The 207,500-nt window shown below is 62.6% G+C and carries 187 protein-coding genes, 5 tRNA genes, 2 rRNA genes and 1 pseudogene (2 of these 195 only partly in view); 112 read left to right on the top strand and 83 right to left on the bottom strand.

The annotated features are described in order from the left end of the window. Positions 1–227, top strand: a 23S ribosomal RNA gene (locus C2U37_RS08085) (it extends 2,662 nt beyond the left edge of the window). A 124-nt stretch (positions 228–351) separates the two neighbouring features. After that, positions 352–466: ribosomal RNA gene (gene rrf / locus C2U37_RS08090) — 5S ribosomal RNA — on the top strand. 101 nt (positions 467–567) lie between these two features. On the opposite strand, the gene C2U37_RS08095 is transcribed toward rrf, so the two are convergent. From C2U37_RS08095 to ilvY, 3 genes are all read right to left on the bottom strand, one after another. Further along, positions 568–3,141: a bifunctional acetate--CoA ligase family protein/GNAT family N-acetyltransferase gene (locus C2U37_RS08095; protein ID WP_104452094.1), complete on the bottom strand. Its 2,574-nt coding sequence runs from the start codon at positions 3,139–3,141 to the stop codon at positions 568–570. Positions 3,142–3,231: 90 nt separating this feature from the next. Further along, a complete protein-coding gene (locus C2U37_RS08100) occupies positions 3,232–3,423 on the bottom strand; it encodes a hypothetical protein (RefSeq protein ID WP_010676124.1) in 192 nt (63 codons plus the stop codon). A 107-nt stretch (positions 3,424–3,530) separates the two neighbouring features. Next, positions 3,531–4,424, bottom strand: a complete 894-nt coding sequence (gene ilvY, locus C2U37_RS08105) for an HTH-type transcriptional activator IlvY (protein WP_104452095.1) — start codon at positions 4,422–4,424, stop codon at positions 3,531–3,533. 193 nt (positions 4,425–4,617) lie between these two features. Between ilvY and ilvC the strand changes: the two genes are divergently transcribed. Continuing rightward, positions 4,618–6,099 (top strand): ketol-acid reductoisomerase, encoded by a 1,482-nt coding sequence (gene ilvC / locus C2U37_RS08110; protein WP_104452096.1) that lies wholly within the window; start codon positions 4,618–4,620, stop codon positions 6,097–6,099. Between the two features lie 163 nt (positions 6,100–6,262). Here the strand turns inward: ilvC and pgi are convergent, their stop codons facing one another. Beyond that, the gene (pgi, locus tag C2U37_RS08115; protein ID WP_039040994.1) at positions 6,263–7,912 is read right to left on the bottom strand and encodes a glucose-6-phosphate isomerase; all 1,650 of its coding nucleotides are present in this window, start codon (positions 7,910–7,912) and stop codon (positions 6,263–6,265) included. A 421-nt stretch (positions 7,913–8,333) separates the two neighbouring features. Here pgi and C2U37_RS08120 point away from each other — a divergent pair, with 421 nt between their 5' ends. After that, a complete protein-coding gene (locus C2U37_RS08120; protein WP_233768464.1) occupies positions 8,334–8,540 on the top strand; it encodes a holin in 207 nt (68 codons plus the stop codon). Between the two features lie 115 nt (positions 8,541–8,655). Here the strand turns inward: C2U37_RS08120 and C2U37_RS08125 are convergent, their stop codons facing one another. The 5 genes and pseudogenes from C2U37_RS08125 to coaBC form a co-directional block, all read right to left on the bottom strand. Next, positions 8,656–9,492 carry a mechanosensitive ion channel domain-containing protein gene (locus C2U37_RS08125; RefSeq protein WP_039040993.1) on the bottom strand — a complete coding sequence of 279 codons (837 nt, stop codon included), beginning with the start codon at positions 9,490–9,492 and terminating at the stop codon, positions 8,656–8,658. A gap of 284 nt (positions 9,493–9,776) precedes the next feature. Continuing rightward, positions 9,777–9,860: pseudogene (locus C2U37_RS08130) on the bottom strand (nucleoid occlusion factor SlmA); the annotation flags it as partial. A 27-nt stretch (positions 9,861–9,887) separates the two neighbouring features. Continuing rightward, positions 9,888–10,484, bottom strand: coding sequence for a nucleoid occlusion factor SlmA (gene slmA, locus C2U37_RS08135; RefSeq protein WP_010676117.1), 597 nt, complete (start codon positions 10,482–10,484; stop codon positions 9,888–9,890). 70 nt (positions 10,485–10,554) lie between these two features. Continuing rightward, positions 10,555–11,013, bottom strand: coding sequence for a dUTP diphosphatase (gene dut, locus C2U37_RS08140; protein WP_010676116.1), 459 nt, complete (start codon positions 11,011–11,013; stop codon positions 10,555–10,557). A 76-nt stretch (positions 11,014–11,089) separates the two neighbouring features. Then, positions 11,090–12,292 (bottom strand): bifunctional phosphopantothenoylcysteine decarboxylase/phosphopantothenate--cysteine ligase CoaBC, encoded by a 1,203-nt coding sequence (gene coaBC, locus C2U37_RS08145; RefSeq protein ID WP_042879081.1) that lies wholly within the window; start codon positions 12,290–12,292, stop codon positions 11,090–11,092. A gap of 147 nt (positions 12,293–12,439) precedes the next feature. Here coaBC and radC point away from each other — a divergent pair, with 147 nt between their 5' ends. The 6 genes from radC (at position 12,440) to C2U37_RS08175 (ending at position 16,088) form a co-directional block, all read left to right on the top strand. Next, positions 12,440–13,114, top strand: coding sequence for a RadC family protein (gene radC / locus C2U37_RS08150; RefSeq protein WP_010676114.1), 675 nt, complete (start codon positions 12,440–12,442; stop codon positions 13,112–13,114). 136 nt (positions 13,115–13,250) lie between these two features. After that, positions 13,251–13,487 (top strand): 50S ribosomal protein L28, encoded by a 237-nt coding sequence (gene rpmB / locus C2U37_RS08155; RefSeq protein ID WP_005307492.1) that lies wholly within the window; start codon positions 13,251–13,253, stop codon positions 13,485–13,487. 11 nt (positions 13,488–13,498) lie between these two features. Beyond that, complete coding sequence (rpmG, locus tag C2U37_RS08160; protein ID WP_005323752.1) at positions 13,499–13,666, top strand: 50S ribosomal protein L33; 168 nt, start codon at positions 13,499–13,501, stop codon at positions 13,664–13,666. A 90-nt stretch (positions 13,667–13,756) separates the two neighbouring features. Beyond that, the gene (locus tag C2U37_RS08165; RefSeq protein ID WP_102983710.1) at positions 13,757–14,212 is read left to right on the top strand and encodes a hypothetical protein; all 456 of its coding nucleotides are present in this window, start codon (positions 13,757–13,759) and stop codon (positions 14,210–14,212) included. 14 nt (positions 14,213–14,226) lie between these two features. Beyond that, positions 14,227–15,039, top strand: a complete 813-nt coding sequence (gene mutM, locus C2U37_RS08170) for a bifunctional DNA-formamidopyrimidine glycosylase/DNA-(apurinic or apyrimidinic site) lyase (protein ID WP_010676112.1) — start codon at positions 14,227–14,229, stop codon at positions 15,037–15,039. A 176-nt stretch (positions 15,040–15,215) separates the two neighbouring features. Then, entirely contained in the window at positions 15,216–16,088 is an 873-nt protein-coding gene (locus C2U37_RS08175; RefSeq protein ID WP_103260972.1) for a VirK/YbjX family protein, read from the top strand. Between the two features lie 79 nt (positions 16,089–16,167). Here C2U37_RS08175 and coaD read toward each other — a convergent pair whose 3' ends face one another. Further along, complete coding sequence (coaD, locus tag C2U37_RS08180) at positions 16,168–16,650, bottom strand: pantetheine-phosphate adenylyltransferase (RefSeq protein WP_039040988.1); 483 nt, start codon at positions 16,648–16,650, stop codon at positions 16,168–16,170. 221 nt (positions 16,651–16,871) lie between these two features. Between coaD and C2U37_RS08185 the strand changes: the two genes are divergently transcribed. Next, positions 16,872–17,915: a glycosyltransferase family 9 protein gene (locus C2U37_RS08185; protein ID WP_104452097.1), complete on the top strand. Its 1,044-nt coding sequence runs from the start codon at positions 16,872–16,874 to the stop codon at positions 17,913–17,915. Positions 17,916–18,252: 337 nt separating this feature from the next. Here the strand turns inward: C2U37_RS08185 and C2U37_RS08190 are convergent, their stop codons facing one another. Continuing rightward, on the bottom strand, positions 18,253–19,029 hold the full coding sequence (locus C2U37_RS08190; protein WP_010676108.1) for a glycosyltransferase family 2 protein: 777 nt from the start codon (positions 19,027–19,029) through the stop codon (positions 18,253–18,255). Between the two features lie 339 nt (positions 19,030–19,368). On the opposite strand from C2U37_RS08190, the gene waaF reads away from it, so the two are divergent. The 3 genes from waaF (at position 19,369) to C2U37_RS08205 (ending at position 22,726) form a co-directional block, all read left to right on the top strand. Beyond that, a complete protein-coding gene (gene waaF, locus C2U37_RS08195; protein WP_104452098.1) occupies positions 19,369–20,466 on the top strand; it encodes a lipopolysaccharide heptosyltransferase II in 1,098 nt (365 codons plus the stop codon). 1 nt (position 20,467) lies between these two features. After that, positions 20,468–21,736 carry a lipid IV(A) 3-deoxy-D-manno-octulosonic acid transferase gene (gene waaA / locus C2U37_RS08200; RefSeq protein ID WP_104452099.1) on the top strand — a complete coding sequence of 423 codons (1,269 nt, stop codon included), beginning with the start codon at positions 20,468–20,470 and terminating at the stop codon, positions 21,734–21,736. A 111-nt stretch (positions 21,737–21,847) separates the two neighbouring features. Continuing rightward, positions 21,848–22,726, top strand: coding sequence for a DMT family transporter (locus tag C2U37_RS08205; protein WP_104452100.1), 879 nt, complete (start codon positions 21,848–21,850; stop codon positions 22,724–22,726). A 183-nt stretch (positions 22,727–22,909) separates the two neighbouring features. Here the strand turns inward: C2U37_RS08205 and C2U37_RS08210 are convergent, their stop codons facing one another. Further along, a complete protein-coding gene (locus C2U37_RS08210) occupies positions 22,910–23,773 on the bottom strand; it encodes a YicC/YloC family endoribonuclease (RefSeq protein WP_010676104.1) in 864 nt (287 codons plus the stop codon). A gap of 146 nt (positions 23,774–23,919) precedes the next feature. Here C2U37_RS08210 and rph point away from each other — a divergent pair, with 146 nt between their 5' ends. The 9 genes from rph to C2U37_RS08255 all read left to right on the top strand — a co-directional run bounded on the left by rph (position 23,920) and on the right by C2U37_RS08255 (position 33,756). Further along, positions 23,920–24,636 carry a ribonuclease PH gene (gene rph / locus C2U37_RS08215; protein ID WP_010676103.1) on the top strand — a complete coding sequence of 239 codons (717 nt, stop codon included), beginning with the start codon at positions 23,920–23,922 and terminating at the stop codon, positions 24,634–24,636. A gap of 341 nt (positions 24,637–24,977) precedes the next feature. Then, positions 24,978–25,631, top strand: coding sequence for an orotate phosphoribosyltransferase (gene pyrE / locus C2U37_RS08220; RefSeq protein ID WP_010676102.1), 654 nt, complete (start codon positions 24,978–24,980; stop codon positions 25,629–25,631). A gap of 179 nt (positions 25,632–25,810) precedes the next feature. Continuing rightward, entirely contained in the window at positions 25,811–28,240 is a 2,430-nt protein-coding gene (locus tag C2U37_RS08225) for a heavy metal translocating P-type ATPase (protein ID WP_104452101.1), read from the top strand. After that, positions 28,237–28,626 (top strand): Cu(I)-responsive transcriptional regulator, encoded by a 390-nt coding sequence (gene cueR / locus C2U37_RS08230; RefSeq protein WP_010676100.1) that lies wholly within the window; start codon positions 28,237–28,239, stop codon positions 28,624–28,626. Before C2U37_RS08225 ends, cueR begins: the two co-directional genes overlap by 4 nt. A gap of 153 nt (positions 28,627–28,779) precedes the next feature. Further along, entirely contained in the window at positions 28,780–29,934 is a 1,155-nt protein-coding gene (locus C2U37_RS08235; protein ID WP_039039690.1) for a GGDEF domain-containing protein, read from the top strand. Positions 29,935–29,964: 30 nt separating this feature from the next. Next, positions 29,965–30,228, top strand: coding sequence for a YihD family protein (locus C2U37_RS08240; protein ID WP_010676098.1), 264 nt, complete (start codon positions 29,965–29,967; stop codon positions 30,226–30,228). A 197-nt stretch (positions 30,229–30,425) separates the two neighbouring features. Then, positions 30,426–31,874 carry a cytochrome c oxidase accessory protein CcoG gene (gene ccoG / locus C2U37_RS08245; RefSeq protein WP_104452102.1) on the top strand — a complete coding sequence of 483 codons (1,449 nt, stop codon included), beginning with the start codon at positions 30,426–30,428 and terminating at the stop codon, positions 31,872–31,874. Positions 31,875–31,948: 74 nt separating this feature from the next. Next, positions 31,949–32,938: a serine/threonine protein kinase gene (locus C2U37_RS08250; RefSeq protein WP_039039688.1), complete on the top strand. Its 990-nt coding sequence runs from the start codon at positions 31,949–31,951 to the stop codon at positions 32,936–32,938. Positions 32,939–33,147: 209 nt separating this feature from the next. After that, positions 33,148–33,756: a thiol:disulfide interchange protein DsbA/DsbL gene (locus tag C2U37_RS08255; protein WP_010676095.1), complete on the top strand. Its 609-nt coding sequence runs from the start codon at positions 33,148–33,150 to the stop codon at positions 33,754–33,756. An 80-nt stretch (positions 33,757–33,836) separates the two neighbouring features. Here the strand turns inward: C2U37_RS08255 and phnE are convergent, their stop codons facing one another. The 5 genes from phnE to C2U37_RS08280 all read right to left on the bottom strand — a co-directional run bounded on the left by phnE (position 33,837) and on the right by C2U37_RS08280 (position 38,915). Continuing rightward, a complete protein-coding gene (gene phnE, locus C2U37_RS08260) occupies positions 33,837–35,384 on the bottom strand; it encodes a phosphonate ABC transporter, permease protein PhnE (RefSeq protein ID WP_104452103.1) in 1,548 nt (515 codons plus the stop codon). Continuing rightward, the gene (locus tag C2U37_RS08265; RefSeq protein WP_043153387.1) at positions 35,372–36,133 is read right to left on the bottom strand and encodes a phosphonate ABC transporter ATP-binding protein; all 762 of its coding nucleotides are present in this window, start codon (positions 36,131–36,133) and stop codon (positions 35,372–35,374) included. The genes phnE and C2U37_RS08265 overlap by 13 nt, the downstream gene beginning before the upstream one ends. Continuing rightward, complete coding sequence (locus tag C2U37_RS08270) at positions 36,130–36,975, bottom strand: putative selenate ABC transporter substrate-binding protein (RefSeq protein ID WP_043153390.1); 846 nt, start codon at positions 36,973–36,975, stop codon at positions 36,130–36,132. The genes C2U37_RS08265 and C2U37_RS08270 overlap by 4 nt, the downstream gene beginning before the upstream one ends. Positions 36,976–37,099: 124 nt before the next feature. Next, complete coding sequence (pncB, locus tag C2U37_RS08275) at positions 37,100–38,278, bottom strand: nicotinate phosphoribosyltransferase (RefSeq protein ID WP_104452104.1); 1,179 nt, start codon at positions 38,276–38,278, stop codon at positions 37,100–37,102. A gap of 1 nt (position 38,279) precedes the next feature. Then, the gene (locus C2U37_RS08280) at positions 38,280–38,915 is read right to left on the bottom strand and encodes a nicotinamidase (protein ID WP_104452105.1); all 636 of its coding nucleotides are present in this window, start codon (positions 38,913–38,915) and stop codon (positions 38,280–38,282) included. A gap of 74 nt (positions 38,916–38,989) precedes the next feature. On the opposite strand from C2U37_RS08280, the gene C2U37_RS08285 reads away from it, so the two are divergent. After that, complete coding sequence (locus tag C2U37_RS08285) at positions 38,990–39,640, top strand: NUDIX hydrolase (protein WP_029314880.1); 651 nt, start codon at positions 38,990–38,992, stop codon at positions 39,638–39,640. Positions 39,641–39,716: 76 nt separating this feature from the next. Next, positions 39,717–40,205 carry a DUF523 domain-containing protein gene (locus tag C2U37_RS08290; RefSeq protein WP_052815772.1) on the top strand — a complete coding sequence of 163 codons (489 nt, stop codon included), beginning with the start codon at positions 39,717–39,719 and terminating at the stop codon, positions 40,203–40,205. Here C2U37_RS08290 and C2U37_RS08295 read toward each other — a convergent pair. The 3 genes from C2U37_RS08295 to C2U37_RS08305 form a co-directional block, all read right to left on the bottom strand. Beyond that, entirely contained in the window at positions 40,148–41,095 is a 948-nt protein-coding gene (locus C2U37_RS08295) for an acyltransferase (protein WP_052815773.1), read from the bottom strand. The genes C2U37_RS08290 and C2U37_RS08295 overlap by 58 nt on opposite strands. Before the next feature lie 7 nt (positions 41,096–41,102). Further along, complete coding sequence (locus C2U37_RS08300; RefSeq protein ID WP_052815774.1) at positions 41,103–42,002, bottom strand: acyltransferase; 900 nt, start codon at positions 42,000–42,002, stop codon at positions 41,103–41,105. Positions 42,003–42,134: 132 nt separating this feature from the next. Then, positions 42,135–43,652 carry a YifB family Mg chelatase-like AAA ATPase gene (locus C2U37_RS08305; protein ID WP_052815775.1) on the bottom strand — a complete coding sequence of 506 codons (1,518 nt, stop codon included), beginning with the start codon at positions 43,650–43,652 and terminating at the stop codon, positions 42,135–42,137. 384 nt (positions 43,653–44,036) lie between these two features. Here C2U37_RS08305 and ilvG point away from each other — a divergent pair, with 384 nt between their 5' ends. From ilvG to ompA, 6 genes are all read left to right on the top strand, one after another. Then, positions 44,037–45,683, top strand: a complete 1,647-nt coding sequence (ilvG, locus tag C2U37_RS08315; RefSeq protein ID WP_104452106.1) for an acetolactate synthase 2 catalytic subunit — start codon at positions 44,037–44,039, stop codon at positions 45,681–45,683. Further along, on the top strand, positions 45,680–45,937 hold the full coding sequence (gene ilvM, locus C2U37_RS08320; protein WP_052815777.1) for an acetolactate synthase 2 small subunit: 258 nt from the start codon (positions 45,680–45,682) through the stop codon (positions 45,935–45,937). The genes ilvG and ilvM overlap by 4 nt, the downstream gene beginning before the upstream one ends. 12 nt (positions 45,938–45,949) lie before the next feature. Then, positions 45,950–46,894 (top strand): branched-chain amino acid transaminase, encoded by a 945-nt coding sequence (locus C2U37_RS08325; RefSeq protein WP_039039680.1) that lies wholly within the window; start codon positions 45,950–45,952, stop codon positions 46,892–46,894. A gap of 146 nt (positions 46,895–47,040) precedes the next feature. Further along, positions 47,041–48,882 (top strand): dihydroxy-acid dehydratase, encoded by a 1,842-nt coding sequence (gene ilvD / locus C2U37_RS08330; protein ID WP_043153414.1) that lies wholly within the window; start codon positions 47,041–47,043, stop codon positions 48,880–48,882. Positions 48,883–48,946: 64 nt separating this feature from the next. Then, a complete protein-coding gene (gene ilvA / locus C2U37_RS08335; RefSeq protein WP_041211987.1) occupies positions 48,947–50,479 on the top strand; it encodes a threonine ammonia-lyase, biosynthetic in 1,533 nt (510 codons plus the stop codon). 248 nt (positions 50,480–50,727) lie between these two features. Further along, complete coding sequence (gene ompA, locus C2U37_RS08340) at positions 50,728–51,858, top strand: porin OmpA (RefSeq protein ID WP_104452107.1); 1,131 nt, start codon at positions 50,728–50,730, stop codon at positions 51,856–51,858. 52 nt (positions 51,859–51,910) lie between these two features. On the opposite strand, the gene C2U37_RS08345 is transcribed toward ompA, so the two are convergent. Continuing rightward, positions 51,911–52,306 carry an HPP family protein gene (locus C2U37_RS08345; protein ID WP_174213895.1) on the bottom strand — a complete coding sequence of 132 codons (396 nt, stop codon included), beginning with the start codon at positions 52,304–52,306 and terminating at the stop codon, positions 51,911–51,913. A gap of 150 nt (positions 52,307–52,456) precedes the next feature. Here C2U37_RS08345 and C2U37_RS08350 point away from each other — a divergent pair, with 150 nt between their 5' ends. Beyond that, positions 52,457–52,996 (top strand): TetR/AcrR family transcriptional regulator, encoded by a 540-nt coding sequence (locus C2U37_RS08350; RefSeq protein WP_039039676.1) that lies wholly within the window; start codon positions 52,457–52,459, stop codon positions 52,994–52,996. On the opposite strand, the gene priA is transcribed toward C2U37_RS08350, so the two are convergent. After that, complete coding sequence (priA, locus tag C2U37_RS08355; protein WP_104452108.1) at positions 52,993–55,200, bottom strand: primosomal protein N'; 2,208 nt, start codon at positions 55,198–55,200, stop codon at positions 52,993–52,995. The genes C2U37_RS08350 and priA overlap by 4 nt on opposite strands. A 147-nt stretch (positions 55,201–55,347) precedes the next feature. Between priA and rpmE the strand changes: the two genes are divergently transcribed. The 3 genes from rpmE to C2U37_RS08370 all read left to right on the top strand — a co-directional run bounded on the left by rpmE (position 55,348) and on the right by C2U37_RS08370 (position 58,549). Continuing rightward, a complete protein-coding gene (gene rpmE, locus C2U37_RS08360) occupies positions 55,348–55,563 on the top strand; it encodes a 50S ribosomal protein L31 (RefSeq protein WP_010676078.1) in 216 nt (71 codons plus the stop codon). 116 nt (positions 55,564–55,679) lie between these two features. Next, positions 55,680–57,113, top strand: coding sequence for a DUF2867 domain-containing protein (locus C2U37_RS08365; RefSeq protein WP_104452109.1), 1,434 nt, complete (start codon positions 55,680–55,682; stop codon positions 57,111–57,113). 179 nt (positions 57,114–57,292) lie between these two features. After that, complete coding sequence (locus C2U37_RS08370; protein WP_104452110.1) at positions 57,293–58,549, top strand: malic enzyme-like NAD(P)-binding protein; 1,257 nt, start codon at positions 57,293–57,295, stop codon at positions 58,547–58,549. A gap of 73 nt (positions 58,550–58,622) precedes the next feature. On the opposite strand, the gene C2U37_RS08375 is transcribed toward C2U37_RS08370, so the two are convergent. The 4 genes from C2U37_RS08375 to trmA all read right to left on the bottom strand — a co-directional run bounded on the left by C2U37_RS08375 (position 58,623) and on the right by trmA (position 62,520). After that, positions 58,623–58,805 carry a hypothetical protein gene (locus C2U37_RS08375; RefSeq protein WP_010676075.1) on the bottom strand — a complete coding sequence of 61 codons (183 nt, stop codon included), beginning with the start codon at positions 58,803–58,805 and terminating at the stop codon, positions 58,623–58,625. Between the two features lie 54 nt (positions 58,806–58,859). Continuing rightward, positions 58,860–60,185, bottom strand: coding sequence for a two-component system sensor histidine kinase RstB (rstB, locus tag C2U37_RS08380; RefSeq protein WP_104452111.1), 1,326 nt, complete (start codon positions 60,183–60,185; stop codon positions 58,860–58,862). A gap of 228 nt (positions 60,186–60,413) precedes the next feature. Then, positions 60,414–61,121: a two-component system response regulator RstA gene (gene rstA / locus C2U37_RS08390; protein ID WP_104452112.1), complete on the bottom strand. Its 708-nt coding sequence runs from the start codon at positions 61,119–61,121 to the stop codon at positions 60,414–60,416. Between the two features lie 265 nt (positions 61,122–61,386). Continuing rightward, complete coding sequence (gene trmA, locus C2U37_RS08395; protein ID WP_104452113.1) at positions 61,387–62,520, bottom strand: tRNA (uridine(54)-C5)-methyltransferase TrmA; 1,134 nt, start codon at positions 62,518–62,520, stop codon at positions 61,387–61,389. A 169-nt stretch (positions 62,521–62,689) separates the two neighbouring features. Here trmA and C2U37_RS08400 point away from each other — a divergent pair, with 169 nt between their 5' ends. After that, a complete protein-coding gene (locus C2U37_RS08400; protein ID WP_104453205.1) occupies positions 62,690–63,811 on the top strand; it encodes a DUF5610 domain-containing protein in 1,122 nt (373 codons plus the stop codon). 94 nt (positions 63,812–63,905) lie between these two features. Then, entirely contained in the window at positions 63,906–64,439 is a 534-nt protein-coding gene (locus C2U37_RS08405; RefSeq protein WP_104452114.1) for an ATP--cob(I)alamin adenosyltransferase, read from the top strand. Positions 64,440–64,593: 154 nt separating this feature from the next. Here C2U37_RS08405 and malZ read toward each other — a convergent pair whose 3' ends face one another. The 9 genes from malZ to C2U37_RS08450 form a co-directional block, all read right to left on the bottom strand. Next, a complete protein-coding gene (malZ, locus tag C2U37_RS08410) occupies positions 64,594–66,423 on the bottom strand; it encodes a maltodextrin glucosidase (protein ID WP_029314873.1) in 1,830 nt (609 codons plus the stop codon). A gap of 245 nt (positions 66,424–66,668) precedes the next feature. Next, a complete protein-coding gene (locus C2U37_RS08415; protein ID WP_039039670.1) occupies positions 66,669–67,517 on the bottom strand; it encodes an HDOD domain-containing protein in 849 nt (282 codons plus the stop codon). A 69-nt stretch (positions 67,518–67,586) separates the two neighbouring features. Next, positions 67,587–68,006 carry an META domain-containing protein gene (locus tag C2U37_RS08420; RefSeq protein WP_104452115.1) on the bottom strand — a complete coding sequence of 140 codons (420 nt, stop codon included), beginning with the start codon at positions 68,004–68,006 and terminating at the stop codon, positions 67,587–67,589. 178 nt (positions 68,007–68,184) lie between these two features. After that, entirely contained in the window at positions 68,185–69,546 is a 1,362-nt protein-coding gene (yegD, locus tag C2U37_RS08425) for a molecular chaperone (RefSeq protein ID WP_104452116.1), read from the bottom strand. A gap of 104 nt (positions 69,547–69,650) precedes the next feature. After that, positions 69,651–70,640: a 2-hydroxyacid dehydrogenase gene (locus tag C2U37_RS08430; RefSeq protein WP_010676065.1), complete on the bottom strand. Its 990-nt coding sequence runs from the start codon at positions 70,638–70,640 to the stop codon at positions 69,651–69,653. Between the two features lie 77 nt (positions 70,641–70,717). Beyond that, positions 70,718–71,197, bottom strand: coding sequence for a CreA family protein (locus tag C2U37_RS08435; protein WP_041211972.1), 480 nt, complete (start codon positions 71,195–71,197; stop codon positions 70,718–70,720). A 21-nt stretch (positions 71,198–71,218) separates the two neighbouring features. Further along, positions 71,219–71,665, bottom strand: a complete 447-nt coding sequence (locus tag C2U37_RS08440) for an Mpo1 family 2-hydroxy fatty acid dioxygenase (protein WP_104452117.1) — start codon at positions 71,663–71,665, stop codon at positions 71,219–71,221. 426 nt (positions 71,666–72,091) lie between these two features. Next, the gene (locus tag C2U37_RS08445) at positions 72,092–72,952 is read right to left on the bottom strand and encodes a hypothetical protein (RefSeq protein WP_010676062.1); all 861 of its coding nucleotides are present in this window, start codon (positions 72,950–72,952) and stop codon (positions 72,092–72,094) included. Between the two features lie 156 nt (positions 72,953–73,108). Further along, complete coding sequence (locus C2U37_RS08450) at positions 73,109–73,495, bottom strand: TraR/DksA family transcriptional regulator (RefSeq protein WP_010676061.1); 387 nt, start codon at positions 73,493–73,495, stop codon at positions 73,109–73,111. Positions 73,496–73,957: 462 nt separating this feature from the next. Here C2U37_RS08450 and C2U37_RS08455 point away from each other — a divergent pair, with 462 nt between their 5' ends. The 9 genes from C2U37_RS08455 (at position 73,958) to C2U37_RS08495 (ending at position 83,260) form a co-directional block, all read left to right on the top strand. After that, on the top strand, positions 73,958–75,289 hold the full coding sequence (locus tag C2U37_RS08455) for a glutamine synthetase family protein (protein WP_010676060.1): 1,332 nt from the start codon (positions 73,958–73,960) through the stop codon (positions 75,287–75,289). A gap of 290 nt (positions 75,290–75,579) precedes the next feature. Continuing rightward, entirely contained in the window at positions 75,580–76,941 is a 1,362-nt protein-coding gene (locus tag C2U37_RS08460; RefSeq protein WP_010676059.1) for an aspartate aminotransferase family protein, read from the top strand. A gap of 54 nt (positions 76,942–76,995) precedes the next feature. Next, positions 76,996–78,093, top strand: a complete 1,098-nt coding sequence (locus C2U37_RS08465) for a polyamine ABC transporter substrate-binding protein (protein ID WP_039039663.1) — start codon at positions 76,996–76,998, stop codon at positions 78,091–78,093. Positions 78,094–78,216: 123 nt separating this feature from the next. Then, a complete protein-coding gene (locus C2U37_RS08470; protein WP_219596388.1) occupies positions 78,217–79,296 on the top strand; it encodes a polyamine ABC transporter substrate-binding protein in 1,080 nt (359 codons plus the stop codon). Positions 79,297–79,372: 76 nt separating this feature from the next. After that, the gene (potA, locus tag C2U37_RS08475) at positions 79,373–80,527 is read left to right on the top strand and encodes a polyamine ABC transporter ATP-binding protein (RefSeq protein WP_010676056.1); all 1,155 of its coding nucleotides are present in this window, start codon (positions 79,373–79,375) and stop codon (positions 80,525–80,527) included. Then, positions 80,524–81,429, top strand: a complete 906-nt coding sequence (locus C2U37_RS08480; protein WP_010676055.1) for an ABC transporter permease subunit — start codon at positions 80,524–80,526, stop codon at positions 81,427–81,429. The genes potA and C2U37_RS08480 overlap by 4 nt, the downstream gene beginning before the upstream one ends. Continuing rightward, positions 81,426–82,268 (top strand): ABC transporter permease subunit, encoded by an 843-nt coding sequence (locus C2U37_RS08485; RefSeq protein WP_104452119.1) that lies wholly within the window; start codon positions 81,426–81,428, stop codon positions 82,266–82,268. The genes C2U37_RS08480 and C2U37_RS08485 overlap by 4 nt, the downstream gene beginning before the upstream one ends. 48 nt (positions 82,269–82,316) lie before the next feature. Then, entirely contained in the window at positions 82,317–83,042 is a 726-nt protein-coding gene (locus C2U37_RS08490; RefSeq protein ID WP_104452120.1) for an MOSC domain-containing protein, read from the top strand. 141 nt (positions 83,043–83,183) lie between these two features. Beyond that, a tRNA-Pro gene (locus C2U37_RS08495) sits at positions 83,184–83,260 on the top strand. Positions 83,261–83,495: 235 nt separating this feature from the next. On the opposite strand, the gene C2U37_RS08500 is transcribed toward C2U37_RS08495, so the two are convergent. Both C2U37_RS08500 and C2U37_RS08505 read right to left on the bottom strand, forming a co-directional pair. Next, complete coding sequence (locus C2U37_RS08500; RefSeq protein ID WP_010676052.1) at positions 83,496–84,023, bottom strand: AbiTii domain-containing protein; 528 nt, start codon at positions 84,021–84,023, stop codon at positions 83,496–83,498. 123 nt (positions 84,024–84,146) lie between these two features. Then, positions 84,147–84,611 (bottom strand): thioesterase family protein, encoded by a 465-nt coding sequence (locus C2U37_RS08505; RefSeq protein ID WP_042878596.1) that lies wholly within the window; start codon positions 84,609–84,611, stop codon positions 84,147–84,149. Positions 84,612–84,742: 131 nt separating this feature from the next. Here C2U37_RS08505 and recQ point away from each other — a divergent pair, with 131 nt between their 5' ends. Next, positions 84,743–86,578 (top strand): ATP-dependent DNA helicase RecQ, encoded by a 1,836-nt coding sequence (gene recQ, locus C2U37_RS08510; protein WP_010676050.1) that lies wholly within the window; start codon positions 84,743–84,745, stop codon positions 86,576–86,578. 48 nt (positions 86,579–86,626) lie between these two features. On the opposite strand, the gene C2U37_RS08515 is transcribed toward recQ, so the two are convergent. Beyond that, on the bottom strand, positions 86,627–86,929 hold the full coding sequence (locus tag C2U37_RS08515; protein ID WP_103857781.1) for a c-type cytochrome: 303 nt from the start codon (positions 86,927–86,929) through the stop codon (positions 86,627–86,629). 104 nt (positions 86,930–87,033) lie between these two features. Between C2U37_RS08515 and C2U37_RS08520 the strand changes: the two genes are divergently transcribed. The 3 genes from C2U37_RS08520 to C2U37_RS08530 all read left to right on the top strand — a co-directional run bounded on the left by C2U37_RS08520 (position 87,034) and on the right by C2U37_RS08530 (position 89,578). Continuing rightward, a complete protein-coding gene (locus C2U37_RS08520) occupies positions 87,034–88,461 on the top strand; it encodes a protein adenylyltransferase SelO (RefSeq protein ID WP_104452121.1) in 1,428 nt (475 codons plus the stop codon). 10 nt (positions 88,462–88,471) lie between these two features. Continuing rightward, the gene (locus C2U37_RS08525) at positions 88,472–88,759 is read left to right on the top strand and encodes a DUF3630 family protein (protein WP_103857779.1); all 288 of its coding nucleotides are present in this window, start codon (positions 88,472–88,474) and stop codon (positions 88,757–88,759) included. A gap of 144 nt (positions 88,760–88,903) precedes the next feature. Then, positions 88,904–89,578: a 7-cyano-7-deazaguanine/7-aminomethyl-7-deazaguanine transporter gene (locus C2U37_RS08530; protein WP_103857778.1), complete on the top strand. Its 675-nt coding sequence runs from the start codon at positions 88,904–88,906 to the stop codon at positions 89,576–89,578. A gap of 280 nt (positions 89,579–89,858) precedes the next feature. Here C2U37_RS08530 and rraA read toward each other — a convergent pair whose 3' ends face one another. The 12 genes from rraA to C2U37_RS08590 form a co-directional block, all read right to left on the bottom strand. Further along, positions 89,859–90,344 (bottom strand): ribonuclease E activity regulator RraA, encoded by a 486-nt coding sequence (rraA, locus tag C2U37_RS08535; RefSeq protein ID WP_010676045.1) that lies wholly within the window; start codon positions 90,342–90,344, stop codon positions 89,859–89,861. Between the two features lie 154 nt (positions 90,345–90,498). Then, complete coding sequence (mgtE, locus tag C2U37_RS08540) at positions 90,499–91,923, bottom strand: magnesium transporter (RefSeq protein ID WP_181023047.1); 1,425 nt, start codon at positions 91,921–91,923, stop codon at positions 90,499–90,501. A gap of 132 nt (positions 91,924–92,055) precedes the next feature. Beyond that, positions 92,056–93,462: a siroheme synthase CysG gene (gene cysG / locus C2U37_RS08545; protein WP_103857776.1), complete on the bottom strand. Its 1,407-nt coding sequence runs from the start codon at positions 93,460–93,462 to the stop codon at positions 92,056–92,058. 12 nt (positions 93,463–93,474) lie between these two features. Then, positions 93,475–94,287 carry a nitrite transporter NirC gene (gene nirC / locus C2U37_RS08550; RefSeq protein ID WP_103857775.1) on the bottom strand — a complete coding sequence of 271 codons (813 nt, stop codon included), beginning with the start codon at positions 94,285–94,287 and terminating at the stop codon, positions 93,475–93,477. Between the two features lie 216 nt (positions 94,288–94,503). Then, complete coding sequence (gene nirD, locus C2U37_RS08555; protein ID WP_042016469.1) at positions 94,504–94,821, bottom strand: nitrite reductase small subunit NirD; 318 nt, start codon at positions 94,819–94,821, stop codon at positions 94,504–94,506. Beyond that, complete coding sequence (nirB, locus tag C2U37_RS08560) at positions 94,821–97,367, bottom strand: nitrite reductase large subunit NirB (RefSeq protein WP_181023046.1); 2,547 nt, start codon at positions 97,365–97,367, stop codon at positions 94,821–94,823. The genes nirD and nirB overlap by 1 nt, the downstream gene beginning before the upstream one ends. A gap of 296 nt (positions 97,368–97,663) precedes the next feature. Then, on the bottom strand, positions 97,664–98,764 hold the full coding sequence (locus C2U37_RS08565) for an ABC transporter permease (RefSeq protein WP_103857773.1): 1,101 nt from the start codon (positions 98,762–98,764) through the stop codon (positions 97,664–97,666). Positions 98,765–98,767: 3 nt separating this feature from the next. After that, positions 98,768–99,877 carry an ABC transporter permease gene (locus C2U37_RS08570; RefSeq protein ID WP_103857772.1) on the bottom strand — a complete coding sequence of 370 codons (1,110 nt, stop codon included), beginning with the start codon at positions 99,875–99,877 and terminating at the stop codon, positions 98,768–98,770. After that, entirely contained in the window at positions 99,874–101,643 is a 1,770-nt protein-coding gene (locus C2U37_RS08575) for an ATP-binding cassette domain-containing protein (protein WP_103857771.1), read from the bottom strand. Before C2U37_RS08575 ends, C2U37_RS08570 begins: the two co-directional genes overlap by 4 nt. After that, the gene (hlyD, locus tag C2U37_RS08580) at positions 101,640–102,608 is read right to left on the bottom strand and encodes a secretion protein HlyD (RefSeq protein WP_103857770.1); all 969 of its coding nucleotides are present in this window, start codon (positions 102,606–102,608) and stop codon (positions 101,640–101,642) included. The genes C2U37_RS08575 and hlyD overlap by 4 nt, the downstream gene beginning before the upstream one ends. Continuing rightward, positions 102,605–103,246, bottom strand: coding sequence for a TetR/AcrR family transcriptional regulator (locus C2U37_RS08585; protein ID WP_104452122.1), 642 nt, complete (start codon positions 103,244–103,246; stop codon positions 102,605–102,607). Before C2U37_RS08585 ends, hlyD begins: the two co-directional genes overlap by 4 nt. 272 nt (positions 103,247–103,518) lie before the next feature. After that, entirely contained in the window at positions 103,519–104,439 is a 921-nt protein-coding gene (locus C2U37_RS08590) for a LysR family transcriptional regulator (protein WP_103857768.1), read from the bottom strand. Between the two features lie 168 nt (positions 104,440–104,607). On the opposite strand from C2U37_RS08590, the gene C2U37_RS08595 reads away from it, so the two are divergent. Further along, positions 104,608–106,032, top strand: a complete 1,425-nt coding sequence (locus C2U37_RS08595) for an MFS transporter (protein ID WP_103857767.1) — start codon at positions 104,608–104,610, stop codon at positions 106,030–106,032. 88 nt (positions 106,033–106,120) lie between these two features. On the opposite strand, the gene hslU is transcribed toward C2U37_RS08595, so the two are convergent. From hslU to argS, 4 genes are all read right to left on the bottom strand, one after another. Then, positions 106,121–107,449 (bottom strand): HslU--HslV peptidase ATPase subunit, encoded by a 1,329-nt coding sequence (hslU, locus tag C2U37_RS08600; protein WP_010676031.1) that lies wholly within the window; start codon positions 107,447–107,449, stop codon positions 106,121–106,123. Between the two features lie 66 nt (positions 107,450–107,515). Beyond that, positions 107,516–108,049, bottom strand: coding sequence for an ATP-dependent protease subunit HslV (gene hslV, locus C2U37_RS08605; RefSeq protein ID WP_041214255.1), 534 nt, complete (start codon positions 108,047–108,049; stop codon positions 107,516–107,518). A gap of 186 nt (positions 108,050–108,235) precedes the next feature. Continuing rightward, positions 108,236–109,084: an SPOR domain-containing protein gene (locus C2U37_RS08615; protein ID WP_103857765.1), complete on the bottom strand. Its 849-nt coding sequence runs from the start codon at positions 109,082–109,084 to the stop codon at positions 108,236–108,238. Between the two features lie 3 nt (positions 109,085–109,087). After that, positions 109,088–110,833 carry an arginine--tRNA ligase gene (gene argS / locus C2U37_RS08620; RefSeq protein WP_010676028.1) on the bottom strand — a complete coding sequence of 582 codons (1,746 nt, stop codon included), beginning with the start codon at positions 110,831–110,833 and terminating at the stop codon, positions 109,088–109,090. A gap of 314 nt (positions 110,834–111,147) precedes the next feature. Between argS and C2U37_RS08625 the strand changes: the two genes are divergently transcribed. From C2U37_RS08625 to C2U37_RS08635, 3 genes are all read left to right on the top strand, one after another. Further along, positions 111,148–111,714: an LON peptidase substrate-binding domain-containing protein gene (locus C2U37_RS08625; RefSeq protein ID WP_010676027.1), complete on the top strand. Its 567-nt coding sequence runs from the start codon at positions 111,148–111,150 to the stop codon at positions 111,712–111,714. Between the two features lie 124 nt (positions 111,715–111,838). Beyond that, the gene (locus C2U37_RS08630; RefSeq protein WP_010676026.1) at positions 111,839–112,408 is read left to right on the top strand and encodes a sigma-70 family RNA polymerase sigma factor; all 570 of its coding nucleotides are present in this window, start codon (positions 111,839–111,841) and stop codon (positions 112,406–112,408) included. Then, on the top strand, positions 112,401–113,066 hold the full coding sequence (locus tag C2U37_RS08635) for a ChrR family anti-sigma-E factor (RefSeq protein ID WP_053288019.1): 666 nt from the start codon (positions 112,401–112,403) through the stop codon (positions 113,064–113,066). The genes C2U37_RS08630 and C2U37_RS08635 overlap by 8 nt, the downstream gene beginning before the upstream one ends. 112 nt (positions 113,067–113,178) lie before the next feature. On the opposite strand, the gene bacA is transcribed toward C2U37_RS08635, so the two are convergent. From bacA to galE, 6 genes are all read right to left on the bottom strand, one after another. Next, positions 113,179–113,994 carry an undecaprenyl-diphosphate phosphatase gene (gene bacA / locus C2U37_RS08640; protein ID WP_053288020.1) on the bottom strand — a complete coding sequence of 272 codons (816 nt, stop codon included), beginning with the start codon at positions 113,992–113,994 and terminating at the stop codon, positions 113,179–113,181. A 254-nt stretch (positions 113,995–114,248) separates the two neighbouring features. Beyond that, the gene (locus tag C2U37_RS08645; RefSeq protein ID WP_103857764.1) at positions 114,249–115,244 is read right to left on the bottom strand and encodes an aldo/keto reductase; all 996 of its coding nucleotides are present in this window, start codon (positions 115,242–115,244) and stop codon (positions 114,249–114,251) included. Between the two features lie 142 nt (positions 115,245–115,386). After that, complete coding sequence (locus C2U37_RS08650; protein ID WP_103857763.1) at positions 115,387–116,394, bottom strand: galactose-1-epimerase; 1,008 nt, start codon at positions 116,392–116,394, stop codon at positions 115,387–115,389. An 87-nt stretch (positions 116,395–116,481) separates the two neighbouring features. Beyond that, positions 116,482–117,630, bottom strand: coding sequence for a galactokinase (gene galK, locus C2U37_RS08655; protein WP_053288022.1), 1,149 nt, complete (start codon positions 117,628–117,630; stop codon positions 116,482–116,484). Next, positions 117,627–118,685, bottom strand: coding sequence for a UDP-glucose--hexose-1-phosphate uridylyltransferase (locus tag C2U37_RS08660; RefSeq protein ID WP_103857762.1), 1,059 nt, complete (start codon positions 118,683–118,685; stop codon positions 117,627–117,629). The genes galK and C2U37_RS08660 overlap by 4 nt, the downstream gene beginning before the upstream one ends. A 49-nt stretch (positions 118,686–118,734) precedes the next feature. After that, a complete protein-coding gene (gene galE / locus C2U37_RS08665) occupies positions 118,735–119,748 on the bottom strand; it encodes a UDP-glucose 4-epimerase GalE (protein WP_053288024.1) in 1,014 nt (337 codons plus the stop codon). A 216-nt stretch (positions 119,749–119,964) separates the two neighbouring features. Here galE and C2U37_RS08670 point away from each other — a divergent pair, with 216 nt between their 5' ends. Continuing rightward, on the top strand, positions 119,965–120,969 hold the full coding sequence (locus C2U37_RS08670) for a substrate-binding domain-containing protein (RefSeq protein ID WP_042882348.1): 1,005 nt from the start codon (positions 119,965–119,967) through the stop codon (positions 120,967–120,969). 105 nt (positions 120,970–121,074) lie between these two features. Here C2U37_RS08670 and C2U37_RS24595 read toward each other — a convergent pair whose 3' ends face one another. After that, a complete protein-coding gene (locus C2U37_RS24595) occupies positions 121,075–121,233 on the bottom strand; it encodes a hypothetical protein (protein ID WP_158656239.1) in 159 nt (52 codons plus the stop codon). A 384-nt stretch (positions 121,234–121,617) separates the two neighbouring features. Here C2U37_RS24595 and C2U37_RS08675 point away from each other — a divergent pair, with 384 nt between their 5' ends. From C2U37_RS08675 to C2U37_RS08695, 5 genes are all read left to right on the top strand, one after another. Continuing rightward, positions 121,618–124,692, top strand: a complete 3,075-nt coding sequence (locus C2U37_RS08675) for a beta-galactosidase (RefSeq protein ID WP_104452123.1) — start codon at positions 121,618–121,620, stop codon at positions 124,690–124,692. A 219-nt stretch (positions 124,693–124,911) separates the two neighbouring features. Then, a complete protein-coding gene (gene mglB / locus C2U37_RS08680) occupies positions 124,912–125,898 on the top strand; it encodes a galactose/glucose ABC transporter substrate-binding protein MglB (RefSeq protein ID WP_010676016.1) in 987 nt (328 codons plus the stop codon). A 53-nt stretch (positions 125,899–125,951) separates the two neighbouring features. Then, positions 125,952–127,472: a galactose/methyl galactoside ABC transporter ATP-binding protein MglA gene (mglA, locus tag C2U37_RS08685; RefSeq protein ID WP_010676015.1), complete on the top strand. Its 1,521-nt coding sequence runs from the start codon at positions 125,952–125,954 to the stop codon at positions 127,470–127,472. Positions 127,473–127,487: 15 nt separating this feature from the next. Further along, positions 127,488–128,498 (top strand): galactose/methyl galactoside ABC transporter permease MglC, encoded by a 1,011-nt coding sequence (gene mglC / locus C2U37_RS08690; protein WP_010676014.1) that lies wholly within the window; start codon positions 127,488–127,490, stop codon positions 128,496–128,498. A 57-nt stretch (positions 128,499–128,555) separates the two neighbouring features. Then, entirely contained in the window at positions 128,556–130,289 is a 1,734-nt protein-coding gene (locus C2U37_RS08695; protein ID WP_103243884.1) for a methyl-accepting chemotaxis protein, read from the top strand. Between the two features lie 742 nt (positions 130,290–131,031). Here the strand turns inward: C2U37_RS08695 and C2U37_RS08700 are convergent. After that, on the bottom strand, positions 131,032–131,208 hold the full coding sequence (locus tag C2U37_RS08700) for a hypothetical protein (protein WP_102983722.1): 177 nt from the start codon (positions 131,206–131,208) through the stop codon (positions 131,032–131,034). A gap of 746 nt (positions 131,209–131,954) precedes the next feature. Between C2U37_RS08700 and arcA the strand changes: the two genes are divergently transcribed. From arcA to C2U37_RS08720, 4 genes are all read left to right on the top strand, one after another. After that, positions 131,955–133,175 (top strand): arginine deiminase, encoded by a 1,221-nt coding sequence (arcA, locus tag C2U37_RS08705; RefSeq protein WP_104452124.1) that lies wholly within the window; start codon positions 131,955–131,957, stop codon positions 133,173–133,175. A 62-nt stretch (positions 133,176–133,237) separates the two neighbouring features. Further along, positions 133,238–134,164: a carbamate kinase gene (gene arcC / locus C2U37_RS08710; RefSeq protein WP_104452125.1), complete on the top strand. Its 927-nt coding sequence runs from the start codon at positions 133,238–133,240 to the stop codon at positions 134,162–134,164. 78 nt (positions 134,165–134,242) lie between these two features. Continuing rightward, positions 134,243–135,247: an ornithine carbamoyltransferase gene (argF, locus tag C2U37_RS08715; protein WP_041211943.1), complete on the top strand. Its 1,005-nt coding sequence runs from the start codon at positions 134,243–134,245 to the stop codon at positions 135,245–135,247. 121 nt (positions 135,248–135,368) lie between these two features. Continuing rightward, a complete protein-coding gene (locus C2U37_RS08720; protein WP_104452126.1) occupies positions 135,369–136,775 on the top strand; it encodes a YfcC family protein in 1,407 nt (468 codons plus the stop codon). A 154-nt stretch (positions 136,776–136,929) separates the two neighbouring features. Here C2U37_RS08720 and C2U37_RS08725 read toward each other — a convergent pair whose 3' ends face one another. The 4 genes from C2U37_RS08725 to C2U37_RS08740 all read right to left on the bottom strand — a co-directional run bounded on the left by C2U37_RS08725 (position 136,930) and on the right by C2U37_RS08740 (position 139,858). Further along, the gene (locus C2U37_RS08725; RefSeq protein ID WP_039039633.1) at positions 136,930–137,421 is read right to left on the bottom strand and encodes an arginine repressor; all 492 of its coding nucleotides are present in this window, start codon (positions 137,419–137,421) and stop codon (positions 136,930–136,932) included. A gap of 218 nt (positions 137,422–137,639) precedes the next feature. After that, a complete protein-coding gene (gene pyrI / locus C2U37_RS08730) occupies positions 137,640–138,104 on the bottom strand; it encodes an aspartate carbamoyltransferase regulatory subunit (protein WP_010676006.1) in 465 nt (154 codons plus the stop codon). A 16-nt stretch (positions 138,105–138,120) separates the two neighbouring features. Next, entirely contained in the window at positions 138,121–139,041 is a 921-nt protein-coding gene (pyrB, locus tag C2U37_RS08735) for an aspartate carbamoyltransferase (RefSeq protein ID WP_199770520.1), read from the bottom strand. A 274-nt stretch (positions 139,042–139,315) separates the two neighbouring features. Beyond that, positions 139,316–139,858 (bottom strand): hypothetical protein, encoded by a 543-nt coding sequence (locus C2U37_RS08740; RefSeq protein WP_104452128.1) that lies wholly within the window; start codon positions 139,856–139,858, stop codon positions 139,316–139,318. Between the two features lie 202 nt (positions 139,859–140,060). On the opposite strand from C2U37_RS08740, the gene C2U37_RS08745 reads away from it, so the two are divergent. Next, a tRNA-Trp gene (locus tag C2U37_RS08745) sits at positions 140,061–140,137 on the top strand. A gap of 209 nt (positions 140,138–140,346) precedes the next feature. Continuing rightward, positions 140,347–141,717 (top strand): phosphatidylserine decarboxylase family protein, encoded by a 1,371-nt coding sequence (locus tag C2U37_RS08750; RefSeq protein ID WP_104452129.1) that lies wholly within the window; start codon positions 140,347–140,349, stop codon positions 141,715–141,717. Between the two features lie 57 nt (positions 141,718–141,774). Here the strand turns inward: C2U37_RS08750 and C2U37_RS08755 are convergent, their stop codons facing one another. Further along, positions 141,775–142,293, bottom strand: coding sequence for a class IV adenylate cyclase (locus C2U37_RS08755; protein WP_042864778.1), 519 nt, complete (start codon positions 142,291–142,293; stop codon positions 141,775–141,777). Positions 142,294–142,693: 400 nt separating this feature from the next. Here C2U37_RS08755 and C2U37_RS08760 point away from each other — a divergent pair, with 400 nt between their 5' ends. Further along, entirely contained in the window at positions 142,694–144,583 is a 1,890-nt protein-coding gene (locus C2U37_RS08760) for a methyl-accepting chemotaxis protein (RefSeq protein ID WP_103260927.1), read from the top strand. A 128-nt stretch (positions 144,584–144,711) separates the two neighbouring features. Here C2U37_RS08760 and C2U37_RS08765 read toward each other — a convergent pair whose 3' ends face one another. From C2U37_RS08765 to C2U37_RS08775, 3 genes are read right to left on the bottom strand one after another with little or no spacing between them, the layout of a single operon-like run. Continuing rightward, positions 144,712–145,155 carry a GNAT family N-acetyltransferase gene (locus C2U37_RS08765; protein WP_010676000.1) on the bottom strand — a complete coding sequence of 148 codons (444 nt, stop codon included), beginning with the start codon at positions 145,153–145,155 and terminating at the stop codon, positions 144,712–144,714. Beyond that, on the bottom strand, positions 145,152–145,673 hold the full coding sequence (locus C2U37_RS08770) for a lipocalin family protein (RefSeq protein WP_039039627.1): 522 nt from the start codon (positions 145,671–145,673) through the stop codon (positions 145,152–145,154). Before C2U37_RS08770 ends, C2U37_RS08765 begins: the two co-directional genes overlap by 4 nt. Before the next feature lies 1 nt (position 145,674). After that, complete coding sequence (locus C2U37_RS08775) at positions 145,675–146,598, bottom strand: AraC family transcriptional regulator (RefSeq protein WP_010675998.1); 924 nt, start codon at positions 146,596–146,598, stop codon at positions 145,675–145,677. 118 nt (positions 146,599–146,716) lie between these two features. Between C2U37_RS08775 and yqhD the strand changes: the two genes are divergently transcribed. From yqhD to pntB, 3 genes are all read left to right on the top strand, one after another. Then, on the top strand, positions 146,717–147,877 hold the full coding sequence (gene yqhD / locus C2U37_RS08780; protein WP_041214265.1) for an alcohol dehydrogenase: 1,161 nt from the start codon (positions 146,717–146,719) through the stop codon (positions 147,875–147,877). A gap of 506 nt (positions 147,878–148,383) precedes the next feature. Beyond that, complete coding sequence (locus C2U37_RS08785; protein ID WP_010675996.1) at positions 148,384–149,910, top strand: Re/Si-specific NAD(P)(+) transhydrogenase subunit alpha; 1,527 nt, start codon at positions 148,384–148,386, stop codon at positions 149,908–149,910. Positions 149,911–149,921: 11 nt separating this feature from the next. Then, positions 149,922–151,406 (top strand): Re/Si-specific NAD(P)(+) transhydrogenase subunit beta, encoded by a 1,485-nt coding sequence (pntB, locus tag C2U37_RS08790; protein ID WP_010675995.1) that lies wholly within the window; start codon positions 149,922–149,924, stop codon positions 151,404–151,406. A 50-nt stretch (positions 151,407–151,456) separates the two neighbouring features. On the opposite strand, the gene C2U37_RS08795 is transcribed toward pntB, so the two are convergent. Further along, on the bottom strand, positions 151,457–152,785 hold the full coding sequence (locus tag C2U37_RS08795; protein ID WP_010676218.1) for an IS4 family transposase: 1,329 nt from the start codon (positions 152,783–152,785) through the stop codon (positions 151,457–151,459). Positions 152,786–153,171: 386 nt separating this feature from the next. Between C2U37_RS08795 and C2U37_RS08800 the strand changes: the two genes are divergently transcribed. Then, positions 153,172–153,843, top strand: a complete 672-nt coding sequence (locus tag C2U37_RS08800; protein ID WP_041211936.1) for a helix-turn-helix transcriptional regulator — start codon at positions 153,172–153,174, stop codon at positions 153,841–153,843. 26 nt (positions 153,844–153,869) lie between these two features. Further along, the gene (locus tag C2U37_RS08805; RefSeq protein WP_199770521.1) at positions 153,870–155,177 is read left to right on the top strand and encodes an L-cysteine desulfidase family protein; all 1,308 of its coding nucleotides are present in this window, start codon (positions 153,870–153,872) and stop codon (positions 155,175–155,177) included. Positions 155,178–155,249: 72 nt separating this feature from the next. Here C2U37_RS08805 and C2U37_RS08810 read toward each other — a convergent pair whose 3' ends face one another. Beyond that, on the bottom strand, positions 155,250–156,005 hold the full coding sequence (locus tag C2U37_RS08810) for an outer membrane protein assembly factor BamD (protein ID WP_039039695.1): 756 nt from the start codon (positions 156,003–156,005) through the stop codon (positions 155,250–155,252). 116 nt (positions 156,006–156,121) lie between these two features. Between C2U37_RS08810 and rluD the strand changes: the two genes are divergently transcribed. The 4 genes from rluD (at position 156,122) to C2U37_RS08830 (ending at position 161,668) form a co-directional block, all read left to right on the top strand. Next, positions 156,122–157,102 (top strand): 23S rRNA pseudouridine(1911/1915/1917) synthase RluD, encoded by a 981-nt coding sequence (gene rluD / locus C2U37_RS08815; protein WP_010675991.1) that lies wholly within the window; start codon positions 156,122–156,124, stop codon positions 157,100–157,102. A 119-nt stretch (positions 157,103–157,221) separates the two neighbouring features. Beyond that, positions 157,222–157,959, top strand: coding sequence for a peptidoglycan editing factor PgeF (gene pgeF, locus C2U37_RS08820; RefSeq protein ID WP_104452130.1), 738 nt, complete (start codon positions 157,222–157,224; stop codon positions 157,957–157,959). A gap of 250 nt (positions 157,960–158,209) precedes the next feature. Next, positions 158,210–160,783 (top strand): ATP-dependent chaperone ClpB, encoded by a 2,574-nt coding sequence (clpB, locus tag C2U37_RS08825; protein WP_104452131.1) that lies wholly within the window; start codon positions 158,210–158,212, stop codon positions 160,781–160,783. A gap of 60 nt (positions 160,784–160,843) precedes the next feature. Next, positions 160,844–161,668 carry an MBL fold metallo-hydrolase gene (locus tag C2U37_RS08830; protein WP_104452132.1) on the top strand — a complete coding sequence of 275 codons (825 nt, stop codon included), beginning with the start codon at positions 160,844–160,846 and terminating at the stop codon, positions 161,666–161,668. A gap of 228 nt (positions 161,669–161,896) precedes the next feature. On the opposite strand, the gene asnA is transcribed toward C2U37_RS08830, so the two are convergent. After that, positions 161,897–162,889, bottom strand: a complete 993-nt coding sequence (gene asnA, locus C2U37_RS08835; RefSeq protein WP_104452133.1) for an aspartate--ammonia ligase — start codon at positions 162,887–162,889, stop codon at positions 161,897–161,899. 154 nt (positions 162,890–163,043) lie between these two features. Between asnA and asnC the strand changes: the two genes are divergently transcribed. Then, positions 163,044–163,505, top strand: a complete 462-nt coding sequence (asnC, locus tag C2U37_RS08840; RefSeq protein WP_104452134.1) for a transcriptional regulator AsnC — start codon at positions 163,044–163,046, stop codon at positions 163,503–163,505. Positions 163,506–163,606: 101 nt separating this feature from the next. Here the strand turns inward: asnC and C2U37_RS08845 are convergent, their stop codons facing one another. Together C2U37_RS08845 and C2U37_RS08850 are read right to left on the bottom strand one after the other, a co-directional pair. Continuing rightward, positions 163,607–164,362 (bottom strand): substrate-binding periplasmic protein, encoded by a 756-nt coding sequence (locus C2U37_RS08845; RefSeq protein ID WP_234922631.1) that lies wholly within the window; start codon positions 164,360–164,362, stop codon positions 163,607–163,609. 258 nt (positions 164,363–164,620) lie between these two features. Continuing rightward, entirely contained in the window at positions 164,621–165,025 is a 405-nt protein-coding gene (locus C2U37_RS08850) for a CBS domain-containing protein (RefSeq protein WP_029314862.1), read from the bottom strand. Between the two features lie 159 nt (positions 165,026–165,184). On the opposite strand from C2U37_RS08850, the gene C2U37_RS08855 reads away from it, so the two are divergent. Next, positions 165,185–165,889: an SDR family oxidoreductase gene (locus C2U37_RS08855; RefSeq protein WP_039039618.1), complete on the top strand. Its 705-nt coding sequence runs from the start codon at positions 165,185–165,187 to the stop codon at positions 165,887–165,889. A gap of 58 nt (positions 165,890–165,947) precedes the next feature. Here C2U37_RS08855 and C2U37_RS08860 read toward each other — a convergent pair whose 3' ends face one another. Next, positions 165,948–166,493, bottom strand: a complete 546-nt coding sequence (locus C2U37_RS08860; RefSeq protein ID WP_104452135.1) for a 2-amino-4-hydroxy-6-hydroxymethyldihydropteridine diphosphokinase — start codon at positions 166,491–166,493, stop codon at positions 165,948–165,950. 137 nt (positions 166,494–166,630) lie between these two features. Here C2U37_RS08860 and cydH point away from each other — a divergent pair, with 137 nt between their 5' ends. The 4 genes from cydH (at position 166,631) to C2U37_RS08880 (ending at position 170,176) form a co-directional block, all read left to right on the top strand. Then, positions 166,631–166,711, top strand: coding sequence for a cytochrome bd-I oxidase subunit CydH (cydH, locus tag C2U37_RS08865; protein WP_223302605.1), 81 nt, complete (start codon positions 166,631–166,633; stop codon positions 166,709–166,711). Positions 166,712–166,813: 102 nt separating this feature from the next. Beyond that, positions 166,814–168,226 carry a sensor histidine kinase gene (locus C2U37_RS08870; protein ID WP_104452136.1) on the top strand — a complete coding sequence of 471 codons (1,413 nt, stop codon included), beginning with the start codon at positions 166,814–166,816 and terminating at the stop codon, positions 168,224–168,226. Positions 168,227–168,331: 105 nt separating this feature from the next. Further along, on the top strand, positions 168,332–168,841 hold the full coding sequence (locus tag C2U37_RS08875; protein WP_039039694.1) for a hypothetical protein: 510 nt from the start codon (positions 168,332–168,334) through the stop codon (positions 168,839–168,841). Positions 168,842–168,895: 54 nt separating this feature from the next. Beyond that, a complete protein-coding gene (locus tag C2U37_RS08880) occupies positions 168,896–170,176 on the top strand; it encodes a sigma 54-interacting transcriptional regulator (protein ID WP_010675978.1) in 1,281 nt (426 codons plus the stop codon). A 141-nt stretch (positions 170,177–170,317) separates the two neighbouring features. On the opposite strand, the gene C2U37_RS08890 is transcribed toward C2U37_RS08880, so the two are convergent. Continuing rightward, on the bottom strand, positions 170,318–170,791 hold the full coding sequence (locus C2U37_RS08890) for a DUF1097 domain-containing protein (protein ID WP_039039614.1): 474 nt from the start codon (positions 170,789–170,791) through the stop codon (positions 170,318–170,320). Between the two features lie 371 nt (positions 170,792–171,162). Here C2U37_RS08890 and msrP point away from each other — a divergent pair, with 371 nt between their 5' ends. Further along, the gene (msrP, locus tag C2U37_RS08900; RefSeq protein ID WP_104452138.1) at positions 171,163–172,173 is read left to right on the top strand and encodes a protein-methionine-sulfoxide reductase catalytic subunit MsrP; all 1,011 of its coding nucleotides are present in this window, start codon (positions 171,163–171,165) and stop codon (positions 172,171–172,173) included. A 91-nt stretch (positions 172,174–172,264) separates the two neighbouring features. Beyond that, positions 172,265–172,918, top strand: a complete 654-nt coding sequence (locus C2U37_RS08905; protein ID WP_104452139.1) for a protein-methionine-sulfoxide reductase heme-binding subunit MsrQ — start codon at positions 172,265–172,267, stop codon at positions 172,916–172,918. A 10-nt stretch (positions 172,919–172,928) separates the two neighbouring features. On the opposite strand, the gene C2U37_RS08910 is transcribed toward C2U37_RS08905, so the two are convergent. After that, entirely contained in the window at positions 172,929–173,177 is a 249-nt protein-coding gene (locus tag C2U37_RS08910; protein WP_010675973.1) for a PepSY domain-containing protein, read from the bottom strand. Between the two features lie 63 nt (positions 173,178–173,240). Here C2U37_RS08910 and C2U37_RS08915 point away from each other — a divergent pair, with 63 nt between their 5' ends. From C2U37_RS08915 to C2U37_RS08930, 4 genes are all read left to right on the top strand, one after another. Beyond that, positions 173,241–173,573: a PepSY domain-containing protein gene (locus C2U37_RS08915; protein WP_041211926.1), complete on the top strand. Its 333-nt coding sequence runs from the start codon at positions 173,241–173,243 to the stop codon at positions 173,571–173,573. Between the two features lie 87 nt (positions 173,574–173,660). After that, positions 173,661–174,317 carry a response regulator transcription factor gene (locus C2U37_RS08920; protein ID WP_005332666.1) on the top strand — a complete coding sequence of 219 codons (657 nt, stop codon included), beginning with the start codon at positions 173,661–173,663 and terminating at the stop codon, positions 174,315–174,317. A 31-nt stretch (positions 174,318–174,348) separates the two neighbouring features. Then, positions 174,349–175,695 carry a sensor histidine kinase gene (locus C2U37_RS08925; protein ID WP_010675971.1) on the top strand — a complete coding sequence of 449 codons (1,347 nt, stop codon included), beginning with the start codon at positions 174,349–174,351 and terminating at the stop codon, positions 175,693–175,695. A 101-nt stretch (positions 175,696–175,796) separates the two neighbouring features. Then, positions 175,797–176,258, top strand: coding sequence for a hypothetical protein (locus C2U37_RS08930; protein ID WP_010675970.1), 462 nt, complete (start codon positions 175,797–175,799; stop codon positions 176,256–176,258). A 147-nt stretch (positions 176,259–176,405) separates the two neighbouring features. On the opposite strand, the gene torA is transcribed toward C2U37_RS08930, so the two are convergent. After that, on the bottom strand, positions 176,406–178,886 hold the full coding sequence (gene torA, locus C2U37_RS08935; protein WP_104452140.1) for a trimethylamine-N-oxide reductase TorA: 2,481 nt from the start codon (positions 178,884–178,886) through the stop codon (positions 176,406–176,408). A 22-nt stretch (positions 178,887–178,908) separates the two neighbouring features. Beyond that, entirely contained in the window at positions 178,909–180,039 is a 1,131-nt protein-coding gene (locus C2U37_RS08940) for a NapC/NirT family cytochrome c (protein ID WP_010675968.1), read from the bottom strand. 298 nt (positions 180,040–180,337) lie between these two features. Here C2U37_RS08940 and C2U37_RS08945 point away from each other — a divergent pair, with 298 nt between their 5' ends. Next, the gene (locus tag C2U37_RS08945; RefSeq protein ID WP_104452141.1) at positions 180,338–182,347 is read left to right on the top strand and encodes a DNA topoisomerase III; all 2,010 of its coding nucleotides are present in this window, start codon (positions 180,338–180,340) and stop codon (positions 182,345–182,347) included. 73 nt (positions 182,348–182,420) lie between these two features. Here the strand turns inward: C2U37_RS08945 and C2U37_RS08950 are convergent, their stop codons facing one another. Both C2U37_RS08950 and C2U37_RS08955 read right to left on the bottom strand, forming a co-directional pair. Further along, on the bottom strand, positions 182,421–183,776 hold the full coding sequence (locus tag C2U37_RS08950) for a TrkH family potassium uptake protein (protein ID WP_104452142.1): 1,356 nt from the start codon (positions 183,774–183,776) through the stop codon (positions 182,421–182,423). Further along, positions 183,773–184,426 (bottom strand): potassium channel family protein, encoded by a 654-nt coding sequence (locus C2U37_RS08955; protein ID WP_010675965.1) that lies wholly within the window; start codon positions 184,424–184,426, stop codon positions 183,773–183,775. The genes C2U37_RS08950 and C2U37_RS08955 overlap by 4 nt, the downstream gene beginning before the upstream one ends. Positions 184,427–184,551: 125 nt before the next feature. Here C2U37_RS08955 and murB point away from each other — a divergent pair, with 125 nt between their 5' ends. Continuing rightward, entirely contained in the window at positions 184,552–185,589 is a 1,038-nt protein-coding gene (gene murB / locus C2U37_RS08960) for a UDP-N-acetylmuramate dehydrogenase (protein ID WP_104452143.1), read from the top strand. Continuing rightward, entirely contained in the window at positions 185,586–186,551 is a 966-nt protein-coding gene (gene birA, locus C2U37_RS08965; RefSeq protein ID WP_104452144.1) for a bifunctional biotin--[acetyl-CoA-carboxylase] ligase/biotin operon repressor BirA, read from the top strand. The genes murB and birA overlap by 4 nt, the downstream gene beginning before the upstream one ends. Positions 186,552–186,627: 76 nt before the next feature. Here the strand turns inward: birA and coaA are convergent, their stop codons facing one another. Next, on the bottom strand, positions 186,628–187,566 hold the full coding sequence (gene coaA / locus C2U37_RS08970; RefSeq protein ID WP_029314861.1) for a type I pantothenate kinase: 939 nt from the start codon (positions 187,564–187,566) through the stop codon (positions 186,628–186,630). A gap of 263 nt (positions 187,567–187,829) precedes the next feature. On the opposite strand from coaA, the gene C2U37_RS08975 reads away from it, so the two are divergent. The 21 genes from C2U37_RS08975 to tuf (C2U37_RS09075) all read left to right on the top strand — a co-directional run. Continuing rightward, positions 187,830–187,914, top strand: a tRNA-Tyr gene (locus C2U37_RS08975). Positions 187,915–187,952: 38 nt separating this feature from the next. Further along, a tRNA-Gly gene (locus C2U37_RS08980) sits at positions 187,953–188,027 on the top strand. Between the two features lie 172 nt (positions 188,028–188,199). Then, a complete protein-coding gene (gene tuf / locus C2U37_RS08985; RefSeq protein ID WP_005306325.1) occupies positions 188,200–189,384 on the top strand; it encodes an elongation factor Tu in 1,185 nt (394 codons plus the stop codon). A 52-nt stretch (positions 189,385–189,436) separates the two neighbouring features. After that, positions 189,437–189,513 (top strand) — tRNA-Trp (locus C2U37_RS08990). 60 nt (positions 189,514–189,573) lie between these two features. Then, positions 189,574–189,945 carry a preprotein translocase subunit SecE gene (gene secE / locus C2U37_RS08995; RefSeq protein ID WP_010675960.1) on the top strand — a complete coding sequence of 124 codons (372 nt, stop codon included), beginning with the start codon at positions 189,574–189,576 and terminating at the stop codon, positions 189,943–189,945. 9 nt (positions 189,946–189,954) lie between these two features. Then, positions 189,955–190,506: a transcription termination/antitermination protein NusG gene (gene nusG, locus C2U37_RS09000; RefSeq protein WP_010675959.1), complete on the top strand. Its 552-nt coding sequence runs from the start codon at positions 189,955–189,957 to the stop codon at positions 190,504–190,506. Between the two features lie 134 nt (positions 190,507–190,640). Further along, positions 190,641–191,069 carry a 50S ribosomal protein L11 gene (rplK, locus tag C2U37_RS09005; RefSeq protein ID WP_005306313.1) on the top strand — a complete coding sequence of 143 codons (429 nt, stop codon included), beginning with the start codon at positions 190,641–190,643 and terminating at the stop codon, positions 191,067–191,069. A gap of 4 nt (positions 191,070–191,073) precedes the next feature. Further along, a complete protein-coding gene (gene rplA, locus C2U37_RS09010) occupies positions 191,074–191,775 on the top strand; it encodes a 50S ribosomal protein L1 (RefSeq protein WP_010675958.1) in 702 nt (233 codons plus the stop codon). 256 nt (positions 191,776–192,031) lie between these two features. Continuing rightward, positions 192,032–192,532 carry a 50S ribosomal protein L10 gene (gene rplJ, locus C2U37_RS09015; protein WP_005339895.1) on the top strand — a complete coding sequence of 167 codons (501 nt, stop codon included), beginning with the start codon at positions 192,032–192,034 and terminating at the stop codon, positions 192,530–192,532. Between the two features lie 51 nt (positions 192,533–192,583). Then, positions 192,584–192,949, top strand: a complete 366-nt coding sequence (rplL, locus tag C2U37_RS09020; protein ID WP_010675957.1) for a 50S ribosomal protein L7/L12 — start codon at positions 192,584–192,586, stop codon at positions 192,947–192,949. A 223-nt stretch (positions 192,950–193,172) separates the two neighbouring features. Continuing rightward, positions 193,173–197,201, top strand: coding sequence for a DNA-directed RNA polymerase subunit beta (rpoB, locus tag C2U37_RS09025; protein WP_010675956.1), 4,029 nt, complete (start codon positions 193,173–193,175; stop codon positions 197,199–197,201). Between the two features lie 91 nt (positions 197,202–197,292). Then, positions 197,293–201,597 (top strand): DNA-directed RNA polymerase subunit beta', encoded by a 4,305-nt coding sequence (rpoC, locus tag C2U37_RS09030; protein ID WP_010675955.1) that lies wholly within the window; start codon positions 197,293–197,295, stop codon positions 201,595–201,597. A gap of 197 nt (positions 201,598–201,794) precedes the next feature. Beyond that, a complete protein-coding gene (locus C2U37_RS09035; protein ID WP_010675954.1) occupies positions 201,795–202,511 on the top strand; it encodes a helix-turn-helix transcriptional regulator in 717 nt (238 codons plus the stop codon). Between the two features lie 26 nt (positions 202,512–202,537). After that, the gene (locus C2U37_RS09040) at positions 202,538–202,918 is read left to right on the top strand and encodes a RidA family protein (RefSeq protein WP_010675953.1); all 381 of its coding nucleotides are present in this window, start codon (positions 202,538–202,540) and stop codon (positions 202,916–202,918) included. Between the two features lie 86 nt (positions 202,919–203,004). Further along, the gene (gene tusD, locus C2U37_RS09045; RefSeq protein WP_043153907.1) at positions 203,005–203,397 is read left to right on the top strand and encodes a sulfurtransferase complex subunit TusD; all 393 of its coding nucleotides are present in this window, start codon (positions 203,005–203,007) and stop codon (positions 203,395–203,397) included. Between the two features lie 9 nt (positions 203,398–203,406). Then, positions 203,407–203,763, top strand: a complete 357-nt coding sequence (gene tusC / locus C2U37_RS09050; protein ID WP_041214281.1) for a sulfurtransferase complex subunit TusC — start codon at positions 203,407–203,409, stop codon at positions 203,761–203,763. Positions 203,764–203,770: 7 nt separating this feature from the next. After that, positions 203,771–204,049, top strand: a complete 279-nt coding sequence (gene tusB / locus C2U37_RS09055; protein ID WP_041214282.1) for a sulfurtransferase complex subunit TusB — start codon at positions 203,771–203,773, stop codon at positions 204,047–204,049. Between the two features lie 182 nt (positions 204,050–204,231). After that, positions 204,232–204,606 carry a 30S ribosomal protein S12 gene (gene rpsL, locus C2U37_RS09060; RefSeq protein ID WP_005306278.1) on the top strand — a complete coding sequence of 125 codons (375 nt, stop codon included), beginning with the start codon at positions 204,232–204,234 and terminating at the stop codon, positions 204,604–204,606. 93 nt (positions 204,607–204,699) lie between these two features. Further along, positions 204,700–205,170, top strand: coding sequence for a 30S ribosomal protein S7 (gene rpsG, locus C2U37_RS09065; protein ID WP_010675949.1), 471 nt, complete (start codon positions 204,700–204,702; stop codon positions 205,168–205,170). A gap of 75 nt (positions 205,171–205,245) precedes the next feature. Further along, complete coding sequence (fusA, locus tag C2U37_RS09070; RefSeq protein ID WP_010675948.1) at positions 205,246–207,351, top strand: elongation factor G; 2,106 nt, start codon at positions 205,246–205,248, stop codon at positions 207,349–207,351. Positions 207,352–207,405: 54 nt separating this feature from the next. Next, positions 207,406–207,500, top strand: the start of a protein-coding gene (gene tuf, locus C2U37_RS09075; protein WP_005306325.1) for an elongation factor Tu. Its footprint extends 1,090 nt past the window's final position; 95 of the gene's 1,185 nt are visible here — the first part of the coding sequence; the start codon lies at positions 207,406–207,408; its stop codon lies off the right edge, out of view.

Here is a 207,500-nt window from a genome sequence, read left to right on the forward strand (position 1 = left end):
AACCTCTGGTGTTCGGGTTGTCACGCCAGTGGCACTGCCCGGTAGCTAAGTTCGGAATCGATAACCGCTGAAAGCATCTAAGCGGGAAGCGAGCCCTGAGATGAGTCATCCCTGACCCCTTGAGGGTCCTAAAGGGCCGTTGGAGACCACAACGTTGATAGGTGGGGTGTGTAAGCGTAGCGATACGTTGAGCTAACCCATACTAATTACCCGTGAGGCTTAACCATACAACACCCAAGAAGTGTTTCTGGCCTTGTAGCGAATGAGCGAACTACTCAAATTCAGTGGTAATGACAACGCACACTAGCGAAGTCGTTATTCACGTCAGCTTTCCGAGATTGAAGATTTTTGCCTGGCGGCAATAGCGCAGTGGAACCACCTGACCCCATGCCGAACTCAGAAGTGAAACGCTGTAGCGCCGATGGTAGTGTGGCATTCGCCATGCGAGAGTAGGACACTGCCAGGCACCCAATACAAGAAACCCCGCTTACTCGAGCGGGGTTTTTTATTGCCTGAAATTCACGTTATCCATCCATATCTGGTTGATTTACCACCACGATTGTATCGTTATACAACCTGATCAGCACAGGGCAGCTCCATGTTGACTATCCCATCTTCCAGCTGAATATCGATCTTGAAACCGAGCCGTTTGGCCAGATTGATCATGCCGCGATTGCTGGGCATGGTCATGCCAGAGAGCTGGCCTATGCCACGCTCTCTGGCATAGCGCACGATCTTTTCCATCATCAACTTGCCGAGCCCGAGCCCTTTCAAGTCTGAGCGGACCAGGATGGCAAACTCCGCATCCGATTGATCCGGGCTGGCAATGGCTCGCACCACTCCCAGGATCTGCTGGCTGAAAGGGCCGTCCTGACCCACGGCGACGAAGGCCATTTCCCGGTCATAATCGATCTGGGTCATGCGGGCCAGCTCCTCATGCCCCAGCTCCCCCACGTCGGCGAAAAAGCGTTTGTACCTGTCTTCATCAGACACCTGCCGCACGAACTGCTTGTGGGCCGGCTCGTCTTCGGGGCGGATGGGGCGCAGCAGCACATGACTCTGATCTTTCAGCCAGGCACCCTCTTCCAGCTCGGTGGGATAGGGGCGAATGGCCAGTGGCAGCACTTGTTGTCCTCGCTCTGCCAGGACGAGCCGGGCATCCAGGATCACCATCTCTTCACCACAGGCCTGCAGCGGGTGCAGATCCAGTTCTTGTATCTCGGGGAAGGCCAGCAGCAGCTCGGAGAGCTGGCACAGCACCTGGCCGAGGGCGTCGATATCGAGCCGTACCGGACTGGCCTGCTCGCGGATCTTGCCATCCTTGAGGGCACCAATGATCTGGTAGCGAGCCAGTGCCTGGTTGAGGGGAGGAAGGGCCGCGACCATCTCGCGGGGCTCAGCGCCGGATTCCCCGAGCAGGATGACGGGGCCGAAGACCGGATCCTGCTGCAAGCGGATCCGTATCTCCAGACCCCCGCTGCGGCGTGCCATGCGTTGTACCAGAAGCCCTTCTATGCGGGCGCCAGGATCGTGCTGACGTACCCTGTCCAGAATGGCATCCGCCGCCAGGGCGACTTCCGCCGAGGTGCGCAGGTTCAGCATGACACCGTGTACATCGGATTTGTGGGCGATGTCGGGAGATCGCAGCTTCACCGCTACGGGGTAGCCAATCTGTTCTGCAGTCAGTGCGGCCTCGATGGCATCGGATACGATCCAGGTCGCGAGGGTGGATAGCCCGGCTGCCTGCAAGATGGGATGGGCCAGGTGGGTGTCCAGCACCCGCTGCTGGCGGTCCAGCGCTTGCCCAAGGAGCTGCTGGCAGCGCTCGACATCGAGCCTGTCGCCCTGCAGGGAGGCTGGTGTTTCCATCAACTGCTTCTGGTTGCGGCGATATTCCACCATATGCATGAAGGCCGTGACGGCGCTTTCCGGGGTGCGATAGGTCGGGATGCCCGCCTCATTGAACAGGCGTCTCCCCTCCTGGGCGGAGTATTCGCCTGCCCAGTTGGTCAGGATGTTGAATCGTCTGGCCCTGGGATGCTGCTTGATGAAGTCGATCAGGCTGCTGGCGAGGGTGACACCTCGGGCGGTGAGGGACGGTGCATGGATCAGCAGGATGGCATCGGCACCGTCCCCTTGGAGCAGCGTCTCGAGTGCACTCTTGTAGGCCTCGATATCGGCATCGCTGCCGATGTCGAGGGGTGGCATCGCCAGCTTGCCTCCCCGAGACAGCAGTACGTCTGCGGCCATGTTGGCGAGGCCGCGCCCATTGGAGAGGATGGCGAGCCGCTCCCCCTTGAGGGTCAGGGAGTGGCTCAGGGTCTCGACAGTGGCAAACAGTTCGTGGGTATCCCGGACGCGCAGCATGCCAGCCCGGCGGATGGCGGCATCATAGACATTGTCGAGACCGTTGGCCGGGTCATGCCGACCGCTCTTGAGGATCAGGATGGGTTTGTTGCGCGAGGCGGCACGGGCGGCGGAGAGAAAGTGCCTGGCATCGTGCAGCTTGTCCATGTAGATCAGGATGGCGCGGGTCGTCCCGTCCCGGGAGAGCTGATCCAGCAGTTGGCCAAAGTCGATGTCGCAATGATCGCCCAGGGAGATGAAGGCCGAGAAGCCGATTTCGCGCTGCTTGGCCCAATCCAGGATGGTGGTGCTGACCGCTGCCGACTGGGAGAGAAACGCGACCTGTCCCGGAGTCGCTGCAATGGGGGAAAAGCTGGCGTTGATACCCTGCCCGGGGAGCAGCATGCCCATGCTGTTGGGGCCGAGCAGCCGGATGCCGTATTGCTGGCACAGATGCTTGAGCCGCAGGCGCTCGTCAGTGGAGAACTGGGCGGCCAGTATGATGGCGGCTCCGGTTCCTTTCTTGCCGAGCTCCTCGATGAGCGGCAGTACCCGTTCGCGCCGGGTACAGACGATGGCGAGATCGGGGGAGAGGGGAAGGCTCTCTATGTCCGGATAGGCGAGCACGCCAGCGATGGCCTGGCTGCGGGGGGCTACGGGTAGTATAGGGCCCTGGAACTGACCCGCCAGCAGGTGCCGGATGACCACATGGCCTGCTTTCTGCGGATCACTGGAGGCGCCGATGACGGCGATCGAGTGAGGTTTGAAGAGCCGATCCAGGCCGCTTTGTTTCATGGGCACTCCTCGTGGTGGCCCCCGGGGCGAGGGGGACGGATGGTGCCAGTCTAATACGCTTTGCGTGCGGGTACTGTGACCGATTGCGGATCACGATCTGGCCAGTGCGCTGGCGCGCAGATAAAAGCGCAGCTCCCCCTGAATGCATTGCACCGTGGCGAGGTGCCTGTCCTGGAGATAGATCTCCTGCTCCCGATCGAGTTCATGGCGCTGGACCCCGAGGCTTTGCAGATATTCTGCGAACAGGATGGCACTGCGGATTTCGACAAGATGCTGGCTCACGCTCTATTCCTTGATGGTGGCTGGATGGTGCCGGCCAGTGTCCCCTCTTCTCCCCCACTTTCATACTGATACATTTGACACTCACCGTGGCTCTGACGCCTGCCGGATCAGCGAAGGCCTCCCTGGCCGCGTGCGGTGTCCCAGAAGGCGCGGATCAGCGGCTCTTCCAGCCGCTTCTTGAGCACGGCGATGCCGACGTCGAACGCTTTGAGCGCCGGTTTGGGCTCGACCACACGCACCTTGTCCCCCATGGGGCTGTGATCGATGACGGCGGCAGGCACGACACCCACACCGAAGCCGAGGGCCACCATGGCGACGATGCCCTCGTTGCCCGCCACTTCTGCATAGATGTTGGGAGCTATCCCCTTGTTGCGAAACCATTGATCACAGCGCTTTCGGGCCAGCCCCTGTTCGGAGAGGATCAGCGGCAGGTGCTCCCAGTCAGGTTCGCCCTGGGGGAACCACTGACCCTGCTGGGGGGCATTGCGGGGGGCGATGAACACCAGAGGGACTTGTTGCAGGCTGGCGAATTCCAGCTTGGACGAGAGCGCATCCGGCCTCGCTGCGATGGCGAGATCGGCTTCGTCAGCCAGGATCTTGTCCACTGCCAGTGCCGGGTCGCCGGTCTCCAGCTTGATCTCCAGCTGGGGATAACGGCGACGAAAGCGTTCCAGTACCTCGGGCAGCAGAAAGTAGCTGGCGGTAACCGAACAGAACACCCGCAGCCGCCCTTGCAGCGGCTCGTCGCTGCGCTTGAGCTCCTGTTTGAGTTGGCGCCACTCCTGCAGCAAGGCACCGCCAAACTCCCGCAGCTTGTCACCAGCAGGGGTGAGCCGCACCGAGCGGTTGTCCCGCTCGAACAGCACGCAGCCGGTCTCCTGTTCCAGTCGCTGGATGGCGCGGCTCAGGGTGGAGGGGCTGACCGCCATGGCATCGGCGCTTTTGCCGAAGTGGAGGGAGTCGGCGAGGTGGAGAAACAGTTCGAGATTGCGAAGGTCCATCTTTTTATTCCTGCGGCGTTGTCAGGCGCCCTGTAGCACGATGGCTCGGCGGCGGGAGATTACGGGAAATCACATTTCAATTCCTGCAACGTACTGTTTCGAATATATCAGTTCAGGCAATAAGTGTCCCGCGCTATAGTGGTTTCGACAACGCCGCTATCCGGCATGGAATCAATCGAACGGAGCAATCACCATGGCTAACTATTTCAACACCTTGAACCTGCGTCAGCAGTTGGCCCAGTTGGGCAAGTGTCGTTTCATGCAGCGCGAAGAGTTCGCGGACGGCTGCAACGTGCTGAAGGGCAAGAAGGTGGTGATTGTGGGCTGTGGCGCCCAGGGCCTGAACCAGGGTCTGAACATGCGCGACTCCGGGCTGGACATCTCCTACGCCCTGCGGAAGGCCGCCATCACCGAGAAGCGCGCCTCCTGGCAGAAGGCCACTGACAACGGCTTCGTGGTCGGCACCTATGAAGATCTGATCCCGACCGCCGATCTGGTGCTGAACCTGACTCCGGACAAGCAGCACTCCGACGTCGTCAAAACCGTGATGCCGCTGATGAAGCAGGGCGCCGCTCTGGGCTACTCCCACGGCTTCAACGTGGTGGAAGAGGGTCAGCAGATCCGTGCCGACATCACCGTCGTGATGGTTGCACCCAAATGCCCGGGCACCGAAGTGCGTGAAGAGTACAAGCGTGGTTTCGGCGTACCGACCCTGATCGCCGTCCACCCGGAGAACGATCCCCAGGGTGAGGGCATGGCCATTGCCAAGGCGTGGGCCTCTGCTACCGGTGGCGACCGTGCCGGCGTGCTGGAATCTTCCTTCGTCGCGGAAGTGAAATCCGATCTGATGGGCGAGCAGACCATTCTGTGCGGCATGCTGCAGGCCGGTTCCCTGCTCTGCTACGACAAGCTGGTTGCCGAGGGCACTGACCCGGCCTATGCCGGCAAGCTGATCCAGTTCGGCTGGGAGACCATCACCGAGGCCCTGAAGCAGGGCGGCATCAGCCTGATGATGGACCGTCTCTCCAACCCGGCCAAGCTGCGTGCCTTCGAGCTCTCCGAGCAACTGCGCACCCTGATGCGTCCGCTGTTCGAGAAGCACATGGATGACATCATCGCCGGCGAGTTCTCCCGCGGCATGATGGCTGACTGGGCCGAAGACGATGCCAAGCTGTTCGGCTGGCGCGAAGAGACTGGCAAGTCCGCCTTCGAGAATGCCCCTGCCTATGCTGGCAAGATCGCCGAGCAGGAGTACTTCGATAATGGCGTGGTCATGGTGGCCATGGTCAAGGCGGGTGTCGAGCTGGCGTTCGAAACCATGGTGGCCTCCGGCATCTATGAAGAGTCCGCCTACTACGAGTCTCTGCACGAGCTGCCGCTGATCGCCAACACCGTCGCCCGCAAGCGTCTGTACGAAATGAACGTGGTCATCTCCGATACCGCGGAGTACGGCAACTACCTGTTCGCCAACGCCGCCGTGCCGCTGCTGCGCGAGCACTTCATGCCGACCCTGCAAGCAGGGGACCTGGGCAGTGCCCGTGCCGAGAGCAAGGCGGTGGACAACCTGGCCTTGCTGGCTGCCAACGAAGCGACCCGCAACCACCCGATCGAGAAGATCGGCCAGACCCTGCGTGGTTACATGAAGGACATGAAGCGTATTGCCGTCGGCGGTTAAGCCTTCGCTGAGCGGCATCGGAAGGGGCGGGGATGACGATCCCCGTTACTGGCTGGCTTAGACACCTGGCCTGTCGTCCGGATGATGCAAACAGACAGATTGAAGCCTATAAAAAAGCCCCGCTCATCGAGCGGGGCTTTTGCATTCTGGAGGGCGGGAGCAATCAGGCCTTCCAGGCTTTCCAGGTGTTGATCAGGCCGTTGGTGGAGCCGTCGTGGCTGGTGACGGCTTCATCGGTGCCCAGCTCCGGCAGGATCTTGTTGGCCAGCTGTTTGCCCAGCTCCACACCCCACTGGTCGAAGGAGAAGATGTTCCAGATTGCGCCCTGTACGAAGATCTTGTGCTCGTACATGGCGATCAGGGAGCCGAGGGTTTTCGGAGTCAGCTGCTTGAACAGGATGGAGTTGGTCGGGCGGTTGCCTTCGAACACCTTGAACGGCACCAGATCCTTGACCTGCTCTAGCGTCTTGCCGGCGGCCAGGAACTCGGCCTCCACCGCTTCCTTGCTCTTGCCGAAGGCCAGGGCCTCGGTCTGGGCGAAGAAGTTGGCCAGGAGCTTCGGATGGTGGTCACCGATGGGGTTATGGCTGATGGCCGGCGCCAGGAAGTCGCAGGGGATCAGCTTGGTGCCCTGATGGATCAACTGGTAGAAGGCGTGTTGGCCGTTGGTACCCGGCTCACCCCAGATGATGGGACCGGTCTGGTAGTCCACCGGATTGCCGTCACGATCCACGTACTTGCCGTTGGACTCCATGTTGCCTTGCTGGAAGTAGGCAGGGAAGCGATGCATGTACTGATCGTACGGCAGGATGGCTTCGGACTCGGCACCATGGAAGTTGTTGTACCACAGGCCGATCAGGGCCAGCAGCACGGGCACGTTCTGCTCATAGGCGGCAGTGGCGAAGTGCATGTCCATCTCGAAGGCGCCTTGCAGCAGGGCCTCGAAGTGCTCGAAGCCGAGGGAGAGGGCGATGGGCATGCCGATGGCGGACCAGGAGGAGTAACGGCCGCCGACCCAGTCCCAGAACTCGAACATGTTGTCGGTGTCGATGCCGAACTCGGCCACGGCCTTGCCGTTGGTAGACAGGGCGGCGAAGTGCTTGGCCACGTGAGCCTTGTCACCGGCGTGACCGAGGAACCAGTCGCGGGCGGTCAGGGCGTTGGTCATGGTCTCCTGGGTGGTGAAGGTCTTTGAGGCCACCAGGAACAGGGTGGTTTCCGGATCGATCTTCTTGAGCGTCTCGGCGATGTGGGTGCCGTCGACGTTGGAGACGAAGTGCATCTCCAGGTGATTCTTGTAGGGGCGCAGGGCCTCGGTGATCATGACGGGGCCCAGATCGGAGCCACCAATGCCGATGTTGACCACGTGCTGGATGGCCTTGCCGGTATAGCCCTTCCACTCGCCACCGATGACCTTCTCGCAGAAGCCCTTCATCTTGGCCAGTACGGCGTTCACTTCCGGCATCACGTCCTTGCCGTCAACCTCGATGGGACGGTCGGAGCGGTTGCGCAGGGCGGTGTGCAGTACGGCGCGTCCTTCGGTCATGTTGATCTTGTCGCCGTTGAACATGGCGTCGATGGCGCTGCGCAGATCGGTCTCGCCAGCCAGGTTCACCAGCAGCTTGAGGGTCTCTTCGGTGATCAGGTTCTTGGAGTAGTCGACCAGGATGTCGCCACCGAAGGTGAGGGAGAACTTGTCAAAACGCTTGGGATCCTGTGCGAACAGATCCTTGAGACGCATCTCCTTGTTGGCTGCAAAATGGGCTTCCAGTGCCTGCCAGGCCTGGGTCCGGGTTGGATTGATATTTTTCATAGGATTATCAGTCTTCCAAGTTGTGTTTGAACCTTGCAGGCAAGGCTCCCGCCAAACCTTATTATGCGAGCATTATACCGGGCACTCCGTGCGCCCCGTGTAACAGAGCATTACCAATTGTCTGCAACGAGGGAGTGTACAACCAAAACAGTGCGATTATGAGTCACCCAGTACCCCGGGATCTTGCGTTCGCGCATGCTTGTTCGGGTTGAAAAGGCTTTCATTTCAAGGGGAGCACGGCCGTGGCTCTGGAAAGCTGGCGTGACAGATAAAAGGGTATTCAACAGACGCTCATCGGACGGTTTTTTGAGCAGACGCAAATGGCGGGCAACAGACGCTGGCTACCATATGAGCCGAATGGACGAGATCTCCCAGGGATGGCCAAGGTATGGAATCAATGGTGTGGAATGAGGAGATCGAGATGAAAGCCCTGTTATCCCTGTTATCCCTGTTATCCCTGTTTGCCCTGAGCCTGATCGCCACCGGCCTCATCGGTTTGCTGACCCTGACGCTGGCCAATGCGGCGCCGACGCTGGAGATCCGCGTGCTGGTGGTGATCGGAGCCGTGCTGGGGGGCTATGTGCTGATGCAGCCCCTGCTCAACCGGGTTGCACGCCGGCTGGGGTGAGAACGCGGTGCTATCTGGTGCGCAAGACCGGCCTGTGGCCGGTTTTTTCATGTCACAGAAGGCAGAAACGACAGTGCCAGCCCGAAGGCTGGCACTGGAGAACGCACACCGAGGATCAATCCGCCGTCTTCTGCATGTGAACCACACGCTGGGGGAAGGGGATCTCAATGCCCTCGGCGTCGAAGGTGAGCTTCACCTTCTCGTGGAAGTCGAACCAGACACCCCAGTAATCACCGGTCTTGACCCAGGGACGCACCACGATGTTGACTGAGGAGTCGGCCAGCGCGGCAACGGCAATGGTGGCTGCCGGCTCCTTCAGGATGCGGGGCTCTTCGCTCACCAGCCGCTCCAGGATCTGTTTGGCCTTGCGGAGATCCGAGCCGTAGCCGATGCCGAAGGTCATGTCGACGCGGCGGGTATCCATGCGCGAGTAGTTGACGATGGTGCCGTTGAGGATGGCGGAGTTGGGCACTACCACCATCTTGTTGTCACCCGAGGTGAGGGTGGTGGTGAAGAGCTGGACCGATTGCACCACGCCATTGGTGCCTGCCACCTCGATAAATTCCCCTGCCTTGATGGGGCGGAAGATGATGAGCAGGAAACCGGCGGCAAAGTTGGAGAGAGAGCCCTGCAGCGCCAGACCGATGGCCAGACCGGCGGCACCGATAATGGCGACGAAGGAGGCGGTCTGCACCCCGACCCGGCCCAGGGCGGCGATCACCACGAACACCAGGATGGTGTATTTGAGGATGCTGCCGACGAAGTGGGTGACGGTGGTGTCCAGCTTGCGGGTCTGCATCACCTTGACCACGCCACCGCTGAGAAGGTTGGCTGCAATGTAACCGACCAGCAGGGTGATCAGGGCGGCGGCGATGTTGACCGCATACTCGATGATCAGCCCCTGGTTGTTGGTCAGCCAGGTCTGTGCTTCGGTAATGATCTCGGGTTCCATAGGATGTCCTGTTGGTGTGAAGATTTATGGCAGATGAATCTAACACTTGAGCGCGACAAGCTGGGTCGCATCTGGTGCTTGTCTCTTCTTTTGTGCCACAAAAAGCAAGGGAGGCCAAGGCCTCCCGTTTTGTCACAACCCTGCTGGCGCAGGGACGCTGGGCATGTGCGCACTCAGCTTTGCAGCTGCTGGCTGCGGATGAACTGCCACTGATCTTCAAACCCGGCAGTGGGTTTGATTGTGAACTCGGAGCGGACGTGCATTGGTTGATGCGGTCTGCTGGCTCAGCTTTGCAGCAGCTGGCTGCGGATAAACTGCCACTGATCTTCAAACCCGGCGGTGGGCTTGATTGTGAACTCGGAGCGGACGTGCATTGGTTGATGCGGTCTGCTGGCTCAGCTTTGCAGCAGCTGGCTGCGGATAAACTGCCACTGATCTTCAAACCCGGCAGTGGGCTTGATTTTGAACTCCGAGCGGACGAACTGGCTGATGCGGCCCTCGGTATAGGCCAGCAGCAGGTTGGCCAGCATGGTCTCGTCGAGCTGGAAGCCCTGGCCTTCCCGCAGCCGTTTCTCGCGCAGTACCTGCTTGATCTGGGTCTCCAGCTTGTCGAACAGGATGCTGATGCGATCCCGCAGCCGATCGTGTTCGCCCAGCAGGGCATCGCCATTGAGAATGCGGGTGATGCCGGGGTTGCGCTCGGCGAACACCAGCAGCAGCTGCAGTATGTGATGGCAGCGGGCCATGGTGTCCTTCTCTTCGGCCATGATCAGGTTGACCCGTGACAGCAGGGAATCCTCGATAAAGTCGATCAGCCCCTCGAACATCCTCGCCTTGCTGGGAAAATGCCGGTAGAGGGCCGCCTCGGACACGCCCACCTCGGCCGCGAGGCGTGCCGTGGTGATGCGCTGGCCCGGGCTGGTTTCCAGCATGTGGGCGAGTGCCTGCAGGATCTGATCGCGCCGACTCTGTTTCTGGTTACTGCTTGCCATGGATTCCCCTAAAAAAACAATGGCTTGATTCTATTATTTGGCACGTGCCCCAGGGGGCCGTGTGGTCTTGTTATTGGCGACCAGAAGAACCAAACCCGCCTTCACCCCGTTCACTCTGATTGAATTCGTCGACCAACTGGAAGCTGGCCTGTACCACTGGCAGGATCACCAGCTGGGCGATGCGCTCGCCAGGCTGCATGGTGAAGCTGTCGTTGCCACGGTTCCAGACCGAGACCATCAACTGACCCTGGTAGTCGGAGTCGATGAGGCCGACCAGGTTGCCCAGTACGATGCCGTGCTTATGGCCGAGGCCGGAGCGGGGCAGGATGGTGGCGCACAGACCCGGATCCTGGATGTGAATGGCCAGCCCGGTCGGCACCAGCGTGGTGTCGCCAGGGGCCAGGGTCAGCGGGGCATCCAGCAGGGCGCGCAAGTCCATGCCAGCGGAGCCCGGTGTGGCGTAAGCGGGCAGCGGGAAGTCGGTGCCGATGCGGGCATCCAGGATTTTCAGTTCAATTTGTGTCGTCATGAATCTTTTTCAATTGGATCGCCTGGCGATCGGGTGGTACTGCAGGAGCCTGGGGCTCCCGGCATGTTCAATGGGCTCAGGGTCGATAATGGCGTGCAATCAGGGCGACAAGATGACGGGCGAGCGTCAGCTTATCGGCCAGGGGCAGGGCCGCTTGACCCCCTTGCCAGAAGACGGTCAGGGCGTTGTCATCGGCATTGAAACCCTGGCCTGCACGGGACACATCGTTGGCTGCGATCATGTCCAGCCGCTTACGTCGAAGTTTGTCGAGGGCGTATTGTTCCACATCCACGGTTTCGGCGGCAAATCCGACGGTGAAGGGTTTGTCTGACAACGCCCCCACATCGGCGATGATGTCGGGGTTTTTGACCAGGGTCAGCTGCATCTGGTCGTTGTCGCCGGTCTTCTTGATCTTTTGCTCGGCCACCTGGGCGGGACGGTAGTCGGCGACGGCAGCGCAGCCGATAAATAGGTCGCACTCACCGACCCGGCTCATCACCGCTTCGTGCATCTGCAGGGCACTCTCCACATCGATGCGGGTAACGCCGGCCGGGGTGGCCAGTGCCACCGGGCCGCTCACCAGGGTCACCTCCGCGCCCGCTTCGCGCGCGGCGCGGGCGATGGCGTAGCCCATCTTGCCGGAGCTGTGGTTGCTGATATAGCGCACCGGATCCAGCGCCTCGCGGGTCGGCCCGGCGGTGAGCAGCAGCCTGACGCCTGCCAGGAGCGGTTCGGCGGCGAGCTGCTGGCAGCAGCGTTCCACCAGTTCCAGGGGATCCAGCATCCGGCCCGGGCCCACGTCGCCGCAGGCCTGGCTGCCGGAGTCTGGCCCCCACAGCTGAATGCCGCGCTCGGCTAGGGTCTGAAGGTTGGCCTGGGTAGCGGCGTTGCGATACATCTGCTGGTTCATGGCTGGCGCCAGGGCGACAGTCGCCGGGGTGGCCAGGCAGAGGGTGGTGAGCAGCTCGTCCGCCATGCCGGCGGCCATGCGGGCCATCAGGTTGGCGCTGGCGGGTGCGATCAGCACCAGATCGGCCCACTTGGCCAGTTCGATGTGGCCCATGCCCGCCTCGGCAGCCGGGTCCAGCAGACTGTCGGCCACCGGGTGGCCTGAGACGGCTTGCAGGGTCAGCGGGGTAATGAACTCCTTAGCGGAGCGGGTCATCACCACTCGCACCTCGGCCCCCTGATCTTTCAGGCGACGTACCAGTTCGGCACTCTTGTAGGCGGCGATCCCGCCACTGACACCCAACAGGATGCGTTTATCGGCCAATCTCATCTGCTGCTTCTCTTCCGGCTCACTCTGATTGGTCGGCTAAGATAGCACAGGCAATGGGTGGCGACAGAGGCTGACATGGGGGAGTTGTGGTCGGGCTCGCGGGATTCTTTGCTATGTTTTCTCTCATTAGCCATGAGGGAGAGACAAATGAGCATCAAGGAGTGGCCGGAAGAGGAGCGCCCGAGGGAAAAGCTGCTGCGCCGAGGGGCGACGGCGCTCTCCGATGCCGAACTGCTGGCCATCTTCCTGCGCACCGGGGTTAGCGGGTTGAGTGCGGTGGATCTCTCCCGCCAGTTGTTGCAGCAGTTTGGTTCCCTGCGGGCACTGCTGGGAGCCGAGCAGCAGGATTTTTGTGGCGCTCACGGGCTGGGACCTGCCAAGTATGCTCAGTTGCAGGCGGTGCTGGAGATGGGGCGGCGCCATCTGGCCGAACAGTTGCAACGGGGAGAGGCGCTCACCTCGCCCGGGCTTACCCGTGACTTTCTGCAAGCCCAGTTGCGGGATCGGGGGAGGGAGGTGTTCGCCCTGCTGCTGCTCGACAACCAGCACAGGGTCATCCGGTTTGTCGAACTTTTTTACGGCACCCTCGACTCGGCGAGCGTCTGGCCCAGAGAAATCGTGCAGATCGCGCTCAAACATAATGCAGCCGCCGTGATTCTGGCGCATAATCACCCGTCCGGCGTGGCCGAGCCCAGTCGGGCGGACCGCCAGATCACGGATCGGATCCTGGCCGCCCTGGCCCTGGTCGATATCAGAGTGCTTGATCACCTGGTGATCGGTGATGGCATCACGGTTTCTTTCGCAGAGCGTGGTTGGTTGTGACTGGGCTCTGGCACTGTATTAGTTGATCTTTGATCACGGATGCTGTATAAAATGCCGCCTTCTGTTTGCCCCGCAATCGAAGGCCAGCGGGGCAGATATTTGCTCGAGCAATGAAGTAAGATTTGGAGAGACTGACATGTCTAGAGTATGCCAAGTAACCGGCAAGCGCCCGGCAGTTGGTAACAACCGTTCGCACGCTAACAACGCTACCAAGCGTCGTTTCCTGCCGAACCTGCACACTCACCGTTTCTGGGTTGAGAGTGAAAAACGCTTCGTGAGCCTGCGCGTATCCGCAAAAGGCATGCGTATCATCGACAAGCGCGGCGTTGAAGTGGTTCTGGCTGAACTGCGTGCCAGCGGCGTTAAGGTATAAGGAATTAGATCATGGCTAAAGGTATTCGCGATAAGATTCGCCTGAACTCCAGCGCCGGTACTGGTCACTTCTATACCACTACCAAGAACAAGCGCACCATGCCCGAAAAAATGGAGATCAAGAAATTTGATCCCGTGATTCGTCAGCATGTGATCTACAAAGAAGGCAAAATCAAGTAATTACTTGGTTTCGCTGCAAAAACCCGGCCTCGTGCCGGGTTTTTTTATGGCTGGAATTCAGTACACTGCCGATTCGAAGGGAGGCTAGCCATGTTCAAACTGAGCCGCAAAGGCTGGAACAACGTGATCATCGTGGTCGTGTTGATCGTCATTACCCTGTTGCACCGACTGGAGCAGGCCCAGCAGGAGAACAGTGCCAAACGCGCGCGTCCGCTGTTGCCGGAGAGCGCCGTGGTGTTGACCTGGCAGGGGCCGAGCTGGCAGATAGAGCGTATCGGCCAGGGCTGGCGCAGCGTGCCGGATCTGGGGCTCGGCAGCGCCCAGCTGGCGGCCCGCATCGAGATGTGGCAAGGCTGGCTGCTGCCCCCCGGCGAGCCCGTGCGCGGCACCCCGGTGACCCTCAAGATCTGGATCGCCGGACAGAGCGATCCGGTGGAAGTCGGGCTCTATCAGGACGACGGCAAGTTTGCCGCCCTGCTGCCCTCCTCGACCTGGCTCAGCCTGAGTCAGGCGCAATACCGTGACCTGATGCGTCCCATTCCCTGAACGAGAGATCGCCCATGCCTGAATTACCGGAAGTCGAAGTCAGCCGCCAGGGCATCTCCCCCTGGCTTACCGGCATCAAGGTGACCCGCGTGGTGGTGCGGGACGGCCGCCTGCGCTGGCCCGTGCCCGGCGAGATCCAGGAGCTGGTGGATCTCGTCATCCACCGCGTCAGCCGCCGCGCCAAATACCTGTTGCTGGAGACCGACTTCGGCACTGCCATCCTGCATCTCGGGATGTCCGGCAGCCTGCGGGTGCTGGACATCGGCACCCCAGCCGAGAAGCACGATCACGTGGATATCGAGCTGGCCAACGGCAAGCTGCTGCGGCTCAACGATCCGCGCCGTTTTGGCGCCCTGCTGTGGACCCGCGAACCGGCCGAGGCCCATGCCCTGCTCGCCAAGCTGGGGCCGGAACCCCTCACCGACGCCTTCCATGCCGATTACCTGCGGGAGCGGGCGAAGGGGCGCAGCACCGCCATCAAGCAGTTCCTGATGGACAACCACGTGGTGGTCGGGGTAGGCAACATCTACGCCAACGAGGCGCTCTATGCCGCCGGCATTCATCCCAGGCGGGCGGCAGGCAACATCAGCGCCGAGCGGCTGGGCACCCTGGTGAGCGAGATCAAGCGGGTGTTGGCCGAGGCCATTCGCCAGGGGGGCACCACCCTCAAGGATTTCACCAGCGCCGACGGCAAGCCGGGCTATTTCGTCCAGCAGCTGCAGGTTTACGGCCGTGGCGGCCAGCCCTGTTTCCACTGCCACACCCTGCTCACCGAGGTGAAGATGGGCCAGCGAACCACGGTGTTCTGCTCCCACTGCCAACGCTGAAAGTGGGATTTTTGAGCCGGAACCGGCCAAGTTGTAAGAGAGTATTTCCGGTCTGTTGAAGCGGCGTCAGCCCATGACTACTATCTCGCCAGTTCAGGCTGCGAGGTAATAAAATGACAGCTAAATCAATAGACTGGGAACATTTATCCCGGCAGGGGCACTATTGTGCCCACGATATGGCCCGCTTCCTCTATCCCGAAGACAGCGCCCGCAAGACCTTCAATCGCGGCAAGTTTTTGCTGCGCAGTCTGCTCTACCGTGCGCAGTTGAACCGGGTATTCGAGCTGTTCCAGAGCGCCCCCCTGCGGGCGCTTCCCGCCCGCCACCCCGAGCTGCTCGACAAGCCGATGCGCCCCTATCGCTTCGCCTGCTCGACGGTGAACCAGCGGGTCAAGATGGTGGAGGATCACTACCGCCTGCTGCTGGGCCTGTACCCCGAGCTCATCGACCCGCTCTATCTGGGGGAGGGGATAGTGCTGGGCCATTATCCCGATGGCGGCTGGCGCATCGTGCTGCGTCACGACGGCACCTTCCGCAGGGAGGCGGAGCTGGCGCTCTCCATCGTCAACGCGCGGGGGGAGCGACTCTACAGCTGTGCCTTCTCCCTGGCGGGCAACGAACAGGAGCTGGCCCTGGTGATCGGGTCGGTGCAGGGGCCAGAGCCCTGTGTCGAGCAGCCCCAGGAGCAGGTGCGGGCATTGACCCGGGCGGGTCAGGGTCTGAGACCCAAGTCGCTGGTGGTGATGCTGGTGATGGCGCTGGCCGGGGCCATGGGGGCCCACCGGGTCTGTGCGGTGCGCATGAAGGCCCACATCTTCCAGGCAAGACGGTACAGCAAGAAGAAGAAAGCCTGCCTGCAGGCGGACTACGACGAGCTGTGGCAGGAGTTTGGCGCCCTCGATCAGGACGCCAACTTCGTGCGGCTGCAACCCGTGGTGCGCAAGCCGCTGGAGGAGATCGCCTCCAAGAAGCGGGCCATGTACCGGCGCCGTTACGAGTGGCTCGATCAGCTGGAGCTGGCGATCCGCCAGCAGTTTGCCCGCAGCTAGGCGTGCAGTGCGTTGATGCAACCAGGGCTACCCGCGGGTGCGGGTAGCCCTTGTTCGTTTCTGCCCATCAGGGGAGGGATTAGCGCTGCTGCTTGGTGGCGATGGCCTGGGCCACCAGGGGGTCGACGAACTGGTGGATGTCACCTCCGTGCAGCGCCACCTCCTTCACCAGGGTGGAGGAGATGAAGGAGTTCTCCTCCGCCGGGGTAAGGAAGACGCTCTCCAGGGTGGGCATCAGGCGACGGTTCATGTTGGCGAGCTGGAACTCGTATTCGAAGTCGGAGACGGCGCGCAGGCCGCGGATCAGCACGTTGGCCTGCTGCTCCCTGGCAAAATCCACCAGCAGGCCGGAGAAGCCCACCACCTTGACGTTGGGCAGGTGAGCCGTCACCTGCCGGGCCAGCTGAACGCGCTCCTCGAGATCGAACAGCGGCCGTTTGCTCGGGCTGTTGGCCACCCCGACCACCACCTCGTCGAACAGTCTGGCGGCGCGGCCAATGAGATCGGTATGGCCGTTGGTGATGGGATCGAAGGTGCCGGGATAGATTACCTTGTTGGTCATGCTGCTGATTCCTGAAACCGGAAAACTGGTCGCATTATAGGGGCTGTTGCCGGTTTGTCGCGACCGGGATGGCGCGGATTTCTGGCGCTGATCGGCGGCCGGGGTCGCACAAATCGGAGCCCCGTGGCGTCTTCGCTTGAGAATCGCCCTGCATCAGGCAAGAATACCCCCATCGCGCATCAAGCCTCCTTCGCTGGTGACAGGGAGCATAGGGATTTTTTATGAAACGTATTCTGGTAGTCCGCAATGACAAGATTGGTGACTTCATGCTGGCGTGGCCGAGCTTTGCCATGCTCAAGCGCTCCATGGAGTGTCATGTGACTGCCCTGGTTCCCGCCTACACGGCGCCCCTGGCCCGCCTCTGCCCATGGATCGACGAGATCATCCTGGATCCTGGTGCCCGGGCCGACAAGGAGCAGCAACGCGCCCTGCTGGCGCGCATCAAGGCGGCCGCCTTCGATGCCTCCATCTGCCTCTTCTCCAACACCCGCAATGCCAAGCTGGTGTGGAAGGCGCACATTCCCTACCGGCTGGCCCCGGCCACCAAGCTGGCCCAGGTGCTCTACAACCAGCGCCTGGTGCAGCGCCGCTCCCGCTCCCAGAAGCCGGAGTACGAATACAACCTGGATCTGGTGCGCCGCTTCCTCGCCGATCAGCATCAGGCCGTGGTAGAGCCACAAGGACCCTACCTCGGCTTCGACCCCGAGAGCCTGCTGCAGGTGCGCGAGCAGGTTGCCGCCCGTCTCAGGCTCGACGCCAGCCGCCCCTGGCTGATGGTGCATGCGGGCAGCGGCGGCTCGGCCAACAACCTCTCCATCGAGCAGTACTCGCGCCTCATCATCAAGCTCAACCAGGCCTGTCCCGAGTTGCAGTGCGTGCTGACGGCAGGCCCGGGGGAGGAGGGGAAGGCGGAGCAGTTGGCGGCCGAATTGCTGGCCCATGGGGGCAACGGCTGGATCTATCGTTCCGACGAGGGGTTGCCGAAGTTCTGCCAGGTGATGGCCAACGCCGCCCTGTTCGTGGCGGGCAGCACTGGGCCCCTGCACATCGCCGCGGCCATGGACGTGCCGACCGTCGGTTTCTTCCCGGCACACCGTTCGGCGACGCCGCTGCGCTGGCGGCCGCTCAACGGCGAGGGGCGCCATCTGCCCTTCAGCCCGCCGGAAGACAGCGACCACCCGGAGGACATGAGCCAGCTCGATCCCAAGGCCATGGCGGCAGAGATCGCCCGCTGGGCGCCGCCCTTCTGGCGCGCCGAGCGCTGAGAGCGCACACAGAACATACAGACAGGGCCCCACGGGGCCCTGTCTGTATGGGGATGCGCCCTGCTGGCAGACCGGCCTACCGGGCGTGGCCCCCATCAGCCCCTTGACGGGCCGGCCCGGGCCCCGGGCAGGGGAAACCTGTCGGTATAAGCCGGAGTCGGGTCATGTTGCCAATATCCATGCATTCGGCTTATAGCGGCCAGTTTTCGTCCGTGGCGCCCAGGTTTGCGCCGTGAGCGGCCCCGCGAGGGCTGCGCCCGCTCCATGGCAATGGGGTTCACCCCTTGTCCCGCTGGAACAAGGGGTGAGTCATGAATGAGATCTGTGGGGCGATGCCCTATTTCGGCTGCTGGGGCTGCTGGCGAACCCAGAGATCGGCGTATTTGACGAAGGTGGAGTGGGCGGAGAGGATGGCCAGCAGCAGGCCCTGCTTGCCGTCGAGGAAACCGGCCTTGAGCAGGTACATCTTGAGGAAGCAGCCGACGGCGTGGACCAGCCCCTGGCCGAGTGATCCCTTCTTGCCGCGGGCGGTGCGCTGATCGGCCCATGCGCGGGCATAGCCGGCGGATTTGACCAGGTAGTGTTCCAGATCCCGGTAGGTGTAGTGGAGGAGGTCGCCCTGCAGGTTGACGATCTTCATGTTGGCGCGCACCTCCACCTTCTCGTGTACCAGCGCCTCGTTGTAGCCGGTCAGCGCCTTGGGGTAGAGGCGCAGCACCCGATCCGGGTACCAGCCGCTGTGGCGGATGAAGCGGCCGAACACCCAGGAGAGGCGCGGGATGGAGTAGATGGTGTCGCTGGCCGGGTTGGCCATGACCCCCTGGATGGCTTCCCTGAGTTCGGGGGTGAGCCGCTCGTCCGCGTCCAGCCACAGCACCCATTCCGACTGGACATGGGACTGGGCGAGGCGGCGCTGACGGCCGAAACCGGGCCAGGTGGTGTTGACGAAGAAGCGGGCGCCAAATTCGGCGGCGATGGCCGGGGTGTCATCCTGACTGCCGGAGTCGAGAATGACGATTTCATCCGCCAGGCCTTCGAGGGAGGCGAGGCAGGCACGGAGGTTGTCGGCTTCGTTCTTGACGATCAGGACGGCCGCCAGGGTCGGTTTTTTCACAGGCAAGGGACTCTTGTTGGCACCCGGCGGGCGGGTCATGCTCGGATTGGCGCCCATTCTAGCCTAAAACCCCGCGCGGGGCATGACCCGAGGGCCCGGTGGGCCCGCTTTTGAATGCGGGGGAAGGGGGATCTCTGCTACCCGGCAGCCGGTGGCCCAGGGCACGCCGTGTCCGGGTGGAAGAGGGCCTCAGGAGGGATGCGCGGGGGAGCAGATCCTGCCAGGGAGGCGGTTTGCGGGGGCAGACGGGTATCTTCTGTTATTTCTTCGGCCTTTCTTGGGGCATAATCTCGCCCAGTAACGATCAACAGCCGGGCCAGTCCCGAGAGAAGACGCGCGATGAAGATATTGGTGATCGGCCCCTCCTGGGTCGGCGACATGGTGATGTCCCAGAGCCTCTACAAGGCGCTCAAGAGCAACCACCCGGGCAGCGAGCTCCATGTGATGGCGCCGGCCTGGTGCGTGGCGCTGCTGGAGCGCATGCCCGAGGTGGACAAGGCCATCCCCATGCCGCTTGGCCACGGTGACTTCAAGCTGGGGGCGCGCCGCCGCCTTGGCAAGCAGCTGGCCGCCGAGCAGTACGATCAGGCCATCATCCAGCCCAACTCCATGAAGTCGGCCCTCATCCCCTGGTTTGCCAGGATCCCGGTGCGCACCGGCTGGAAGGGAGAGCACCGCTTCGGTCTGCTCAACGACATGCGCAGCAACAAGCAGGCCTTCCCGCTGATGGTGGAAGGCTATGTGGCTCTGGCCTATCCCAAGGGGCAGATGAAGAGTCGGGACGACATTCCCGCTATTCCCCATCCCTCCCTGCACGTGGATCTCATCAACCAGGGCAAGGCGCTGGAGCGGCTCGGCCTGAATCGTGCCCGCCCTGTGCTGGTGCTCTGTCCGGGGGCCGAGTTCGGCCCGGCCAAACGTTGGCCGGAGGGGCACTACGCCGTGGTGGCGCAAAAGCACCTCGACGAGGGATGGCAGGTATGGATCTTCGGCTCGGGCAAGGACGTGGACGTGGCCAACACCATCCGCGATCGGATCAACCCCCTGTCACGCCCCAACTGCCACGTGCTGGCGGGCAAGACCAGCCTGCACGAGGCGATCGACCTGATGGCGCTGGCCGGTCGGGTCATCGCCAACGACTCGGGCCTGATGCACGTGGCGGCCGCCCTCAACCGGCCGCTGATCGGCGTCTACGGCTCCACCTCGCCCCTCTATACCCCACCGCTGGCGGACAGGGTCGAGATCGTCCACACCGACATCGAATGCCGCCCCTGCTTCAAGCGCACCTGCAAGTTCGGCCACCTCAAGTGCCTGATCGAGCTGATGCCGGAACAGGTCATCGAGGCGGGAAATCGGCTGGAGCGTGGGGAAACGGCAGATCTGACCATAGTGCGGCAGCCGGTGGAATCCTCCGCTGCTAAACCCGGTAATAGCTAGCATGATCTACCGGTTGCTCTACAACCTGCTGATCCACCTGGGGTTGCCCCTGGTACTGCTGGCGCTCTACAGGCCCAAAAAAGGCAAGCCCGGCTTCGGGGCGCGCTGGGCCGAGCATCTGGGGCGATTGCCGCCGACCGGACAGGAGGCTCCCCTCTGGATCCATGCGGTGAGCGTGGGGGAGACCCTGGCCATCACCCCCTTCATCCGCGCCCTCAAGGCCGAGCGCCCCGAGCTGCCCATCCTGCTCACCACCACCACCCGCACCGGCGCCGAACAGGCTGCCAAGCTCGGGGATCTGGTGGTGCACCGCTATGCGCCTCTCGACTATCCCTGGGCCGTCTCGGCGTTTCTGAGCACCGTCAAGCCCCGCGCCCTCTGGGTGATGGAGACCGAGCTGTGGCCGAACTGGCTGGCGGCCTGCGAGGCACGGCACCTGCCGGTGACCATCCTCAATGCCCGCCTCTCGGAGCGATCCTGTCAGCGCTATGGTCGCTTCCAGGGCGCATTCGATGCCTTGAGCCGCCCATTGACCCACCTGCTCTGCCAGCATCAGGACGATGCGGATCGCTTCCATCGACTGGGGATAGGGCGCAACCGGCTGGCGGTGACCGGCTCCATCAAGTTCGACATCCAGTTTGGCGACGAGGCACAGGCCAGGGGCCGCGCCCTGCGCGAGCAGCTGGGGGAGGCACGACCTGTCTGGATCGCCGCCAGTACCCACCAGGGGGAAGACGAGCAGGTGCTGGCCGCCTTCGATCGGGTGCTCAAGGCCCACCCCTCCGCCCTGCTGATCCTGGTGCCGCGCCATCCCGAGCGTTTCGATCGGGTGGCCGAGCTGTGCGCCCCCTACGGTTGCGTGCGGCGCACGGCGGGCAGTGCGGTCGGCGAGAGGGACAAGATCTACCTGGGTGACACCATGGGCGAGCTGCCGCTGATGCTGGCGGCGGCGGATCTCGCCTTTGTCGGTGGCAGCCTGGTGCCTGTGGGCGGTCACAACCTGCTGGAACCGGCGGCGCTGGGCAAACCCTGCCTGACCGGCCCCGTCTATTTCAACTTCAGCGACATCACCCGCCAGCTGGTGGCTCAGGGTGGGGCTGCCGTGGTGGCGGACGCCGAGGCGCTCGGCCACCGGGTGAGCACCCTGCTCGGCGATGCCCCTGCCCGCCGCGAGATGGGGGAGCAGGCCCGCGCCGTGGTGCTGCGCAATCAGGGGGCGCTGGCGCGCACCCTCTCCCATTGCCTCGCCAGCCTGGAAGGTGACGACTGAGGCGGGGCGGCGTGGTGGCCGCCCCGCCAGCATGTTTGCCAAACCCCGGGAGACAGTCCGCGCCTCTTTCCTTTATGCTCTGCCCTTTGCCCCTGACCCTGTGATGCTCCGATGAACCGCGCTCCCCTGCTGTTGATGATACTGGTCACCCTGCTGGCCGCCGCTGGCTGGCTCTTCTCGAAAGAGGCGATTCGTGAACTGCCCACCGCCGCCTTTATCGGCAGCCGCTTCCTGCTGGCCGCCCTGCTGCTGTTGCCGCTCGCCTGGTTGCGCGAGCCGCCCCCCAGTGGCTCACAACTGCTGCGTGCCGCCGGGTGCGGCACCTTGCTCGGGGCCAGCCTGCTGTTCTGGGTTACCGCCATCAGCCAGAGCGATGCGCTCGGCAGCGGCGCCTTCATCATGAGCGTGGCCACCCTGATGGCGCCGCTCGCCGCCTGGGCCGCCTTCAAGGCCAGACCCGGCCGCCACTACTGGTTGACTCTGCCCGTGGCCGTCGCGGGTCTGCTGCTGCTCTCCAGCAGCACCCACTGGGGTGTGTCGCTCTCCCTGTTCTGGTTTCTGGCGGCGGCCGCCACCCTGGGGGTCCAGCTCGCGGTGCACCGCCACTTCGCCCAGTCCATCCCCCCTACCTGGCTCACCTGCATCCAGTTGGCGGTGACCGGACTGCTCGGCACCCTGCTCTCCCTGCTGACCGAGCAGTGGCCCGCCGACATCAGCCAGGGCATCTGGGGCTGGTTTGCGGCCAGCGTCCTGATCGCCACCACATTGCGCTACTGGCTGCTCACCCACGCCCTGAGCCGGATGACCACGGCCCACGCCGCCCTGCTGATGCTGCTCGAACCGGTCTGGACCCTGATCTTAAGCACCCTCTTCTATGACGAGCCTCTGGGCCCCGCCAAGCTGGCCGGCGCCGGCCTGGTGCTGGGTGCTCTGGTGCTCTACCAGCTCCCCCTGCTGCTGCGCAGCCGAAGGCTGAAGTCACCGGTCTAGCCTGCGCGGGTGGGGGATGCATAGAAAAGAAGGAGAGGGTCTGCATGGCAGACCCTCTTTGCGTGATGGTACATGTCGGGCTCCATTTGCTAGGGGTTGCCATCAGTCAAGCGGCTGAGCGCTGCGGGAAACGAGCATAAAAAAGCCCCCGGGTGGCGGGGGCTGGTGCATCGATGAGGGGGATCACTCGATGTTTTGGATCTGCTCGCGCATCTGCTCGATGAGCACTTTCAACTCGACGGCGGACTGGGTCACCTCGGCGTTGATCGACTTGGAGCCCAGCGTGTTCGACTCGCGGTTGAACTCCTGCATCATGAAGTCGAGGCGACGGCCACAGGCGCCACCCTTCTTCATGATCTTGTTGGTTTCGCTGATGTGCATCTCCAGGCGATCCAGCTCTTCGGCCACGTCGATCTTCTGGGCCAGCAGCACGATCTCCTGCTCGATGCGGGCAGGATCCAGCTCCACCTTAGCTTCGGCCAGCCGGTCGGTGAGCTTCTGGCGCTGCCACTCGATGATCTGCGGCAGGTGCTCGCGCACCTTCTTCACTTCTACCTGGATGCCGGCCAGACGCTGTTCGATCAGCGCCTTGAGGTTGGCCCCTTCGCTGGCGCGGGAGGCGAGGAAGTCTTCCATGGTCAGGTCGAAGCCGGCCATCAGCTCGGTGGCGACCACATCCATGTCCTGCTCGGCGGCAGCCATGACGCCCGGCCAGCGCAGCACGTCGACCGGGTTGAGCTGGCCCTGGCCCGCCTCTTTCATCACCCAGTTGGCGCTCTCGATGATGAGCTTGGCCAGCTCTTCATTGATGTGCAGCTGGCTGGCGGCGGCCTGGGCGGCCTCGAAGCGCAGGTTGCACTCCACCTTGCCGCGCTGCAGCTTGGCCCGGAAGCGCTCACGCAGAACCGGCTCCAGGCTGCGCAGTTGTTCCGGCAGGCGAATGTAGGTCTCCAGATAGCGCTGGTTGACCGAACGAATTTCCCAAACGGCTGTGCCCCAGTCGCCCTTGAGTTCCTTGCGGGCGTAGGCGGTCATGCTGTGAATCATTGATTGTTCCGAGCTTGATGAAGTGTGCGGCCAGTATACTCAGCCAGGCCTGCTCCGTCAGCCGACGAGGTGGTTTTAGCGGCTGATATTTGAGTAGCGATCGCTTATACTCCTGCGCCAATTCAGCCAGCCCAGAGGTCAGTCCCATGTCCCGTCCCAGCGATCGCAGCGCCGCCCAGGTGCGTCCGGTAACCATCACCCGCCACTTCACCAAGCATGCTGAAGGGTCCGTGCTGGTGGAATTCGGCCACACCCGTGTGCTCTGCACCGCCAGCGTCGACACCAGTGTGCCGCGCTTCCTCAAAGGCAAGGGGCAGGGCTGGGTGACTGCCGAGTACGGCATGCTGCCGCGCTCCACCCACTCCCGGATGAACCGCGAAGCGGCGTCCGGCAAGCAGAGTGGCCGCACCCTGGAGATCTCCCGCCTGATCGCCCGCTCCCTGCGCGCGGCGGTAGACTTGAGTGCCCTGGGCGAGCACACCATTACCGTTGACTGCGACGTGTTGCAAGCCGACGGCGGTACCCGTACCGCCGCCATCACCGGTGCCTGCGTGGCGCTGGTGGATGCGCTGAACTGGATGGTGGAGAAGGGGCTGATCAAACAGAGCCCGCTCAAGCAGATGATCGCGGCCGTCTCCGTCGGCATGTTCGAAGGGGAGGCAATCTGCGATCTGGAGTACATCGAAGACTCCGCCGCCGAGACCGACATGAACGTGGTGATGACCGAAGATGGTCGCATCATCGAGGTGCAGGGCACCGCGGAGGCCGAACCCTTCACCCACGAGGAGCTGCTGGCCATGCTGGCCCTCGCCAAGGGCGGCATCGCCGACATCATTGCGCTGCAGAAGCAGTCGCTTGCCTGATACCAGGACCTGTTGATGTTTCGGCACAAGTCGCGTTGCAGTGTCAAAGGATGCCAGGCTAGGCGCAGGATGCAGCCAATGGTTATTCCCTTGGCAAGTCCTGCAACAACGCATGGCATCCTTTGCCACGCAACCCGTAGGGACGGGTCTGTTTTTGTGCATAACGTCGTTATTCGATGCCTCGTTTGGATTACCAAACTTCGCATCTCATGCCTAGTTCTGCGCAAAAACCGACTCCGTCGCGGCTGTGACGAAGCGTCAACAGATCCTGCAAACGCGGCATTGACCGCGTTTTTTTATACCCCCACACAAGTAAACGACAAGCCAAGCAAGGAGCCAGAATGAAAGCCTACCAGCGTCAATTTATCGAGTTCGCCCTGGAGAAACAGGTCCTCAAATTCGGTGAATTTACCCTGAAATCCGGTCGTAAAAGCCCCTACTTCTTCAACGCCGGCCTGTTCAACAGCGGCCGCGATCTGGCCCGTCTCGGCCGCTTCTACGCCGCCGCCCTGATGGATGCCGGCATCGAGTTCGACGTGCTGTTTGGCCCGGCCTACAAGGGGATCCCCATCGCCTCCGCCACCGCGGTGCAGCTGGTGGAGCAGCACGACGTGGACGTGCCCTGGTGCTTCAACCGCAAGGAGGCCAAGGATCACGGCGAGGGTGGCAATCTGGTGGGCAGCCCGCTCAAGGGGCGCATCATGCTGGTGGACGATGTCATCACTGCCGGCACCGCCATCCGCGAATCCATGGATCTGATCCAGGCCAACGGCGCCTCCCTGGCTGGCGTGCTGATCGCGCTGGACCGTCAGGAGAAGGGCAAGGGCGAGCTCTCCGCCATTCAGGAAGTGGAGCGTGACTACGGCGCTCACATCATCGCCATCATCCAGATGAGCGACTTGATCCAGTATCTGGAAGAGAAGCAGGCCGAACAGCCGGAGCTGGCGGCGCAACTGGCCGCCATGAAGGCTTACCGCGCCCAGTACGGTATCTGAGTCGCCGCGTATACCGCGCAATAGTTGAAGGCGGCGCCCGTTTGTTCTCTGGCAGCAAACGGGCGCCGTTTTTCCATCTGCAAAAAGTGGATCATGTGGCTTGAGCTTACCCTTACAGTAAAGGTTAGGGTTTGCCAGTCGGCGTTTTGTGGTGCCGACGGGTTCCGGGGAGGAACAACATGACCACTCATCTTCAATCACCCATTCATCTGCAGTTGCCGCTGAGCGGCATGAGCTGCGCCAACTGCGCCGGCCGCATCACGACCGCCCTCAACAAGCTGGAGGGGGTCGAGGCGACCGTCAACTTCGCACTGGAGCAAGCCGCCATCGACCTTGCCAGCCCCGATCGTTTGCCGGCGGTGCTGGAGAGCATCAAGGCGCAGGGTTATGACTACGGCAGTGAGACCATATTGTTTCAAATCACCGGCATGACCTGTGCCGGTTGCTCGGCCCGCCTGAACAAGATGCTGGCGGCGCTGCCCGGCGTCATCTCCGCCGACGTCAACTTCTCCATCGAGCAGGCTCGTATCGTGCTGGTACCCGGGATGCAGACGCCAGCGGCCCTGCGCGAGCAGATCGAGGCCCTCGGCTTTGGCGCCCAACTGGCGCAGGGCTCGGCCAGCGGCCGCCGCCAGCAGTTGCTGGCGCGGGAAGCGCAGGAGGCCGCCAGCGCCCGTCAGGCGCAAACCCGGGTCATCGTCTCGGCGCTGCTTACCCTGCCGCTGCTGGTGGGGATGCTGGCCATGGCCGGGTTGTTCCCCTGGCATCTGCCCGCCTGGCTGGAGCTGCTGCTCGCCACCCCGGTGCAGTTCTGGATCGGGGCCCGCTTCTATCGCGGCGCCTGGCTCGCCATCAAGAACCGCTCCGCCAACATGGATGTGCTGGTGGCCACCGGCACCAGCGCCGCCTACTTCTACAGTCTCTATCTGTTGTTGACGCTGGGGATGGCTGCCAGCGGCCAGCTCTATTTCGAGGCGAGCGCCATCATCATTACCCTGATCTCCCTCGGCAAGTTGCTGGAAGCGCGAGCTAGACGCAGCACCCAGTCCGCCATTCGCGAACTGATGGCGCTGCGGCCGGAAACCGCCACCGTCTGGCGCGGCGAGCGCTGGCAGAGCGTCGCCATCGACGAGGTGCTGCGCGGCGACAGGCTGCTGGTGCTGGTGGGGGAGCGGGTGCCGGTGGATGGCAGAATAGTGAGCGGCGAGAGCGAGCTGGACGAGTCAATCCTCACCGGCGAGAGCCTGCCGGTGCCGCGCGGTGAGAGCGACAAGGTGCTGGGCGGCGCCATCAACCGCTCCGGCGTGCTGGAAATTGAAGCCACCACGGTGGGGGAGGACTCCAGCCTCAGCAAGATCATCGCATTGGTGGAGAACGCCCAGATGGGCAAGGCGCCGTTGCAGCAGCTGGTGGACAAGGTCTCCGCCGTGTTCGTGCCGGTGGTGATGGCCATCGCCCTGTTCACCCTGCTGGTATGGTACGCCATCACCAGCGACTTCGGTCAGGCGCTGCTGGCGGCGGTAGCCGTGCTGGTGATCGCCTGTCCCTGTGCGCTGGGGCTGGCGACGCCGGCGGCCATCGTCACCGGTACCGGGGTGGCGGCGCGCCACGGCATTCTGATAAAAGATGTCGATACCCTGCAGAAGGCCCACGCCATCAAGGCGCTCATCTTCGACAAGACAGGTACGCTCACTCAGGGCAGGCCCGTGCTGGCGAGCTGGAGCGGCAACGATGAGCAACTGCGCCTCGCTGCCGCTCTGCAGCAGGCGAGCGAACACCCGCTGGCGCTGGCCATGCGCGAGGCGGTCGGCAAAGAGGCGATGCTGCCCCAGCCCGACGCGGTCGAGGTGCGGGTCGGTGCCGGTATTGTCGGTCAGGTCGCCGGTCACGCAGTCGCCATCGGCAATGGATCCCTGCTGGCCCAGCTCGGTATTGAGGTGCCCGCGCAGGATCAACAGCCTGCCGACGGCGCGACCCGGGTCTGGGTGGCCATCGACGGCGTGGTGGCTGGCATCGCCGCGCTGGCCGATACCCTGCGCCCCGAGAGCCCGGATGCCATCGCCACCCTGCGCCAGCGCGGCATCGCCAGCTGGCTGGTGAGCGGAGATGCGCCGGCGCCGGTGGCCCATATCGCCGCCAAACTGGGGCTGGACGGGGCCTTTGACTCCGTGCTGCCAGCCGGCAAGGTGGAAAAAGTCGAGGCGCTGCGGGCGCAAACCCGCGGGCTGGTCGCCATGGTGGGAGACGGGGTGAACGACGCCCCGGCGCTGGCGGCGGCGGATGTGGGTATCGCCATGGGCTCCGGCTCCGACGTGGCGATGGAGACCGCCTCCATCACCCTCATGCGGTCTGATCCGCGGCTGGTGGCCGATGCCATCGACATCTCGGCGGCCACTTGGCGCACCATCCAGCAGAACCTGTTCTGGGCCTTCGTGTTCAACATCATCGGCATTCCGCTGGCGGCACTGGGTTACCTCAGTCCCGAGCTGGCGGGGGCGGCCATGGCCCTGAGCAGCATCACCGTCTTGAGCAATTCCCTGTTATTGAAGCGCTGGCAGCCCCGGGCGGGCAGCCTGCGTGCATCTGAATCCCAAAGGAGTCATTCATGAACATCAGCAAGGTCGCCAAGGCCACCGGCCTGACCGCCAAGACCATCCGCTACTACGAGAGCATCGGCCTCATCTCGTCGCCGGTCCGCAGCGACAATGGGTATCGCAGTTATACGGATGCCTCCTTGCGGGAGCTGCGGTTCGTCAAGCGGGCGCGGGAGACCGGCTTCAATCTGGAGGAGTGTCAGGAGCTGCTGGCGCTCTATCGGGACGAGCACAGAACCAGTGCCCAGGTGAAGAAGCTGGCCCAGGAGAAAATTGTCGATCTGCGCTCCCGCATCGCCGGTTTGCAAGCCATGCTCAGCGCCCTCGAGGAGGTGGTGAGCTGCTGTCACGGAGATGCGAATCCCCAGTGCCCCATCCTCGACGAGCTGGAGAAAGGGTGAGGGAGGGCTGCGCCATTCGACCCTGCAGAAAAGGGTCTGTCGGGGCCTGTGCGGGAGAGGACGCGCTGAGTGGCAGCTTAATAGCGGTCGATTGATTGTTGAGCAGGAAAGGGGAGTGTTAAACTGTGCGGCTCTTGTACAGGGAGTACCCAGTTGACACAGAGTGTGAAATATCAGGTGCGGCGGGCCATCATGGTCCAGCTCTATACCCACGCCTCCTTCAGCCTGCCTTGCCTGGGGCTGCTGGCGATCAGCTGGAGCCTGCTGTTCCACGATTACCTGCCGGCCAGCGAGTCGCTGGGCTGGCTCGGTCTGGTCCTGCTGCTGTTGCTGGGGCGCTGGTGGCATTTGCGCTGGCGCCAGCCCAGGCTGGCGGAGCTTCCGCTGCCGGTGCTCGAGCGCGAACTCTTTGTCGGGGTGACCATCACCTCCATCGTCTGGGCACTGGGCGTGCTGCTCTATATGGACAAGCTGCCCGACACCTATCGTGCCGCCATGATGATGCTCTCCAGCCTGATCCTGACCGGCAGCGCCATCATGCTGTTCGGCAGCCGTCGTACCCTCTATGGGGCCGTGCTGCCCCTCGGGTTTGCCATGTTGTTCGAGCTCAGTGGCGGCAACACCCAGGAGCGTATCGTCTCCTGCATGCTGGCGGGGTATCTGTTCGTCTTTCTGCCCACCCTGCTGCGGCGCCTGCGGCGGGATCAGGTGGCCTCTCTCTACCACAGTTTTTCCAATGCGGATCTGGTGGCCGAGCTGAAGGCGGTCTCCGAGCACCTCAAGCTCACGTCCCGCCTCGACGGTCTGACCGGCATCGCCAACCGGGCCCATCTCGACGACTCCCTGGCGCGCGCCTGGCGTCGCTGCCACCGTGCCAGGGCGCCTCTTTCTCTGGTGCTGGTGGATGTGGACTACTTCAAGCAGTTCAATGATCACTATGGTCATCAGGTGGGGGACCAGTGCCTGCAACAGGTGGCGAGCCTGCTGGCCGAAGTGCTGCGGCGGGAAGACGATCTCGCTGCCCGTTACGGCGGAGAGGAGTTCGCCCTGCTGCTGCCCTGCACCACCTTGCAGGGGGCCATGCAGATCGCCGAGCAGGTGCGTACCTCGTTGCGAGCCCTCGGCATTCCCCACCACAAATCCCGGGTCTCGGGGCGGGTCAGTTGCAGCTTCGGGGTGGCGACCCTGGTGCCGGATCAGCATCACTCCATTGCCGAGCTTATCCAGAAAGCGGATGCGGCGCTCTATCAGGCCAAGCATAATGGCCGGGATCGTATCGAAGTAGCCTTGATGGGTAAGGTTGCCTGAGTTTCACAAGACAGATTAAAGAGGTCGTCTATGCAATGTCATCGTATCGAAGAGCTGCTGGAACTGCTGCAGCCTGCCTGGATCAAGGAGCAGGATCTCAGCCTGGTGCAGTTTGTTGCCAAACTGGCCGAGGAGGCGGGATTTGACGGTCCCCTGTCCGCACTGACCGACGACATGCTGATCTACCACCTCAAGATGCGGGAATCCGACAAGCAGGCGATGATCCCGGGGCTGGCCAAGGATCACGTGCCCGACTTCAAGGAGGCCCTGCTCAAGGCACGCGGCATCAAGTAATCCGGCCGTCACATCGCCATCAGAGAAAGGTTTCAAGAGAATCTGTGAAAAGGCGCATAGTCAACTGGCTATGGGCCTTTTTTGTTGCCTGAAATTGCGACGGGACTCGAACTATAGATACATTTAACCCACACAATTAGCAGGTTGTTTAAGATATAATCGCTTTCATAACAATATGAGTGGAGCGATGTGTTGCAATGGCCGACAAGGACAAGATCGACATCAAGGATGTGACCGGTGACGTCACCGGGACCTTCAATCCCAACACCTTCAAGGCGGGAGATGACAGGTTCAACCCCGGCAACCGCATCTATGTCCGCTCCCAGACCGGCTACTGGCAGCGGGTGCGCAAGGCCATGGGCTGGTTCTTCGTCGCGCTCTTTGTCCTCCTGCCCTGGCTGCGTTATGACGGCCGTCAGGCGGTGCTGTTCGATCTGGAGCACCAGCAGTTCCACATCTTCGGTGCCACCATCTGGCCGCAGGACCTGACCCTGCTGGCCTGGATCTTCATGATCGCCGCCTTCGGGCTCTTCTTCGTGACCACCTTCCTCGGCCGGGTCTGGTGTGGCTATCTCTGCCCGCAGACGGTGTGGACCTTCATGTTCATCTGGTTCGAAGAGAAGCTGGAAGGGGCGGCCAACAAGCGCCGCAAGCTGGATGCCTCGCCCTGGACCGCCGAGAAGCTGGCCCGCAAGGGGGCCAAGCACCTGGCCTGGCTCCTGCTGTCGCTGGGTACGGGGCTGACCTTCGTCGCCTACTTCCAGGATGTCTTCCACCTGGTGCCCGATTTCTTCACCCTGCAGGCGGCAGGCTGGGTCATCTTCTGGGTGCTGTTCTTTGCCGCCTGCACCTATGGCAACGCCGGCTGGATGCGCGCCATCATGTGTATCCACATGTGCCCCTATGCCCGATTCCAGTCCGCCATGTTCGACAAGGACACCTACATCGTCGGCTATGACAGCCAGCGTGGCGAGACCCGCGGCGCCCGTGGTCGCAAGGCCGATCCCAAGGCTCTGGGGCTGGGGGACTGCATCGACTGCGACCTCTGCGTGCAGGTCTGCCCGACCGGCATCGACATCCGTGACGGCCTGCAGTACGAGTGCATCAACTGCGGCGCCTGTGTCGACGCCTGCGATCAGACCATGGAGCGGATGGGGTATCCGAAGGGGCTCATCAGTTACACCACCGAGCACAAGCTGGCCCACAGTGAAACCCAGGTGGCGCGGCCCAAGCTGATTGGCTATGGCCTGGTGATGGTCGTCATGCTGGGGGTCTTCGTCTATAACGCCATGTCCATCATGCCCATGGGGCTCGACATCCTGCGGGATCGCAACCAGCTGTTCCGGGAAAACAGTGAAGGGCTCATCGAGAACACCTATACCCTGAAGATCCTCAACAAGACCCTGAACTCCCAGACCTACCGGCTGGACGTGGAAGGGCTGCCGGAGTACCAGTGGTTCGGACCCCGCGAGGTGACACTGAAGGCGGGCGAGATCTATACCCTGCCGGTGAGCCTGGCGGTGGATCCCTTCAACCTGAAGCGGCCCACTCTGGACGTCCAGTTCGTGCTCAAGCGGGAAGGCGCGGCGCCGGATGACAGCAAGGGGACCTTGCGCCAACCGAGCAAGTTTATCAGCAGGTTGTGACGGCAAGGCGCACCGCCATGCACGGCAACGGCAGACAGTGGTGATAGAATGGGGCGCAACAGCGCCCCTTTTCTATGGTGGATGACATGCGTTTCAACTATTCCGACCTCAATCCCGATCTCATCATGGATGCCATCGATCTCAGCGGCTTGCGCATCGACTCCGGCCTTATCGAGCTCAACAGTTATGAGAACCGCGTCTATCAGTTCCAGGATGAGGATCGCCGTCGCTACGTGGTGAAGTTCTACCGCCCCGGTCGCTGGAGCCGGGCCCAGATCCTGGAGGAGCACGCGTTTGCCGCTCGCCTCTGTGAAGCTGAGATCCCGGTCGCCGCTCCCATTGCCTTTGCCGGCGAGACCCTGCTGGAGCATCAGGGCTACCCGTTTGCCATCTGGCAGAGCGTTGGGGGGCGTCAGTTCGAGGTGGACAACCTGGACCAGCTGGAGTGGGTGGGGCGTTACCTCGGTCGCATCCACAGCGTCGGTGCCAGCCATGCCTTTCATCACCGGGTTCCGCTGGATGTGGAGAGCATGCTGCACGAGCCGCGTCAGTTGCTGGCGGCAGGCGAGTGGTTGCCGAGCGGGCTGGCCAAGTCCTTCTTCGGGGTGCTGGACGAGCTGATCCGGCACGTATGCGACGCCATGACCCTGGATGTGGCGCGCATCTCCCTGCATGGGGACTGCCACCCGGGCAACATCCTGTGGCGTGACGGCCCCCTGTTTGTCGATCTCGACGATTGCCGCACCGGCCCTGCCATCCAGGATCTCTGGATGATGCTGAACGGGGAGCGTCATGAGCAGCAGATCCAGCTCGATACCCTGCTGGCGGGGTATGAGGAGTTCATGGAGTTCGACCCGCGGGAGCTGGCGCTCATCGAGCCGCTGCGTGCCATGCGCATCGTCCACTACATGGCCTGGCTGGCAAGACGCTGGGAAGATCCCGCCTTCCCCCGCCACTTCTCCTGGTTCAACACCGAACACTACTGGCGCCAGCAGATTGCGACCCTGCATGATCAGCTCGAGGCATTGAAGGCCCCGCCGCTCAGCCTGATGCCGCAGTGGTAGGGGCGTGAGCCCGGCAGATCGCCACGCCACGGGGCGTCCGTTGGTGGTGTCGCCCGCACCATTGCCACAGCGGCAAGGTGCCCGTGGGAGGCGGGATGGCGGTCCCGCCTGTCTGCCTTTGCCATTGACGGCACGAGGGTGAGGCAATAGGCTTGGACTGCTTCGGTTCGCCGGGCGTGCCTCACAGTGATCCCTTAACAGGAAACGTCATGAAAAAAGTACTATTTTTCCTCGCTGCCATGCTGATGATCCCCATGGTTCACGCCGCCCCGCAATTCAAGGAAGGTGTCAACTATGACGTGGTCAGCCAGACCGGCAGCGCCCAGCCGGAAGTGATGGAGTTCTTCTCCTATTTCTGCCCGCACTGCGCCAAGTTCGAGCCGATTGCCGAGGATCTGAAGAAGAGCCTGCCGGAAGGCGTGCCGATGAAGAAGAACCCGGTGGCCTTCCTGGGCCGTGAAATGGGCCCCGAGATGCAGCGTGCCTACGCCGTCGCCAATCTGCTGAACGTGGAAGGCAAGCTGACCCCGGCTATCTTCGACAAGATCCACACCCAGCGCCAGATCCCCCAGAGCCGCGCCGACGTGAAGCAGGTCTTCGTGGACAATGGCGTGCCGGCCGAGGAGTTCGACGGTGCCGTCGACAGCTTCGCCGTCTCCGGCATGGTCTCCCAGTTCGATCGCAACACCGAGAGCTACAATGTGCGCGGTGTGCCGGCCTTCCTGGTCAACGGCAAATACATGGTGAAAATCGAATCCATCACTTCCCAGGAGCAGTTCAACCAGCTGGTGAAATTCCTGCTGGCGAAGAAAGACTGATCCAGACTGACCTCGTGAAAAAAAGCCCGCCGGTGCAAACCGGCGGGCTTTTTGTTTATCAGGGCCATGCAAGGCGGGCCTCAGATCTGGCAATCCCGCTGGCTGGGGGCCGGGCGAGGCAAACGGGTGCGGCGGCTGAGGGCCTCCGCCAGCCAGACCAGCAGCAGTATGGCCAGCAGCAGGGTGGCGGTCTGGTCGTAGCGGAACAGGCTGAGCGAGACATAGAGCTGCTGTCCCAGGCCGCCGGCGCCAACCACGCCGAGTATGGTGGCGGCCCTCAGGTTCATCTCGCCGCGATAGAGGCTGTAGGCCAGCCACTGGCGCGCCACCAGGGGGAACACCCCGTACCAGAAGCAGGCCGTAGGGCAGGCCCCGCTCAGCTGCAAGGCGAGGCGAGGGGCGGGATCCGCGTTCTCCAGGGTCTCCACGAACAACCGCGCCAGCACCCCGGTGGTGTGCAGGGTCAGCGCCAGTATGCCCGCCACCGGCCCCAGTCCGACCGCGATCACCAGCAGGCTGGCGAAGATGAGTTCGGGCACGGAGCGCAGCAGGTTGAACAGCAGCCGCAGCGGCCAGCAGTGGCGCGCGAGGCAGGCCAGCGGCAGGGCCAGCAGGGCGCTGAAGAGGGTGCTTAGCAGCGCCATCTGCACCGTATCGAGCAGGCCCATAGCCACTGTCTTGAGGAAGGGCCATGACCAGTCCGGTCGCAAAAACTCCCCCAGGAAGGTGCCCAGGCCCCCCAGTGAGAAGCTCAGCATGCGCCAGTCGAGCTGATACAGCGCGAGGACAGCGGCCAGCCCCAGGCAGATCAGCAACAGCAGGCCGGGGGAGCGGCTGTGGCGCAGCCAGGCGCTGAGGCCATCCGCGAGCGTCACCAGCAGGATGAAGGCCAGCAGCAGGGTCACCACCTCGCCACCGGCAAACATGCGCAGGGAGAGTTCGAGCTGCTGACCGAGCCCGCCGGCGCCGACGAAGCCCATGATGACGGAGGCGCGCAGGGCGCACTCCCAGCGGTAGACGGTGTAGGAGAGCAGTTCCTGACGCACCGCAGGCAGCACGCCGTACCAGAGCGCCTGCAGCCGGCCGCTACCGCCCAGCAGCAGGGCGCGGGCCGGTTGCAGGGCACCGCTCTCCATGATCTCGTTGTAGACCTTGGCCAGCATGCCGCCGTAGCTGACGGCGATGGCCAGGATGGCGGCGAGCGGCCCGAGCCCCGACAGACGCACGAACAGCAGCGCCCAGATGAGCTCGGGCAGGCTGCGCAGCACGATGGCGACGAGGCGCGAGAGGGCCCGCAAGGCGCCGCGCAGCGGGCTGGGCACCGGCCCCAGTTCGGCCAGCGACAGGGCGCGGGAGCCGAGCAGGGCGAACGGCACGCCGAGCAGCAGGGCGCCCGCCAGTCCCAATGTCGCCACCGCCAGACTCTCCAGGGTCGCGGTCAGGGTCAGGACGAGGAAGTCCCGATCCATGCGGGGCGGCCAGCTGGTGGCGAGGAAGTTGCCCATCTGCCGCCAGCTCTGGCCGTCGAACAGGCCGAGCCAGCCGTCGGCCTGTTGCCACAGGCTGTAGCCGATGAGCAGCAGCAACCAGGGCAGGGGATGGCGCCAGCGGCTAGTCAAATTGAACACGCCGCCGCCTCGTCATCACCGGCGTAGAGCTCGGCCAGCATGGCCGGGGTGACGGCCGCCGCCGGACAGTCGAACAGCACTCGCCCCTCCCGCAGGCCGATGATGCGGGGGAAACGGCCGAGCGCCAGCTCGACCGCATGCAGGTTGGCGATGAGTGTGCTGCCCCGGGCGCGGGCCTGTGCCAGCAGGGCATCCAGGCTGCCTTGGGCGAGCACGGGATCGAGGGCGGAGACGGGCTCGTCCGCCAGGATCAGATCCGGCTGCTGATAGAGCACCCGTGCGATGCCGACCCGCTGCAACTGGCCACCGGAGAGCTCGCCGCAGCGCTGTTGCCACTTGTCGGCGAGGCCGAGGCGCGCCAGCTCGGCTAGCGCGCCTTCGGGGTCGCAGGGGCGCAGCAGGGAGAGTAAGGAACGGCCGAGGGACCACTGACCGAGCCGGCCGGCCAGCACGGCGGTCACCACCTGCTGGGAGGCGGGCAGCGGCGGTTGCTGCCAGACCATGCCGATCCGGCTGCGCAGCCGCTGGCGGTCCCGGGTGGAGAGGGTCCAGGGATCCTGGTCCCAGAGGGTGAGCCTGCCTTCGCCGCGCAGCTCGGTGCCGAGCAGCCGCAGCAGGCTGGTCTTGCCCGCGCCGCTCGGCCCTATGATGGCCACGCACTCGCCTGCCGTTATCTGCAGGTTGAACGGCTGCAGGATGCGGCTCTGGCCGAGCCGCAATCCTTCCCCGTCCAGCGCGACGGCGATCACTTCAGCAGGCCGGCCTGGGTGGCGGCGGCTTCGATGCCCAGGTAATTCTCGGGCTTGGTCTCGATGAAGCGGGTAGCGCGTTGCAGCTTGAGGATCTCGGCCTGGGCGGGCACCGCCGGATCCAGGCTGAGGAAGGCTTGCTTGATCTTCTCTTGCAGGGCCGGATCCATATCACCGCGTACTGTCCAGTTGTAGTCAAAGTAGGTCGGGGTGGTCCAGATCACCTTGACCTTGGTGGTGTCGACCTTGCCCTCTTCCACCAGTTTCTCCCACACGGAGGCATTGAGCGCACCGGCCGGCACCTTGCCGGAGGCGACCCAGGCGACGGTGGCGTCGTGGGCGCCGGAGAAGGCGACGTGGGCGAAGTCACGTTCCGGGTTGATGCCCTGCTCGGCCAGGAAGTGGCGTGGCATCAGGTGACCGGAGGTGGAGGAGGGGGAGCCGAACGCGAAGTCCTTGCCCTTGGTGTCGGCCAGGGTCTTGATGCCGCTGTCGGCATTGGCGATGAACTTGGAGGTGAACTGGGCATCTTCCTGACGCTGCACCAGGGGTACCACCTTGTCGGCACGGCGGTGTGCCTGCACATAGGTGAAGCCCCCGAGCCAGGCCATGTCCAGCTTGCCGGCGGCCAGCGCCTCGACCACGGCGGCGTAGTCGTTGACCGGCACGAACACCACCTCGCGGCCTGTTTTCTCGGCCAGGTAGTCACCCAGGGGGGCAAACTTGCGCTGCAGCTCGGTGGGGGCTTCGTCCGGGATGGCGGAGACCCGCAGCGGTTCGGCGGCGACGGCGCTCAGGCTGGCGAGCAGGGTGGTGAGGGCGAATATCCATCTGGAGGTCATGAGTGGTTCCTTGTGGTCTGGCGTTCGAACAAGCGAAAGGTCCGACGGGGGCCGGACCTTTCAGGTGAGTCATGGTAGGGGGCCATCGGCGCAGTGCGCAAGATGGGACACTCAAAAAGGCGTCTTATACCCCGACGTGGAAGGCCTGCTTGAGGTTGCGGATGAAGTCCGCGTCCCGGCACAGGGTCTTGCCCGGGCTGTCGGAGATCTTGGCGACCGGGCCGCCGTTGCACTCCATCAGCTTGAAGACGATGTTCATCGGGGTGACGCCTGGCAGATCGCAGGTGAGCTTGGTGCCGATACCGAAGCTGGTGTTGATGCGACCACTGAAGTGGCGGAACAGCCGGACTGCCTTGTCGAGGTCGAGGCCGTCGGAGAAGACCAGCGTCTTGGTGGCGGGATCGATACCGAGGCGCTGGTAGTGGCTGATGGCCTTCTCGCCCCAGACCACGGGATCGCCGGAGTCGTGGCGCAACCCCTGATATCGGCTCGCCAGCTCGAAGTCGAAGTCGCGCAGGAAGGCATCCATGGTGATGCAGTCGGTCAGGGCGATGCCGAGGTGGTTGGTGAACTCGTCCAGCCAGCTGGTGAGGGCCGCGCGCTGGCTGAGTTCCAGCGGGAAGCCGAGTTGCTGGTGAGCCTGGAACCACTCGTGGGCCTGGGTGCCCACCGCCGGCAGCCGGTATTTCTGGGCCAGCTGGTAGTTGCTGGTGCCGCGAAACGCCGGCAGCCGATCCTGGAGGCGGCCCACCACGGCATCCTGCACCGCATGGGAGAAGCGGCGGCGGGTGCCGAAGTCGATGAGGTTGAACTCGGTCATCTCCTCCCGGCTCAGCTCCCGTTCCAGCTTGTCGATCTTCTGGTCGAGCCGCTCCAGTGCCTGGCTGACGCCGAACTGGGGGTAGCGGAAGCGGTTGCGCATCTCGCTGATGATGGCGAGCACCGGGATCTCCCACAGGATGACGTCCTGCCAGGGCCCTTCGACCCGCACATTGATGCGGCCATCCTGCTCGAACACCTTGAGCAGGGAGGCATCCAGCGGCTTGCGGCGCAGGTGATCCAGATAATCCGGGGTGAAGAAGGGGCGCTCGGCCAGAAAATCGAGCTCGGGTCGGGTCAGCCGCAGGGAGCCGGCGAGGCGCAGCTGCTCCTCGATCTCGCCCATCATGGGCAGCAGATCCTCTTCGTTGCGGCTGTGGAATTCGGCCACCACCTCGGCATCCGGGTAGCGATGGAACACAGCCTGCTGCATGTGCAGCTTGTAGGCATCGGTGTCGAGCAGGCTGTTGAGGATCGGGGGCATATCAGGCGTCCAGCAGGCGTTGTACATCGGCCAGGGTCTGGGCCAGCTCGGCGCCGGCCTCGATCATCCGGGTGCGGGCCTGGTCGATTGTCTCGGGGGCGATGCCGCGGCAGGCATCGAGGTGGACGATGACCCGGAAGCCGGCGCGGAGCAGTTGCAGCACGCTGGTCTTGACGCAGTAGTCGGTGGCGAGGCCGCCGACCAGCACGGTCGCGACGCCGCGGGCCTGCAGGAACTCGATAAGCCCGGTGCTGCGACGCTCGGCGAGGTCGTGGTAGCAGGCGCCATAGGGGTGCAGATCCGGCTCGACCCCCTTCCAGACGAAGAAGTCGTAGTCGATGGGGGCGGGCAGGCCGTCGAGCAGCTCGAAGCCAGGGGTGCCCGGCACGCAATGGGCCGGCCAGGTGAGGTCGGCGTTGGGCAGATCCAGCGGTTGCAGCATGGCGGCCGGCTCGCTCACGACCCAGGCAGCGTTCGCGGGGTGGGCGTCCTTGCTGCCGACTCGCAGGGTGGCGAGGGCAGCCTGGGCATTGAGCGCCGCCACTATGGTATCCCCGCCAGCGACGGGCAGCTCGTTCGGGCAGAGGGGAGTGAATCCCTTCTGCGCATCAATATCCAGGCTGGCGATGATTTCCATGGATGGCTCCTTCACATAATATTCTTGTGATATTATCTACCAAACATTATTAGAAGGCGAGCAGGTCGACCAGGATGCCGAGAATGAGTCTGGATATGGTGGTGCTGCGGTTGCGCGAGGAGCGGCTCGAACTGCTTCTCGAGACCCGGGATCGCCCCCCCTTTGCCCACTGCTGGCAGTTGCCGGCCCTGCGCATCGACGAGACCCGGGATCGGGATCTGGACGCGGCTCGCCATCGCCTGCTGGCAGAGTGGGGGCTGGAGCACTGCTACAGCGAGCAGGTCTGTACCCTCGGCAACCTGGAGCGGGATCCCCGCGGCTGGTCCACCACCCTCGTCTATCTCTGTCTGGCGGATCCCGATGGGGGGGCGGTGCGCGGTCGCTGGCATCCTCTGGACGATCTGCCCGGCCTGCAACTCGCCTTCGATCACGGCAAGCTGGTCGCCATGGGGCTGGAGCGGCTGCGCATCAAGAGCCGTTACAGCACCCTGCCGCTGCATCTGCTGGGGGCGGAATTCACCCTCTCCGAGGTTCAACGGGCGTTCGAGATCGTCCTGCAGACCCCCATGAACACGGCCGCCTTTCGCAAGCGGCTCCACCGTGCCGACATCCTGGTGGACACAGGGCGCAAGCGCACCGGCAAGCAACGTCCCGCTATCCTCTATCGGCTGGAGACCCCCTGTTGCGTCATGTTCGATCAGGTGATGCACGGTGCGGAAGCATAAGCCGATGTCTGCGAAAGCCGGATTGTCGCCCCATAGCGGGTCTGGTGCACTGGCACCTCACACAGGAAGTGAAAGCATGGGAGAGACGGGAATGCACAAGGTGCTGGTGAGCGCCTGTCTGCTGGGGCAGCCAGTGCGTTACGACGGCCAGAGCAAGGGGATTGTCAGCGACTGGCTGCAGGCGCTGGGAGCGGAGGGGCGGGTGCTGGCCTTCTGTCCCGAGGTGGCGGGGGGGCTGCCGACCCCGCGACCACCCGCCGAGCGGCAGGGTGAGTCTGTAGTCACCGAAAGCGGGCTGGATGTGACGACCGAGTTCGATCGCGGCGCCGCCCTGGCGCTGGCGCTCTGCCAGCAGCAGGGCATTCGCTTCGCCCTGCTGAAAGAGGGGAGCCCCTCCTGCGGCAGCGGCCGTATCTACAACGGCCGCTTCGAAGGGGTCTCGGTGGCGGGCGAGGGCAAGACCACCGCCCTGCTGCGCCGCCACGGCATCGCCGTGTTCAGCGAGGATCAGCTGCCCGAACTGGCGTCGGCGCTCTCCTTGGCGGTCAATGGGATGGGCGCCTGAGCCCGCTGCCAGCCTTCCAGTATTTCGTCCTTCTCCTGCCAGCGCTGGTTCAGCCACTCCTGGAAGCCGCGCTTGAACTGCTTGTCGTTGAAGTAATCCCCTACCAGTTGCTCGTCCACCGGCAGCTCCTCGATCCGCACCCGGATGCGCTTCATCCGCCCCATCAGGAAGTCCTTGAAGGGGGTCTCGGTGTTGTCCGGGTAGCTGATGGTGACGTTGATCAGGCTGTCGAACTGATCGCCCATGGCCGCCAGGGTGAAGGCGAGCCCGGCCGCCTTGGGCGGCATCAGGTGGCGAAAGCGGGAGCGGGAGGCGTCACGCTTCTGTTCGGTGAAGCGGGTCCCCTCCACGAAGTTGATGACGGTGGTGGGGATGTGGCGAAACTTCTCGCAGGCGTTGCGGGTGGTCTCGATGTCCTTGCCCCGCAGGTGCGGATTGCGCAGCAGAAACTCTCTCGAATAGCGGCGCATAAAGGGCATGTCCAGCCCCCAGCAGGCGAGCCCCAGCAGCGGGATGTAGATGAGCTCGTGCTTCATGAAGAACTTGGGCACCGGCAGCCGGTCGCGGAAGAGATGGCCCAGCACGACGATGTCGGTCCAGCTCAGGTGGTTGCTGATGATGAGATACCAGCCATCCTTGCGTAGCCGGGTGTCGTCCTCCACCTGCCAGTCGATGCGGGTGGTGAGGCGGATCACCAGGGCGTTGCAGCCGAGCCACAGGCGCATGAAACGGTTGTTGAGGCGACTGCAGGCACGACCGAAGGCCGGCACGGGGAGCAGCAGCTTGGCCAGGGACACCAGCAGGATCAGGCTGGCGCACAGGGCGGTAAACAATATGGCCAGGCCGGTGCTGATGAGCAGCACCAGGGGGCCGGGGAGCAGGCTTAGCATGAGTGTCTTACTGCGTCTTGTCCGCCAGTAGCTGGCCCAGGGTCTGGTCTTTCTCGCACCAGATCCCGTTCAACCACTGCTGAAACTCTTGTTGGAACTCGGGGTCATTGAAGTAATCCCCCACCAGATTGCGTTCGATCGGCAGAAAGCGGACCCGAACCTTGATCTCCCTGACTCGACCGCACATGAAGTCCCAGTAGCTGGGGATGCCGCCTGGATAGGCGATGGTGACATCCACCAGTTTGTGCAGCTGATCCCCCATGGCCGCCAGGGTGAAGGCGACGCCACCCGCCCTCGGGTGCAGCAGGTGACGATAGGGAGCGCCCTGTTTGTCGTGCTTGCTGGCGGTGAAGCGGGTGCCCTCGACGAAATTCATCACGCTCACCGGAATGTGGCGGAATTTGGCACAGGCCTTTCGCGTGGTTTCTATGTCTTTTCCCCTCAGATGTGGGTGCTTTTCCAGAAATTTTCGGGAATAACGCCGCATGAATGGGAAATCCAGCGCCCACCAGGCCAGACCGAGAAAAGGTACCCAAATCAGTTCTTTCTTGAGGAAAAACTTCAGGAAGGGGATTTTTTGATTAAAAATCCGCTGCAATACCAGTATGTCGACCCAGGATTGGTGGTTGGCAATCACCATATACCACTCATTCCGGCGCCCTTTGTCCACTCCGACCACATCGAAAGGGGTGTTGATGATGGTTTTCTGGATCAGATTGTTAAAACCTATCCAGTGGGTGGCGCAGCCGTCCAGGAGGGTGTTGCAGAGACGTCGCGCCCCCTTGAAGGGCAGCAGCAGCTTGATGAGGCCAAGCAGCAGGACGGGGACAAACCAGAACAGGGTGTTGATGAAATAGAGCAGGGTCGAGAGGCTGCCGCGCAGTCGCTCTATCAGCTTGTTGAGCATGGTGGAATCCGTCTTCGTATCGGTGGATGGCAACCAAGTGGTCAGATCTGTTGCCATAATATCAGCCGGCCCACGACTAGACCATGGTGGCGCCCTTTCCGGGTCGGGAGGTGGCTGCTGCCGTTTCCCCGCTCACTGGCCCCCGCGCAGCCGTGACAACAGCCTATCCATGGCACGATAGCCCAGGGCTTCGATCAGATGCGCTCTCTCGATAGTGGCGTGTCCCGCCAGATCGGCGATGGTGCGCGATACCCGCAGGATGCGGTGCCAGGCCCGGATGCTGAGCCCCAGCTTCTGGATGGCACCCTCCAGAAACTCGGCATCCTGTGGCGATAATCTGCAAACATCTTCGATTTCACGACTATCCAGCAGGTTGTTGAGTTTTCCGCTGCGACTCAGCATGCGCTCTCGCGCCCCCAGCACCCGTTCGCGTATCTGCTGGCTCGATTCCCCCCGCTCCGCCTTGCCGGTCAGGCTCCCCCTGGGCAAGAGCGGGACCTCTACCGTCAGATCGAACCGATCGAGAAAGGGGCCGGAGAGCTTGCCCAGATAGCGCAAGATCTGATCCGGGCTGGAGCGGGTCTGGCCGTCGCCATAATGGCCGCAGGGGCTGGGATTCATGGCACCCACCAGTTGGAAGCGGGCGGGAAAATCCACCTGGCGGGCGGCACGACTGATGGTGATGTGCCCGGTCTCCAGCGGCTCGCGAAGGGAGTCGAGCACCTTGCGCTCGAACTCCGGCAGTTCATCCAGAAACAGTACCCCGTTGTGGGCGAGGGAAATTTCGCCAGGCCTGGGATGGGTACCCCCGCCCACCAGCGCCACCGCCGAGGCACTGTGATGGGGCGTGCGATACGGCCTGTGGTGCCAGTGGCCGGCGCGGGGGGTGAGGCCGCCGATGGAGTGAATGGCGGCGGTCTGCTGCGCCTCCTGTTCACTCAGCGGTGGCAGAATGCCGGGCAGACGGCTGGCCAACATGCTCTTGCCGGTGCCGGGGGGGCCGATGAACAACAGGTTGTGGCTGCCGGCGGCGGCGATCTCCAGCGCCCGCTTCGCCTGGGACTGACCGATCACGTCCTGCAGATCCGGCACGTCGGGCAGGGTCTCCGCGCTCTGGGGTTCCGGCAGCGGCAGTTCGTACTGGCCCGCCAGCCAGGCGGTGACCGCCAGCAGCTGGTGGGCGGTGCGCACCTCGGCATCCTGTATGAGGGAAGCCTCCGGACCGTTCTCCCGTGGGACCAGCAGGGTGCGCCCCGCGTCGCGGCAGGCGAGCACCGAGGGGAGCACCCCAAGCACGGGGCGGATCTCGCCCGTCAGGGCCAATTCCCCTAAAAATTCGTGATCGAGCAGGTATTTTGCGGGTATCTGCTTGGATGCTGCGAGAATGCCGATGGCGATGGCCAGGTCGAAACGGCCCCCCTCCTTGGGCAGATCCGCAGGGGCCAGGTTGACCGTGATGTGCTTGGCCGGAAATTCGAAATTGCCGTTGAGCAGGGCGCTGCGCACCCGATCCCGCGACTCTTTCACCGAGGTTTCCGGCAACCCCACCATGTTGAAGGCGGGCAGGCCGTTGGAGAGGTGCACTTCCACAGTGACTTGCGGCGCCGCTATCCCCAGGCTGGCACGGCTATAAACAACAGCTAATGACATAAATACCGTCCTTGGTTTGATGTAAATGCTGGTTAACCGTTTTTTATTAGTTTTTTTTCCAGTCGTCAGGTTTCAGAGCAGTCAAAATCAGAGTCTTGTCAGGTAAAAAGTGCTTGCCCAATAAAAATCACCGTGCTAGTTCTAATAGCCATTCGCGGCAAGCTCCGCTCCCATTTCACAGGATTTCCGGTTGTAACTATGAACATGGCCTCCCGTTTCGTCAGCATTATTGTGGTCCTAGTGGTGATTATTATCTCACCGCTCGGGGCTCGTTTGGCTGCACGGAACAAGGGATAGACCCACCACCGGACAGAACGAAACAAGCGACCCCCGAGCCTCACGGCCCGGGGGTTTTTTTTTCGACCAAAGGACAGGATTTTCCACATGAACGGCGCGCAGTTTTTGGTACAGGCTCTCAAGAAACAGGGTGTGACCCAGGTGTTTGGTTACCCGGGCGGAGCCATCATGCCGGTCTACGACGCCCTGTATGACGGTGGCCTGGCCCATCAGCTCTGCCGCCACGAGCAGGGTGCCGCCATGGCTGCGGTGGGTTATGCCCGCGCTTCCGGTCAGGTGGGGGTCTGCATCGCTACCTCTGGCCCCGGCGCCACCAACCTGGTCACCGGCCTCGCGGAGGCACTGCTCGATTCGGTACCGCTGGTGGCCATCAGCGGCCAGGTGCCCTGCGCCGCCGTCGGTACCGATGCCTTTCAGGAAGTGGACGTGCTCGGCATGTCCCTTTCCTGCACCAAGCACTCCTTCATGGTGACGGACCCGGCGGATCTGGGACGGGTCATTGCCGAAGCCTTCGCCATCGCCACCGAAGGGCGTCCGGGTCCCGTGCTCATCGACCTGCCCAAGGATGTGCAGCTGGCCGCCGTTCCTTCTCAAAGCCCGCTGTTTGCCGTGGAGGAACCCGAGCCCCTGAATCAGGCCGAGCTGACGGCCGCCCGCACCCTGCTGGCCGGTGCCGAGCGTCCGGTACTCTACGTCGGTGGTGGGGTGGGCATGGCCAATGCCGAGCAGCAGCTGCGCGACTTTGCCGCCACCACGGGGATGCCGGCGGTCACCACCCTCAAGGGGATAGGTGCCCTCGACCCCGACAGCCCCGTTTATCTGGGCATGCTCGGCATGCACGGTACCAAGGCCGCCAACCTGGCGGTACAGCAGTGCGATCTGCTGGTGGTGGTAGGCGCCCGTTTCGATGATCGGGTGACCGGCAAGCTGGAGGAATTTGCCCCCGAGGCGAAGGTGATCCACCTGGATGTGGACGCCGCCGAGTTCGGCAAGCGCCGCGCCGCCGATGTGGGGATCACCACGGATCTCAAGCGTGTGCTGCCCGCCCTGGCGATGACGCTGACCCTCGACCCCTGGCGCGAGCACTGCGCCACCATGGCTCGGGAATACGCCTTCCGCTACGACCATCCGGTTCAGGCCATCTACGCCCCGGCTCTGCTCAAAGAGCTTTCAAGCCAGCTGCCTGACACCAGCGTGGTGGCCTGCGACGTGGGTCAGCACCAGATGTGGGTGGCCCAGCACATGCGTTTCACCAGCCCGCGCAACCACCTCTCCAGTGCCGGCCTCGGCACCATGGGCTTCGGCCTGCCCGCCGCCATCGGCGCCAAGATGTCGCGCCCCGATGACGAGGTGGTGCTGGTGAGCGGGGACGGCTCCTTCATGATGAACGTGCAGGAGCTCGGCACCATCCGCCGGGCCCGGCTAAAGGTGAAGATGGTGCTGCTGGACAACCAGCGCCTCGGCATGGTGCGCCAATGGCAGGAGCTGTTCTTCGACGGTCGCTACAGCGAGACCAATCTGTCCGACAACCCCGATTTCGTCGCCCTGGCTGCCGCCTTCGGCATTCCCGGCGAGACCATCACATGCAAGGAAGAGATAGGTCCGGCACTGGATCGCCTGCTGGCGAGCGAGAGTGCCTATCTGCTGCATGTGGCTATTTCAGAGGAAGAAAATGTCTGGCCCCTGGTTCCGCCAGGAGTCGCCAACCACAAGATGATGGAGCAACGCCCATGAACCAGCTCAATACCAGCACCCTGGAAATCCATGCCCAACCCAGACCCGAAGTGATGGAACGGGTGCTGCGGGTGGTCCGTCACCGCGGTTTCAATCTCTGTGCCCTCAACATGGAGCAGGATTGCCAACAGCTGCGGATCACGGTTACTGTCGAATCGGTACGTCCCATCCAGCAGTTGTGGTGCCAGCTGGTCAAGCTGGTGGATGTCTCCCGGGTCGATGCACTGGAACAGCAACCCCGGATCAGAGCTTAAGGAGCCAAGCCAATGTCACAGCCTTCCCAATCCGCCGCCCACCCCCAATACATCTGGTTCAACGGCAAGCTGGTCCCCTGGCAGGATGCCCAGGTGCATGTCATGAGCCATGCCCTGCACTACGGCTCCTCGGTGTTCGAGGGGGTGCGGGCCTATGACACTCCCAAGGGGACCTGCATCTTCCGCCTGCAGGAGCACACCCGCCGCCTGTTCGACTCCGCCAAGATCTACTGGATGGACGTCCCCTACAGCGAGTCCGAAGTGAATGAAGCCTGCCGCACCGTGGTGCGCGAGAACGGCCTGAAGAGCGGCTACCTGCGCCCGCTGGCCTTTGTCGGCAACGTGGGGCTGGGGCTGCATCCGCCGCTGGATGCCAAGGCCGACCTCATGGTCGCGGCCCTGCCCTGGGGCGCCTACCTCGGTGAAGAGGGGCTGAAAAACGGGGTGGATGTGTGCGTCACCTCCTGGAACCGGCTCGCTCCCAACACCATCCCGACCGGTGCCAAGGCGGGGGGCAACTATCTCTCCTCCCAGCTCATCAGCCGCGAGGCCAAGCGCAACGGCTTCGCCGAGGGGTTGGCGCTGGATGTGAACGGCTATCTGAGCGAAGGGGCGGGGGAGAACCTGTTTCTGGTGAAGAACGGCGTGCTGTTCACCCCGCCCGCCACCGCCGCCATCCTGCCCGGCATCACCCGCGACACCATCATGACGCTGGCCCGCGACTTGGGTTACGAGGTACGCGAGCAGGCGCTGCCCCGTGAGGCGCTCTATGTCGCAGACGAAATCTTCATGACCGGCACCGCCGCAGAGGTGACCCCGGTGCGCTCGGTGGATCGGATGAAGGTGGGCGCCGGTTGCCGTGGCCCGGTGACCGAGCAGTTGCAGAACGCCTTCTTCGGCCTGTTCAACGGCAAGACCGAAGACAAGTGGGGCTGGCTGACGCCGGTCAACGACTGATGATAGCGGGGAGGCGTCACGCCTCCCCGAGTCGCTTCCGGTGAAGGCTCCCCGAGGTGCCTTCACCAGGATCGATTCCCGATCCGCGAATCACACATTCATGTTGAAAGACAATGCGCCCCAGGGGCATTCAGGGAGTAGAGACAATGCCGAAGTTGAGATCCGCCACCACCACCCACGGACGTAACATGGCCGGGGCCCGCGCCCTCTGGCGTGCCACCGGCATGACCGATCAGGATTTCGGCAAGCCCATCATCGCCGTGGTCAACTCTTTCACCCAGTTCGTGCCGGGCCACGTCCACCTCAAGGATCTGGGCCAGCTGGTCGCCCGCGAAATCGAGGCGGCTGGCGGGGTCGCGAAGGAGTTCAACACCATCGCCGTGGATGACGGCATCGCCATGGGCCACGGTGGCATGCTCTATTCCCTGCCGTCCCGCGAACTCATCGCCGACTCGGTGGAGTACATGGTCAACGCCCACTGCGCCGACGCCATGGTCTGCATCTCCAACTGCGACAAGATCACCCCGGGGATGCTGATGGCTGCCCTGCGCATCAACATCCCGGTGATCTTCGTCTCCGGCGGCCCCATGGAAGCGGGCAAGACCAAGCTCTCCGACCAGATCATCAAGTTGGATCTGGTGGACGCCATGATCCAGGGTGCCGACCCCAAGGTCTCCGATGCACAGAGCGATCAGATCGAGCGCAGCGCCTGCCCCACCTGCGGCTCCTGCTCCGGCATGTTCACCGCCAACTCCATGAACTGCCTGACCGAGGCACTGGGTCTCTCCCAGCCGGGCAACGGCTCCCTGCTGGCGACCCACGCCGATCGCGAGCAGCTGTTCAAGCTGGCGGGCCAGCGTATCGTCACTCTGGCCAAGCGCTGGTATGAGCAGGACGATGCCTCGGCACTGCCGCGCAACATCGCCACCAAGGCGGCGTTCGAGAACGCCATGGCGCTCGACATCGCCATGGGCGGCTCCACCAACACCGTGCTGCACCTGCTGGCGGCAGCCCAGGAGGCGGGTGTCGACTTCACCATGGCCGACATCGACCGCATGTCCCGCAAGGTGCCCCAGCTTTGCAAGGTGGCGCCCTCCACCCAGAAGTACCACATGGAAGACGTGCACCGCGCCGGCGGCGTGGTCGCCATCCTGGGTCAGCTGGAAAAAGCGGGCCTGGTGCACGGGGATACCCGCAACGTGCTGGGTACTTCTCTGGTAGAGCTGCTGGCCGAATATGACGTCAGTCGCAGCAATGACAAGGGGGTTCACGACTTCTACCGTGCAGGTCCTGCCGGCATCCGTACCACCAAGGCGTTCAGTCAGGATTGCCGCTGGCCCGAGCTGGATCTGGACCGCGCCGAGGGGTGCATCCGCTCCTTCGATCACGCTTACAGCCAGGAAGGTGGCCTGGCGGTCCTCGCTGGCAACCTCGCCCTCAACGGGGCCATCGTCAAGACTGCCGGGGTGGACGAGGAGAACCTCACCTTCCGCGGCCCGGCCCGGGTATTCGAGAGCCAGGAGAGCGCGGTGAGCGGCATTCTGGACGGCACGGTGAAAGCCGGTGAAGTGGTGGTGATCCGCTACGAGGGCCCGAAAGGGGGCCCCGGTATGCAGGAGATGCTCTACCCCACCACCTATCTGAAATCCATGGGATTGGGCAAGGCGTGTGCCCTCATCACCGACGGTCGCTTCTCCGGCGGTACCTCGGGTCTCTCCATTGGCCACGTCTCCCCGGAGGCGGCCTCTGGCGGCACTATCGGTCTGGTGGAGGATGGCGACATCATCAACATCGACATCCCGGCCCGCAGCATGGTGCTGGAGGTGGCCGACAGCGTGCTGGCTGCTCGTCGCGCCGCCGTCTCTGCCCGTGGTTGGAAGCCGGTCGATCGTCAGCGCGAGGTCTCCTTTGCCCTGCGTGCCTACGCCATGTTCGCCACCAGCGCCGACAAGGGCGCGGTGCGCGATCGCACCCTGCTGGGGGAGTGAGAGGATGAACTGTCATGATATGGGCGCATTGCGCGCCCTTCGCCACGAGACGGGGGTATAAACCATGGTCTCTGCGGCGGATTATCTACGCAAGGTACTGCTCTCCCCCGTCTACGAGGCGGCGAGGGTCACCCCTTTGCAAACCCTGAAGAAACTCTCCGAGCGGCTTGGCAATCACGTCAGCCTGAAGCGGGAGGATCTGCAACCGGTTCACTCCTTCAAGCTGCGCGGCGCCTACCACAAGATCGCCACCCTGACCCAGGAGCAGAAAGAGCGCGGCGTCATCGCCGCCTCCGCCGGCAACCACGCCCAGGGGGTCGCCCTGTCGGCCGCCAAGCTCGGCATCAAGGCGATCATCGTGATGCCCAAGACCACGCCGGACATCAAGATCGACGCGGTGCGCCGTCAGGGCGGCAACGTCATGCTGTTTGGCAACAGCTTCGATGAGGCTTACGGCGAGAGCCGCCGCCTCGCCGAGTTGGAGGGCTACACCCTGATCCCGCCGTTCGACGACGTCGAGGTGATCGCCGGTCAGGGCACCATCGGCAAGGAGCTGCTGGAGCAGGATACCCACCTCACCCACGTCTTCGTGCCGGTGGGCGGCGGCGGCCTGGCCGCCGGGGTGGCGGTCTACATCAAGCAGCTGCTGCCGGATGTGAAGGTGATCGGGGTGGAGGCGGAGGGGTCCGCCTGCCTCAAGGCCGCGCTGGCGGCCGGCGAGCCGGTCAATCTGGAGCGGGTCTCCCTGTTTGCGGACGGGGTGGCGGTCAAGCGCATCGGCGAGGAGACCTTCCGGCTGTGCAACCAGTATCTGGACGAGGTGGTGACCGTCTCCAACGACCAGATCTGCGCCGCGCTCAAAGACATCTTCGACGACTGCCGCGCCATCGCCGAGCCGTCAGGGGCCTTGTCGCTGGCGGGCCTCAAAGCGTACAGCGAGCGAGAGCAGGTCAAGGGTGGTCGGATGGCGGCCATTCTGTCCGGCGCCAACGTCAACTTCCACAGCCTGCGCTACGTTTCCGAGCGCTGCGAGATCGGCGAGAAGCGCGAGGGCATGCTGGCGGTGACCATCCCCGAGCGCAAGGGGGCCTTCCTCGACTTCTGCCGTCAGCTGGGGCCCCGCATGGTGACCGAGTTCAACTACCGCTACGCCGATGCCGAGCAGGCGTCGCTGTTCGTCTCGGTGCGCCTCACCGGCGGTGACGAGGAGCTGGGCCAGATCATCGATCAACTCGGCGGCAACGGTTATCCGGTGGTCAACATGACCGAGAGCGAGTTGGCCAAGAACCACGTGCGCTACATGATTGGCGGCCGCCCGGCCCGGCCCCTCGGTGAGCGTCTCTACAGCTTCAAGTTTCCGGAGCAGCCTGGCGCCCTGATGCGCTTTCTCGAGACCCTGGGCTGTCGCTGGAACATCAGCCTGTTCCACTACCGCAACCACGGCGCCGACTACGGACGGGTGCTCTGCGCCTTCGAGCTGCCGGACGAGGACGTGGCGGCTTTCCACGACTACCTGCACGAGATTGGCTACGGCTGGAAAGAGGTGAGCGAGGATCCCGCCTACCGCCTGTTCCTGGCGAGCCAGGGCAGTCAGTGAGCGGGGAGCCATCCCCTTGCCAGATGAAAAACGAAGAGCCCGGCTCTTCGTTTTTTTATGGGCAACGCGCCGGCCCCCATGATTGGGGGCACGGTGGCTGATAATGTCGGCAATATCACACTCCTGAGTCCCTGGTCGTTTGAGGCTGGTTGCAGATGGGATAATCTGAATGCGGGGCTTGGGTTCAGGGCCCCGTCAGGGAAGAGAGACGCAGCCGCGTCATAACAATTCATTGCAGGGGCTCATCCATGAACAGATCTATGCTCGCCGTCCTGATCGGCGCTTTGATGGCAACAGGGACGGTGCAGGCTGCCGCCCAGGACAACACCTGGTATGTCGGCGGCAAGGCCGGCTGGTCAAATTATTACGGGGTGGATTACAACGCTCAGGTCGAAGAGCTGTTCGATGCGACCAAGGTGAACGAGAACAGCGATGATCTCGGTCTGGGGCTGTTTGCCGGTTATCAGGTGAACAGAAACGTGGCGATTGAGCTCGGCTATGACTGGCTCGGCAAGTATCAGGTGGACAAGCACTACTCGGGCAACGGGGTTGATTTCGCACTCGATGGCGAGGCCAAGGCCCAGATGGTGCAGGCCACCATGAAGATCATCCTGCCTGCAACCTCGGCACTGGATATCTACGGCCGTCTCGGGGGGGCCTATGCCTGGACCGAGAGCTCACTCAACGTCAGGGCCAGCGATGGCACCAGCAGCCTCTCCGAATCCCATGAGGGCAACAAATATCATGGTGCCGCCTTTGTCGGGGCGCTGGGGGTCGAATACGCCATCGACAAGGATTGGGCCGCCCGCCTCGAATACCAGTACACCACCCCCCTTGGCAAGACTTCCCTCGACGAGTCAGGCATCGAGATGGACAACGGCCTGCTGTCGGTCGGCATGCTCTATCGCTTCGGCCAGATCGGCGAAGAGCCGGTGGCACCAACGCCTGCGCCCGAACCTGCGCCCGCCCCGGCCCCCGTGCTGGTGGAGAAACAGTTCAGCCTGGATTCCGATGTGCTGTTCGAGTTCAACAAGGCGACCCTGAAGCCAGCCGCCAGTCAGGCCCTCGACAACCTGTTTGCCCAGATCCTGGCGGCCAATCCGAAAGACGGGGTGGCGACGGTGATCGGTCATACCGACCGCATCGGCTCGGAGGCCTACAACCAGTCCCTCTCCGAACAGCGTGCCCGCACGGTGGCGGATTATCTCATCGCCAAGGGATTGTTTGCCGACAAGGTGCGTGCCGAAGGGCGGGGAGAGTCTTCGCCCGTGACCGGGGGCAGCTGCCCGGATGGCGCCAAGGCGCAGATGATCGCCTGCCTGGCCCCAGATCGCCGGGTCGAGGTACGCCTGACCGGGGTCTCCCAGGTCGCCGAATAAGCCATCTTTGCCTTGCTATTAAACAACGAGGGGGCCTTGGCCCCCTCGTTGTTTATGTGGTTGTGAGTCGTGACGTTTGCAGCCGCCTGGCGCAATGACTCACCATGATCAGCAGCAAGGCGCCGGGCAGCACTGTTTGCCAGAGGAAAGGCCAGGACTGGGTGGTGAGCAGGATCAACAGTGGATTGGCTCCGGCAGGGGGGTGGATCAGCCCCAGTCCCTGCATGAGTGCAATGGACAGGCCCACACCCAGCGCCAGCTTGAGTTCCATCGGTAGCGGTAGCAATTGCACCACCAACCCCACGGTGGCCGATAACAGGTGGCCTCCCAGCACGTTCTGCGGACGGGCCAGCGGACTGTCCGGCAGTGAGAAGAGCAGCACACAGCTTGCCCCGAACGGTGCCATCAACAGGGTCGACTGCCAGCTCATGTCCAGCCAGCCGAGCAACATTATGGCCAGGCAGGCACCGAGCCCTGCCAGCCAGGCACTTCGCCATCGTCTTGTTTCCATCTCCTGTCTCCTTGTCTGTGCCGGATCACTTGATCCAGCCTGCGACATTAGGTAGACAGATCGGTGTACTTCAAGAGGAAAGTCACCATGAGCGACAAACGGCAACAGCTGATGACGACAGCCTATCGGTTGTTCAATCGTCACGGCTTTCACGCCACCGGCATCGATCGCATCTGGGCCGAGGCAGGCAGTACCAAACGCACCCTCTATCGCCACTTCCCCACCAAGGATGCCTTGATCGAAGCGGTGCTGATGGCGCGGGATGCGGAGTTCTTTGCCCTGCTCGATGCCAGGATGGATGGGGTGTCGGGGCGGGAGGCCAGGTTGCTGGCGCTGCTCGATGGCTTTGCGGACTGGTTTGGTCGCAGCGACTTCTACGGCTGCAACTTCATCAACGCGAGCGCCGAGTTCTCCGATCCTCGCCATCCGGTGCGCAAGCTGGTGGTGGCCCACAAGCGGGCGTTGCTGAACTGGGTCAGGGAGGCCCTCGAATGCACCGAGGTGCAGGCCACCGGATTATGCCTGCTGCTGGAAGGGGCCGTGGTGATGGCCCACAGCTATCAGCAGCCCCTGGCTTTGGAACAGGCCAGGGTGTTGGCGGAGGCCGTGCTGGCAGAGCCGCGCTAGTTCAGTTCCGTGGGGTCGATATCCAGACTCCAGCGCACCCGCTTGGTCTCGGGCCACCCCTCCAGCTCCTTCACCGCCCAGTCGAGCAGCTGGGCCAGCGGTGCCCGGCTGGGCCCCTGCACCAGCAGCTGCATGCGAAACTTGCCCGCCTTGCGCTCCATGAAGCCGCTGATGGGCCCGAGCACCTGCACCTGGGGGTAGCGGGCGCTGCGCAGGGTATCGGCGAGGCGGGCGAGGAATAACTGCACCTCGTCCCGGCCGTTGGCCTCGGCCCTGAACAACCCCTGATGGCTGAAGGGCGGCAGCCCCAGCAGGCGACGCTCTTTCAGCGCGGTATCGGCGAAGTGGCCATAGCCGTTCTGGGTCAGATCCTGCAGCAGGGCGTGTTCGGGATGGTGGCTCTGCAGCACCACCAACCCGGGTTTGCTGGCACGACCAGCCCGGCCCGCCACCTGGGTGTAGAGCTGAGCCAGTTTCTCGGCAGCGCGAAAATCGGCGCTGAACAGGGCGCCATCCACATCCAGCAGGCCCACCAACGTCACGTCCGGGAAGTGGTGGCCCTTGGCCAGCATCTGGGTGCCGATCAGGATCTTGTACTTGCCCGCCTTGATGTCGCCGAGGTGGGTTTCGAGTTCCCCCTTGCGGCGGGTGTTGTCCCGGTCGATGCGCACCACCGGATATTGCGGGAACACGGTGCCGAGCAGCTGCTCCAGCTGCTCGGTGCCGACCCCGGAGCCGATGAGCTCGCTGCTGCCGCACTCGGGGCAGTGATGGGGCAACGGGCGCACGCTGTCGCAGTGGTGGCAGTGCAGCCGTCGCCCGGCCTGATGCCAGGTGTACCAGGCGTCGCAGCGCTCGCAGGCGGCACTCCAGCCGCACTGGTGGCAGATAAGAGCCGGGGCATAGCCACGACGGTTGAGAAACAGCATTACCTGGTTGCCCGCCGCCAGATGCTCTGCCATCAGCTGTTCCAGCTGGGGGGAGAGCCCGGCCTGCAGCCGCACGTTCTTGATGTCCAGGATCACCTGACGAGCAGTCTGGGCGTTGCCGGCGCGGCGAGTGAGCGTGAGGTGGTGATACTTGCCGCTACGGGCGTTGTGCAATGTCTCCAGCGACGGGGTGGCAGATCCAAGCAGGATGGGAATGCCGGCGCGATGGGCCCGCATCACCGCCAGATCCCGCGCGTGGTAGCGAAAGCCGTCCTGTTGCTTGAAGGAGCCGTCGTGCTCCTCGTCGATGATGATGATGCCGAGGTCCTTGAACGGCGTGAACACCGCGGATCGGGTGCCGATCAGAATGGCGGCCCCGCCGTCGCGGCAGGCCAGCCAGGCATCGAGCCGCTCCCTGTCGTTCATGGCGGAGTTCATCGCCACCACGGGCACGTTGAAGCGGCGCCGGAAGCGGTTGATGGTCTGGGGGGTGAGGCCAATTTCCGGCACCATCACCAGCGCCTGCTTGCCCGCCTTGAGCAGGGGCTCGAGGATGCTGAGGTAAACCTCGGTCTTGCCGGAGCCCGTGATGCCGTCCAGCAGGAAGGCTCCGAACTTGTTGCTCTGGCTGGTGACGGCGGCCACCGCCAGCGCCTGCTCGCCGTTGAGGCGCAGCCCCTCCCCCGGCTCGAAGCGGGTGGCCCAGTCGCCATCATGGCTAGGCTCCAGCGAGCGCTTCTCCAGCAGTCCCTTCTTCTCCAGCGCGGTGAGGGCTGCGCTCTGGATCTCCTCCTGTTTGAGGGCGGAGGGGGTCTGCGGCCCCTTGCGCAGCAAGGCGAGGGCCTGCTGCTGCTTGGCCGCCCGCTTGAGCTCGTTGAGGTCGATGGCCATGCCCGCATCGGTGGCAAACCAGAACTCCAGCTCCCGATAGGCGGCGGGCTCCCCCTTGCGCACCAGCACCGGCAGGGCGTGGGGCAGTACCTCTCCCAGCGGGTGCTGGTAGTAACCGGCGCTCCAGGCCATCAGCGCCAGAATGTCGGGCCCCAGCACGGGGGCGCTGTCGAGCACCCTCTTCAAGGGCTTTAATTTGTTGCGGGGGACCTGGCTCTCGGTCGGGTGATCCACCACCAGACCGACCAGGGTCTGCGGGCCGAACGGGATCTCGACCCGGCAACCGGGGGCAGGCAAGGGCAGGGGAGAGAGATAGTCGAAATGACGGCGTAACGGCACCGGCACAGCCACACGAACCAGATCCAGCGTTTGGGAAGAATTCACCAGGGGTTGCCTATTTTTTCTGCGAAGCCACTTGCCTGATCTCAGGCGTTTCCTATATTATTCGCAGCCTTTGAAACTGTGTTCAACAATCGTGTGGTGTCCGACAAGAGATCGGATGGCGACACGGCCTGATAATTGAGGTTGTCCATGAAAGCTGGTATCCATCCTGACTACGTAGCCATCACCGCCAAGTGCTCTTGCGGTAACGTCATCAACACCTTCTCTACCATCGGTAAAGATCTGAACCTGGACGTGTGCTCCGAGTGCCACCCGTTCTACACCGGCAAGCAGAAAGAAGTTTCTAGCGGCGGCCGCGTAGACAAGTTCAACAAGCGTTTCGGTGGCTTGACCTCCAAGAAGTAATCTTGCTTCTGAAGAATTCTGAAAAAGGCGCCCATCGGGTGCCTTTTTTATTGGCCGCCATTCTGTAATTCCCCGCTTTGCCCTATGGTGTTGGCTCAACCAAGGGAGAAGAGCCGATGCGCACATGTCTGGTGATGGGAGCTGCCGGGTACATAGGATCCTACCTGGTGCCTCATCTGCAGGGTCTGGGGTACAGGGTCATCGCCGGGGCCCGTCGTCCCTGCCGTCTGCCGGAGGGGGTGGCGTTTCGCCTCGCCGACAGCCTCAAGCCTGCCACCCTGCCCCCTGCGCTGGCGGGGGTCGACACCGTCTTCTATCTGGTACACGCCATGGGGGCGGGGGCCGGTTTTCACCGGCTGGAGCAGCAGGGAGTGAAGAACTTCGCCGCCGCCGCCCGTGCCGCCGGGGTGCGCCGTATCGTCTATCTCGGCGCCATCCAGCCCGAGCCCTGCAACAGTCGCCACCTCAACTCCCGGCGCTACTGTGGGGAGCTGTTTCGCAGCGCAGGGGTGCCCACGGTAGAGCTGCGTGCCGGCATCATCATAGGCCCCGGCTCGGCGGCGTTCGAGGTGATGCGGGATCTGGTGTACAACCTGCCCATGATGGTGACGCCCAAGTGGGTGCGTTCCCGCACGCCCCCCATCGCCCTCTCCAACCTCTTGCACTATCTGGGCGGGCTGGTGGAGGCCGACGGGGTGGATGGCCAGATCTTCAATGCGGCGGGCCCCGAGCTGCTCAGCTACCAGCAGCAGCTCCAAAAATTCGCCGCCCATATCGGCAAACGCTGCCCCATCATTCCGATCCCCTTTTTGAGCCCCCGGCTCTCCGCCTGGTGGCTGCAGTTCGCCACTTCGGTTCCCCAACCCATCGCCAAGGCGCTGGTGGGGGGGCTCAAGCACGACATCCCGGCGGATGACGGCCCCTTGCGCGCCCTGCTGCCCCAGCATCTGCTCAGCTTCGATGAGGCGCTGGCGGAGAGCCTGGCGCTGGAGCAGAGGCTCGGTGCCGAGCAGCACGGGGAGGAGACGCCCCTTGGTCTGCGCTGGCGTCATCCCGAATATGGCTTCTACGACCGCACCGCCAGCGGGGAGGCGGATTGCCTCGCCGCCCCCGAGGTGATGTGGCAGGTGTTGCAGCAACTGGGGGGTGAGCAGCGCTACTTCTACATGAACGAGCTGTGGGTGGTGCGCGAATGGATGGATCATCTGATCGGCGGCCCGGCCCGGACCCGGGGACGCACCAACCCGGATCGCTTCGTGAAGGGGGACATGCTGGACTCCTGGCAGATCCTCGGGGTGGATGAAGGACGCAGGCTGGATCTGCTGTTCAACATGAAGGCCCCCGGCGTCGGTCGGCTGGAGTTCAACATCCAGCCCCTGGAGTCCGGCCTGACCCGGCTGCGGGTGACGGCCCACTGGCATCCGCAGGGGGCCTGGGGGCTGGCCTACTGGCTTGCCATGCTGCCGTTTCACCTCTTCATCTTCCAGGGGATGACGGAGGCCATCGCCCGGCAGGCAGAGGCAAAAGCCGGCATTCCAGTCATGGATTGAAATCGAATCTATAACTAATTGGGTAGTTTTGGGTGGCATGACATGCTACTGACTAGCCTGTCATTGCTAGCCAGCGATATTTTATGCTGTGAAAGGGCGGGGGATTTCTTTATGATCCTCAGCCCTCGCCCGCTGGCGAGCCAACGCATCACTCATTCATTTCCGTATCGGGGTCCCCCATGTCCGATCAGCAGCACGATCTCCGCCAACAGGCACTCGACTACCACGCCCAACCCGTTCCGGGCAAAATCGCCATCGCCCTCACCAAGCCCGCCGAGACCGCTCGCGATCTGGCGCTGGCCTACAGCCCGGGCGTTGCCGAACCGGTACGCGAGATCGCCGCCAATCCGGCCGATGCCTACCGCTACACCGGCAAGGGCAACCTGGTGGCCGTCATCTCCAACGGCACCGCCATTCTGGGGCTGGGCAATCTGGGCCCGCTGGCCTCCAAGCCGGTGATGGAGGGCAAGGCCCTGCTGTTCAAGCGCTTTGCCGGCATCGACGCCATCGACATCGAGGTGAAGCACGAGACCAGCGCCCAGTTCATCGATACGGTGGCCGCCATCGCCGACACCTTCGGCGGCATCAACCTGGAAGACATCAAGGCCCCCGAGTGCTTCGAGATTGAAGAGGCGCTGATCGCCCGCTGCGACATCCCGGTGTTCCACGATGACCAGCACGGTACCGCCATCGTCACCGCCGCCGGGCTGCTCAACGCGCTGGAAGTGCAGGGCAAGGAGATTGGCACCAGCCGCATCGTCTGCATGGGCGCCGGTGCCGCCGCCACCGCCTGCATGGATCTGCTGATCAAGTGCGGGGCTGCGCCGCACAACATCTTCATGCTGGACCGCCAGGGTGTGATCCACAGTGGCCGCACCGATCTGAACCAGTACAAGCAGCGTTTCGCCAACGACACCCCCCTGCGCACCCTGATGGAGGTGATCGAGGGGGCTGACGTCTTCGTCGGCGTCTCCGGCCCGGACGTACTGCCCGCCGAGGCGGTGGCCCTGATGGCCCCCAACCCGGTGATCTTCGCCTGCTCCAATCCGGACCCCGAGATCAAGCCTGCCCTGGCTCACGGAGTGCGCGGGGATCTCATCATGGGTACCGGCCGCTCGGACTACCCGAACCAGATCAACAACGTGCTCTGCTTCCCCTTCATCTTCCGCGGCGCCCTCGACGCCCGTGCCAGCCGCATCAACGATGCCATGAAGATCGCGGCAGTGGAGGCGATCCGGGCTCTGGCCAAGGAGCCGGTACCCGCAGAGGTGCTGACCGCCGCTGGCGTGAGTGAACTCGCCTTCGGCAAGGATTACGTCATTCCCAAGCCCATGGACGCCCGCCTGCTGCCGCGGGTTGCCTGTGCCGTGGCACTGGCGGCGGTTGCCTCCGGGGTGGCCCGCATCGAACTGCCGGCGGATTACATGCTGGGTTGAGTCACGGCAAGCGCGTAAAAAACAGAAGGGGCCCCCTGTCGGGGGCCCCTTTTTCATGACGGAAGCGGGCAGCTTACTTGGTCTTGGGGGCAACCTTGACGGCCGGCGCCTTGGCGTGGGCAGCCTTGTGATGCTTTTTCACGACCTTGGTCTGGGTGGCGTGGGGAGCGGCGGCCTTGGTCGGGGTGGCGGCCATGGTGAAGCCGGAGGTCAGGGCGAAGACAGCGGCCAGAGTCAGGGGGATCAGCTTGTTCATATTCCAGTTCCTCGTTCGGTTTGATGACATGGAGCGTTTCTCCATGACTTCATCCTAGGGTTGTTCGACCTGCGGTTCAGTGAGCGACTGGTGACGGTTTGTATCCAAATGTACGGGCAGGGTCAGGCAGAAACGGGCACCGCTGCGGCTTGGCAGCAGTTGCACCTCGCCGCCGTGGTGGCGGGCGATGCTGCGCACGATGGCCAGCCCCAGCCCGGCGCCGCCGGTGCGTCTGTCCCGGCTCTGATCCAGGCGCACGAAGGGCTCGAAGATTTGCGGGGCCAGCGCGGGATCGATGCCGGGGCCATCGTCGGCCACCTCCAGCAGATAGTCGTCCCCCTGTCGCGCTATGCAGAGGCTTGCCTGGCTGGTGGCATGGCGCAGGGCGTTGCCGATGAGGTTTTCCAGCGCCCGGTCCAGCAATCGGGTGTCGCCGCGCCAGGGCAGAGCCATGGCCGGGCGCACGAAGTCGAGCCGCTTGTCCGGTCGCAGGGCCTGCCAGTCGGCCAGGCGGCTTCCGGCCCAGCTGCCGAGCTCCAGATCGCTGCATTGCAGCGGCAGTTCGGGGCGATCGAGCCTGGCATAGGTGAGCATCTCCTCGATGAGGGCATCGAGGGTGCCGAGGTCCCGCTCCAGCCCCTGCTGCTCCTCGGGTGAGGGAGGCTCGGCCAGCATGGCGAGGCGATAGCGCAGCCGCACCAGGGGGGAGCGCAGCTCGTGGGCGATGGCGTCGGTCAACTGTTTGCGACTGGCCAGCATGGCCTGCAACTGCTCCGCCATCTGGTCGAAGGTGCGGCCAACCCGGCTCAGGCTGCTGCCGGGCGGCAAACCGGTGCGACAGGAGAGATCCCCGTCGCCGACCCGGCGGGCGGTCTGTTCGAGCTGTTGCAGGCCGCGCCAGTGGGGGCGCAGCCAGAGCAGGATGGGCAGGCCGAGGGAAAGGCCGATGAGCAGCAGCAGCCCCACGTCCACCCAGTGCAGCTCGTGCAGGTAGGAGAGGTAGGGGACGGGGCCGACGATCAGCACCTTGTCGGTGTTCGGGATGCGCTGCAGGAAGGTGTCATCCTCCTCGACGATGACGATGTTGCCCGCCTCGAGGAAGGCCTGATCCTCGCTGGCCAGGGGCTGGTTGGCGAGGACGCCGATCTGCAGCGGCAGATTGAGCTGGCGGCTCTGCTCGCCGGTGCGGGTGGCCCAGTGTTCCGGCGGCAGCCGGGCCAGCTCGCCAGTGAGCAGGCCGAGGGAGCCTTGCATCATCCGCTCCAGATAACGGTCCCCCGCCCGCTCTGCACTGACCTGATAGACCAGCCCGATGAGCAGAATGGCGAGGGTGAAGCAGCCTATCAGCAGCAGATAGAACTGGATAAACAGGCGTCGCATCGGGGCTCTCCTCTTGCCTGGATTGCGTCTGGACATTGCCTTGTTGCCCCTCATCCCCAACCCTTCTCCCGCAAGGGGAGAAGGCTGAGTGCATCAAGGTCATTCGGCGGGGCTTATTCCCAGGCCTGGGGCACCAGCAGGTAACCTTTCTGGCGCACCGTCTTGATCCAGATCGAGTTGTTGCTGTCATTCCCTGGCTTCTGGTGTGCAGGCGTGTGAGACACCAGCTCATTCCCAAGCCTGGGGTACGAGTAGATAACCCTTCTGGCGCACCGTCTTGATGCGGGTCGGGTTGTTTCTGTCATCCCCGAGCCGGCGGCGCAGACGGGAGATGGCCACGTCCATGCTGCGATCCTGGCCGTCGTAGTCGCGCCCCCGCAGGCTGCGAAACAGCGCCTCCCGCCCCAGGATCTGGCCGGCGTGGCAGGCCAGCTCCCACAGGAGGTCGAAATCGGCGGTGGAGAGGGGGATGCTCTCCCCATCGAGGCGCACGTCCCGACCCGGGCCGTCTATCTGGAGGCGGCCGAACTGCAGGCGCTGGGGCGGGGCGGCGGGGACCACGGCCTGCTGGCTCTGCCCCTGCTGGCGAAACTGGACTCGCAGCCGGGCCAGCAGCACCGGGGGGGGCGTGGTCTTGAGGATGTAGTCGTTGGCCCCCAGCTCCAGGCTCAGGATCTGGTTCATGTCGCTGTCGAGCGAAGTGAGCATGACGATGGGGCCGGCAAAGCGCGGGCGCAGATCCCGGCACAGGGAGAGGCCATCCTGCCCCGGCAGCATGATGTCGAGCAGCACCAGATCCGGCTGCTCGGCCAGGGCCCTGTCGAGAGCCCGGTCACCCCGGGTCTCCAGCAGCACCTCGATGTCGTGGCGACCGAGCCAGCTGCTGATGAGCTGGCCAATCTCGGGATCGTCTTCAACAAACAGAACGCGTGGCATGGTGGCGTGATTCCCCGGTCATGGCGTGAGTGGGCGTGTCGCCAGCATAACGGCTGCGTCCGCGCTCTGCACCGGGATAACTAATCAATGCGGGGGTTTTTGCCCCTTCTCCCGGGGGAGAAGGGGGGACAGGATGAAGCGGTTGGTATCGGGCCGCCCCCACTTGTCCCGTGGCGGGTCGGGGCGGCGCGATGAGGCAGGATCCGTGCCCTTCAGTGGCCATAGCGGCTCCGGCTGCCATGGAGCAGCCGGGGAACCGCCCGGATCAGCCGCCCTTGCGCTTCAGGTACACCCCGGCTTCCATGTGGTGGGTCCAGGGGAACTGGTCGAACAGGGCGAAGCGGGCGATCTCGTGGGTTTCACCGAGCACGGCCATGTTGGCCTGCAGGGTCTCTGGGTTGCAGGAGATGTAGAGGATGTTGTCGTAATCCTGCACCAGCTTGACGGTGGCGTCGTCCAGACCGGCCCGGGGCGGGTCGACGAAGATGGTGTTGCACTGGTAGGCGCCGAGATCGACCCCCTTGAGGCGGTTGAACTCCCGCTCGCCGCGCATCGCCATGGTGAACTCCTCCGCTGACATGCGCAGGATGATCAGGTTGTCGACGCCGTTGGCGGCGATGTTGAATTGGGCGGAGTCCACGCTCGGCTTGGCGATCTCGGTGGCCAGCACTTTGCGAAAGTTCTGCGCCAGGGCGATGGAGAAGTTGCCGTTGCCGCAGTAGAGCTCCAGCAGGTCCCCCTCGCTCCCCTTGGTCACGTCCAGGGCCCAGCCCAGCATCTGTTCGTTGATGGCGGCGTTGGGCTGGGTGAAGCTGTTTTCCACCTGCTTGTAGACCAGCTCGCGCCCCTGCACGGTCAGGCGTTCGATGACGAAGTCATCCCCCAGGCAGATCTTCTGCTTGTGGGCGCGGCCAATCAGTTGCAGCTCGAACCCCTTGGCACGCAGGTCGGCCTGCAGCGCCTCGGCGGCCTGCTGCCACTCGGCTTCCAGCTTGCGGTGGTAGAGCAGGCTGACGCAGATCTGGCCGGACTGGGTGGAGAGATAGTCGATCTGGAACAGCTTCTTGCGCAGCACGGGGTGCGGGCGTAGCCCGGCCAGCAGCACCGGCATCAGCCGGTTGATGAGCAGGCTGGCGGTGGGGAAGCTGTCGACCCGGATGATCTCCTTGGTGGCCGGTGCATACATGCAGTGGAAGAGGTCGTCCCCCTCGTGCCAGATGCGGAACTCGGCGCGCATCCGGTAGTGCTCGGCGGGAGAGGCGTGCAGCTCCAGCGCAGGCGGATTGAAGGGGGCGAACAGCTGGGTGAGGCGATCGCGCTTCTCGTCGAGCTGGGCCTGGTAGTCGGCAGGAGTCCGTCTGCCCTGGGCGTCGGCGGAAGAGGGCTGGGATTGAGTCATGGATATCTCGCATGCACCGGGCTGAGCCGGGGAAAGACCGGGGGAAGGCCGCAGCCAACCAAAGGGTGGGGATTTTAAAAGGCCGTTGCGGATTGTCCAAGTTTTTTGTGGTCAAGAAGTGGCCAGTCGGGCCGATAACCGATCCACCACTATAGGCGGGAGAGTAATGATGCAAATTGATGGCATGGGCGCAGCCCAACCCAAGGGAGTGGGCATTGCTCCCAAATCGCCTCAACAGACGGAGTCGAAGACGGCGGACAAGGGGGATGAGGTCTCCCTGAACAAGCCCCCGAAATGGGCCCAGGTGCTGATCCAGCAGGCGCTGCAATTTGCGCTGGAGATCAACGGCCAGGGCTACAAGGCACCCAAGGTGAAGGAACCCCAGGAGATCACCCCGGAGACCCTGTTCGATTTCCAGTCGGTGGCGGACAACGTGTTGCAGTTCGTCACCGGGCGGATAGGCGCGGCCCGTGCCGACGGCAAGTCCGACGACGACCTGACCAAGATGATGGAGCAGGCCCGCAAGGGGGTGGACAAGGGCTTCGGTGACGCCAGGAAGCAGCTCGGTGACTGGGCGGACAACGAGGACATCAAGACCGGCATGGATCAGAGCTACAAGCTGATCCAGAAGGGGCTCGACGAGTTCGAGAAGGAGTTCTTCGGCAAGGTGTCGACCACGGATCTGGGGGATGCCAGGATGGCCAGCCGCCAGCAGGCCCTCCTCGAGATCGAGACCCGGGACGGGGACAAGGTGATGCTGCGCTTCAGCGACAGCTGGCAGTTCAAGTCCCAGAGCGACGGGGGTGGCAGCCAGTTCAGCCTCAAGTCGAGCCAGAGCTTCGACTTCTCCCTGGAGGGGGATCTCGACAGTGCCGAGATGGATGCCATCGGCACCCTGGTCAAGGGGCTGGACGAGCTGGCCGGGCAGTTCTTCAAGGGGGGCGACGGCAAGACCCTGGCGGACGGGCTGAGCGGGCTGCAACTGGATGACAGCCAGCTGGTCTCCTACTCCCTCAAGCTCAAGCAATCGGCCAAGTTGAGTCAGACCTACCAGGGGGCCAGTTCCCTGCAGGAGAGCCTCAAGCCCCTGGCGGACTACCTGCCGAGGCTCAGCCGGTTGCAGCAGCAGGCCGACGCCCTGCTGCCCCCTTCCCAGCAGGAGGCGCTGACACCCACCGTGCTGGCGGCGCGGGGTCAGGACGGGGCGACCCAGGGGGCAGGCTTCATGGGCTTCAACCAGCGGATGCTGGAGGCCATGCGGCTGCTTGGCCAGCAGATGGCGACCGGCTAGTCTGGTGACGCCCCCGTGATGCCGGCGGGGGCGGGGTGTTTGCCAGCCCGTCCCCGGGCTGGCACACTGCCCTTTTCCCCAGCCCGGCGATGCCATGAACCCCAAGAAGCCAAGAGACAAGCGCGAGCTCTGCTACCCCTTCATCTTCGAAACCCAGTTCCAGTGCGACTACGAGATCGCCACCGACGAGCTCTGCTGCCAGGTGGGGGCCGTGCTCTCTCATCTGATACCGGATGAGGATACCCAGCCCGTGATGGCGGATCTGGCGACCCTGCAGCGGCTCATCTACAACCTCAACGGCTCGGTGCGGGGACGGCTCGGCATCTTCGAGGAGGATCTGGACTGGCTGAAGGGACGGTACGATCACTACAACGAGGCGAGTCGCGGCCGGGTGACCGGCTTCGTGCTGCCCCAGGGGCCCCAGCCCATTCCCACCCTGCACCTGTGCCGCTGTGGCAGCAAGAAGGTGGTGCGTCTGCTGGTACGCCTGGAAGAGAGCGGCGTGCGCTTCGATCCCATCCTCTATCGCTTCGCCAACCTGCTGGCCAACTTCTTCTTCGTGCTCACCGTCTACCTCAAGCAGGCGTGGGATGTGACCGAAGTCCCCTATGTCAGCATCAACTACTGATGAAGAGATGATGTTTGATGCATTCGTCGCATCACACATGGCGGCGTAGGGCTATCGGATCGAAAAACAGCGATGAGGCAGCATCCGTCACTTCGGGGGATGCAGGCATAAAATAACCGGCGCCCCGAGCGCCGGTTTTCTATTGCCGCTATCCCTAGCTCGACAGCAGTACCCTGGCGGAGTTGGCCGGGATGGTGAGCTGCACCTCCCCCTGCACCACCTCGAACTTGTCGCCGTTGAAGGCGTCGGTGAAGCGGCTGGCGGGGCTGGCGGTCTGCCACAGGGGCAGGCTGATGGTGCGCGGCTCCGTGGGGTGGCGGTTGCAGGCGACCACCACCTGATCGCTTTGCAGGGTACGGGCGAACACATAGCTGTGAGGGCCGGCGTAGAGGGTCTGGATGTCTCCCCGACGCAGGGCCGGGCGCTGGCGGCGCAGCTGGATCAGGCGGCGATAGTGGTCGTGCAGCACGTGATCCCAGTCGGTGGTATCCCAGGGGAAGCAGCGGCGGCAGTCCGGGTCGTTGCCGCCGGAGAGCCCCACCTCGTCGCCGTAGTAGATGGAGGGCACGCCGATGTAGGTGATGAGCAGGGTGGCGGCGAGTCGCATCCGCTGCTTGTCTTCCCCCAGCAGGTGCAGGAAGCGGGCGGTGTCGTGGCTGTCCAGCAGGTTGAACTGGGCCAGCTGGTTCTTGAACGGAATATGGGCCCGCGCCAGCTTGAGCCAGTGATCCAGCTCGGTGGCGCTGATCTTGATGGGATGATAGGCAATGTCCTGCCCCGCCAGGAAGGCGCGGATGGGGTGGGCGAAGCCGTAGTAGTTCATCGCGCCATCCTCCTGATCCCCCTGCAGCCACTGGCTCGCCTCGAAGAAGTGCTCGCCCAGCACGTAGGCGTCCGGATTCTCCTGCTTCACCGCGCCGCGAATGGCGCGCACATGGCCGCGATTGCCCTCGGCAGTGCCCCGCTCCCCCAGCATGTGGATGACGTCAAAGCGCCAGCCATCGATCTGGTAGGGGGCGCGCATCCAGTAGCGCAGAATGGCGTTGTCTGCCCGATAAACGGCGTCCTGCACCTGTTCACTTGAGAAATCCAGCTTGGGCAGGCTGCGGATCCCTTTCCAGCTAACATAATCCCCTTCCTGATCGAAGGTGTAGAAGCTGCGCCAGGGGGAGTCCGGGTTGCTCTGGGCGCCCAGCGGCGGGCAGAACCAGGGGTGCTCGGTGGAGGTGTGGTTGACCACCGCATCCAGGATGATCCTCATGCCGCGCTGGTGCAGGTTGCGGGTCAGCTCGGCAAACTGGGCATTGGTACCGAGGTGCGCATCCACCTTGAAGTAGTCCTGGGTGTCGTACTTGTGGTTGCTCGGCGAATCGAAGATGGGGTTGAGGTAGAGCGCCGTCACCCCCAGGGATTGCAGGTAGTGCAGTTTGGCGTCGATGCCCGCCAGATCCCCGCCGTAGAATTCACAGGCGCCGTGCCCCTCTTCGTGGCGGCTGACCGGCTCGCCCCAGGCCTTGCTGATGACCGCCTTGCCCCTGTACTCGTACTCGTGATGCTTGACGCTCAGCGACGGGTCGCCGTTGCAGAAGCGGTCGGGGAAGATCTGGTAGAACACCTGATCCTGCACCCAGGCCGGGGGCTGGTGATGGCTGTTGAAGCGGAAATGCTGCTCCCGCGGCGGCATGGCGGCGCTGACGCCTGCCCCGTGCAGCCACCACTGCTCCTCGTCGGTGAGGCACTTGAAGCAGTAGAGGTGGATCTCCTGCCCCCTGGCCAGCGGCAGTTCGACCTGCCAGACCTGAAGCCTGTCCCGGGTGGCGACCGGCGTCATGGCGACCAGATACTCCTCGTTGTCCGGCTCGTGGCGCAGCCACACCTCGCGGATGGGGGCGTCCAGCTCGCTGAACAGGGTGAGCTGCAGGGTGTCGGCACTCTCTTTGAACCAGGGTGCCGCCTGGGGGTGAAACAGGAAGGGATGGGTCATGGTATCTACTGTGTCAGAGAGGCTCAGGAATGGGGGATGGGCGCAGGCCATCTTATCCCGTCCATGGGCGTGTGTATGTGACAACCGGCCAGAATGAGACGGTGCTTCCGGCTTGGCTGGGCGGTCTGCCGTGACGCTATGGGGTCAGCAAATCGGCCAGGGCGTTGCCCTGTTCGTGCAGCTGTTCGAGCTGATCCGCCAGAATGAGACGGGGATCCGGCTCCTGCTGATCGGCCGTCGTACATCTACTGGGTCAGCAAATCGGCCAGGGCGTTGCCCTGCTCGTGGAGCTGCTCCAGCTGATCCGCCAGGCTGGCGGGATCCAGCCCCAGCTGGTCAGCCAGGGTTCTGGGGAAACGGGCGATGATGGCCTGTGCCGGTACGCCGGCCTGCCAGGCGAAGGAGACGAAGACGGCGAGCCGGATGAGCACGGCCTCCTTGCTGACCGGATCGTGGGAGAGGGGGTCGAGCTGCTGGGCGATGGCATCCACGAAGGCGGGCGACAGGTTCCAGCGCCGCGCCAGCTCTGCGCCGAGCTGGGCATAGTCGTAACCCAGCATCTCCCGCTGGGCATCGACCCGGCTGCTGCCTTTCTCGATGGCCAGATTGATGAGCCCCGCCTCTTCCGGCAGGGTGCTCTGGATCAGCAGCTCGCCGATGTTGTGAATGAGGGCGCAGGTGAAGGCGGTCTCGGGATCCACCGAGGTGGTCTGCTGTGCCAGGGTGCGGGCAATGGTGGCGACCTGGAAGGTCTGGGTCCAGAAGTGGAGCTTGTCAAAGCCGGGGGGGGCCTTGAAGCTGCTGATGATGCCGGAGGCGACCACCACGGAGCGCAGGCGGTTGAAACCGAGGCGGATCACCGCCTGTTCGATGGAGGTGATTTCATTGCCACGGCGCAGGGCGGCGGAGTTGGCCATCCGCAGTACCTTGACGCTGATCACCTGGTCCATGGCGATCTTGGCCGCGATCTCGTCGATGCGGGCATTCTCGTCGTTGAAACTCTGCATCAGCTCGTGCAGCAGTTTCGGAATTGTGGGCAGTTGCTTGATCTTGCCAAACAGGCGATCCATCGACATGGCTGAGGCAGCCTCCATTGCTAACAATGCCTCATATTGTGCCACAGCCTGGCCAGTTGTTCCTGCTGGCGAGCGGTTTTGTGAGCCCTAGTACACCCAGTCTTGCAGTCTGTATTCCAAACGGTGCCGTTTTCCCTGGAGGATCAGGGTCTGGGTGGAACCGCTCAGTGTGGCCCCCTCCGTCAGGGTGGTGAGGACGGCCTGCTCTATCAGATCGAGCTCGGGGGGACAGGCCATGGCGGTGCTGCCGAGGCTGGTGACCCAGAGCTTGTTTCCCTTGAGGTGACCTTGGCCGAAGTAGCGGTTGCAACCGGCGATGCCGTTGACGGTGAAGTGTTCACCGATCTCGATGTCGGGGGGATTGCTGCGGCGGCTGGCGATGGCCTGGCCATCCAGCCGATCGAGCACCCAGTGATGGTGTTGCAGATCTTGCGAGGCAAAGCGGGGAGCACTGCTGCAGGCGCTGAGCAGAAGCAGGGCGAGCAGCAGTAGCAGGTATCTGGGCATTGAAGGGGCTCCGGTGGTGGGTATGACAAGCATACCCGTCCCCGGGCCCGGGCGGCAGGGCGAGGGGGGAGGAGCCCGACCGCTTCTGTCGCCCCGGGGGAAGAGGGGGTGTCGGCAAATGGCAACACCCGCCCCGAGCGAACCTGTCTACCGGTTGCCCATGGCTCCCCTGGCCGTTTCAGTCCGCAAACAGGCGCTCGGCATAGCGGGCGAGGCCCGAGGCCACCGAACCGAAGTCATCACCCCCCTCCAGCGGTACCTTGGGCAGTTTCTGCTGGATGAAGGCCTTGATGAGGGGGGAGCGGGCACTGCCGCCGGTGACGAAGACCCGGTCAGGCTGCACGCCTGCCGCCCGGATCGCCTCGTCCATCAGCTCGCCAATCTTCTCCAGCAAGGGGGCGGAAGCACTGGCCAGCTGGGGGCGGGTGAGTGCCGCCTCCAGCCCTTTTTCCAACTCGTTCAGGGTCTGGTGATTGTGCTCGTGGTCGGAGAGGGCGATCTTGCCCTGCTCGGCGCGCCACACCAGTTGATGGCTCAGCTTGTGGGCCCGCAGGCTGGCGAGGCGCGGGAGCTTGCTGCCCGGCTGGCTGTCGAGCTGGAGATCCTGCAACTGGCGGGCGGTATCCAGGCTGTAGAAACGGCTCTGGGCACTGACGTCATTGATGGCGGCGGCGTCCCAGAACAGGGGATGGGGCAGCGGCTTGCCGGTCTTGAGGGTCTCGTGCATGCCGAGCAGCGGCATCATGCCCTCCACGGTCAGGCGGATGTCGAAGTCGTTGCCCCCGATGCGCTGGCCGCTGTGACCGAGCAGATCGCCGCTGCGATCCAGCTGGTCACGGTGGCTCGGGCCCATGCGCAGCACGGAGCAGTCGGTGGTCCCGCCCCCGATGTCCACCACCAGCACCACCGCATCCTCGGTGAGGCGCGCCTCGAACTCGAAGCCGGCGGCCACCGGCTCATAGAGGAACTCCACCCGCTCGAACCCGGCGAGGCCTGCCGCCTCGCTCAGGATGGCGATGGCCTGGCGGTTGCTCTCTTCCCCCGCCAGTCCCTGGAAGTTGACCGGTCGGCCGATCACCGCCTGGCGGATGGTGCTGCCCGTCTGCTGCTCCGCCTCCCGGCGCACGTGCAGCATCATGGCGCAGACGATGTCCTCGAACAGGGCGATCTGGGGAGCCTTGAGGCCATAGGCCCCGAGAAAGGATTTGGGGGACTTGATGTAGTAGCCCTCGTCCGGCTCTTCCAGATAGCGCGCCAGCGCCGCACCGCCGAAGCTCAGCTCGTCGATGAGTCCCTCTTCGCGCATTTGGCGGCGCACCGCCTGGGCCCGGGTCACCACGGGACCGCGCAGCTTGAGGTATTCGCTCTGCTGGACGGGGGCCAGCCCTTCGGCCAGGAGGCCGGCGATGGCGTCCCGGTGGGGGGCGTGCAGGGTGGAGGGAAGGTAATGGGAACCGGAGAGGGTCAGCAGCCTGGGGCTGCCCTGTTCCATCACGGCGACGGCACAGTTGGAGGTACCGTAATCAAATCCGATGAACATGCTGGCCAGACTCCTGTACAAAAAAGGGCTGGTAGCCTACCCGATGCCGCCGGGTCTCACAACCCGGCGGCGGGATCAATGGCGTGGCGACAACGCCTCAGGGATCACTCCACTTCGTTGTCAGAGCGGCCCTGGCTCTCGATGGCCTGGATGTTGCTGAGGGTGGTGTCGGCGATGGCGTGCAGCGCCTCCCGGGTCAGGAAGGCCTGGTGACCGGTGAACAGCACGTTGTGGCAGGCAGACAGGCGGCGGAAGACGTCGTCGGTGATCACCTCGTTGGACTTGTCCTCGAAGAAGAGGTCTTCCTCCTCCTCGTAGACGTCCAGCCCCAGGGCGCCGATGCGGGAGGTCTTGAGGGCCTCGATGGCGGCGTTGGAGTCGAGCAGGCCGCCCCGGCTGGTGTTGATGATCATCACCCCGTCCTTCATCTTGGCGAAGGCCTCCTTGTTCAGCAGGTGATAGTTCTCCTTGAACAGGGGGCAGTGCAGGCTGATGACATCGGACTGACGGAATAGGGTGTCGAGATCCACGTACTCGGCGCCCAGATCGATGGCCGCCTGGTTCGGATAGGGATCGCTCACCAGCAGGCGCATGCCGAACCCCTTGAGGATGCGCAAGGTGGCGATGCCGATCTTGCCGGTGCCTATGATGCCGGCGGTGCGGCCATGCATGTTGAAGCCCACCAGCCCCTCCAGGGAGAAGTTGGCGTCCCGGGTGCGCTGATACGCCTTATGGATGCGGCGGTTGAGGGTCATCATCAGGCCCACCGCATGTTCGGCAACGGCCTCGGGGGAGTAGGCAGGCACCCGCACCACCTTGAGTCCCAGCTCCTTGGCAGCGGCCAGATCCACGTTGTTGTAACCGGCACAGCGCAGGGCGATGACCCTGGTGCCGTACTGCGCCAGCTCGGTCAGCACTTCGCGGTCGGCATCATCGTTGACGAACAGGCAGACCACGGGGAAGCCGTGGGCGAGACGGGCCGTCTTGGCCTCCAGCCGCACGTCGAAGAACTCCAGATCGAAACCGTACTGGGTGTTGGCCTGGTGGAAATGTTCCTTGTCGTAGCTCTTGGTACTGAAAACGGCGACTCTCATGGTGCGCTCTCCGTAGATAATGATGTGGTTAAATTACAACAAATAGTGACCGTCATCACGGGATAAGTGGTGCTGTTTCAACCCCAGGGCATGATGGGGACGGCACTCACTGCACTCTTGTACGAACCATCCACCAACTTGGTGCTGTAAGTCAGATAGACAAGGGCATTGCGCTTCTCGTCGTAAAAACGCACCACCTTCTGCTCCTTGAACACCAGCGAGGTGCTGACGTCGAACACCTCTTCCCCCGCCTTCAGCCTGGCGGGCAGGGTGATGGGGCCGATCTGGTGGCAGGAGAGGGAGGCGTGGGAGGGATCTTCCGCCAGCCCGAGTCCACCCTTGACGCCGCCGGTCTTGGGGCGGGCCAGATAGCAGGCGACACCGGCGATTTTAGGGTCGTCGAACGCCTCCACCAGGATCTTGTGGTTGGGTCCGAGCAGCTTGAAAGCGGTGCTCACCTCGCCGACGGGATCGGCCTTGTCGGCCAGCACCGGGCCGGCCATCAGTGCCCCCAGCAGCAGGGGCAGGGTGCGAGCAAGGGTCTGAAGATGTCTCATGGTCTCTCCTGTTGGCCTCCCTCATAAAGGGATGCCCAAACGACGATAGAGGCTGGCCAGCACCCAGGCGGGGCCTACCAGCAGAAATTGCAGGTCGGTGAGAAAGGAGGGGCGTTTCCCCTCGATATGGTGACCGACGAACTGGGCTATCCAGAACAGCACGAACCCGATGAGGGCAGGCCACAGCAGCGGCCCCTGCCAGACGTGGCAGAAGGCCAGCCCCAGAGCGGTCAGGGCTGTCATCCCCGTAAAGATCGTCAACGACAGCCGCAGGTAGAAGACCAGCACCGGGATGGCCGCCAGCCCCGCCCAGTTGAGGGACGCTGGCAGGGGACCGGCGGGCAGGCACCAGAGCAGTGCCAGGATGCAGAGGTAAATGCCTGGCACCGCCACCTTGTGGATGGCCACATTGACGGGGTGTTGATGGCTCTGGCCGTAGTCGCGAAACCAGTCATCCAGTCGTTTCATGGCACCTCCCTGGTGCGCGTATTGAGGCCGGGCGACCTCGCGTTCCTGTGCGTTTGCGGCGGGCTGCGTCCACCGGATGGGATGACCCGCGGCTGATCACGCTCCCGGCGGCGGATATTCCCAATGCCGGGATACCGTGTCCGTTCATGCTCGCAGCGGTGGATATTCCCAACGTCGGAGACCGTGTCTGCTCATGCTCGCAGCGGTGGATATTCTCAACGCCGGATACCGTGTCCGTTCACGCTCGCAGCGGTGGATATTCCCAACGTCGGAGACCGTGTCTGCTCATGCTCGCAGCGGTGGATATTCTCAACGCCGGATACCGTGTCCGTTCACGCTCGCAGCGGTGGATATTCCCAACGTCGGAGACCGTGTCTGCTCATGCTCGCAGCGGTGGATATTCTCAACGCCGGATATCGTGTCCGTTTACTCCTGCGACGGTGGATATTCCCAATATTGGGCCGGAATGCTTTTGAGCAAGGGGGTCATGTCGGGATTGGGCAGGGCGATGGTGACTCTCTGCTCCAGATTGGCGCTGGCCAGGGCCTCGCGGATCTTGGGGTTCTCCCGAAAGAACGCCATGAAGCTGCCGTCGGCATAGGCACGCTCGAGGCCGGTCTGGATCGCCTTGGCCAGCTTCGGCGACTCCGGGCTGACGAAGAAGAACTCGGCGAAGGGGTAGCGGATCAGCAGGTGCTGATCGATCACCAGGTTGGGATATTGTGCCGCCAGCTCGCTGCGTTCGGCGAAGATTTCCACCAGACCACGGGGGAAGAAATCCAGCTTGTCGCCGTCATTCATCAGGCGAAACAGGTTGCTGTAGCGCCCGGCATAGGTGGGAATGCCTGCCAGCTCCAGGATCTTGTTGTCGGCCCAGCCCACCCCCTGTGCGGCTTTCAGTTTCTTGAGGTCTGCCAGGGTGTTGATCTGGTTGAACCGCTCCTGGGCATCGGCGTGGATGAAGGAGAGGCGCAGCCCTTCCAGGCCACGAAACAGCGGGATTGGTACTGCGGTGAGGGAGGATTCCAGCGCGCTGGAGGTACCCATCCAGAACACATTGATGACCTTGCCCTTGGCAAGCGCCTGCTGGAGGCTGTACTGGTTGAGATTGAGGTCGACCCGCTCCAGCTTGTAGGGCTGCCCGGCGTGGTTGAGCGCCAGTTCCAGCAGCTTGAGCTGGTATTCGTTGTCGAGATCGTTGATCGGTCGGCTGGGGACCTTGACGGTGAGCGTCTGTGCTTGTGCCAGCAATGGCAGGCACAAGCACAGCCTGATGAGCCATTTCACGCTTTGATCTCCTGTAGGATCCGGGACTTGCCCGGAGTCTAACAGAAGTTGTCACGCTCTTGCTGTGAAAGGGGCCGGGGATCACCCGGCCGCGTCATCTTCGGGCATGGCCTGCCCTGTGCCCGGCTCGTACCGAGGCCGGGCTTGTTCGCCGCATCAGGCGACGCGACGGAACACGTGAGTGTCGTTGAATTCCTTGGTGCTCTGGCATTCAACACAGAAGCGGGACTCGGGACGGGCCTGCAGCCGCTTGAGAGAGATCTCGTCGCCACAGGATTCGCAATAGCCAAAATCCCCTTCATTGATGCGCTTCAACGCCCCTTTCAGCTTGCGCAGGTGCAACTTGTCGTGCTCGATGCGGTTCAGCTCCAGGCGACGGGCCTCCTCGACACTGGCACGGTCAATTTCATCCGCCATCTCGTTGGTATCGGTGGCGATAGCCTGGCTGGCCTGGGAGTTGAGACGTTCTTCGAGCTCAAGGATTTGTCGCTCGATCTGGCCTTTGTAGAAGGTCAGTTGGTCTTCTGTCATGAAATCACACATACGGTTTGCTACCAGTCAGTTTCCCAATGTTACCCATTGATGGGGGCTGTCTGTCGTCAGACCAAGCCCTTGTATCCCGTTTTGCACCAAATCCATGCAGGAGAGTGCAAATCAGGGCGGGCCTTGTACCAAAAAAATGCAGACATGCAAAGGAAATTGGATAAGGAGTGTGCGCCCTTGCAAAGAAATGGGCCTTCTCCGACAGGGTCTGACTGAGTATCGAACGAGATCCCGCCGCCGTTGGCATCGAGCTTGCAGTGGGCTGATCGTGACACAAAGTGTTTAGTATTTGGTGCCGCGCTGGTCATTATACAGGCCGTTGTTTATAGTTTTTTAAACACCGCTGCTTGACAAAGGCCTTTATCACGGGCTTTTATGGTGTGGTCGATTACATTTTCTTAACAAGGGCGTTCCTTATATTAGACACCCTTGACAATGGCAACCGTAAAGTCGGGGTTTAACATGGACAGTATCAAGGGCTGGATGGAGAGCAATCGCATCACGGAAGTGGAGTGCCTGTTTCCGGATTTCACCGGCAATGCCCGAGGCAAGATCATTCCAGCCAACAAGTTTCTGCGCGAGGGGGGCATGCGGCTGCCCGAGGTCATCTTCACCCAGACGGTGACCGGCGAGTACCCGGATGACGACAGCATGATAGACCCGCTGGAGCGGGACATGCAGCTCTATCCCGATCCCAACACCATTCGTTTCGTACCCTGGGCGCTGGAGCCCACCGCCCAGGTGATCCACGACTGCTTTGACGTCAACGGCAAGCTCATCGACATCGCTCCCCGCTCCGTGCTGCGCCGGGTTCTGTCATTCTACGAGAAGCAGGGCTGGAAGCCGGTGGTGGCGCCGGAGCTGGAGTTCTACCTGGTGACCCGCAACGAAGATCCCGACTATCCGCTGGTGCCGCCGGTGGGCCGCAACGGCCGCCCGGAAACGGCCCGCCAGTCGTTCAGCATCGATGCGGTGAACGAATTCGACCCCATCTTCGAGGACATGTACGACTACTGCGAGGCCCAGGAGCTGGAGGTGGACACCCTGATCCACGAATCCGGCGCCGCCCAGATGGAGATCAACTTCCTGCACGGGGATGCCATCGATCTCGCCGACCAGGTGTTTCTGTTCAAGCGCACCATGCGCGAGGCCGCCCATCGCCACGGCATCTATGCCACCTTCATGGCCAAGCCCATGAGCAACGAACCGGGTTCCGCCATGCACATCCACCAGAGCCTGGAAGACATGGATGGCAACAACCTGTTTGGTACCAGCGAAGGGGGCAACTCCGATCTGTTCATGCATTTCATCGCCGGCCTGCAGAAATACACCCCGGCAGTGACCGCCCTGCTGGCGCCGAACGTCAACTCCTACCGCCGCCTCACCTTTGGCGAGAGTGCGCCGCGCAACGTGCAGTGGGGGGTGGAAAATCGCACCTGCGGCCTGCGGGTCCCCTTCTCCGAACCGAGCGCACGCCGGGTCGAGAACCGCTTCGCCGGGGCCGATGCCAACCCGTATCTGGCCCTGGCCGCCACCCTGGCCTGCGGCTACCTCGGCATGCTGGAGAAGCTCGAACCCATGCAGGAGATGAAGGCGAGTGCCTATGACCTGCCCTACAGCCTGCCCCGCTCGCTGGAGGAATCGCTGAGCCACCTGGAGCAGTGTGAACCCATCAAGGACATGCTGGGGGAGCGCTTCATCCGCGCCTTCGTGGCCGTCAAACGCAAGGAGTACGAGACATACTTCGGCGTGATCAGCCGCTGGGAACGGGAATTCCTGCTGCTGAACGTCTGATCTGTCCCCGGGGGAGGCGAGGCCTCTCCCCGTCATATCGCAAGCAAGGGGCCGAAGGCCCGCCTCGCGGCGGCGCCCGCGACCCGGAAGGCACCGAGTAAAGGTGAGGCCCGCTCCCGCAATGGAGAGGGGGTCACCTGCAATCAACTGGCGACGATGTTCGCCCCATGGAAAGGCATCGAGCAGGCAAGAGAGTGCCAGCCCCGTGAATGGCAGTGACCGGGCCGGCCATCCGTGCCCTCATGAATGGCGACAAGATTCGCCGAATCGAAGGAACCGAGGAGCAAGCAATGCAGCACACCACCCGTGAGTGGCAGCAACTGGAAGCCAGCCATCATCTGCATCCGTTTACCGATTTTCAGGCCCTGAACAAGAAGGGCAGTCGCATCATCACCAAGGCCGAAGGCGTCTATCTGGAAGACTCCGAAGGCAAGCGCATTCTGGACGGGATGGCGGGCCTGTGGTGCGTCAACATGGGCTACGGCCGTCAGGAGCTGGTGGATGCCGCCACTCGCCAGATGCAGCAGTTGCCCTACTACAACCTCTTCTTCCAGACCAGCCACCCCCCTGCTGCCGAGCTGGCCACCCTGCTGGCCGAGATCACGCCTTCCCACCTCAACCACGTCTTCTTCACCGGCTCGGGTTCCGAGTGCAACGACACCGTGCTGCGCATGGTGCGCCACTACTGGGCCAGCAAGGGACAACCTGACAAGCAGGTGATCATCAGCCGCCACAACGCCTATCACGGCTCCACCGTGGCGGGGGCCAGTCTGGGGGGCATGAAGGGGATGCACGCCCAGGGCGGCTTGCCCATTCCGGGCATAGTCCACATCGACCAGCCCTATCACTTCGGTGAGGGAGAGGGCATGAGCGCCCACGAGTTCGGTCTGGCCCGTGCCCGCCAGTTGGAAGAGAAGATCCTGGCACTGGGGGTGGACAAGGTAGCCGCCTTCATCGGTGAGCCTATCCAGGGTGCGGGGGGGGTCATCATTCCCCCCGAGAGCTACTGGCCCGAGATCCAGCGCATCTGCGACCAGTACGGCATCCTGCTCATCGCAGACGAGGTGATCTGCGGCTTTGGCCGCACCGGCCACTGGTTTGCCAGTGAAGGTTTTGGCATCAAACCGGACCTCATGTGCCTGGCCAAGGGCATCACCTCGGGCTATCTGCCGATGGGCGCCGTGATGGTGGGGGACAGGGTAGCCAGGGTGCTGGTGGAAGAGGGGGGGGAGTTCAACCATGGCTTCACCTATTCCGGTCATCCGGTCGCCTGCGCCGTGGCCATTGCCAACATCCAGCTTATGCAAAGGGAGAGCATAGTTAAGCGAGTTCATGATAGTATCGGCCCCTATTTGCAGCGCCGCTGGGCTGAGCTGGCGGACCATCCGCTGGTGGGGGAAACCCGTGGAAAAGGCCTGGTCGCCGCGCTGGAAATAGTGCAGGACAAGCAGACGAAACGTCGCTTCCCGGCCGAGCTCCATGCCGGGATGACCTGTCGGGAGTTCTGTTTTAACAATGGCTTGGTGATGAGGGCTGTCGGCGATACCATGATCATATCGCCCCCCTTGGTGATCACCGAGGAACAGGTGGATGAATTGGTCAAACTGGCCAGGCTCAGTCTGGACCTGACGGCTGCAAAGCTGCGGGAATAGGCGGGAACCGGGCAGGTTGGCTTACGCATACAATTTGCTTAGGAGACAAGGACTATGTCTTTTAAAAAGGGAATGATGGCTGCTTCCGTGGCGCTGGTCATGATGAGTACCGGGGCGATGGCCGACGAGAAGGTGCTGCACGTCTACAACTGGAGCGACTATATCGCGCCGGATACGCTGGAAAACTTCCAGAAGGAGACGGGCATCAAGGTGGTCTACGACGTGTTCGACAGCAATGAAGTGCTGGAAGCCAAGTTGCTGGCAGGCAAGTCGGGCTATGACATCGTCGTACCGTCCAACCCCTTCCTGGCCAAGCAGATCAAGGCAGGTGTCTTCCAGAAGCTGGACAAGTCCAAACTCTCCAACTGGCAGAACCTGGACGTCGACCTGCTCAAGGCGCTCGAACCGAGCGATCCGGGCAACCAGTACTCCATCCCTTACCTGTGGGGCACCATCGGCTATGCCTACAACGCCGAGAAGGTGAAGGCCGTGCTGGGGGCCGATGCCCCGGTGGACTCCTGGGATCTGGTGTTCAAGCCGGAGAACATGGCCAAGCTGAAGGAGTGCGGTGTCTCCTTCCTCGACTCGCCGACCGAAATGCTGCCGGCCGCCCTGCAATACCTGGGCTTCAAGCCGGACAGCCAGAAGCCGGATGAGCTGAAGAAGGCAGAGGAGCTGTTCCTCTCCATCCGTCCCTATACCGCCTATTTCCACTCCTCCAAGTACATTTCGGATCTGGCCAACGGCAACCTGTGCGTGGCGGTCGGTTACTCCGGTGACCTGCAGCAGTCCAAGGCGCGTGCAGCCGAGGCCAAGAACGGTGTCAGCCTGACTTACACCATTCCGAAAGAGGGGGCAGGCAGCTTCTTCGACATGATCGCCATCCCGGCGGATGCCAAGAACGTCGAGGCGGCCCACACCTTCATCAATTACCTGATGAAGCCGGACGTGATCGCGAACATCACCAACGTGGTGCAGTTCCCGAACGGCAACAAGGCGGCCACGCCGCTGGTGGACGAGGCGATCCGTACCGACCCGGGTATCTACCCGACGCCGGATACCCTCAAGAAGATCTACACCTTCCCGGATCTGCCGGCCAAGGTGCAGCGTCTGATGACCCGCAGCTGGACCAAGATCAAGTCAGGCAAGTAAGAGTGACGAGTACCCCTCCCGGTCCGCAGTTCGGCCGGGAGGGTGGTGACCACCCGACAGGTTGGACGGCGCGTATGGATGCGCGACTGGCAAAATCACACAAATGAGGACTGATAAGTGCACATGACCAAGATGGCAACGCTGGCCCTGACCCTGGGGTTTGCAAATCTGACCCAGGCAGCCCCTGTGGTTCATTTTTACAACTGGTCCGATTATATCGGCGAGACCACCCTCAGTGACTTTCAGCAGAAGACCGGGATCAAGACCGTCTACGACGTGTTTGACTCCAACGAGACGCTGGAAGGCAAGCTGCTGACCGGACGCACCGGCTACGATCTGGTCGTGCCCTCCAACAATTTCCTGGCCAAGCAGATCAAGGCGGGGGCCTTCCAGAAGCTGGACCTCACCCTGCTGCCAAACCTGAGCAACCTGGACCCCATGCTGCTCAAGCAGCTCGAGAAGGTGGATCCGGGCCATCAGTACGCCGTGCCCTACCTCTGGGGCACCAACGGCATCGGCTACAACGTCGACAAGATCAAGGAAGTGCTGGGTGTCGACAAGATTGACTCCTGGGCGACCATCTTCGAGCCGGAAAACATGAAGAAGCTCTCCCAGTGCGGCGTGGCCTTCCTCGATTCGGCGGACGAGATGATCCCGGCGGCCCTCAACTACCTGGGGCTCAACCCCAACAGCCATGAGCCGGCGGACATCAAGCGGGCCGAAGAGCAGCTGCTCAAGGTGCGCCCCTATGTGGCCTACTTCCACTCCTCCAAGTACATCGGTGACCTCGCCAACGGCAACATCTGCGTGGCGGCGGGTTTCTCCGGCGACATCCTGCAGGCGGCGTCCCGGGCCGAGGAGGCGGGCAAGGGGATCAAGATTGCCTACAGCATCCCCAAGGAGGGTGGCAATCTCTGGTTCGACATGATGGCGATCCCGGCCGATGCCACCAACGTGAAAGAGGCTCACGCCCTGATCAACTACATTCTCGAACCGCAGGTCATCGCCAAGGTGAGCGACTATGTGGGTTACGCGAACCCGAACATCAAGGCGGGAGAGTTCATGGACAAGGCCGTGCGCGAGGACGAGTCTGTCTATCCCCCCCAGGCGGTGCTTGAGCGTCTGTATGTGCAGGAAGCACATCCCCGCTCGGTGCAGCGCCTGATCACCCGGAGTTGGACCAAGATCAAATCCGGAACCTAACCTTGGCGCCCATCCCGGGGCGCCAGATTGTATTGATGGATCGGCCCAGGCCGGAATCACCTTTGGGAGTTTGGTAATGGCGATAGCCTCCAGTGCCTACAAGAAAGCCCTCGAGGGCAGCCAGCAGCGTAAAGAAGTGCTGGTCAAAATAGACAGGGTAAGCAAGCAGTTCGACGAAACGCTGGCGGTCGACAACGTGTCTCTCAACATCCACAAGGGCGAGATCTTCGCCCTGCTGGGTGGGTCCGGCTCCGGCAAGTCCACCTTGCTGCGGATGCTGGCCGGGTTCGAGCGACCCACGGAAGGACGGCTGTTCCTCGACGGCGTCGACATTACCGACATGCCGCCCTATGAACGCCCCATCAACATGATGTTCCAGTCCTACGCCCTGTTCCCCCACATGACGGTGGCCCAGAACATCGCCTTCGGCCTCAAGCAGGATGGCCTGCCCAAGGCGGAGATCGATGCCCGGGTGGAAGAGATGCTCAAGCTGGTGCAGATGACCCAGTACGCCCGCCGCAAACCGCACCAGCTCTCCGGTGGTCAGCGTCAGCGGGTGGCCCTGGCCCGTTCCCTGGCCAAGCGTCCCAAGCTGTTGCTGCTGGACGAGCCCATGGGGGCGCTGGACAAGAAGCTGCGCTCCACCATGCAGCTCGAGCTGGTCGAGATCATCGAGCGGGTGGGCGTGACCTGCGTCATGGTGACCCACGATCAGGAAGAAGCCATGACCATGGCCGAGCGGATCGCCATCATGCACCTCGGTTGCATCGAGCAGATCGGCAGCCCGATGGACATCTACGAAACCCCGGCCAGCCGGCTGGTGTGCGAGTTCATCGGCAACGTCAACCTGTTTGACGGCCTGCTGGTGGAGGATGAGCAGGACCACGCCATCATCGCCTGTGCGGATCTGGAGCAGCCCATCTATGTGGGTCACGGCATCAGCTCCCGGGCGGAGAACAAGAAGGTCACCTATGCCCTGCGTCCGGAAAAACTGCTGATGAGCCTGCAAAAGCCGGAAGAGATCGAGCATCCGGACTTCAACTGGACCAAGGGCGAGGTTTATGACATCGCCTATCTGGGCGGCCATTCCGTGTATCACATCCAGTTGCCCTCGGGCAAAATCGTTCAGGCTTTCATCGCCAATGCCGAACGCCACGGCAAACGGCCGACCTGGGATGACCAGGTGTTCCTCTACTGGGAAGATGACAGCGGCGTGGTGCTGCAATCATGAAGGCATTGAGACGACTCAAACAGGTGGGAGGGCGGCAGCTGGTCATCGGTATCCCCTTCTTCTGGCTGTTCCTCTTCTTCCTGCTGCCCTTCATCATCGTCGTGAAGATCAGCTTCGCCGAAGCGGACGTGGCCATCCCGCCCTACACGGACGTGGTGAGCTGGGCAGACAATCAGCTCACCATACTGCTCAACCTGGGCAACTACCTGCTGCTGCAGGAGGATGAGCTCTACATCGCGGCTTATCTGGGGTCCCTCAAGATAGCCCTGGTCAGCACCCTGCTCTGCCTGTTGATCGGTTATCCCATGGCTTACGCCATTTCGCGGGCCAACAAGGAGACCCAGACCGTTCTGCTGCTGCTCATCATGATGCCGACCTGGACGGCGATCCTGATCCGGGTCTACGCCTGGATGGGGATCCTCAGCAACAACGGCCTGCTCAACAGCGTCCTGCTGGGCATCGGGGTGATCGACGAACCGCTGCAGATCCTCAATACCAACCTGGCGGTCTATATCGGCATCGTTTACTCCTACCTGCCGTTCATGGTGCTGCCGCTCTACGCCAACCTGGTCAAGCACGACCAGAGCCTGCTGGAGGCGGCCTCCGATCTGGGTGCCCGCAACCTGACCCGGTTCTGGCAGATCACGGTGCCACTCTCCAAGAACGGCATCATCGCCGGTTGCATGCTGGTCTTCATCCCGGTGGTGGGCGAGTTCGTCATCCCCGAGATGCTGGGTGGTCCGGAGACCCTGATGATCGGCAAGGTGTTGTGGCAGGAGTTCTTCAACAACCGTGACTGGCCGGTGGCCTCCGCCCTGGCGGTGGTGATGCTGGCGGTGCTGATCATTCCCATCATCCTGTTCAACCGCAACCAGGCCAAAGAGCTGGAGGGCAAGGCATGAGACGTTTCGGTTTTGCCAAGCTGATGCTGTGGCTGGGGCTGCTGTTCATCTACCTGCCCATGATCATCATGGTCATCTACTCCTTCAACGCCTCCAAGCTGGTGACGGTGTGGGGGGGGTGGTCGCTCAAGTGGTACTTCGGCCTGCTCGACAACAAACAGTTGATCGGGTCTGTGTTCCGCTCCCTGGAGATCGCCTTCTACACCGCCATCGCGGCGGTGGCGCTGGGGACGTTGGCGGCCTTCGTGCTGACCCGAATCCCTCACTTCCGTGGCCGGACCCTGTTCGGCGGCATGGTGACGGCGCCGCTGGTGATGCCCGAGGTGATCACCGGTCTCTCCCTGCTGCTGCTGTTCGTGGCCATGGCCCAGCTGGTGGGTTGGCCCGCGGAGCGGGGCATGCTGACCATCTGGATAGCACATACCACCTTCTGTACCGCCTATGTGGCAATCGTGGTGTCGGCGCGGTTGCGGGAGCTGGATCTCTCCATCGAGGAGGCGGCCATGGACCTGGGAGCCAAGCCCTGGAAGGTGTTCTTCCTGATCACCATCCCGATGATCGCCCCGTCGCTGGCGGCGGGTGGCATGATGTCGTTTGCCCTGTCGCTGGATGATCTGGTGCTGGCGAGCTTCGTCTCCGGCCCGGGTTCGACCACCCTGCCGATGGAAGTGTTCTCGGCGGTGCGCCTCGGCGTGAAGCCCGAGATCAACGCCATCGCGAGTCTGATCCTGCTGTCGGTATCCCTGTTCACCTTCGGTAGCTGGTATCTGATGGCCCGGGCGGAGAAACGCCGTCGCGCCGAGATCGCCATGACCACCCAGATGCAGGCAGTTGCCTGACCTGCCCCGTGATAAGATCCGCATTCCCCCATCCGTCAGGAGAATGGAATGCGGATCTCCCTCTTCATCGGCCAGAGCGCCGAACTGAACCCAGAGCAGGCCCCCGGCCTCATCAGTGCCATCCACAAGCAGCCTGCCGACGCCCCTCTGTGGTGCGATTTCCTCGGCCTTCGCGGGGATGAGCAGAGCGACAGACGCCATCATGGCGGCCCGGATCGAGCCCTGCACCATTACCCTGCGGAGCACTACGCCTGGTGGAAAACCTGGCAAACCGCGCTGGGACTGCCTGTACCACGCACACCCTGGCAGCCTGCCGCCTTTGGCGAGAATCTCTCTGGTTCGGGGCTGACGGAGGCGCAGGCCTGCATCGGCGATGTCTATCGACTTGGGGAGGCGCTGATCCAGATAAGCCAGCCCAGATCCCCCTGTTTCAAGCTCAACCAGCGCTTTGGCTATGGCCAGCTCTCCCAGGTGATGCAGCTGAGTGGCCGCTGTGGCTGGCTGCTGCGGGTGCTGGAAGAGGGAAGGGTGGATCCGCAGGGGGAGCTGACACTGGTGGACAGACCCTACCCTGAGCTGACGGTGAAGCGCACCGCCGACATCCTGTTCAACCAGGCCCGCAACGAGGAAGAGCTGCAACTGCTGCTGGAGAACCCGGCGCTCTCTCCCAACTGGCGCCAGCATGCGGCTCATTGGCTGGAACATGGAGTGGTGGCGGATTGGAGCCGGCGTTTGCTGGGGCCGACCGAGTTCAGGTTGCCTCGACAGGACTGAAGGCAGGCGGAAAGATACCTTGTGGGCGATTTTTGCTGCGACTCGCTGAATTATTGAGCGTAAAGCCATTTTTTTAGAGTGAATGCAAAAAAAGGCTTGTGTCGGGTCGGGGCTTTCGGTAAATTCTCGCCCCGCAGACATCGGTGTGTAGCGCAGCTTGGTAGCGCACTTCGTTCGGGACGAAGGGGTCGGAGGTTCGAATCCTCTCACACCGACCACATTTGAAAAGGCCGCTCAATGAGCGGCCTTTTCGCATTTGGTCTGTTGAAGCAAAGCTGACATTTCCATTGTCGATTGCTGCTCCTGCTCCGATCTCCCTCATTTGCCCAACTAAAAGGGCCACCGCTCGGTGGCCCCACTGGTGGAGTCTGATCCTGACTCCGGCACTCTAGATTGTGACAATCTCGTTATGGGTCTTGTCGATGGTGCCCTCCTTGCGCCCCAGGCGCTCATTCAGATATGCCAGTGTTGATGCCGCAATGCCTTGAAACCGTGTTGGGTTTGCAGGGCCGCATGCTTGGGGTACTCACTAATGAAATGTGCTATTCCCTCCATCAGTTGTGAACGCAGCGAAGACACGGGCTCATGCCAGGCTTGCAGGCAGAGATGACCAGGGATCAGCTGCTCTCGATACGCTTCCAGCAGTGATTCCGGCCAGGGCTCGATATGGGAATCGTGACGCAGTAAATAGTGGGCGGCGGGTTCACGGGCATAGATGAACTGAACTTGGGCCAGGTCGCGTTGGCTTAGCGTTTGGCTGCCGATATGGCAAGTCAGATATTTCCCCGTCTTCAGATTCAGGAAGTGACCGCGTTGCCGACAGGCAATGATGCGATACCAAGGCAGGGGTGAACAGAGAGAATACCCCTCCAGCTCCTGTTCCAACCAGTGACGGCACTCTGGGGTCTGCACTTCTTCGCGCATGGCCTCAAGTCGTGTCAGCAAGGCTCTGGATGGTTGGGTAGCCAGTATCGCGCTCATCGTCTGCAATCCTCCCTCTGCACAGAATCCCGACTTTCAGTATGGACCCTGAGCGGAGGAGGGGGTAAGAATTCTAATGATTAAAATCAGCTTAGAAGCGCACTTTTTATGCAATAAAAACCATTAGCCGACGAGGTAGGTGCCCGTGCCGAAGGCGATGTGGGTGCCCTCTTCGTTGTGCAGCTCCATGCGGGCGACCGCTACCTTGCTGCCTGCCCGGATGATGTGGGCGGTGGCGATGAACTCGTTGCCGCGACCGGGACGAAGATAGTCCACCCGCAGATCGATGGTGCCAAGCCGCGAGAAGCGCTCCTTGAGATAGCTGGGGGAGAAGTCCTCCAGCTCGTCGATGCAGGAGGCTGCGACTATCATGCCGCCCGCCACGTCGAGCAGGCTGGCGGTGACGCCGCCGTGCAGTATGTTGTGGAAAGGGTTGCCGATGAGCTTCTCCTCCATCTTGATGCGCAGCTCCACTTTATCGAAGTCGTAGTGGGTGACTTGCATGCCGATCAGCTTGTTGAAGGGCATCTTTTCGGCGAACAGGTTGGCTATGCCACTGAGCGCCATCTTCTTGAGCATCTGTTTCATTCCTTCAGTCCGCCCTGTCATCAAAGCCGAGTAAAAACTCCAGCCAGTCTGCAACACTTCCTTAACACTCGCAATGGCAGGTTTATTGTGGGCGGCGGCTGCTTTAGAATGGCGACCCCAAAGGAGAGCCCATGACCGTCATTGCCGAAACCCTGCCTGACCCTCAGCCAGAGAATCCCCTTGCCTTGTTGCAGGCGGTGTTTGGCTATCAGCAGTTTCGGCCGGGCCAGCTCGAGATCATCGAGCAGATAGTGGCAGGGCGCGATGCCCTGGTGCTCAAACCCACCGGCGGCGGCAAGTCGCTTTGCTACCAGATCCCGGCGCTGCTGCGACCTGGGCTCGGGGTGGTGGTCTCCCCCCTCATCTCGCTGATGAAGGATCAGGTCGACACCCTGCGTGCCAACGGCGTGGCGGCGGTCTACATCAACTCGGCCCTGAGCCGGGAGGAGATGATCCAGAACTTTGCCGCCATGCGCCGAGGCGAGATCAAGCTGGTTTATGTGTCCCCCGAGCGTTTGCTGCAGCACGAGTTCATGGACCGGTTGGCGGAGCTGCCCCTCGGCCTGTTCGCCATCGACGAGGCGCACTGCGTCTCCCAGTGGGGGCACGATTTTCGGCCGGAATATGCGGCGCTGGGACGGCTCAAGCAGTGGTTCCCCCAGGTGCCCGTGGTGGCGCTCACCGCCACCGCCGACGAGGCGACCCGCAGCGACATGCTGCACCGGCTGGAACTGAACGATCCCTTCATCCACACCGCCAGCTTCGATCGGCCCAATATCCGCTACAGCCTGGTGGAAAAGTTCAAGGCGGCCGAGCAGCTGCTGCGCTACGTGCAGAGCCAGAAGGGCAACTGCGGCATCGTCTACTGCTCCAGCCGCAATCGGGTGGAGGAGGTGGCCGAGCGGCTATCCCGTCACGGCTGCAAGGCGGCACCCTATCATGCCGGTCTGCCGCTGGAGCTGCGTCAGCAGACCCAGGAGGCCTTCCTCAAGGATGACATCGAGATCGTGGTGGCGACGGTGGCGTTCGGCATGGGCATCGACAAGCCCAACGTGCGCTTCGTGGTGCACTACGACATCCCGAAGAACATCGAATCCTACTATCAGGAAACCGGCCGCGCCGGGCGTGACGGCACTCCGGCCGAGGCGCTGCTGCTCTACGATCCCGCCGACATCGGGCGGGTGCGCCGGCTGCTCGACAACATCGAAAACCCCCAGCAGCTGCAGGTGGAGCAGTACAAGCTCAACGTGATGGCGGCCTTCGCCGAGGCGCAGACCTGCCGCCGTCAGGTGCTGCTCAACTACTTCGGCGAGTACAACGACAAGCCGTGCGGCAACTGCGACATCTGCCTCGATCCGCCCAAGAGCTATGACGGCACCGAAGACGCCCAGAAGGCGCTCTCCTGTGTCTGGCGGGTGGGTCAGAATTTCGGGGTGGGTTATGTGGTGGAGGTGCTGCGCGGATCGCTGAACCAGCGCATCAAGGATCACGGTCACGACAAGCTCTCGACCTACGGCATCGGCAAGGATCAGAGCCACGAATACTGGATGAGCGTCATCCGCCAGCTGATCCACAAGGGGTTGCTGACCCAGAACATCACCCGCAATCTGGTGTTGCAGCTGACCGAAGCGGCCCGCCCCGTGCTGCGCGGCGAGATGAAGCTGGAACTGGCGGTACCCCGCCTGCAGCCCATCTCCAGCCGCAAGGAGAAGCGCAACGGCCTGCTCGACAACGCCAACTACGACAAGCGGCTGTTCAAGGAGCTGCGCGCCCTGCGCAAGCAGATCGCCGAGGATGAAGAGGTGCCGCCCTATGTGGTGTTCAACGACGCCACCCTGGTGGAGATGGCACAGCTCATGCCGATGACCGAGGAGGAAATGCTGGCGGTCAACGGTGTCGGTCACCGCAAGCTGGAGCGCTTCGGTGAGGCCTTTATGGACCTGATCATCGACTATTGCCGTCGGTAGGCTGGCACAACAAACAGTGGAAAGGCGCCCGTTGGTCGGCGCCATGCATTATTTGAGGCTGGCGTAATAGGCCGCCAGATTCTCCATGTCCGCCTCGGTCAGCATCGCCATGAAGGGAACCATCAGCGGCTCGGTACGGGACCCCCCCTTGAACGCCTTCATCTGCTTGAGCAGATAGGCCTGGTTCTGGCCCGCGAGGTGGGGGTAGATCGGGACGCTCGCCTTGCCATCCGCGCCATGACAGGCGGCACAGAGCACGGATTTGGCCTTGCCTGCGTCTATGTCGGCCGCCTTGGCCTGATGGCCCCAGGCAAGCGCCAGCAGGGGCAGGGTATAGACCCACTTTGGCATCGTCTTCTCCTTGAAATGAATAATCGTGATCGCCTGTTAGCCTCGACGAGCCGACGGCGGTATAAAGAGTGACACGAGCATACGCAGGGACAACCCTCATCACCATGAAGTTGATCAACACTTTTGCCACCGAACTCCCCTGGGCTTGCGAGCCCGTTGCCCCGCAGCCGCTGCATGGCCCCAGATTGCTGCATCTGAACCGTGCGCTGCTTGGGGAGCTGGGGCTCGGGAAGGTGAGCGAGGCGCAGTGGCTCGCCTGTTGCGGCCAGGGGCAGCCCCTGCCGGGCATGCAGCCGGTGGCCCAGGTCTATGCGGGCCACCAGTTCGGTGGCTACAGCCCGCGCCTCGGGGATGGCCGCGCCCTGCTGCTGGGGGAGCAGCTGGCGCCGGATGGCAGCCGCTGGGACCTGCACCTGAAAGGGGCGGGCAAGACGCCATTCTCCCGCTTCGGCGACGGCCGGGCCGTGCTGCGATCCAGTATTCGCGAGTACCTGGCTTCCGAGGCGCTGCATGCCCTTGGCATTCCCACCACCCGGGCTCTGGTGCTGCTGGGCAGTGACGAGCCTGTCTACCGGGAGCAGGTGGAGAGCGGGGCGACCGTGCTGCGCACCGCGCCGAGCCATCTGCGCTTCGGTCATTTCGAGTATTTCGCATGGAGCGGGCAGGGGGAGAAGATCCCCGCCCTCATCGACTATGCGCGGCGTTACCACTTCCCCGAGCTGGCCGATGGCGCCGAGCTGTTTGCCGAAGTAGTGCGCCGCACCGCGCGGCTCATCGCCAAGTGGCAGGCGGCGGGGTTCTGTCACGGGGTGATGAACACCGACAACATGTCCCTGCTCGGGCTGACCCTGGATTACGGCCCCTACGGTTTTATCGACGCCTATGTGCCGGACTTCGTCTGCAACCACTCGGATCCGGACGGTCGCTATGCGCTGGATCAGCAGCCTGCGGTCGGATACTGGAACCTGCAGAAGCTGGCCCAAGCGCTAGCCGGCCATGTGGATGGCGACGCGCTCGCGTCGGCCCTGGCCCAGTACGAGCACCAGCTGATGTTGCACTACTCCGAGCTGATGCGCGCCAAGCTGGGGCTGGCGGTGTGGGAAGAGGAGGATCCGGCGCTGTTCCGCGAGTTGTTCCGGCTGCTGGCGGCGCACAAGGTGGATTACCACCTCTTCCTGCGACGTCTCGGTGAGGTGACGCGAGAGGGAGCGTGGCCCGCCCGCCTGTTGGCCCTGCTGCCCGATCCTGCCGTCTGGCAGGGGTGGCTTGAGGCCTATCGGGCGCGCCTCGCCCGGGAAGGGAGCGTGGATGGCGTGCGCAAGGGGCAGATGGACGCAGTCAATCCCAAGTATGTGCTGCGCAACGCCCTGGCCCAGCAGGTGATCGAGGCGGCAGAACAGGGCGACATGGCGCCGTTCGAGCGGCTGTTTGCGGCCCTGCAGCACCCCTATGATGACCAACCCGAATACGAGGATCTCGCCACCCCGCATCCGGGCTGGTATTGCGGGGGCGAGCTCTCGTGCAGCAGTTGAGGAGCCGCAGATGAACTGGCGTATCACGCAGACAGACAGGGAAGCCGGGGTGGTGATGCTGACCTGCCCGGGCCTTGACTGGGACAGCTTCCCGACTCTGGCAGAGGCCCTGTTGCAGGAGTGGGAGCTGGCGGCACTCGAGCGGGAGTGGGGGGCGGATCGCCACAGCTGGCTGCTGGAGTTTGAAGGCAGCCGCTTTCGGCTCGAGTACGAACATTACAGCGGCTGCTGGCTGGCGGCGGAGCAGCCGGACGACGCGGAGGCGCTGCTCTGGCTGGCTCGGCAGTCCTGGGAGTGAGCTTGGCGTGCGATGCGAGTCAATCCCTTGAGATAACCGCATAAAGATTGAACTATCAATTTGGGGGCGTATAATCTCGCCCCTTGATTATCGCCATGGTGGTGATATGGGTTCCCTAACCCCATTAACCAAAAAGGTCACAATATGAACCTGACTCCGGCTCAGTACCAGACGGCACTGATGCGTCTCTCGTTGTTCCACATCCTGATCATTGCCAGCAGCAACTACCTGGTGCAGCTGCCGATCACCATCTTTGGCTTCCACACCACCTGGGGTGCATTCAGCTTCCCGTTCATTTTCCTGGCCACCGATCTGACGGTGCGGATCTTCGGCGCAGGCCTGGCGCGCAAGATCATCCAGACCGTGATGCTGCCGGCATTGACCGTGTCCTACGTGCTCTCGGTGCTCTTCTTCGAAGGGAGCTTCCAGGGGGTGGGCAATCTGGCAGAGTTCAATCTCTTTGTTGCCCGGATCGCGTTAGCCAGCTTTATGGCCTATCTGGTGGGCCAGTTCATGGACGTGGTGGTGTTCAACCGCCTGCGCCTGCTGAAAGCCTGGTGGGTGGCTCCGGCGGCCTCCACCCTGTTCGGCAATCTGGTGGATACCATCGCCTTCTTCAGCATCGCCTTCTGGCGCAGCACAGATCCCTTTATGGCCGAGCACTGGGTCGAGATCGCGACCGTAGATTACGTATTCAAGCTGCTGATAAGTCTGGGGTTGTTTGTGCCGCTTTACGGTGTGCTGCTGCGCTATCTCAGCCGCAAGCTGGTGGGGGAGGCGGGCCTCGCCGGTCTGCAAACGGCCACACGGCAAGCCTGACGACAATGACCACCCGAGCGGTGGTCATTTTTTTGCACTTTTTACAAATAAGGCTTGCACAGTTAAATGAGAATGATTATTGTTACCTTGTTTTCCGGGAAAGACTTCATTCGTTCCAACGTGATGGACTTCTTGTGAAGGCACGACATTGCTCACATTGCTTCCAGTTAAGGGGCCAGTTGTTTACTGGCCCTCTTTTTTTGTCTTTTTTCAGCAGCTTGTAGCCAAATGACGGCCATAAAAAATGGGAGCCAGGGCTCCCATTTTCACTCAGCGCTGTTTACTCGATGTCGAGGGCATCGGGGGAGAGGATCACCCCTGTGGTATCGGCATAGAGGTGGTCATCCGGCAGGAAAGTGACGCCGCCGAAGTTGACCGGCAGATCGGTTTCCCCGATATCCTTGCTGTCGGCGCCCACCGGAATGGCCGCCAGGGCCTGAATGCCGATGTCGAGATCTTCCAGGATATCGACCTCACGGACGCAACCGTAGCAGACGATCCCTTCCCACTCATTTTCCGCCGCCGTGGTGGCGATCTCGCTGTCGATCAGGGCACGCCGCATGGAGCCACCGCCGTCGATCAACAGCACGCGACCAACGCCGTTCTCCTTGACCAGTTCACGGATCAGGCCGTTTGATTCGAAGCACTTGACCGTGGTGATGACGCCGCCGAAAGAGGCGCGGCCGCCGAAGGAGCAGAGCATGGGTTCGAGTACATCCACCATGTCCTGATAGATGTCGCACAGTTCTGAAGTGTTGTATTCCATTGTGTCAGATCCACCGCTGGAAACAGGTGGATCCAGTATAAGGAGTGGGGTTGGCATTTCAACGACTATTCCTTGCCTAGTGGCGGGAAATGCCGGTTTTGCGCGAAAGCGGCCCCGCGCCATGGCAGGCGCCGCAGACGGTCAGCCTCGGGCCCTAGAGCAGGAACAGGGTCGCCAGCCCCAGGAAGATGAAGAAGCCGCCGGTGTCGGTGATGGCGGTGATCATCACGCTGGCCCCCACCGCCGGGTCGCGCCCCAGCCGGCTCATGGTCATGGGGATGATGACCCCCATCAGGGCCGCCACCAGCAGGTTGAGGATCATGGCGAGCGTCATCACGCCCCCCAGCGCCGCATCCTGATAGAGCAGGAAGGTGGCGATGCCCATGATGCCCCCCCACACCAGGCCGTTGATCAGGGCCACCCCCAGCTCGCGCCACAGCAGGAAGGAGACGTTGCCTGTCTGGATGTGCTGCAGCGCCAACGCCCGCACTATCATGGTGATGGTCTGGTTGCCGGTGTTGCCGCCGATCCCGGCGACGATAGGCATCAGGGCCGCCAGCGCCACCAGCTGGGAGATGGTGTGCTCGAACAGGCCGATCACCCGCGATGCCACGAAGGCGGTGCAGAGATTGATGGCGAGCCAGGCCCAGCGGGTCTTGACCGCCTTGGAGACGGGGGCGAACACGTCTTCTTCCTCGCTTATCCCCCCCATGCGGCGCAGGTCGGTGTCGCTCTCCTCATAGACCAGGTCCACCACCTCGGCGACGGTGAGCCGTCCCATCAGCTTGCCCCTGGCATCCACCACGGCGGCGGAGACCAGGTCGTCCCGCTCGAAGGTGCGGGCGGCGGCCTCGTCGTTGTCTTCCGGATCGAAGGTGACCGGATCCTTCTCCATCGCGTCGCTCACCAGGGTTTCGGGCTTGTGCAGCAGCACGGCGGTGAGGGGTAGCTCCCCCTGCAGCCGGTTGCGCCGATCGGTGACGAACAGCTTGTCGGTGTTCTCGGGGATCTGGCCGCGTAGGCGCAGATAGCGCTGGACGGTGGCCAGGGTCACGTCGGGCCGCACCGTGATGAGCTCGAAGTCCATCATGGCGCCGACCGTGTGCTTGCCGTAGCGGATCACCTCCCGCACCTTGTCCCTGTCCATCGGCGCCATGGAGGTGAGCAGCCGTCCCATCAGGTTGCGGGGCAGGTACTGACCCAGGTAGATCTGGTCGTCGATGTCGAGGGTGCTCAGGGCGTGCAGGAGTTCTTTGTCGCTCATGCCGCTGATGAGGCTGTCCCACACCGTCTCCGACGCCTCCACCAGGATCTGGCCGTGCTTGTCTGCATCCACCTGCTGCCACAGCACATGGCGCTCGTCCGGCGGCAGGGATTCCAGCGCATCGGCGATATCGGCGGCGGGCAGGCTGTTGACCAGCCGGGTCAGCTCGCTGGTCTGGTCCCGAAGCTCTGCGTCCTGCTCCCCTTGCGGGTCGAGCAGGCTCTCGGTGAGGGCGTCATCGGCCAGCAGCAGCGTGAGGATGCGGGCTCTGTCGTGTTCACGCTGTTTGGCGCTGTTCTTGGGGGGGAGGGACATGAAGCAGAATTCCTGAATTCGGTGGTCCGGCTGACACACCCCATAGGATACCAGACTCAAAACAAGAGGTTATGACAGTAAATGCAGAAAAAGAAACGCCACCCGAGGGTGGCGTTGGAATGGATGCAGCGATCAGGCCGAGGCCAGGGCCACGTCTGTGGCGCCTCCTTGCCCGAACCAGGCAAGCTGGTCGGCCAGGGTCACCACCGAGCCCACCATGATCAGCGCCGGACTCTCGACCCCTACCGCCAGCTCGGGCAGCTCATCAAGGGTGCCGCGAATGACCCGCTGGCAGGGCTGGGTGCCGCGCTCGATCAGCGCCACCGGGGTGTCGCCTGCCTTGCCGTGGGCCAGCAGCTGTTCACGGATGGTGGTGCAGGATGAGAGCCCCATGTAGAAGACCAGCGTTTGCCGATCTTTGGCCAGCAGCGGCCAGTCGAGATCCCGGGCACCCCCCTTGCCGTGGGCGGTGACGAAGCGCACGCTCTGGGCGTGGTCGCGGTGGGTCAGCGGAATGCCGGCGTAGGCGGCGCAGCCGCTGGCCGCCGTGATCCCCGGCACCACCTGAAAGCCGATGCCAGTGCCGACCAGTGTCTCCAGCTCCTCGCCGCCACGGCCGAAGATAAAGGGGTCGCCCCCCTTCAGCCGCACCACCCGCTGTCCCTTCTTCGCCTCCTCCAGCAACAGCTGGTTGATCCCCTCCTGCGGCACGCAGTGGTTGCCCGCCTGCTTGCCGACGAAGATGCGTTTGGCGTCGCGGCGCACCAGCTCCATCACCTCGTCGGAGACCAGCCGGTCATAGACCACCACGTCCGCCTGCTGCATCTGGCGCAGGGCGTGCAGGGTGAGCAGACCCGGATCGCCAGGGCCGGCACCGACCAGCACCACCTCGCCAGCGCTCTGGCTTTCGTCGGCAAACAGATTGTCGGCCAGCTGGTGGGCAGAGGCGCTATCCCCCCGAGCCAGCGCCTGACCGAGCCGATCCGCCCCGAGCAGCCGTTCCCAGAAGCGGCGCCGCTCGCCCATGCTGGCGAAGCGCGTCTTGACCCGCTCCCGCAGGCTGCCGGCGAAGGCCGCGACGGCACCCAGATGCTGGGGCAGCAGGGCTTCGAGTTTCTCCCGCAGCAGTCGGGCCAGCACCGGGGCCTTGCCGCCGGAGGAGATGGCCACCATCAGCGGCGAGCGGTCGATGATCGACGGCATGATGAAGCTGGAGCGTTTCGGGTCATCCACCACGTTGGCAAAGATCCGCGCCTGATTGGCGCTCTGGTAGACCAGCGCATTCACCTCGCGCCGATCTGTAGCGGCTACCACCAGCCACTTGCCCGCCAGTTGCTGCGGCGCAAATTCACCGGCCAGCCACTCGATGGTCCCGTTGGCAGCCAGTTCCGCCAGCTCGGGGTCGAGATCGGGCGCGACCACGGTGAGCTGGGCTCCGGCATCCAGCAGCAGGCGCGCCTTGCGCTCTGCTACCTCGCCGCCGCCGACCAGCAGCACGGGTTTGTTGTCGAGTCGGCAAAAGATGGGCAAGTAGTCCATGGGGCCTCCTGATCAGGCGGTTTGGGTCTGGCTGGCAGTGGTGGTGGTCTCGCTCAGCGCGACCGGGCGCTCGGCCTTGGGGGTGGCATACCAGTAGCCGAGGCCCATGAAGAGGGCGCCGGAGACGGTGTTGCCCAGGGTTACCCACAGCAGGTTGTGGCCGATGCCGCCCAGGGTGTAGGCCTCGGAGTGGGCACCGAACCAGGAGAGGGCAAACAGGGTCATGTTGGCGACCGAGTGCTCGTAGCCGGAGGCGATGAAGGCGAGCAGGCACCACCAGATGGCGATGAACTTGGCGGCACCCTCGGTGCGCAGCGCCATCCAGATGGCGAGGCAGACCAGCCAGTTGCAGAGGATCCCCTTCATAAACAGGGTCAGCGCCGGGGCCTGGGTTTTGGCCAGCGCCACCTTGTGCGCCAGACTGCCCGCATCCGGCAGCAGGCTGCCGCCGTAGGAGTAGATGAGCGCCACCACGATGGAGCCAATCAGGTTGCCCACCCAGGTCTGCGGCAGGATGCGCAGCAGGTCGGCCATGGTGATCTTGCCCGTCTTCACCCCGAAGGTGAGGAACATGGTGTGGCCGGTGAACAGCTCGGAGCCGGCGATGATCACCAGCGTCAGGGCGATGCCGAAGGTGGCCCCCATCACCAGCGGCCGGATGGCGGGATCCACCAGATTGCCGAGGGTGAAGATGAGGATGATGCCGAGGCCCACATAGGCCCCCGCCATGGCGGAGCTGAGCCAGAAGCCGAGCTTGTCGCTGCGCTCGAAGCGGTTGATGCGGGCCGCGTTGGTGGCGCACTTGTTGATGGTTTCGGTATACATCTTTGTTTCCTTCAAGAGGGCCGCCCGCGGGCAGCCCTGACTGTTTTTTAACCCCCTCCCTGCCTCCCCCTTGTCAAGGGGGAGGGGCTTTTTGCTCCCTCCCCTGTGAAGGGGAGGGCCGGGGTGGGGTCTGGTGTTAGACGGCGACCCAGACCTGCTGGTCGCGCACTTCAACGGGGTATCCCCGTACCGACATAGATCTGGGGGTTGTCGACATCAGACGGCGACCCAGACCTGCTGGTCGCGTACTTCAACGGGATAGCTCTGCACCGACATGGCGGGGTTGTCGAAACAGTGGCCATCGCTCAGGCGAAAGCGCTGCTTCTTGAGCGGGCTGGCGACCCAGAGATCGCCGTCGTGTTCGCAGATCAGGCCCCGCGACAGCACGTTGGCGGCGAAGAAGGGATCCCGGTTGTCGATGGCGAACACCTCGGCGGCCGCGCTCGGGCGGAACAGGGCAATCTGGCGACCCTCAATGAGTGCGCAGACACCGGTTCCCGGCAGGATGTCGTTGAGTTGGCAGGCAAGTTTCATCATTTGGTTTCCACCTCGATCTGGTAGACGGGGATGCGCTCGGCCGGAGTGGCGGGTCTGTGCTGGTCGCGCTCGGCGACGAACTGGACGTCCGGATCGCGCTTGTCGCTGTTGATGAAGTGGCTGAAACGCTTGAGCGCTTCCTCTTCGTTGAGGGTGCGCGACCATTCGCACTCGTAGCTGTCGATGAGGGTCTGGATATCGCGCTCTAGCGTCTCGGCCAGCCCCAGCTTGTCATCGACGATCACCTCGCGCAGATAGTCGACGCCCCCTTCCAGGTTGCCGAGCCAGACCGAGGTGCGCTGCAGTTTGTCGGCGCTGGTGACGTAAAACATCATAAAGCGGTCGATCAGCTTGATCAGGGTCTCGCGGTCGAGGTCAGACGCCAGCAGATCGGCGTGGCGCGGTTTCATGCCGCCGTTGCCGCCTACATAGAGGTTCCAGCCCGCGTCGGTGGCGATGATGCCGACATCCTTGCCCTGTGCTTCCGCACATTCACGGGTGCAGCCGGAGACGCCGAACTTCATCTTGTGGGGGGTACGAATGCCCTTGTAGCGGTTCTCGAGGAAGACCCCGAGGCCGACGCTGTCCTGCACGCCGAAGCGGCACCAGGTGCTGCCGACGCAGGTCTTGGCCATGCGCAGCGCCTTGGCGTAGGCCTGACCGGTCTCGAAGCCCGCTGCCAGCAGCTTGCGCCAGATGGCGGGCAGATCATCCTTCTGGGCCCCGAACAGGCCGATGCGCTGGGCGCCGGTGATCTTGGTGTAGAGCTTGTAGTCGCGGGCCACTTCGGCCACCGCCAGCAGCCCTTCCGGGGTCACCTCGCCACCGGCCATGCGCGGGATGACGGAGTAGGTCCCGTCCTTTTGCATGTTGCCGAGGAAGATGTCGTTGGTGTCCTGCAGAGGTGTGTTAAGCGGGCTCAACACGTAGTCGTTCCAGCAGGAGGCGAGGATGGAGCCGACCGTCGGTTTGCACACCTCGCAGCCATGGCCCTGGCCATGTTTGGCCAGCAGCTCGTCGAAGCTCTTGATCCCCTCCACCTTGACCAGGTGGAACAGCTCCTGACGGGAGTGGGGGAAGTGGGCGCAGAGGTGGTTGTTGACCTCGATGCCCTGTTTCACCAGTTCGGCGTTGAGCACCTGACTGATGAGCGGCACGCAGCCGCCGCAGCCGGTACCGGCCTTGGTCTGCTGCTTGATGGCTGCCAGGGTGGTGTGGCCCTCGGCCACCGCCTTGGCGATGTCGCCCTTGGAGACGTCGAAGCAGGAGCAGATCTGGGCGCTTTCCGGCAGGGCATCCACCCCCAGGGTCGGCTTGGCACCGGCGTAGGCGGGCAGGATCAGGGTGTCCGGGTGGCTCGGCAGGGGCAGGGCGTTGAGCATCATCTGCAGCAGGTTGCCGTAATCCTCCACGTCACCCACCAGCACGGCGCCGAGCAATCGGCTGTTGTCTTCGCTCACCACTATCTTCTTGTAGACGCCGGCCTGGTCGTCCTGGAACACATAGCTGTGGCTGCCCGGGGTGCGGCCGTGGGCATCGCCGATGGAGCCGACGGAGACGCCGAGCAGCTTGAGCTTGGCGCTCATGTCCGCCCCTTCGAAGCGGCTGTCGCCGCCCTGCAGGTGGTCGACGGTGATCTGGGCCATCTTGTAGCCCGGTGCCACCAGGCCGAAGAAGCGACCCTGCCAGGCGGCGCACTCGCCGATGGCATAGATGTCGGAATCGGAGGTGAGGCAGTGATCGTCGATGACGATGCCGCCGCGCTCGGCGATGGCGAGATCGCCGTAGCGACCGAGGGTGTCTTGCGGGCGGATGCCGGTGGAGAAGACCACCACGTCCACTTCCAGCTGGCTGCCGTCGGCGAAGGCGAGGCGGTGTTTCGCCTGCTCGCCGCCATGCATCAGGATCTCGCTGGTGCTCTTGCTGGTGTGTACCTGCACGCCCATGGATTCAATCTTGCGGCGCAGCAGCTGGCCGCCCTGACCGTCGAGCTGCTCGGCCATCAGTACCGGAGCAAACTCCACCACATGGGTCTCGAGACCCAGCGCCTTGAGGGCGCCGGCCGCCTCTAGGCCAAGCAGGCCGCCCCCGATCACCACCCCGCTCTTGCCGCTCTTGGCCGCGCTGCGGATGGCTTTGAGATCCTCGATGGTGCGATAGACGAAGCACTCGTGGTGCTGGCTGCCCGCAATGGGCGGCACCCAGGGGTAGGAGCCGGTGGCCAGCACCAGCTTGTCGTACCCGACCACAGTGCCCTTGTTGGAGTGCACTTCGCGGTTGGTCCTGTCGATTTTTTTCACCGCTTCGCCGAGCAGCAACCGAATGCCGTGCTTGTCGTAGAAGCCGGGTTTGACGAGGGAGAGATCTTCGCTGGTGTGATGGGAGAAGTAGGAGGAGAGATGGACGCGATCGTAGGCGGGACGGGGTTCTGCACCGAAGACGGTGATCTCGTAGCGGCCCGGATCGGCCCGCTCGATCAGCTCTTCGATGAAGCGGTGCCCCACCATGCCGTTGCCCACAACGACCAGTCTGACTTTGCTCATAGTTGCCTCAAGTTTGGAGTAATAAAACATCATTCTGAGGCTAGGCTACCCAGTCGGCAGGGGCAGACGATTGATGCAAATCAAGTGTCTATTTATATATCTCCTCAGGGGTAATTCGAGAAAATTCAGCACTATACAAAAATAGGTATACCAGTTAATGATTTCTGCGTTAGCTCGGGGTGAGGGATGGTGGAGGGTAAGCCCGGTTTACCAACTGCCGGGGAGTGAAAACTTATGTCGGAAAAAGGCCGGTCTCGCACTGGGCGAGACCGGCATCAGCTGAACAAGGTGGCGCGTCAGGCAATATGGCGGCGGAACATGGCGAGCGCCAGCGACAGGGTGACGCCGGCGATGGCGAGCAGCGGCCAGAGCAGGGGCCAGGCGGCCGACCAGTCGAACCCCTTGAGGAAGACCCCCTTGAGCAGCACGATGAAGTGGGTGAGGGGGTCGATGGCCGCCAGCCACTGGAACTCCTGGGGCATGTTCTCCACCGGCGAGATGTAGCCCGAGAGGATCACCGCCGGGACGGTGAAGGAGAAGACCCCGAGAAAGGCCTGCTGCTGGGTCGAGCAGAACGACGAGATGAAGAGCCCGATCCCGGCCAGTGCCAGCCCGTAGCAGACCATGCCCGCCAGCAGCAGACTGAGGCTCCCCGCGAAGGGGAGGTGAAAGACGAAGCGGGCGGCCAGCGCGACTATGCACCCTTGTCCCACCGCCACCAGGATGCCGGGCACCGCCTTGCCCGCCATGATCCAGCCTGCGGTGAGGGGGGAGACCAGCAGCTGATCGAAGGTGCCCTCTTCCCGCTCCCGCGCGACCGAGAGGGCGGTGACAATCAGACAGCCGGTGGTGGTGATGATGGCCACCAGGGCCGGCAGGATATGCCAGTGGAACTCGATATTGGGGTTGTAGAGGTTGCGCACCGCGAGGGTCGGCGGCGCCTTGCCTGCGTTCCCTTCTTCATTCTGCCAGCGGGCGATCACCTGACTGATGTAGCCCGCCGCCACCTGACCGCCGTTGGAGCGGCGGCCGTCGATGATCAGCTGCACCTTGGCCGGTTCGCCCCGCGCCAGCCGGCGCGAGAAATCCCCCGGAATAATCAGCCCGAGCAGCGCCCGTTGCCCGGTGATGGCCTCGGTCATGCCTGCCTCGCCTTGCACCGGGATGATGGTGGTGAAGGCGGGCATATGGGTGAGGCGCTCCAGCAGCTCGCGGCTCTGGGCACCGCCATCCTGGTTGTAGATGGCCAGCGTGTTGCCGGTCACCTCCAGAGTGGCGGCGAACGGGAAGAGGGCGGTCTGCAGCAGCACCGGCATGATGAGCAGAAAGCGCCCCTGGGTGTTGCCCATCAGGGCCTGCAGCTCTTTTCGGATCAGCCACCAGAGTCGGATCAGCATGGGTTACTCCAGAGTGCGCCGCGTCTTGCGGGCGGTCAGGGCCAGCCAGAAACCGGCCAGCAGCAGCAGACAGAAACCGTTGACCAGCAGGATCGAGAAGACGCTGCCCGCCTGATAGAGGGTCTGCAAGGAGCTCGCGAAGTAGCGGGCCGGAATGAGGTGGGTGATGGCCCGAAGCAGCGGTGGCATGCTGGCGATCTCGAACACGAAGCCCGACAGCATCACCGCGGGCAGAAACGCAGCGATCAGCGCCGCCTGCGCGGCGTTGAACTGGCTGCGCATCACGGTGGAGAGGAACAGCCCGAGCCCGAGGGCACTGCCGAGAAAGACGCTGGTGACCAGAAAGAGCAGCAGCAGGGAGCCGCGCCACGGCACCGCCATCACCGCCACCGAGAAGAGCAGGCAGAGCAGCATGGCGATGATGCCAAGGCCGTAGTAGGGCAGCAACTTGGAGAGCAGCAGCTCCCCCTTGGTGACCGGGGTGGCGAGCAGCGCCTCCATGGTGCCGCGCTCCCACTCCCGCGCCACCACCAGCGAGGTGAGCAGGGCGCCGATGATGGTCATCACCACCGCAATGGAGCCCGGCACCAGAAAGTTGCGGCTCACCAGCGCCGGGTTGAACCAGGCGCGGCTCTCTATCGACACCGGCATGACGACCCCCTCGCCTGCGAGCCACCCCTGCCAGATCCCCTGCACATAGTTGGTGACGAAGTTGGCGGTGTTGGGCTCGGAGCCGTCGGTCAGCAGCAGCGCCTGCGGCGTGCCGTTGCCCTGACCGGCCAGCGCGCGGGAGAAGCCGTCATCGATCACCAGCAGGCCGCGGATCTCGCCACGGGCCAGACTGGCGAGCAGGGACTCCTTGCTCGGGCCGCTGTGGATCTCCAGCGCGGTTGAGCCGCGCAGGGCCTGCTCCAGCCGCACCGCCGGGGCGCCGCTGTCGGAGCGCCAGATGCCGAGGCGCAGATGGTCCACATCCAGATTGATGGCGTAGCCCATCACCACCAGCAGCACCACCGGCATGATGAAGGCGATGAGGATGCTGCTCGGATCGCGGACGATTTGCAGCGTCTCCTTGCGGCAGAGGGCCAGCAGTCGCCGACGGTTGATGCTCATGCGTCCTCCTCGCTGGCCCGCTCGACCAGGGTGATAAAGGCCTCTTCCATTGTTGGCAAAGAACAGGTCGGCAAGGAACCGGTTGGCAAAGAGGTCGCCTCCTCTTTGGCGGCCAGCCCCTTGAGATCGTCCGGGGTGCCGAGCGCCAGCAGCTTGCCGCGATAGATGAGGGCAATGCGGTCGCAATACTCCGCCTCATCCATAAAGTGGGTGGTGACCAGCACGGTGACGCCGTGGTCGGCCAGCGCGTTGATGTGCGACCAGAACTCGCGCCGGGTCACCGGATCGACCCCGGAGGTGGGCTCGTCGAGGAACAGCAGCGGCGGCTCGTGCAGCAGGGCGCAGGCGAGCGATAAGCGCTGGCGCAGGCCGAGGGGCAGGGATTCCGCCTTCTGATCGAGCCAGGGGGCGAGGGCAAAGGCAGTCACCATGGCGTCGATCCGCGTCTGCTGGTGGCGGCCGAACAGGCCGTAGATACCGGCGAAGAAGGAGAGGTTCTGCGCCACGGTGAGCTGCTTGTAGAGGGAGAACTTCTGTGCCATGTAGCCGAGGCGCTGGCGCGCCGCCGAGGGGCTGTGGGCCAGATCGATGCCGGTCACCAGCGCCTGTCCCTCGCTCGGGCGCAGCAGGCCGCACTCCATCTTGAAGGTGGTGGACTTGCCCGCCCCGTTGGGGCCGAGCAGGCCGAAGATCTCGCCGCGGCGCACCGCAAAGCTGACGTCATCGGTGGCGGCAAAATCGCCGAAGCGCTTGGTGAGGTGGCGCGCCTCGATCACCGCCTCGGGGGAGACCCCCTGCGGCAGTTCGGCTTCCCGCATCCCGGCTGCCAGACTCGACTCACCGCCGGGGCCGCCGCCGAGCAGGTCGATAAAGGCATCCTCCAGCCGGGGCTGGGCCGGTTGAAAAGCGCCGTTGGCGAGATGCAGCTCCGAGAGCGGCGGTGGCGTCATGCCCGGGTGCAGCAGCAGGCGCACCCGCTCCCCCGCTACCGCGCCATCCATCACCGCCGGGTGAGCCAGTGCCCGGCGCAGCAGGGCGCGTCGCTCGCGGCCATCCAGTTGCCCCGCCTCCAGCAGCCAGCAGCGGCTGGCCATGGCCCCCATCAGATCGGCTGGCGTGCCGCTGGTGCGCACCTCGCCATCCGCCATCAGCAGCACGTGGTCGCACAGCTCCGCCTCATCGAGATAGGCGGTGCTCCAGAGCACCGTCATTCCCCCCTTGGCCAGTTCGCGCACCATCTGCCAGAGGGCGCGGCGGGAGATGGGATCGACCCCGACCCCCGGTTCGTCGAGCAGCAGCACATCCGGGGTGCCGAGCAGGGCGCAGGCCAGCCCGAGTTTCTGCTTCATCCCGCCAGAGAGCTTGCCGGCTGGCCGCGCGGTGAAGCGGGCAAGATCGGTGAAGGCGAGCAGCCGCGCGAAGGTGGGCGTGCGTTCGGGCTCCAGTACGCCGCGCAAGTCAGCGTAGAGGGTGAGGTTCTCCAGCACGCTGAGATCTTCGTAGAGGCCGAACTGCTGGGGCATGTAGCCGAGGCGCTGACGCAGCAGATCCCCCTCGCTCACCGGATCCAGCCCCAGCACCCGGATGGTGCCCGCTTCGGGGATCAGCAGACCGGCCAGCAGGCGTAGCAAAGTGCTCTTGCCGGCGCCGTCGGGGCCGACCAGCCCGGTGATGCCGCCAGCCGGAATGGTGGCCGAGATGGCGTTGAGGGCGACCCGCTCGCCAAAGCGTTTGGTGAGCCCCTCGAGGGAGATGGCGCAGCTCATGGGGCCAGCCTGACGGTGACCGGCATCCCCTGGCGCAGGGCCGGGTCGGGATCCTGCACCACGATGCGCAGCCGGTAGACGAGGTGGGTGCGCAGGTCCGGCGTTTCCACCGATTTCGGGGTGAACTCGGCGGTGGGCGAGACAAATCCCACTACTCCGTGATAGGGCTGATCCGGCCGCGAGTCGGTGGTGAGGGTCACCTTGGCGCCGCTCGGGAAGTGGCCGAGCCAGGGCTCCTCCACATAGGCGCGCACCCAGACCGGCGCGGTTAGGGAGAGGTTGAAGGCGGTCGCTCCACTCTGCACCATGCTGCCATTCTCGACGGCGCGGCTGATGATGATACCATCGCTGGGGGCGGTCAGATTGGCATCCGCCAGCGCCAGTTCGGCACTGGCGAGCGCCGCTTTGGCCCCTTCCAGCTGGGCATCGGACTGGGCGATTTCCTCCGGGCGGTAGCCGGTTTCGAGCTGGGCGAGCTGTTCGCGGGCCGAGCGCACCTGCGCCTGGGTCTGATCCCGCTGGGAGCGGGCAGTATCGAGCTGACCGCGGGAGATGGCGCCGGTGGCGGCCAATGCGCTCTGGCGGCGCCACTGCTGGTTGGCCTCCAGTGCAGCGGCTTCGGCGGCGGCAAGTGCGGCCCGGGCGCGGTCGGTCTCTTCGCTGCGATAGCCTTTGTGGATCAAGGCGTTGGCGGCAGTGAGCGCAGCCAGATTGGCGCGGGCGCTGTCGCGGCTGTGGGTGAGGGGAACCGGATCGAGGCGGGCCAGCAGTTGACCCGCTTTCACGCTATCCCCCTCATCGACCAGCACCTGATCGACGCGTCCGCCGACCCGAAAGGCCAGATTGACGTCGCGAATATCGACGTTGCCGTAGAGGATGGAGCCGTCGGCGGGGCGCCCCTGCCACCAGAGGTAGCCACCGATAACGGTTAGCAGCAGGGCCAGGATTGCAATGCGTTGTTTCATGCCGCTTCTCCTTCTTTCATGTCGGTGGGGCGCAGGCCGCGCAGTGCCCATACCAGCCGCTGTCTGGCGGCCTCGGGGTTGTCTATCTGGCTGAGAAAGGGGGCGGCCTCTTCGGGCAGCCAGCCGAGCTGACGACCGCTGCCTGCGATCACCAGCGGCAGGCCGACCGACCCCATGATGAAGATCATCAGCTGGAGCGGGTGACCCGCGACCAGCGACCCTTCCGCCTGTGCCATCCGTACCTGTTCGATCAGCAGCAGGGGGTGACGGCGCGGCAGGCTGAGCAGAAAGCGCTGGGCCGCCCCTTCACCCGCCAGGGCATCGCCAAACAGGTGGTTGATGAAGCCGCGCTGGCGCGCCACCAGCCCGATGAGCGCCTCCATGGTGGCCTCGAACATGGCGATGGCAGAGGGGTAGGAGCCTTTGGCTGCCACCGCCTTGAGCTCGTCATAGAGGGGGGCGTACCAGAGCTCCAACAGCTCGTCGATAAAGGCGTCGCGGTTGCCGAAGTGGTAGACGAAGGAGCCGAGGTTCACCTCGGCCGCCGCCGCCAGCTCGCGCACCGTCAGGCCGCGCAGCCCCTTCTCGGTGGCGATGGCGAGGCCGGTATCGAGCAGTTTCTGACGGGTGGGGTGCATCTGGCTGGTGCTCCTGGTGTATGCATTTTGTACGCAATTATACGTCCGTATAAAAAATGCGGAAGCGGGCGACAGGATCTTTTTGCCCGCAATGTGATCCGCCCCGCTCTGAGGGGCCGTGATCCCCGTCCGGCAGGGGGAAGGATCCACCGTTTGTGCCCAAGCCACGGGCATGTCGGTGTGACGGGGTGGTGACAGGCGCTTCAGGCCCCGGGTGCGGGTGCCCGGGCCACAAGAGGCTGGTGATAGAGCCGGGAGCTGCCTGACCCGGATCAGGGGGTGTCGGTGGCTCCGGTGTGATAGGGGGGCCGGGCACAGGTGTCCCGTATCAGGGCGCGCAGCCAGCGGTGGCCCGGATCGGCATCCTGACTGGGGTGCCAGAGCAGGGCGACCCGGATCCCTGGCAGAGCGAAGGGCAGGGGCAGGGTGACCAGATCGCCGAGCAGGCTGGCGCAGTGCAGGTGCGGCACCGTCGCCACCAGATTGCTCTCCCTGACCAGGGCCAGCGCCATCGCAAACCCGGGAACCAGGGTGGTGATGGTGCGTCTCTTCCCCTGGCCTGCGAGGATCTCGTCGATGGGGCTGTGAGGCTGGCCCCGGCGGGAGACCAGCACGTGGCGCGCGGCGGCATAGCGCGCCACGGTCAGGGTGCCGTCGCAGAGGGGGTGGTCCGGGTGCACCACGGCGACGAAGTGATCCTGGAACAGGGCCTGGGTGCGCAGCTCAGGGGCCGTGGTGGCGCCGATCACTCCGGTCTCGAAGTCCAGCTCGCCACGGCGCAGGGGGCCGCTCTCCTTGTCGGGTTTGGCCAGAAAGTGGAGCCGCACCCCGGGGGCCTCGACGGCGAGGCGCGCCAGCAGGGCGGGGCCCACCGCCTCCACGAAGCCGTCACTGGATCGCAGGCGGAAAGTGCGCTCCAGGCTCGCCGGGTCTACTTCCTGCTGGGGGCGCAGCACGGCCCGGGTCTCCTGAACCAGGCGGGCGACCTCATCCCGCAGGGTCTGCGCCCGGGGGGTGGGGATCAGGCCGCGTCCCGCCCGCACCAGCAGCGGATCCCCCGTGGTCTCCCGCAGCCTTGCCAGGGCCCGGCTCATGGCGGAAGCACTCAGGCCTAGCCGTCTGGCGGCGCCCGCCACACTGCCCTCTTCCAGCAGGGCATCCAGGGTGATCAGCAGGTTGAAATCCGGGGTCATGGTCGTCTCCTCGCAGGCGGCGCCTGACGGGCCGACCCCTTCATGATACGCGAGTTGCCGTCTCTTCATATGGCGTCTGATGCAACTATAAGCTGCAATCCGTGCGTCTTCCGCCTTGTCATCTCCCCCGCTAGCCTGAGTGCATCATCACTTGCCGGAGAGACTGCCATGTCCACACCACTTCTTGTTTCCCCTCCTGTGACGCGCCGTCTTGGCCTCGTGGGGCTCGGGCTCGCCACCCTGCTGCCCATGCTGGCGGGCAGCATGGCCAACCTGGTGCTGCCTGCCCTGGGGCAGGACTTCGGCGTGCCCTTCGCCAGCCTGCAATGGGTGCTGGTGGCCTACCTGCTTGGGATCACCAGTCTGACGGTGGTGGCGGGCCGGCTCGGGGATCGTCTGGGGCGGCGTCGCTTGCTGCTCTGGGGGACCGGGGTCTTTGCGCTGGCTTCCCTGCTGTGCGCCTTGGCCCCTTCCATTGGCTGGCTCATTGCCGCTCGCACCCTGCAAGGGGCCGGTGCGGCCTGCATGCTGGTGCTCTCCCTGGCCATGGCAGGAGAGCTGGTGCCGCCAGCCCGACGGGGCTGGAGCATGGGATTGCTCGGCACCCTGTCGGCCTGCGGCACGGCGCTCGGCCCCTCCTTTGGCGGCCTGTTGATCGGCGGATTTGGCTGGCAGGCTCCCTTCCTGCTGCTGCTCCCCCTGACGTTGCTTGCGCTGGGGTGTGCCTGGCGGGATCTGTCCCGGGATGAGGCGGGCTCTGCCGAGGGAGGCCTCCCGCTCACCAGTCTGTTGCTGCTGGTGACGGCGCTGCTCTGCTACGGGCTGGCACTGACCCGGGGCAGCCCACTCGGGGTCTGGCCGGGGATAGGGGCGCTCGTCGCCATGGTGCTCTTCGTGCATGCCGACTCGGGCGCCCGTCGCCCCCTGCTGCCCCTGGCGCTGTTGGGGGCATCCAGGCGAAGAGGCGGGATCATCGCCAGTGCGCTGGTGGCCAGCGTCATGGTGGCGACGATGCTGATCGGTCCTTTCTACCTGCACGGCGCCTTTGCCCTCGACATGGGGACGGTGGGGCTGATGATCTCCATGGGGCCCCTGCTGGCGGCGCTGTCCGGCATGCCCGCCGGCTGGCTGGTGGACAGGGTGGGGGCGACCCCTGTGGTGCGCCTCGGCCTGGGGCTCATGGTGGTGGCCGCCGTCTTGCTGGCTTTCCTGGACAGGGCGCTCGGGCCCCTCGGCTACCTGCTGCCCATCCTGCTGCTCACCGCCGGCTATGCCCTGTTCCAGACCGCCAACAACAGCGCCGTGGTGGGGGAGGCGGAGGGGGCGAGCCGTGGCGCCGTGGCCGGGCTGCTGACCCTGTCGCGCAACCTGGGCCAGCTGACGGGGGCGGCGGGGCTGGGGGGCCTGTTCGCAGCCCAGGTAGGGCGGCCCGATCTTCCCCTCGCGACGGCGGACGAGCTGGCGTTTGCCACCCGGGCCACCTTCGCCCTGACGGCCTTGCTGCTGATGAGCGCGCTCTGGCTGGCGGGAAGGGGGGAGCGTGCCGCGCAGGATGACGCGACCCGGGACGGCAGCGAGTCGGAAGAACGCTGAAAACGAAGACGCCTCCACAGGGGAGGCGTCTTGTTATGGGATTGGGCAGGATAGTAAACCGCTCAGCTCCTCGTTATCGATCAACCGGTTACAGAATGAAGCGGCTCAGATCCTCGTCTTCAATCAGCTTGCCGAGGTGGGCGTTGACGTAGTCGGTGTTGATGACGAAGGTCTCGCCTGACTTCTCGGAGGCGTCGTAGGAGATGTCTTCCATCAGCCGCTCCATCACGGTGTGCAGACGACGGGCGCCGATGTTCTCGGTGCGCTCGTTGACCTGCCAGGCCGCTTCGGCCAGACGGCGGATGCCATCCTGGGTGAACTCGATGTTGACCCCTTCGGTGGCCATCAGTGCCTTGTACTGATCGGTCAGGGAGGCGTTCGGCTCGGTCAGGATGCGCTCGAAGTCTTCGGTGGTCAGGGCGGTCAGCTCGACCCGGATCGGCAGACGACCCTGCAGCTCGGGGATGAGGTCGGACGGCTTGGCGATCTGGAAGGCACCGGAGGCGACAAACAGGATGTGATCGGTCTTGACCATGCCGTGCTTGGTGTTGACGGTGCAGCCCTCGACCAGCGGCAGCAGGTCGCGCTGAACCCCTTCACGGGAAACGTCCGGGCCCGAGCTCTCGCCGCGCTTGCAGATCTTGTCGATCTCGTCGAGGAAGACGATGCCATTGTTCTCGACGGAGGCGATGGCCTTCTGCTTCAGCTCTTCCGGGTTGACCAGGCGGGCTGCTTCCTCTTCGATCAGCGCCTTCATGGCCTCCTTGACCTTGATTTTGCGCTTCTTCTTCTGGTTCTGGCCCAGGTTCTGGAACAGCCCCTGCAACTGGTTGGCCATCTCTTCCATGCCCGGCGGGGTCATGATTTCGACACCCATGGGGGAGGCGGCCAGATCCAGCTCGATCTCCTTGTCATCCAGCTGACCTTCCCGCAGTTTCTTGCGGAAGATCTGGCGGGTGTTGGAGTTGTCGGCTTTCTCTTCCTCACCCCAGCTGTTGCGCGGGTTGGGCAGCAGGGCGTCGAGGATGCGCTCTTCTGCGGCTTCCTCGGCGCGGTATTTCATCTTCTCCATCTCGGTCTCGCGCACCAGCTTGATGGCGACGTCGGTCAGATCGCGAATGATGCTGTCCACTTCCTTGCCGACATAACCCACTTCGGTGAACTTGGTCGCTTCCACCTTGATGAAGGGGGCGTTGGCCAGTTTGGCCAGGCGACGGGCGATCTCGGTTTTGCCAACACCGGTCGGGCCGATCATCAGGATGTTCTTCGGGGTCACTTCATGGCGCATCTCCTCGGAGAGCTGCATCCGGCGCCAGCGGTTGCGCAGGGCGACGGCGACCGCGCGCTTGGCGTCGGCCTGACCAATGATGTGTCTGTCCAGCTCGTGGACGATTTCTCTCGGGGTCATCTCGGACATGGTGGCGTTCCTGTATCCGGGGCGGGCAGGGCCCACCCCTTGGAAAATGGGGTTTGGCTGGCGGCCTTATTTGGCTGCGTAGTCCAGTACTTCGATGGTGTGGTTGCCGTTGGTGAAGACGCAGATGTCGCCCGCAATCTTGAGGGACTTCTCGACGATGCTCTTGGCGTCGAGCTCGGTGTTCTCCAGCAGGGCGATGGCGGCGGACTGGGCAAAGTTGCCGCCGCTGCCGATGGCGATGAGATCGTGCTCCGGCTGCACCACGTCACCGTTGCCGGTGATGATGAAGGATTTGTGCTCGTCGGCGACGGCCAGCAGCGCCTCGAGGCGGCGCAGGGCGCGATCGGTGCGCCAGTCCTTGGCCAGCGCCACGGCGGCGCGTTCCAGGTTGCCCTGATGGGCCTGCAGTTTGGCTTCGAAGCGCTCGAGCAGGGTGAAGGCGTCGGCGGTGCCGCCGGCGAAACCAGCCAGTACCTTGCCGTTGTAGAGGCGATGAACCTTGCGGGCGTTGCCCTTCATGACGGTGTTGCCAAGAGAAACCTGGCCATCGCCACCGATGACGACCTGACCGTTGCGGCGAACTGAAACTATGGTAGTCACTTTACTTACCTCGCTTGAGCCGAATGACGGCCTGACTGTGCATGGAGGAAAAGATGGGGATGGCAAAACGGCTTTTCAAGCCTGTGTCGAGCACGGATCGCGGGGGAGGGATCGGGTGGGCGCGGGATGGCGCCAAAAGAAACAGGGCCGGGTGTTGCCACCCGGCCCTGTGCATGGACGCGGCGATCACCCCTTCTTGGGGATGCAGCCGCTGATGCCCGAGCCCTGCAGCTTGCGGTTGGCCGCATCGGCCGCCGCCTTGCCGTTGAAGGGGCCCACCATCACCTTGTAGACGGCGCCACCGGCCCCGTTCACCACCTGCAGACTGGAGGAGAGCCCGGCGGTGAAGGCGATGCGCGCCTTGAGGGATTCCGCGGAATCCTGGGAGCGCAGGGCGGCACACTGCATTATGTAGCGACCGCCGTCGGCGGCTGCGGTCTGTGCAGTCTGGGTCGCCGTCTTGGCCCTGGCGGCCTCGGCCCGCTCCCGCTCCAGTTCGGCGCGGATCTCCCGCTCCATCCGCTCACGTTCGGCCTTCTGGTCGATCACCTGCTCCCGGGCGCTGGCGACCGGGGCGCCGGTGGCCGGCTTGGCCGGTTGCACCGGTTGCGGCTGATAGGGCTTCACCTGACCGATGGGGGTTCCCGGCTGGGGGATGTCGGTCGCGACCGGCTTGGGCAGTGCCTCCGGTTGCAGGGTCATGGTCTCGGCGGGCGGGGGCGGCAGCACGCCCGGCTGGGGCGGCGGCTCTATGATGTCCACCTGCTTGTTCTCCAGCCGCTCGATGTAGCTCCACTTCTCCTGGGGCAGGGTATTGCCCTGTGCCTTGGGTTTGTTGGCCTTCACCTGCTCTTCGATGGTGGGGGCATCGGCGCCCTTGCCGTTGATGAGGTAGAGGAAGGCGCCGAAACCGACGACCAGGGCCCCGGCCAGCAGTGCCGGGATAACAGGAAAGCGGCGAGGGGCCGCTTTCTTGATGTTACGGCCACCCGCCCGTCGTCTCGGGCTGTTGCCGACGTAATCCCGGGTCGCCATCTATTACATGCGCTCCAGGGTGTGGATGCCCAGCACGCCCAGGCCCAGCTTGAGCACCTTGGCGGTGGCGGCGCACAGCAGCAGACGGCTCTGGCGGGTCGCCTCGTCCACGCCGTCCTTGTTGATCGGGCAGGCTTCGTAGAAGGTCATGAAGTTGCCGGAGAGCTCGTACAGATAGGTACAGAGCAGGTGCGGCATCCCCTTGTCCGCCACGCCGTTGACCGCGTCGGAGAACTGGATCAGCTTCTGGGCCAGGGTCTCTTCGGCATCTTCGCTCAGGACCACCTTGCCGCTCAGGGTGTCGGCATCGACGCCGGCCTTGCGGAAGATGGACTGGATGCGGGTGTAGGCGTATTGCAGGTAGGGGGCGGTGTTGCCTTCAAACGACAGCATCAGATCCCAGTCGAAGATGTAGTCGGTGGTGCGGTTCTTGGAGAGATCCGCATACTTGACCGCGCCCATGGCGATGGCGTGCACCACCTGGGCCTTCTCTTCGGCAGAGAGGTCGCTGTTGCGGCTCTCCAGCAGGGCGCTGGCGCGCTCTTCCGCTTCGTTCAGCAGGTCAACCAGCTTGACGGTGCCGCCGGAGCGGGTCTTGTAGGGACGGCCGTCCTTGCCCAGCATCATGCCGAAGGCGTGGTGCTCGAGGGGAACGGACTCCGGCACATAGCCCGCCTTGCGGGTGATGGTCCAGGCCTGCATCAGGTGCTGGTGCTGACGGGAGTCGATGAAGTACATGACCCGGTCGGCGCCCAGGTTCTCGTAACGGTATTTGGCGCAGGCGATGTCGGTGGTGGTGTAGAGGAAACCGCCGTCGCTCTTCTGGATGATGACGCCCATGGGCTCGCCATCCTTGTTCTTGAACTCGTCCAGGAACACCACGGTGGCCCCTTCGCTCTCGACTGCCAGCCCCTTGGCTTTCAGGTCGGCAACGATCTGCGGCAGCATGTCGTTGTACATGGACTCGCCCATGATGTCCTTGTTGGACAGGGAGATGTTCAGACGGTCGTAGTTGCGCTGGTTCTGCTCCATGGTCATGTCGACCAGCTTCTTCCACATGGTGCGGCAGTACTCATCGCCACCCTGCAGTTTCACCACGTAGTTGCGGGCGCGCTCGGCGAAGGCTTCGTCTTCGTCGTAGTGACGCTTGGCCTGGGTGTAGAAGGCTTCCAGGTCCTTGAGCTCCATGTCGGAGGCGTGCTCGTTGGCCATCTTCTCCAGATAGGCGATCAGCATGCCGAACTGGGTGCCCCAGTCGCCGATGTGGTTGGCACGCACCACCTTGTGGCCCAGGAATTCGAGGGCGCGGGCGGCCACGTCACCGAGCACGGTGGAGCGGATGTGGTGCACCGCCATCTCCTTGGCCACGTTGGGGGCGGAGTAGTCCACCACCACGGTCTGCGGCGCCGGCAGCTTCACGTTGGCGTTGTCGGAGGTCACCATGGCTTCCACCTGACCGGCCAGCCAGCTCGGGTCGAAGAAGAAGTTGATGAAGCCGGGGCCGGCGATCTCGACCTTGGCGATCAGATCGGAGGCAGGCAGGTGCTCGATGATGGCAGCGGCCAGCTCGCGGGGGTTCTTGCGGGCCGGTTTGGCCAGCAGCATGGCCAGGTTGGTGGCCAGGTCGCCGTGAGCCTTCTCCTTGCATCGGTCTACTTGCACCCGGGCTTCCAGGTCGGCGGGCAGGACGCCTGCGGACTTGAGATTGGCTACCGTTTGTTCAAGTAGATGATGAATATGCTCTTTCATAACTGACCACCGAGGTTGCGCGTCGAAAAGTGACTGACTGGATAAGGGCGTGAATTTTACCCGCATCGGGCCGAGAAAACTATAGGAACGGCCCGCACCCGTGGGCGTGGCGGATATTTCACTGCGTTTTCCACCACATTGCAGGATATTGATTTGGGTAAGTGGTGGTTATCCATTTCTACTGCATAACGAAACGGCTTGTCCAGGCTATTTTCCCCTGATTATGACAGGGTTATTTATACCGATTCGATCTGAATGATCCCGCTTCCCGTGGCGGTCGTATCCTTTGAGGACGCCGTTGGAGGATGATTCCCATGACACTGGTACTGTTTCCACTCTCCGCTCACCTGCTGCCGGGCGGCATCATGCCGCTGCGCATCTTCGAGCCCAGATACCAGCGCATGATCGCCGAGTCCCGGGAGCGGGAGTTCGCGCTCTGCATGCTGGACCCCCGCCAGCCCGACGCGCTGCGCAACATGTACCCCATCGCCACTCGGGTGCGCATCATCGATTTCGATCTGCTGCCCGATGGTTTGCTCGGCATCACGGTGCTCGGGGTGGAGCGGGTGCGTATCACGGATCTCTGGCAGGAAGAGGACGGTCTGCGGGTCGGCGAGGTGGAGCCCCTGCCCCCCTGGCAGAGCGGCAGGCTCCAGGCGGATCAGCACTCCCTGGCCAAGGCGTTGCAGGACGTGTTCAACGACTATCCGGAGTACGCGGCCCTCTATCCGGAGCCGGACTGGGAGGATGCGAGCTGGGTCGCCCAGCGCTGGCTGGAGGTGCTGCCCATCCCGGTGGAGCAAAAACAGTGGCTGGTGGCGGCCAAGGACAACCAGCCCACCCTCTCCCTGCTGAGCGGTCTGCTGGTCGCGAGCCATTGAATTCCCCTTCCCGGTGATCCTTTTTCCTCGCTCGCCGTATTGGGGGTGAACACCACACGCGAGGGATGGCGCAATGGCATATACTGGCCAACCACAATCGGCTCCACGCAGGACATCGCCCCCCATGGACAACCCAGACGGCGACCTCACATCTTTGCTGGTCCGGGTGGCCGAGCGGGCCGACAAGGCTGCCTTTGCCACCCTGTTCCACCACTTCGCGCCGCGCATCCGTAGCTACGGGCTGCGTCACCTCGGCAGCGAGGCCAACGCCATGGAACTGGTGCAGGAGACCATGCTGCTGGTCTGGCAGAAGGCACGGCTCTATCACCCCGACAAGGGCGCCGCCACCACCTGGATCTACACAGTGATGCGCAACCAGAGCTTTGACATGCTGCGCCGCCGCCGCGCCAGCAAGGAGGAGCTCTGCGCCGAGGAGATCTGGCCGCTGCTGGAGTTCCGGGCCGAAGAGGAGCACCTGAGCGGCGGTGAAGACGCGGTGCTGACCCGCCAGATGGCCCACTATGTCGCCACGCTGCCGGAGCCGCAGCAGCAGGTGGTGCGCGGCATCTACCTGCAGGAGCTCTCCCAGCAGGAGCTGGCCGACCGGCTCGGCGTGCCCCTTGGCACCATCAAGTCCCGGCTGCGGCTGGCACTACAGAAACTGAAGGAACAAGTGGAGCAAGGCCATGATTAAGACCCATCCGACTGAACCCATGCTGCGCGCCTTCGCTGCCGACGAGCTGCCTCTGCCGCTGGCCGTCGGTGTCTCCGCCCATTGCGAGTTCTGCCCCGAGTGCGCCGCCCGGGTGAAGGAATTTGAAGAGGCGCTGGCGTGCCAGCATCTCGCCCCTGACGCGCCGGACGAGGCGCTGCCCGCCGGATTCGATGCCATGCTGGCGGGCATACTGCAACAGCCGGTGGCGACGGAGGCGGCGCTCGCCCTTGCCGAGAGCCCGAGGCCAGAGCTCAGGGTGGCGGGTCACAGTTACCGGCTGCCGCGGGCATTGGCAAGGCATCATGCCCCCAGGTGGCGTCATCTCGGGGCCATCCGTCAGGTCAGCCTGCCCCTGGACGAGATGGGTGCGCGGGCCAACCTGCTGCACATCGAGGCGGGGGGGCGGATCCCGGAGCACACCCACAAGGGATATGAGCTGACCCTGCTGCTGGCGGGCACCATCGAGGATGGCGACACCCGCTATCAGGCGGGGGATTTCATCTGGCGTGACGCCAGCCACGCCCACAGCCCCCACACCCCGGACGGCTGCCTCTGCTACACGGTGCAAGATGCCCCCGTGCAGTTCACCAAGGGGCTGTCACGGCTGCTCAACGGCATCAGCCAGCACCTCTATTGAGTTGGGATCACGGCTGCTCGGCGATAGCGGGCTGCCGCGCGACTGAGGCGGTATCACGGCATGAAAAAAGGGACCCTCGGGTCCCTTTTGTGTTGCTTGGCGGCGAAGCCCATCAGGCCACGAAGACCAGGTAGACGACGAAGGCCAGCAGGAAGCGGTAGATGGCGAACGGGATGAAGTCGAGACGACGGATCAGCGCCAGGAAGGTCTTGATGGCGACCATGGCCACCACGAAGGCGGTGACGAAGCCCACCGCAAACATGGGGAAGTCCGCCATGGAGAGGAAATCGCGGCTCTTGTAGAGATCCAGGCCGCTGGCCGCGATCATCATGGGTACCGCCATGATGAAGGAGAATTCTGCTGCCGCGTGGCGGCTGATGCCCATCAGCATGCCGCCGCTGATGGTGGCGCCGGAGCGGGAGAAACCGGGCCAGAGTGCCAGGCACTGGAACAGGCCGATGCCGAAGGCCTGCTTGTAGCTGATGTCGTCCAGGGTCTCCGCGGTCACGGCGGGGCGGAACTTTTCGGCGATGATGAGCAGGATGCCGCCGGCCACCAGGGCATACATCACGGTTTCCGGCCCGAACAGATTGGCCTTGATCCAGCTGTGGATAGCCAGCCCGACGAGCACGGCGGGCAGCATGCCGAGGATGACGTGCACCAGGGAGAGGGTCGCGTGGCCCGGGGTCGGTTTCTGACCGAAGTGAATGCCGATGAGTCCGAACAGGCGGCGCCAGAACATGACGACCACTGCCAGGATGGAGCCGAGCTGGATCACCACCTCGAAGGTGGCGGCCTTGGGTCCTTCAAACCCGAGGAGGTGGCCGACGATGATCATGTGGCCGGTGGAGGAGACGGGGAGGAACTCGGTCAGGCCTTCCACTATACCCAGCACAAAGGCGACGAACAGGGCGTAGGATTCGGTCATGGTGCAGATCTCTTGGTTATGGGGTCTGGATAAAATCAACCCCGAACGGGTCGGGGCGGCCAATGATGGCGGAAAATCACGCGGGCAACCAGTGAATATTGGGGATTTCAGCGCCCTGTTCCGGCCGGAAAAGGGCGCTGGCGGACCATGCAGGGCGCGGCTTGCCACATGCTGTCAGAAGCCATGACGGCCCCGTCACGTTCTGACAGGTCAGTCACGCCAGTTGACCTCTGTTTTATGATCTCTTTGTGCTGTCAGGCCAGTATGGACAGGATTTTCTGTTGAAGATCATCGTCCAGGGGGGGCTGCCCCAGGGCCTCGACGGCGCTCGTTATCTGTTGGGGATGGCTGGCGCCGATCAGGGCGCAGCTCACCACGGGGTCGCGCAGCACCCATTGCAGTGCGAGTTGCGACAGGGACTGACCCCGTTGCAGGGCCAGTGCATGCAGGGCGCGGACGGTGGCGAGCTTCTCTTCGGTGATCTGGTCCGCCGTGAGGAAGGGGCTGGCACTGGCGGCGCGGGAATCCGCGGGAATGCCCGCCAGGTAGCGATCGCTCAGCAGCCCCCCCGCCAGGGGCGAGAAGGCGACCACCCCCATGCCGTGCTCCCGGCAGGCCGGCAGGGTGTCGGGCTCAATATCGCGTTGGAACAGGGAGTATTTGAGCTGGTTGACCAGGCAGGGGGTGCCGAGCTCCGCCAGCCGGGCGGCAGCCTTGGCCGCGAGCGGGGCCGGGTAGTTGGAGAGGCCGATGTAGAGCGCCTTGCCCTGGCGCACCATCAGGGCCAGGGCCTGGCAGGTCTCCTCGAGCGGGGTGCGGGGATCCGGCCTGTGGTGATAGAAGATGTCCACGTAGTCGAGGCCCAGACGGCGCAGGCTCTGGTGCAGGCTGGCGAAGAGGTACTTGGCGCTGCCGCCATCGCCGTAGGGGCCGTCCCACATCACGTATCCCGCCTTGCTGGCGATGATGAGCTCGTCCCGATAGGGAGCCAGGCTCCTCTTGAGCAGCGTGCCGAAGGTCAGTTCGGCAGATCCCGGCGGCGGCCCGTAGTTGTTGGCGAGATCGAAGTGGGTGATCCCCAGATCGAACGCCTGATGCACCATGGCCTTCGCGGTGGCGGGATCGCTCCCGGCGCCGAAGTTGTGCCAAAGGCCCAGACCGATGCCGGGCAGGCGCAGGCCGTGGCGGCCCGCCGGTCGGTAGGGCTGGCGCTGGTAGCGGTCGGGGGCGGCGAGGTAGTTGTCATCCATCACGGTGCGGTTCCTTGGCTGGTGTGCAATGAGGAGCGGCGGGCCCTGCGGCCGGCCTCACCCCGGCTGACTCGGCGGTGCCATCGGGGCCGCCATGACGTGGCGGCGCGCCCGGGCTCCTTCGTCTGCCCGAGCGGGGCTGTCAGGGGGCAGGAATAAAGCGATAACGGGTCTGGTGGCGATAACGCTGCCCCGGCAGCAACCAGGGATCGCCGAGGGCGGGCCGGTTCGGGCTGTCGGGCAATTGCTGGGCCTCCAGGCAGAAGCCGTCGTAATCCCGGTAGGGTCGGCCCTGACGATCCGGTGTGCCGGTCAGCCAGTTGCCGCTGTAGAACTGCAGTGAGGGCTGGTTGGTGTAGACCGCCATCGCCAGCTTGCCATCCCCCGAGATCACCCGGGCGGCCCATGGCTGGCTGGACCCACCAAACGGCTCATCAGTAGGCACAAAAACGCTGTTGTTGAGCAGAAATGCGTGATCGTACCCCTTGGCCAACTGCTGCTGGGGGTGGTCCAGCCACGCCTGGCCGATGGGGCGGGGGGCGCGCAGATCGAAGGGGCCTTCCACCGGGGCGATGGCCAGCGGCAGGCTCTGGTCATCCGTGGGCAGGTAGCGGTCGGCGTCTAGGCTGATGGTGTGGTGGCGGATGTCGCCACCGCCATCCAGGTTGAAGTAGGCGTGGCTGGTGAGGCTGACCGGGCTGGGGGCGTCCGTGCTGGCGCAGAAGTCGACCACCAGATCGCACTGCTCCAGCCGATACTCCAGGCTCACCCTCAGATTGCCGGGAAAGCCCTGATCCCCCGCCCGGGAGAGGAGCGCCAGCTTGACCCTGTCCGCCTCCTGCTCCTTGATCTGCCAGGTGCGGCGATGGAACCCGTCGCGCCCGCCGTGCAGGCAGTTGGCCCCCTGGTTGGCGTCCAGCGTCCAGCACTGGCCTTCCCGCTCAAGGCGGGCGCCGCCGATGCGGTTGGCAAAGCGCCCCGCCACGGCCCCCAGCCATACCTGCTGGGTGAGGTAGGCCTCGTCGGCGCAACCCAGCAGCACCTCCCGCCGCTCTCCCGCCACCGGCAGGGTGAGGGAGGTGAGGGTGGCCCCGTATGCGAGACCGCGCAGCCGCAGTCCCTCCTCGTTTTCCAGCTCGAATCTCATCATGGTTTGCGGTTCCCCGTCGTGATCCCGTCGCCCCCTGCCGGCGTCGCGAGTGCCGGGCAGGGGGCGTCACCCGTTGTCAGGCGTGCGTTACAGTCTGCCGGCCCCTGCGCTGGCACGGCAGACGTAGCAGTCCGCCTTGAGGCCGAAACGGGCCGGGTATTCCGCCTCCACCACGGCGATCACCTCGGCCACCTTCTCGGGGCGCAGCAGGGCGACCACGCAGCCGCCAAAACCGCCGCCGGTCATGCGCACACCGCCTTCGCTGCCGATCCGGGCCTTGATGATCTCCACCAGGCCGTCGATGGGAGGCACGGTGATCTCGAAGTCATCGCGCATGGCGGCGTGGGACTGGCCCATCAGCTCGCCGAGGCGCACCAGATCGCCCTGTGCCAGCGCATCGGCCGCCGCCAGAGTGCGGGCGTTCTCGCCGACAACGTGGCGGGCACGGCGATAGCAGGCCTCGTCCAGACCGGCCTTGCCCGCTTCCAGGGTCGCCAGATCCAGGTTGCGCAGGGCCTTGACCCCGTAGTGACGGGCGGCGGTTTCGCACTGCTGGCGACGGGTGTTGTATTCGCTGTCCACCAGGCCGCGGCGCACGTTGGAGTTGACGATGAGCACCGCCAGATCGGTCGGCATGGGGATGAGCCGGGTCTCCAGGGAACGGCAATCGAGCAGCAGGGCGTGATCCTGCTTGCCGCTCGCGGAGATCATCTGATCCATGATGCCGCAGTTGCAGCCGACGAACTGGTTCTCCGCCTGCTGGCCGTTGAGGGCAATTTCCGCCTGGCTGATGGCCAGCCCCTGGGCCTCCTTGAAGGCCTGGCCGATGGCTACCTCCAGGGAAGCGGAGGAGGAGAGACCCGTCCCCTGGGGCACGTTGCCGGAGACCACCAGATTGAGGCCGCGCAGGGCGTGGCCTCGTGCCTGCAGGTGTTTCACCACGCCGCGGATGTAGTCGCTCCAGCGCTGGCTGGGGTGGTGCTCGATGGGGTGATCGAGACTGAACCGGTCGCGCTGGTTGTCGTAGTCGGCGGCGATCACTTCGACCAGGTTGTCGCCGCGCAGGCCGATGGCGACGCAGGTCTCGTAGTCGATGGCGCAGGGCAGCACGAAGCCGTCGTTGTAGTCGGTGTGCTCGCCGATGAGGTTGACGCGGCCTGGAGCCCGTACCAGCAGGTCGGGTTGTTGCTCAAACTGCTCGGCAAACACGGCGCTGACGCGCTGGCTCGGGGTCATAGGGCCTCCTCGTTGGCCTGGTTCTGGTCGTTGTAGTGGATGGGACTGAGGGCGAGCAGCCGTTCCGCCGCCTGTTCCGGGGTGAGATCGCGCTGGGTTTCGGCCAGCATCTCGAAGCCCACCATGAATTTGCGCACCGTGGCGGAGCGCAGCAGGGGCGGATAGAAGTGGGCGTGCAGTTGCCACGCCTCGGGGCAGTCGGAACGGGGCGGGGCGAAGTGCCAGCCCATGGAGTAGGGGAAGCTGCACTGGAACAGGTTGTCGTAGCGGCTGGTGAGCTCCTTGAGCGCGATGGCCAGATCCTGTTGCTGTTCCCGGGTGAGATCCAGCATGGAGGGAACATGGGCTTTGGGCAGCAGCAGGGTCTCGAACGGCCAGGCCGCCCAGAAGGGCACCACCGCCAGCCAGTGGGCCGTCTCCACCACGATGCGGGAGCGATCCGCCAGCTCCCGTTCCACATAGTCCAGCAGCAGGGGGCGGCCGTGTTCGGCCAGCCAGGCGCGCTGGTGCGCCTCTTCCCGGGCAATCTCGTTGGGCAGGAAGTCGCTGCCCCAGAGCTGGCCGTGAGGGTGCGGATTGGAGCAGCCCATGACGGCGCCCTTGTTTTCAAAGACTTGGACCCATTCCCACTGGTCAGAGAGCTCGGCCACCTGGTCCATCCAGGTCGTGATCACCCCTTCGATGGCGGGCAGGGGCAGCTCGGGCAGGGTCTTGCCGTGATCCGGCGAGAAGCAGATGACCCGGCTGGTGCCCCGGGCGGCTTCCAGCTTCAGCAGGGGATCCGGCACCGCGTCAGCGGCCGGGGTGTCCTGCATCAGGGCGGCGAAGTCGTTGGTAAAGACGAAGGTGCCCTGATAGTCGGGGTTGATATCGCCGGTCACCCGGGTGTTGCCCGCACAGAGGAAGCAGTCGGGATCATGGGCCTGGCTCGGCGCCAGGCTCACCTTCTCGACCTGGCCTTGCCAGGGGCGCTTGGCCCTGTGAGGGGAGACCAGCACGTACTGGCCGGTGAGCGGGTTGAAGCGGCGGTGGGGGTGATCAACGGGGTTGAACATCATCACTCCAGTGTGTGAGTTGAATACATCCGAAGGCGCAGGCCAGGGCCTACGCCTCGTAACCATTGGGGTTGGCGGACTGCCAGCGCCAGCTGTCGGCGCACATGGCGGCGAGATCCCGGCTGGCGTGCCAGTCCAGTTCCCGAGCGGCCTTGGCGGGATCGGCCCAGCACTCGGCGATGTCGCCGGGGCGCCGTGGCTCGATCCGGTAGGGAAGGGGCCGACCGCAGGCAGCCTCGAACGCCGCGACCATCTGCAACACGCTCTGGCCCTGGCCCGTGCCCAGGTTGTAGGCGTGGACACCGCCCCGTCCGGCGCAGTGTTCCAGAGCCTTGACGTGCCCTTCGGCGAGATCCATCACATGGATGTAGTCGCGCACCCCGGTGCCGTCGATGGTTGGGTAATCGTTACCAAAGACCGAGAGGCAGTCGCGCCGGCCGATGGCGACCTGGGTCAAAAACGGCATCAGATTGTTGGGGATGCCCTGGGGATCCTCCCCCAGAGTGCCGGACTCGTGGGCGCCGACGGGGTTGAAATAGCGCAGCAGGGTCATGCTCCAGTGGGGCTCGGCCCGCTGCAGATCCTCGAGGATCTCCTCGATGATCAGCTTGGATCGGCCATAGGGGTTGGTGGCGCTGCGGGGAAAATCTTCCCGGATCGGGGTGCTGGCAGGATCGCCGTAGACGGTGGCCGACGAGCTGAACACCAGATTGCGTACCTCGGCCCGTTTCATCGCCTGCAGCAATACCAGGGTGCCGCTCAGGTTGTTCTCGTAGTAGTCCAGCGGGATGCGGGTCGACTCGCCGACCGCCTTGAGGGCGGCGAAGTGGATCACGGCGTCGATGTGCTGCTCGCTGAAGATGCGATCCAGCAGGGCCGGGTCACGGATGTCCCCTTCGTAGAAGCGGGGTTCGCGCCCGCTGATGGCGGCGACACGGGTCAGGACGCCCGCCTTGCTGTTGCAGAGGTTGTCCACCACCACGGGCTCCATGCCTGCGGCCTGCAAGGCCAGACAGGTGTGGCTGCCGATGTAGCCGCAACCGCCGGTGACCAGTACTTTCATCCGTTGTTCCACCCTCAACTCCTCGTATCAGGAAAGCCTGAGCAGGAGTCTAGCCGAGGGGCTGACGGGCAAACTGTGAGCTGCTTAACAAATATATGTAAACGATTACACTTGTTTTCATCGACCAATGTGGCAAGTTCTGATTTTTCCCCCTGTTATCAGTGACATTGAACGGTATAATGCGGCCAGTTGCAGCGTGAAATAAGTGAAAACAGCATGAGCACCATCAAGGATGTCGCCCGTTTGGCCAATGTGTCAGTGGCAACGGTTTCACGGGTGATGAACAACTCACCCAAGGCCAGTGCCGCCTCCCGCGAGGTGGTGCTGAAGGCCATGGCCGAGCTGGGCTATACCCCCAACGCCAACGCGCGGGCCCTGGTCAGTCAGACCTGTGACACCATGGGAGTGGTGGTGGGCGACGTGGCGGATCCTTTCTTCGGCGCCCTGGTCAAAGGGGTCGCGGCAGTGGCGGTGGAGCAGGGCTTGCACCTGTTGATGGGTAATGGTTTTCACCGCGCCCAGCAGGAGCGGGAGGCCATCGAGCTGCTCATCGGCAAACGCTGCGAGGCACTGGTGGTGCACAGCAAGGCGCTCAGCGACGAGGAGCTGGTCGACTACGCCCTGCGCGCCCCCGGCATGGTGCTGATCAACCGCGACATTCCGAGTCTGAGGGGGCGCTGCATCGCCCTCAACAACCGCCAGGGTGCGGCGACAGCCACCCGTCATCTGCTGGATCTCGGCCACCGCCATATCGCCTTCCTGAGCTCGGATCACGCCATCGAGGATGCGCTGTTGCGCCACCAGGGCTATCAGGATGCCCTGGCGGAGGCGGAGGTCTTCGCCGATCCCGAGCTGGTGGAGAGCGGCATGCCCAATGAAGAGGGGGGCGAGCGCGCCATGCTCAACCTGCTGGCCAAGGGGTTGCCCATCACGGCGGTGGTGGCCTACAACGACGCCATGGCGGCAGGGGCCATCTCTGTGCTGGCGGACAACGGCCTCAAGGTGCCGGAAGAGGTGTCTGTGGTAGGCTTCGATGACATCATCTACGCCAGATACCTGAGACCCAAGCTCTCCACCATGCGCTATCCCATCGAGCTGATGGCGGCCCAGGCGGCCAAGCTGGCGCTGCAACTCGCCGCAGGGGAGAGCGAATCGGTGCAGAGCCGCATCTATACCCCCACCCTGATCAACCGCCATTCGGTCGCTCCCGTCAGGTCCTGATCGCAGCGCTTGCGCCCCGTCGGCGCAAGCGCTGCACCTGGCGAACCCGTACTGCAGCATATAAAGCGCCCCCATAGCTCAGACGATAGATAGCTCAGAGCATGGCTAGCGCAGACCACAGAGGGTTGCCTGAGGAGTGACAACCGTCCCCTCACGCTCCCTGCCTGCCGAACTCGCCAGCTCTTCCCGCTCGTCTGTCACGAGCCCCTCTCCCCCGGCCTGCCGAGCCTCACTTCCGGCCAGATCCTGCCAGACGCCCGCCATGGCTTTTCTCTGCGCCGGGCAGGGGCTCTCGTGGCCTCTGCACACTCCTTCGAGAGGCCGGGCTGCGTGCGTGCCCGGAACCGGGTTGAGGCGCTCCAGCACCTAATGAGGCGAGGGGGGCGCGATGTCGGGTCTTTGCCATGGCTTGCTCCGCTGGTTCGGCCATTGCCTCCCGGTTTCACACTCCCGGGCATCTTCTGCCCTTCCGAAGGTCCGCTTTTTCCCCCGTGGGGTCATTTACCCGGATTTATCCGATTTTTACTCCGTTTTACTTAACAAAATGAGTGTAATCGTTTACATCTGTGTGAGCGGGATCGCCGATCACCGGGCAAAACTCTCCTACACTGCAGTGGTTTTCAGCGTGAATGCAGGGAGAAGTGAAGCATGCTCAGGGAGATAGTGGCCCGTCAGGATTGGCAGACCCAGGGGATCACCGCCGTGAACCGGTTGCCAGCCCATACCCCCTTGTCCAGTTGGTGCAGTGAAGGGGAAGCCAGGATGGGGGGGTTGTCACCTTCCCGCCTGCTGCTGGACGGCGAGTGGCAGTTCTCCTGGTTCGAGGCCCCGGAGCGGGTGCCGGAGCAGTGGCTGGTGGAGGATCTGCCGGATGCCTGTCCCATCAAGGTGCCGGGTAACTGGCAACTGGCTGCGGCCTACCCGGGGGCGCGGCCCGTCACGGATGTGCCCATCTACGCCAACATCAAATACCCCTTTCCCTGCGACCCGCCCCGGGTGCCTGCCGAGAATCCCACCGGTTGCTACTCCCGCGAGTTCACCGTTGCTGCGGACTGGCTGGCCGAGGGGCAGACCCGGATCATCTTCGACGGGGTGGACAGCGCGTTTCACCTCTTCTGCAACGGCCGCTGGGTCGGTTACTCCCAGGACAGCCGGCTGCCGGCGGAATTCGATCTGACCCCCTTCCTTCAGGTCGGGGCCAACCGCCTCGCCGTCCTGGTGCTGCGCTGGTCTGACGGCTCCTATCTGGAAGATCAGGACATGTGGCGCATGAGCGGCATCTTCCGCTCCGTCAGCCTGCTGCACAAACCGGCCCGTCATCTGATGGATATCCGGGTGACGCCCGAGCTCGACGCCTGCTACCGGGATGCCCGCCTCAAGGTTGAATTGCAGGCGGCCAACGGAGCCGGTCTGTCGGTGGAGGCCAACCTCTATGATGGCGACGAGGGGGTCGCGACCCTGCGCCAGCGGATCGGCACCCAGGCCATCGACGAGAAAGGGGTGTATGACGATCGCGCCGAGTTGTGGCTGACGGTAACGGCCCCACACAAGTGGAGCGCCGAGACCCCGCACCTCTATCGCCTCACCCTGACCCTGCTGGACGAGCAGGGAAGCGTCCTCGAGAGCGAGGCCCATGACGTGGGCTTTCGGGCGGTGGAGATCCGTGGCGGCCTGCTGCGGGTCAACGGCCAACCCCTGCTGATTCGTGGTGCCAATCGCCATGAACACCATCCCGCCACGGGTCATGTGGTGACCCCGGCCGACATGGAGCAGGATCTGCTGCTGATGAAGCGGCACAACTTCAACGCGGTGCGCTGCTCCCACTATCCCAATCACCCCGAGCTTTATCGCCTGTGCGACCGGCTCGGCCTCTATGTGGTGGACGAGGCGAACCTGGAGACCCACGGCATGACCCCCATGGGGCGGCTGGCGCGGGATCCCGCCTGGAGCAACGCCTTCCTGGAGCGGGTTACCCGCATGGTGGCCCGGGACTTCAACCACCCCTGCATCATCATCTGGTCCCTGGGAAACGAATCCGGTTATGGCCCGGCCCACGACGCCATGTATCGCTGGGTGAAGGGGGCGGATCCCAGCCGCCCGGTGCAGTACGAAGGGGGCGGGGCCGACACCCCGGCCACCGACATCATCTGTCCCATGTATGCCCGTACCCATCAGGATCAACCCTTCCCGGCGGTGCCCAAGTGGGCACTGGCCAAGTGGATCGGCCTGCCGGAAGAGACCCGGCCGCTGATCCTGTGCGAATACGCCCACGCCATGGGCAACAGCCTGGGGGGCTATGCCCATTACTGGCAGGCATTTCGCGATCATCCGCGGCTGCAGGGTGGGTTTGTCTGGGATTGGGTCGATCAGGGGCTGGACAAGCAGACCGACGATGGCCGCCATTTCTGGGCCTATGGTGGCGATTTCGGCGACACTCCCAACGATCGCCAGTTCTGCTGCAACGGCCTGCTGTTCCCCGATCGCACCCCCCATCCTTCCCTGTTTGAAGCCCGGCGTGCCCAGCAGCCCTTTGTTCTGACCCTGCAGGGTCGCCAGCCGCTGACGGTGGAGATCCGCAGCGAATACCTGTTCCGCGAGACGGACAACGAACGCCTGCTGTGGCGTCTGTGTGAAGACGGCGTGGTGGTGAGCCAGGGTGAATACCCGCTCGAGCTGGCCCCCCGGGGGAGCGTGACGCTGACCCTGCTGGAGCAATTGCCGGCCTTTGCGCCGGGGGCGCTTGCCTGGCTGGATCTCGCCATCGTGCAGCCCATCGCCACGGCCTGGGCCGGAGCGGGTCACGAGGTGGCTCGCCAGCAATGCCTGTTGCCCGCGCCCCTGGCGCTGCCGTCGGTCTGCCCGGCGGTCAGCCTGACCGAGCAGCGCGATCACTGGGTGCTTGGTGCCGCAGATTCCCTGTGGCTGCTCGACAAGGCCAGTGGTCGCATCGTCAGCTGGCAGAAGCAGGGCCGCGAGCGGCTGTGCGACGCCATCGCCGATCACTTCTATCGGGCGCCGCTCGACAACGATATCGGCACCAGCGAGGCGGATCACGCCGATCCCAACGCCTGGATTGCCCGCTGGCAGGAGGCCGGACTCAATGATCTGCAGCACCGCTGTCTCGGCCTGGAGGCGAGTCCGGAGCTGGGTCTCATCACGGCGCACCACGGCTACTTCGTGGCTGACGAGCCGAAGATCCTGACCCGCTGGCATCACAGGGTGGACGGGGAGGGCGCCATGCACCTCGCCATCGAGGTGGAGGTGGCCGCCGACATGCCCTCCCTGCCGCGCATCGGTGCCCGGCTCTGGCTGGCCGATGAACCGGCCGAAGGTGCCCCGGTGAGCTGGCTGGGGCTTGGCCCCCACGAGAATTACCCGGATCGCCGGCTCGCCGCCGATCTCGGTCGCTGGCAATTGCCCATCGAGGCGTTGCACACCCCTTATGTCTTCCCGACCGACAACGGACTGCGCTGCGATACCCGCGCACTGCAACTGGGGGATCTGGCGGTGGAGGGGCGCTTCCACTTCAGTGTCAGCCGCTACAGTCAGCAGCAGCTGGCCGAAGCCCGTCACCAGACCGATCTGGCGGCCCTGGGGGGCACGCACCTGTGCCTCGATGGCTTCCACATGGGGGTGGGAGGCGACGACTCCTGGAGCCAGAGCGTGCGGCCCGAGTTCTGGCTGTTGCCGGGGCGTTATCAGTGGCACTGCCGTCTGCGCTAGCCGGACCCGCCGTCGCGAGATGGCGAGACTCAAAGGCGGTTTCTCACGTAACTATTTAATTTTTAACAATATTACGGCTATGTAACAGAGTGTAAACGTTTTCATTTTGTTGCCAGGATCACAGACCGCCTCACAACAAACTGATTACATTAGGCTGGCGCCAGCTCAAACGGTGTACAGTATTCCCTACAAAAAACAGATAGAGATCGGAGCATAACAATGAAAAAACTCACGACAGTTGCCACCTTGCTGATGGGACTGATGGCGGGAGCCCAAGCCCAGGCCGATACCCGTATCGGGGTCACCGTCTACAAGTACGACGACAACTTCATGGCCGTGGTGCGCAAGGCCATCGAGAAAGAAGCGGCGGCCACCCCGGGTGTGGAACTGCTGATGAACGACTCCCAGAACGACCAGTCCAAGCAGAACGACCAGATCGATGTACTGCTGGCCAAGGGCGTGAAGGCCCTGGCCATCAACCTGGTTGACCCGGCGGCGGCCCCTGTCGTGATTGAGAAAGCCCGTGCGGACGAGATCCCCGTGGTCTTCTACAACAAGGAACCGAGCGCGGCCGACCTGGCCAGCTATGACAAGGCCTACTACGTGGGCACCGACTCCAAGGAGTCCGGCATCATCCAGGGCCAGCTGATCGCCAAGCACTGGAAAGCGCACCCCGAGTGGGATCTGAACAAGGATGGCGTCATCCAGTTCGTGCTGCTCAAGGGTGAGCCTGGCCACCCGGATGCGGAAGCACGCACCACCTACGTCGTCAAGACCCTGAACGATGGCGGCATCAAGACCGAGCAACTGCACATGGATACCGGTATGTGGGATACCGCCATGGCCAAGGACAAGATGGACGCCTGGATCTCCGGTCCGAACGCCAACAAGATCGAAGTGGTCATCGCCAACAACGACGGCATGGCGATGGGCGCCGTGGAATCCCTGAAGGCCCAGGGCAAGACCGCCATCCCGGTGTTCGGTGTTGATGCCCTGCCGGAAGCCCTGGCCATGGTCAAGAGCGGTGCCATGGCTGGTACCGTGCTGAACGATGCGGCCAACCAGGCCAAGGCCACCTTCGAGCTGACCAAGAACCTGGCCGAAGGCAAGCCGGCCGGTGAAGGCACCAACTGGAAGATCGACAACAAGGTCGTCCGCGTTGCCTACGTGGGCGTAGACAAAGACAACCTGTCCCAATTCGAGTAATTCCTCCCCTCAGGGCAAGGGAGATCCCCTTGCCCTCTTTTCAACCAGATGTGATGGCTGATATGACAACACGGCAACAATCAGAATGGCTGTTGGAGATGATTGACGTCAGTAAGAGCTTTCCTGGCGTCAAGGCACTCGATAATGTCAATTTACGGGTCCGTCCTCATTCTGTGCATGCGTTGATGGGCGAGAATGGCGCAGGGAAGTCCACGCTGCTCAAGTGCCTGTTCGGCATCTACGAGAAGGATCAGGGCAAGATCTTCTTCAAGGGACAGGAGATCAACTTCACCTCGTCCAAAGAGGCGCTGGAGAATGGCGTTTCCATGGTGCACCAGGAGCTGAACCTGGTACTGCAACGCACCGTGATGGACAACATGTGGCTCGGCCGCTATCCCACCAAGGGACTGTTTGTCGACCACGGCAAGATGTATCAGGACACCAAGCATATCTTCGAGGAGCTGGACATCGACATCGACCCCAGGGTCAAGGTCGGCACCCTGTCGGTTTCCCAGATGCAGATGATCGAGATTGCCAAGGCATTCTCCTATGACGCCAAGATCGTCATCATGGACGAACCCACCTCCTCCCTGACCGAGAAAGAGGTCAACCACCTCTTCAAGATCATCAACAAGCTCAAGGAGAAGGGGTGCGGCATCGTCTACATCTCCCACAAGATGGAAGAGATCTTCCAGCTCTGTGACGAGATCACCATATTGCGGGATGGCCAGTGGGTGGCGACCCAGCCCCTCAAGGGCATGACCATGGATCAGATCATCGGCATGATGGTCGGCCGCGAGCTCACCCAGCGCTTCCCGGAAAAAACCAACCAGCCCAAAGAGGTGATCCTCGAGGTCGAGCACCTGACGGCCAAGAACCAGCCTTCCATCAAGGACGTGACCTTCAACCTGCACAAGGGGGAGATCCTCGGCATCGCCGGTCTGGTGGGGGCCAAGCGCACCGACATCGTGGAGACCCTGTTCGGCATCCGCGATCGCAGCGAAGGGACCATCAAGCTGCACGGCAAAGAGGTGGCGAACCACAACGCCCACGAGGCGATCCAGAACGGCTTCGCCCTGGTGACCGAGGAGCGCCGCTCTACCGGGATCTATTCACGCCTCGACATCGCCTTCAACTCCCTGATCGCCAACATGGACAACTACAAGGGATCCATGGGGCTGCTCAGCGACAACAAGATGAAGAGCGATACCCAGTGGGTCATCGACTCCATGCGGGTCAAGACACCGACCCAGCAGACCCAGATCGGCTCCCTCTCCGGTGGCAACCAGCAGAAGGTGATCATCGGTCGCTGGCTGCTGACCCAGCCCGAGATCCTGATGCTGGATGAACCGACCCGGGGTATCGACGTCGGCGCCAAGTTCGAGATCTACCAGCTCATCCTGGAGCTGGCGAAGAAGGACAAGGGCATCGTCATCATCTCCTCCGAAATGCCGGAACTGCTCGGCATCACGGACCGCATCATGGTCATGAGCAATGGCCGGGTCGCGGGGATCGTCAACACCAAAGAAACTGACCAGAGCGAGATCCTGCGCCTGGCATCTCTGTACCTATAAAGACAGGAAGACATTATGGAGTCGGCTAAAAATTTCAATCTGATGCAGGCGCTCAAAGAGAACGGCATCTATGTGGTGTTGCTGGTGTTGCTCATGATCATCGTGATCAAGGAGCCCTCCTTCCTCAGCCTCACCAACCTCAGCAACATCCTGACCCAGTCCTCGGTACGGGTCATCATCGCCCTCGGGGTGGCGGGCATCATCATCACCCAGGGTACTGACCTGTCGGCCGGTCGCCAGGTCGGCCTGGCAGCGCTGATCGCGGCCACCATGCTGCAGGCCCTGACCAACGTCAACAAGGTCTTCCCCACCCTGGGGGAGGTGCCCATTCCGGCGGTGATCCTGCTGGTGTGCGTGGTGGGGGCCCTGATTGGTCTGGTCAACGGCCTGATTGTCGCCTACCTGAACGTGACGCCCTTCATCACCACCCTGGGCACCATGATCATCGTCTACGGCATCAACTCCCTCTATTTTGACTCCGTGGGGGCTTCCCCGGTAGCCGGGTTTGATCCTCGCTTCTCCAACTTTGCGCAGGGCTTCATCCGGATTGGCGGGTTCAAGCTCTCGTACCTGACCTTCTATGCGGCCATCGCCAGCGTCTTCGTCTGGGTGCTGTGGAACAAGACCCGCTTTGGCAAGAACATCTTCGCCATCGGTGGCAACCCGGAAGCGGCTAAGGTGTCCGGCGTCAACGTCGCCGTCAACCTGGTGGTCATCTATGCCCTGGCCGGTGTCTTCTACGCCTTCGGCGGCATGCTGGAAGCGGGGCGGATCGGCAGTGCCACCAACAACCTCGGCTTCATGTACGAGCTGGATGCCATCGCGGCCTGCGTGGTGGGGGGCGTTTCGTTTGCCGGCGGTGTGGGAACTGTCGCGGGTGTGATCACCGGCGTACTTATCTTCACGCTGATCAACTATGGTTTGACCTACATCGGTGTCAGCCCTTACTGGCAGTTCATCATCAAGGGCGGCATCATCATCCTGGCGGTAGCCCTGGACTCCATGAAGTACGCCAAGAAGAAATAAGCATTGGCAGGGAGGGCCGGGTCATCCCGGCCCTTTCTCTTTGGAGGGACCCATACCATGGCATTCAAAGTCAAAATCAACGTACTGTTGCTGCTCGCCATTCTGGTCACCATCGGTACCGCCTGGTTCAGCGTCAACCATTTCATCAGCGGCTACATCCGCACCCAGGCCACCCAGAACATCAACGAGCAGATCACCCTGGTCAGGGAGAAGCTGGCGGGTGACATCACCCAGAAGGTGCTGCTGGCCGCCAACCTGAACCTCGGGGTGACCAGCGTCAAGAAGGCGCTGCAGGAGACCGGCTTTCACAACATCGTCAAGCTCATTGGCGACATGGCATTCGACGCGAACGGGGTCATCGACGACAAGGCCAGGGTTGACGCCCTGCGCAAGCTGATCCCCGCCGCCAACAACCAGATCACCGTCAGCCCGCTGGAGCAGCTGGACGGCAAACCCGTCATCTCCATCCTGGTGCCGCGCGGTGCAGACTCCGCCTACCTCTACTACCTCGACATGAGCGAGTTCAAGACGCTGCTGACCAAGGTAAGCGGGGAAGGGCGTTACTTCTCCCTCACCGACAGTCAGGGACAGGTGCTCTACAGCAGCAAGCCCCAGGGAGAGAGCGAGAGCCGCCCCAACAAGCTGGATATTCGCGGCAGCGAGTGGACCCTGACCGGTTATGTGGATCTCGACTATATCCGGGCCATGACCCAGGCGCTCAACGGCAAGATCACCCTGGCCCTGCTCGGGGTGGCGGCGCTGGTACTGGCCCTCTCCATGGTGGCCCTCAACCTGGCCTATAGACCCATCCTCTCCTTGCGCGACCTGGTGCAGGAGCTCTCCCAGGGCAATGGGGATCTGACCCGCCGGCTCACGGTGACCAGCAAGGATGATCTCGGCCAGATCTCGGCGGGCATCAACCGTTTCATCGAGCAGTTGCAGGGCATGATGGGGGAGGTGAGACAAGCGAGCGGCCAGCTCAATGAAGGGATATCGGCATTGGCGAGGCAGACGGGGTCAGCCCAGGGCCTGCTGGCGGAGCATGTGCGGGAGACCGAACAGGTGGTCACCGCCATCAACGAGATGAGCCGTACTGCCGTCTCGGTATCGGAGAGCGCGGCCAATACTGCCCAGCTGACCGGCCAGAGCCAGCAACTGGCCAACCAGTCGCGTCAGGTGGTGGATCAGGCCATGGCCAGCGTCACTGCGCTGGTGACGGAGGTGGAGACCACGGCACACTCCATCGAAGCCATGCAGCAGGATGTGCAGCAGATAGGCTCGATTCTCGGGGTCATCGGTGGCATCGCAGAGCAGACCAACCTGCTGGCCCTCAACGCCGCCATCGAGGCGGCCCGGGCCGGGGAGCAGGGGCGGGGGTTTGCGGTGGTGGCGGACGAAGTGCGCTCTCTGGCGGGACGCACCCAGAAGAGCACTGCCGAGATCCAGACCATGCTGACCCGGCTGCAACGGGGCACCCAGACCGTGGTGGCCGCCATGGGCAACACCCGGCAGAGCTGCCAGGATGCGGCGGAAAACACCAGCAAGGTGAATGCGTCGCTGGATCTGATGGCGGGAGAAGTGGTGGAGATCAACGATCTCATCAGCCATATCGCCACGGCCGCGGAGGAGCAGAGTGCCGTCGCCGAGGAGATCAATCGCAACATGAGTGCCATCGCCGAGGTGATCACCCAGCTCAAGGGGAATGGCGAGCGCACCGTGGACAGCTCAAACGCCATGCAGCGCACCTATGACAGGCTGCGGGAGATAGTGGGACACTTCCGGCTGGAATAGCGCCGGCTGGGCGAGTCCCGGTTACCCTGGCCAGCAATGCCGTGATCGGGGTGACCCATCAGCGGGTAGACGTGAAAAATACCCAAAAAAGATGGGGGCGACTTGCGTCGCCCCCGATAGTCTTATCGCTCATATCCTTGAACGAAGTTGCTCCCTGCAATCCCTGACTATACCTCTTCCTTTAGGTTTCCCCTTCCCAATCCTTTGGGGTGTCCTTTAGCCATCATGGCCTGACGAGTCATCCGTTCCCGTCGCACTTTCTCCGTCCTGGGAGGTGTCCTTTACCACATCCTGTGGTGAGTCCATTTGCCCAACCCTGGCAGCCAGTCTTCCTGACCGACTTCATTGCGTCCGTGCAGGAGTAACTATAAGGATTTCGCGCAGGGCGACAATGACATGCTGAAAAACGTTTTATTCAAACTGGTTTCCCGCGAAAGGATAATGAAGTTATCTTTTTTAAAATCATGGTTTTAATGATCTCTCATGCTGTTTTTTTACGCGCATCTTCCGACTATGGCGAGAATTTTGTTGGCACTTTGCTTACGCAGTCGATAGCGAATGTCTCACAAGGCGTTTAACTGCGGTTCAGAATCCGGGGAGACCGGTCAGTGTCGATCGCAGATGAGGGTGGAGGAGGGCAACGGGCATGATGCAGGTGGCGTGGTCCGGATCCCATTCAGGAGATAAAGGAGGGAAAGCGGGGGTGACCCAAGAGGAGATCGCCTCCCCTTGGGCGAGAGGGTCAGGGGTGCTGGCTGCCACCGTACCATTGGCATAGGTAGGCGGGTACCAGCATCTGGGGTGCCTGGTCAACGTGACAGACCACCAGCGGCATGGCGGGGGCTCCCTGGGCATGCACCAGGGCCGGTGTCATGGGCAGGACCAGGGCGACGAACAGAAACAGCGACGGGATCTTCATGGTTATCTCCTTGGTGACGGGAACGAATGTGACAAGCATCACTTTTTGAGTTAAGGCGAACCCGAAATCGGCGCAAGGTGACTGAAAAAATTCAACTAATGAAAAAACTTTGAATCCCGGTTGCACTCCGGTCGGTGAAAAAGCCGCCATCAGGATGCGTGCAAAATGCATATCCATATAAAAGAGATAGTGCACACGACTTGGCGATGAGGCTTGCCATCTGGCCCGGACGGGCCGCCATGATCTGGGACAAGAGATGGATTATTCAGCGATAAAGGAGCAGGTGATTATTTATGTGAGAGCAAACGGGATGATAAGCGAGGATAAATTCAAAGGTGGGTGAACTTTATTCAAAAAATGAGCGTTTTGATTTTAATGCATTGATTTATTTGGTGTTTTTTATTGGTGGCTATCCATTTGTGGATACCATAGATGAATGAAATTGCGCTCTTTGTGGAATATATTGGGGCTTTATTGCGTATTTATGCCGGATGGAGGGTGAGGGAAATGTCAGATATGTAAACTCCATCATAAATTAACTTCTGAATTTATGCAGTCTCGGGTGAATGTGATCAATGTCCAAGTTTGGTGGAGTTGCCAGACCTAATCTCTGCGTCGAAAGGCAAGGGCAGGATAGAACACAAGCCGAGTACCCTACATAAAGAATATCCCGCCTTAGCCACGAGCCTGAATAGAAGGAATCTATTCAATCACTCGCAGGGACCACTGCTAGACGGAATATCATCATGAGCAAATTTTATGTAGGTTCTGAAGTTGGCCAGTTGCGCCGTGTCATGTTGCACCGCCCCAACCTCAGTCTGAAGCGTCTGACCCCTTCCAACTGCCAGGATCTGCTGTTTGACGACGTCCTGTCCGTGGAACGTGCCGGTCAGGAGCACGACAAATTCGCTCAGGTACTGCGCGATCAGAATGTCGAAGTCTTCCTCCTGACCAATCTGCTGGCGGAAACCCTGGACGTGCCGGAAGCCAAAGCCTGGCTGCTGCAACACCAGGTCTCCGACTATCGCCTCGGCACTGCCCTGGCCAACGACGTGCGCTGCTTCCTGGCGGACATGCCTCACCGCGAGCTGGCCCGCATCCTCTCCGGCGGCCTCACCTACTCCGAGATGCCCTACAGCGGCGTCAACATGGTGGTCGGCATGCATGCCCCGACCGATTTCATCATCGAACCGCTGCCCAACCACCTCTTCACCCGCGACACCTCCTGCTGGGTCTATGGCGGCGTCTCCATCAACCCCATGGCCAAGGCTGCCCGTCGTCGCGAGACCAACCACGTGAAGGCCATCTACCGCTGGCACCCGCAGTTTGCCGGTCAGGAGTTCATCAAGTACTTCGGTGACGAGGAGCGCGACTACGACAACTCCACCATCGAAGGGGGCGACGTTCTGGTCATCGGCCGTGGCGCCGTGCTCATCGGCATGTCCGAGCGCACCACGCCGCAAGGGGTGGAGCATCTGGCCCGCAGCCTGTTCAAGCACGGTCAGGCCAAGCAGGTCATCGCCATGGAGCTGCCGAAACACCGTAGCTGCATGCACCTCGACACCGTCATGACCCACATGGATGTCGACACCTTCTCCGTCTATCCGGAAGTCATCCGCAAGGATGTGAACTGCTGGAGCCTGACTCCGGGCGGTGCCACCGGCATGAACATCAAGGAAGAGGGCTACTTCGTCACCGCCATCGAGAAGGCACTGGGTGTCGATCAGCTCAAGCTCATCACCACAGGTGGCGATACCTTCGAGGCCGAGCGCGAGCAGTGGAACGATGCTAACAACGTGCTGACCGTGCGCCCTGGCGTGGTGGTGGGTTACGAGCGCAATACCTACACCAACGAGAAGTACGACAAGGCCGGCATCACTGTGCTGCCCATCCCGGGTGAAGAGCTGGGACGTGGCCGCGGTGGCGCCCGCTGCATGAGCTGCCCGATGGAACGCGACGGCATCTGACAAGACGGCGTGGCGCCGGCAGAGGCTGGCGCCACACACACCAGAATTCGAGAGTAACACCCATGAAAAAACCAACTGTCGTCGTCGCCCTGGGGGGCAATGCCCTGCTCCGCCGCGGTGAACCTCTGGAAGCCGACATCCAGCGCAAGAACATCGCCACCGCAGCCAAGACCATCGCCCGCATCGCCGAGGAGTACAACGTGGTGCTGGTGCACGGCAACGGCCCGCAAGTCGGCCTGCTGGCCCTGCAGAACAGCGCCTACACCAAGGTCTCCCCCTATCCCCTGGATGTGCTGGGTGCCGAGTCCCAGGGCATGATCGGCTACATGCTGATCCAGGAGTTGAAGAACCTGATGCCGAGCCGCAACGTCACCGCCCTGCTGACCCAGGTGCAGGTCGATCCCGAGGATCCGGCGTTTGCCAACCCGACCAAGTTCATCGGCCCCGTCTACGAAGAGGCGGAAGCCCACACCCTGGCTGCCGAGAAGCACTGGGTGGTCAAGGCAGACGGCAAGTTCTTCCGCCGCGTGGTGCCGTCCCCGCTGCCCCAGCGCATCGTCGAAGGCGACGCCATCGAAACCCTGATCGCCCAGGGTCACCTCATCATCTGTACCGGTGGTGGTGGCATCCCGGTGACCTGGGATGGCCAGAGCCTGACCGGCATCGAAGCCGTCATCGACAAGGACATGTCAGCCGCCTACCTGGCCAAGCAGATCAAGGCCGACGCCCTGCTGATCCTGACCGATGCCGATGCCGTCTATCTGGATTGGGGTAAACCGACCCAGCGTCCGCTGCGGGTCACCAGCCCGGACGAGCTGGCCGGCGTCAAGTTCGATGCCGGCTCCATGGGGCCCAAGGTCGAAGCCTCCTGCGAATTCGTCAAGGCGACCGGCGGCATGGTCGGCATCGGCTCCCTGGAAGATGGCCTCGCCATCCTCAAGGGGGAAGCCGGCACCAACATCGTCGCCACCAATACCGTCAATGCCTGAGCCAAGGCTCTGGTCTGAACAACTGCGTAGTCAATAACACTGCCAAATTGGTCTGAACAAATATAGAGAGAACTCATCATGGCTTTTAATCTGCGTAACCGTAACTTCCTGAAACTGCTGGACTTCACCCCGCGCGAAATCCAATACATGATCGATCTGGCCATCGACCTGAAGAAAGCCAAATACGGTGGCTATGAGCGTAAACACCTGACCGGAAAGAACATTGCCCTGATTTTCGAGAAGACCTCCACCCGTACCCGTTGTGCGTTTGAAGTGGCGGCCTTCGACCAGGGCGCCCAGGTTTCCTACCTCGGCCCGAGCGGTTCCCAAATCGGTCACAAGGAGTCCATGAAGGACACCGCCCGGGTGCTGGGCCGCATGTATGACGGCATCGAATACCGCGGCTACGGCCAGGAGATCGTGGAAGAGCTGGGGGCCCACGCCGGTGTGCCGGTCTGGAACGGCCTGACCAACGAATTCCACCCGACCCAGATCCTGGCGGACTTCATGACCATGCTGGAGCACGGCAAGGGCAAACGCCTGGATCAGATCAAGTTCGCCTACCTGGGTGACGCCCGCAACAACATGGGCAACTCCCTGATGGTGGGTGCCGCCAAGATGGGCATGGACATCCGTCTGGTGGCGCCGAAAGCCTTCTGGCCGGAAGAGGAGCTGGTTGCCACCTGCCGCCTCATCGCCGAAGAGACCGGTGCGCGCATCCACCTGACCGAAGACGTGAAAGAGGGTGTGCTGGGTGCCGACTTCCTCTACACCGACGTCTGGGTCTCCATGGGTGAAGCGAAGGAAGCCTGGGATCAACGGGTCAAACTGATGACCCCGTATCAGGTCAACATGGATGTCATCAACGCGACCAAGAACCCGGATGTGAAGTTCATGCACTGCCTGCCGGCGTTCCACAACGACGAGACCACCATGGGCAAGGAAGTGGCCGACAAATATGGCATGAAGGGCCTGGAAGTGACCGAGGACGTGTTCGAATCCGAGCACAGCATCGTGTTCGACGAGGCGGAAAACCGGATGCACACCATCAAGGCAGTGATGGTGGCTACGCTGGGCGACTGACGTCGTCAGTGGTGCCGGGGGGTGACCCCCGGCTTTTCAACCATGTGACAGCGGCATAATACCTCCAACCCTACGACCCGCAGCCTGCATGGATACCACACCCACAGAAGGAAGCTGGACCATGACCAAATTCAAGTTCCCGTCAGCCTACACGATACTGTTTGTGCTGATCGCCCTGGTGGCCGCCCTGAGCTGGATAGTGCCGGCCGGCAAATACGAGATGACCATGAACGAGGCCCTCGGCAAGGAAGTGCCGGTGGCCGGTACCTACAAACTGGTGGATGCCAATCCCCAGGGGATAGTCGACGTGCTGCTGGCACCCATCGACGGTCTCTACAACCACGACACCTATGAGGCTGGCGCCATCGACGTCTCCCTCTTCATCCTGATCATCGGTGGCTTCCTTGGCATCGTGACCAAGACAGGTGCCATCGATGCCGGTATCGAGCGCGTCACCGATCGCCTGCGTGGCCGTGAAGAGTGGATGATCCCCATTCTGATGGCGCTGTTCGCCGCAGGGGGCACCATCTACGGCATGGCGGAAGAGTCCCTGCCGTTCTACACCCTGCTGGTGCCGGTGATGATGGCCGCCCGCTTCGACCCTGTCGTGGCTGCCGCGACCGTGCTGCTGGGAGCCGGTATCGGTACCCTGGGCTCCACCATCAACCCGTTCGCCACCGTGATCGCCGCCAACGCGGCCGGTATCTCCTTCACCGACGGCATCTGGTTGCGGGTCGCCATGCTGGTGGCCGGCTGGCTGATCTGCGTGGCCTATGTGATGCGTTACGCCAAGATGGTGAGAAGCGATCCCAGCAAGTCCCTGGTGGCCGACAAGTGGGAAGAGAACCGTACCCACTTCCTCGGCAACAAGAGCGACCAGATGCTGGAGTTCACCACCACCCGCAAGATCGTGCTGGGTATCTTCGTCGCCGCCTTTGCCGTGATGATCTACGGGGTGGCCGTGCTGGGCTGGTGGATGGCGCAGATCTCCGGCGTCTTCCTGGCTGCCGCCATCATCGTCGGCGTCATCTCCCGCATGAGCGAGGAGGAGCTGACCTCCAACTTCATCGACGGTGCCCGCGATCTGCTCGGCGTGGCCCTCATCATCGGTATCGCCCGCGGTATCGTGGTGGTGATGGACAACGGCATGATCACCCACACCATTTTGCACAGCGCAGAGGGGATAGTGACCGGCCTCTCCACCATCGTCTTCATCAACGTGATGTTCGTGCTGGAAGTGGTGCTCTCCTTCCTGGTGCCCTCTTCCTCCGGTCTGGCGGTGCTGACCATGCCGATCATGGCGCCGCTCGCCGACTTCGCCAACGTGGGCCGCGAGCTGGTGGTCACCGCCTACCAGTCCGCCTCCGGTCTGGTGAACCTGGTGACCCCGACCTCCGCCGTGGTCATGGGGGGGCTGGCCATTGCCAAGGTGCCCTATGTGCGCTGGCTGAAGTGGGTGGCCCCGCTGCTCGGCATGCTGACCGTGCTGATCGTGCTCTGCCTGAGCCTGGGCGCCGTGCTGGCATGAATGCCGACAGACATAGGGACAACAACGGGAGCCTGGGGCTCCCGTTTTTTATGGCTGGCAAGGCGGGGCGCCCGGGCTCTCCCGTGGTCTGACTCCTTGCCGCGCGGGCAACAAAAAGGCGACCCCAGGGTCGCCTTCTGGCATCCAGCAGGGGTCAGCGGGCGTTTTCCAGGGTGCGCACCACGGCAGCGTGAGCCTGGCGGGTTCGGCTGATGTGGCGCGGGGCGATCAGTACCACGTCGTTGCCGGCCACGGCCCCCAGGATCTCGGGATTGGCGTTGCGATCCAGCAGGCGAGCCACCACGGTAGCGGCCCCCGGGGTGGTGTGCACCAGTACCATCTGCTGGTTGTGGACCACGGCGCGCACCATGTCGTGGATGGAGCGGGTGCTGCCGGCGGGCTCCAGCTGCTCGTCCACCAGGGTGTAGACCTTCTTGCCGTTGGCGTTCTGGGCCTTGGCGACCCCGAGACGGCGCAGCAGGCGGGAGATGGTGGACTGGCTGATGTCGGCAAAACCGCGGGCGGAGAGCTCGCGGCGGATCTCCTCCTGGGTGCTGTAGCAGTGCTGGCCGATGATCTGGCGGCAGGCGTCGAGCTGGGCCAGGTCGGACTCTGGTTCTGCTGGGCGGCTGAGGGTGTTGACCATGGCGACTTCCTTTGGCGATGAGCGATGGCGGTCTCGCCCAGTCTGTCGTTCCGGCTTTTCATAGCGAAAAACACTAATGAGGAGCACTCAAGCAGGTGATGAGCGAGGTATATCCATTACGGGATGGCAAATTATAACCAAAGGGGGAATAAGTGATGTGACAGGGTTCAAAAATGGGCCCGATGGGGCCCACATGGATATCCTTTGTCGGCAGGAAATCAGTAGCGTTCGCTGACGATGTCCTGGGTGAAGGACTTCTCGCAGTATTTGCACTTCATCCGCACCGCCCCTTTCACCTCGCGCACCCGGAAGTAGCTTTCCACCGGTTCGTTGTGGGAAATGCAGTTGGAGTTGGGGCAGTGGAAGACCCCTTCGATGAACTCCGGCAGCGCCAGTTGGTGCTTCTTCACCACCACGAAGTCTTCGATGATGTTGACGGTCGCCTTGGGGGCGAACAGGGCGAGCTGGTTGGCCTGCTGCTCGGTCAGACGGGTGTTCTCGATCTTGATGAGATCCTTCTTGCCGAGGGCGCCGGATTTGAGGTTGAAGCCGACGGTGATCCGCTCCTGGGTCTCGATCAGCTGGAACAGCTTGAGGATCTTGATGCCCTGGCCGGCGGGGACGTGGTCGATGACGGAGCCGTGGCGGATGGCTTCGACTTGCAGTTGGTTCTTCTCGGACATGATGTTCCCCTTTCCCTTAGACGGTTTCGTTCAGTACCAGTGCCAGCAGTGCCTGGCGGGCATAGACCCCGTTCTCCGCCTGCTGGAAGTAGTAGGCGTGGGGGGTCTTGTCGACGGCGACCTCGATCTCGTCAACCCGGGGCAGGGGATGGAGGATCTTCATGGTGGGCTTGGCCCCTTCCAGGGTCGCCAGCTCCAGAACGAACTTGGCGGCCATGTGCTTGTACTCGGTCTCGTCGAAGCGCTCCTTCTGGACGCGGGTCATGTAGAGGATGTCGAGCTCCGGCATCACCTCTTCCATGGTCTCGTGCACGCTGAAGCGGATGCCCTTCTCTTCCAGCTCCTCACAGAGGTAGTCCGGCATGGCCAGCGCCTCCGGCGAGATGAAGAAGAAGCGGCAGTTGAACAGGCTCAGGGCCTGGGCCAGGGAGTGGACGGTGCGGCCGTACTTCAGGTCACCGACGAAGGCGACGTTGAGGCCGTCCAGCTTGCCTTGGGTCTCGTGGATGGAGAAGAGGTCGAGCAGGGTCTGGGTGGGATGCTGGTTGGAGCCGTCACCGCCGTTGATGACCGGCACCCGGGAGAACTCGGAGGCCAGACGGGCTGCCCCTTCCTTCGGGTGGCGCATCACCACCGCATCGGTGTAGGAGCTGATGATCTTGATGGAGTCGGCCAGAGTCTCGCCCTTCTTGGCGCTGGTGTTGCCGCCGTCGGCGAAGCCGATGATGTCGCCACCCAGGCGCTGGACCGCGGTCTCGAAGGAGAGACGGGTGCGGGTGGAGGCTTCGAAGAAGCAACTGGCGACCAGCTTGTCTTTCAGCAGGCGGCTGTCGGGTTCGGCCTTCAACCGCTGTGCGGTGGCGACCACCAGTTCCATGTCGGACCGGGTCAGATCCGAGATGGAGATGACGTGTTTGTTATAGAGTGGATTGGTCATCGTCTGCATTCCCTTTGGCATCAATGAAGGTTTTTCCGGCACAAAAAAAAGCCCCTGAAACAGGGGCTCTTTTCAAAAAAAACGGGGGATCTGTGGGACGGGAACCGGAAACAACGGGGCCGCTCTGGTGCGCTCCACCCGTCTGCAAGGCTGCTTTTTTCATCAAAAACGGCATTGTCCTGTCCCGACCTTTTTCAAAACCGCACCGATTATAGGGCTGGTTTTTGAATTGTCAAAAATTTATTTCAGAGGCAGGATTTGGCCGGAAAAACGTTTAAGTGTCGCGAACGGGTCGACAAATCCAGAGTGCGTGCTGCGCCTGCAAAGGAGCGCCATCGGCGGCCATGCTGCGCAGGTAGCCGAGCCTGTGGTGCCCCTCCAGCAGGCAGTAGGGATGGGGCAGGGGGTGACCGTCCGGGTAGCTGCTGCCCGCCTCCGATGCCAGCACTATGATGGGCTCGGACCAGGTGCCTCGGCGCAGCATGTCATTGCCGAGCCAGGAGCGGCGCACGTAGCGGTTGCTGCGCAGCATCTCGCCCCAGCGATCGATCACCTCCATGTGGCGGGAGTCTATCTGCTCGATAATCTGCGCGGTGGGCCAGTGCTCGCACTCGAACTGGTGGCTGGCGAGATCGATAAAGCTCCAGTTGGATTCAAAACCGCGCCAATGACGGTAAATCCACTGGGCGAGCACATTGGAGGGAATGGAGGGCACCAGGGGAGAGACTCTGTCCAGATAATCGGCCAGGGTCTCCGTCTTGCGCTCATCCCGGAAGTTGAGGGGCGCAAGCTGTTGCAGCAGTCGGTAATTGAGCATGGGCAGCCTCCCTGAGCCTGGTTTCACCCTACCCCCATTTGTGTCCCATTCCTACCCCGTCGGGGCTGCAAATACAGCAGCTTACCCCCGCTCCTTGTTGGAATTGCGGGGATTTGCTCGTCATTTGTTCGATCGCATCGAAAGTGAGAAAAAAAGCCTTTACCTTTGACCTCCGCTTTGTATACTACGCCTCGTTTGTTGCAGGGGCGTAGTTCCAATTGGTAGAACAGCGGTCTCCAAAACCGATGGTTGCGGGTTCGAGTCCTGCCGCCCCTGCCATTTTTCAGAAAGGCCAGCTCATTGAGCTGGCCTTTCGCATTTCCGGCGTTTGCCACCGTCTCCGTTAGCCTCTTTTTCCCCGCTTCGCCGCTGCCATTTCTGCCAATGGAGGCCGCTTTTCCCCTGTGCTACACCTTGCTTCCTGCCAGATGGCGCCCTCAGGCGCATCGCATCCGGCGGGCCCAAGGCGCTTCAACAAGGAGAGAGCGATGAACAAGGCAGTGGATACGCGTCACCCCCATGCCCATGCCGGTGGCTGGGTCCCCCGGGATCAGGCCCATGTGGCGCGCTGGGTACAGCGGCTGCGTCAGGCGGTCACCCGCCAGCCTCGCCCGCTGGTGGCCCCGATCGCCGGATTGAAGGCGCTGGTGGAGCAGGATCCCCTCCTGCATCAGCAGGCCCAGGGGATGTTTGACGAGGCGTGGCAGCACGAGCACAGCACGCCGCTCGGTCAGGTCCAGGTGCGCAGCTTCGATGAGTTCCTGCAGCTGCTCAACGGCATCATGACCACGGCCCCGGAAGCCTATCAGGATGTGCAGACCCAGGAGCCCGCCGGGCTGATCGGATTCCCCATCAATGCTCTGCTCAACTGGCCCATGGCGACGGCCGCCGGGTACGACTTCTTTGCCAATGCGCTGGTGAACCAGCAACTGCGCAAGATCCTCGGTTACTGGGCCGACTTCCTGCAAAGCCCCGCGTCCCGTTATGTGCTGACGGAGTCGGTGAGCCCCCTGGATCGCCAGACCCTGATCGTCCCCTGGCTGGGTGACGTGGCGAAACGGGAGATGGTCAAGGTGGCGCAGGGGGCGCTCGGGGCCGGCGATAACCCCACCCCAGAGCGCTTCGAGGGGATCTTCCACACCGCGCCGGGAGAGGAATACGAGGGCTTCGCCAGCTGGGACGACTTCTTCACCCGCCGCTTCTGCCCCGGCGTGCGGCCGGTGACGGCCCCGGACGATGACAGCGTGGTCGCCAACGCCTGCGAGTCGGCCCCGCTGCAGGTGGTGACCGGGTTAAGGCGGCAGGATGCCTTCTGGCTCAAGGGGCAGCCCTATTCCCTGGACAACCTGCTGGACTTCGACCCGCGCGCCGCCGCGTTCGAGGGGGGCACCCTCTATCAGGCCTTCCTCAGCGCCCTCAGCTATCACCGCTGGCACAGCCCGGTGAGCGGCACGGTGCGCTCGGTCAAGGTGGTCAACGGCAGCTACTACCTGGCCAACCGCCACCAGGGTTTCGACAGCCCGGCGGGGCCCGACCCCAGCGCCCCGAACCAGTCCCAGCCCTTCCTGACCGCGGTGGCGACCCGGGCACTCATCTTCATCGAGGCGGACAACCCCAAAATCGGCCTGATGTGCGTGGTGCCGGTGGGCATGGCGGAGGTGTCGAGCTGCGAGGTGACGGTGCAGCCGGGGCAGCGGATCGCGAAGGGGGAGCAGCTCGGCATGTTCCACTTCGGAGGCTCCACCCACTGCCTGCTGTTTCGCCCCGGTGTCGAGCTGGCGTTCGACTTCTACGGCCAGCAGCCGGGGCTGGAGGCGACCAACCTGAGGATCAACACGGCGCTGGCGCGGGTCAAATAACCCAGCCGCCGGACAGTAAAAGGCCGCCCTTGAGGCGGCCTTGTTGTTGTGAATCCCTCAGGGTTGTCGTTGCAGCAGGAGATCCAGATAGGCGCCTTCGATCAACCGGGAGGGTTCGATACCGAGACGCGCCATGATGTCGTGAGCTTCCTGCATCCCCACCTCGCGCGGCTCGTCATCTTCCAGCACCACTTCCAGTTCGAGGAAGTGACCCAGCCCTTCAACCCGGTCGAGATGGATCCGGGTTCTGCCCACCAGAAACAGGGTCCGCTGTTTTCGCACTCTGCCAATCTGGCCGCAAGCCAGGGTGAGCGTTTCCCGCAGCTTGTCCGGCTCGTTCGTTGGCGTGATGTGGTAGTAGCTCTCCTTCGGACCCTGTTGATCAGGCCTGCGGTAGAAGATGAGCTGACCTGCCGACGGGGAGAGCGTCCGCAATTTGAAGCGGCCCGATTCACAGCGAAAGAAGGTATCATCCTGGGCGATGTCGACGGGGCCCTTGTCGGCGATGGCCGCGGCTCTGGGGATAAGGTCATCGACCCCGGCTATGCGGGCTTTGATCTCGATATTTCGTGGCATGGCAGCGGGTTCTCCTTGAAAACGGGATACCCAATCTAGCACAGCCCACGTTGTCGAGAGGGGGGCAACAGGGGGAGCACCAGCTCGGTTCCTGATGGATGCTCAACCCTGCCCGCCAACCCTCTTTTCAGACGCCTGAAACCGCCCTCAAGAGACAGGTCAGCGGGTGCTGGCCTGCTCTGCCGGTGCCTGCCCGTCATCCGCGACCTGACCTCATGGCCGCCTTGTGGTGCCTGCGGGTGTCAGCATGGAATAGTGAACAGTCTGTTGCTGGTAGTGCGTTCTGTTGTTGATAGATGAAAAAATATCAGGATTCACTAAAGACCGTTCATGATTGTGCCGATAGAACTACCAAGATGGGGGTATTCACGGCCCCCGGCTACCACAAGGATTCGTTGTCATGACTCTCTCGTTGCGCGGCAAGCTGCTCGCGGCCAGCCTGGGGGTAGTGCTGCTGATGGCAGCCCTGCTCGGTATTGTCGCCTTCCACACCCTCAAATCCCGCACCCTTGACGCCATCCAGAGCGAGGCGGTCAACTACGGCCACGCCCACTCGGTGGCCATCGGCAACTGGCTGGCGGATCGCAAGCACGCGGTCGACGCCCTGGCCGCTGTCATTGCGCGCGACCCCGACACGGCCCTGGTGCCCCACCTGTTGCAGACCCGCACCTCCGGCGGTTTCGGCCTCACCTATTTTGGTTCGGCGCAGGGGGAGATGACCCGCCACGATCCCGCCCTCAACACCGCCAACTATGACCCCAGGGCCCGCCCCTGGTACCAGAACGCCGACAAGGCGGGCAAGCTCATCGTCACGCCGCCCTATGTCAGCGTGACCATGCAGCAGATGGTGGTGACCCTGGCCGAGCCGGTGAGCCACCAGGGCCGGGTGATCGGGGTGGCCGGGGCGGATCTCTCCCTCGACGCCCTCATCGACGAGGTGCTGGCCATGAAGGTGCAGGGAGAGGGCTACGCCATGCTGCTCGATCGCACCGGCCTCATCGTCGGCCACCCGAACAAGGAGCTGGCGCTCAAGCAGGTGGCGGAGCTGGATCCCGGTCTCACCGGGGCGGCGCTGGATGCGTGGAGCCGCGACGGCGAACTGCACGGCGCCAACCTGAACGGGCGCGAGGTGCTGCTCTCGGTGCAGGGAGTGCCCGGCACCGACTGGCTGCTCGCCATGGTGATGTACAAGGAGGTGCTGGAGGCGCCGCTCGCCTCCCTGCTGTGGCAACTGGTGGGGCTGACCCTGGTGTTGCTGCTGGTGTTCGGTGCCCTGCTCATCGCCATGTTCAACTACCTGTTCGCGGATCTGGGGCGGGTCTCCAGGGCGCTTGCCGACATCGCCCACGGGGAGGGGGATCTCACGGTGCAGATCGCCACCCGCAGCCAGGATGAGGTGGGGCAGCTGGCCCAGAACTTCAACCAGTTCGTGGCGCGACTGCACGGCATCGTCAGCCGGTTGCGGGACGTCACCGTCGAGCTGGCGGCCCAGTCCCGCACCCAGGCGGCGGGGGCCGAGGCCCGCAGCCAGCGGGTGCGCCAGCAGCAGGACGAGATCGTCATGGTGGCGACCGCGGTGACCGAGATGGCCTCCGCCACCCAGGAGATCGCCGGCAACGCCGAGTTTGCCGCCAACACCGCCGGCGATGCGGTGCGCCTCGCGGTGGCCGGCCAGTCCCAGGTCGGCCAGAGCCAGCGCAGCATCACGGGGCTGGCGGGGGAGGTCTCCGACGCCAGCCAGACCATCCACGAGCTGGATGGCCACGCCCAGCAGATCAGCGGCATTCTGGCCACCATCAGCGGCATCGCCGAGCAGACCAACCTGCTGGCCCTGAACGCCGCCATCGAGGCGGCCCGGGCCGGGGAGCAGGGACGCGGCTTTGCCGTGGTGGCGGACGAGGTGCGGGTGCTGTCGCGCCGCACCCACGACTCCACCGCCGAGATCCAGCAGATGATCGAGGCGCTGCAGCAGACCACCCGCAAGGCGGTGGGCGGCATGGAGACCAGCCGCCAGCTGGCGGGCACCAGCGTGGAGGACGCCGAAGCGGCGAATCTCAGCCTGGGCAGGATCAACGAGGCCATCGGCGCCATCAGCGACATGGCGACCCAGATCGCGGCGGCGGCCGAGGAGCAGACCTCGGTGACCGGCGAGATCAGCCGCAACACCGAGAATATCCGCCACGTCTCCCAGGCGCTGGCGGCCCAGGCTGGCGAAGAGGCCGCCCAGGCGGCCCAGCTCAAGTCTCTCACCGAGCGGCTGGAGCAGGAGATCGGGCGCTTCCGGCTCTAGGCTGCGACCCGGATGTGACAAAGGCGACCCCGGGGTCGCCTTTATTCATCCTGTGTATGGATATTATTTCACCATGCACCCGCTGAATAATGCCGGGTCCTGGCCCTGCAACGGGCGCAGGCAGAGGCTCAGAGAGGCTTGATGTAGCTGTAGAATTCGTTGTCCCGCTGGTAGCCGTGCCCTTCGTAGAGGGCCTGAGCCTGCCGGTTGTCGGTGGCGGTGCTCAGCATCAGGAAGGCGGCGCCCGTCTCCTGGCCGTGGCGATCGGCCCGCGCCAGCAGCGCCTGGGCCACCCCCTGCTGGCGGGCCGCCGGCGCCACGAACAGATCGTACAGCAGCCAGACGGGCTTCAGGGCGAGGGAGCAGAACAGGGGATAGAGGTGGGCAAATCCCAGCACCTCTCCCGCCTCGCTCTGGGCCACGAAGAGCACCGACTCCCCGGCGGTGCAGCGCTCCAGCAGGAAGGCTTCGGCGGCCTCGGGCCGGGCAGGCAGCCGGTAGAACGCCCGGTATTCCACGAACAGGGGGGTGACCCGGGGAATGTCCCCGGGGGTGGCCTGGAAGATCCTCATGGGGCGTTCCCCGCCGGATCCTGGCTGACCCAGATCAGCCGGTCGGTGGCAAAGCCGAGCCCCCGGGCCCGCTCGACCAGGGCCTCTACCTTCTCTTTGGGGGGATGGGGCGTGCGGGAGAGGATCCAGAGGTACTGGAGGTTGTAACTGCTCACCAGGGAGAGGTCATAGTCCGTCGCCAGCACGTTGTAGCTGCCGTAGAAGGGGCCGAAGAAGCTCACCTTGAGGCGCCCCTCGTCGCTGTCGCCCACGAAGTAGGCGCGCCCCTCGGCCTCGCGCCACTCCCCCTGTTCGTCCTGCCCCCGGTTGATCACCCTGACACCGCCGTCATCCCGCAGGCTGTAGGTGGCGGTGACCCGGTTCAGGCCGCGCTCGAAACCGTGATCGAGGCGGGCCACCTCGTACCAGGTGCCCAGGTAGCGGTCGAGCTGGAACGGCTTGACCACCTGGTGGCCGGGAGGAATGCCGGTGCAGGCGGTGGCCAGCAGGGTCAGAACGAGCAGGATCAGTGTGCGCATGTCATCCCTCCACGATACGCAGTTGTCCCGAGCGAAAGCGTGCCGCGTGTTCGCTCGGGGTGTTGCCAAAGAAGCGTTTGTATTCGCGGCTGAACTGGGAGCCGCTCTCGTAGCCTACCTTGTCCGCCGCCACCCCGGCCTTGAGGCCGTCGTGCAGCATCATCAGCCGCGCCCGGTGCAGGCGCAGGGTCTTGATGTACTGCAGGGGCGAGGTGGCGGTGGCCGCCTTGAAGTGGTGGTGGAAGGCCGAGACGCTCATGTTTGCCTCCCGGGCCAGCTCCTCCACCGTCAGGTTCTCGGTAAAGCGCTGCTCCATGATACGCAGCACCCGGGCGATCTGGCTCACCTGACTGTGACGGCTGGCCATGGCCAGCAGGGCGGGGGCCCCCCCTTCGTGCAGGGCGTGGAACAGGATCTCGCGCACGATCTGGGGCCCCAGCACCCGGGCGTGGAGCGGTTTGTCCATCACGTCGATGAGGCGCTCCACCGCGCAGAGCATGGTCTCGGAGAGGGGCACGGAGACCACGCCGCGACCCGGTTCCGCCGGGGCGGGGGCCGCGTCCCCCATCTCCAGCAGCAGGGCCTGCAGCGCCGCCACGTCGATCTCCACCGAGAGCCCCACCAGAGGGGATTCGGGGGAGGCGAAGCACTCGCACTCGCAGGGCAGCGGCAGGGTCATCATCAGGTAGTGCTCGGGGTCGTAGCGGAAGGTGAAGTCCGAGAGATAGCCCACCTTGTGCCCCTGCAGGATGATGATCATGCGCGGGCGGTAGAGCACCGGGATGCGGTCGTGATGCTCCGTGGTGTAGATGAGGTGCACGCCGGGCACGGGGGCGGCGGTGATCCCCGGGTGGGGTGCCAGGGCGGCGAGTCGGCTGGCGAGGGCGGACTGGTGGGTCGCCGCGATGGGCTGATTTGTACTCATTTATCCAGGCTCAGTAGAAATAGGCAAGAAATCGGCAGAAAGCTCCCTTGATGGTAGGGGGTTATAAGAGAAAAATGCAACCCATACTTTACCGACTACGACCACCCCGGGAGATCCCATGAACAACTTCATCCTGCACACCCCCACCAAGGTGCTGTTCGGCAAGGGCCAGGTGGCCCAGCTGCGCGGCCAGATCCCCAGCGACGCCCGCATCCTCGTCACCTACGGCGGTGGCAGCGTGGTGCGCAGCGGCCTGCTGGACCAGATCCGCCGCGAGCTGGCCGGCCTGACCCTGTTTGAATTTGGCGGCATCGAGCCCAACCCCACCTACGAGACCCTGATGGGCGCCGTCGAACTGGCCCGCGCCGAGAAGGTCGACTTCCTGCTGGCAGTGGGCGGCGGCTCCGTGCTGGACGGCTCCAAGTTCATCGCCGCGGCCGCTCACTACGATCCGGCCAGGGATCCCTGGCACATCCTCGAGACCGTCGGGGGCGAGGTGGCCTCCGCCATTCCTCTGGGCAGCGTGCTGACCCTGCCGGCCACCGGTTCCGAGATGAACATGGGCGCCGTCATCACCCGCAAGAGCACAGGGGACAAGCAGCACTTCTTCTCGCCCTTCGTGATGCCGCGCTTCGCCGTGCTCGACCCCGTGCTCACCTACACCCTGCCCGCCCGTCAGGTGGCCAATGGGGTGGTGGATGCCTTCATCCACACCCTGGAGCAGTACCTCACCTACCCGGTGGATGCCAAGGTGCAGGATCGCTTCGCAGAAGGGCTGCTGCTGACCCTGGCGGAAGAGGGGCCCAAGGCGCTGGTGGAGCCGGAAAACTACGACGTGCGTGCCAACATCATGTGGAGCGCCACCCTGGCGCTGAACGGCCTGATCGGAGCCGGCGTGCCCCAGGACTGGGCCACCCACATGCTGGGCCACGAGATCACCGCCCTGCACGGTCTGGACCACGCCCAGACCCTGGCGGTGGTGCTGCCCGCCCTGCTGCAGGCCAAGCGCGAGCAGAAGCGCGCCAAGCTGCTGCAATACGCCGAGCGGGTCTGGGATCTGCGCAGCGGCAGTGACGAGGCGCGTATCGACGGTGCCATCGCCGCCACCCGCGATTTCTTCGAGCGGATGGGGATCAAGACCCGGCTGCGGGATTACGTGGCCGACGCCCGGATCGACGCCCTGCTGGCCAAGCTCGAAGAGCACGGCATGACCGCCCTGGGTGAGCACGGCGACATCGACCTGGCCCAGAGCCGGCATATTTATGAGGCTGCCTGGTAAGCAGAGCACGCCTGAACCGGGCCCAAGGCCCGGTTGCACCAGGGGGCCCGAACCCGCCAGCAGGCGGGGACGCGGCCCCCTGATCGTTGCAAAATGGTTACTTTTTCCCTTTTCATCTCATCAGATGAGCCAACGGCAGATTTCGTAAGAACAAAAAACGCTAAGGTAGAGGCCGGGTTAAACATTTTTTTTGACTGGTTGGATCACTTTTTTTAGCGCTTTTTGCTGGTATAAGCCCCTAATTTGGTTTGTTTTTTTTAATCATGGTCCGGGATGGGCTGAATTCTGTACCCGCCCGCCCGGGGCCGTGGTTGTAATAAAACTCCAAAATTTGATACTAATCACCCTCGCGCCTGAAAAGCGGGGGCCTGACCGTGACAGGAGGTCGAGGTGAAGCCTGCTGATTTTCATAACAAAGGGCCCGTGACCTGCACTTTGATCATGCCTTGTCCCCTCAGACATGAGAGACTTGGCGATGATTGTTTATTAACCATCAGGGAATAGTCATGCAGATTGGAATACCGAGAGAGAGTCTCGCCGGTGAGACCCGGGTCGCAGCGACCCCGGCCACTGTCGAGCAGCTGAAAAAGCTCGGCTTCGAGGTTGCCATCGAGGCCGGTGCCGGCCTGCGAGCCAGCTTCGATGATGCCGCCTTCGAGGCTGCCGGTGCCAGCGTGGTACCGAACGTCTGGCAAGCCGACCTTGTCTTCAAGGTCAACGCGCCGACCGAGGCCGAAATCGCACAAATTAAGGATGGTGCCACCCTGGTGAGCTTCATCTGGCCCGCCCAGAACCCCGAGCTGGTCAAGAAGCTTTCCGAGCGCAACATCAATGTGATGGCGATGGACATGGTGCCGCGGATCTCCCGTGCCCAGTCCCTCGACGCCCTCTCTTCCATGGCCAACATCGGTGGCTATCGCGCCGTCGTGGAAGCCGCGCACCAGTTCGGTCGCTTCTTTACCGGCCAGATCACCGCCGCCGGTAAAGTTCCGCCCGCCAAGGTGCTGGTCATCGGTGCCGGTGTGGCCGGTCTGGCCGCCATCGGGACCGCCGGTTCCCTCGGTGCCATCGTGCGTGCCTTCGATACCCGTCTGGAAGTGGCCGAGCAGATCGAGTCCATGGGTGGGGAATTCCTCAAGCTGGACTTCGGCGGCGAAGATGGCGCTTCCAGCGACGGTTACGCCAAGGTGATGAGCGAAGAGTTCATCAAGGCCGAGATGGAGCTGTTCGCCCAGCAGGCCAAGGAAGTGGACATCATCATCACTACCGCCCTGATCCCGGGCAAGCCGGCACCCAAGCTCATCACCAAGGAAATGGTGGACAGCATGAAGCCGGGCTCCGTCATCGTGGACATGGCGGCCCAGGCCGGCGGCAACTGCGAATACACGGTACCGGGTGAACTGCATGTCACCGACAACGGCGTCAAGGTGATCGGTTACACCGATCTGCCGGGCCGCCTGCCTGCCCAATCCTCCCAGCTCTACGGCACCAACCTGGTGAACCTGATGAAGCTGATGTGCAAGGAGAAGGACGGCAACGTCGCCATCGACTTCGAAGACGTGGTGCAGCGCAACATGACGGTGGTCCAGGCCGGTGAAGTGACCTTCCCGCCCCCCGCCATCTCCGTCTCTGCTGCCCCGCAGAAACCCGCTGCCGCCAAACCGGCCGCCAAGAAGGAAGAGGCCAAGCCCTCCAACAAGAAGTTCGTGTTCGGTGCCCTCGGCATCGCCGCCTTCGGTTGGGTGGCCGCCGTAGCGCCTGCCGCCTTCCTCTCCCACTTCACCGTCTTCATCCTGGCCTGCGTGGTCGGTTACTACGTGGTGTGGAACGTCTCTCACGCCCTGCACACGCCGCTGATGTCGGTTACCAATGCCATCTCCGGCATCATCGTGGTCGGTGCGCTGTTGCAGATTGGACAAGGGTCGACCCTGGTCACCGTGCTGGCCTTTGTCGCCGTGCTGATTGCCAGTATCAACATCTTCGGTGGCTTCACCGTCACTCAGCGCATGCTGAAGATGTTCCGTAAGGATTAAGGGGGTTTAACGTGTCTCAAGGACTGGTAACAGCATCCTATATCGTTGCCGCCGTGCTCTTCATCCTCAGTCTCGCGGGACTGTCGAAGCAAGAAACGGCCAAGCATGGCAACCTGTTCGGTATCGCGGGAATGGCCATCGCCCTGCTCGCCACCGTCTTCAACCCGGAAACCAGTGGCGTCCACTGGATCATCCTGGCCATGGCCATCGGTGGCGCCATCGGCGTGCGTCTGGCCCTCAAGGTCGAGATGACCGAGATGCCCGAGCTGGTGGCCGTGCTGCACAGCTTCGTGGGCATGGCAGCGGTGCTGGTGGGCTTCAACAGCTTCATCGATCTGCACCCCTCCGCCCCCGCTGAAGTGGTGGTCTCCGTCGGTTCCAACCTGGATGCGACCCTGGCAGCCGCCCGGGCGGCGTTCGAGCAGGCGGCAAGCGTCGCCCAGGTCGAGCACCTCTCCGGCGCCATGCTGAACATCCACCTGGTGGAAGTGTTCCTGGGCGTCTTCATCGGTGCCGTGACCTTCACCGGTTCCGTGGTGGCGTTCGGCAAGCTGCGTGGCCTCATCTCTTCCAAGCCGCTGATGCTGCCGCACCGCCACAAGCTGAACCTGCTGGCCGTGGTGGTCTCCATCGCGCTGATGATCCACTTCGTCAACGCCGGTGGCTCCACCTTCGCCCTGCTGGTGATGACCCTGATCGCCTTCGCCTTTGGCTGGCACCTGGTCGCCTCCATCGGTGGTGCGGACATGCCGGTGGTGGTCTCCATGCTGAACTCCTACTCCGGTTGGGCGGCGGCGGCGGCGGGCTTCATGCTCTCCAATGACCTGCTGATCGTCACCGGTGCCCTGGTGGGTTCCTCCGGTGCCATCCTCTCCTACATCATGTGCAAGGCGATGAACCGCTCCTTCATCTCCGTGATCGCCGGTGGCTTCGGCTCCGACGGCGTGGCCTCCACCGCCGAGCAGGAGCTGGGCGAATACCGCGAGACCAACGCCGAAGACGTGGCCGACATGCTGAAGAACGCCAGCTCCGTCATCATCACCCCGGGCTACGGCATGGCGGTGGCGCAGGCCCAGTACCCGGTGGCCGAGATCACCCAGAAGCTGCGTGATCGCGGCGTCAAGGTGCGCTTCGGCATCCACCCGGTGGCCGGTCGTCTGCCTGGTCACATGAACGTGCTGCTGGCGGAAGCGAAAGTCCCCTATGACATCGTGCTGGAAATGGACGAGATCAACGATGACTTCGCCGACACCGACGTGGTGCTGGTGATCGGTGCCAACGACACCGTCAACCCGGCCGCCATGGAAGATCCGGGCAGCCCCATCGCCGGCATGCCGGTGCTGGAAGTGTGGAAGGCGCAGAACGTCATCGGCTTCAAGCGCTCCATGAACACTGGCTACGCCGGTGTCCAGAACCCGCTGTTCTTCAAGGAGAACACCCAGATGCTGTTTGGCGATGCCAAGGCCAGCGTCGAGGCCATCCTGAAGGCGCTGTAAGCGTTGACCGGATGAGACAAAAAGGGGGCTTCGGCCCTAATGCCAGTCAGTTAAGCCTGACTGGCATTGTTTTTACTAGGTTTTCTCGTCGCATACTTCTGTGGTTTGGCTTTGATGCACCTTGGGTAACTTCGTTCTCGGCGGGCGGGTAACTTGAACTGCTCTGCCTGTTTGTCCAACTCAGCGACACGCCCTGGAACCATGCCCGGTGACACAAACGGCAGGCAACTGAGTTCATGCAGCAGATACACCGATGCCATGTGAAAGCTCAACTGGCTGGCCGTATAGCCCTTTAAGCTCGCCGCCATCCTAACCATCTGATATCTCAGTAGGTTATAGGCCAATACCAAGCCCCATAGCTCCTGCCTTACTCCATCGGGTTTCTTGCTGCGCAGCGTCAGCCGGTGCTGTTGCAGGCTATGTTTCATCTCCCGATAGCCCAGCTCGATTTCCCAGCGATTCTGGTATAGCTCCATCAACTCGCTGGCCGGGAAGCGCAGCGGGTCGGTGAGCGAGGTCAGCACCTGCCGCTCCTTGCCGTTTACCGTCCGGGTCAGCAGCCGGGCTTCGAACTGCTCCGGCAACTCGCTCCACTTCTTCTTGGCCTGCGGACTGGCTCTGAGGCGTACCAGCACATCCTGCCGCCCCAGCTTGCGGATGACCTCGTATTGAGCCCCCTTTTTCAGCGGAATAAGCCAGTGACGCGCTACGCCCTGGCGTTGCCAGGCATGGAGTAACCCCAGTGAGTAGAAGCCCTTATCGAACAGGGTCAGGCTATTATCGGGTGTTTTTTCAATCAGTTGCTCTGCCAACACCATCTCGTTTACCGCACAGGAGTCCATCACTGTCTGGGTCAGCAGATGACTGGTCAGCTCCATCTGACACAACATGCGGACCTGGGGATATTGCGTCTCCCCCTGGACGGTTTTCGACTTGGCAAAGGCGCCGGCATTGTCCGGAGTATCGGGCGTGCGCCAGACCACCCCGTCCACGGCCAGCAGCTGCAAGCCGGCCCAGGTGGGGTGCTGACACAGCTGATGCCAGAGTGTGGCGGTCTGCTGGAACACCTGTCGAACGGCTTGGTCAGCCAGTTTTTGGCGCGCCTGGATGAAGGCGCTGGGGACGACAAACGGCCGGTCGCCGGGTAACAGGATATCGAGCTGGTTGGCCAGCTGGGCCATAGGGACATGACGAAACAAGGACATCCCGATAATGGCCCATAGCACCCGCTCCATGGGCATGCGCCGTCGGCGCAAGGAGACGGAGCCCGTCTCGGCCAAGCAAGCCTGCACCAGTTCAGGTGACAGCAGGTCAGACAGGGACTCAAACTTTCCGGGAGGACAGGCGTGAATGAAGTCGAGAGCTTGGTCGATACGCATAAAAAAATCCGAAACCCAACAAGGAGTTTCGGATTCTTACACAGCCTGAGGATCGGTCAATGGATCCTTAACTGATCGGCATTAGGGCTTCGGCCCCCTTTTTCTATGACCAGAGTGGGTGACCGTGGCAGGGAACAGACAGGCGGTGGTGCCTGCCTGTCTGGACTGACTGGCGAGCCCTGGCTCAATTAAAGTTGAGCAAAAGCACCAAAAAACCACCTTGAAGGCCTCTCATGGGGCCTTTTTGTCATTTCAGTCGTGATTTTGCTCACATTTTGTGGTGTTGTCTCACCAGTCGGGCATAATGCCCGCGCAAAAAGCGGATTTGCTCAATTTTATTTGAGTCCGCTTCGAATATCCTTACCCAACGTTGACCGGATGACCCCATGACCGAGGTAGCCCCCTTGCGCGACGCCAGCACACTGACCGATGAAGAGCGCCATCTGATCGCCAGCTTCGAGCCTGCGGTGGCGGCGCTGTCCGCCCTGTTTGGCCCGGGTTGCGAGGTGGTGCTGCACGCCTTTGACAGCCTGCACGCCTCCGTCATCAAGATTGCCAACGGCCACATCACCGGCCGCCAGGAGGGAGCGCCGGTCACCGATTTTGCGCTCGACAAGTTGCACAGTGCCGCCGGCAGCCAGTGGAGCAGCTATTTTTCCCGCACCCGGGAGGGCTCCCTACTGAAGTCCTCGTCCATCACCATCAGCAACCGCGAGGGCAAACCCATCGGTATGCTGTGCGTGAATTTCAGCCTGGACACGCCCCTTGGCAGCCTGCTCGACACCTTTGCCCCGCCCGCAGTGCCCCCTGCCCACGGCACCGAGACCTTCGCCAGCTCGGTGGATGATCTGGTGGCGCAGGTGATCGCCAAGGTGGACAGGGATCCCGGGCTGGGCAGCAGCGTGCGCAACAAGGCGATCGTGCACCGGCTTTACGACATGGGCATCTTCGAGATCAAGGATGCCGCCCAACTGGTGGCCGAGCTGCTCGGCATCTCCCGCCATACCGTTTACCTGCATATCCGCAATCACAAGGCGGAACTGGCCGAACAACAATGACGAGCCCGCACGCGGGCGCCATGAACATGAGACACATCGCAATGAACGCACAATGGACCGACTTTATTACCCTGCTCAAGCGTGAAGTGGTGCCGGCCCTCGGCTGCACCGAGCCCATGTCGGTCGCCCTGGCGGCGGCCAACTGCCGCAAGCTGCTGGGGCAGGTACCGACCCGCACCCGCGTCTGGGTCAGCGGCAATCTGTTCAAGAACGGCATGGGGGTCGGTGTGCCCGGCACCGGCATGATCGGCCTGCCGGTGGCCGCCGCCGTCGGCATCACCGGTGGCAACCCGGATGCAGGGCTGGAGGTGCTCAAGAGTCTCACGCCGGATCAGGTCGAGGCGGCCAAGGGGCTGCTGCCCACCATAGAGGTGGATGTGAAGGATGTGCCCGACGTGCTCTACGCCGAGGTGCTGGCCGAAGTGGAGGGGCACAGCGCCCGGGTGGTGATCTGTACCGACCATACCCGCATCGTGCTGATGGAGAAGGATGGCGAGGTGCTGATGGTGCAGGACAGCGCCCCCGGGGTGCAGATCCAGCCAGCCAAGGCCGACAAGCCCACCATGACCCTGAAGGAGATCGTGGCCTTCGCCCTGGAGGTGCCGCTGGTCGAGATCGACTTCATCCGCGAGGCGGCCACCATGAACCAGGCGCTGGCGGACGAAGGGCTGCAGGGCTATGGCCTGCGCATCGGCAAGATCCTCACCGACCAGGTGGAACGCAAGCTGCTTTCCGACGATCTGATGACCCTGGCCATGCGCCTGTCGTCTGCCGCCTCCGATGCGCGGATGGATGGCGCCATGCTGCCCGCCATGTCCAACTCCGGTTCCGGCAACCAGGGCATTGCCGCCACCATGCCGGTGGTCGCCGCCGCCCGCTTCCTCAAGGCCGATGACGAGCAGCTGGCCCGTGCCCTGGTGATGAGCCATCTGGTGGCCATCTACATCAAGGCCTACCAGAACAAGCTCTCCGCCCTGTGTGCAGCCAGCACCGCCGCCATGGGATCGGGGGCCGCCATCACCTGGCTGCTGGGGGGCCAGTTCGAGCAGATCAGCCACTGCATCAACAACATGATTGGGGATGTTTCCGGCATCATCTGCGACGGCGCCGGCAGCGCCTGCTCCATGAAGGTCTCCACCTCCACCTCGGCGGCGGTGAAATCCTCGCTGATGGCCATCAACAACCTGCGCGTGCCCCAGAGCGAGGGGATCGTCTCGGACGATGTGGACCAGACCATCGCCAACCTAGGTCGTCTCTCCAAGGAGGGGATGCTGGATACCGACATCGAGATCATCAACATCATGCGGGCCAAGCAGCAGGGTAAGCACCAGTGACCCCGGAGTGCCGCCGTCGGCCATAAAAAAACCGGAGCCAGTGGCTCCGGTTTTTTATTGTCCGTTCGCTACTCAGCCGCGACCGAGACGGTTGTCTGGGTAGTTCTTGGCCAGCACTTCTCGGGCATGCTGGGCCAGGGTCGGCATCTTCAGCGTGTCATAGGCGTTGACCATGATTTCCAGCGCCTTCTCGGTCTCCACCGTGTCGGGATAGGTCTCGACGATCAGCTTGGCGCGGTTGGCGGCGGCGATCAGGGCGTCACGCTTGACGTAGTACTCGGCTACCCCCAGGTCATAGCGGGCAAGACGGTTCTTCAGGCCGATCATGCGGGCACGGGCATCGGCTGCATAGCTGCTGTTGGGGTAATTCTGCAGCAGGGTCTTGAAGTCCTGGAAGGCCTGACGGGCGTAGGAGGGGTCCTTGTCATCCCGATTGATGCCGAGGAAATCCTGGAAGAAGTTGTAATCCGCCGCCATGTTGGTCAGGCCGCGCATATAGAAGACGTAATCGATGTTCTTGTGCGCCGGGTTCAGGCGGATAAAACGGTCGATGTTGGCGATCGCCTGGGCGGTATCATCCTGCTTGTAGTAGGCATAGATGAGATCGAGCTGAACCTGGTTGGAGTAGGCGCCGAACGGGTAACGAGAGTCCAGCGCTTCCAGCAGTTCGATGGCATTGAGGTAGTTGCCGGTATCCAGTTTGATGCGGGCTTTCTGGTACAGAACTTCCGGCGGTTCGTCGGGAACCTTGGGTTTGGTGCTGGAACAGCCAGTGATCAGGGTAGCGACCAAGGCGAGCGACATCAGCAGGTGAGACTTCTTTCCCATCAACAACATCCGGTCCATTTCCACGAAATTGGCAAAGTATCCGTTATGCTTGGCTAAAAGAAAAGCTAGAATACCCGGATTATTTCGAATTGATACCCCCGCTCAAGAGACCATACATGAGCCAGCATATTGAACTGACAGGCGAATTTCAGGATCACCAATTCGGGCAACGACTCGACCAGGCCCTGGCCGAATTGTTTCCCGACTACTCCCGGACCCGCATCAAGGAGTGGATTTTACAGGACAGAGTGACCCTGGACGGTCAGGTTGCCAATACCCCGCGCGAGAAAGTGGTGGCCGGGCAGCAGGTACATGTGAATGTGGAACTGGCAGACGACACCCGCTGGGATGCCCAGAACATCGAGCTGAACATCGTCTATGAAGATGAACACATCCTGGTGATCGACAAGCCGGCCGGCCTGGTGGTTCACCCGGGCGCCGGTACGCCGGACGGCACCGTGCTCAACGCCCTGCTGCACCGCTACCCCGGCATCGCCGAGGTCCCCCGCGCCGGTATCGTGCACCGTCTGGACAAAGACACCACGGGGTTGATGGTGGTGGCCAAGACCATTCCCGCCCAGACCCACCTGGTGGAAGCCCTGCAGGCACGCCAGATCACCCGTGAGTACGAGGCGATTGCCATCGGTCACATGACCGCCGGCGGCACCGTCGATGCCCCCATCGGTCGTCACCCGACCCAGCGTACCCACATGGCCGTGGTGCCCAACGGGCGCGAGTCCGTCACCCACTACCGGGTGCACGAGAAGTTCCGTGGGCACACCCGTCTGCGGTTGCGGCTGGAGACCGGTCGTACGCACCAGATCCGTGTCCACATGGCCCACATCAAGCATCCGCTGGTGGGGGATCCCGCCTACGGCGGTCGTCTGCGTCTGCTGCGCAACGCCACCCCCGAACTGACGGAGGCCCTGCGCGGTTTCCACCGTCAGGCGCTGCACGCCACCATGCTGAAGCTGGCGCACCCCATCACGGGTGAAGTGATGGAGTGGCACTCCCCCACGCCGCAGGACATGGTGGCGCTGATGGAAGTGCTGCGGGCGGATACCCTGGCCAATCCGGACGATCTGGTCTGGAACTGATCCCGGGGGCGGCCTTGCGACGATTCCTGCCGTAACCTGCCCTCCATGATCTGATGCGGGGCCCCTTGACTGGTTGCAGCCAAGGGGCCCCGTTTTCATATGAACGAAAGGAGCCACAGATGAACTGGATCGCACCCGACTGGCCCGCACCGGGCAATGTCAGGGCTCTCTCGACCACCCGGGACGGCGGCATCAGCGAAGGGGTCTTTGCTGGTCTGAACCTCGGGGCCCATGTGGGCGATGCACTGGCCAGGGTCGAGGCCAACCGCGCCCGACTGCAGCAGGTGGCGGGGATCCCCGGCACTCTCAACTGGCTCAACCAGGTACATGGCATCGCCGTCCATCCGGTGAGCGACCGTTATGAGCGCGCACCGGATGCCGATGCCGCCTGTGCGCATGAGACGGGGCAGGCCTGCATCGTGATGACTGCCGACTGCCTGCCGGTGCTGTTCTGCGATCGGGCAGGCACCGTAGTGGCGGCGGCCCATGCCGGTTGGCGCGGACTGCAGGGGGGCGTATTGGAGGCAAGCATCGCCGCCATGGGCTGCGAGCCTGGCGAGATCCTGGCCTGGCTGGGCCCGGCCATCGGTCCCGCCGCGTTCGAAGTGGGTGGCGAAGTGCGTGAGGCCTTCATGGCGGAGCAGGCCGAGGCGGCGGCTGCGTTCGCCCCTTCGTCCATCGAGGGGAAATGGCTGGCGGATATCTACCAGCTGGCCCGACTGCGCCTCGCCCGCGCCGGTGTCACCGCCATCTATGGCGGCGAATACTGCACTTTCAGCGACAGCGAGCGCTTCTACTCCTATCGCCGCGACGGGCAGACGGGTCGCATGGCCTCCCTTGTGTGGCTGGAAAAATAGCCGAAGAGGCGCTCGCGAGTGGCCGCAAGCGCCTCTTCACTCCTTGGTGATGGCCCTTTGGCGACTATGTCTTGCTGCCGAGCAGGCTCAGGGTGCAGGCTGCCATTGCGAGGTCGTTTTCCCTCGGTCACCGCTATTGAGGAAAAAATAAACAGTCACCCCTTGAAATTGCCCTTCAAGACCACATCTTCCTTGTCAGAAAGCGATGTTGTTGCCGCGCATGCGGCGTCTGTCTTGAAGGGGGAGTGCAATGCGCCTCGATCGCCTGACCAGCAAATTCCAGATTGCCATTTCCGATGCCCAGTCTCTTGCACTGGGTCGTGACCACCAATTCATCGAACCCGTCCATCTGATGAGCGCCTTGCTCAATCAGGACGGCGGATCCATTCGTCCGCTGCTCACCTTGACCGGGCTCGACATCAATACCCTGCGCTCGCGCCTCGGCGAGGAGCTGGATCGCCTGCCCCGCGTCAGCGGGGTGGAAGGGGACGTACAGCTCTCCAACGGCCTCGGCCGCCTGCTCAACGTCTGCGACAAGCTGGCCCAGCAGCGCAAGGATCAGTTCATCTCGTCCGAGCTGTTCGTGCTGGCGGCCCTGGACGAGAAGGGGACGCTGGGCGAGCTGCTGCGTGCCCAGGGGCTGACCAAGGAAAGACTCGAGGCAGCCATCGACAAGGTCCGTGGCGGCAAGAAGGTGGAGGATGCCAACGCCGAGGAGAATCGCCAGGCGCTGGAGAAGTACACCATCGATCTCACCGAGCGGGCAGAACTCGGCAAGCTCGACCCGGTGATCGGCCGGGATGACGAAATTCGCCGCACCATCCAGGTGCTGCAACGCCGCACCAAGAACAACCCGGTGCTGATCGGTGCCCCCGGCGTCGGCAAGACCGCCATCGTCGAGGGGCTGGCCCAGCGCATCATCAATGGCGAAGTGCCGGAAGGGCTCAAGAACAAGCGGGTGCTGTCGCTCGACATGGGGGCCCTTGTGGCCGGTGCCAAGTATCGCGGCGAGTTCGAGGAGCGGCTCAAGGCGGTCCTGAACGATCTCGCCAAGGAGGAGGGCAGCGTCATCCTCTTCGTGGACGAGCTGCACACCATGGTCGGCGCCGGCAAGGGCGAGGGTGCCATGGATGCGGGCAACATGCTCAAGCCCGCCCTGGCCCGCGGCGAGCTGCACTGCGTCGGGGCCACCACCCTCGATGAGTACAGGCAGTACGTGGAGAAGGATGCCGCGCTGGAGCGCCGTTTCCAGAAGGTGCTGGTGGAGGAGCCCTCGGTGGAGGACACCATCGCCATCCTGCGTGGCCTGAAGGAGCGCTACGAGCTGCACCACCATGTGCAGATCACCGACCCCGCCATCGTCGCGGCGGCCCAGCTCTCCCACCGCTACATCGCGGATCGCCAGCTGCCTGACAAGGCCATCGACCTCATCGACGAGGCGGCGGCCAGCATCCGGCTCCAGATCGACTCCAAGCCGGAATCCCTGGACCGGCTCGAGCGGCGCATCATCCAGCTCAAGCTGGAGCAGCAGGCGCTGATGAAGGAGGACGATGACGCCAGCCGCAAGCGCCTCGATCTGCTCAATCAGGAGTTGACGGAAAAAGAACGGGAATACAACGAGCTGGAAGAGGTGTGGAAGGCCGAGAAGGCTGCCCTCGCCGGGACCCAGCACATCAAGGCTGCGCTGGAGCAGGCCCGTCAGGATCTCGAGGTGGCGCGCCGCGCAGGGGACTTGGGCCGCATGTCCGAGCTGCAGTACGGCCGCATCCCGGAGCTGGAGAAACAGCTGGATCTCGCCACCCAGGCCGAGATGCAGGAGACCAGCCTGCTGCGCAACCGGGTCACCGACGTGGAGATCGCCGACGTCCTGGCCCGTTGGACCGGCATTCCGGTGGCCCGCATGCTGGAAGGGGAACGGGAGAAGCTGCTGCGGATGGAGGATCAGCTGCACAGCCGGGTGATCGGCCAGGAAGAGGCGGTGGACGCCGTCTCCAACGCCATTCGTCGCTCTCGTGCCGGGCTGTCCGACCCGAACCGCCCCATCGGCTCCTTCCTCTTCCTCGGCCCCACCGGGGTGGGCAAGACCGAGCTGTGCAAGGCGCTGGCGGAGTTCCTGTTCGATACCCAGGACGCCATGGTGCGGATCGACATGTCCGAGTTCATGGAGAAACACAGCGTGGCCCGTCTGGTGGGGGCGCCTCCGGGATACGTGGGTTATGAAGAAGGCGGTTATCTGACCGAGGCGGTGCGTCGTCGCCCCTACTCGGTGATCCTGCTGGACGAGGTGGAGAAGGCGCATCCCGATGTCTTCAACATCCTGTTGCAGGTGCTGGACGATGGCCGCCTGACCGACGGTCAGGGGCGTACCGTGGACTTCCGCAACACGGTCGTCATCATGACCTCCAACCTCGGGTCTGATCTCATCCAGGAGCACCACTCCGAGAAGGATTACGACGAGATGAAGGCCATGCTGATGGAAGTGCTGACCCGCAGCTTCCGGCCGGAGCTCATCAACCGGATCGACGAGACCGTGGTGTTCCACCCGCTCGGTGAGGAGCACATCAAGTCCATCGCCCGTATCCAGCTCAAGAGCCTGATGAGCCGTCTGGAGTCCCAGGGCTTCGAGGTGGAGGTGAGCGAGGAGCTGCTGACCAAGCTGGTTCATGCCGGGTTCGATCCCGTCTACGGGGCGCGTCCCCTCAAGCGGGCGATCCAGCAGAAGGTGGAGAACCCGCTGGCCCAGGCCCTGCTCAGCGGCCGGGTCATCCCCGGCAAGACACTGTGGCTGGGGGCCGACAGCAACGGCCTCACCATGACCCAGTAAGGGGATTGTCGATGAAAAACGCAGGCCTCGTGCCTGCGTTTTGTTTTCAGGGGGATTGAGATGCTGACGTTTTCCGTTTTGGTGGATGATGATGTTCATCTACCCGGCTGCTTGCCTGAAAAGGGACTGTCGTTGCTGTTGGAGTGCGATGGACTCAAGGTGCTGTTCGACAGCGGCCGTGGCCGGGCGCTGTGCCACAACGCCGCCGTGATGGGGATCGATCTCGCCTCTCTCACCCATGTGGTGCTCTCTCACGGTCATTACGACCATGTGGGCGGGGTCGGCTCGCTGCCCGCCTATCCAAGACCCATCCCGCTCATCGCCTGTCCGGACGTGTTCTGCGAGCGGGGCTACTTCCTGTCGTTGCTGCCCCGACGCTACAACCTCTACCGCCTCTCGGGCGACCTGGATCCGCGACAACTGGCGACGAGAGGGCTGCTCCCTCACTGTTCAGCTGAGCCGGTCTGGCTGTCCGAGCGGCTGGTGTTCCTGGGATCCATACTGCGACGGGAGCAGACCAAACCCTCCTTGCTTGGTTACATGGTGCGGGGCGGGCGGGTGGAGAAAGACCTCATCAGCGACGACTCGGCGCTGGCCTACAAGAGCGAGCAGGGGCTCATCGTCTTTATCGGCTGCGGTCACGCCGGGGCCGAGAACATCATCGAGTGGGCCAAGGAGGTGTGTGGCGACGAGCGGATCCACGCCGTCATCGGCGGCCTGCACCTGAAGTTTTCCGGCACAGAGCGGGTGGTGGCGCTCGGAGCCTATCTGCAGGAAGAGGCGGTGGAGCGGTTGTTTGCCTGCCACTGCACCGGCAGCAGAAAGGCGGGGTTGCCGCGCCAGCACCAGATCGGGGCGGGTTTTGAGCACAGTTTTTCGGCGTAAAAAAAACGGCAATCCGAAGATTGCCGGGAGGAATGTATTCGATGCGATCTGACGTGGGTTGAGCGGATCGCAGGGGCAAGCCCCAGGGTAGGCAGGCACAGTCAGCGACCATGCCCGCCTTACAGTCAGTCGGGATGCGCTCTCCACCCCGGCTGACCAGCTTCGCTATCGCGTCTGTCCCGCGCCGTGTTGCCGCGATAGGAGGACAGATGCAATCAAATCAATTCGTTACAGCATGCCTGGGATGGCAGCCTTCATTTCAGATGGCCAGACGCCGACCTGGACCTGACCGATGTGCTCTTTTTGCAGCAGCAGCATGGCCAGACGGGATTGGCCGATGCCGCCGCCGATGGTTTGCGGCATCCGTGCTGCCAGCAGATCCTGATGCCAGTCGTACTGCAGGCGATCTTCGTCCCCGGTGATGGCGAGCTGGCGGCGCAGGGCCTCTGCGTCCACCCGGATCCCCATGGAGGAGATCTCGAAGCTGTCTTCCAGCACCGGGTTCCACACCAGGATGTCACCGTTCAGACCCGCCAGCCCCAGCTCGCTCTCGCTGCTCCAGTCGTCGTAGTCCGGGGCACGCACGTCGTGACGTTCGCCGTGGGAGAGGGCGCCACCGATACCGATGAGGAAGACCGCTCCCAGCTCTTTGGCGATGGCGCGCTCGCGTCCCTTGGCATCGAGGTCCGGGTAGCGGGTCAGCAGCTCTTCACTGTGCAGGAACTGGATATCCGCCGGCAGGAAGGGGGTCAGGTCGTGTTCGGCACAGACCGCGCGCTCGGTGGCCTTGATGGCGGCCCAGATGCCGCGCACCGTCTCCTGCAGATAGGCCAGATCCCGGCGCTCGCCCGGCATCACCTTCTCCCAGTCCCACTGGTCGACGTAGACGGAGTGAATGGGGCTGAGACGATCCTCGTCCGGACGCAGTGCCTTCATGTGGGTGTAGATGCCTTCACCCGGGCCGAAACCGAAGCGGCCCAGGGTCTGGCGCTTCCACTTGGCCAGGGAGTGGACCACTTCATAGCTGTGCTCCGGCAGGGTTTTCACCTTGACCTGCACTGCATGCTCGCAGCCGGAGAGGTTGTCCTGGGTGCCGTCACCGACCCGGCTCAGAATGGGGGCTTGTACCTCCATCAGGCCGAGTTGCAGTGCGAGTTGGCGGGAGAACATCTCTTTGACGAAGCTGATCTGCTGTTGGCTGCGGATATAGTGCTGTTTCATGCTGAATTACCTGTCGTGAATCCGTTGAATGCGGTGATTCTTCAACAGAATGCCAACTAAATTCAATATTCGATAATTGAAATAGGCTTTGTGTGTTTTTTTCTTCAAAATAAGCCATCAATTAATGATGAATCATTAAAAGGAGCGCAAAAAAGTGTCAGAAAATTATCGGATCGATAATCTCGATCAGGCCATCCTCTCCGCCCTGATGGAGAATGCGCGCCTGCCTTACGCCGAGCTGGCCAAACAACTGCTGGTGAGCCCGGGCACCATCCACGTGCGGGTAGAGAAGATGAAGCAGGCGGGCATCATCGAGGGAACGCGGGTGCAGGTGAACCCCAAGAAGCTGGGCTACGACGTCTGCTGCTTCATCGGGATCAACCTCAAGAGCGCCAAGGATTACCCGTCGGCCCTGGCCAAACTGCAGGCGCTGGACGAGGTGGTGGAGGCCTACTACACCACCGGCCACTACAGCATCTTCATGAAGGTGATGACCCGCTCCATCGACGAGTTGCAGACGGCACTGATCCACAAGATCCAGACCATCGACGAGATCCAGTCCACCGAGACGCTGATTTCGCTGCAAAACCCGATCCTGCGGGATGTGAAGCCTTGAGTCGGGTGGTCTGAGGGGGGCGTAGAGATCCCTCTCCCGTGCGAGACCCTGTTCGCGCAGCAGAACTCGACCCTGTGGGCAATGACACCCTGACCGGTGGGTCAGGGTTCGATATAGGGGATGCCATATTTGTCGTAGAGGGCCTTGAGCCGGCCGTCCCGCTTCATGTGCAGCAATTCGGCATCATAGGCGGCCATCAGGGCCGGGGTGTCGGCATCGGCCCGGGAACGGGTCCAGGCATTGAAGTAGGGGCTGGTCTTGAGGGGTTTTGGCAGGTAGTCGAGCTTGCCTTCCAGTCCCTCCTCTCTTATCTGGGTGAAGGCGGTGACCAGGGACATGGGCACCACGTCGATACGACCGGCAATGAGTTTTCGCAGTTGCAGCTGGTTGATGGGGATCTCCTGGAAGTGATAGCTCGGGTCTGTCATGGCTGCCGCGAGCTCGGGGGTATAGGAGAAATCCCGGGTGACACCGATACGCCAGGGTTTGAGATCCGTCAGATGGTCATAGTGGATCAGGCCTGCGGACTCCTTGCGTATGAAGAAGTGCCAGCTATGGAGCATATGGGCCTGTTTGGGGTAGAGCAGATAGGCCTCCCGCTCCGGTTTGTAGGAGTGGGCCAGCAGCAGATCATAGAAGCCGCTTTCGGCATTGCGGGTGAGCCTGGCTCCCGAATCGATGAGCTCAATCCTGATGGGGGTATGGAGCGTGCCGAAGATGGCGGTGACGAGATCCACATCCAGCCCGCGAGGGTGTCCTTGTGCATCCAGCCACTTGAGAGGGGGCTCCTGGATGCCACCAATGACCAACTCCCTAGCTGACAGCCAGCAGGGCAGCAGAAAGCAGAATACGAGCAAGCGTCGCACGTTACATCTCCTGAGCACTCGGGACGGGGTCGCATCCGGCAGGGACTGTGACCAGCACCTATCTAACTAGAGACGACCACGGATGGCAAACCCTGAAATGGGGAGGGGACAAACGAACGGTGCCGGTGGGAGGAGGGCGGCGCTGCCTCGACAGGCCGCCCCGTGGCAGAGTCGGGCGGGATGGACCAGCCACTCGCCGGCTGTGGGCGGGAGGGTAGTCGGCATGAAACGTGTGCGAGGTGGCCTGACTCAGGTTGCCTGACACTGTTTCATCTGGGTGTTGAGGGCCTGCATCACCTGACGACGGCTGATGATGCCCGTCACCTTGCCTCCCTCCATTACCGGATAGACCTTGGGTCTGGCCCCGGCCATCTGGCGGGCGAGATCAACGATGTTGTCATCAGGAGAGACGAACAGCGGGGTCCGGCTCATCAGATCTTCGACCAGAGTACGGGTGTCGCAGTGATAGCTGCCCGTGAGCAGGGCGGGAATGCAATCCTGCTCGGAGAGAAATCCGACGAGGTGCTGATGGTCATCCAGTACCGGCAGGCCCCCCAGGTTTGCCCGATGGAGTCTGTCCAGCGCCTCGGCCAGACCGAGGCCGGGGTGCAGTGAGTGGGTCAATGGCTGCATATGATCGCGAATTTGTAGCATGATGGTGGCTCCATGGGGGTCGATGGGACCACTATGCCCGGTGGCCATGACAGGGGGCCAATGGGTTTTGCCTCGGACATCGATAGGTCATGGCCGATGAATGGGCCCTCCGTGCGATCCTGAATGGATCGGGGAGGGCGACAACCACAAGGAGAGGGTATGCGTGCATTGGTAACGGGCTGTGGCCGTCGCCTGGGATTCTATCTGTGCGAACAGCTGGTGGCCGCTGGCTGGCAGGTGACGGGCAGCTATCGCAGCGAACGGCCCGAGCTGGATCGTCTGCGAGACGTGGGCGTCGAGCTGGTACAGGCGGACTTCACCCGGGAAGAGGAGGTGGGCGCCGTGGTGACGGCGCTGGCGGCCCATGAGGATCTTGCCCTGATCATCCACAATGCCTCCGCCTTCGAGCCCCAGGCGGCGGATCCTGCGGTGCAGCTGGCCCAGTTTGATCAGTTCTACCGGGTACACATGGCGGCTCCCTTCCAGCTCAACCGGGCGCTGGCGCCCGCCCTTGCCCGCCAGCCCAACGGGGGCATCATCCACATCACCGATATCTACATCCATGCCCCGGCACCCCAGTTTGCCGCCTACGTGGCCACCAAGGCGGGAGCCCATTCCCTGGCCATGAGCTTTGCCCGCGAACTGGCACCCGCCGTGCGGGTCAACACCATAGAGCCTGGCCCCATCCTGTTTCTCGACGAGCACGGGGATGACTGGCGCCAGCAGGTGCTGGCGAAGACGCCGCTGGCGCGGGAAGGGGGTCTGGAGCCCATCTGGCAGGCGGTACAGATGCTGATGAAGAACGACTACATGACCGGGGCCAGCATCCGGGTGGACGGGGGGCGCGCCCTTGCCGTCATCTAGGGCAAGGCGGGCCGCCATGACATGAGGCGCCTTTGGGCGCCTCATGTGTGTGAACGGCTCAAGGGTGCCGGATGGCGGCGTGCCGGGAAGGGGGGCCGGGGTGGCCGTTGCCGGGAAGCAGGGCCTCGTCTTGCTGGCAGAGATGGATGGGGGCCTGGCCGATGCGCTGCTTCGCAAACACCTTGCTGCCCGGCAGGCCGAGGGTCACCTTGCCGGAGTCCACACTGCCGCCCTGATACATCTCCGCCAGCAGATCCCCCAGGTAGGCATCCACCCCGGCCTCGGCGAAGTCATCCCGTTCGCCGCAGGCCAGTATGTCGATGTCCAGTGGCCTGTCCGCCACCTTGCACAGGGGGTTGTTGCGATCCCGGCCATGAGCCAGCTCCATGGTGACAAACTCGGCCTTGAGCTGGACGGGGGAGAGGTCGCTCTGGACGACGAACAGGCAGTTGAGGAAGTCGTGGCGCGAATGCATGCACACGGGCTTGGTCTGGATGACGGAACTCAGGTGAAGGCGACCAAAGCGGGCCAGCAATTCGGCGACGGCCTGACTGACGTGCAGGGCGGGGTCGAGATTGGATCCAATGCTACAGAGGTAAAACATGCTTTCCATTCCTTGGGTTGGGCTCGTCTGAAATATATACGCAGCTCACGGTTATGGGATTCACTATGAATTAACATGTCGTTATCTGTTGTGATCCAACGCTGATTGGCAGAAAGGAGGTTTGCATGAGCGTAGAAATGAAATGGGCACTGTTGGCCGCGTCAGGGGCCCTTGCTATGATCATTGTCATCTGTGTGGCGTCCGTCGGCCTGGCGTGAATCCGGCCTCGGTGAGCAATCAAACCGGCTTTATGGCCGGTTTTGCTTTTTGGGGCAGTGCGGATATGCTGGCTCCCCCATGACGAATCGAGACCGCAGAAGATGACCAAGGTTCGGCCCCGCTCCCTGCTCCAGGTAGTACTGATGGGCTTCGTGCTGGTGCTGATGCCCCTGGGGGGCATGATCTGGCACGACAGTCAGGCTCTCTCCCACCTGGGCCAGCTCACCAGCGACGAGATGGAACGTGCGGTGCGGGACACTCGCCGGGCGACGCTGCTATCCACCCAGGCCATCGATCTGGAGCGCGCCCTGCGCCGCTATGCGGTCCTGGGTGATGACCGCATCCTGGCCAGTTATCGGCAGCAGCTGGTGCGCTACCGGGAACTGCTCGCGACCCATCAGGACTCCATTCCGGATGCCGAGGTCTACGGAGATCTCGAGGCGACGCTGGTCTGGCTCGACGGCCTGCAGGATCTGCGCAAGGCCAGGCAGGAGGCGACCAGCCCCCGTTTCACCGACTTCAACGAACTGCACCAGCAACTGGAGGTGGTCACCCGCAGCCAGGTGGATGATCACGTGACCCGCATGCGGGGCGCCATCGTGGAGCTGAAACAGCAGATCTGGTGGGTCAGCGGCTTCGTGGTCGGGCTCAGCCTGCTGCTGGTGTTGCTCTTTACCTACCTCATCATCCACCCGGTACGTCAGATTGAGTCGCGGATCCTGAGTCTGGGCGCAGGTGTCGAGCCGGATCAGCGCCCGGTGGATGGCCCGGCCGAACTGGTGCTGCTGGGGGAGCGGATCAGCTGGCTGCACGACAAGCTCAAGGAGCTGGAACAGCAGAAATACCAGTTCCTGCGCCACGTATCCCACGAGCTGAAAACCCCCCTTGCCGTGCTGCGGGAGGGGGCTGATCTGCTCTCGGAGCAGCTGGTGGGGCCCCTCAACGGGGATCAGCAGGAGATCTGCCAGATGCTGGAGGAGAACAGCCGCCGTCTGCAGACCCTGATCGAGCGGCTGCTCGACTTCAATCGCCTCAGCCAGCAGGAGGTGTTCACCCTGTCCGAGGTGCCCCTGGCGCCCTTGTTGTCAGACTTGTCCGAAGAGTACCGGCTCGCGCTGGAATCCAAGCAAATCAGTGTACACTTGCCGCCCGAGCCCATCAGCCTGCGGGCAGAGCCCTACCGCCTGCGACTCATCCTCGACAATCTCTTTTCCAACGCGGTCAGCTATGGCGCCAGGGGCGGACAGATCTGGATCCGCGCCGGGGCGGGAGCGGGCGGCGGCTGGCTGGAGGTGGCCAACGAAGGGCCTGTCATCCCGCCAGACGAGCGGGAGCGCATCTTCGAGCCCTTTGAACAGGGCAGCATAGTGCGCCAGGGATTGCTGAAAGGCTCCGGCATGGGCCTCTCCATTGCCCGTGAGTCTGCCATGAGTCTGGGCGGCGAGCTCAGGCTGATCGAGGATGCCCAGGCGGATGTCTGTTTCCGGCTGGATTTGAACGTGCGCCCGAGCTGACGGGCGTGGCGGCGACCCCGCAGGTGCGGGTGGCGCCTTGACACCGAATATTGAGAGGAGCGGGCAGGTGCCTGTTTCCCACCAGGATCTGAAGTGACATTCAAGATGAAACGATTTGTGATTCCCGTATTGATGATAGGCCTGCTCGCTGGCTGTTCCCTGCTGCCTTCTACCAGCCTCACCGAGCCTTCCCAGGAGGCGATCGCCAGGCGGATGGAGTTTGCCAACAAGGAGATGCAGGTGCGCCTGCAATACTCGGACTGGCTGCTGGCCAGCCATCCCCAGCAGCGGATGCAGGAGCGCCAGCGACTGGCCGGCGCCACCGACCTCGAGAGCCGGGTCAGTCTGGCCATGGTCAACACCCACCCGTCCGAATCGGTGGCCAGCCGCCGGGCCGGGCTGGATCAGCTGAAAGCTCTGTTGCCGGAGCTCGGTCTCGATGCCCAGGCCTTCCTGCGCAGCTGGATCGCCCTCGGGGAGGAGCTGCTGGTGCGAGACAGCCGCCGCGACGATCAGAGTCAGGAGGTGAAGCGTCTGCGCCAGCAGATAGAGCAGCTCTCCGCCATCGACGAGCAGCTCAACCAGCGTAAGCTCAATGGGGGAGGTCAGCCATGACAGCTCCGGACCGCGCCGCAATGATCGCGTTTTTCGCCAAGAGGAGGTGAGAGCATGAGCCGTATTCTGCTGGTGGACGATGATGCCAGCCTGCTCAAGCTGATGAGCATGCGCCTGCGCAGCCAGGGTTACGAGGTGGATACCGCCGACAGCGCCGAAGGAGCGCTGGACAGGCTGCGCCAGCAGCGGGCCGACCTGGTGCTGAGCGATCTGCGCATGGGGGGCATGGACGGGCTGGCGCTGTTCGAGCGGATCCAGTCCCAGTGGCTCGGCATGCCGGTGATCATCATGACCGCCCACGGCACCATTCCCGACGCCATCCAGGCGACCCGCTCCGGGGTGTTCAGCTTCCTCACCAAGCCCATCGACAAGGACGAGCTGCTGGTCACCATAGAACATGCTCTCAGCCTGACCCGTCCGAAGCAGCAGCAGGAGTGGCAGTCCCTCATCCAGACCCGCAACCCGCAGATGGAGCAGTTGCTGATCCAGGCGAGCAGCATCGCCACCATGGACGTGCCCGTGCTGATCCTGGGCCCCTCCGGCGCCGGCAAGGGGGTGATGACCCAGGCGCTGCACCAGGCCAGCCACCGCCGCGACAAGCCGCTGCATACCATCAACTGTGCGGCTCTGCCCTGGCCCGCGCTGGACTTGCAGCTGTTTGGCGAGGATGGCCAGTCCGGCCTGTTTGCCGAGGCCAAAGGCGGCACCCTCTTCCTCGACGAGATAGGGGATCTGTCGGAGTCACTCCAGGCCAAGTTGCTCCAGGTGCTGGCGGAGTATGGTCAGGGTACCCCCGAGGTGCGGGTCATCAGCTCCAGCCATCAGGATCTGGTGACCGCCATGGAAGAGGGGCGTTTTCGCGAGGATCTCTTCTACCGCCTCAACGTGGCCAACATCACTCTGCCGCCTCTGAGCGCCCGCAGCGAGGACATCCCCCTGCTGGCCCGTCAGGCGCTGGACGATTACCGCAACCGTCACCCCGATTGCGCCGCCCTCGGCTTCTCGCCGGAGGCGCTGGCCCTGCTGGCCGCCGCGGCCTGGCCGGGCAACGTGCGCCAGCTCTGCGGGGTGGTGGAGCAGCTCGCGAGCCTCTGCTGCAGCCCGGTGATAGGCGCGGCCATGGTGGAGTCGGCCCTGAGTGGCGGCGGTGGCGGCATTCCCTCGTTCAACGAGGCGCGGGCCGAGTTTGAAAAGGAGTACCTGATCCGGCTGCTGCGCACCACGGAAGGCAATGTGACCCTGGCGGCCAACATGGCGGGGAGAAACCGCACCGACTTCTACAAGCTGCTGAATCGGCACGGCATCGAGGCGGCCAACTTCAAGTCGAAGGGATAGAAGGGATAAATGACAGAGGGGCGGCCCGTCGATGACGGGCCGCCCCTCTGGTTTCCGACCGAATCGGTTACCTTGTCAGGCTCAGGCTCAGGCTCAGGCTCAGGCTCAGGCTCAGGCTCAGGCTCAGGCTCAGGCTCAGGCTCAGGCCGGGTCGCTGACGCCGTCGGTGGAGAGGGTCTTCTGGGAGAGCCAGAGGCCGCTCGCCTTCATCAGATAGCCAAACAGGGCGCCGATGATGAGGGAGGGCAGAATGAGCCGCCACTCGCCTGCGGCGCCGAAGGTGGCACAGCAACCGGCGAAGGTGCCGGGAATGTAGGCGAGCCACTGCTGCCTGGCCTGCACGCACATCAGGGTGGCCACCACCCCTGTCATCAGATAACCCGCCATGCCGGCCCCCCACCAGGTCTCCCCGTGGATCAGCAGGAGTGCCCACAGCATGCCGGTGGTGTTGCACAGCAAGGTCTGTAACAGCGCCTTGTAACCGCCACTCGAGGCGAAGTAGCTGGTGCAGCCGAGGAAGCCGACCCAGGAGATGAGACCGAGTGCGGCGGCCAGTCCACCCCAGACGGCGGAGAGGATCCCGGTCGTGATGGCGATGGCGAACAGTGGGCTCATGGCGTGACTCTCAGTGGTTGAATCCGGAAAAGGAGGCAGCCTACTCCGCGGTGGAGCGGCAGCAAGCGGGGGCCGGATTGTGTGTGATCCCGGTCACTCTTTGCAACTCTGGAATACGCTTGCGCTCGCGAAAAAAATTCATTGGAGGCGCCGCAGACCTTGTTCCATAGTTAGAGGCCCTGTCCTGCTCATGGAGTGAGTCTGATGGTGCCAAACGTGATCGTTCCTCTGCTGGTGTTCGTAGTGCTCTTCCTGGCCGGTACCATGGCCAAGGCACTGCCCCTTTACCAACTCATGTAATTCTGTGTGAAATAAAACTCGGCCGGGGCGGGTCTTATGGCTGTCAACCTCATCGTCCCGGGAGTTTTTTCATGTTGATCAAGCGCCGTACTTCTCATCACCCCACCGAACAGGATGTCACGCCGGAAACCGTCTATCAGGATCGTCGCCGCATTCTGAAAGGGCTGGGCCTGGGCGTCGGTGCCGCCACCCTGGCGTTTCCGGTGAAGGCCAGCCTGCTGGATCTCTTCGCATCGGACAAGCCGGCCACCGTGGCCCCCACCAGACCCCTCGACATCCGTGCCGCGACCCGACCAGAGGGATTGATCCTCACCCCGGAGGAGAAGGCCACCACCCACAACAATTTCTACGAGCTGGGGACCGACAAGGGGGACCCGGCCCGCAACGGCCATTACCTCAGGCCCGAGCCCTGGACCCTGAAGGTGGAAGGGGAGGTGGCCAAACCCTTCACCCTGGATGTGTGGGATCTCATCAACAAGAGCACGCTGGAGGAGCGCATCTATCGGCTGCGCTGCGTGGAGGCCTGGTCCATGGTATTGCCCTGGAGCGGCATTGCGCTGGCGGATCTGATCCGCCGTGCCGAGCCCACCAGTCGCGCCAAGTTCGTGGCCTTCGAGACGCTCTATGATCCGGAACAGTTGCCGGGGCAGGCCTCCCGTGCCCTGGGGGGCGGCATCGATTATCCCTATGTGGAGGGCTTGCGCCTCGACGAGGCCATGCACCCCCTCTCCTTCCTCGCCATGGGGCTCTATGGCAAGACCCTGCCCGCCCAGAACGGGGCTCCCATCCGGCTGGTGGTGCCCTGGAAGTACGGCTTCAAGAGCATCAAGAGCATCGTCTCCATCCGCCTGGTGGAGGAGATGCCCCCCACCACCTGGAACCTGCTGGCCCCCAACGAATATGGCTTCTACGCCAACGTCAACCCGAACGTGGATCACCCGCGCTGGAGCCAGGCGAGCGAGCGTTTCATCGGCGAGGGGGGCATCTTCGGGGCCAAGCGCCAGCCGACCCTGATGTTCAATGGCTACGGCGACGAGGTGGCGTCCCTCTATCAGGGGATGGATCTGCGTAAATGGTATTGAGACTGATGCTCTGCCCGACTGATCTCTTGCCTCCTTTTCCCCTGGTGGGAGAGGGGATGAGAAGTGGGAAAAACATGACGGGAGCTGCAATATGATGCCGAGACTGAAAACAGCCCATGTCAACGGCTTGCGGGCGCTGGTGCACTTTGGTTCGATCGGCTTTTTGCTCTGGCTGGGCTATGCCGTGCCAGCCGGGCTGCTGGGGGGGGATCCGGTCCAGGGGCTGACCCATTACCTTGGCAAGGGGGCCCTCCACCTGCTGTTGCTGACCCTGCTGGTGTCGCCGCTCGCCAAGCGCTGGCGCCAGGGGCAGCTCATCAAGTTGCGCCGCCCCCTCGGGCTCTGGTGCGCCGCCTGGGCGTCCCTGCACTTCATGGTCTGGCTGGGGCTGGATCTGCAGTTCGACTGGGGGCTGATTGGCGGCGAGCTGGTGAAGCGCAGCTACATAGTGGTGGGCATGGTGGCGCTGCTGCTGTTGCTGGCGCTCGGCATCACCTCGATCCCGGCCCTGTTGCGGCGCATGGGGCCTGCCTGGCAGAAGCTGCACAACTGGATCTACGGGGTGGCTCTACTGGTGCCGGTACACTACTGGTGGTCGGTCAAGAGCGGGTGGCAGGAGCCCCTCATCTATCTGGTGCTGGCCTGCGCCCTGCTGTGGCCACGGCGAGAGAAGCTGCTGCGCCCCTGGCGTAGGCGAGCGCAAGTAGCCGGGAGGGGGGCGGCGCAACAGCCGTCACGCCCATAGCAAAAGAGGCCTATTCGGCCTCTTTTTTGGTGATCTCGCCGGTGTTGGCATCGACCTGCAACTGGACGCGCTGATCGTCGGCATTCAGGGTATCGACCTCGAATTTGTCCCCTTCCAGCTCCACTTCCCGAATGTCGTGATACCCTTGTGCCAGCAACAACTTGACCAGTCCGGCCATGTCGAGACGTGTCTGCGCCGCCCAGCCAAAGGTGGAAAAGAGGCACAAGATCAGCAGGATACTGCGTGGGATCATATTCATTCCGGATTCATGGCTGGCACACTATAAACGGCATTATGTTAGGTTTTGAGAGATGAATCACCCATGAATAGCGCGCTGCCCCTGCTTGGATTGCTGCTGCCGATGCTGGTTCAGGCGGCCCAGCCGAACGAGGCCTTGCTGCAACAGGCGGTCAGCGAGGGGCGGGTCCGTCCTTTTCATGAGCTGATGGCGGTGGCCTCCCGCCTGCCGGTGCGGGTGCTGCGGGTCGATCTGGGTGAGGAGGATGGCGTCTGGCTCTACGAGCTCAGGCTCATCGACGAGGAGAACAGCGTCATCAAGGTGGGCTACCGGGCTGACAACCTGGAGATGGTGTGGCTCAAGGGCCACCATCTGGAACGCCTGTTCGCTCCGCGCCCGCCCCCGGAAGAGGAGTAACGGCGTGAGTCCGCGAACGTACCGCCATCCGGTTCGTCCCCCCAACCGTTGCCGGTGCCGGCACAACCCTGTTTTGGATACCCATGTATGCGCATTCTGATAGTTGAAGATGAAAAGATCCTCGCGGGCCAGCTGGCGGAACAGCTGCGTCTGTCCGGTTTCGTCACCGATCTCTGCCACGATGGCAACGAGGCGGGCTTTCTCGGCGAGACCGAACCCTATGACGCCATCATCCTGGATCTCGGCCTGCCCGGTCGCGACGGCCTGAGCGTACTGAAGGAGTGGCGCAGCAAGGGGATGGACACCCCGGTGCTGGTGCTGACCGCCCGTGGCCAGTTGCACGAGAAGATTGAAGGGCTCAACGCCGGGGCTGACGACTACCTCACCAAGCCCTTCCAGGTGGCGGAGCTGGTGGCGAGGGTGCAGGCGCTGGTGCGCCGGGCGGCGGGGAACGCCAGCTCCATCCTCGAGATCGGTGGCGTGCGTCTCGACATGGCGGCTTCCCAGGTGTGGTACGAAGGGACCCCCATCAAGCTCACCGCCCACGAGTTCCGGGTGCTGGGCTACCTGATGCAGCACAGGGGCAAGGTGGTGTCGCGCAGCGAGCTGATCGACCACATCTATGCCCAGGATTTCGATCGCGACTCCAACACCGTGGAGGTGTTCATCGGCCGCATCCGCAAGAAGACCCACGCCGATCTCATCGAGACGGTGCGCGGCCTCGGCTACCGGATCAACGAATGACACCCTCGCAACCGATGGCGGGGTGGGTTGAATGAGGCTGGTACGCACCCTGCGAGGTCGGCTGGTGGTGATCGCCATGGTCTGGTGCGGTCTCTTCCTGTTCGCCACCGGCTTCAGCCTGCAGACCATGATGCGCAACTACTGGCAGGAGGCGGAGGCCGATGGCCTGCGCCTGCAGCTCTACGATCTGCTCTCCCGCCTCGAGATCCAGCCGGACGGCATGCCGGTGGTCACCGAGCCTATGGCCGATCCCCGTTATCGCCAGCCCTACTCCGGCTACTACTGGCAACTGGAGCTGGGGGAGACGGTGGTCAGTCGCTCCCGCTCCCTGTGGGATGCCCATTTGAGCGCCCACGGCCTGAAGTCGGCCTTCGGCGATCCGGACCTCTTCGTCGGCAAGGGGCCCAACAAGGAGCCCCTGCTCATCATGACCCGTACCGTGCTGCTGCCGGGGTCTGATCGGGTCTTCACCCTGGTGATGGCCAAGGACAGCAGCGCCCTGACCCAGACCCTGAAGAAGACCCGTATCAGCCTGTTCCTCGGCCTCGGCTTCGCCGCCACCGGCCTGGTGCTCGGCTTCATGTTCCAGATCCTCTACGGCCTGCGCCCGCTGCACCTGCTGCGCCGCGAGCTGAGCCGCGTCCATCAGGGTCATCAGGAGGGGTTCCGGCTGCGCTACCCCCTGGAGATCCAGCCGCTGGTGGAGGACATCAACCGCCTGCTGCACCACTATGGCGAGCTGCTGCAACGAGCCCGCTCCCACACCGGCAACCTGGCCCACGCCCTCAAGACGCCGCTCAGCATCATGCGCAACCAGGTGACCCAGTTGCCGCCGGAGGATCAGGCCGCCCTCGGCGAGCAGCTCGACCAGATCCAGCGCCACATCGACTACCACCTCGGCAAGGCGCGGGTGACCGGCGCCGCCAAGATCCTCGGGGTGTCGACCCCGGTGCGGGCCCGGGTGGAGTACATCTGCCGCGCCTTCTCCCGCCTCTATCCCGGCAAGACGGTGGACTTGCAGGTGCCGGTCAATCTAGCGGTCGGGGTGGAGGAGCAGGACTTCGACGAGATGGTGGGCAACCTGCTGGAGAACGCCTTCAAGTGGTCCGCCAGCGAGCTGCGCATCTCCAGCGCCGAGCTGGGGGGCTGGATCACCCTGCGCATCGAGGACGACGGTCCCGGCATGAGCGAGGATCAGATCGCCAAGGCGGTGCTGCGGGGGGTGCGCCTCGACGAGAAGGTGCCGGGCTCGGGCCTTGGCCTCAACATCGTCTCGGATCTCGCGGAAGCCTATCGCGGCAGCCTCATCATGGGGCGGGCCGAGCTGGGGGGGCTCGCCGCTTCCCTCTCCCTGCCCAAGGTGGCCAGGGTCGAGTGACGGAGCTCCCCGTCGGGGGCCCCTTTTGTGCCGCCGTGCTGGCAAGGGTGCGGCACCCGGCATAAGATACGTCTCTTGTTTCAGGTGTAGGAAGGGTAGCAATGACTGACGATCCTTGGGCTTTGTGCCATCTCGATGATTCGTTCGATGCCTCGGTGCTGGGCACCAAGGGGGCCCAGATCCAGTGGTTCGAGGACAGGGATGCCCTGATCCAGTTCCTGCTGGAGGACTTTGTCGACCTGCTGGCCGACGTGGGCGAGCTGGACGAGGATCAGACCGAGAGCGCCCGCGAGCGCTTCACCCTGCTGGTGGAGCAGAGCCTGGATGATCGCACCCTGATGGATGCCATCAACGATCTCGCCTCCGGCCTGCGCCGTATTGCCTGGCTGGGGCCCCTCTCCGAACTGGCGGAGTTGAGCGACGATTTCGCAAGCGGGCTGCGTGCCTTCTTCTGGAGCCAGTATGACGGTGACGAGGATGACCCAGAGGCCTGGGTGCCGGAAGATCTCTGGCCCCAGCTGGTCGAGTGTGCGGAAGAATATATGGTTGAGGGCGACTTCTGATCCCCCTTGCCAGCACCCTGGCTGCAAGGCGGGTGGAGTATGCGGAAGAGCATATGGTTGAGGGTGACTTCTGATTCTGAACCACACCACAAACTGCGATAAGAAAACGGCGCCTCTATGGCGCCGTTTTGTCTGCATGCAACTGCCTCAGCCGTTGGCCGGTACCTCGTGCGCCGTGTTGGCGAGCACTGGCCCGATATACTTCTCTATCTGCAATTGGGCCATGTGGCCGCAGTTGCCCTGGGCCAGACTGGACGAGCCCTCGTCGAAGGTGAGGCAGTTGACGTTGCCGTTCTTGCAGATGCTGCCCGCTTCGCCCGGCTTGGCCGGATCGTACCAGGCCCCTTCACACACCCGCACTACCCCGGGCCGGATATCGGCGGAGATCAGGGCCCCCACCAGGATCTGGCCGCGCTCATTGAAGGCCCGCACCAGATCGCCATCCTGGATGCCGCGCGCCTTGGCGTCGTCCGGATGGATCAGGATCGCCTCCCGATCGGCGATGGCGAACTTGTCCCGCAGCGGGGTGTTGTCGAGCTGGGAGTGCAACCGCTGGGTCGGGTGGGAGGTGTTGAGCGACAGCGGATAGCGCGCCGCCACCTCGCTCTTCACCCACTCCTTGGGCTCATACCACTTGGGATGACCGGCGCAGTCGGCATAACCCATCCCCGCCACCGTGTTGGAGAAGATCTCGATCTTGCCGGACGGGGTACCGAGCGGGTTGAGCAGCGGGTTCTCGCGAAAATCGGCGTGACGGATCCACTGGCGGTTGGCCTCCGGGATCGGGAAGCGGATGTAGTTGTTGGACTCCCAGAACATGTTGAACGGCGGCAGCGCCACACGTGCGCCACGGGCCTGCGCCGCCATGCCGTCGTACATCTGCTTGAGCCACAGCATCTCGTCCTTCCCTTCGGTGTACTGCTCCTGCACGCCCAGCTTGGCGGCGATGGCGCTGAAGATGTCGAAGTCGTTGCGGGCTTCAAACTGGGGGGGCACGCACTGGTGCATCGGGAAGACGTAGCGCTGGGAGTAGTCGCCGCCCATCTCCAGATCGTTGCGCTCGTAGCTGGTGGTGACCGGCAGCACGATGTCGGCGTGTTTGGCAGTCGCCGTCCAGTAGGGCTCGTGCACGATCACGGTCTGCGGCTTGCGCCACGCCTTGACCAGGTTGTTGGTGTCCTGATGGTGGTGGAAGGGGTTGCCGCCCGCCACGTAGACCAGCTTGATGTCCGGATAGGTCACCTTGCGGCCGTTGAAGTCGATGGTCTTGCCCGGATTGGCGAGGCAGTCGGCGATGCGCGCCACCGGGATGGGGGCCGGGCTGTTCTTCGGCGCATTGCCGGCGGAGATACCCGCCAGAATGCCGCCCTTGGCGGTGGGGCTGCCACCGGAAGAGTAGTGGTAGCTGAAGCCGTAGCCGCCACCCGGCAGGCCGATCTGGCCCAGCATGGCAGCCAGAGTGACCAGCATCCAGTTGGGCTGCTCCCCGTGGTGCTGACGCTGCATGCCCCAGCCCGCCATGATCATGGTGCGCTTGGCGGCCATGTCGAGGGCCAGCTGGCGAATTACCTTGGCATCGACGCCGCAGATGGCGCTCGCCCACTCGGCGCTCTTGGGCTGACCGTCATCCTTGCCGAGCAGGTAGGCGAGGAAGGTGTCGAAGCCGACAGTGTAGCGATCGAGGAAGGCCTGATCGTGCTTCTTCTCGCTGTAGAGGGTGTGGGCCACCCCCAGCATCATGGCCACGTCGGTGTAGGCGTTCGGGGCAATCCACTCGGCGCCGACCAGCTTGGCGGTCTCGTTGTAGACGGGATCGATGCTGATGACCCGGGTGCCTTTCTCTTTCAGCGCCTTGAAGCCGGCCTGCCCCTCGTGGTCCGGCATGTTCCAGCTGTTCTTCAGGGTCACCTGGGCGTTGACCCCCCAGAGCACCACCAGTTCGGCGTGTTCCACCACGTTGGGCCAGGCGGTTTGCTGCTCGTACACCTCGATGGAGCCCATCACGTGGGACATGATCACCTGGGCCGCGCCGGTGGAGTAGTCACCGGCATAACCGGTGAAGCCGCCCGAGAGGTTCATCAGGCGGTGCAGCAGGGTGCGGCTGTTGTGGAACATGCCCACGCTCTTCCAGCCGTAGGAACCGGCGTGGATCGCCTGGGGGCCGAAATCAGACTGAACGCGCTGGATCTCGCCGGCCACCAGTTCGATGGCCTTCTCCCAGCTCACCCGTACCCACTCGTCGGCTCCGCGCAGCTCCGGTCTGGCACCCGGGCCGTGCTCCAGCCAGCTTTTGCGCACCATGGGGTACTTGATGCGGTTCTTGGCGTGGACCTGGAACGGCGCCATGTCGATGAGGTCATTCGGTGCCGGATCGTCGGCCACCGGCTGGACCCGCACCATGCGGCCCTCGGAGACGATGGCCTCGAAGGCCCCCCAGTGGGCGCCGGTCAGGATGCCTTTCTGGGCGGGCACCAGGGTGGGGAACTGCTCAAGGGCCGTGCTGACGGCCTTGGCCAGGGCGCTTTTCGGGAAGAGACCAGCCAGCAGGGGCAGGGCGGCACAGGCCCCCAGCCCCTTGAGCAGAGTACGGCGGGAGAGGTTGGTCTGTTGGTCATTGAAAAAAGTCATGGGAGAGTCCTCTGTTCCTGCCTTAATGGGCCGCGCTCATGTCGCTGGCGTGTTTCTGCACGTATTGGGTGAGCATGCGCGCCTGCTCCGGGGTGAGGGAGGTACGGGACTCCATCCCCTTGATGACGCCGATCCACTGGTTGGCGTTGAAGTGATCCAGCGCGGTGAGGCCGTGACAGCCGGTGCAGTTGTTGGACATCAGGGTGGAGGCGTATTGCCACAGCTTGCCCTGGTCGCCGATGAGCTGGCTCTGGTCGACCCAGGCGGTCAGGCTGACCTGATGCCAGGTGAGGTTGGTGGCGCTGTCGGTCTCGCTCTTGCCGGTTACGAGGGCTTTTCTGGCGGCTTCGCCGACCAGCACGCTCAGGATCCGTTTGCCGGGGGCGGCGTAGAACACCTCGCTCACCCCGTCCTGCTGCCAGCCGTCGATCCGTACCTGGGCGCGGCCGTTGTCGTTGGCCAGCACTTCCACCTGGGTGGAGGGCATCAGGGTGCCTTCATCAGTCTTGGCGCCGGCATCCAGATAGAGCGGGGTGGTGGCAATGGCATAGCGGGTGGTGACGGTGGCCGGGGTCTGGGCGGCGGCTTGCGCCAGCTCGCTGGCACCGGCGGCAGCCAGGCCGCTCATGTCCGGCATGATGTGGGCGACGCCGCGGTGGCAGTCGATGCAGGTCTGACCCTCCTTGATGGCGACCGGGTGCTCGGCGCGGGCATTGGGGCGCTGGGCCAGGATGTCCATGGCGGCGTAGCTGTGGCAACTGCGACAGGTGGCGGAGTCATTGGCCTTGAGCTGATCCCACACGGTCTGGGCCATGCGCAGCTTGTGGGCCTCGTATTTTTCCGGGGTGTCGAGGGTGCCGATCGCCTCGTGATAGATGTCTTTCACGGCGCGGATCTTGGTCCAGAGATAGGCGGCGGGTTCACTGGGGATGTGGCAGTCGGCGCACTCGGCGCGGATCCCCTTCACGTTCTGGAAGTGGACACTGCCCTGATATTCGGCGAGGGGGGTCTGCATGGAGTGGCAGGAGACGCAGAACTCGGTGGAGCTGGTCTTGTGCAGCACGGTGACGGTGACGCCCAGTGCAGCGACCCCCAGCAGGGCCCCGAGCAGCAGAAGCCAGAACCAGGTCTTTCTCAACAGTTTTCCAAGCATGGTGACGGTGTCCTTCGAATTCGGGTATTACCAATATAGTAGTAGTCCCAAGATTCGATGGGTTGACCTCGGTCATGGTTTTTATTTCGTCATAAAATTGATTTTTGGTTTTGTTTTTTGTTTGTACATGTTTTTTTGAATTTTAATCGCACTTTTACCCTTCAACGGGAGCGGGATGCGCTGTGGTGAGGGCGATGCCCAAGCCGGGGCGAGGAGGCAGTACGCCACCCCGGGGCTTGGGGTTTGTGGCGGGAGGATTGTATACTGTTCACATATACAGTATTCAGGTGTATCCATCATGCGACTCTTTATCGCCGAGAAACCCAGCCTTGGCCGCGCCATCGCCGATGTCCTCCCCAAACCTCACAAGAAGGGGGAGGGTTTCATCGAGACGGCGCAGGGAGACGTGGTGACCTGGTGCATCGGTCACCTGCTGGAGCAGGCCGAGCCCGATGCCTACGATGCCGCCTACAAGCAGTGGCGCATGGAATCCCTTCCCATTGTCCCGACCCAGTGGCAGCTGGTGGCCAAACCCAAGACCAAGGCCCAGCTGGCCGTCATCAAGGGGCTCATCAAGCAGGCGGACTGCGTGGTCAACGCCGGTGACCCGGACAGGGAAGGGCAACTGCTGGTGGACGAGGTGATCGACTTTCTCGGCTATCCCAAGACCAAACCGGTTCAGCGCTGCCTCATCAGCGATCTCAATCCCCCCGCCGTGCGCCGCGCCCTCGACAAGCTCAGAGACAACAAGGAGTTCGTGCCGCTGGCGGTGTCGGCGCTGGCCCGTAGCCGTGCCGACTGGCTCTATGGCATCAACATGACCCGGGCCTATACCCTGCTTGGCCGCAAGGGGGGCTGCAGCGAACTGCTGTCGGTGGGTCGGGTACAGACCCCCTTGCTCGGTCTGGTGGTGCGCCGGGATCTCGAGATCGAGGCCTTCGTTCCCAAGCCGTTCTACGAGGTGATGGCCCATCTGTTGACCCAGGGCAACGAACGCTTCACCGCCAGGTGGCTGCCATCGGAGGCATGTCTGCCCTGGCAGGATGAGGAGGGACGGGTGCTCAACCGGGCGCTGGCCGCCAAGGTGGTGGAGCGGATCCAGGGGCAACCCGCCCGGGTGGAGGCGGTGGAGGAGCAGGCGCGCAAGCAGGCGGCGCCGCTCCCCTACAACCTCTCCAGCCTGCAGATCGACGCGGCCAAGCGCTTTGGCATGGATGCCAAGCGGGTGCTGGATATCTGCCAGAGCCTCTACGAGCGGCACAAGCTCATCACCTATCCCAGATCCGACAGCCGCCATCTGCCGAGCGAGCACTTCAACCGGGCCGGCCAGGTGCGGGAGGCCATCGCCAGCACGGCCCCTGCGCTGGCCAGGGCGGTCGCCGAAGCGGATGGCAGGATCCGCAGCAAGGCGTGGAACGACAGCAAGGTGGATGCCCACCACGCCATCATTCCCACCGAGAAGAGGGGGAACGAGGCGAGCCTGGGGGCTGACGAGGCGAAGCTGTACGGCCTGATTGCCCGCCAGTATCTGCTGCAGTTCTACCCGCCGTTCGAGTACAACGACAGCAAGGTGTTGCTGCGCATCGCCGGAGGGCTGTTCCAGGCCAAGGCGCGCCGCATCCTCAAGGCGGGCTGGAAGGCGCTGCTCGGAGTGGAAGAGGATGACGAGGAGGAGGCGGGAACCCTGCCTGCCCTGAAAGAGGGGGAGGAACTGCTGTGCGAGCGGGGGGAACTGCTGGAGAAGATGACCCAGCCCCCCAAGCCGTTTACCGATGCCACCCTGCTTGCCGCCATGACCGGCATCGCCCGTTATGTGCAGGATCCCGAGATCCGCAAGACCCTGCGGGAGACCGACGGTCTGGGCACCGAGGCGACCCGGGCCGGGATCATCGATCTGCTGTTCAAGCGCCGCTTCCTGGTGCGCCAGGGCAAGAGCATCAAGGCCACCCCGACCGGGCGAGCCCTGGTCCAGGCGCTGCCCACGACCGCCACGACACCGGACATGACGGCACTGTGGGAGCAGAGTCTGGGTCAGATCGCCGAACGTCACGGCAGCTACCAGCAGTTCATGGGGCCGCTCACCGAGCAGCTCAACGGCCTGATCGAGGGGGCGCGGCAGGATTCCGGCGCCAGCTTCAGCGCGCTGCCCAAGGCGGCGCCCGGTGACAGCAAGCAACGCTTTGCCCGCCGCAAGCGGACTGGGTCCACCGCCGCACGCCCCCGCACGAGCACGGGCAAGAGTGCTCGTGTGGGGAAGAGCCCTGGAAAGAGCACTGGTAAGGGGACGACCAGGGGCAAGGCTGCCTGAGGCTGGTGCGCGCCGTGATCACATAAAAATAAGAAGAGGGGCCAGTGGCCCCTCTTTGCATGGATGGAGCGGCTTACCCCGTGTAGACGCTCTCTTCCGGATAACGGATGCGGGTCTCCACCGGGCGGGCCAGCATGATGGCCAGGGTGAGGGGCCCCAGACGGCCGCAGATCATCACCAGCACCAGGATCAGTTTGCCCGGTTCGCTTAGAGAAGCGGTGATGCCGGTGGACAGTCCCACGGTGGCAAAGGCCGAGATGGTCTCGAACATGATCTTATCGAATGATTGCGACTCCGTGAGCATCAGCAGGAACATCGCCAGCATCAGCACCATGGTACTGACGATGATGATGGCCAGGGAGCGGGTCACTATCTGGGGTGACAGGGTGCGGCCGAAGGCGGTGACATGGGGGCGCTTGGTCAGAAACGCCCGGGTCGCCAGCAGAACGACGGCAAAGGTGGTGACCTTGATACCGCCCCCGGTGGAGGTTGCCCCGGCACCGATGAACATCAGCATCATCATGAACAGCAGGGAGGCCGGTACCATCTGGCCGATATCCACCGTGTTGAAGCCCGCCGTGCGCGCGGTGGCCGACTGGAAGAAGGCTGCCAGCCACTGGCTCCCGAAGGAGGTGTTGCCCAGGGTGCCAGGGTTGTTGTGCTCCAGCAGCCAGAACATCAGGGTCCCCAGCAGCAGCAGGGCAGGGGTCATCAGCAGCATCAGCTTGCTGTGCAGTTTCAGCTTGCGCCAGCGGCGGTTGCGCACCAGGTCGACGATGACGGTGAAGCCTACCCCCCCCAGGATCAGCAGGGCCGGTATGGTCAGGCTGATGATGGGGTCATCCCGGTAGTCCATGAGGTTGTTGGCAAACAGCGAGAAGCCGGCGTTGTTGAAAGCCGACACCGCGTGGAAGAAGCTGACGTAGAGGCCGTGGCCCCAGCCCATGTCGGGCACCCAGCGAATGGCCATGATGGCGGTGCCGATCAGCTGGGCAATCAGGGCGAACAGGACGATGCGTTTCACCAGCTGGACGATGTTGACGGATCCCTCCTGGCCCAGTGCCTCCTTGGCCAGCACCTGCTGGCGCAGCCCGACCCGCTTGCTGAACATGGCGATGAGAAGCAGTGTCATGGTCATCTGGCCGAGACCACCAATCTCCATCAATATCAACAGGATGATCTGCCCCTGCAGGGTGAAGGCGGTGCCGGTATCCACCACCCCGAGGCCGGTCACGCTGATGGCGGAGGTGGCGGTGAACAGGGCGTTGATGACGGTGACCTCACCCTTGTGGCTGGAGGGCTGGACCAGAAACAGGGTGCCAACCAGCAGGATGATGAGGAAACTGCCCAGGATGAGCTTGGCCTCGCTCCAGCGGGAGTTGTCTTCCCGATGCAGGGTGAAGGCGTAGTTGCTGCGCCAGTTGATCATAGGGTGTCGAGCCAGTGATCGATGGCGTGCTTGTTGCCGGCCAGGATCAGGATGTCACCGAGTTGCAGCTCCATCTTGCCGGTCAGGACGTTGTGCAGCACCTCACCCCGCTTGATGGCCAACAGCTGGAAATCGCTTTGCTGCAGCAGGCGCAAGTCGGCCAGGGTGCGGGTGTTTTGCTGCAAGCCGATCACGAACTCGGTCAGCACCATGTCGTGACCCAGCTCCAGGTAGTCGAACAGCCGGTTGTCCAGCATGCTCTGGGCCACCCGGCGGCCCATGTCCCACTCCGGGTTGATCACCTTGTCCGCGCCCACCTTCTGCAGGATCTTGGCGTGGAACTTGTCGCGGGCCTTGACCCAGACCTTCTTCACGCCCGCCTCTTTCAGCACCAGCGTGGTCAGGATGCTGGTCTCCAGGTTGTCGCCGATGGCGACAAAGACGATGTCGAAATTCGCCAGGCCCAGTTCTGCGACCGTGGCCTCGTCGGTGGCATCGGCCACGATGACGTGGTTGCAGAGGGTGGCTATCTGGCGGGTCTTGCTCTCGTCGATGTCGATGGCCAGTACCTCGGCATTCTGGCGCTGCAACTCTTCGCACAAGGCGCTACCAAACAGGCCCAGGCCGATGACGGCGAATTGATTGTTCATGCATGCTTCCTCAGCGGGATGAAGGGGTTACTCTACTCCAGAGCCCTGAGTCCGAAAAGTGTCCGGGTTTTTTGTCCCGGGGGATCTGGGGTAAACTGCGCCCTTGTCCTTGTCGGAACACACAGATGAAACTCACCCCCCACGCCTCCCTGTCGACCCTCAATACTCTGGGCCTGGACGCACACTGCCTCTGGCTGGCCGATGTGACCCGGCCGGATGATCTCGCGCAACTGCGGACCAACCCGGAGTTGGCCACCTTGCCGCGCCTGGTGCTGGGAGGAGGAAGCAACATCCTGTTCTGCGATGACTTTGCCGGTCTGGTGGTCCACAACGGCCTGAAAGGGATCACGCTGCACGAGGAGGCCGAGCACTGGCTGCTGCACGTGGCGGCAGGTGAAAACTGGCACGAGCTGGTATGCCACGCCCTGCAACAGGGCTGGCACGGGCTGGAGAACCTGGCACTCATTCCCGGGACGGTCGGGGCGGCCCCGGTACAGAACATCGGTGCCTACGGGGTCGAGCTGGCCAGCGTCTGTGCCTACGTGGAGGCGTTCAACTGGCAGAGTGGCGAGGTTGAGCGCATCGCGGCGGCCGACTGCCGGTTCGGTTACCGTGACAGCATCTTCAAGCACGACTATCAGGACTCCCACTTCATCACCGCCGTCGGTCTGCGCCTGCCCAAGGCATGGCGCCCGGTCGCCGGTTATGGCCCGCTGGCGGCGCTGGGAGATGCCCCTTCGCCACAGGCCATCTTCGACACCGTCTGTGCCACCCGCATGGCCAAGCTGCCGGATCCGGCGGTGCTGGGCAACGCAGGCAGTTTCTTCAAAAACCCTGTGGTGCCCGCCGCCCTGGCCGAGACCCTGAAACAGCAATACCCGCAGATGCCCTGCTACCCCGCGGCAGAAGGGCAGGCCAAGCTGGCGGCTGGCTGGCTCATCGATCAGTGCGGTCTCAAGGGGTTTGCCATCGGTCGTGCCGCCGTGCATCAGGAGCAGGCGCTGGTGCTGGTCAATCTGGGGGGCGCCAGCGCCATGGAACTCATCGCGCTGGCGGCCCATGTCCGCGACAGCGTGGAGCACCAGTTCGGTGTGGTGCTGGAACATGAGGTGCGCTTCATGGGGCGCAGCGGTGAAACCTGGCTCGACGAGGTACTGGCATGACCCTGACCCCCGTCAGACAGACCCTGATCACCCTGCTGAGCGATGGTCAGTTTCATTCCGGCGAGCAGCTGGGCGAGCGCCTTGGCATCAGCCGGGCGGCGGTGAGCAAGCACATGGCCGCGCTCAAGGATCTGGGGCTGGATCTCTTCAGCCTGACCGGCAAGGGCTATCGGCTGGCGGTGCCCATGGCCCTCTATGACGAGGGGCGGCTGCAGGCAGAGGCACCGATGGCACCGGTGCACTGCTTCCCTGTCATCGACTCCACCAACCAGTACCTGCTGGAGCGTGTCAACACCCTGAGATCCGGGGAGAGCTGTCTGGCCGAGTGCCAGACCGCCGGGCGGGGACGCCGTGGCAAACCCTGGGTTTCTCCCTTCGGTTGCCAGCTGATCCTGAGCATGTACTGGCGGCTGGAGCAGGGTATGGCGGCGGCCATGGGGCTGAGTCTCGCGGTCGGCGTGGCGGTGGTCGAGGCGCTGGAGTCACTCGGTTATCCCGGGGTGGCGCTCAAGTGGCCGAACGACCTCTATTACCAGGGCCGCAAGCTGGCGGGCATCCTGGTGGAGATGAGCGGCAGTGCGGGTGCCAGCTGCCATCTGGTGATCGGGGTCGGCCTCAATCTGGCGATGCCGAGTCGGGAGGGGGAGAAGATCGATCAGGCCTGGTCCGAGCTGCGCCATATCCAGCCCGAGCTGGTGGATCGCAACGAGCTGGCCGCCTGCGTGCTGCTGCACCTGCAACAGGCCATGCAAACCTTCGAACAGTCGGGGCTGGCGAGTTTTGTCGAGAGCTGGAACCGGCTCGACCACTTCGCCGGCCAGCCGGTAAAGCTGCTGATGGGAGAGCAGGTGATCCGCGGGATTGCCCGGGGGATCGACGAACGCGGAGCCCTGCGTCTGGAGACGGAAGAGGGGCTCAAGCTCTATCTGGGAGGGGAACTCTCCCTGCGGCGGGGGGACTGAACCCATACGCTCATGACGACTGAATGTAAGAGGGGGCCTGCGGGCCCCCTCTTTCATGTATGCACTGCGACAGTGGTCACTTGCGCAGCTTGATCTGCTCGATGGCGTGCTCGTTGCCCTTGGTGAGGATGAGGTTGGCCCGCTCCCGGGTCGGCAAGATGTTCTCTTGCAGATTCAGGTAGTTGATATCCTGCCAGATGTTGTTGGCGATCTCGGTCGCCTCGCTCTCGGCCAGCTTGGCGTAGTGGTGGAAATAGGAGTCGGGATCCGAGAAGGCGCCGCTGCGGAATTTGAGAAAACGATCGATGTACCAGGTGCGCAGCAGCTCGGCGTCGGCATCCACATAGATGGAGAAGTCGACGAAGTCCGACACGAACACGCGATGGGGGTCCTGGGGATAGTCCATGCCGCTTTGCAGCACATTGAGCCCCTCCAGGATCAGGATGTCCGGCTGCTCCACCACCTTCTTCTCGTCGGGCAGGATGTCATAGATGAGGTGGGAGTAGACGGGGGCCTCGACCTTCTCGTGGCCGGCGCGGATATTGGCGACAAACTCCACCAGATGGCGGATGTCATAAGACTCGGGGAACCCCTTGCGACGCATCAGGCCACGGGCTTCCAGCTCCTTGTTGGGAAACAGGAAGCCGTCGGTGGTGACCAGCTCCACCCTGGGGTGCTCCGGCCAGCGCTCCAGCAGTGCCTGAAGGATACGGGCCGTAGTGCTCTTGCCCCCCGCCACGCTGCCGGCGATGCTGATGATATAGGTGCCCTTGCCGCGGGACTGACCGAGAAACTGCTCCAGCACCCGGCTGCGGCGCTGCTTGGCCTTGACGTAGAGATTGAGGAGACGGGAGAGGGGCAGATAGATCTCTTCCACTTCCCGCAATGACACCTTCTCGTTGATCCCGCGCAGGGTCTGCAGATCGTGCTCGGTCAGGGTCAGGGGGACCGCATCGCGCAATAACGCCCATTGTTCGCGGGTGAATTGCAAATAGGGGTTATGCTCTGTCGTCATGGTGTCATCACTGTTTCTTGGGCAGGGCGACCATACACCAAGGGATCGGGAGCGACAAGGGACGCGTCCGGTCGGGACGGAGAAGGAGCGTTTTTTTGCCTGGATCCCGGCATAAATGCACATTTTGCAAGGTGCAATGGTTGCATCCCCAAAATCCTTACCATAAAATGCGCGACGCTTGGATGTCTGTCGTCTATTTGCCGAGCAAAAGCGACAAAAACAACGGGTGCAAGCAGAATTACCGTTGTGGCATTTATGCAACTGGAGGGGTTCCCGAGCGGCCAAAGGGATCAGACTGTAAATCTGACGGCTCTGCCTTCGAAGGTTCGAATCCTTCTCCCTCCACCATATTTCTCTGCGGTTTGAGTTCTTTGGGTTAGAGAAATGCGGGCATCGTATAATGGCTATTACCTCAGCCTTCCAAGCTGATGATGCGGGTTCGATTCCCGCTGCCCGCTCCAAGATGCTGATATGGCCCAGGTAATTCTGAGAGCCACACCTTAGGGTGAGTTCGGCAATCGAACCAGCCTGTCAGCACCAACCTCTCTACTCCCCTTGATTCAAATCCATCATATAAACTGTTCTGTGGTTAGCTTGCCACCGCGTACTCAGCGTTAGTTTAGAGGGACGATCATGTCTAAAGAAAAATTTGAGCGTAATAAACCGCACGTTAACGTGGGTACCATCGGCCACGTTGACCACGGTAAAACCACCCTGACCGCCGCCATCACCAACGTGCTGGCCAAGCACTTCGGTGGTAAAGCTTTCGCCTTCGACCAGATCGACAAGGCACCGGAAGAGCGTGAGCGTGGTATCACCATCAACACCTCCCACGTAGAATACGACACTGCTACCCGCCACTACGCCCACGTAGATTGCCCGGGTCACGCCGACTACGTTAAAAACATGATCACCGGTGCTGCCCAGATGGACGGCGCAATCCTGGTAGTAGCAGCGACTGACGGCCCGATGCCGCAGACTCGTGAGCACATCCTGCTGGGTCGTCAGGTAGGCGTTCCGTACATCATCGTGTTCATGAACAAGTGCGACATGGTAGATGACGAAGAGCTGCTGGAACTGGTCGAGATGGAAGTTCGCGAACTGCTGTCTGAGTACGACTTCCCGGGTGATGACCTGCCGGTAGTCCGTGGTTCCGCACTGAAAGCGCTGGAAGGCGAAGCTCAGTGGGAAGAGAAGATCCTGGAACTGGCTGGCCACCTGGACACCTACATTCCGGAGCCGGAGCGTGCCATTGACCAGCCGTTCCTGATGCCTATCGAAGACGTCTTCTCCATCGCAGGCCGTGGTACCGTAGTAACCGGTCGTGTAGAGCGCGGTATCGTCAAGGTTGGTGAAGAAGTGGAAATCGTTGGTATCAAAGATACCACCAAGACCACCTGTACCGGCGTTGAAATGTTCCGCAAACTGCTGGACGAAGGTCGTGCAGGTGAGAACGTTGGCGCACTGCTGCGTGGCGTGAAGCGTGAAGACGTAGAGCGTGGTCAGGTACTGGCCAAGCCGGGCACCATCAAGCCGCACACCAAGTTTGAATCTGAAGTGTACGTGCTGTCCAAGGAAGAAGGTGGTCGTCACACTCCGTTCTTCAAGGGCTACCGTCCGCAGTTCTACTTCCGTACTACCGACGTGACCGGTACCATCGAACTGCCGGAAGGCGTAGAGATGGTCATGCCGGGCGACAACATCAAGATGGTTGTTACCCTGATTGCGCCGATCGCGATGGACGACGGCCTGCGTTTCGCTATCCGTGAAGGTGGCCGTACCGTAGGTGCTGGTGTTGTAGCCAAAGTTATCGCTTAATCTTGGCTTACATAAATAAAGCAAAGCCCCTATAATAGGGGCTTTCTTATGCAGGGGCGTAGTTCGAATTGGTAGAACAGCGGTCTCCAAAACCGATGGTTGCGGGTTCGAGTCCTGCCGCCCCTGCCATATACCTCGTCTCGTACGGGGCTTTTGTGTCTTTGGTTACGTCAGATACAGGTGGGTTGTATGAGTGTTAGTTCTGAGGGTCAGGGCGGAAGCAAGGATACCCTGCTTTGGGGCCTGGTTTTCATCATCCTGGCGGCCGCTGTAGTGGGCAATTACCTGCTGAGCGACGTTATTGCTGCCGTCCGCGCCCTGGGTGTGGTCGTTGTCATCGCTGCTGCCGGTGCAGTGGCCCTGCAAACCACCAAGGGCAAGGCAACACTGGCGTTTGCCCGTGAGTCTCGCCTGGAAGTCCGCAAGGTCGTATGGCCGACCCGTCAGGAAGCCATTCAGACAACCCTGATTGTGCTGGCGGTGACTGCCGTGATGGGGCTGCTGCTGTTCGTGTTGGACGGCGCCTTGGTCTGGTTGGTCAACCTGATTACCGGTGTGTAAGGATAAGCCATGACTGAACAACGTGAACAGCGTATGAGATGGTATGTCGTGCAGGCATTTTCCGGCTACGAAGGCCGTGTTGCCAAATCCCTGCGTGAACATATCAAGATGCATGGCATGGAAGAGCTGTTTGGTGAAGTGCTGGTCCCGACCGAAGAAGTGGTCGAGATGCGTGCTGGCCAGAAGCGCAAGAGTGAGCGCAAATTTTTCCCAGGATACGTCCTGGTCCAGATGGTGATGGATGAAACCACATGGCACCTGGTACGCAATGTACCGCGCGTCATGGGCTTCATCGGCGGTACTTCCGACCGTCCGGCTCCGATCTCCGATAAAGAAGCGGATGCCATCCTCAACCGTCTGCAAGATGCCCACGACAAACCGCGTCCGAAAACCCTGTTTGAACCGGGTGAGATGGTCCGGGTTGCCGATGGTCCGTTCGCCGACTTCAACGGTACCGTTGAAGAGGTGGACTACGAAAAGAGCCGCGTGAAGGTCTCCGTACTGATCTTCGGCCGCTCAACGCCGGTAGAACTGGATTTTGGTCAGGTCGAAAAAGGCTGATTAATCTCTGTACGTTTAACGGTTGTCAGGGGCAGCGATTATCTCTATAATTCGCTGCCCCTTTATTTGTTGGGGAGCCGTTTGCAGGAGCATGTCTCCGAGGCGTTAGAACCCATTTTTGAGGTATTTTTGTAATGGCTAAGAAAGTCACAGCTTATATCAAGCTGCAAGTTAAGGCTGGCAGTGCTAACCCCAGCCCTCCCGTTGGCCCTGCTCTGGGTCAGCACGGTGTGAACATCATGGAATTCTGTAAGGCATTCAACGCCCGTACAGAAAAGCTGGAAAAAGGTTCTCCGACTCCGGTCGTGATCACCGTTTACAGCGACCGTTCCTTCACCTTCGAAACCAAGACTCCGCCCGCTTCCTTCCTGCTGAAGAAAGCCGCTGGTATCCAGTCTGGTTCCGCCAAGCCGAACAAAGACAAGGTTGGTAAGGTGACTGTGGCTCAGCTGCAAGAAATCGCCAAGACCAAAGAGCCGGATATGACTGGTGCCGATCTGGATGCAAAAGTACGTTGCATCGCCGGTTCCGCTCGTTCCATGGGCCTGGTAGTGGAGGAGTAAGACAATGGCTAAACTGTCCAAGCGTATGCGCGTTATTCGCGAAAAAGTTGACGGTACCAAAGAGTACTCCATCAACGAAGCCATTGCCCTGCTGAAAGAACTGGCTACTGCCAAGTTCGTTGAGAGTGTTGACGTTGCTGTCAACCTGGGTATCGATGCTCGTAAATCCGACCAGAACGTACGTGGTGCAACTGTACTGCCGCACGGTACTGGCCGTGACATCCGTGTCGCTGTATTCACCCAGGGTGCCAACGCCGAAGCCGCCAAGGCTGCCGGTGCTGAACTGGTTGGTATGGATGACCTGGCTGAGCTGGTCAAGAAAGGCGAGATGAACTTCGACGTCGTGATCGCATCCCCGGATGCCATGCGCGTTGTTGGTCAACTGGGCCAGATCCTGGGCCCGCGCGGTCTGATGCCGAACCCGAAGGTTGGTACCGTCACTCCGAACGTAGCCGAAGCCGTCAAGAACGCCAAGGCTGGTCAGGTTCGTTACCGTAACGACAAGAACGGTATAATTCATACCACTCTGGGCAAGGTCTCTTTCAACGAAGTTCAGTTGAAAGAGAACCTGGAAGCGCTGCTGGTTGCCTTGAAGAAGGCCAAGCCGTCCTCCGCCAAGGGTGTATTCATCAAGAAAGTCAGCATCTCCACCACCATGGGTGCCGGTGTTGCCGTAGACCAAGCTTCCCTGGAAGCTCAGGCCTAATTGATGGGTTTTACAAGGCGCAAAATTTAATCTATAATTTTGCGCCTTGATTGGTTGGGGGTTTCGACCTCCGTCCAAGACCGCAGGAGGCCGCAAAGCCTTAATTCTTCCTGCGTAGACGGTGCCGGAAACCCAGCGAGAAAGATTCTTTCTCTTCTGGAATCCTGCTACCGCATCGTTCCCCTCTGTTGTAAAGGTAGGGGGGATGTGTCAGTACTGGGTCAACAGACCCGGATTCAATCCAGGAGTTAAGCCAATGGCATTGGGACTCGAAGACAAAAAGGCAATTGTTGCTGAAGTCAACGAAGCTGCCAAAGGCGCTCTTTCTGCAGTTGTAGCCGATTCTCGCGGCGTCACTGTAGACAAGATGACCGTCCTGCGTAAGACCGCTCGTGAAGCTGGTGTGTACATGCGCGTTGTGCGTAACACCCTGCTGCGTCGCGCGGTAGAAGGTACCGAATACGAGTGCCTGAACGACGCATTTACCGGTCCTACCTTGATTGCTTTCTCTAACGAACACCCGGGCGCTGCCGCTCGTCTGTTCAAAGAGTTTGCCAAAGCGAACCAAAAGTTCGAAATCAAGGCTGGCGCTTTTAACGGTGAGTTTATCGCCGCAGCACAAATTGATCGTCTGGCCACGCTGCCGACTTACGAAGAAGCAATTGCGAAGTTGATGGCTACCATGAAGGAAGCCTCTGCTGGCAAGCTGGTTCGTACTATCGCTGCTGTTCGCGACCAGAAACAAGCTGCTGCTTGATTCTCGCCTATCTAGGCTGTTTGAGTTTATTCAACATCAGGAATTTTTGTCATGTCTATCACTAAAGACCAAATCATCGAAGCCGTCGCTTCCATGTCCGTAATGGAAGTTGTTGAGCTGATCGAAGCTATGGAAGAGAAGTTCGGTGTTTCTGCCGCTGCTGCCGTCATGGCCGGCCCGGCTGCTGCTGAAGCAGTAGAAGAGAAGACCGAGTTCGACGTAGTTCTGACTGCTGCTGGCGCCAACAAAGTTGCCGTCATCAAGGCCGTTCGTGGCGCTACCGGTCTGGGCCTGAAAGAAGCCAAGGACCTGGTAGAAGCTGCTCCGACCAATCTGAAAGAAGCCGTGTCCAAGGACGAAGCTGAAGCTCTGAAGAAAGAGCTGGAAGCTGCCGGTGCTTCTGTTGAGATCAAATAATCTGCATTTATGTAGATTAGCCTGATAAAACAGGCTAAGGCTGGTGAATCTTTATTCACCAGCCTTTTTGCGCTGTAGACTGAGAGTATTTCACACCGTTCACGACTCTCGGTGCACCAGCAATCCGGACCGCCTCATCGTCCGGGCCAACACAAAACGGTGTTGAGACAGAGCTGTCCCGTGGGGACAGAGTGGGTCACTTATCAGCGAGCTGAGGAACCCTATGGTTTACTCTTATACCGAAAAAAAACGCATACGTAAGGACTTCGGTAAGCGAGACCAGGTACTGGACACGCCTTATCTGTTGTCCATTCAGCTGGACTCCTTCAAGCAGTTCATCGAGGCTGACCCGGAAGGTGAGTACGGCCTAGAAGCCGCCTTCCGTAGCGTTTTCCCGATCACCAGTTACTCCGGTAGTGCTGAGCTTCAGTATGTCAGCTATCGCCTGGGTGAGCCGGTATTTGACGTAAAAGAATGCCAGATCCGTGGAGTGACCTACTCCGCGCCGCTGCGTGTCAAGCTTCGTATGGTTCTGTACGACCGTGAAGCAGCTGCCGGCACCGTCAAAGACATCAAGGAACAAGAAGTTTACATGGGCGAAATTCCGCTCATGACCGAAAACGGCACCTTTGTCATCAATGGTACCGAGCGGGTCATCGTCTCCCAGCTGCACCGCAGCCCGGGCGTCTTCTTCGACCACGATAAAGGCAAAACACATTCATCCGGTAAGGTGCTGTATAACGCGCGCGTTATCCCCTACCGTGGCTCCTGGCTGGACTTCGAGTTCGATGCGAAAGACAACCTGTTTGTCCGTATTGACCGTCGTCGTAAACTGCCAGCCTCCATTATTCTGCGCGCCCTGGACTTCAGTTCCGAAGAAATCCTGGCCACCTTCTTCGAGACCATCGGTTTCGAAGTCAAGGATGGCAAGTTGATGATGGATCTGGTGCCCGAGCGCCTGCGTGGCGAGACCGCGACCTTCGACATCATTGCCAATGGCGCCGTGGTGGTTGAAACCGGTCGTCGTGTCACTGCCCGTCACATCCGTCAGCTGGAAAAAGACGGCATCACCCAGATCGAGGTGCCGGTAGAGTATGTTGTTGGCAAAGTTGCTGCCAAGAACTACGCGCACCCGCAGACTGGTGAGATGGTTGTCACTGCCAACCAGGCGCTGAGCCTGGAAGCGGTTGCCAACCTGTCCCAAGCCGGCTTCAAGCACTTCGAGGTTCTGTTCACCAACGAACTGGATCACGGTGCCTACATGTCCGAGACCCTGCGTATCGACTCCAGCTCCAGCCGCCTGGAAGCCCTGGTCGAGATCTATCGCATGATGCGTCCGGGCGAGCCGCCCACTCGCGAAGCGGCCGAGCAGCTGTTCGAGAACCTGTTCTTCTCTTCCGAGCGTTACGACCTGTCTACTGTAGGTCGGATGAAGTTCAACCGCCGTTTGGGTCGTGAAGACGAGACTGGCGTTGGCGTGCTGACCAAGGACGATATCGTCGAGGTCATGAAGCGCCTGATCGACATCCGTAACGGTAACGACGAAGTGGACGATATCGACCACCTTGGTAACCGTCGTATTCGTTCCGTCGGTGAAATGGCCGAGAACCAGTTCCGTGTCGGTCTGGTCCGTGTCGAGCGTGCGGTGAAGGAGCGCCTGTCTCTGGGCGATCTGGACACCCTGATGCCGCAGGATCTGATCAACGCCAAGCCGATCTCCGCCGCGGTCAAAGAGTTCTTCGGTTCCAGCCAGCTGTCCCAGTTCATGGACCAGAACAACCCGCTGTCCGAAGTGACCCACAAGCGCCGTATCTCCGCGCTGGGCCCGGGCGGTCTGACCCGTGAGCGTGCCGGTTTCGAAGTTCGAGACGTACACCCGACCCACTACGGTCGTCTGTGCCCCATCGAAACGCCGGAAGGTCCGAACATCGGTCTGATCAACTCGCTGTCCGTGTATTCCCGCACCAATGAGTACGGTTTCCTCGAAACCCCGTACCGCAAGGTGATCGACGGTGTGATCACCGACGAAGTGGATTACCTGTCTGCGATTGAAGAAGGCAAGTACGTGATCGCACAGGCCAACGCCGCGACCACCGAAGATGGCCGTCTGAAAGATGAATTGATCCCGTGCCGTCACAAAGGTGAATCCACCTTTATGAACGCCGACCAGATCCAGTACATGGACGTGAGCCCGCAACAGATCGTCTCTGTGGCAGCGGCCCTGATCCCGTTCCTGGAACACGATGACGCGAACCGCGCATTGATGGGTTCAAACATGCAACGTCAGGCTGTACCGACCCTGCGCGCCGACAAGCCGCTGGTTGGTACCGGTATGGAACGCGCAGTGGCCGTTGACTCCGGTGTGACCGTAGTGGCCAAGCGTGGCGGCATGATCGACTATGTCGATGCCTCCCGTATCGTTATCAAGGTCAACGAAGATGAGCTGCTGCCTGGCGAAGCCGGCATCGACATCTACAGCCTGACCAAATACACCCGTTCCAACCAGAACACCTGTATCAACCAGCGTCCGTGCGTGATGTTGGGTGAGCCGGTGATGGCGGGCGACGTACTGGCTGACGGCCCGTCCACCGATCTCGGTGAACTGGCGCTGGGTCAGAACCTGCGCGTCGCGTTCATGCCGTGGAACGGTTACAACTTCGAAGACTCGATCCTGGTGAACGAGCGTGTTGTTCAGGAAGATCGCCTGACCACCATTCACATCCAGGAACTGGCCTGTATCTCCCGTGACACCAAGCTGGGTCCGGAAGAGATCACTGCTGACATCCCGAACGTGGGTGAAGCCGCTCTGTCCAAGCTGGACGAGTCCGGTATCGTCTACGTGGGTGCCGAAGTGAAGGGCGGCGACATTCTGGTCGGCAAGGTGACTCCGAAAGGTGAAACCCAGCTGACCCCGGAAGAGAAGCTGCTGCGCGCCATCTTCGGTGAGAAGGCGTCTGACGTGAAGGACTCTTCTCTGCGAGTGCCGAACGGTGTGTACGGTACCGTGGTTGACGTGCAGGTCTTTACCCGCGATGGCGTGGAAAAAGACAAGCGCGCCAAAGAAATCGAAGAGATGCAGCTGAAGGAAGCGAAGAAGGACTTGACCGAAGAGTTCAAGATCCTGGAAGACGGCATTTTCGGCCGTTCCCGCAACCTGCTGCTGGCCGCCGGTTACAGCGAAGATCGTCTGAACAAGCTCGATCGTTCCAAGTGGTTTGAGCTGGCCATCGAAGATGAAGCCAAGCAAATCGAGCTGGAGCAGATCGCTGAACAGCACGTTGAGCTGAAGGCCGAGTTCGACAAGAAATTCGAGAACAAGCGTCGCAAGATCATCCAGGGCGATGACCTGGCGCCGGGCGTACTGAAGATCGTCAAGGTCTATCTGGCCGTCAAGCGTCGCATCCAGCCGGGTGACAAGATGGCGGGCCGTCACGGTAACAAGGGTGTTATCTCCAAGATCTGTCCGGTCGAGGATATGCCCCATGACGAGTACGGCCGTCCGGTCGACATCGTACTGAACCCGCTGGGTGTACCGTCTCGTATGAACATCGGTCAGATCCTCGAAGTGCACCTGGGCCTCGCGGCCAAGGGCATCGGCGAGAAGATCGACCGCATGATCAAAGAACAGCGCGAGCTGCACGAGATGCGCGAGTTCCTGCAACAGGTCTATGACCTGGGCGAGAAGGACTCCCAGCAAGTGAACATTGCTGAACTGTCTGACGACGACGTGCGTACCCTGGTGGGTAACCTGCGTAAGGGTCTGCCGGTGGCTACACCTGTCTTTGATGGTGCCAAAGAGCGCGAAATCAAAGCCTTGCTGAAGCTGGCCGATCTGCCGGAATCCGGTCAGATCTCCCTGTTCGACGGTCGTACCGGTAACGCCTTCGAGCGCAAGGTCACCGTGGGTTACATGTACATGCTGAAGCTGAACCACCTGGTAGACGACAAGATGCACGCGCGTTCTACCGGTTCCTACAGCCTGGTTACCCAGCAGCCGCTGGGTGGTAAGGCGCAGTTCGGTGGTCAGCGGTTCGGTGAGATGGAAGTGTGGGCCCTGGAGGCTTACGGTGCGGCATATACCCTGCAGGAAATGCTGACCGTCAAGTCTGACGATGTGAACGGCCGTACCAAGATGTACAAGAACATCGTGGATGGCGACCACCGTATGGAGCCGGGCATGCCCGAATCCTTCAACGTATTGCTGAAGGAAATCCGCTCTCTGGGTATCAACATCGAGCTGGACGAAGAGTAAGAGCTCGCTCTTATTGTTCGAGAATTGACGTGGGCGCCCCGCTGTTTCGACAGCCGGGGCGCCGAGGTTAGACTCCTGACAGGGGAAACACGTGAAAGACTTACTCAAGTTTTTGAAGGCTCAGACCAAGACCGAAGAGTTTGACAGTATCAAGATCGGTCTGGCCTCTCCTGACATGATCCGCTCCTGGTCATTCGGTGAGGTCAAAAAGCCTGAGACCATCAACTACCGGACTTTCAAGCCGGAGCGTGATGGTCTGTTCTGCGCCCGTATCTTCGGACCGGTGAAGGACTACGAGTGTCTGTGCGGCAAGTACAAGCGCCTGAAACACCGTGGTGTGATCTGCGAGAAGTGCGGTGTAGAAGTGACCCAGACCAAGGTCCGTCGTGAGCGCATGGGCCACATCGAGCTGGCCAGCCCGACTGCCCACATCTGGTTCCTGAAGTCCCTGCCGTCCCGTATCGGTCTGCTGCTGGACATGACCCTGCGTGACATCGAGCGCGTGCTGTATTTCGAATCCTATGTAGTGATCGAACCCGGCATGACCAACCTCGAGCGCAGCCAGATGCTCTCCGAAGAGAACTATCTGGACGCACTGGAAGAGTGGGGCGACGAATTCGACGCCAAGATGGGTGCCGAGGCCATTCTGGCTCTGCTGCGCGCCATCGATCTGGAAGGCGAAGTCAAAGCCATGCGTGAGGAGCTGGATCAGACCAACTCCGAGACCAAGCGCAAGAAGACCACCAAGCGTCTGAAGCTGATGGAAGCCTTCCTGCAATCCGGCAACAAGCCGGAGTGGATGATCATGACAGTGCTGCCCGTGCTGCCGCCGGACCTGCGTCCGCTGGTACCGCTGGACGGCGGTCGTTTCGCGACCTCCGATCTGAACGATCTGTACCGTCGCGTGATCAACCGTAACAACCGCTTGAAGCGTCTGCTGGATCTGGCTGCGCCGGACATCATCGTGCGCAACGAAAAGCGCATGCTGCAAGAGTCCGTGGATGCCCTGCTGGACAACGGCCGTCGTGGTCGTGCCATCACCGGTTCCAACAAGCGCCCGCTGAAATCCCTGGCCGACATGATCAAGGGTAAGCAAGGTCGTTTCCGTCAGAACCTGCTGGGTAAGCGTGTCGACTACTCTGGTCGTTCCGTTATCACCGTAGGTCCGACCCTGCGTCTGCATCAGTGCGGTCTGCCGAAGAAGATGGCACTTGAGCTGTTCAAGCCCTTCATCTACGGCAAGCTGGAATCCCGCGGTCTGGCGACCACCATCAAGGCCGCCAAGAAGATGGTGGAGCGCGAAGAAGCCGTCGTTTGGGACATCCTGGACGAAGTGATCCGCGAACACCCGGTTCTGTTGAACCGTGCACCGACCCTGCACCGTCTGGGTATCCAGGCGTTTGAACCGACTCTGATCGAAGGCAAGGCCATCCAGCTGCACCCGCTCGTCTGTGCCGCCTATAACGCGGACTTCGACGGTGACCAGATGGCGGTCCACGTACCGCTGACCCTGGAAGCCCAGCTGGAAGCGCGCGCCCTGATGATGTCCACCAACAACATCCTGTCGCCTGCCTCCGGTGAGCCGATCATCGTTCCTTCCCAGGACGTGGTCTTGGGTCTGTACTACATGACCCGTGCCCGTATCAACGCCAAAGGCGAAGGTATGGTGCTGTCCGGTCCGAAAGAGGCCGAGAAGGTCTACCGTGCCGGTCTGGCCGACCTGCATGCTCGCGTCAAGTGCCGCATCACCGAGTACGTGAAGAACGAAGCCGGTGAGCTGGTTGCCAAGACCGAGATGAAGAACACCACCGTTGGTCGTGCGATCCTGAGCCTGATCCTGCCCAAAGGCATGGAGTACGCGCTGATTGACGAGCCCAAGGTACTGACTGCTGCAGAGCAGGCTGACTTGGACGCCAACCCGCAGAACTGGATCAAGTGCGTCTCCAACAAGGCGCTGGGCAAAAAGCTCATCTCCCGTCTGCTGAACACCTGCTATCGCAAGCAGGGCCTGAAGGATACCGTCATCTTCGCTGACCAGCTGATGTATACCGGTTTCCACTACGCGGCCCTGTCCGGTGCCTCTGTTGGTATCGATGACATGGTCATCCCGGATGCCAAGAAAGACATCATCGCTGCTGCAGAAGCCGAAGTCGCCGAGATCCAGGACCAGTTCCTGTCCGGTCTGGTGACCGCGGGCGAACGTTACAACAAGGTTATCGATATCTGGGCCAGCGCGAACGATCGCGTCTCCAAGGCCATGATGGACAACCTTTCCAAGGAGCGTAACGTCAACTCCCTGGGCGATGAGGAAGAGCAAGCCTCCTTCAACAGCATCTTCATGATGGCCGACTCTGGTGCGCGGGGCTCCGCCGCCCAGATTCGTCAGCTGGCCGGTATGCGTGGCCTGATGGCGAAGCCGGATGGCTCCATCATCGAAACGCCGATCGTGGCGAACTTCCGTGAAGGTCTGAACGTACTGCAGTACTTCATCTCCACTCACGGTGCTCGTAAAGGTCTGGCGGATACCGCACTGAAGACAGCGAACTCCGGTTACCTGACCCGTCGTCTGGTTGACGTGGCCCAGGACATGGTGATCACCGAGGACGATTGCGGCACTACCGACGGTCTGTGGATGACTCCGCTGATCGAGGGTGGCGACGTGGTCGAGCCGCTGCGTGAGCGCGTGCTGGGTCGTGTGGTGGCCGAAGACGTGATCAAGCCGGGTACCGAGGATGAAGTGCTGGTAGCGCGCAACACCCTGCTCGACGAGCAGCTGTGTGACCTGCTGGAGCGCAACTCCGTCGACCGCGTGAAGGTGCGTTCTGCCATCACCTGTGAGACCGACTTCGGTAACTGTGCTCACTGCTACGGCCGTGATCTGGCCCGTGGTCACCTGGTTAACAAGGGTGAGGCTGTCGGTGTTATCGCCGCTCAGTCCATCGGTGAACCGGGTACCCAGCTGACGATGCGTACCTTCCACATCGGTGGTGCCGCATCCCGAGCGGCTGCCGAGAGCAGCATCCAGGTGAAGAACACCGGTAGCATCAAGTTGCAGAACGCCAAGTTCGTTCTGAACAACTCTGACAAGCTGGTTATCACCTCCCGTTCTACCGAGCTGACCATCATGGACGAGATGGGCCGTACCAAGGAAAGCCACAAGCTGCCTTACGGTTCCGTGCTGGAAGTGAAGGATGGCGAAGCGGTGAACGCCGGTGATACCGTCGCGAACTGGGACCCGCACACCCACCCGATCATCACCGAAGTGGCGGGTCGTCTGCACTTCGAACACATGATCGACGGTGTGACCATCACTCGTCAGACCGACGAGCTGACCGGTCTCTCTTCCATCGTCGTGCTGGATGTCAACGAGCGTCCTAGCGCCGGTAAAGAGATGCGTCCGACCGTGAAACTGGTCGACCTGAATGGCAAGGATGTGATGATCCCGGGCACCGACGTTCCCGCCCAGTACTTCCTGCCGGGCAAGGCGATCGTGAACCTGGAAGATGGTGCCAACGTGGGCGTGGGTGACGCGGTTGCGCGTATCCCGCAAGAGTCCAGCGGTACCAAGGACATCACCGGTGGTCTGCCGCGCGTTGCGGATCTGTTCGAAGCACGTCAGCCGAAAGAGCCGGCCATCCTGGCCGAGATCTCCGGTACCATCTCCTTCGGGAAAGAGACCAAGGGCAAACGTCGTCTGGTCATCACCCCGACCGATGGTGGCGAGATCTATGAAGAGATGATTCCGAAATGGCGTCACCTCAACGTGTTCGAAGGTGAAAAAGTTGAGAAGGGTGAAGTGCTGGCGGACGGTCCCGAGTCTGCTCATGACATCCTGCGTCTGCGCGGTATCAGCCCGGTCGCCAACTACATCGCCAACGAAGTGCAGGACGTTTACCGTCTGCAAGGCGTTAAGATCAACGACAAGCACATCGAAGTCATCGTGCGTCAGATGCTTCGCAAGTGCGAGATCCTGAGCGCTGGCGACACCGACCTGATCGAAGGTGAACAGGTTGAAGTGGCCCGTGTGAAGATTGCCAACCGTAAACTGGTTGCCGAAGGGAAGACCCCGGCTACCTACCGTCATATCCTGATGGGTATTACCAAGGCATCTCTGAGCACCGAGTCCTTCATCTCCGCGGCTTCCTTCCAGGAGACCACCCGCGTGCTGACCGAAGCAGCCGTTGGTGGCAAGCGTGATGAACTGCGCGGCCTGAAAGAGAACGTGATCGTGGGTCGTCTGATCCCGGCTGGTACCGGCTTTGCCTACCACCACAGCCGCATCAACCAGCGTGCCGCCGCAGCCCGTGCTGTCGGTGTGCCGCAGGTGACTGCCGATGAAGCTCAGCAAAACCTGGCGGATCTGCTCAACGCAGCCGGCAGTTTTGACGAAGAGTAATCTTCCGCTGCAGTGATCGAAAAGGGCCCCTTCTAGGGGCCCTTTTTTTATTTCCCATCCGGCGCCCAGCGTGCACTGGGCTGGGGCAGGGGGATGATCCAGTGCAAGGTTATAGAGCAAAAAATCAAAAAAAGTTGACATTGCCCCGTCGCAACTGAAAACTCGGGAAAGTTGAATGGGTATTACAGGGGTAGAACATGGCTGTCGGTATCGAGGAAGTACTGCTTCCCGAAGAGCAACTGAGCGGTCGCGCTTTTACAGACGAAGACAGGGAGCTGTTGCGTTCATATGGGGGCCTTATCGAAGGCCTGGCCGATCTGTTCGGCAAGCACTGCGAGGTGGTGCTCCACTCCCTGGAAAATCTGCATGAGTCCGTGATCCAAATAGCGAATGGTTTCAATACGGGTCGAACTCTGGGGGCGCCGATCACCGATCTCGCCCTGCGGATGCTCAAGGATATCGAGAGCACGGGTCAGGATCACACCCAGAGTTATTTTGCCCGCAGTCGGACCGGTGCCTTGATGAAGTCGAGCACCATCGCCATCCGTAACCGCGACAAGCAGGTGATCGGCCTTATCTGCATCAACCTGCACATCAATGCACCTTTCCACGAGTTCGTGGCCGAATTCTTCCCGACGCCACAGCAGGTGGAGCGGCAATCACCGGAGACCTTCGCCAACAGCGTCGAAGAGCTGGTTGCCCAGACGGTGGACAACACCATCGACGAGATCAATCGTGATCCCTCCGTGGCCAACAATGCCAAGAACCGTTTTATCGTGACCCAGTTGTTCGAGAAGGGCATATTTGATATCAAGGATTCGATCAACCTGGTCGCCGACAAGCTGAATATTTCCAAACATACCGTGTATCTCTACATCCGACAGCGCAAGCAGGGTGAAGAAGAGAGCGAGTAAGCGCCATAGATAGGGGATAGATAACAATGGCTAAAGAAGTGATTGCAACCGACAAGGCGCCTGCCGCAATTGGCCCTTATGTCCAGGCTACCAAGCTGGGTGAGCTGGTCTTTACCTCCGGGCAGATCCCGCTCGATCCGGCCACCATGGACATCGTTGCCGGTGGCATCGAGGCTCAGGCAGAGCAGGTGATGAAGAATCTGGTCGCAGTCTTGAAAGCCGCAGGGGCCGATACCAGCAAGGTACTGAAGACCACCTGCTTCCTGAGTGACATGAACAACTTCGTGGCCTTCAACCAGGTGTATGCCCGCTACTTTGGCGAATCCGCTCCGGCACGTTCCTGCGTGGAGGTCGCTCGTCTGCCCAAGGATGTGCTGGTCGAAGTCGAAGCCATCGCTTACGTCTGAGCCTGTTTCATTGCAAAAGCCCCTCCCAGGAGGGGCTTTTGCGTCTATGAGGTAGAATGGATGCACCGCTGTGCAGGAGTGCGATCATGAGTCTGAATTTTGCTCTGCTGGTCACCGGGCCCGCCTATGGCACCCAGACGGCCAGCACGGCCTATCGTTTTGCCCTGAGTCTGGTCGAGCAGGGACACCGCTTGTCCCACCTCTTCTTCTATCAGGAGGGGGTGTGCAATGCCAATGGCCTCCATACGCCAGCCAGCGATGAGACCGACCTGGTGGCGTTGTGGCGCGAGTTGGCCATCCAGCAGGGCATCCGCATCGATGTGTGTGTGGCTGCGGCCATGCGCCGTGGCGTGCTGGATGAGCAGGAGGCCAAGGGAATGGGACGGGAGCATTTCAATCTGGAAGCCCCATTCTGCCTGAGCGGGCTCGGTCAGTTGGCGGAAGCCGCACTGACCGCTGATCGCTTCGTACAGTTCTAGGGGGACAAGATGACCAGAATAGCGTTTATCTCACGGCGTGGTCCCCATGGTTCGGCGAGTGGTCGGGAGGGGCTGGATGCCCTGCTGGCCACCTCTGCATTGACGGAGTCCCTGGCCCTCTTTCTGGTGGGCGATGGCGTGATGCAACTGGTGAGGGAGCAATCGCCACACGCCATATTGCAGCGTCACTACGCCCCGACCTTCAAGATGCTGGAGCTGTATGACATCGAGGAGGTCTATGTCTGTGCGGTGTCACTGGCTGAGCGAGGACTGACGGCGGCGGATCTGCTAATCCCAGTTATTCCGCTCTCTCCTGCGGAAATTCGCCGTAGCTGGGCGGGTTTCACCACCCACATCTGCTTCTGAGGTGCCCGTGATACAGCTGATATTGAACTCTCCCTTCATGAGCCAGGATCTCGAGTTGGCGTTGCGTTACCGCATGGAAGGGGATCTGGTGGTGTTGATGCAGGATGCCGTGATGGCGGCTGCTGCCCCCGGGTGGTGCGAGCGCTTGGCAGAGGTCCCCCTGTACGTCATGAAGGAAGACCTGCAAGCGAGAGGTTTGTCACCCGGGATCGGTATGGAACTGGATATGCCGGGTTTGATCAGGTTGATCGCCGAGCACGGATCACCGCAGACCTGGGGCGCTTAGGTTTGGTTTTTCCTTTTTATCTCAGTTGCTTAGCATAATGTCATTCGACTGTCATTTGCCATTTCGGTGTGCAAATTGTATAAATCTTGACTCCCCAGACAACAGGGCATAAAATTTCGCGTCCCCGTATCTGCGGGGAGGATTTTTCACACGTTTATGAAGTCATTATCAGGAGCCTTTTGATGGCAACTATTAACCAGTTGGTTCGCAAGCCACGCATCAAGCTCGTTGTGAAAAGCAACGTGCCGGCGCTGGAAGCGTGCCCTCAGAAGCGTGGCGTATGCACCCGTGTATACACCACCACCCCGAAGAAGCCTAACTCTGCACTGCGTAAAGTATGCCGTGTACGTCTGACCAACGGCTTCGAAGTCACCTCCTACATCGGTGGTGAAGGTCACAACCTGCAAGAGCACTCTGTTGTTCTGATCCGTGGCGGTCGTGTAAAAGACTTGCCAGGTGTTCGTTATCACACCGTTCGTGGTGCGTTGGACTGTGCCGGTGTTAAAGACCGTAAGCAGGCTCGCTCCAAGTACGGCGTGAAGCGTCCGAAAGCTTAATGGTTCTCCGTTAAGTAAGGCCAAACGTTAATTCGTTTCTAGTTAGATAACTTTCTAGTTTTGGGTAACCCCTGAAGTTACGGAGAATTTGAAATGCCAAGACGTCGTGTTGTTGGTCAGCGTAAAATCCTGCCGGATCCCAAGTTCGGGTCTGAGCTGCTGGCTAAATTTGTCAACGTAGTAATGGTTGACGGTAAGAAATCTGTTGCAGAAGCCATCGTTTATGGCGCCCTGGACATCATTGCCACCAAATCTGGCAAAGAGCACCTGGCCCTGTTCGAAGTCGCTCTGGACAACATTCGTCCGGCGGTCGAGGTTAAATCTCGTCGCGTCGGTGGTGCAACCTATCAGGTGCCGGTAGAAGTTCGTCCGGTACGTCGCAATGCTCTGGCAATGCGCTGGTTGGTTGATGCCGCTCGTAAACGTGGTGAAAAATCAATGGCTCAGCGTTTGGCTGGCGAGCTGCTGGATGCCGCTGACAATAAGGGTTCGTCTGTCAAGAAACGTGAAGACGTTCACCGTATGGCTGAAGCGAACAAGGCCTTCGCTCACTTCCGCTGGTAATCCGCTTGCGCAGGGTCTTATGACTCTGCGCACCTTTAATTATCTGGGGACAAGCGCCCTAGTAAGAGGATGACAATGGCTCGTACAACCCCCATTGAGCGTTATCGTAATATCGGTATCTCCGCTCACATCGACGCCGGTAAGACTACTACTACCGAGCGCGTTCTGTTTTACACCGGTGTAAGTCACAAGATCGGTGAAGTTCACGATGGCGCCGCCACCATGGACTGGATGGAACAGGAACAAGAGCGTGGTATCACCATCACCTCCGCCGCGACCACCGCTTTCTGGTCCGGTATGGGTAAACAGTTCCAACCGCACCGTATCAACATCATCGATACCCCGGGCCACGTTGACTTTACTATCGAAGTAGAGCGTTCCATGCGTGTTCTGGATGGCGCCGTGATGGTGTACTGTGCCGTAGGTGGCGTACAGCCCCAGTCTGAAACCGTATGGCGTCAGGCTAACAAGTACAAGGTTCCCCGTATCGCGTTCGTCAACAAGATGGACCGTACCGGTGCTAACTTCCTGCGCTGCGTTGAGCACATCAAGACCCGTCTGAAAGGTAACCCGGTTCCTCTGCAACTGAACATCGGTTCCGAAGAGAACTTCAAGGGCGTTATCGATCTGGTCAAGATGAAAGCCATCAACTGGAGCGAAGCTGACCAGGGCGTATCCTTCGACTACGAAGACGTCCCGGCCGAGCTGCTGGAACAGGCGCAAGAAATGCGCATGAACCTGGTTGAAGCCGCTGCTGAAGCGTCTGAAGACCTGATGGAAAAATACCTGGGTGGTGAAGAACTGACTGAAGAAGAGATCAAGAAAGCTCTGCGTCAGCGTGTTCTGAACAACGAAATCATCCTGGTTACCTGTGGCTCCGCGTTCAAGAACAAGGGCGTACAGGCCATGCTGGATGCCGTGGTCGAGTACCTGCCGGCTCCGACCGACGTTGCTGCTATCGACGGTCTGAAGCTGGATGGCGAGACCAAGGACGAGCGTCACGCTTCCGATGACGAGCCGTTCTCTGCTCTGGCATTCAAGATTGCTACCGACCCGTTCGTGGGCAACCTGACCTTCTTCCGTGTTTACTCCGGTGTGGTCAACTCCGGTGACTCCGTGCTGAACTCCGTTAAAGAGAAGCGCGAGCGTTTCGGCCGTATCGTTCAGATGCATGCCAACAAGCGTGAAGAGATCAAAGAAGTTCGCGCAGGCGACATCGCTGCTGCCATCGGCCTGAAGGACGTCACCACCGGTGATACCCTATGTGACGAAAGCGCACCGATCATCCTGGAGCGTATGGAATTCCCGGAGCCGGTAATCTCCATCGCCGTTGAGCCGAAATCCAAGGCTGACCAGGAGAAGATGGGTCTGGCTCTGGGCCGTCTGGCTCAGGAAGATCCGTCCTTCCGCGTATGGACCGACGAAGAATCTGGTCAAACCATCATCGCCGGTATGGGTGAGCTGCACCTGGACATCATCGTTGACCGTATGCGTCGCGAGTTCAAGGTAGAAGCCAACGTAGGTAAGCCGCAGGTTGCCTACCGTGAAACCATCCGCAACACCGTCAAGGACATCGAAGGCAAGCATGCCAAGCAGTCCGGTGGTCGTGGTCAGTACGGTCACGTCGTTATCGACATGTACCCGCTGGAAGAAGGCAAAGCCTACGAATTCGTCAACGACATCAAGGGTGGCGTGATTCCGGGCGAATTCATCCCGGGTGTTGACAAGGGTATCCGCGAGCAGCTGAAGTCCGGCCCGCTGGCAGGCTATCCGGTAATGGATCTGGGTGTGCGTCTGCACTTCGGTTCCTACCACGATGTCGACTCTTCCGAACTGGCGTTCAAGATCGCTGCTTCTCTGGCGTTCAAGGCTGGCTTCATGAAGGCCAACCCGGTACTGCTCGAACCGATCATGAAGGTCGAAGTCGAGACTCCGGAAGACTACATGGGCGACGTGATCGGTGACCTGAACCGTCGTCGCGGCCTGATCGAAGGCATGGAAGATGGCCCGTCCGGCAAGATCGTACGTGCGTTGGTGCCGCTGGCCGAAATGTTCGGTTACGCCACCTCCCTGCGTTCTGCTACCCAGGGTCGTGCTTCCTACGCCATGGAATTCGCCAAGTATCACGATGCCCCGACCAACGTCGCCCAGGCCGTGATCGAAGAGCGCAAATCCAAGTAATTTAAGATTCCCCGCCTACGACGGTAGGCGGGTTTAACCTAGAAGGACTACGTCGTGTCTAAAGAAAAATTTGAGCGTAATAAACCGCACGTAAACGTCGGCACCATCGGCCACGTTGACCACGGTAAAACCACCCTGACCGCCGCCAT

Origin of the sequence: Aeromonas sp. ASNIH1 (assembly GCF_002934285.1) — a bacterium.
Taxonomy (GTDB): Bacteria; Pseudomonadota; Gammaproteobacteria; order Enterobacterales; family Aeromonadaceae; genus Aeromonas; species Aeromonas caviae.

Excerpts from the sequence above, each read along its gene's own strand:
- C2U37_RS08095 (WP_104452094.1), bottom strand. The coding sequence starts at position 3,141 with ATGAAACAAAGCGGCCTGGATCGGCTCTTCAAACCTCACTCGATCGCC.
- ilvY (WP_104452095.1), bottom strand. The coding sequence starts at position 4,424 with ATGGACCTTCGCAATCTCGAACTGTTTCTCCACCTCGCCGACTCCCTC.
- ilvC (WP_104452096.1), top strand. The coding sequence starts at position 4,618 with ATGGCTAACTATTTCAACACCTTGAACCTGCGTCAGCAGTTGGCCCAG.
- pgi (WP_039040994.1), bottom strand. The coding sequence starts at position 7,912 with ATGAAAAATATCAATCCAACCCGGACCCAGGCCTGGCAGGCACTGGAA.
- C2U37_RS08120 (WP_233768464.1), top strand. The coding sequence starts at position 8,334 with ATGAAAGCCCTGTTATCCCTGTTATCCCTGTTATCCCTGTTTGCCCTG.
- C2U37_RS08125 (WP_039040993.1), bottom strand. The coding sequence starts at position 9,492 with ATGGAACCCGAGATCATTACCGAAGCACAGACCTGGCTGACCAACAAC.
- slmA (WP_010676117.1), bottom strand. The coding sequence starts at position 10,484 with ATGGCAAGCAGTAACCAGAAACAGAGTCGGCGCGATCAGATCCTGCAG.
- dut (WP_010676116.1), bottom strand. The coding sequence starts at position 11,013 with ATGACGACACAAATTGAACTGAAAATCCTGGATGCCCGCATCGGCACC.
- coaBC (WP_042879081.1), bottom strand. The coding sequence starts at position 12,292 with ATGAGATTGGCCGATAAACGCATCCTGTTGGGTGTCAGTGGCGGGATC.
- radC (WP_010676114.1), top strand. The coding sequence starts at position 12,440 with ATGAGCATCAAGGAGTGGCCGGAAGAGGAGCGCCCGAGGGAAAAGCTG.
- rpmB (WP_005307492.1), top strand. The coding sequence starts at position 13,251 with ATGTCTAGAGTATGCCAAGTAACCGGCAAGCGCCCGGCAGTTGGTAAC.
- rpmG (WP_005323752.1), top strand. The coding sequence starts at position 13,499 with ATGGCTAAAGGTATTCGCGATAAGATTCGCCTGAACTCCAGCGCCGGT.
- C2U37_RS08165 (WP_102983710.1), top strand. The coding sequence starts at position 13,757 with ATGTTCAAACTGAGCCGCAAAGGCTGGAACAACGTGATCATCGTGGTC.
- mutM (WP_010676112.1), top strand. The coding sequence starts at position 14,227 with ATGCCTGAATTACCGGAAGTCGAAGTCAGCCGCCAGGGCATCTCCCCC.
- C2U37_RS08175 (WP_103260972.1), top strand. The coding sequence starts at position 15,216 with ATGGCCCGCTTCCTCTATCCCGAAGACAGCGCCCGCAAGACCTTCAAT.
- coaD (WP_039040988.1), bottom strand. The coding sequence starts at position 16,650 with ATGACCAACAAGGTAATCTATCCCGGCACCTTCGATCCCATCACCAAC.
- C2U37_RS08185 (WP_104452097.1), top strand. The coding sequence starts at position 16,872 with ATGAAACGTATTCTGGTAGTCCGCAATGACAAGATTGGTGACTTCATG.
- waaF (WP_104452098.1), top strand. The coding sequence starts at position 19,369 with ATGAAGATATTGGTGATCGGCCCCTCCTGGGTCGGCGACATGGTGATG.
- waaA (WP_104452099.1), top strand. The coding sequence starts at position 20,468 with ATGATCTACCGGTTGCTCTACAACCTGCTGATCCACCTGGGGTTGCCC.
- C2U37_RS08205 (WP_104452100.1), top strand. The coding sequence starts at position 21,848 with ATGAACCGCGCTCCCCTGCTGTTGATGATACTGGTCACCCTGCTGGCC.
- C2U37_RS08210 (WP_010676104.1), bottom strand. The coding sequence starts at position 23,773 with ATGATTCACAGCATGACCGCCTACGCCCGCAAGGAACTCAAGGGCGAC.
- rph (WP_010676103.1), top strand. The coding sequence starts at position 23,920 with ATGTCCCGTCCCAGCGATCGCAGCGCCGCCCAGGTGCGTCCGGTAACC.
- pyrE (WP_010676102.1), top strand. The coding sequence starts at position 24,978 with ATGAAAGCCTACCAGCGTCAATTTATCGAGTTCGCCCTGGAGAAACAG.
- C2U37_RS08225 (WP_104452101.1), top strand. The coding sequence starts at position 25,811 with ATGACCACTCATCTTCAATCACCCATTCATCTGCAGTTGCCGCTGAGC.
- cueR (WP_010676100.1), top strand. The coding sequence starts at position 28,237 with ATGAACATCAGCAAGGTCGCCAAGGCCACCGGCCTGACCGCCAAGACC.
- C2U37_RS08240 (WP_010676098.1), top strand. The coding sequence starts at position 29,965 with ATGCAATGTCATCGTATCGAAGAGCTGCTGGAACTGCTGCAGCCTGCC.
- ccoG (WP_104452102.1), top strand. The coding sequence starts at position 30,426 with ATGGCCGACAAGGACAAGATCGACATCAAGGATGTGACCGGTGACGTC.
- C2U37_RS08250 (WP_039039688.1), top strand. The coding sequence starts at position 31,949 with ATGGTGGATGACATGCGTTTCAACTATTCCGACCTCAATCCCGATCTC.
- C2U37_RS08255 (WP_010676095.1), top strand. The coding sequence starts at position 33,148 with ATGAAAAAAGTACTATTTTTCCTCGCTGCCATGCTGATGATCCCCATG.
- C2U37_RS08270 (WP_043153390.1), bottom strand. The coding sequence starts at position 36,975 with ATGACCTCCAGATGGATATTCGCCCTCACCACCCTGCTCGCCAGCCTG.
- pncB (WP_104452104.1), bottom strand. The coding sequence starts at position 38,278 with ATGCCCCCGATCCTCAACAGCCTGCTCGACACCGATGCCTACAAGCTG.
- C2U37_RS08280 (WP_104452105.1), bottom strand. The coding sequence starts at position 38,915 with ATGGAAATCATCGCCAGCCTGGATATTGATGCGCAGAAGGGATTCACT.
- C2U37_RS08285 (WP_029314880.1), top strand. The coding sequence starts at position 38,990 with ATGCCGAGAATGAGTCTGGATATGGTGGTGCTGCGGTTGCGCGAGGAG.
- C2U37_RS08290 (WP_052815772.1), top strand. The coding sequence starts at position 39,717 with ATGGGAGAGACGGGAATGCACAAGGTGCTGGTGAGCGCCTGTCTGCTG.
- C2U37_RS08295 (WP_052815773.1), bottom strand. The coding sequence starts at position 41,095 with ATGCTAAGCCTGCTCCCCGGCCCCCTGGTGCTGCTCATCAGCACCGGC.
- C2U37_RS08300 (WP_052815774.1), bottom strand. The coding sequence starts at position 42,002 with ATGCTCAACAAGCTGATAGAGCGACTGCGCGGCAGCCTCTCGACCCTG.
- C2U37_RS08305 (WP_052815775.1), bottom strand. The coding sequence starts at position 43,652 with ATGTCATTAGCTGTTGTTTATAGCCGTGCCAGCCTGGGGATAGCGGCG.
- ilvG (WP_104452106.1), top strand. The coding sequence starts at position 44,037 with ATGAACGGCGCGCAGTTTTTGGTACAGGCTCTCAAGAAACAGGGTGTG.
- ilvM (WP_052815777.1), top strand. The coding sequence starts at position 45,680 with ATGAACCAGCTCAATACCAGCACCCTGGAAATCCATGCCCAACCCAGA.
- C2U37_RS08325 (WP_039039680.1), top strand. The coding sequence starts at position 45,950 with ATGTCACAGCCTTCCCAATCCGCCGCCCACCCCCAATACATCTGGTTC.
- ilvD (WP_043153414.1), top strand. The coding sequence starts at position 47,041 with ATGCCGAAGTTGAGATCCGCCACCACCACCCACGGACGTAACATGGCC.
- ilvA (WP_041211987.1), top strand. The coding sequence starts at position 48,947 with ATGGTCTCTGCGGCGGATTATCTACGCAAGGTACTGCTCTCCCCCGTC.
- ompA (WP_104452107.1), top strand. The coding sequence starts at position 50,728 with ATGAACAGATCTATGCTCGCCGTCCTGATCGGCGCTTTGATGGCAACA.
- C2U37_RS08350 (WP_039039676.1), top strand. The coding sequence starts at position 52,457 with ATGAGCGACAAACGGCAACAGCTGATGACGACAGCCTATCGGTTGTTC.
- rpmE (WP_010676078.1), top strand. The coding sequence starts at position 55,348 with ATGAAAGCTGGTATCCATCCTGACTACGTAGCCATCACCGCCAAGTGC.
- C2U37_RS08365 (WP_104452109.1), top strand. The coding sequence starts at position 55,680 with ATGCGCACATGTCTGGTGATGGGAGCTGCCGGGTACATAGGATCCTAC.
- C2U37_RS08370 (WP_104452110.1), top strand. The coding sequence starts at position 57,293 with ATGTCCGATCAGCAGCACGATCTCCGCCAACAGGCACTCGACTACCAC.
- C2U37_RS08375 (WP_010676075.1), bottom strand. The coding sequence starts at position 58,805 with ATGAACAAGCTGATCCCCCTGACTCTGGCCGCTGTCTTCGCCCTGACC.
- rstB (WP_104452111.1), bottom strand. The coding sequence starts at position 60,185 with ATGCGACGCCTGTTTATCCAGTTCTATCTGCTGCTGATAGGCTGCTTC.
- rstA (WP_104452112.1), bottom strand. The coding sequence starts at position 61,121 with ATGCCACGCGTTCTGTTTGTTGAAGACGATCCCGAGATTGGCCAGCTC.
- trmA (WP_104452113.1), bottom strand. The coding sequence starts at position 62,520 with ATGACTCAATCCCAGCCCTCTTCCGCCGACGCCCAGGGCAGACGGACT.
- C2U37_RS08400 (WP_104453205.1), top strand. The coding sequence starts at position 62,690 with ATGCAAATTGATGGCATGGGCGCAGCCCAACCCAAGGGAGTGGGCATT.
- C2U37_RS08405 (WP_104452114.1), top strand. The coding sequence starts at position 63,906 with ATGAACCCCAAGAAGCCAAGAGACAAGCGCGAGCTCTGCTACCCCTTC.
- malZ (WP_029314873.1), bottom strand. The coding sequence starts at position 66,423 with ATGACCCATCCCTTCCTGTTTCACCCCCAGGCGGCACCCTGGTTCAAA.
- C2U37_RS08415 (WP_039039670.1), bottom strand. The coding sequence starts at position 67,517 with ATGGAGGCTGCCTCAGCCATGTCGATGGATCGCCTGTTTGGCAAGATC.
- C2U37_RS08420 (WP_104452115.1), bottom strand. The coding sequence starts at position 68,006 with ATGCCCAGATACCTGCTACTGCTGCTCGCCCTGCTTCTGCTCAGCGCC.
- yegD (WP_104452116.1), bottom strand. The coding sequence starts at position 69,546 with ATGTTCATCGGATTTGATTACGGTACCTCCAACTGTGCCGTCGCCGTG.
- C2U37_RS08430 (WP_010676065.1), bottom strand. The coding sequence starts at position 70,640 with ATGAGAGTCGCCGTTTTCAGTACCAAGAGCTACGACAAGGAACATTTC.
- C2U37_RS08435 (WP_041211972.1), bottom strand. The coding sequence starts at position 71,197 with ATGAGACATCTTCAGACCCTTGCTCGCACCCTGCCCCTGCTGCTGGGG.
- C2U37_RS08440 (WP_104452117.1), bottom strand. The coding sequence starts at position 71,665 with ATGAAACGACTGGATGACTGGTTTCGCGACTACGGCCAGAGCCATCAA.
- C2U37_RS08450 (WP_010676061.1), bottom strand. The coding sequence starts at position 73,495 with ATGTGTGATTTCATGACAGAAGACCAACTGACCTTCTACAAAGGCCAG.
- C2U37_RS08455 (WP_010676060.1), top strand. The coding sequence starts at position 73,958 with ATGGACAGTATCAAGGGCTGGATGGAGAGCAATCGCATCACGGAAGTG.
- C2U37_RS08460 (WP_010676059.1), top strand. The coding sequence starts at position 75,580 with ATGCAGCACACCACCCGTGAGTGGCAGCAACTGGAAGCCAGCCATCAT.
- C2U37_RS08465 (WP_039039663.1), top strand. The coding sequence starts at position 76,996 with ATGTCTTTTAAAAAGGGAATGATGGCTGCTTCCGTGGCGCTGGTCATG.
- C2U37_RS08470 (WP_219596388.1), top strand. The coding sequence starts at position 78,217 with ATGACCAAGATGGCAACGCTGGCCCTGACCCTGGGGTTTGCAAATCTG.
- potA (WP_010676056.1), top strand. The coding sequence starts at position 79,373 with ATGGCGATAGCCTCCAGTGCCTACAAGAAAGCCCTCGAGGGCAGCCAG.
- C2U37_RS08480 (WP_010676055.1), top strand. The coding sequence starts at position 80,524 with ATGAAGGCATTGAGACGACTCAAACAGGTGGGAGGGCGGCAGCTGGTC.
- C2U37_RS08485 (WP_104452119.1), top strand. The coding sequence starts at position 81,426 with ATGAGACGTTTCGGTTTTGCCAAGCTGATGCTGTGGCTGGGGCTGCTG.
- C2U37_RS08490 (WP_104452120.1), top strand. The coding sequence starts at position 82,317 with ATGCGGATCTCCCTCTTCATCGGCCAGAGCGCCGAACTGAACCCAGAG.
- C2U37_RS08500 (WP_010676052.1), bottom strand. The coding sequence starts at position 84,023 with ATGAGCGCGATACTGGCTACCCAACCATCCAGAGCCTTGCTGACACGA.
- C2U37_RS08505 (WP_042878596.1), bottom strand. The coding sequence starts at position 84,611 with ATGAAACAGATGCTCAAGAAGATGGCGCTCAGTGGCATAGCCAACCTG.
- recQ (WP_010676050.1), top strand. The coding sequence starts at position 84,743 with ATGACCGTCATTGCCGAAACCCTGCCTGACCCTCAGCCAGAGAATCCC.
- C2U37_RS08515 (WP_103857781.1), bottom strand. The coding sequence starts at position 86,929 with ATGCCAAAGTGGGTCTATACCCTGCCCCTGCTGGCGCTTGCCTGGGGC.
- C2U37_RS08520 (WP_104452121.1), top strand. The coding sequence starts at position 87,034 with ATGAAGTTGATCAACACTTTTGCCACCGAACTCCCCTGGGCTTGCGAG.
- C2U37_RS08525 (WP_103857779.1), top strand. The coding sequence starts at position 88,472 with ATGAACTGGCGTATCACGCAGACAGACAGGGAAGCCGGGGTGGTGATG.
- C2U37_RS08530 (WP_103857778.1), top strand. The coding sequence starts at position 88,904 with ATGAACCTGACTCCGGCTCAGTACCAGACGGCACTGATGCGTCTCTCG.
- rraA (WP_010676045.1), bottom strand. The coding sequence starts at position 90,344 with ATGGAATACAACACTTCAGAACTGTGCGACATCTATCAGGACATGGTG.
- mgtE (WP_181023047.1), bottom strand. The coding sequence starts at position 91,923 with ATGTCCCTCCCCCCCAAGAACAGCGCCAAACAGCGTGAACACGACAGA.
- cysG (WP_103857776.1), bottom strand. The coding sequence starts at position 93,462 with ATGGACTACTTGCCCATCTTTTGCCGACTCGACAACAAACCCGTGCTG.
- nirC (WP_103857775.1), bottom strand. The coding sequence starts at position 94,287 with ATGTATACCGAAACCATCAACAAGTGCGCCACCAACGCGGCCCGCATC.
- nirD (WP_042016469.1), bottom strand. The coding sequence starts at position 94,821 with ATGAAACTTGCCTGCCAACTCAACGACATCCTGCCGGGAACCGGTGTC.
- nirB (WP_181023046.1), bottom strand. The coding sequence starts at position 97,367 with ATGAGCAAAGTCAGACTGGTCGTTGTGGGCAACGGCATGGTGGGGCAC.
- C2U37_RS08565 (WP_103857773.1), bottom strand. The coding sequence starts at position 98,764 with ATGCTGATCCGACTCTGGTGGCTGATCCGAAAAGAGCTGCAGGCCCTG.
- C2U37_RS08570 (WP_103857772.1), bottom strand. The coding sequence starts at position 99,877 with ATGAGCATCAACCGTCGGCGACTGCTGGCCCTCTGCCGCAAGGAGACG.
- C2U37_RS08575 (WP_103857771.1), bottom strand. The coding sequence starts at position 101,643 with ATGAGCTGCGCCATCTCCCTCGAGGGGCTCACCAAACGCTTTGGCGAG.
- hlyD (WP_103857770.1), bottom strand. The coding sequence starts at position 102,608 with ATGAAACAACGCATTGCAATCCTGGCCCTGCTGCTAACCGTTATCGGT.
- C2U37_RS08585 (WP_104452122.1), bottom strand. The coding sequence starts at position 103,246 with ATGCACCCCACCCGTCAGAAACTGCTCGATACCGGCCTCGCCATCGCC.
- C2U37_RS08590 (WP_103857768.1), bottom strand. The coding sequence starts at position 104,439 with ATGACCCCGGATTTCAACCTGCTGATCACCCTGGATGCCCTGCTGGAA.
- C2U37_RS08595 (WP_103857767.1), top strand. The coding sequence starts at position 104,608 with ATGTCCACACCACTTCTTGTTTCCCCTCCTGTGACGCGCCGTCTTGGC.
- hslU (WP_010676031.1), bottom strand. The coding sequence starts at position 107,449 with ATGTCCGAGATGACCCCGAGAGAAATCGTCCACGAGCTGGACAGACAC.
- C2U37_RS08615 (WP_103857765.1), bottom strand. The coding sequence starts at position 109,084 with ATGGCGACCCGGGATTACGTCGGCAACAGCCCGAGACGACGGGCGGGT.
- argS (WP_010676028.1), bottom strand. The coding sequence starts at position 110,833 with ATGAAAGAGCATATTCATCATCTACTTGAACAAACGGTAGCCAATCTC.
- C2U37_RS08625 (WP_010676027.1), top strand. The coding sequence starts at position 111,148 with ATGACACTGGTACTGTTTCCACTCTCCGCTCACCTGCTGCCGGGCGGC.
- C2U37_RS08630 (WP_010676026.1), top strand. The coding sequence starts at position 111,839 with ATGGACAACCCAGACGGCGACCTCACATCTTTGCTGGTCCGGGTGGCC.
- C2U37_RS08635 (WP_053288019.1), top strand. The coding sequence starts at position 112,401 with ATGATTAAGACCCATCCGACTGAACCCATGCTGCGCGCCTTCGCTGCC.
- bacA (WP_053288020.1), bottom strand. The coding sequence starts at position 113,994 with ATGACCGAATCCTACGCCCTGTTCGTCGCCTTTGTGCTGGGTATAGTG.
- C2U37_RS08645 (WP_103857764.1), bottom strand. The coding sequence starts at position 115,244 with ATGGATGACAACTACCTCGCCGCCCCCGACCGCTACCAGCGCCAGCCC.
- C2U37_RS08650 (WP_103857763.1), bottom strand. The coding sequence starts at position 116,394 with ATGATGAGATTCGAGCTGGAAAACGAGGAGGGACTGCGGCTGCGCGGT.
- galK (WP_053288022.1), bottom strand. The coding sequence starts at position 117,630 with ATGACCCCGAGCCAGCGCGTCAGCGCCGTGTTTGCCGAGCAGTTTGAG.
- C2U37_RS08660 (WP_103857762.1), bottom strand. The coding sequence starts at position 118,685 with ATGTTCAACCCCGTTGATCACCCCCACCGCCGCTTCAACCCGCTCACC.
- galE (WP_053288024.1), bottom strand. The coding sequence starts at position 119,748 with ATGAAAGTACTGGTCACCGGCGGTTGCGGCTACATCGGCAGCCACACC.
- C2U37_RS08670 (WP_042882348.1), top strand. The coding sequence starts at position 119,965 with ATGAGCACCATCAAGGATGTCGCCCGTTTGGCCAATGTGTCAGTGGCA.
- C2U37_RS24595 (WP_158656239.1), bottom strand. The coding sequence starts at position 121,233 with ATGGCGGGCGTCTGGCAGGATCTGGCCGGAAGTGAGGCTCGGCAGGCC.
- C2U37_RS08675 (WP_104452123.1), top strand. The coding sequence starts at position 121,618 with ATGCTCAGGGAGATAGTGGCCCGTCAGGATTGGCAGACCCAGGGGATC.
- mglB (WP_010676016.1), top strand. The coding sequence starts at position 124,912 with ATGAAAAAACTCACGACAGTTGCCACCTTGCTGATGGGACTGATGGCG.
- mglA (WP_010676015.1), top strand. The coding sequence starts at position 125,952 with ATGGCTGATATGACAACACGGCAACAATCAGAATGGCTGTTGGAGATG.
- mglC (WP_010676014.1), top strand. The coding sequence starts at position 127,488 with ATGGAGTCGGCTAAAAATTTCAATCTGATGCAGGCGCTCAAAGAGAAC.
- C2U37_RS08695 (WP_103243884.1), top strand. The coding sequence starts at position 128,556 with ATGGCATTCAAAGTCAAAATCAACGTACTGTTGCTGCTCGCCATTCTG.
- C2U37_RS08700 (WP_102983722.1), bottom strand. The coding sequence starts at position 131,208 with ATGAAGATCCCGTCGCTGTTTCTGTTCGTCGCCCTGGTCCTGCCCATG.
- arcA (WP_104452124.1), top strand. The coding sequence starts at position 131,955 with ATGAGCAAATTTTATGTAGGTTCTGAAGTTGGCCAGTTGCGCCGTGTC.
- arcC (WP_104452125.1), top strand. The coding sequence starts at position 133,238 with ATGAAAAAACCAACTGTCGTCGTCGCCCTGGGGGGCAATGCCCTGCTC.
- argF (WP_041211943.1), top strand. The coding sequence starts at position 134,243 with ATGGCTTTTAATCTGCGTAACCGTAACTTCCTGAAACTGCTGGACTTC.
- C2U37_RS08720 (WP_104452126.1), top strand. The coding sequence starts at position 135,369 with ATGACCAAATTCAAGTTCCCGTCAGCCTACACGATACTGTTTGTGCTG.
- C2U37_RS08725 (WP_039039633.1), bottom strand. The coding sequence starts at position 137,421 with ATGGTCAACACCCTCAGCCGCCCAGCAGAACCAGAGTCCGACCTGGCC.
- pyrI (WP_010676006.1), bottom strand. The coding sequence starts at position 138,104 with ATGTCCGAGAAGAACCAACTGCAAGTCGAAGCCATCCGCCACGGCTCC.
- pyrB (WP_199770520.1), bottom strand. The coding sequence starts at position 139,041 with ATGACCAATCCACTCTATAACAAACACGTCATCTCCATCTCGGATCTG.
- C2U37_RS08740 (WP_104452128.1), bottom strand. The coding sequence starts at position 139,858 with ATGCTCAATTACCGACTGCTGCAACAGCTTGCGCCCCTCAACTTCCGG.
- C2U37_RS08750 (WP_104452129.1), top strand. The coding sequence starts at position 140,347 with ATGAACAAGGCAGTGGATACGCGTCACCCCCATGCCCATGCCGGTGGC.
- C2U37_RS08755 (WP_042864778.1), bottom strand. The coding sequence starts at position 142,293 with ATGCCACGAAATATCGAGATCAAAGCCCGCATAGCCGGGGTCGATGAC.
- C2U37_RS08760 (WP_103260927.1), top strand. The coding sequence starts at position 142,694 with ATGACTCTCTCGTTGCGCGGCAAGCTGCTCGCGGCCAGCCTGGGGGTA.
- C2U37_RS08765 (WP_010676000.1), bottom strand. The coding sequence starts at position 145,155 with ATGAGGATCTTCCAGGCCACCCCCGGGGACATTCCCCGGGTCACCCCC.
- C2U37_RS08770 (WP_039039627.1), bottom strand. The coding sequence starts at position 145,673 with ATGCGCACACTGATCCTGCTCGTTCTGACCCTGCTGGCCACCGCCTGC.
- C2U37_RS08775 (WP_010675998.1), bottom strand. The coding sequence starts at position 146,598 with ATGAGTACAAATCAGCCCATCGCGGCGACCCACCAGTCCGCCCTCGCC.
- yqhD (WP_041214265.1), top strand. The coding sequence starts at position 146,717 with ATGAACAACTTCATCCTGCACACCCCCACCAAGGTGCTGTTCGGCAAG.
- C2U37_RS08785 (WP_010675996.1), top strand. The coding sequence starts at position 148,384 with ATGCAGATTGGAATACCGAGAGAGAGTCTCGCCGGTGAGACCCGGGTC.
- C2U37_RS08795 (WP_010676218.1), bottom strand. The coding sequence starts at position 152,785 with ATGCGTATCGACCAAGCTCTCGACTTCATTCACGCCTGTCCTCCCGGA.
- C2U37_RS08800 (WP_041211936.1), top strand. The coding sequence starts at position 153,172 with ATGACCGAGGTAGCCCCCTTGCGCGACGCCAGCACACTGACCGATGAA.
- C2U37_RS08805 (WP_199770521.1), top strand. The coding sequence starts at position 153,870 with ATGAGACACATCGCAATGAACGCACAATGGACCGACTTTATTACCCTG.
- C2U37_RS08810 (WP_039039695.1), bottom strand. The coding sequence starts at position 156,005 with ATGGGAAAGAAGTCTCACCTGCTGATGTCGCTCGCCTTGGTCGCTACC.
- rluD (WP_010675991.1), top strand. The coding sequence starts at position 156,122 with ATGAGCCAGCATATTGAACTGACAGGCGAATTTCAGGATCACCAATTC.
- pgeF (WP_104452130.1), top strand. The coding sequence starts at position 157,222 with ATGAACTGGATCGCACCCGACTGGCCCGCACCGGGCAATGTCAGGGCT.
- clpB (WP_104452131.1), top strand. The coding sequence starts at position 158,210 with ATGCGCCTCGATCGCCTGACCAGCAAATTCCAGATTGCCATTTCCGAT.
- C2U37_RS08830 (WP_104452132.1), top strand. The coding sequence starts at position 160,844 with ATGCTGACGTTTTCCGTTTTGGTGGATGATGATGTTCATCTACCCGGC.
- asnA (WP_104452133.1), bottom strand. The coding sequence starts at position 162,889 with ATGAAACAGCACTATATCCGCAGCCAACAGCAGATCAGCTTCGTCAAA.
- C2U37_RS08850 (WP_029314862.1), bottom strand. The coding sequence starts at position 165,025 with ATGCTACAAATTCGCGATCATATGCAGCCATTGACCCACTCACTGCAC.
- C2U37_RS08855 (WP_039039618.1), top strand. The coding sequence starts at position 165,185 with ATGCGTGCATTGGTAACGGGCTGTGGCCGTCGCCTGGGATTCTATCTG.
- C2U37_RS08860 (WP_104452135.1), bottom strand. The coding sequence starts at position 166,493 with ATGTTTTACCTCTGTAGCATTGGATCCAATCTCGACCCCGCCCTGCAC.
- cydH (WP_223302605.1), top strand. The coding sequence starts at position 166,631 with ATGAAATGGGCACTGTTGGCCGCGTCAGGGGCCCTTGCTATGATCATT.
- C2U37_RS08870 (WP_104452136.1), top strand. The coding sequence starts at position 166,814 with ATGACCAAGGTTCGGCCCCGCTCCCTGCTCCAGGTAGTACTGATGGGC.
- C2U37_RS08875 (WP_039039694.1), top strand. The coding sequence starts at position 168,332 with ATGAAACGATTTGTGATTCCCGTATTGATGATAGGCCTGCTCGCTGGC.
- C2U37_RS08880 (WP_010675978.1), top strand. The coding sequence starts at position 168,896 with ATGAGCCGTATTCTGCTGGTGGACGATGATGCCAGCCTGCTCAAGCTG.
- C2U37_RS08890 (WP_039039614.1), bottom strand. The coding sequence starts at position 170,791 with ATGAGCCCACTGTTCGCCATCGCCATCACGACCGGGATCCTCTCCGCC.
- msrP (WP_104452138.1), top strand. The coding sequence starts at position 171,163 with ATGTTGATCAAGCGCCGTACTTCTCATCACCCCACCGAACAGGATGTC.
- C2U37_RS08905 (WP_104452139.1), top strand. The coding sequence starts at position 172,265 with ATGATGCCGAGACTGAAAACAGCCCATGTCAACGGCTTGCGGGCGCTG.
- C2U37_RS08910 (WP_010675973.1), bottom strand. The coding sequence starts at position 173,177 with ATGAATATGATCCCACGCAGTATCCTGCTGATCTTGTGCCTCTTTTCC.
- C2U37_RS08915 (WP_041211926.1), top strand. The coding sequence starts at position 173,241 with ATGAATAGCGCGCTGCCCCTGCTTGGATTGCTGCTGCCGATGCTGGTT.
- C2U37_RS08920 (WP_005332666.1), top strand. The coding sequence starts at position 173,661 with ATGCGCATTCTGATAGTTGAAGATGAAAAGATCCTCGCGGGCCAGCTG.
- C2U37_RS08925 (WP_010675971.1), top strand. The coding sequence starts at position 174,349 with ATGAGGCTGGTACGCACCCTGCGAGGTCGGCTGGTGGTGATCGCCATG.
- C2U37_RS08930 (WP_010675970.1), top strand. The coding sequence starts at position 175,797 with ATGACTGACGATCCTTGGGCTTTGTGCCATCTCGATGATTCGTTCGAT.
- torA (WP_104452140.1), bottom strand. The coding sequence starts at position 178,886 with ATGACTTTTTTCAATGACCAACAGACCAACCTCTCCCGCCGTACTCTG.
- C2U37_RS08940 (WP_010675968.1), bottom strand. The coding sequence starts at position 180,039 with ATGCTTGGAAAACTGTTGAGAAAGACCTGGTTCTGGCTTCTGCTGCTC.
- C2U37_RS08945 (WP_104452141.1), top strand. The coding sequence starts at position 180,338 with ATGCGACTCTTTATCGCCGAGAAACCCAGCCTTGGCCGCGCCATCGCC.
- C2U37_RS08950 (WP_104452142.1), bottom strand. The coding sequence starts at position 183,776 with ATGATCAACTGGCGCAGCAACTACGCCTTCACCCTGCATCGGGAAGAC.
- C2U37_RS08955 (WP_010675965.1), bottom strand. The coding sequence starts at position 184,426 with ATGAACAATCAATTCGCCGTCATCGGCCTGGGCCTGTTTGGTAGCGCC.
- murB (WP_104452143.1), top strand. The coding sequence starts at position 184,552 with ATGAAACTCACCCCCCACGCCTCCCTGTCGACCCTCAATACTCTGGGC.
- birA (WP_104452144.1), top strand. The coding sequence starts at position 185,586 with ATGACCCTGACCCCCGTCAGACAGACCCTGATCACCCTGCTGAGCGAT.
- coaA (WP_029314861.1), bottom strand. The coding sequence starts at position 187,566 with ATGACGACAGAGCATAACCCCTATTTGCAATTCACCCGCGAACAATGG.
- tuf (WP_005306325.1), top strand. The coding sequence starts at position 188,200 with ATGTCTAAAGAAAAATTTGAGCGTAATAAACCGCACGTTAACGTGGGT.
- secE (WP_010675960.1), top strand. The coding sequence starts at position 189,574 with ATGAGTGTTAGTTCTGAGGGTCAGGGCGGAAGCAAGGATACCCTGCTT.
- nusG (WP_010675959.1), top strand. The coding sequence starts at position 189,955 with ATGACTGAACAACGTGAACAGCGTATGAGATGGTATGTCGTGCAGGCA.
- rplK (WP_005306313.1), top strand. The coding sequence starts at position 190,641 with ATGGCTAAGAAAGTCACAGCTTATATCAAGCTGCAAGTTAAGGCTGGC.
- rplA (WP_010675958.1), top strand. The coding sequence starts at position 191,074 with ATGGCTAAACTGTCCAAGCGTATGCGCGTTATTCGCGAAAAAGTTGAC.
- rplJ (WP_005339895.1), top strand. The coding sequence starts at position 192,032 with ATGGCATTGGGACTCGAAGACAAAAAGGCAATTGTTGCTGAAGTCAAC.
- rplL (WP_010675957.1), top strand. The coding sequence starts at position 192,584 with ATGTCTATCACTAAAGACCAAATCATCGAAGCCGTCGCTTCCATGTCC.
- rpoB (WP_010675956.1), top strand. The coding sequence starts at position 193,173 with ATGGTTTACTCTTATACCGAAAAAAAACGCATACGTAAGGACTTCGGT.
- C2U37_RS09035 (WP_010675954.1), top strand. The coding sequence starts at position 201,795 with ATGGCTGTCGGTATCGAGGAAGTACTGCTTCCCGAAGAGCAACTGAGC.
- C2U37_RS09040 (WP_010675953.1), top strand. The coding sequence starts at position 202,538 with ATGGCTAAAGAAGTGATTGCAACCGACAAGGCGCCTGCCGCAATTGGC.
- tusD (WP_043153907.1), top strand. The coding sequence starts at position 203,005 with ATGAGTCTGAATTTTGCTCTGCTGGTCACCGGGCCCGCCTATGGCACC.
- tusC (WP_041214281.1), top strand. The coding sequence starts at position 203,407 with ATGACCAGAATAGCGTTTATCTCACGGCGTGGTCCCCATGGTTCGGCG.
- rpsL (WP_005306278.1), top strand. The coding sequence starts at position 204,232 with ATGGCAACTATTAACCAGTTGGTTCGCAAGCCACGCATCAAGCTCGTT.
- rpsG (WP_010675949.1), top strand. The coding sequence starts at position 204,700 with ATGCCAAGACGTCGTGTTGTTGGTCAGCGTAAAATCCTGCCGGATCCC.
- fusA (WP_010675948.1), top strand. The coding sequence starts at position 205,246 with ATGGCTCGTACAACCCCCATTGAGCGTTATCGTAATATCGGTATCTCC.